The following is a 230686-nucleotide window of genomic DNA, read 5'->3' on the forward strand; positions in this document are numbered from 1 at the left end:
AAAATAGAGATTCGTGATCGTCTATCAGAAAGGAATTAACTAAATTGAATATTTTAGCAATGATATTAGTAGGAATTGTCGCATTAGAACACATTGTCATTATGTTATTAGAAATGTTTTTTATGGAATCAAAGATGGCAAAGAGATCCTTTAAGCTGCCAGAACACTTGCAAAAGGATCCAAATGTAAAAGTGATGTTTGCCAATCAGGGGCTTTATAACGGGTTTTTAGCTGCAGGACTCATTTGGGGGCTCATTCTCGGATCGAATACTGTTGGATATATGATTCAGCTATTTTTCATTCTTTGTGTGATCATCGCTGCGGTATTTGGCGGTGTGACCTCTAATAAATCAATCATCATCAAGCAAGGAGTACCAGCGCTTCTTGCATTAATTGCGCTTATCCTGTCAATTTAACCATAAATAAAGCCGCCCTAGTGAGGGCGGCTTTTATCTTTTTCGAAGACCCATCAGACGAATAATGGATGTCAGACAAAGAGCAACGGCAACAGCCAAAATAATTTTTCCATACATGACCCCTGTTAGGTTCATCAAAAAGACGGCCAATATGATACAGAGCGTGATGATGATCATCACAATCGAATAGGTTTTCATCTCTTTTCCACTCCTTTTAAAGTCCCCTCACATCCGAGAGGTCTATCCATCTTACCTCATATGATATCACTCAATGACAATTTTACATGAAATTCCCTACCAATAGAATGTGACATATTGATTAGATTTGATGTCATGCCATATTTTTTAGAAAATCGGGTATACCATAAAGAGCTGCATTGAAGTTTAATTGCTTGATATTTAATTGTGCAAAATATAAAATAACCATATGATATATCGAAAGGATGATCAAGATGAGTAAGAAAGTGTTATTAGTATCGACAAGCAGTTCGGAAATGAACGGACATCCAACAGGCTTATGGCTAGAAGAATTGGCAGAGCCATTTCATATTTTTAAAGAAAATGAACTAGATGTCCAAATTGTCTCTATTCAAGGAGGCACTGTCCCTATTGATAAAAATTCCATTCCAGAAGGTGTTCCAGCGCAATATCAAGATGTATATGAATTACTTGAAGACACAAAGGCGCTTACAGATGTGAACCCAGCTGATTATGATGGCATCTTCTTTGCGGGAGGACACGGCCCAATGATCGACTTTGCATCTAATCAATTGGTAGCCGATGCAATCTTAGCCATTTCAGACAAAAATGGTGCAGTCGGAGCTGTTTGTCACGGTGTTTCAGCATTCGTTGATGTGAAGGATCAAGATGGCAAATCATTTATCGAAGGCAAAAAAATCACAGGCTTCACAAACGAAGAAGAGGAAGCTGTTCAGCTGACATCAAAGGTTCCATTTTTATTGGAAACAAAACTTCGTGAGCAAGGGGCAGCGTTTGAAAAAGGAGATGCCTTTGCACCATTCGCTGTAGTTGACGGGCAAATCATTACTGGACAAAACCCAGGTTCCAGTGCAGAAACAGCACGCCTGTTTGTTAAAACCATTTCATAAAATGATCAAAAACCAGTCGTAATATATGCGGCTGGTTTTTTTGTCATAAAGATGTCCTAAAAAAGACCAAAACAATGAATAGAATAATGGTAAAATATTAACAGGGCAAAAAACCCAATTAAGGAAAAAGGGGATGTTCCTGTGAGAGCATTTTATGTGAAAATCACTGCAGCTTTATTGTCTATTTTACTCGTCACAACAGGTTTATTTTCACCAGCATTAAAAGCAGAAGAAACACCGAAATCAGATGGGAAATTGTCACCACTGACGGAAAAAGCCATTCAGCAAGTGCAAGAGTCGTTTTTGAAGCAGGATGAAGGAACCGCTATCCAACAGAAGCAACTGAAAAAATCTTTTAAAGTAGATAAGAAAAATGGAATCAGTATCAAACGAAAAGCCGCTAAAGATGGCAAGATGCGTACATCTGCCATTCGCTCCATTGATGGACTAGCAATCAACCAATCGGTTGTCTTATCAGAGGACGACCCAGTTGATTTATGGTTTTTAAGCACATCTTCACCTCAGGCACTCATCAGCCGGATTACCTCTTCAAATCCCGATTATTTCGTTCAATTATTTGTTGTTGATTATGAAACAGGACAAGCGTACCCGACAGACCTGATTCAGCCCGCAGGCAGTCTCCTTGGTTTGACCAATTTACCAGCAGGTGACTACGCATTCGGTATCACAAGCGGTGGAGATTTCGGAGACTCTTACACGTTACAGGTGAATGCAAAAAACCCGCCCAATTTCACAGGGGCTGTGTCCCTATCGTCAACCTTACAATACTTTGTAGCTGAGTATGCAAATGGGGATGTATTTGCCAATGGCGCAAAAGTATACAACAAGCAATCGAAGACAGCAGATTATGAATGGGAGCGTGTATTTTATTTCTCTTATGATGGTAAATACGAACAAAGAACCCATTCGATTTCAAGTGTAAAAGTGAAAAGCATTTCCGCTCCAGTGTCGTACTCAGCGCCTTATGCAAGCTCCTCAGAGGCCATTCTCGTCTACTTAGATGTGGAGACATTGTTTATGTACCATCAATCTTCATATGCAAGCGGTCAATATTACCACGATACCTTTGTAGATACACTTGGCAAGAAAACGCCAAGGTATTTAGATATTGATGATATGACAAATTACGGCGATCATATTTTAGCTGTTGATTTGAAAACAGGAAAGCCAATTGATTTCTTCAGTGTCCTTAATTTTTACTATGCCGCAGGGATCGAGAAGCTGCCAACGATCAAAACATTGAATTAAGAAAGGTGGTTGACATCAAATCACCACATGTGTAGAGTAAAGATAATTAAATGACAAAAGTCCACTAGGGGAGTCATGTATGACTGAGACAAGAAGAAATCTTGGACCCTTTGAACCTGATCTAGTTCGTACTAGCGGAGGGAAGTGGAGCTGGACCTTGTCTTATTCATGATTGAATCGATAAGAAGGCCGCTCCATTTGGGGTGGCTTTTTCATTTATTCAACTGAAGAAGAGGAGGCTTTTTTTATGACGTTTTCAGCGCAATTAAGAAAAGAAGCAGAAACATTATTTGAAGCCATTTATCAGCATCCGTTTGTCAGAGGCCTGGCAGCAGGAAAGCTGGAAAAGGAACAGATCATTCATTACGTCAAACAAGATGCAGAATACTTACATGCATTTATTAAAATTTATGCAGCGGCTCTAAGCAGATGTACAGACAAAGAAGATATTGCCTTTTTCCATCAACAGATTGCGTTTGTACTAGATAGTGAGACGCACCCTCATCAAAATCTTTGCCGAGTGGCAGGTGTATCGTATGATGAGCTCCAAGGAGCTTCATTGGCTCCGAGTGCTCATCACTATATTCATCACATGCTGCAAGTCGCCCAGGAAGGCACGCTTGGGGAAATCATTGCTGTCCTGCTTCCATGTCCTTGGACATATTGGGAAATTGGAAAACGAATGCTCTCAGACGTGCAGCCTGACCCGTCACATCCGTTTTATGAGTGGATCACGTTTTATGGAGGGTTAACCGACTCTATTACAGTGGAGCTTTGCAAGCGGCTCGATCAGCTGGCGGAAGGAGCAAGTGAGAAGGAAAAGGAAAAAATGAAACAGCACTTTATCTTAAGCTGTCAGCTTGAGTACAAGTTTTGGGAAATGGCGTTTACGGTGGAAGAGTGGCCAGTTCCATTGCAGGTGCATTCATCATGACATGGAAGATGAAAGAAGTCGTCCTTGCTGTCATTTTATCCGTTGCGTGCGGTGTCATCTATTTAGGATGGTCCACACTTTACTTACCAATTACAGCACTAGTTGGCCCAGCAGGAGGCAACATCATGTTTGGCATTTGGGTGATTGCCAGTCCAATCGTCGCGTATATCATCCAAAAGCCGGGAGCTGCCCTGATTGCAGAAACAGCCGCTGCCGCTGTGGAATTACTGACAGGCAGCCACTTTGGTCTTTCAGCCCTGCTGATTGGTGTATGCCAAGGGCTTGGGGCAGAAATCGCCTTTGCTCTTTTTGGTTATAAACGATATCGCATGTGGACACTGATGCTGTCAGGTGCCTTTGCAGCTGTTGGAGCAATGGCATATAGCCTCGTTGCAAATGGCTTTGGTTATTACACGCCTCAAGTTTTACTCATCACACTGATGACTCAAATCATCAGCGGGATGATACTGGGCGGATGCTTAGCGAAAGTTGTGGTCGACGCATTATCCAAAACCGGTGTACTGAATCAATATGCCATCATGAAAGAAAAACGAAACAAAGGTGAACAGCATGGATTCATTTCTCGCGTGCAATAATCTCACTGTCCGTTTTTATGAACAGCCTCAGCCTGTTTTGCATCAAATCTCTCTTTCCATTCAAAAAGGAGAAAAGGTGCTTATTTTAGGACCAAGCGGGAGCGGTAAATCCACACTCATTTCAGTTCTGGCTGGGATTATTCCAGAACATATGGAAGCTGACATGCAGGGCGAAGTGATATTGCAAAGACATACAGGCGTCATGTTTCAAGATCCTGATTCCCAGTTTTGTATGCACCGCGTCAATGAAGAAATTGCCTTTAGCTTAGAGAACCGTTCCGTCCCTCGTGAAGAGATGGATGACATCATTCAGCAGCTCATGCAAAAAGTCCAACTCGATGTCGATCCGAATACAGACATTCATACATTATCTGGCGGCATGAAGCAGCGATTGGCACTTGCTTGTTTACTAGCGTTAGAGCCAGATGTGCTGTTCTTTGATGAACCGACCGCACAGCTTGATCCAGCAGGCAGAATGGAGATATTTCAGCTTCTACAGCAGCTTGCAGGTGATCAGCGACAAACCATGATTTTTGTAGAGCATGTGCTAGATGGTGTCATCGAATGGATGGACCGGGTGATTTTATTAGACGATCAAGGCAGCATTTTAGCAGAGGGGCCTCCAAAAGATGTGTTCGCGACATATGAAGAAGAAATGAAAGAGGCAGGGATTTGGCGGCCGAAATTATTTCCCGAGAAATGGTCCACAATTATTCAAGACCCATTTCATCCAATGAGTCAAACGCTTATGCAAACCTTTGAAGCAAGAAAAGAGCAGCGTAAAAAAGTGCCGTCGACTGAGCGAGAGACCATCATTCGCACAGAAGATCTTCAATTAAGCTATGGAAAAAAAAGGATTATGAGTGACCTTCAGCTGGATATCAAAGCAGGGGATTGGGTGGCGATAATTGGGGAAAATGGAAGTGGGAAAAGCACATGTCTCAAACATTTAGTCCGTTTAGAGCCAATGAAAAAAGGCAGCATTTTCTTAAAAGAGACACCCCTCAAAAAGTGGTCTGACCGACGACTATATGAAAAAACAGGCTTTGTGTTTCAAAATCCGGAGCTTCAATTCATACAAGACACAGTCTACGATGAAATCGCATTTGGTGGAAGACAACGAAATTGGCCAGAATCCGTTGTGCAAGAAAAAACAGTTCAGCTATTGGAAGAGTTCGGTTTAGAGAAGCATGCAAAAGCGCATCCTTTCACCTTAAGCTTAGGTCAAAAAAGAAGATTGAGTGTGGCCACAATGCTCCTTTTTGATCAGGATGTACTATTGTTAGACGAACCGACTTTCGGGCAGGATGAAAGAACGGCGAAGGAATTAATGAGGCGTTTGAAAGAGCGTCAATGCCAAGGCACCACCATTTTGATGGTCACACATGATATGGACCTCGTCGATAAGTGTGCCGATCAAGTGCTTCTTTTTCACCAAGGAAAGCATGTGTATGATGGCACGCCTTATGATTTATTTTCAAATCAGGAACTTGTCGATGCTTATCAGCTGAGAGCCCCTTTGCATTATCGCTATGTGGCTGAAAGAAAGGACGTGCTGACGATTGCAAAGTAATCACTCCTTTCTTTCCAATGTGAATCCAGTCATCAAATTACTCGCTCATCTGCTTGCGATGTGTTGTCTCATGGCGATATCTGACCCTAAAACAACCTTCATCATCTGGCTGTTTGCACTTGGTATTGGACTTGTCTTAGGCGGATGGAATATGAAGTATCTTTTCACAAGACTTGTCCCTTATCTGCTCTTTTTTATTCTCGTATTTTGGATGATGGCGGCCTTTGGCAAGGGGGATCATACTGTTTGGAAGTGGGCATGGTTTCATATTACAGAGGAGAGTTTGAAAAATGGCCTTACCATTTCTTTCAGAATGCTTGGCTTTGTGACATTCGGTCTCCTTTTTACGTCCACAACAGATTTGACGGCCTTTATGATGAGCTTAATACATCAATGCCGAATGTCCCCAAAATGGGCATATGGGATGCTTGCCGGCTTCCGGTTTATCCCGTTATTTCAAAGTGAATTAAAGCAAATGAAGGCAGCACATAAAATCAGAGGCTATAAGCAAAAAAGCAGCTGGAAAGCCTTTATGCGTTATGCACTTCCTCTTTTTACGCAGGGCGTACGAAAATCAGAGCGCTTAGCGATTGCGATGGAAGCACGAGGTTTCACGGGGGCGAGGGAGCGGACGTATTATCATGTCATCAGCACTTCGTGGATCGACTATATGTATCTTTTGCTCATCGGTATCAGTGTCTTGATGTGCATGTCCTTTTTTTAAAAATACCCACATTCTATTGATAGAATGTGGGCTTTTTATATGTCTTAGGTCATTTGATTGATATTAGTGCACATTACAGGCTGTAATAGACCTTATAACGAACCGATAAAGAGGATGTACTGAGAAAAAGAGAGGATGAACGTGAGCGAATGTCACAGAGAATTGATAACATAATAGACGCTTTACCAATCATTGGACTAGCTATGAGAGAGCAACTAACCTTTTCTGTTTTAGGGAAAGAGAAGGTTCTTTATTATCAGCAACATGGGAACATTGACTTAGGGTTTAAAGCTGGGGACATAGTAGCTCCAGGGTTCGAAAACTTTTCTATGTTGAAAAATGGGAGAGAGCCATCGTTTATCCAAATTCCGAAAGAGGTATACGGGATTCCAATGGATATTGTAGCCGTTCCAATTAAAGATGAGACGGGTCAAGTAGTCGCTGCTTTCTGCGTGGCCTATGACCAGACCAATCAACAACGATTAGATCACATCATGACGGAGAGCAACCAAGCTTCCGAAAAACTAGTCGCAATGGTTCAGCAAGTTGCCGCACATTCAGAGGAACTACAAGCGACAAGTGAACAAATTCTACAAAACACGAAAACCACTGTAGAAAATTCCTCTAAAATCAATCAAGTGTCCAATCTTATAAAAGGTATCTCTGATCAAACGAACTTACTTGGACTCAACGCATCAATTGAAGCTGCAAGAGTAGGTGAAGCAGGAGCAGGCTTCGGAGTGGTCGCAACGGAAGTGAGAAAGCTGTCAACTCACGCCAAACAAGCGACGACGGATATTGAAACAGCGCTAAAAGATGTGCAGGGATCGATTAAAGGAATGGAAGAAGAAATAGCACAAATTGTCGCTTCCTCTGAGCATCAAGCAGAGCTTGTAGGCACGTTCACAAAAATTATTGAAGGTCTTCATGAAACAAATGAAACGATGAAATCACTGGCAGAAGACTTAGTGAACTATCAAGTGAAATAAAAAATACCGACCAAAACCTCCAGATGAATCGGAGGTTTTTTTACGTTTTAAGGTGGGCAAGTTGTTCGGATAATGACCGATTTATCGCTGACAGGCAGGGTACACTTCTGTATGATAGAAAAAGAGATACTAGTCTGGTCAGTAGACCTATTCATAAGGAGGAAGACCATCGTGACACAATCAGCGAAGCTGCAAGAAATAATAGCACCTTACCGTACAATGTTAGATCAAACTGAACAACCAATGATTCAATTACAGATGAAACAAGGAAAAACAGGACCATACGACAGCAAAATTGCAGGCGATCCTTACTTCCCAAAAAACGACGAATATCCAGTTGATGGTGAAGGGCACCCTATGAAGCTTTTGGCACAAATAAATTTTGGACAGCTGCCGAAGCTGAAGGATTATCCAGAAACAGGGCTTCTGCAAATTTTTATTTCTGTGCATGATGATCTTTATGGGATGAATATTGACCATAAAACAGAGCAAAAAAATTTTCGGATCAAATTTATTGAGGAACCTTTCTTGGCAGAAGAAGAGTTGTTGACTGATTTTTCTTTTGTGAAAATTCCTGATGATTTTTATTTTCCTGTGACAAAGGAAGGCGTCATTACAGGTGAACGATCAAGTGAAACGATTAGTGTAGAAGATTTCCGCTTTGAGAAAATCACAGGTAAGCGCAGCTGGGACCTATTCGAAGATGTAAAAGGCATTGATGGAGATGAAGCGGATGCCTTGCTAGATGAATTTCATGATGCAGCGAGTGGCTTTGGTCACAAATTGGGCGGATATCCAGGCTTTACACAAGAGGACCCGCGTACCTATGAAGACCAGGAACATACCGTTCTGTTATTACAAATCGATTCAGATGATGAAGTAGATCTGTTGTGGGGAGATTGCGGAATCGCCAACTTTTTTATCAAACCAGAAGACCTCAAACGAAAAAATTTCGAGAATGTCGTCTATAATTGGGATTGCTCCTAATTTTGTAAAAAACACTCTTTAAGCACTCTTTTTAGAGTGTTTTTGTGTATGTTTTTAGACTTTTTTGCCCCTATTTTGTCATTTTTGAGAGGTAATATGTCATTCTTTCTAGTTGACCGTATCAAAAAAAAATGTAAAATCATCTTAAAGTCCTCTTTTTTGAAGATAATAATAAAATGACATATCAATCTACAATGAGATGCTCGAAAAAGTGGAATGTACTGGGGGGTATCAATTGATCATTTCGAAAGTAATCAATAATAATGTGGTCAGTGCGTATGATGACGAGCAGCATGAGCTGGTCATTATGGGCAGAGGGATCGCTTTTCAAAAGAAAAGTGGAGATCCGATTGACGAAGAACGTATTGAAAAAGTATTTTCCATTCAAAATAAAGATATATCAGAAAAATTCAAAACCCTGCTTTATGATATTCCAATCGAGTATATGCAAGTGTGTGAGGCGATTATTGATCATGCGAGAACAACCCTTAATAAAAATTTGAATGACAGCATCTATGTGACGCTCACGGATCATATCACCTTTGCTATTGAACGTCATCAAAAAGGAATGGACATCAAAAATGCTTTGCTCTGGGAAATCAAGCGGTTGTACAAAGAAGAGTTCATGTGTGGTGTAGAAGCGATCCGGATTATTCAGGACAAGCTTAACATTCATCTTCCTGAGGATGAAGCCGGTTTTATTGCCATGCATATTGTCAATGCAGAGCTCAATGAAGAAATGCCAAACGTGATTCAAATTACCAAACTCATTCAAGATATTTTAAATATCGTCAAGTATCACTTTCAAATTGATTTAGACGAGGAATCATTAAATTATTTCCGTTTTGTCACGCATTTGAAGTTTTTTGGACAGCGTCTGTTTAACGAAACACAAATGGAAAATCAAAATGAATTCCTGTATGAAGTAGTAAAAGAAAAAAACACCGCAGCTTTTCAATGCGCTGAAAAAATTAACGATTATGTTCAAAAAGAATACAACCGAAGTCTCATAGAAGATGAGATGCTATATTTAACTTTGCATATCGACAGAGTGGTAAAAAGAAAATAAATTCAAAAAGAAAGCGTTGACATCATAAAATTAACATGATAATTTATAACTATAAACGAAATAACCCACAATCTTTTAGGATTGTTACTGGTCAAGCAGGCAAAACCTAAATCATTGTCCCTATCTTTGATAAGGCGTGATTTAGGTTTTTTTATATCTAAAGACTTATAAAAATTAAATAACGATCAATCGCTATGAAGGATTGTTACTGGTTAAGCAGGCAAAACCTAAATATCGATTAATGTCTGAATTGCTATTTCTCGGACATTAATGGATGTTTAGGTTTTTTCTATATCATGATTTAATCAACGATTGGAGGGTAATACAATGAACCACAAACAAACAGCAAAAGAAGTTCTAGAGCTTGTCGGCGGTGAAAAGAACGTCAAGCACGTCACGCATTGTATGACAAGACTTCGCTTCAACTTATACGATGAAGGCAAAGCGGATAAAGAGAAGCTGCAATCAACAGACGGCGTCATGGGTGTGAATCAAAGCGGAGGCCAATATCATGTCATTATCGGCAATGATGTTTCAAATGTCTATCAAGCGATGATTGCTGACTCAGGACTGTCAACAGATGTAAAGTCAGGCGGTACAGAAGAAGCATCAAAACAAAATGTGATATCAAAACTTTTCGATTTTATCTCTGGTGTCTTCACGCCGATTCTTCCAGCCATCGCTGGAGCCGGTATGATCAAAGGGATATTGGCACTCATGCTTACGTTCCAGTGGATATCAGATAAAAGCAGTACGTATGCAATTTTAACAGCCATCGGAGACGGAGCCTTTTACTTCTTACCGATTCTACTAGCTGTAAGCGTAGCCAAAAAACTTGGCACAAATCAGTATATTGCCGCTGCCATTGCAGCAGCCGCACTGCACCCGCAGTTAACTGCTTTACTGGGCGCGGGAAATACAGAATTTCTAGGCTTGCCAGTGGTTTCTGTTGTGTACTCTTCATCGGTGATTCCAATTCTACTCACCATCTGGCTCGGTTCATATGTTGAAAGATTTGCAGAAAAATATAGTCCGAAATCATTAAAGATCATCCTTGTTCCAACGGTCACACTTCTTGTCGTTGTACCAATTATGCTCATCGCTGTTGGACCGCTTGGTGGGATTATCGGAAATGGTCTTTCAGGTGGAATTGATTTATTGTTTAAACATGCAGGTATTTTGGCCGGACTCTTGATCGGCGGCTTCATGTCACCATTGATCATTACGGGTATGCACTATGCACTACTTCCAATCATGATCAACAACATTACGTTAAACGGTTTTGACTACATTCTCCCAATGATGTTTGTAGCGAATATGGCCCAAGCAGGCGCAGCATTCGGTGTCTTCTTGAGATCAAAAAACAAAACTTTCAAATCATTGGCGATGTCTACAAGTATCACAGCATTAATGGGTATTACTGAACCTGCTATGTATGGTGTGAACATGCGATTGAAAAAACCGTTCTTTGCAGCCCTCATTGGTGCAGCAGCAGGCGGCGTGTTCATGTCGATCTTTAAAGTAAAATCATATGTGGTGTCGGGATCAGCAGGTATTCCAGGTATCCCAACATTCGTTGGCCCAACATTTGTCTACTCTATCATTGGATTGGTCATCGGTTTTGTTGTAGCAACCATCATGACACTTGTTCTAGGGTTCAAAGATGTACCAGTGAAAGATGATACAAAGGCAGACAAACCAGAAGAGAAGAAAGATACAGCAACGCTTCAAAATGAAGTGGTACAAAGCCCGCTTGAAGGTCAACTAAAGCCGCTAAATCAAGTCAATGATGCAACATTCTCTAATGAAATCATGGGTAAAGGTGCAGCCATTGTCCCAACAGTTGGACGTGTTGTAGCACCGTTCAACGGTAAGGTTGAAACCATTTTTCAAACGAAACATGCCATTGGCTTAAAGAGTGACCAAGGCACAGAGCTTCTCATCCATGTTGGAATTGATACGGTGAAGCTCGGCGGAAAACATTTCACAAGTCATGTAGAGTCAGGTGATCTTGTTCAAGCAGGAGATGTGCTCGTTGAATTTGATATCGAGGGCATTCAGCAAGAAGGCTATGATGTCACCACACCAATTATTGTGACCAACACAAACGATTTTGCACAAGTTGATGCGAAAACAGAAGGCACGATTTCAGTACAAGAGACACTGCTCACAGTCAGTGTAGAAGAAAATGAGGAGGGCATTCAACATGAACAAGTTAGAAAAAACATTTCCTAAAGGTTTTTTATGGGGCGGCGCTGTTGCGGGCAACCAAATTGAAGGTGCTTATAATAAAGATGGAAAAGGCTTATCGACAGCTGATGTATCACCACACGGGATTATGCATCCATTCGATGAATCAATGAAAGACTTGAACTTATATCATGATGCGATTGACTTCTACCATCGCTATAAAGAAGATATTGCACTCTTTGCAGAAATGGGATTCAAATGCTTCAGACTATCCATTTCTTGGCCGCGTATTTTCCCAAATGGCGACGATGCTGAACCAAATGAAGCAGGCCTTGCTTTTTATGACAGAGTATTTGATGAACTGCATAAACATGGAATTGAACCAGTTGTCACGATTTCTCATTATGAAATGCCGCTTGCACTTGTGAAAAACTACGGCGGTTGGAGAAACCGTAAGCTTGTCGATCTTTATGAAACATACGCGAAAACGTTGTTTACTCGCTATAAAGACAAAGTGAAATATTGGATGACCTTTAATGAAATCAACGTCGTGTTACATGCGCCTTTCACTGGCGGCGGACTTGTATTTGAAGAGGATGATGACGAGAAAAGCATTCAATATCAAGCAGCGCATCACCAATTTGTTGCAAGTGCTTTAGCTGTCAAAGCAGGACACGAAATCATTCCTGATGCGAAAATCGGCTGTATGATTGCAGCGATGACGACTTATCCGTACAGCTCAAGACCAGAAGATATGTTTGCTGCAATGGATCAGGATCGTAAAACATTGTTCTTCTCAGATGTACAGGCAAGAGGCTACTACCCAGGTTACATGAAACGATACTTCCGCGAAAATGGAATTCATATTGAGTTCCAAGATGGTGATGAAGACATCCTAAGAAACCATACAGTGGACTATATTGGCTTCAGCTATTATATGAGTTTTGTGACAAGTACAGATCCAGAGGTTCTTGGACAAGTTACTGGTGGTAACCTATTTGAAGGCGTGAAAAACCCTTATCTAGAAGCAAGTGATTGGGGCTGGCAAATTGATCCAAAAGGACTTCGTACAACACTAAACCAGCTATATGACCGCTACCAAAAACCATTGTTTATTGTAGAAAATGGATTGGGAGCTGTCGATCAAGTAGAAGAAGACGGATCCATTCAAGACGATTACCGAATTGATTACCTCAGAAGTCATTTGCTAGAGGCGAGAGAAGCCATTGCAGATGGAGTAGACTTGATGGGTTATACAAGCTGGGGCCCAATTGACCTTGTCAGCGCATCAACAGCTGAAATGAAAAAGCGCTACGGCTTCATATATGTTGACCGTGATAACGAAGGAAAAGGTACATTAGATAGAAAGAAAAAGAAAAGCTTTGATTGGTATAAACAAGTGATTGCGACAAATGGTGATCATTTAGATGCATAAAAGAAAAAGACAAACCGTTCATACTGCGGTTTGTCTTTTTTTCGTCAAGGGGACTATGAAGTCCACACTTGATCTGCAATCTCAATCACATGACGCAGCTTCTCCCATTGCTGCTCTTCTGTTAACAGATTGCCTTCCTCCGTTGAGGCGAACCCGCATTGCGGACTCAAGCAAATCTGGTTAATGTCGACATATTGAGCCGCTTCCTCGATCCGTTTTTTAATCTGTTCAGCCGGCTCAAGCTCACCATATTTTGAAGTGACAAGCCCTAGTACGATTTGGAGGTTTGGGTTCTTCACATAGCGTAGGGGTTCAAAACCGCCAGAACGATCGTCGTCGAATTCTAAAAAGAGACCATCCAGATCTAAGCCGGCGAAAATTGTTTCTGCCGCTGCTTCATAACCGCCTTCAGCTGCCCACGTCGATTTAAAGTTACCACGACAAATGTGCATAGTGATCACCAAATCCTCTGGACGATCGGCAACCGCTTCATTGATTGTTTTCGCAAATGACTCACGAAGTTCATCTTCTTCTCGGCCAAAGGCTTTGATTTGTTCATGCCCTTTTTCAGAAAAGAACACCGCCCATGCTGTATCATCCAACTGTAAGTAGCGGCAGCCTGCATCATAAAAAGCACGGATGGCTTTCTTATACGCCTGTGCCACATCATGGTGGAATGCCTCTAGGCTGTCGTATACTCCTTCTTCAAGTTTTCCACGGAAAAAGAGCATATTCGGACTTGGAATCGTCATTTTAGCCGTATGATCACCAGCGATGCTTTGAAGGAAACGGTAATCCTCTAGCATTGGATGATCTGTAAAGTCAATCTTGTCCGTTACCTTGATGCCACGCGCTTTTGTTGTCGTATTGTGGAATTGAATACCTTGATCCGCTTCAAATCCTTCGACCCCATCTAATCCCTCAAGAAAGTCAAAATGCCACCATGCACGTCTGAATTCTCCATCTGTGACAACCTCTAATCCAATTTCTTTTTGCTTCTCCACAATGCGTGTAATTTCTTCATTTTCAATTTGTCGGAGCTGCTCTGCTGTCAGCGTACCGTCTGCCTTTTGCTTGCGTGCTTCCTTGATACGTTCTGAACGAAGTAAGCTGCCTACTTGATCTGCGCGAAATGGCGGTTTCGTTGTTTTCTTTCCAATGGTTTGTACTTGTGTCATGCTGAATCCCTTCTTTCTACAGGTTAAAAATCAAATAAAAAAGCTCTTCCTTGGATAAGGAAGAGCATCATATACTGAGAGAACTCTGCCTTATCTTCAAACAAGCATCTGCTTGTTTAAGGAATTAGCACCATTCTGTTCCGAGGAACAGCGGTTGCCGGGTTTCACAGGGCCAGTCCCTCCACCACTCTTAATAAGGTTACCTTTTGATTCAATTTTCTTAATAAACATAATTATTCAACTTTTTCGAGAGAAAGTCAATGGTTTTTACTGTTTAATTTTCTACATAAACAAATAATGGTAAACAAACCCGAAGTGGAAAAAGGAAGAATAATATGGAAAAAGTGCTTCTTTTGGTTCTTTTGTCATGGTATACTCAATTGGTAATAGACAAAAATGGGGGTTTTTACTATGACAATGAAAAAAGGCCTAATAATCAGCCTGCTCATTTTTTCGCTGATTGTTTCGTTGTTTGCGCCAGTTGGATCTGCGGATGCCAAACAAGCAAAAAAAGCAAAAGTAAGTACGCACTATTATAAAAAGAAAAAAACATTCAAATATGCACAGGTGAAAAACCTAAGCAAGGCGCATATGAAAACCATCAATCGTGATTTAAAAGAAGATATCGCATTCTCTTATTCTACGTACTTGTTCTTAAAGGACGAAGCGAAAAAGGAAGGCTTTGGGAAGATCACGTACGAAAGATCGTTTAAAACGAAATTTAACAATGGGAAGAAGCTCAGTATCTTAAACTATGACTACATGAATGATGGTGGAATGCATGGGGATACGATGGTTTCCAGCATGAACTATGTGTTAACAAAGAAAAAGACAAAGCAGCTGTTCTTGACAGACGTTGTGAAAACAAAGAAAAAACGTACGAAAGTAAGAGATTATATTTATAACTACACAAAGAAACATAAAAGCAAATTCTATGCGAACCTGAAAAAAAGTGACATTGAAATCAACTACAACACGCAGTATTACTTCACGAAAAAGGGAATTGCTGTTGTCTTCCAGCCATATGAAATTTCACCTTATTATGTAGGAATTCCTATGATTCAAGTTCCTGCGAAGGTATATAAATAAAAAGAAAAACGGCCAATGAATCTGGTCGTTTTTTGTTATTTACTCAAACAAAAAGAGCCCCTCATGAGGCTCTCTCTTTAGATTTATACTTGTTTAGGTGCATCATTTAGTGGATGACGGCGTTTTCCGTTGTAGTGGCGGCGCATACGAAAGATTTCAAACTCCGAAAGCTCTGCGCTTTTTCGTTTTGGTGTGCGGTTATCTTTTTTGAAAGAGAATAGTAAGTAGCAGCAAAGTGAAGCGATAATCAATAAAATCATCATATGACATTCCTCCAATTCATCCTATTCTTTAGTGTAGACAGGGTGAGTGATGTTTATAACTGAAAATAAGCAGCAGAATCGGTTTAGTTCTTAAGGTTTAGTCGATCTGCTAATTTAGGTCTAAAATACTGGTTGTTTTTAACTATTATATTTCCAGTTATTGCACTCGTCAAGAAGAATTTTTCTGGTGTTGTCTCTATTAGTACGAAAAAGTGTCATAAAAGTTTCAGAAAATTGTAAACTTTTATTAAAAAACCGTTCCCGAACAGGAACGGTTGTAAACATATCTATGCTTTTTCTTCAAATAAACGTGCGATTTCAACGATGACTTCTGTTGCTTTCACCATGTTCTCGACAGAAATAAATTCATATTTACCGTGGAAGTTTTCCCCGCCAGTAAAGATGTTTGGCGTTGGAAGACCTTTATATGAAAGCTGGGAGCCATCTGTACCGCCGCGGATCGGTTCGATCACAGGTGTCACTGAACGGTTTTCCATTGCTTCATGGGCAATATCCACAATATGTTTCACCGGCTCAATTTTTTCTCTCATATTATAATATTGATCTTGAATGCTGAGATTTATGCTGTTTTCTCCGTAGATGGCTTTTAAGTCATTTGCTATTTTTTCAAATAGTGCTTTGCGATCGTTAAATTTGTCTTTATCAAAATCACGAATAATATATTGCAGCTCTGCTTCTTCGACTTCTCCTACAAACTTCGTGAGATGGAAAAATCCTTCGTAGCCTTCTGTGTATTCCGGAGATTCATCAGAAGGGAGCTTGTTGTGGAAGAGCATCCCAATCTTCGCAGCGCTGACCATTTTGTCTTTTGCTGTCCCTGGGTGGACGTTGTTTCCTTTAATTGATACTTTCGCACCTGCTGCGTTGAAGCTTTCATATTGCAGCTCCCCGAGCGGTCCTCCGTCAATTGTATAAGCATAGGAAGCGCCAAAGGCATCAACATCAAATTTGTGCGGCCCTCTGCCAATTTCTTCATCTGGTGTAAAGGCGACGCGAATTTTTCCATGCTTGATTTCTGGATGCTCAATCAAGTAATGCATAGCGGTCATAATTTCTGCGATACCTGCTTTGTTATCTGCACCAAGCAGGGTCGTACCATCTGTTGTGATCAGCGTATGTCCTTGATATTTTTGTAAATTTGGAAACTGTGCTGGAGATAAAACGATATGTAGATTTTCATTTAAGGTGATGTCGCCGCCTTGATAGTTTTCATGAAGCTGCGGTTTCACATTCTTGCCGGTGAAGTCAGTGGCTGTGTCGATATGAGCCAGGAAGCCAATGGTCGGCACGTCTTTGTCAGTGTTAGACGGGATCGTTCCCATGACATAGCCGTTTTCATCCATTGTCACTTCTTGAATCCCGATGGACTTCATCTCTTCAACTAGCTGTCTCGCTAGGTTCAACTGTCCTTCAGTAGATGGGCAGCTTTCCTTTTCTGCATCTGACTGCGTATCTACCTTCACATAATTTGTGAAACGCTGAATCATTTCCTTTTTCATCTATACGTCACTCCTTTTGTAGAATACGTCCATTTTATCACGTCTTGAATGCGCTTCATAACAAGAAAGGTTTTCTCTGGCAATTAGAGAGTAAAAAGACCTACTTTCATTAGGTGGTGTGTTGAATGGTTCTTTAGGGTGATTTTTTTGGGTGTCTTTTTATTTATAATGAGGACATATAAAATCATCCATTTGTACGTTAAATTGGGAGAAAGGGGTGCGAAAGTTGGATTCTAGTCAAACGCTGGCACTCGCTCAAAAGTTTCAGGAAGCAGCTGATGAGATTCGGCAGTCAAAGCAGCTGCTGGAGAATCGGCTGAAGGCAGTAGGATCAGGCTGGCAGGGAGAAGCAAGGAATAAATTTGATCAAAGCTTTGAGGAAACAACGTCACGCTATGATCAATTTGAAAAGGACTTGCTTGAAACAAGTCAGGAACTGCGCGACGCAGCGGTCAAAATCGAGGAACGGAAAGCTGAAATTGCCAGAATGGAAGAGCTTGAGCGAAAGAGAAGAGAAGAACGGAGAGAAAGAAATCGAGAAGGGAGATGATGTGATGGCACGTGACATTGTGGTTGATCCAGATCAGCTGACAGGACTGGCGAATGATGTTGTAGGCGAATTGTCTGTCATTGAAACGAAGCACCGCGATTTACATAGTGAACTGGATGGTCTCATTTTAGGCTGTGATCCTCGGTATAGAAGCTGTTTTTCAGGTGTCGGGGATGCATGGGGAGCAGGACAAGCATTGATCAGTAAATTGAGCAGTGATGATATTGCGATTCGTCATGCAAAAGATAAAATGGTCGAAGCAGACGATATTTTACGGAAAATGTACAGCATCTATGATCAATATGGTACACTCACGAGCTTAGCTGGTATTGTGATGATGCAGGCGAAATACTACGGGCTTGGGATGACGACCTTCATTAAAGACAATGGCCGGTATGCAGCGCAGCATTCAAAGCTGCTGCTTGATCTGACCAGCCGGGTAGAAGGAACGAGATTTGACCGGTTAGCAAGGATTTGGCTGAGTAAAAAAGAATTATTAAAACGATCAAACTGGTCGATGGCTGATTTGGTCCATAAGAAATTCACAAAATTTTATCCTGACGATACAGTTGCATTCACGAATAGTGTCCGTGACTTTACAAAAGGAAGTATCAATTGGAAGGACACGGCTGCGATCAAGTCTGTTTTGAAAAATGGATCAAGATTCGCCAAAGGAAATGCCATCATTGCAACGGTTGTCACTGGTGCAACGGAAACGGTCGGCTGTGGATTGAAAATTGCCGAGAACTATGCAGAATTCGGTGATCAGCCAGAAGTCCTTAAGCGTGAAAATGCGAAGGCTGTTGGAAATGCAGTGAACAATACGGTCTTTATCGCTGGCGGGTCTGTCGCAGGTGCCGTTGTCGGAGGAGCTCTAGGAAGTTTTGCAGGACCGATTGGAACCGTTGTCGGAGGAGCCATTGGTTCAGCAGTCGGTGGATTTATAGGAGAAAAAGTCGCCAAGCTGACATCAGGCTTTGCTGAGCAGGTTGCAGTGAAATTAAAGGACCCAATTCATGCGGTCGTGGATAAAGGGAAACAAGCATTCGAGCTGGCGGGTCAAGGTGTGAAAGCAGTCAATGACACCATTGATCAGGCAAATCAGGTGATACATAAAGGGATAGAAAAAACAAAAGAAACCGCAGATTCGCTCATTAAAGGTGCAGGCGATTTCTTTAAGGGTGCATTTTCTTTTGGATAAGGAGAGATCAAGTTGGATCAGCTAAGTCTAAGTATTGAGGAACTCATCTTTAGTTTTTACAGTGAAGGCTATTTTGAACAGGGCATGTCCTTAAAGGAAGCGTATTATCCTGATGTAGAGGACGAGCGCCTAGGGTTTTTATTTGAAATTGCGTGCCGCTCTTTGCTCGCAAAAGGTGTACTTGAATTTCAAAACAGACAATATCGTTATAAAGCGGAATACCGTCATTTCATTCAGGCGATGAATGATGCATCTCACACCGTCAAGGCGTCTCGATTTGGGGATAAAGATGAAGAAGTCAGTACCTCCTTTCACACGACACAAATGGGCGTATATGCGCACCATACGCTGTATGATCAACAAGTCCATCAGATTCAAAAACTGAAAGACGACCAGCTGGCAGAGGAGCAAGTGACTGACTTTTTCAACATACAGATGAGTGAACACCCTGCACCTGTCGTCACCCTACAAGCAGAGGAATTTGAAAAGCTATTAGAGCAAGCAAGTGAGGCGAAGAATGAGTGGCCCTCCTTCCTTCATCGAGCAGAGAACGAAGAACTCGTGCAGGCATTTGTTTCTGATGTAAAGGCGAGAAAAGGAAAGATGGACTCCCTGATGAAGGTCGTCTACGACAAAAACAATACTCCTGATGTGGAGTCCATGTTATTTGTCATTCCAGGTGAGGAACAGTCGTGGCTTGTGTCGGGAATAAAAGAAAATGAATTTCGCATTGAGACGGCTCATAGAGACGGATTACGTTCTATATTCTAATGGAGAAAAGGAGAATGACGCTTGAATCCAAGTGAAGTAATAGAAGTGAGGAGCAGGACCTTTTTAAGGGTATGGGCATTCTTAGCAACAGGCGGCTTCGGTATCATCGGTATTTGGTTGTTTTCAGAAGCTCTTACATTTGAATCGAATTATACATTGTTTTTATTTTTAGGCGGACTACTAGGCATTGTTTATGGCTGGATCTCTTTCTTGATGATTTTACCGGCTTTTACGAAGAGAGGAAATGTGATTTTTCGCATTCAGCGCGGGAAGAATGGCGCGGTTTTACATCGCGGGCAAGCGATCCCTTTTCAAGACATTCAATCCATCGATATGCGCAGGCATCGGTACAGTGTACGGGGTTTTCTCTTCATGGATGTGTTGATTCGGAAAATAGACGGGAAATTGATCAAGATTCCAGCGTACAGTATTTTAGATGAAGAAGTATTCGAGCAAGCCGTCAAACAAGAGATCTACCCATATTTAAATCAGTCAGCCCAAGAGAACTGGAGACAGCAGCATGGTCAGGTCGAAGAGCAGATCGACTAGGATGTATTTTCCATGATTCCGAAGGATGAGGTGCCACTTTTTCGAAGAAATCGTGTATGATGTCAGTAAAGACTGAACACTCGGAGAGGTGATGAGAGATGGATAAAGAGATGGTAATCGACCTCGTCACAGAACAAATGGCACGGATTCGAAAAGAAAAGAATTATACGCAGGACCGCATGGCTGAGGTACTTGGTCTATCGAAACGGCATTTGCAGCAGGTTGAAAAAAATAGGCTGCGCCTCAACTGGACGCAAACTGCGGCCGTATGTGCATTATTCAGGGATAGTGACATTTTAAAAGGGACACTTGGGGATGATCCGCTTGAGATTCTGGAAGTCGTGGCACATGATGAATTGCATCTATCGGTGGAACGTACGATTGGCGGAAAGGTTTGGTGGCGGACGTCTATCAAAAAAGGCACATTTCGTCTTCAGCAAAATGTGCTTAGTCAGCATTACCGCATCTTAGATGATGAGAATTATCGCTATTATAGTTCGTTTAATAAAGATGAAGCGAAGCGGCGGTTAGAGGAATTAAGTCAGCTGTCTTCTCCTTATTCATAAGCAGCTGATAGGAAAAAGGAAAGAGAGGCACCCGATTGATAGGGACCTCTCTTTTCTGTGTTTATACTTTTAGAGTGTTTTTCGCCCGAATAAAGGCAACAAGCTGTTTGATTTCTTCATCATTTAGGGGAACGCCGTCGACAAGGATGGTTCCTTCTTTTGCTTCCGTCAGTTCAATTTTGATATCAGAGATTTTGCGTTGTATCTCTGGCTCGTCCGTTCTACCAAGTAAAAAATCAATGGACGTATCATACAAATCAGCCAGCCGCTTCACTGCTTCAAGCGAAGGTCGTCGGTACCCAGATTCGTAACCGGCATAGGTGCTTTTGGCGATACCTAGGCGATCTGCCGTATGCTGGAGAGACCATTTTTTCTTTTTTCTAAGGGTGGTTAAACGATCGAGTATCATTACATGAACGCTCCTTTATATACAACAACAGTATATCATATTTTGACATGGAATGTACGCGTTATGCGTAATAATTTCTTGATTAATTCGCGTTATGTGACTATAATGGCAATGAAGGTACGCGTAAAGCGTATATTATAGAATAGCACAAGCTAGCTTATAATATGTGTGACAAACGAAGTAATTTTATTGAAAGAGGTGGACCTGTTGAAGAAATTATTGCTTTTAACCACTGGTGGGACGATTGCATCTGTAGAGAGTGAAAACGGTTTGGCTCCAGGTGTTAAAGCTGAGGACCTTTTAAGCTATTTAAACGAAATTAATGCAGAGTATACAATGGACACAAAGTCCCTAATGAGTATAGATAGTACAAATATGCAGCCTGAATACTGGGTGGATATTGCAACAGCCATTTATGAAAATTATGATCAATATGACGGTTTTGTTGTCACGCATGGTACAGACACGATGGCCTATACATCAGCAGCTCTTTCTTATATGCTGCAAAATCCGGATAAGCCAATTGTCATTACAGGCTCACAAATCCCGATTACGTTTAAGAAAACAGATGCGAAGAAAAACATCACCGATGCGATTCGCTTTGCATGTGACGGCGTAGGCGGCGTGTATGTTGTCTTTGATGGCAGAGTCATTCAAGGAACACGCGCAATCAAACTAAGAACGAAAAGCTATGATGCATTTGAAAGTATTAACTACCCATATATTGCATCGATTGAAAACCATCAAATTGAATACAATAGCAAAGTAAAAAGATCGTCAATGAAACCGCTTAAATTAGACGCATCTTTAAACACCGACGTTTGTCTCTTGAAATTGCACCCAGGTCTAAAGCCAGAGTTCTTAGATGCAATCAAAGGCGTCTACAAAGGAGTCGTGATCGAAAGCTACGGCAGCGGCGGTATTCCTTTCGAAGGAAGAAACCTTTTAGAGAAAATCAACGAATTGCTCGAAGAAGGCATTTCTGTTGTCATCACAACTCAGTGTCTTGAAGAAGGAGAAGACATGAGCGTGTATGAAGTAGGACGCAAAATCAATCAAGAACTGGTGGCACGTTCACGAAACATGAACACAGAGGCTATCGTGCCGAAACTCATGTGGGCACTAGGTAAAACAACAGACCCAAGAGAAGTGAAAAAGATTATGGAAACGCCAATCGCAGAAGATTTAGTGATTTAACTATTCTATAGAAAGCAGGTCATATCAGATGGTTCAAGCAACTTATCGCTATGAGAAGGATTTTCTGGGTGAAAAAGAAATTCCGGCAGACGTGTATTATGGGGTTCAAACCCTTCGTGCAAAAGAAAATTTCCCGATTACAGGATATCGCATGCACGAGGAACTGATCAGAGCCTTTGCCATCGTGAAAAAAGCAGCAGCTCAAGCCAATATGGAAGTTGGACGTTTATATGAAGGAATTGGAAATGCCATCGTACAAGCCTCTGATGAAGTTATTGAAGGCAAGCTGCATGAGTACTTTATTGTAGACCCAATCCAAGGCGGCGCAGGAACGTCGATGAATATGAATGCCAATGAAGTGATTGGAAACAGAGCGCTAGAAATCATGGGACATCAAAAGGGTGAATACATCCATTTAAGCCCAAACACACATGTAAACATGTCACAATCGACGAATGACTCGTTTCCAACAGCGATCCACATCGCTGTATTGAAGCAGTTAGACATTCTGCTTGAAACAATGCAAACGATGCAGGACGTATTCAAAAAGAAAGCAAAAGAATTTGATCATGTGATCAAAATGGGACGTACACACCTGCAGGATGCTGTTCCAATTCGTTTAGGACAGGAATTTGAGGCATACAGCCGCGTGCTCAGCCGTGACATTAAACGGATCAACCAATCAAAGCAGCATTTATATGAAGTGAATATGGGTGCAACAGCTGTTGGGACAGGCCTAAACGCAGATCCTCGTTATATTGAAATCGTGGTGAAGAAGCTAGCAGATATTTCTGGTCTTCCGCTTGTAGGCGCAGAGCATCTCGTTGATGCTACGCAAAATACAGATGCTTACACAGAAGTGTCCGCCGCATTAAAAGTATGCATGATGAACATGTCTAAGATTGCCAACGACCTTCGCCTAATGGCATCTGGTCCACGTGCAGGACTTGCTGAAATTGCATTGCCCGCTCGTCAGCCTGGATCATCCATTATGCCTGGGAAAGTCAATCCAGTTATGGCAGAGCTCATTAACCAAATTGCATTCCAGGTCATTGGGAACGACCATACCATCTGTCTTGCTTCTGAAGCAGGCCAGCTTGAGTTAAATGTGATGGAGCCTGTTTTGGTCTTTAACTTGCTTCAATCTATTAGTATAATGAATAACGGATTCCGCTCATTCACAGATCATTGTTTAGTGGACATTGAAGCAAATGAAAAACGTTTGAAAGAATATGTAGAAAAAAGTGCAGGCGTCATTACTGCGGTAAACCCTCACTTAGGCTATGAAGCCGCGGCTAGAATCGCAAGGGAAGCTATTTTAAGTGGAGAATCCATTAGAGATCTTTGCTTGCAAAATGATGTGTTAACAGAAGAAGAACTTGATATTATTTTGAATCCATACGAGATGACAAAGCCTGGTATTGCAGGACAAGAACTGCTAGAACGGGAATAATATCAAAAATTTTATTTTATTAATATGTCGAATTGCCTGTGAAATAGAGAAAAACAGGCAATTCACTTTCTTTCGAATTGACACACTTTTTTCACAATATTTTGAAAACGCTTAACGCACTCACAAAGGGAGGAAACACAATGAAATCACCACGTCTGCCGTCTATGTTAGAAGTCGTGTCTGTACTTGGCTTATTTTTAGCAATTGTTTTATCTTTTACTCTTTATTTCAAATTAGATATCCAACTAGCATTGTTTATCTCATGGTTTATAGTTATCGCATTAGGTATTCGATTGGGGCATTCATATAAGGATCTTCAAAATGCGATCACAAAAGGGATATCGAATGGTCTAGAAGCCATTTTAATTTTAATTGCAGTAGGTGCACTTGTTGGTACATGGATTGCAGGTGGAGTTGTACCTACGTTAATTTACTACGGTCTAGAGTTTATTCATCCTAATATCTTCTTATTAGCTACACTTGTCATCTGTGCACTCATGTCCATTGCAACAGGAACCTCTTGGGGGACGGTTGGAACGGCAGGGATTGCGATGATCGCAATTGGTGAAGGGCTAGGTATCCCACTTCCGATCGTGGCAGGTGCCGTCTTATCTGGTGCTTATTTTGGAGATAAATTATCCCCATTATCAGATAGTACAGTGCTCGCTTCCTCTCTTTCAAAAGTGGACGTGCTGGCGCATGTTCGAGCGATGATGGTTTTATCCGTACCAGCCTTTGTCATTACGGCCATTATGTTTACGGTTACAGGCTTTATGTATGGTGGACGCAACATTGATCAAGATAAGGTAGAATTTTTGAAAAATGCCCTTCATGATACATTCACCATCAACATTTGGATGGTCATCCCAGCAGTAGTGGTTGTATTACTGCTCGTATTTAAGAAACCTTCAATGCCTGTTATTGCCATTGGTGCTCTTTTAGGATCTATTTGGGCGATGGCTTTCCAAGGAATGAATCCAGCAGATGCGATTGGTTCAGCATACAATGGCTTCTCTATTAATTCAGATGTAGATTTCTTAAATACGCTGTTAAATCGTGGCGGTATTGTGAATATGCTTGGATCTTTAGTTGTCATTATTCTCGGGCTTGGTTTTGGTGGCGTACTTGAATATCTCGGCGTCTTAAAAGTGATTGTCGCTACTTTCGAGAAGAAATTATATAATGCAGGAAATGTAACCTTATCTACACTTGTTGTTGCATTCTTCGCAAATATTTTTGGCTGTGCAATGTACGTTTCATTAATTCTTACACCGAAAATTATGGAAAAAAGCTACGATAAATTGAAAATAGACAGACGCGTTCTATCTAGAAACGCTGAGGTCGGTGGAACAATGACGTCTGGTATGGTTCCGTGGTCAGATAACGGAATTTACATGGCTGGAATTTTAGGCGTCTCGACATTCTCATATTTACCATTTATGTGGTTGAGCTTTGTTGCCATTGCTCTTGCCATTATCTACGGATATACAGGGAAATTCATTTGGTACGTCAAAAATCAACAAGACTCAGAAGAATCGGCTTCATAAGCCGTTTACAAAAGCCGCCTCAATTAGGCGGCTTTTGCTTGTCCTAGGACCGAGAGACTACATATGATATAAAGAAGATGATCGGGAGTTTAGACCCTTTATAAAAGAGGTCTAAAGGGGTAATGTGAAGCAGAACGAAAGCATATTTATCCCATAAAAAGGGTACAAATCCCTATTCAAACATGAGTCTTTGAACCTTATAATAACAATATTGGAAAAAGTGCTATTCACCTTACGCTCGTTTAGAGGAACTCTAAGCAGCGTTTTTATTTTTTGACAGGAGGAGGAACCCATAATGAGCTTGTCGGATATGCTGTCTGCCCTAAACGGTGGCATTACAAGTAAAAAAGCAGAAATTGAAGAGAAAATCGCTCGACTTAAAAAGGCGAAAAGTAAGGTCGAACGAGAACAAGATGCGGCAGAAACAGACCTGAAGCAAATCAAGCAGCCAAAGCTTGGGGCCTCTTGGAAAGGTGAGCGAAGCAAGGATTTCAAATCAGAGCGGAATGAAGCACATGATGCGCTGCAAACGATTGTGAACGACAAATACCCACGCTACGTGAGCCGCATCGAATTCAAAATCAGTACATTAGAAGCTGAACAAACTGCGTTATCCTTTGCCAGTTCCTTAGCTGGAGACGCCGCACGTCTTGCTGAAAAAGGAGAAGACGCAGTAGAGGACGCCAAACGCTTGATCTCAAAAGCATGGAACAGTTTTTAAAGCTGCTTTCATGCTGAACAAATCTGGAGGATATCACGATGGGACAAATTAAGTTAAACTACCAAACAGTTATGAATCAACTAGATGAAGTCTCCCAAGCAGTCGAAGCTTTAATGATGAAAAAAGCAGCAGATAAAGCGGGTGAAAACAGCCTTGAATTTGTGACCAAATGGACGGCACGTGAGGCAGAGGTGAACGAAATGGTCTCAAACTTTAAAGAAGCCTTAATCAAAAATGTCCAGGACACGCGCTCGAATGTGAAAACCTTAAAAGAACAGGACGAAGCGATTGCTGCAAAATAATCAGCACAATCGCTTTTATTTATGGATTACATTTGCATGATAAGAAATATAGTTCAATGGAATCATATAAAATTCAGGATGTACGACCTTGTATTATTCCGTTTTTCTTCCAAACACGTCACTAAAAGGACACCTTTTCCCTATTTAAGACTGAGGCTTTTCACCTTATACTATACTTAATGAAAGCGAAACGATAGAAATGTCAGGATTGGAAAAATCAAGTGAGTCGATAGCTTCCAAGGCTCTGACGCTGTGCTTTCGTATGAGGTCCGATAGAGGTGGATGACATGAGTTTATCCGAGATGCTACACCATCTGCATATGGGAATTGAAAACAGACGTGCAGAATTTGATGAAATGATCTCTCGGTTAAAGACAGCCAAAAGCAATATTCGAACAGAACAAGATCTTGCGCAGTCAGACATAAAGGAAATTAAGAAGCCTGCTCTAGATTCGTCATGGAAAGGTGAGAGAGGAACCGACTTTCATCGCCACCGAAAAGACGCCTACCATGTAATGCACGACATCGTGAACAATGAGTATGAAAAATATATAACCGAGATTGATCAAAAAATCTTGCACTTTGAATTAAAAAAAATGGAGCTGGCTGTTGCCAGTAATTTTGCCGGAAGAGCCCAGGACGTGATGGAAAAGGGCGAGGATTTTGCAAAGGATGTTAAACATTTGATTGAACGGGGCTGGAAAGCTCTTTAAAATAAAATATAAAACAGCCGTCTCATAAGCGAGCGGCTGTTTTTTTGTTTAGTCACATCCACCACCGCTATCGCCTGAATCTCCCCCGCAGGAGGCATCAGAAGCGTGATGAGTATATGAATCAGTATAGGTACTTGTCGTTGAACTGTGATGTGAAGAACGCTTAGCAGATGTACGTTTATCCTTTGATGTGAACAGGTGGGCAATGATTGCTCCTAAAGAAGCCAATATGATCATAACAACAAACATAAAAGAACCCATGATGCATCCCTCCTCTTGTTTCATCATCATACGATTGAGCCATATTGAGGTTCCCGATTTGTAAGAAAAACTGGGCAAAGAGTTCTATTTTCGTTTATGATGATAGGCAAAAGTAAATGCCAAGGGAGGAGAGCCCATGCTATCTTTACGTCAGGAGGAGCTCCTGAAACGCTTGATGCAAGCGGAGCAGGAACTGACAAGTGAAGAAATTGCCCGCGTGATTGGCGTCACATCACGAACCATCCGAACAGATATGAAAGCGCTTAAATCTATAATAGATGAACAAGGAGCCGCACTACATATCAAACGCGGGGCAGGGTATACATTGACCGTCGAGGATTATGGGGCATTTCGTACATTTTTGAAAAAGTCGCTGAGAGAAAGAAACGAAAAAAAGGAACAGGTCATTCCCAATCAGCCTAAAGACCGTGTGGCGTATCTATTGAAAAGGCTGCTTCTGTCTGAAGACTATATCAAATTAGATGGGTTGGCAGAGGAACTATTTGTGAGTGAATCGACAGTGAAGAATGATTTGAAAGCGGTCAGACATTTGTTTTCATTACATGGACTTTCTGTAGCACATCGCCCTAAATATGGATTGCGGCTGACAGGGGATGAAATGAAATTAAGATATTGTATGGCTGAGCATGTGTTTCAGCAAGAGCATGCGAACTCTGCGCTGTTACCTGAAGAAACGTATCAATTGGTTCAGGACATTGTGCGTTCACGTACAAAAGCAAGCGGACTTCATCTGTCAGAGATCGGTTTAAGTAATTTAGTCACCCACATCGCCATTGCATGCAAACGAATTGAAGAGAAAAAACTAGTCATGATGCCAGAAGCGGAATTGAAAGACATTCAAGTGCAGCCTGTTTTTCAAGTGGCTCAACAAATGGCAGAAGATATTCGGCATGTATTAGCTATTGATTTTCCGTTATCTGAAATGGCGTACATTGCGATTCACTTGATGGGTGCCAAGATGATGGCATATGGAGATGACGGCCATACGCTATTTCACCTTCTAGACGAAGATCACTTTCGCTTCACTCACCAATTACTTGCTTATGTAGAGGAGCACATGTCACTTGATATTCAATTTGATAAGGAGTTGATCGTAGGATTAAGTCTTCATTTGCGTTCCGCCATTCATCGTTTTAAGTACGATATGAACATTCGTAACCCCTATTTACCGGACATTAAAAGGCATTATCCCATTGCATTTGAAGCGGGTGTCTATATGGGGAGATGGCTGAAGGAAAAAGAGGGGGTCGACATCCATGAGGATGAGATTGGGTATTTGGCGCTCCATATCGGTGCTGCAATCGAGCGGACAAAATCACAGCATGTGAGAAAGAGATGCCTTATTGTGTGTGCAACGGGTGTCGCCAGCAGTCAGCTCCTTCTTCATAAGCTGACGGCGGCTTTTAGCGGAAGGCTGGAGATCGCTGGAACTGCAAGTGTTGGGGATCTTCCTTCGTATGATTTGAGAAGCATTGATTTTATTATTAGTACCATTCCGCTTCAGAACACATTGCCGGTGCCAGTGATTGATGTACATACGATTTTAAGTGACGATGATATTGTACGGCTGAAACGTTTTGTGCAGGATCCACAGGATACAGGGGTTTTGCGGTATGTCAGTCCGGCGCTGGCATTTTATCAGCAAGACCTTCAATCAAGAGAAGAGGTTCTTCAATTTTTCGTGAACGTGCTAAAGGAACAACATCGCATCCCGGACGAGTTTGAACAATTATTGCTGGAAAGAGAGCAAGTGTCCCCGACATCGTTCGGTCATTTGGTCGCGATTCCTCATCCGATGAAGCCGGCAACAGATGACACGTTTTGTGCGATCTGCACGTTGAAAAAACCGGTGCTGTGGGGTGAAGATCGTGTACAAGTCGTTTGTTTGTTGAGTATCCAGAAGACGTATCAAAAAGAATTACAGTCGCTTTATCAATTTCTTGTGCGGCTGACAGAGCGGAAGGAAGTGGTGGAACAACTCATCAAGGCCGCTTCATTTGAGGAACTGACGGCGGCGCTTCAAGTATTGGAGCATCCGAATGAAAAAACGGGACAACCATTTCCGCATCTGTGAGGAAAAAGTTTAGATGTTAATGAAAGCGCTTTTAAAATAACATCAAAAAGGAGGATGATCACGAGTTTTTGCAAAGGGGGAGACGGATCATGAGCTTCAAGGAGAAAGCGGCAGACGTCATGGGGAATGTGGCTTATCGCATCACGAATCAGAAGTATATTATGGCGATTAAACAGGCATTTGTCACATTGATGCCAATCATCATTACAGGGGCTTTTGCTGTATTGGTGGCAAATATGATCATGAGCCCGGAAACAGGGCTTGCTCATTTTGAGATATTCAGATTTTTAGCGGAGCTTCAGCCAATTATGAAGGCAATCAATTATGCCACGCTAAACTTTTTAACGATTGGGGCTGTGTTCCTCATCGGGATAGAGCTTGGGAAAATCAACGGGCACAAGTCCCTGTTCCCAGGGCTGATGGCATTGATTTCATTTATATCTGTTATTCCAACGACACTTCTTCTTGAAGTTGATGGATCGATGCGTGAGGTTGTAGATGTACTGGCAAGGCAATTTTCTGATCCAAAAAGCTTATTTTTAGGGATGATCATTGCGATCATATCTGTGGAAATCTTTTGTAAGCTGACCGAGGTGAAATGGCTTCAAATCAAGATGCCAGATTCTGTTCCATCGAATGTGGCAACATCTTTTTCGTCACTTTTTCCTTCGATCATTACGATTACGATCATTAGTTCATTCGGCTTTGCATTTCACCGTTTGACAGGCATTTATTTGCATGAAGCAGTGTATAACGTGGTGCAGCGCCCGCTAGAAAGTGTTGTACAGGGTCTGCCGGGGATTTTAACGTTGATGTTTGTGGCGCAATTTTTCTGGGTGATCGGCATCCATGGCAACCAGATGATCAAACCGATCCGGGAGCCGCTCTTATTAGGGTCGATTGCAGTGAATATGACAGCATTTCAAGAGGGAAAAGAGATTCCGAATATCATCACGATGCCATTTTGGGATGTGTATATGAGTATTGGTGGTTCAGGTGTGACCATTGGGCTTTTGATTGCGATTTTTATTGCTGGAAGAAGGGAAGAGATGCGAAGCATTGCCAAGCTCTCATCTGGGCCGGGCCTCTTCAACATCAATGAACCCGTTATTTTTGGATTACCCGTTATGTTAAACCCTGTGATGGCAATCCCATTTATCGTCACACCGCTTGTGACAGGGACGATTGGTTACATTGCGACAGCTACAGGATTTGCTGGAAAAGCAGTCGTGATGGTGCCGTGGACGACACCGCCGATTGTGAATGCATGGCTGTCAACCGCTGGCAGCATGGGAGCTGTCATTACACAGCTCATCTGTATTGTAGTAGCAGTCTTCATCTATTTGCCATTTGTTCTCTTGTCTAACCGCAAACCAGAAGCGGCACCAGATTCAGAATAAAAGGAGGGGCATGAATGAACATGCAATGTAAGTGGTATGGAGAGGATGATCCCGTTTCACTTGCGCGTAAATATGCGAAAAATGGCGCATCCACTTTGCTCATTGACGAAATGCCATCGTTCATGAAAATGGTGATTTTGAAGAGTCAGCGCACCTTTCGTCAGCAGGAAGTCTTGATATGGGGGCAATTGTGAAGGCTTTGTTTGAAGAGGGCTCTAATGGCTATGTCCGGTCGGATCATGGACGTATGATCTTTGGCGAGACAGGCAGACCTGGCTACGGTTTATATGATCGAGCACTTGGGGCTGTGTATTTGCAAGGAATTTGGGAGGGGCTTCACGTTCAAACGAGGAAAGGGAAGGTAGCGATATGAACAGAATCGAGATTCCAAGTGATTTTATCCTAGGTGCAGCGGCTTCTGCTTGGCAAACAGAGGGATGGAAGGGAAAGCAGGTGCATCAGGATTCGTACATTGATTCATGGTATAAGGAAGGATATCACGTGTGGCACGAAGGATATGGTCCGGCTGGTGCGACGAACTTCTACGAGCGCTATCCTGAAGATGTGGCCTTAATGAGAGAGATTGGACTGACACATTATAGGACATCGATCAATTGGTCGAGGTTTCTCATAGATTACGAGAAGGGGATTGTGGATGAGACCTATGCCCGTTACATTGATGACTTGATCAATGGATTAATTGCAGCAGGTGTAGAGCCAATGTTTTGCTTAGAGCATTATGAGCTTCCTGCCGTTTTGCTTGAGAAGTATGGCGGATGGTCATCAAAGCATGTCGTCGAGCTGTTTGTTCTCTATGCGGAAAAAGTGTTTGAGCGCTACGGGGACAGGGTCAAACATTGGTTTAGCTTTAATGAACCAATTGTTGTCCAAACACGTGTTTATCTAGATGCCATCCGTTATCCCTTTGAGCAAAATACGAAAAAATGGATGCAGTGGAACTATCATAAAGCGCTGGCAACAGCAAAAGTGGTGAAGCTGTTTCGGGAGATGGGATTGAAGGAATCGACAGGTGCAAAAATCGGGGTGATTCTCAATCCAGAAGTGACGTATGCAAGATCCTCTGCCCCGCATGATCAAGAAGCGGCACGGATGTATGATTTGTTTTTCAATCGAATGTTCTTAGATCCCTCCATCAAAGGGGAGTATCCAGAGGAATTGCTCGATGTGTTGAAAAAGCATGATATTCTTTTTGATGCGACAGAGGAAGAGCTTCAGGTCATCAAGAATCATACGGTCGATGTCGTCGGGCTCAACTTATACTATCCGCATCGTGTCAAGGCGCCGAGTAAGGCGTGGAACGAAGGGACGCCATTTCATCCGTCTTATTATTACGATATGTTTGAGCTTCCAGGGAGAAAAATGAATCCATTCAGAGGCTGGGAAATCTACCCAAACATTGTCTATGATATGGGGATGAGAATAAAAGAAGAATACGGAAATATCGAGTGGTTTGTAGCCGAAAACGGGATGGGTGTAGAAAAGGAAGAACGGTTTAAAAATGAAGACGGTATCATTGATGATCAGTATCGCATTTCATTTATCAGCCAGCATTTGAAGCGGGTACTTCAAGCGAAAGCAGAAGGATCAAATTGCACGGGCTATATGCTGTGGGCTTTTACGGATAATGTCTCACCGATGAATGCCTTTAAAAACCGCTACGGGTTAGTCGAAATCCAGCTGGAAAATGAACGGAATCGCCAGTTGAAAGCATCAGCGTATTGGTACCAGACATTAATCAAAACAAGGGAACTGAAGGTTGAAACAGAAGTCATCTATCGATAGGAGTGATGGAATATGAAACGAATCATTCTCGCTTGTGCCGCAGGAATGTCGACGTCCATTGTAGTGTCCAAAATGAAGGCTGCTGCAGAAGCTAAAGAGCTGGATTATGATATCTACGCCATACCTGAAGGGGCCATTGCGGATGAATTAGAAGAGCATGGAGGAGATGTTCAGGTGATTTTACTTGGACCGCAAGTAAGCTTTATGAAAAAGGCAGCAGAAAAAACCGCTGCACCTTATCAAATACCTGTCGATGTCATCAATGTGAGATTATACGGAACAGCGAACGGGGAAAAAATACTAGAGCATGCTCTGAAACTAGCAAATGAATCTTAAGTAATTGGAGGAGAAGCAGATGACGGTATTAGAGGAAATGCAGGGAGCAGCCTTTCAAATCATTGCTCATGCAGGCGAGGCAAGAAGTCATTATGTCGAAGCGATTCGTCTAGCAAGAGCAGATGATTTTGAAAAAGCACAGCAGTTGATTGAAAAAGGGGAGGAAGCGTTTCGAAGCATCCACAATCTGCACTTGCCGCTGATCCAAAAAGAGGCGGCAGGTGAGCAGCTTCCCTTTTCTTTGCTGCTAATACATGCAGAAGATCAAATGCTCACAACAGAGACCATTCATCTGCTTGCCATCGAAATGATTGAAATGTGTAAAAAAATGAACACCCTGTCAAAATAGATATCAGCTAGTAACCAATTTCTGTTATAATCATTCGATAGATAGAGAGAAAGCAGGATTGGTGAATGAAAAAAACATGTATGTTGATGACGGTTGGTCTTTTGGCGCTGCTCATTTCGGGCTGTATGGAAACGAAGGAGCAAACGGAAGGAAACCAGCAAGTGGTCAAAGAGGAAAAGGGTCCATTACGATTAAAAGAAACAGAAGAGATTCAGCAGACAGAAGCCGAAGTGATTGATACACAAAGCTGGATTGAGCAAAAGGAGCCGGTAGAGCTTCCGATTTTGATGTATCACAGCATCTCCAGCGGTAACTCGCTGCGTGTACCAAAGAGCGAGTTTGCGGCTCATATGAAATGGCTGAAGGACAACGACTATGTCACGCTGTCGCCAGAAGAAGCGTACCGCGTCTTCACAACAAATACGAAGCCAAGTGAAAAGTGTGTTCTCATTACATTCGATGATGGATATACCGATAACTATACAAAGGCATTTCCGATTTTAAAGCAGTATGGAATGAAAGCAACGATTTTCATGATTGAGCAATCCATTGGGCGCCCGAACCACTTAACGGATGAACAAATGGATGAAATGATTGCAAATGGGCTATCGATCGAGAGTCATACAATACATCATTTAGAGCTCAATCGTTTATCAAAGGAGCAGCAGAAAGAGGAATTAAAAGGATCAAAGGCATTCTTTGATCAACGTTTTTCTCAGCATACGAGAATGGTCAGCTATCCTGTCGGACGCTATAACGAAGACACGCTAAAACTAGCGAAGGAAGCCGGTTATCAAATGGCTGTCACCACTGAACCAGGACATGCGAAAAAGGAACAAGGCATGATGTCCTTGCATCGTATCCGCGTGTCACCGGGACTTTCACCCGAAAGCTTTGGCAGACTGGTAGAGGGGAATCGATAGAGATCAAATCACAAATGTTTCACATGAAACATTTTACGACAAGTTTCACGCTGATGATTGGTGAATCGACATTTGGGTGGTTCAAAGGCGAAACAGAACTTTCATGAAGATGGAAGTTCTGTTTTTTTATCATTCATCAAAAAATTCCATATGAGCTTTTTCTTGCTTGTAATAATCGATTCGATCTTTCATGGTCCCGGTATGAAACTCAAATTTATGTCCATCAGGGTCCGTAAAGTAGATCGACTGATGATCTTTTTCATCTCTCGGACGGCCTGGCAAGATGTTGACGTTCAAATGTTTTAGCTTGTTGTACATGTGATCTACATCCTCTTCATCAATTGAAAAAGCGATGTGCGTGTAAGCGTGCTGAATGTCTTGACGAGGAATGTCTTTTTCCACATTCAGGGCAAGCCATAGCCCGTTCAAATCAAAGTAAGCTGTCTTTTTTCCTTTTACTAATAAAGTGGCGTCAAATACGTTTGTGTAAAAATCAATAGAGGTTTCTAAATCAGAAACAGAAAATAACAAATGATTGATTCCTTTTATCGACATCACATTCACCTCAAAACATATTTGAAAAAAAGCCTGTAGATGGGGTCTACAAGCTTGTTTATTGATAAACAGGATAGCCCGTTATTTTGATATCTTTCCCTAGTGGTTCTACTGAGAGTTGATCCAATTCGATGGCATCACTCATGAGGCGTATGCCTTCGCCTCCAAAAAAGGAAGGGGACAGCCGACCGCCAATGAGTTTAGGTGCCATATAGATGACCAATTTATCTACAAGCTGCTGTTCTAAAAATGAGGCATTGACCTGGCCGCCGCCTTCAATCATGAGGGCGGAGACATTTCTTTCTCCCAGCACTTGAAGCACTTCTTGCAGGGGCACCCGCGTGTCGCTATCTGTTATAAAGACACTGACGCCAGCTGCTTCTAAAGCGGCTCGTTTTCCCTCATTGGCTTGCTTTGTCGTAAAGATCCATGTAGGTGCCGTCTGATCAGTGACGATCTTTGCTGTCAGCGGTGTTGACAGCTTAGAGTCTAAGACAATTCGAATCGGATGATGCCCATTTGGAATCCGTGCAGTTAGTGAAGGATCGTCATGAATAACGGTTTGAGCACCGACCAAAATCGCATCATTGATACTGCGGATATGATGAGCATCATAACGAGATGTTTCAGATGTAATCCATTTACTGTCAGACGTAGCAGACGCAATTTTTCCGTCTAAGGTAATACCTGCCTTGAGCGTCACGAAAGGTGTTTTTTTCGTAATAAAATGATTAAATACTTCATTCATGAGAATGGATTCCTGTTCCAGTACGCCTGTAATCACTTGGATGCCAGCATCTTGTAAGATGGCAATCCCGCGGCCTGCGACAAGCGGGTTCGGGTCAAGCGCTGCCACGACAACGGTTTCGACGCCTGCTTTCACAAGTGCTTCCGCGCAAGGGCCTGTGCGGCCGTGATGGGAACAAGGCTCGAGGGTCACATAAATGGTGGCTCCTTTTGCCTTGTCTCCAGCCATTTTAAGTGCATGAATTTCAGCATGCGGTTCACCGGCTTTCATGTGAGCACCGACACCAACAATTTCATTCTCTCGCACAATCACAGCCCCGACGAGCGGGTTTGGAGAGGTCTGACCTTTCATTGCCTGTGCATTTTCAAGGGCTAGATTCATATATCGCTCATGATGTGGCAATCGTACGCACCTCTTGCTCCGCCTTCATGTGACCTGAGCGGTTGATTTTTGTCTGTAAGTATTTTTCATTAAACTCCGAGACATCACCCCAAAGCGGAATGCGTCCAGAAAGAGATAGACCTGCATGGCTGATGGCATCTGTCTTTTTCGGATTATTGGTAATGAGTCTGACTGGCTTTGTACGAAGTGTTTGAAGAACCGCGATGGCTTCTTCATATTGACGCGTGTCATCTTCAAAGCCGAGTGCTTCGTTCGCTTCTACTGTATCGTAGCCGTTTTCTTGAAGAATATAAGCCATGGCTTTACTGAAAAGTCCAATACCGCGGCCTTCATGATTGGCTAAATAGAACAGTGCACCTGCACCATTGTCTTCAATCATCCGCATGGACTGCTTCAATTGGAACCCGCAGTCGCAGCGCTTGCTTCCGAAAATATCACCAGTGTGGCAAATGGAATGCATGCGGATAAGGGCTTCGTCAGCGTGCTCGAACTCCCCATACACTAGAACGCTTGACTGCTGTTGATCGGCAAGCTGGCGGGACGAGAGGCTTTCAATTAAAGCGTCATCTGACAATGGCTCTTTTCCATCGTCTTTTAACCATGAATACCAGTTGAACATCACGGTTCTGCCGTCTAAATTCACTGGCAATTTAATGGGTCCAGTGATATATATATACCCGTCTTCTTGCTGTACTCGTTTGATTTTATCTTTTAAAATGGCTGTTTTAAGATCTGTGTGTTTGTCCATATTCTGCACCTTCTTTTTTGTCTGTTTCTTCAATCTGTAAACGAACGAGAACGCCAAATGGATCAACAAATTCGTTACTTTTCCCTGTTGTTTTCACTTGAGTGCCTGCTTTTGTCAGACACTCGACGACGGACTGTCTGTCTGCTTCTTGTGGGAATACCAGTGTATAGCTTCTAATTCCTGAAAAACGTGGATCAATGGCTCCTTTTCGTCCCCGTCCCCATGCATTAAAGGCAAGGTGATGGTGGTACACACCAGCGGCGATAAACAGGCTTGCTGGTGGAGCCATTCTGATGTGAAAACCGAGCGTATTGACATAAAAGGAATCAGCTTCTTCTGGGTTAAGATGGAAATGTAAGTGTCCCATAACTGTACCAGCGGGAAGTCCTTCCCAAGTTGTATCAGCGGCTTCTTGCAGGAGACCATCTCCATCAAGAGGTGCATTTCCGCCACCTTTCAGTTCTCCATGCTCACCTACCCAAACGTCCTCAGGGCGATCAGCATATATTTCTACGCCAATGCCGTCAGGGTCACTTAAATAAATGGCTTCACTGAAAAAGTGATCGCTTGCTCCAATTAAAGGATAGCCTTTTTTGATCACATGTGCCAGCCATGTGCCCAGGTTTTTTCTGGTAGGTAATAAAACAGCAAAATGATAAAGTCCTGGCTCATGATCAGGCTTCTCCTTGAGCTGTGCATCCTCTTTTAACAAAAGAATGGGTTCCTTTGCATTGCTTCCAAGAGTGACGGTGGATTCCGTCTGTTCTACTATTGTAAATCCTAAAATGTCTGTATAAAAAGGTAAAGAACGCTCAAAGCTGGACACATGTAACTCTGTTACACCCAATCTTAGCTCCTCAATTGTCTTCAAGCTCGGTCAGCTCCTTCATGATATATGCATCGGCATGTTCAAATGTTTTTGAAAATCTATAAAAATGAATACCTTGTTACTTAAAGTAACTAAACTATATAATAGTTAGTGACTTATTTCAAGTAATTAATTGTGCTATAATGAAAAAAAAGAGAGAAAAGCGGGAGGGAGTAAGGTATGGCTCAAGTAGATGGCTGTCCAATCACAGATGCCATGGAGATTCTAGGCAAGAAGTGGGTCATTCTCATCATCAATCAGCTTCTGACAGGCCCTAAGCGTTTCTGTCAGCTTGAAAATGAAATGGACATCAGCGGACGATTATTATCAGAAAGGCTGAAGGATTTAGAGGCTGAAGGACTCGTTGAGAAAAACGTATACCCTGACATTCCAGTACGGATTGAATACGAATTAACAGCGCAAGGGAAGAAAATTGAGCCGATTATTCGTGAAATGTATGCTTGGTCTTTAGAACGTAAAAACAGCAAAAAAGGGGAACATGTCCCTTCCTAATCGATTTCGATCAGTCTGTCTGGTCGAAATTTTTTTTGTGCGATTTTCCAGAAATCTAAGTCAATAGTATGAAAAATGATGTTGACAATAAATTCATTCATCATATAATATCAAGGAGAAGAGGGTTCTTTTCCCTGTAATGGAATGGAGGTTATGCCATGGTATCATGAATGGGACAGATTACCTAAAACACGTTTCAAACCATCATTTAGAAACAGACATCTTTGGCTTTTAGGAAGCAAAGATTTATTTTTTCAACTCAATTGATAATGATTATCATAATCATCTATAAGTGTGATCCAGCGCTTATGAAGGTTATTTTTTTTATTATCTATTGAGAATAATTATCAATATCATTTAGGAGGGTTCACATGAAAGCCATTCGTTCAACATCACACGTATTATTGTTCTTTAGTTTTATTCTATTATTTGCCCTAGCCCCAGTTAGCTCAGCCTCAGCAGCAGGCTTAGCAGATGGTCAACATTCAGCACAATATGTGGTATGGAAGGCAGATAGCGATTCGACTTCAACAGCGAATACGTATTTTGAAAAACCAGCCAAGCTTGTCGTGAAGAATGGAAAAATCAAAGCACAAGTCATGTTAACGAATAGCTCTTGGATCACAAGCTTTAAAACACTTGATCAAGGTGTGTACAAAGATGCGAAGGTGATCAGTACAAATACAGCTGCAAATAAGAGAACGGTTGAATTCAACGTGAACAGCCTGACAGAAGTCGTACCAGCAAAAGTGAGCGTGACTGTACCGGTCATCGGATATACAGGCAATTACGACATCCGCCTCAAGTTTGATGCAGCATCTGTTCAATAGAAAGGGAGGAAATTCGCTTGATGAAAAAAATGATGAGGCTATCAGTCTTCATGACCGCTTTATTATTGGCACTTATGCTGCCTTTTTCAAACGCACAGGCTGCCACGTTAAAGGATGGTACATACTCCGTCAACTATACTGTGCTGAAGGCTGAAGGAAATGCGGTTTCCATGGCAAATGATTACTGGCTGAAGCCAGCAAAAGTGATTGCAAAAAATGGGAAGCTGACTGTACAAATGACCATTAAAAATAGCAGCTGGGTGACGGAATTTAAAGTGCCGGGAAATGGCGGCTATGTCGACACAACGGTTCTCTCAACTAATAAAAAAGCCAACACAAGGCTTGTTCAGTTCCAAGCTCAGAGCTTGTCTAAGCCAATCAAGTCAAAAATTCATGTCACTGTTAAATCTGCTGATTATGATCATGATTATACCATTCAGCTGAAATTCGATGAGAGCAGCATGAAATCGCTTTCGTCTAACAGCACAAACAAATCAGCGGGTGCAGCAGAAGATCAGCAGCCATCAAAAGAATCAACGAAAACATCTGATTCATCCACGACAAAACAAGAAGAGAATCCTCAAACTGGTGATACAAACCAGACAGGGTGGCTCCTTGTGCTTGCTCTATGCTCAGGCGGGTTTTTAGCAAGAAAGTGGATCATCAAGCATTAAGAAAGGAAGTGTCACCATTTGAAACGTCTTTTTCATCTAAAGGCAGCTATTCTGCTCGTTTTATTCAGTTTATTGACTGCGTTTCAGATTCCTCAAGGAACGGCTCAAGCGGCATCATTTGTTGATGGTGAATACACGGCCGGATTCACCATTTTAAAGAATGGCAGCACAGAAGCGTCCATGATGGATACGTATACAGAAAAGCCAGCTAAGCTGATTGTGGAGAATGGCAAGACAACAGCCTATGTCACGCTGAAGCAAAGCAAAGAGATTACAGATTTCAAAGTTGAACAAAATGGTGCTCTTGTCACCACTGAAACCGTCAGTGAGGATGAAACAGCCAATACACGTGTGATCAAATTTGATGTTGCTGACTTATCAGCCAAATTAAACGGCTGGGTGAAAATTTACTGGGATTTAGGCGGCTTTATTTATGACGAAGCGTATGACGTACAGCTTGCATTCGATCAAAGCAGCCTAACACTCGTTACACCTGCAAAGCCAGACGATAACGAAACAAAACCGGATGACCAAAACGGGTCAAAGCCAGACGATAATGAAACAAAGCCGGATGATCAAAACGGGTCAAAGCCAGACGATAACGAAACAAAGCCGGATGATCAAAATGGGACAAAGCCAGACGATCATCAGGAAACACCTGGCAATAACAATGGCACAAAACCAGATGATTCTGCGCAAAATCAATTAAAAGATGGCGAATACCGCATCAATTACAGTGTGCTGAAAGGGGATCAGGACGAGGCATCTCGGATGAACCAATACTTCTCACATCCTGCATCCTTAACCATCAAAAATGGAAAACAAACCATTTCCTTTACGGTGAAGGATCATACGTCTGTCGCTTCCTTGAAAACAGAGAAAAACGGATCTTATCAAGAAGTGAAGACGGTCAGCACAGATAAAGCAAAGAACACAAGAGTGGTGTCATTTGATGTCGCTGATCTGAAAAAAGCGGTCAAAGGAAAAGTACACATCGTGGTAGCAGCTGCTCACTATGACCAAACCTACGATATTCGTTTTCAATTCGATGCAAAGAGTATCGCTCCACTTAAGGACGGGCAGGTAGAGGAAGAAACACCGGCTGCACCAGAAACACCAAAACCAAACACACCATCACCAGAAACAAATAACGGCGGAGCTGCTCAAGAGACGGCTAAGCTTAAAGATGGTGTATACAAGCTGCCTTTCTCAATGAAGAAAGCAGACAAGGATGAGCCTTCTCGTATGAACGATTACGTCGTGAGCCCTGCGACATTGGTCGTAAAAAATGGCCGCCATTTCGTTTCATATACAGTGAAGAACAGCTCAGCCATCACATCCTTCCAAGTAGGGACAGGCGGGAAATATGAAGAGACTCTTGTCGCAAAAACAGATCAAAAAGCAGACACACGAGTGATTCAATATGAAGCCAAAAGTTTAAGCACTGCTCAAGCAGCACGCGTAAAAATTGATATTCCGGCTGCGAATTATCATGAGCAGTACGATGTCAAACTTGTCTATGACACAAAAGGAATCACTCTTGGTGAAGGAAGCGGCATTGCTATGGTAATCGGAGACGATGAGAGTATCGGCTTTGTCAAAAATCCAAATGATCGCGATTCTCAAACAAATCAGCTTGAAAATCTAGCGCCAGAGGAAACAGGCGCAGAGCAGATGACATTTACTCCATCAGATGACCAAACCAAGTCTGAGACTGGACAGTTGAATCCGAAAACAGGAGATACCTCTCTTTTTTGGGTGTATATTCTTTTATTCGGCGGGTCATTATTCGTACTCGTAAGAAAGTATCAAACAAGAACAAGATAGATGGATTAGTTTAAGTGAGATGCGCAATTTCTCTCGGCGCATCCACTCTCTTTTTTCGAAAGGAGGCTTCTGTTTTTGAAGCATCGAATGTTATGTACCCTGATCGCTGCTCTTAGTGTGTGCGTGATCTTATCGGGCTGCTCACAGTCAGCCGAAAGTTCAGCGAAAGGCAAAAAAAGCGCAGAATCAAGTGCGCGCATTGTGGCAACGACTGTAGCTGCTGTGGAGATTATGGATGCTTTAGAGGTGGATCTTGTCGGGGTGCCAACAAGTCAAAAATCCTTGCCAGCTCGTTATAAAGGACTGCCGGAAGTCGGTAATCCAATGAGCCCGGACATGGAAATCATCCAATCACTTAAACCGACAGATGTCCTGTCTGTCACAACCCTTCAATATGATTTAGAGACACCCTTTCAGCAAGCAGGTGTCCCTGCCACATACTTAAATCTCGAGAGCCTTGGTAGCATGGAGAAGGCGATCACGAAGCTTGGAGCTCAGTATGACAGAAAGAAACAAGCCGAGCGCATCGTGTCTGACTTTGAACAAAAAAAGAAAGACATACAAGAGAAGACGAAGGGAAAGCGCAAGCCGTCCGTTCTGATTTTGCTTGGTGTACCGGGCAGTTATTTGGTGGCAACAGAGAATTCATATATTGGTGATCTTGTACGTATCGCAGGCGGAAAGAACATTGTCAAAGGTGAGAAAATGGAGTATTTGGCATCTAATACGGAGTATTTACAAAAAGCCAATCCAGATATCATACTCCGGGCCGCACATGGGATGCCAGATGAAGTTGTCCGCATGTTTGATCAAGAATTTAAAACAAATGACATCTGGAAGCATTTTCATGCGGTCAAGCAAGACCGGGTGTACGACCTCGAAGAAAGCTTATTTGGGACAACGGGCAATTTAAAGGCAGCAGAAGCATTAGATGAACTAACGCGTATGCTCTACCCGTCATAAGCGGCGAATCTTAATGATAAAAGGACGTTCAAGATGAAAAAAACAGGGATTTTATTTCTGATAGTTAGTCTCTTACTGGTGTGCGTGTTTATTTATTCCGCCATTACTGGGAGTATTCATGTCACCCCGATTGAATTATTGGAAGGGCTCATCACCGGTCAACATGCACAGGTAGACATCATTAAAGATTTGAGAATTCCCCGCATGCTCATCGCAATGTTTACAGGGGCCGCCTTATCTGTCTCCGGTGTACTGCTGCAGTCGGTCATGAGAAATCCATTAGCTGATGCCGGCGTCATTGGAATTTCATCAGGAGCCAGCTTCTTTTCTTTAATGGCGATTACAGCGCTTCCTCAATTTTATTTCTACTCTCCTTTATTTTCGGTATTAGGCGGAGCCATTGCATGTTTCCTCGTGTACGTTCTGTCTTGGAAGGGCGGTTTAAGCCCAATCCGCATGATTTTGGTTGGGATCGCCATCAATGCCATGTTTACTGGAATGGCTGAAGCATTTGTGACCATTTGCAGCTATTTCAATATCACGATCAATCAGTCAGGACAGTCAAATCTCACGATGAAAACGTGGGGAGATGTCCGTTTAATCGGAGTCTATGGCGTCGTCGGCCTTGTCGTAGCACTTTTCTTCAGCAGATGGTGTAACCTCTTGGCTCTTCAGGACAAGACAGCGAAAAATTTAGGATTGCGTGTGACCAGAATGCGCCTTTTGATTTCCATCACAGCGGTATTACTCGCGGCGGTGACAGCTGCGGTAGCGGGCGTGATTGCCTTTGTCGGTTTGCTCATTCCGCACATTTCAAGAAGGCTTGTTGGCTCGGATCATCGGGTACTCATTCCTTTTTCTGCGTTAAGCGGGGCTTTGCTGATTTTGACGGCTGATACGCTCGGCAGGACGCTTGTAGCGCCAAATGAGATTCCTGCTTCTACGATCATGGCCGTGATTGGCGGGCCGTTTCTGATCTTTTTGTTAAGAAGGGGGGACCGTCTCCATGGACATTCGTGAGGTGTCATTCTCATATGACCAGCAGAAGGACATCGTTCAATCGGTCACAACACAGATCGAAAAGGGGAAAATCACAACCATTATCGGTCCAAATGGCTCGGGGAAATCCACACTGCTTTCCTTGATGGCGAATAATCATTGTCCAAACAAAGGGCAGATTCACTTAGACGGACAAGCGCTGAATGCATTTAAGCCAAAGGAGCTGGCAAAAAAGCTGGCTGTCGTCCATCAGCAAAATGAAGCACCGCTTGATTTAACGATCGAACGGGTCGTGGCATTCGGTAGAACGCCGTACCAGACGATGCGCGGGGGTGACAAGGAAGAGGATGAGAGAGCGATAGAGTGGGCACTGTCCAGTACAAAACTAACGGAAAAACGAAAGGTGCCGCTCGCCTCACTGTCAGGTGGTGAGCGTCAGCGTGTATGGATTGCGATGGCACTTGCGCAAAAAACACCGATCCTTTTCTTAGATGAACCGACAACCTATTTGGATATCTACTATCAATTTGACATTCTTGAGCTGATCCGTGAGCTCAATGTCGTGCATGGACTCACGATTGTCATGGTGCTGCACGACATGAATCAGGCTGTCCGCTACAGTGACGTCATCATTGCGATGAAGGATGGACGAATTATCAGTGAAGGACAGCCAAACGATGTGTTAACAGAAGAGAATGTGCGGCACATTTATGATGTGTCCGTCACGATTAGACAGGATGCAGAAACAGGAATGTACATCGTGCCTGTTGGCATATAAAAGCAGGTGAAACAGTGTGAAAAGAGGAAAACGGGTCTGGCAGCGTATGCTGACGATCGTCTGTTTAGGTGTATTCATTTATAGCGGTACAGCCATTGGTTTAGAACTGTTCGGCTATTATCAAAATCGTCAGGTGCTTGCAAAGGCTCAGACGATGTATGATCAAGAGCAAGGAATGACTGAAAGCCGGGAACCGGGAACCACCCGTACGTCATTTGATGAGCTGCGGAAGGTGAACAACGACATTGTCGGCTGGATCAATATGAAGGACACGATGATTCAGTACCCAATCGTTCAATCTCGTGATAATGCATTCTACTTAACCCGTAATTACTTAAAAAACGACACCCGGGCAGGCAGTATCTTTATGGATTATCGCAATGACGTCTTGCATGAAAGCCCGAATACTGTGGTGTACGGGCATCGGATGAGGGATGGATCCATGTTCGCTGGACTCACAAACTATTTAAAAAAGGATTTCTTCCATGATCATCGGACATTTCAGTACGATACGCTGTATCAAAGCTATGAGGCGGAGATTTTTGCCGTGTATGAAACAACGGTGGATTTCGATTATATTCAAACCGATTTTCAAGATCTTGGCGAATATGCGCACTACTTACAAGCTGTGCGGAAAAAATCAATCTATCAAACGAAGACAGACGTGTCCACAGATGACCTCATCCTCACCTTATCGACTTGTGATCATGTGCTTGCACCTAAAAATGGGCGTCTTGTCGTACAGGCAAAGCTAAAGAAAGTTTACTAGAAAAGGAGAGACAGACGGTTGAAATTTTCACATGTGATCTTCGCTGGACTCGTCTTGATGCTTCTCCTCGGCGGATGCAGTCAGGCAGCACCTGTAGAGAAAGGAAGCGGGCAAGGTGCGCTGAAGATAAAGGATTTTACTGGCAGAACGCTGTCGTTTGAAGAATCCCCTCAGCGTATCGTCGCATTATCGACTGGAGACATGAGCATCCTGTATGCCTTAGGCGGTGAGGTAGTTGGCCGTCCGGCCGCCGAATTACCAGACAGCTTACAAAAGGCAAAGTCTGTACAAACGATTGGCACAACGCATCAATTTGATGTAGAGCTCATCACAAGCTTAACGCCCGATGTTGTGCTTGGGAATGAACAATTAAACAGCAAGGACATCTCTACAATAGATGGAATTGGTTCACAGCTTCTTTTGACAAGTGCCAATTCAGTGAAGGATATTCAGCGTCAAATAACGTTATTCGGGGATTTGCTCGGAAAGCAGCAAAAGGCCAAAGCCCTCAATGAGCAAATCGATCAGAGGAAAAAGCAGGTCAAGCAGCCTCAGAAAAAAGTGAAGACACTCGTTGTATACGGGGCACCTGGCACATATATGGCGGCACTTCCTCAATCCTTAAGCGGAGATTTACTGCACATCGCAGGAGGGACGAACATCGCTGAAAATGAACCGGCACTCGAGAAATTCCCTCAATACGCTCAAATCAATGCAGAAAAGGTCATCGAAGCCGATCCTGATCTTATTCTGCTTATGACTCACAGCAATCCTGAAGATGTGAAAGCGGGCTTTATGAGTGAAATGAAACAGAATGCCGCTTGGCACGATGTGTCAGCTGTCAAAAATGGACACGTCGAGATTCTGCCGAGTGATCTATTTGGGACGAACCCAGGCGCGGAAGTGATGAGAGCGATTGATGAGCTAGAGAAAAGATTGAAGCGATTGTCATCATGAAAATGAATACAGAATTAGATTTTCAAAAAAGACAGTCGAGACGAAAATGGCTGATACCCGGACTATTCATCTCGTTAGTTGTAGGCGCATGCTTAGGGCTTGCATTAGGTTCCGTTCAATTATCGCTGCAAGACCTACTCGCCGCTTTGACGGGATCAGGCCAGCCTGTTCATGAGAAAATTGTGATGGATTTACGCCTGCCGCGTGTTTTGATCGGTTTTATTGTCGGAGCCTGTCTCGCAGCATCAGGGGCGATTTTACAAGGAGTCGTCCGGAATCCACTCGCTGACCCTGGCATCATCGGTGTGACTGCTGGCGGCGGATTGGCTGCTGTGCTCAGCATGATTGTGTTTCCGCAATTTACGTATTTGCTGCCAGCTGCTGCTTTCCTTGGCGCTTTATTAGCGGCACTCGTGGTGTATATGCTGTCATTTGATCAAGGGGTTTCCCCGCTGAAATTGATTTTGGCGGGAGTGGCAGTCAATGCCCTCCTTGGGGCGGTTATGAATGGGTTTATGGTGCTTTATAGTGAGCGTGTGCAGGCTGTTCTGCCTTTTTTATCCGGAGGATTAAATGGACGGAGCTGGCATCATCTAAGCTTCGTGTCGCCATATGCGCTTGCTGGGTTGTGCCTTTGTTTTTTTGCCATCAAGCCGGCAAACCTTCTTTTGCTTGGTGATGAATCGGCGCAGTTACTCGGCCTTAGAGTAGAGCGCACCCGGTTTTTCTTAATTGCGCTGGCGGCGCTTTTAGCTGGTGCAGCTGTAAGTGTGAGTGGCTTAATTGGATTTGTCGGGCTGGTCGTTCCTCATTTTATCCGTCTTTTAATTGGAGATGACTACCGGTACCTGCTGCCTATCTCAATGCTGGGCGGAGGCGTACTTGTGGTTTTTGCAGATACAGCGGCACGGGTATGGTTTACACCGGTTGAACTGCCTGTCGGTATCCTGCTTGCCTGCATCGGTGCACCTTTCTTCCTCTATTTATTAAAAAAGAAAGGGAGGGGTTAAGTTGAATGTGATAGCTATGGATGACGTGAGTCTCAGTCAAGGAGGCTTTCGGCTGTCGTCTATTTCAGCAGCTGTTCCTAAAGGAAGTGTGACAGGAATTATTGGACCAAATGGATCAGGGAAGTCGACTTTTATTAAAGCAGCCGCACGTCTTACATCGATCGAAAGCGGCATGATATACATTCACGATATACCGCAAAAAGAGATGACAGCTCAGGAGATTGCAAAGGAAATCGCCGTTCTCATGCAGACGAGAACAGCCATTCCATCTATGACCGTACGGGAGCTGGTCGCACTTGGACGCAGTCCGCATCGTTCGATCTGGAAAAAGAGCTCGAAGACAGATCAAGAAGCGATTGAGTGGGCGCTTGATGTGACCAATAGCCGCATCAATGAAAACAGAATGCTGCATACATTGTCAGGCGGAGAAAGACAAAAGGCGTATATTGCGATGGCGCTCGCTCAGAAGACAGAGACTTTGATTCTGGATGAGCCGACGACTTACCTAGATATTGCACATCAGCTTGATTTACTAGAGCTGCTCAAACAGCTGAATAAGACGCATGGAATCACCATTTTAATGGTTCTTCACGACCTGCAGCAGGCAGCAAAATATTGTGACCGCCTCATTGCGATGAAGGGTGGTCAGGTTTATCAAATAGGGACACCAAACGAAGTATTAACAGAAAACTTTTTCAAAGAAGTCTTTGGGATTCAGGCTGAGGTTCACTTAGACGGTGAGCATCCGCTCATTATCCCAATCGCTTCGATCCAACAACCAAAGGGAGATGAACAGAAAATGATCATTGTCAACAACCAGGTAAGAGTAGAAAAAGGCAGTGCTGACCACCTCGTCAAGCGTTTTAACAAGCAGGGACAAGTAGAATTCATGGAAGGATTTTTAGGCATGGAAGTATGGGTCACGCAGCAGACAACCGATTACGATGAAGTGACCATTCATACCCGCTGGAATCGAAAAGAAGACTTTGTGAACTGGACAAAATCTCAGGCGTTTGGTGATGCGCATGCTCATGGGAAAGCGAAACCTGAAGGACTATTAAAAAACAAAATTACGTACTACGAAGTGCAAGTCACTAGACCAGCTTTACAGAAAAAAGCCTAAAAAAGAAACATAGCGCTGCGGTTCATGTGCAGCGCTATTTTTTTGCGTTTTTTTACTTTCTGTCACATATCTTTGACAAAGTATTCAAACAACTGACACAATACCATCCAATTTTTAGGTAAAATTTACTTTATTTTTGAAGCGCATGGGTGTAAAGTACAGGTATAAATAACTAACCGAATGAAAAGCAAGAGTAAAATTTCACCGAGTAAACCATTTCAAACAGGCTATTATTTGTGAATCATTGAACAAATAGTGAATATTTTGTGAAGTGGTGAGCATAGTTGTTTCGAATCATTCGGCATGTGAAAGTAAGGGAGGATGTAAGGCTGTGAGTGAGCTGTTTTTAGCAAGATTTCAATTTGCTTCAACGACATTATTTCATTTTATTTTTGTTCCTATGTCAATAGGTTTGGTGTTTATCGTCGCCTTGATGCAGACCCTTTATGTCGTCAAGAAAAAAGAGATTTATAAAAAAATGGCGAAGTTTTGGGGTCATCTATTCTTACTCAATTTTGCAGTAGGTGTGGTGACAGGGATTTTGCAGGAATTCCAGTTTGGGATGAACTGGTCAGATTATTCAAGGTTTGTCGGTGATGTGTTTGGTGCACCGCTTGCCATTGAAGCACTGCTCGCCTTTTTCCTTGAATCTACATTTATTGGACTTTGGATATTCGGCTGGGATCGTCTGCCGAAGAAGATTCATTTATTGTGTATTTGGCTTGTTTCTCTTGGTACGATCTTTTCGGCGTTTTGGATTCTACTCGCCAACTCATTTATGCAAGAGCCAGTTGGATTTGTCATTAAAAATGGCCGCGCAGAAATGAATGATTTTGGCGCTCTTGTAACGAACCCGCAGCTTTGGGTTGAATTCCCGCACGTTCTGTTTGGTGCGCTGGCTACAGGTGCATTCTTTATTGCAGGAGTTAGTGCCTATAAAATGATCAAAAAACAAGAAATCGCCTTTTTCAAAAAATCATTCCAGATTGCCATGGTCCTCGCTTTAATTTCTGGCTTAGGTGTGGCGTTCTCTGGACATGATCAAGCGAAGCACTTAATGAAATCACAGCCGATGAAGATGGCAGCAAGTGAAGCCCTTTGGAAGGATAGTGGAGATCCAGCGGCTTGGACACTATTTGCCAATATTGACACAGATAAAAAAGAAAACTCTGCGGAGATCAATATTCCGTTTGCTTTAAGTTACTTGGCTTATCAGAAGTTCAGTGGAGATGTGCCAGGCATGCTGACACTTCAAAAAGAATATGAAGCAAAGTTTGGCCCTGGAGACTACATTCCGCCAGTGAAAACAACCTTCTGGAGCTTTAGAATCATGGTTGGTGCCGGAATGCTGATGATTTTTGCCAGTATGATTGGCTTGTACTTGAGCTTTAGAAAGAAACTCGAAACGAACAAATGGTTTTTACGCTTCATGGTAGGGATGATTGCGTTCCCGTTTATTGCGAACTCAGCTGGCTGGATCATGACTGAAATTGGGCGTCAGCCGTGGACTGTCTTTGGTATGATGACGACGGCTCAATCGATTTCGCCAAACGTATCGTATGGCATGCTGTTATTCTCAGTCATTAGCTTTACGACGATTTATCTGATTCTTGCCATCTTGCTTGCCTACCTATTCATTCGAGAAATTAAAAAAGGTGCACATTCGGAAGAGGATACAGATCAAAAGGATGAAACGGACCTGTCTACAGATCCATTTGATGGAGGCGCATATCATGGCATATCTTAACGAGATTTGGTTTATTCTTGTCGCAGTATTGTTTGTTGGATTTTTCTTCTTAGAGGGATTTGATTTTGGTGTTGGGATGTCCATGCAGCTGCTTGGAAAGGATGCGCACGAACGCCGCATTTTAATTAATACGATTGGTCCTTTCTGGGATGCGAATGAGGTCTGGCTGATTACAGCTGGGGGCGCTATTTTCGCTGCATTCCCTCACTGGTATGCCACGATGTTCAGTGGATACTATATACCATTTGCGGTTCTCCTCTTAGCGCTCATTGGGCGCGGAGTCGCCTTTGAATTCCGAGGGAAGGTGGAGAAAGCCTCTTGGATCAAAGCATGGGACTGGGTCATCTTCTTTGGCAGTCTGCTGCCGCCGTTTTTACTCGGTGTGCTATTCACGAGTATTTTACGCGGGATGCCAATTGATCAAGACATGAATATGTATGCTGGTTTTACGGATTTTGTGAACCTTTATTCAGTGATTGGCGGGTTAGCTGTGACGGTTCTTTGCCTTCTGCACGGATTGATTTTCGTCACACTACGTACAGAGGGTGATTTAAGAGATCGTGCAAGAAAGCTTGGCAAGCGTGTCCTGCTTATTGCGCTGCCAGTTCTTGTCCTATTTGTCGGTGTATCTATCATGGAAACAGACATTTATACGGTACGCCCGATCATCACCATTCCGTTAACTGTCCTGATTGTGGTTTGTTACGTCGCGGCTCTATTCTTTATAAGAAAAGAACGTGATGGCTGGACATTCTTATTCACAGGTGCAGGCATCATGGTGACAGTGACGATGCTTTTCACTGCATTGTTCCCGCGCGTCATGATTAGTTCAATCAACCATGCGTTTGATCTTACCATTCAAAACGCTGCATCCGGATCATATTCACTGACGGTGATGACGATTGTTGCCATTTCTTTGCTGCCCTTTGTGCTTGGGTATCAAATTTGGAGCTATTACGTCTTCCGTAAACGTGTAAGCGGTAAGGAGCCAATGACCTACTAATGGACAAACGTTTGCTTCAATTAAAAGGAATAAGGGGGCTTCTTGCCCTTTTGGGTATTGTGTCACTCATCCAAGGAGCAAGTATTATTTTCCAAGCACAGTGGCTGGCACATGCCATTACTACGCTGTTTGACGGGAAAAGCCTTTCGCAGGCAACGCCTTATGTCCTGCTGTTTCTTGCTGCCTTTCTGGTGCGGCACGGTCTCACCTTGATTCGGGAGAAGGTCATGTTTACCTACTCTTCCCGAATTGGAGCAGACGTCAGAAAACAGCTGTTAGACCAACTCTTTCGTTTAGGTCCAGCTTTTACAAAGAAAAAAGGTACAGGAAAGCTTGTCACATTAGCGATGGAGGGGATTGCTCAATATCGTCAGTATTTACAGCTATTTTTACCGAAAATGGTGAACATGGCAGTGATACCGGCAATGGTCCTCATCTATGTTTGGACGTTAGACGAAACATCTGCTGTCATTTTAATCGTGACGCTGCCGATTTTAATTATTTTTATGATTTTGCTAGGCCTTGTCGCTCAGCGTAAAGCGGCCAAACAATGGAGATCGTATGAGAAATTATCCAATCATTTTACTGATTCTCTCCGCGGCCTTGAAACGCTTCGTTACTTAGGCATTAGCAAAAAACATTCCCGCAATATCGGGGAAGTGTCAAAGCGATATCGAAAGGTGACCATGAGCACGCTGAAGGTTGCATTTCTTTCATCATTTGCGCTTGATTTCTTTTCCATGCTGTCGATTGCAACTGTCGCTGTCTTTCTTGGCTTGCGATTAATTGAAGGAGAGCTTCTGTTATTGCCGGCTCTGACCGCGCTCATGCTGGCACCGGAATATTTCCTGCCAGTACGTGAAGTGGGAAATGATTATCATGCGACGCTAAATGGAAAAGAAGCGAATGAGGCGATGCAGGTCATTTTAGAAGAAAAGGGCTTCCGCGCGCAGGAGACACAATCCGTGCAGCTAGACAAGTGGGGTGAACAAGTTGTGCTCACGCTGCAAGATGTTAGTGTCCAGCATGATGAACATGCCCCTTATTCGATTCAGGATGTAGACCTCACTGTCAAAGGGAAGAAAAAAATCGGAATCATTGGTGCCAGTGGTTCAGGGAAATCGACGTTAACCGATGTGCTCGGCGGCTTTGTTGAACCGACCTCAGGTCAAATCACGTTAAACGGCCAGCCGCTTGTTCATTTACAGATGAAGGAATGGCAAAAGGAAGTCGTCTATATGCCGCAGCACCCTTATTTATTTCACATGACATTGAGAGAAAACATTCGTTTTTATGAACCGCATGCCACAGATGAAGAAGTGGAAAGAGCTGTCTGTGAAGCTGGATTATCTCAGCTCGTAGCGCAGCTGCCAAATGGTCTCGATGAGGTCATTGGAGAACAGGGAAGAGGACTGAGCGGCGGACAGGCACAAAGAATCGCGCTTGCGCGAACGGTGCTGGGCCAGCGTTCAATTATGCTGTTAGATGAACCAACGGCGCATCTCGATATTGAGACAGAGTATGAATTGAAGAAAACAATGCTTCCGCTGTTTGAAGATAAACTTGTGTTCTTAGCGACACATAGGCTCCATTGGATGCCAGACATGGATGAGATCATTGTCATGGATCATGGAACAATTGCAGAAATGGGTACACATGAATCATTGATGCAAAGAAAAGGCGTGTATTATCAATTGGTACAGGAGCAAATGGGGGCGGTCACACATGGTCAGTAAAGGCTGGTTTATACCTTATATCAAGGAGAATCAAAAGCTGTTTGCGCTGGTTTTGTTTCTAGGGGCAATTGCAGTATTCTCTGCTTCTATGCTGATGTTTACGTCAGGATTTCTCATTTCAAAAGCTGCCACAAGACCTGAGAATATACTCATGGTCTACGTCCCAATTGTAGCTGTACGGACCTTTGGTATTTCACGCTCAGCTGCCCGCTATGCAGAAAGACTGGCGAGCCACCAGCTCATTTTGACCATGATTGAAAAAATGCGTGTCCGTCTGTATGACATGGCTGAACGAAGTGCGAAACAGACAAAGCTGGGTACAGGTGAAATGCTTGGGCTCCTGTCAGATGATGTCGAGAGACTGCAGGACGCCTATTTAAAAACCATCTTTCCATCCATCGGGGCGCTGCTTTTATATGCCGCATCCATTGGGGCACTTGGTCTATTCTCGTGGCCTTTTGCTGGACTGATGCTGCTTTATATGGCACTTCTCGTATTTGTTTTCCCATACGTCACAGTGCTAGTGAACCGGGCGAGACAAATTCAAATGAAAAAAGGCAGAAATGAACTGTACAGCCATTTAACAGATGCAGTCATGGGCGTTAGTGACTGGCTGTTTAGCGGCAGGCAGAAAGATTTTGTTGATGAATATGAACAGAAAGAAGCGAAACTGTTAGCGCTTGAAGCAGCCAAGCACCGGTTTATCCGTCTGCGCCAGTTTTTTGCCCAGCTTATGATTGGAGGAGCTGTCGTGCTTGTCGTGTATTGGAGCGGTTCGGTCGTTCAGTCAGGCTCGATGTCACACACACTGATTGCAGCCTTTGTGCTTGTGCTATTTCCGTTAACAGAAGCCTTTCTTCCACTCTCAGATGCAGCAGGTGATATTCCCGTCTATCAGCATGCTGTCAGCAGATTAAATCATTATGAAAAGCTTTCGTATGAAGGAGAATCTGAGCGCAAGACAGTGGATCAGTCAACCATTTCTCACGATCAAGCTGTCTGTTTTGATCAAGTGTCCTTTGGGTATGATTCGCACCAACACGTGCTAAAGCATCTCTCATTTTCACTGAAGCAAGGTGAATCACTTGCTCTCTTAGGAAAAAGTGGTGCAGGAAAATCGACTATTTTGAAATTGTTAGAAGGAGCTGTCGTGCCAAATCAAGGAGCTGTCAGTATCCAGGGGAAACCGGTAGAAAGCATTCGAGAAACCGTGTCCACCTATGTGTCAGTGCTCAATCAACAGCCGTATTTATTCGATACCTCTGTTTTAAACAATATTCGCTTAGGCTCTCCAGATGCGACAGAAGAGCAAGTAAAAGAAGCAGCGAGGCAAGTGCAGCTGCACGATACCATCGAATCCTTGCCAGAAGGTTATCACACCGGTGTGCAGGAGACAGGGGTTCGTTTCTCAGGTGGAGAAAGACAACGGATGGCATTAGCCCGGATTTTGCTGCAAAACACCCCGATTGTTGTATTAGATGAGCCCACCGTCGGACTTGATCCGCGCACAGAGCGTGAGCTGCTTGAAACCATCTTTCGTGTGTTAAAAGGAAAAACGGTCATTTGGATTACCCATCATCTCACTGGCTGTGAGGCATGTGACCGCATTATGTTTATTGAAGATGGACAAATTGAGATGCAGGGGGAGCATCAGGATTTACTGAGAGAAAACCTGCGCTATCAAAAATTGTATGAGATGGATCGTCCATTTTCTACAATATAAATAAACGAAATAACAAGAACGTTCGGACAGAGATCTCTGCCCGAACGTTTTGTGGTTTTAAGGGTTTACCTTTCCAACACCAGCATTTGATACCACTTCTGATTTGACATTGTTCACGTTAAGCAAAGAGTAGTGATAAGGAGGGTTGTACGTACCTGTTGAAGACGTTGGCAGACTGCCTGTGCTGTTAATAAATGAGTTGTTGATGACATGCCATGTACCGACTTGACGGCTGTCCCAGCTGCCGATCGCATTATTTGTATTTTCAAATACGTTGTGCTCAATTCTCATCTTCGCGCCCATACGAGAGTTGATCGCTGTGGTATGAATGCCTTTATAGTAGTTGTTATACACATGACCTTCCCCGTAGCGCATAGACGGTACACGAGAATTCAGGTTTTCAAAACGGTTGTTATGGAACGTAATTTTTCGGTTGTAGTTGTCGTTATCAGAGCTGCCCATGAGCATCGTTTTCCAGCTGTCATGTACATAGTTCCATGAGAAGGTAATATAGTCGGAGTCTTTTTTCACATCAAATAATCCATCATAATCATCTTTCCCAGAGTTTAATGTGTTGTACAGCTCATTATGATCGACCCATACGTTTTTAGAAGCGCCTTCGATTCCGATGGCATCCTTGTCACCGATGTTACTGTGATGGATTCTCAGGTTGCGGATAATGACGTTATTGGAACGCCATACTTTGATACCAATTCCATTAAATTCACCTTTCGTGCCTTTGCCGACGATCGAGACATTGTTTGTATCTTTCACATCGATTTTATTGGCAGATGTATTAGAAGGGTTAATCGTCCCGTCGACAACAATTTTTAATTTTTCGTTTGTTCCTTTACTTTTGAGGGCAGCCAATAGTTCATTTCCAGTTTTGACTGTGACGGTTTTACCGCCTTCACCGCCTGTTGTACCGCCATTTAATGTGGAGAATCCTTGTTGATTAAAATTGGCCATAATAGAAGGGCTTTCTGGATACTTGGCTGCCGCTTTTGCCTCCCCATTAGGTGCAAATAATGAAGTCACGAGACCAACCGCTAACACACCAGCTAACATTGGAACTTTTTTCTTCAAAGTCAACATCTCCATTCTATTTTGTTTTAATGTAAACGTTTCCAAAAATAAGCTGCAATTCAACTGCCCCCCCTTTCTTCGCCAGTATCGCCTTTTTCGGAATGTAGGAAGAGCATAGCACGCAAAAAGGTATCATCGGCTAAGAATTGGCGCTGTGTATTCCATGATTTTCTAGGAAACTAAGGCCATGATTATTTTATTTTCATCTAAATGAGACAAGGATCATTGACGATAGGTATTGGGATGACCTAGTGATTATGAGGGAGAGGCTATTCGCTTGATAGAAAATCAAGATGATTACGAACGCACCATTTTGTTAGGGACGAAAGAATGTCATAATCATTACATAAGAAAAAATTGGATATAAAATGAATCAAATACTGGATCAACAGGGAGAAAAGGAGCCAAGTTAAAAAAATTAAGTCTATTTTGAACGATGTCGTCATCCGTGTCGTCACATGAATAAGAGAAGAAAAGGAAGGAGGGGTGTGTTTGGAGCAGACAGAAGAGACATTATTGATTCAGCGGGCAAAACAGGGAGATGATGCTGCATTTACAGCCCTTTATCGTCATCATTATTCCTTTCTTTACCGTTATATAATGAAGCTCACCCTTCAACAAGAGCTGGCAGAAGAAATCATGCAAGAAACGATGCTGAAAGCGTACATGAAACTTTCTTCATTTAGAGGAGATTCCTTATTTTCAACATGGCTCATTTCCATTGCATCTAGACAATTTTTAGATCACCAGAAGAAAAGAAAACGTGAACAATTAAGAGAAGGGAAGGCGAATCAAGAGACCATACGCCGCTTCAAATGGGACATTCAGCAAAAGGGCCACACATGGCATGAGATGTGGGATGCTCTAAACGAATTGAAGGCACAGGAGAGAGCACCGATTATTTTGCACTATTATTATGGCTTTACTTATCCAGAGATTGCTTCAATGCTCGGTATGAGAGAAGGCACTGTGAAGTCGAGGGTTCATCATGGATTAAAGAAAATTCGAAAGGAGTGGTCTCAATGAAGGAAGATCAGTTCACCGAACGTTTAAAGGAAGAGTTACAGCAGCTAGATGAACAAATTGAAGTGAAAGAGCCAAGTGAGCAGGCTGTCATGATGATGCTGAAGCAGGCAAAGGAACAAGAGAAAAGGCGTTTTAAACAAGAAGTACTGGCGTACGTTCTCATCAGTCTGACCATTCTGGCACTATTTGTCGCTGCCATCACCCATTTGCCTATCATCTTCATTCTTCTTCAAGTAGTGAGTGTGCCGCTCTGCGTCGTTGTCGGCATCAAGGAATATCAACACATTAAAGGAGGGTCTTCCTTATGAGTCAGACGGAGATGATCATCTTATTGTGCGCATTGCCGTTATTGTTTGCGCAGGGGCTTCTTTTATTTATGGATGCAAAGAAAAGAGGGCGCTATAAGTGGTTTTGGGGCATTGTCGGTTTAATTAATTTCCCATCGTCTTCTATTTTATATTGGCTTTGTGTCGTGTACCCTGATCGAAAGAAAGATGAGAAGATCCGAAAAGATTGAGCGGACGGCCTATAAAACTTTAGGCCTTTTTTTCGGGTTGAAGATCAACTAGAAATCATTCATGATTCATCTATTTGTCAAAGAGTGCGGGATATATAACGTCTAAATCATCATTTCTAGCACAATAGTCATTCTGCAAGAGATACTTTCTAAAAACGATTGCTGCGGCTGCTTGATCCATCTCAAATCGGCATCATTTTCATCTGTTATCAGTATTGATCAGATTTTACAAATGGTGTTAAATTAATCTCAATATGCGTTAGAAAATCTAACAGATAAATGTGTGAAGATATCTACAAGGAGGCAGATGAGACATGTTGACCTTAGATCGAGCAGCACAAACAGCACAAAGCTACATCGACCGTGTGTTAGAGGAGGTGGAAAAACGAAATCCTGGTGAGGAGGAATTTCAGCAAGCCGTAAAAGAAATTCTAGAATCACTCGTTCCTGTTTTTGCAAAACACCCAGAGTATGAAAAACAGGGCATTTTAGAACGACTCATTGAGCCTGAGCGGCTTGTGGTATTTCGTGTACCTTGGGTAGATGATGAGGGGAAAGTACAAGTCAATCGGGGTTTCAGGGTTCAATTCAATAGTGCAATCGGTCCTTATAAAGGAGGCATTCGATTCCACCCATCTGTCAATGCAAGCATTATTAAGTTTTTAGGATTTGAACAAATCTTTAAAAACGCACTGACTGGTATGCCGATCGGCGGGGGAAAAGGTGGATCAGATTTTGACCCTAAAGGGAAATCTGATGGAGAAATCATGCGTTTCGTCCAAAGCTTTATGAGTGAACTCAGCCGATATATTGGACCTGATCAAGATGTACCAGCAGGTGATATTGGCGTAGGGGCACGCGAAATTGGCTATATGTTCGGACAGTACAAGAAAATGCGCGGTGCTTATGAGGCGGGTGTGCTCACAGGGAAAAGTCCTGGATTTGGAGGCAGCTTAGCGAGAAAAGAAGCGACAGGCTATGGACTGGTGTACTTTATGGAAGAAATGTTAAAAGCGCATGGACTGCAATTTGAAGGGCATTCAGTTGTTGTGTCTGGATCAGGAAATGTGTCTATTTATGCGATGGAAAAGGTCATGGAGCTAGGCGGTAAGGTCGTTGCTTGCAGTGATTCAAGCGGAGCGATTTATGATCCTCAAGGCATTTCACTTGAGACTGTGAAGCAGCTAAAGGAAGTGAGCAATCAACGGATTGGGGCATACATAGACATTCACCCGCATGCCGAATTGATTGAAGATTGTGAACAAATTTGGTCTGTTCCTTGTGATATTGCGCTTCCATGTGCAACGCAAAATGAAATATCTGAGATGCAAGCGCAGCAGCTCGTGGAAAATGGTGTCATTGCGGTAGGAGAAGGAGCGAATATGCCTTCTACTCTAAAGGCAGTCAAAGTTTTTGAACAGAATGATATTCTATTTGCGCCGGCAAAAGCGGCGAATGCTGGCGGGGTAGGTGTCTCAGCACTGGAAATGGCACAAAATAGTGCAAGAATGTCTTGGACATTTGAAGAAGTAGATGATCAGCTGAAACAAATGATGCAGACGATTTATCGTCAGTGTACAGAGACAGCAGACGAATATGGACACTCTGGAAACTTAATCGTAGGAGCAAATATTGCAGGATTTCGCAAAGTGGCAGATGCGATGATCGCACAAGGCGTGATTTAACTCCTGCTCTCCCGCACCTGTTTATTTCATGACAAGATGGGGAATCGTCCTTGTAAGAATGACAATAAGGAGGCGCGGGAGAAATGAAAAAATGGCTGAAACAAATTGTCAAATGGGCACCAGTGATTTATCCAGTGGTGAGGAAAATATATAAAGAGCGAAAAGCATCTAAACGTCGTAACGTATCAGCCGGATAATCCGGCTTTTTTTATGCAAGCATTACCGATTGAGCCCTGAACGAAAAAATAATAGATTTGAATGATCCATTTCATGCTTCTCTCCGTTAAGTACATAACAAACGGAAAGAGGAGGCAATAACAGATGAACATGAAAAAAGCGATTTTAACTATCCCGCTTAGCGCAGCATTACTATATTTCCGGCAGCTCATATCGCAAGTGCACGCGAAGGACATATGCATGGAGAGGAAAAGAAGACGTCTTCGTCACAAGAAGTGTCAAACAAAGCAACCGATCTTCGAGCAGCACTAGACCAGCTGTTTTCGGAGCATGCTTATTTAGCAGTGATCACGATGCAAAAGGGAATTGACGGCAGTAAAGATTTTGATCAAGCAGCGGCAGCGTTAAATGACAACACGAATGACTTATCAGATGCCATCGCCTCTGTGTACGGAAAAAAAGCAGGGAAACAATTCAAAGCCATTTGGTCAAGCCATATCGGCTACTTTGTTGATTATGTACAAGCAACGGCAAAGAAAGATGAAGCAGGTAAAAAGAAAGCAGTCAAGCAGCTTGACCAATATCGTATGAAACAAGCCGATATGCTCGATCAAGCAACAGACGGGAGATTGAAAGCAAGTGAACTTGAAGAAGGCTTGAAGATGCATGTGAATGAACTGCTAAAAGCGTTTGACAGCTACACAGAAAAGGATTTTGATACGACCTATGAAACCGTTAGAAAGTCCATTCATCATATGTTTGAAGTAGGCAAAGGCGTATCGTGGGCGATCACAGATCAATTTCCTGGGAAATTTGATCATAAATCAGTCGATACACCAGCTGCAGATCTTCGTGAAGATTTAAACTACTTGTTCTCAGAGCATTTGGCACTTGCAGTCGTTGCCATGCAAAAAGGAAATGATGGCAGCAAGGACTTTGATCAAGCAGCCGCAGCTTTGAACGAAAACACGAATGATTTATCTGATGCGATTGCCTCTGTTTATGGCAAGGATGCAGGGAAACAATTTAAAGCCATTTGGTCAAGCCATATCGGTTACTTAGTTGATTATGTCAAAGCGGATGCATCAGGAGACAAAGAAGCGAAAGAAAAAGCTGTGAAAAACTTAGATGCGTATCGGATGAAGCAAGCGAAATTTCTAGATCAAGCGACAGATGGACGTTTGAAGGCGGCGGATTTAGAAGCTGGCTTGAAAATGCATATTGATGAGCTGATCAAAACATATACGTCTTACCATAATGGCGAATATGATCAGCTTTATCCAACAGTGAGAGAAGCGTACGGTCATATGTTCATGGTCGGTCAAGATGTCGCAGCAGCGATTGTTGATCAGCATCCTGAACTGTTCAAATCCAACATGCCTAATGAAATGCCGAAAACAGGTATGGGAGGCACAGCCGGTCCTTTAGGTATGTCATATGAAGCATTTGCGGGAATGATCGCAAGTTTGATCCTAGCTGGCGGTGCAGCGGGTGCGTTCTTCCTTACTCGCTGTAAGACATCAAATTAAGCTCGTATAAAAAGGAAAGGGGAACGTGCACAATCGTGCCGTTCCTTTCTTTAAAAGGAGGCAGACTGACTTGAAAAGGTGGTTGTTTGGTCTTCTGATGCTTCTCATCATCACGGGCTGCGCATCACAATCTATGGTTGATTCGTCATCCTCTAAAACAACCTCATCTCCTGAAAAAATGACAACAAACCAAGCCGCAAAACAGTCTCATTCACAAGACATGTTAAAAGACGAACCGTCTGGTATTGTCCCGGCTGAAATTGCGATTCCGGCGATTGATGTCAAAGCAAAAGTGGAGAAAACAACTTTATCAAAGGATGGCAGTATGGGCGTCCCAAAAATACGGACAACACAGCTTGGTTTAAAGATGGTCCAAAGCCAGGAGATAAAGGAAATGCCGTCATGAATGGCCATGTTGATAATAAATGGGGACCTTCTGTTTTTTATCGATTAAAGGAGCTAAAAAAGGGAAACAAGGTAATCGTGACGTCCTCGTCAGGAAAAAAGCGAACTTTTGAAGTGATCAAAGTGCAAAGCTATCCGCGTGAAGAAAAGCCGAATGCGTTTTTCGGGTACGCTTTTACACGGAATCTCAATTTCATTACGTGTACAGGGACATTTGATCATGCAGCAGGGACTCATGAAAAGAGACTGGTTGTCTTTACCCAGCTGATCCCTTCATAAAAAAGGAGATTACACGGAGGTGTAGCGCCTTTTTTTATGGTTTCTGCCAGAGTCCTACAAAAAGATTCATAGGTCATTAGATATGGTTTGTTGTATAAATAGGGGCGTTTGTCATATAAATGAGTTGGCAATTTTTATTTCTTTTCAGTAGAATATGAGTAATGAAGAGAACTGCAAGCGTATACACCTTGTCCAGACAAGGCAGATTCTCCACCCTTACATAAGGAGGCCGATCTGATGCTGAGTAAAAGACTGGCGCACATCTTAAGTCAGCTCATGGCAGCGGAGACCCCGCTCACAAGCGCTGCGCTTTCTGTCAGCTTACAAGTGACAAGCCGCACCATTCGTACAGACATCAAGGAACTGAACGACCGTCTCGCTCCTTATCAAGCGGCTGTATCAGCTGTTCGAGGAGCTGGCTATGAGCTGTTGATCAACGATGAGAATGCCTTTCGCCGTTTTATGAAAGAGGAGGTCGAACAGGAAGAGCCACTGGCTGTTCTGCCGGAGGAGCGCGTTCGGTTTATTTTAAAGAAGCTGCTTCTCGCAGAGTCTTATGTGAAACTGGAAGACTTACAGGATCAGCTGTTTATTAGTAAATCGACGATGAGTAACGATATGAAATGGGTCAAACGCAAGCTTGAGCCCTTTGATCTTAAGCTGGAAGCGAAGCCGAATAAAGGCTGCCGGATCAAAGGATCGGAGATGAAAATTCGTTATTGTATGTCAGAATATTTATTCAATGAACGCCGTTCCTGCCAAACGATGCTGAACACAGCAGTCACCATTTTGCCAAAACATGAATTGGAATTGATTCAGAAAACAATGATTGATTATATCAATGAAGAAAGAATGAATCTATCAGACATTTGCATGAATAATTTAATCGTTCATGTTGCGATTGCCTGCAAACGGATTAGACACGGAAACTATGTATCTGTTTTGCCAGAGGAAATCAATGAGATACCACAGGCAAAGGAATATAAGGTCGCTAAAAAAATGGTGGAACGCCTTGAAGGACTGCTGGACGTCTCTTTTCCACAAGAGGAGATCGTCTATATCGCCATTCATTTATTAGGAACAGCCAAAATGGTACAGTCCTTTTCATCGAGTGGTCAAAAACAAATTGTGGATGATGACACGAGCCGTCTTGTTCAGCTTATGCTCCAAGCCATTGATCAAAAACTGCAGCTTGATTTAGCCGGCGATGCGGAATTAATGATTGGACTGAGTCTGCACTTAAAGCCAGCCATGACCCGGTGTAAATATGGAATGAACTTAAGAAATCCGATGCTTGATGAAATAAAGGCGGGGTATCCACTTGCTTTTGAAGCAGGTATTATCGCCAGCAGGGTCCTAGAAGAAGAGGAGGGACTGAGTATTCATGAGAATGAAATCGGATATATGGCGCTTCATTTTGGTGCGGCTTTAGAGAGGAGGAAAATGGAGATTCCGCCGAAGCGATGTCTCATTGTCTGTGCATCTGGTGCAGGGAGTGCAAGGCTGCTTCAGGATCGTTTGCGGTCACAATTTGGGTCAAAACTGACCATTTTAGGAACAGCAGAGCTTTATTCGCTTCCGCATGTGTCTTTACATGCCCTGGATTTGATTATTACAACGGTCCCGATTCAGATGGATTTACCGATTCCAGTCATACAAGTAAACACCATTTTGGGAGGCGGCGACTTTTTAAAAATTGAAGAAGCCCTGACGAGTGAAACAAGGGTGACATTGGCCTCTCAATATATGAAAAAGGAATTGGTCTTTACAAAATGCGCCTTTCAAACAAAGGAAGAGGTCATCACCTTTCTCACGGAAAAAATCATCGATATGGGGTTAGCACCAGCAGAGCTTACACCTTCTGTGATGGAAAGAGAAGAGGCTGCACCGACATCCTTCGGGCATTATACAGCCATTCCGCACCCTATGACGCCGCTGACAGAAGAGACGTTTTGGGCGATATGTACATTAGAAAAACCGATCATATGGGGAGAGAAAAAAGTTCAATTTGTCTGCTTGCTTTGTGTCGAAAAAGAGAATGCCAAAGATTTAAAAGGGATGTACCGTCTGCTGGGCGAGCTTGTGCATAATGTGAAATTCATTCAGCATCTCATCGCCTGTGATACATTTGAAGACATGCTGGATATCATGTATAAAAAGGTCCCTTCGTACAAGAACTAACAGTGTGATCTTAACTTTTTCCGCTTCCTAAAGGAAAAAGTATAGGTGTTTATGAAAGCGGTTTCATAATATGATGAATGTGTAAAGAAAAGCTTCACACTTTCAAAAGGGGGCGTTTACACATGAACATCTTATTGGTTTGTGCAGCAGGTATGTCAACAAGCTTACTAGTCACAAAAATGGAGAAAAGCGCACAAGAACAAGGAAAAGACTATCGTATTTGGGCAGTATCAGGAGATTCAGCAAAAAGTCATATTGATCAAGCCGATGTGCTTTTATTAGGACCACAGGTTCGATATTTATTACCACAAATGAAAAAGCTCGGAGAAGAAAAAGGAATTCCAGTCGACGTCATTAATACCGTGCATTATGGCGTATGTAATGGGGCTGAGGTTTTAAAATCTGCTGAACAGTTAGTGAACGGATAAAGGGGGCGGAAGGGATGAATGGATTCAACCGATTTCTAGAAGAGAAGGTCATGCCGTTTGCAGGGAAGATTGCCGCTCAAAGACATTTACAAGCATTGCGTGACGGAATTGTTTTAACCATGCCTCTCATTATTGTCGGTTCACTGTTTCTCATTTTAGCCAACCTTCCGATCCCAGGATACAGCGATTTTATGGCAAGTATCTTTGGAGCTGAATGGGCCACGAAACTATCCTATCCTGTTAATGCAACCTTTGACATTATGGCACTTGTTGCCACCTTCGGGATTGCCTACAGGCTTGCTGAAAAGTATGCAGTGGATGCCCTATCATCTGGTGCGATCGCTGTTGCAGCTTTCCTTTTGGCGACACCATATCAAGTTCCTTTCACACCTGAAGGCTCAACAGAAGCCATCCTAGTAGGTGGGGGAATTCCAGTCACATTGATGGGCAGTAAAGGGTTATTCGTTGCCATGATTATTGCCATGCTTTCAACTGAAATTTACCGATTCATTGTCCAGCGGAATATCGTCATTAGGATGCCTGATGGTGTACCGCCAGCAGTGAGTAAATCGTTTATCGCACTTATTCCAGGTTTTGTGGTCATCACGCTGATCTGGGTCGTTAGACTTGTGATTGAGATGACACCATTTGAGAGTATTCATAATATCATCACGGTCTTAATTGGCACACCGCTTTCCATTCTTGGTGGAAGCTTAGGCGGAAGTATTGTCGCCATTGGTGTGCAAATGCTCCTCTGGGCATGTGGTATTCACGGAGCAACCATTGTCGGCGGCGTCATGGGCCCAATTTGGCTCGGTGCGATGGATGAGAACCGTCTCGCATTCCAAGCAGGAGAAGTGCTGCCAAATATCTTCACAGCGCAGTTCTTTGAAATCTTCATCAATGTCGGCGGAAGCGGTGCAACGCTTGCTTTAGTGCTGACGATGATCTTACGTGCCAGAAGTAAACAAATGAAACAGCTTGGCCGACTTGCCATTGGGCCAGCCATCTTTAACATCAACGAACCGATCATTTTTGGAATGCCGATTGTCATGAACCCAATGCTTCTCATTCCGTTTATCCTTACGCCAATCATGATGATCATCACCACATATATCGGAATGAGCACAGGACTTGTAGCAAAACCGGCGGGGATTGCTGTCCCATGGACCATGCCGCCCATCATTTCAGGCTATCTCGCCACAGGAGGCAAAATCTCTGGTGCTGTCATGCAGCTGATTAACCTGGCGTTGTCATTCGCTTTATACTACCCATTCTTTAGAATGTGGGATAAGCAGAAATTAAAAGAAGAAAGTGAGCTAGAAACAAAAGCATCAACTGATGAAAATGTCGTCAGCATGTAATAGAGGAAACAAGGGGGATGCGGCCGATGGAAATGGAACAAATTGTGTTTCAACTCATCTTACACGGCGGGAATGGCAGAAGCTCCGCGATGGAGGCCATTACATGTGCAAAGCAAGGAAATTTTGATGAGGCGAAGCAAAAATTGCAGGAAGCACAAGACGCGTTAAATGAGGCGCATCACGCACAAACAGAGCTGATCCAAGGAGAAATTAGAGGAGAAAAGACCGACATCAGTCTCTTAATGATCCATGCACAGGATCATCTCATGAACGCAATGACCGTCAAGGAACTCGCGGCGGAAATCATCGAGCTCCATGAAAAAATGAAGCAACTCGGAGGTGTCAATTCATGAAAGATGGAATCAAAATTGTCACAATAGGCGGGGGATCGAGCTATACGCCTGAGCTTGTCGAAGGGTTTATCAAACGATATCATGAATTGCCTGTAAAGGAATTATGGCTAGTGGATATTGAAGCGGGTCAGGAAAAGTTAAACATCGTGGGCGCTCTCGCGAAACGCATGGTTGAAAAAGCGGGTCTGCCGATTGAGGTACACCTGACGCTTGACCGCCGGGAAGCCCTGAAGGACGCAGATTTCGTGACGACACAATTTCGTGTAGGACTGCTGGAAGCACGGGCAAAAGATGAGAGAATCCCGCTCAAATACGGCGTCATCGGTCAGGAAACGAACGGACCAGGCGGTTTATTTAAAGGACTTCGAACCATCCCAGTCATTCTAGATATCGTGAAGGATATGGAAGAACTTTGTCCAGATGCATGGCTTGTGAACTTTACAAATCCGGCGGGCATGGTCACAGAAGCTGTGCTGCGCTACACGAATCTAAAAAAAGTAGTCGGTCTATGCAATGTACCCATTGGGATGAAAATGGGGATTGCCAAGGCGCTTGATGTAGATGTTGAGCGGATCGAGGTACAGTTTGCGGGCCTCAATCACATGGTCTATGGGTTAGACGTGTATTTAGACGGGGTCAGCATCAAGGATCAAGTGCTCGATGAATTGGGAAATCCGAATAGTCAGTGGTCTATGAAGAACATTGAAGCGAAAAACTGGGAACCTTCTTTTGTAAAAGGCTTAGGGGTGATCCCATGTCCGTATCATCGCTATTACTATAAAACAAAAGATATGCTGGAAGAAGAGCAAAAAGCAGCCCAAGAAAAAGGAACAAGAGCAGAGGTTGTACAGCAGGTTGAGCAAGAATTATTTGAGCTCTATAAAAATCCTGATTTATCGATTAAACCACCGCAGCTCGAAAAAAGAGGCGGGGCATATTACAGTGATGCGGCATGTAACTTAATCAGCTCCATCTATAATGATAAGCATGACATCCAACCTGTCAATACAGTGAACAGAGGGGCGATTGCCAGCATTCCGGCTGAATCAGCGGTTGAAGTGAACTGTATCATTACGAAGGACGGACCAAAACCAATTGCGACGGGCGATCTGCCTGTAGCTGTGAGAGGGCTCGTTCAACAAATCAAATCATTCGAGCGTGTGGCAGCAGAAGCGGCTGTAACAGGAGATTACGAGACGGCTCTTGTGGCGATGACGATTAATCCGCTTGTCCCATCTGATGAAATTGCAAAGCAAATTTTAGATGAAATGCTCGAAGCGCATCGTGAATATTTACCGCAATTCTTCAAATCAGTCAAAGCGTAAAACAAAGTGGCCCCTTTATGGGGTCGTTTTTTATCATTGCCCCATATGGGAATTCAAGAAAGAAGTGTATGATAGAAAAAACAGCATGTATGGCTTCAAAGAAAGGACGGTTTGAATATGGTTGCAATTGGTTTAATGCTTTACGGCTTTATCGTTCAACCACTGATGAGTTACGGCACAGTGGTCTTGTTTTTGTATGGCATCATTGCTTCATTTATTGGTCTTATTCGTCATAGACAGTATGTGTGGATTTATGTTCTCCGCCTGCTCGTTTGTTTTACCATTCCAGTGACCAACCTGTTGATGTATTTCGCAACGATTGGTGGAGATGAAAGAGACTTTGATTTCCAGCCCATGCCGCTTGTTTATCACCTTGTCTTTATCCTAGAAATCATCATCGTCTTTTTACCAGAGATCTTTTTACTGATCGAAAGAAAGCGGAGCATAAAAAGGAAACAGTGGATATATGCAGGGGCGATTGTGGGGGTATCGGTCTTGTTTTGGTGCACAATTTGATGGAAGGCTGACTGGACATCTGAGTCTATTTCGCCTTTTTGTTGCGTAACCTCCTTCGTCTAACCTTCACAAAAGTAATAGAAAGAACAAAGATAGAAATTCCGAGAAACTTAAATAGAAACCGGGTGAGGAACGGTGAATCGTCGAAACCTGTAGCTATGATCATCGATCCGATACAAATACCAAAGAACGCTAGTAGATAAGTAAAAAACATACCATCACTCCTTATACGTATGATTACCATTATAAGGTATATTGGAGGGGTAAATAAACAAAAAAAGAACCCTTCATGACTGAAAGGTTCTTTTACATGCTTAAGTCTGTTTGACGACCGAGTCGACTTCTACTGTCCAGCCGAAGATATCTGGCTGTGTTCCTTTTTGAATACCAGTAATGGCTTCGTACAATTTCTTCGATACTTCACCTGTTTGACCATCTTGAATTACATATGGCTGATCGTGATAAATTAATTCCCCGACAGGAGAGATGACGGCCGCCGTTCCAGTTCCAAAGATTTCTTCAAGCTCACCTGATTGATGTGCTTCAATTAACTCATCAATCGAAATTTTACGCTCTGTCACTGGAATACCCCAATGTTTTAACAGCTCAAGTACAGAGTTACGGGTGATGCCTTCTAAAATGCTGCCGTTCAATTCAGGCGTCACGATTTCTCCTTTGATTTTAAAGAAGATATTCATACTCCCGACTTCTTCAATGTACTTTTTCTCGACTCCATCAAGCCAAAGAACCTGTGAAAAGCCTTTGGTTTCAGCGACTTGCTGTGCCTTGAGGCTTGAGGCGTAGTTTCCAGCTGTTTTGGCATTTCCTGTCCCGCCCTTAACGGCACGGACAAATTCGTTTTCAACTGCAATTTTGACCGGGTGGATGCCTTCTTTATAGTAAGATCCCACTGGAGATAAGATAATCAGCAGCTTATACGTGCTTGACGGCGCAACGCCTAAATACGGCTCAGTGGAAATAATGAATGGACGGATATACAAGGAAGTGCCCTCTGCATCAGGTACCCAATCCTTATCAATGCGAATGAGTTCATTTAAGCCCTCTAAAACCGTTTCTGTATCAATTTGCGGGATACACAGGCGGTCATTGGATCTGTTTAAGCGTTCCATGTTCTTTTCCGGACGGAATAAGAGAATTTTCTGATCCTCAGAAACATAAGCTTTTAAGCCTTCAAAAACAGATTGCCCATAATGGTAGACCATCGAAGCTGGGTCCATTGGAATGGCCTGATAAGGTATAATTCTGGGATCGTACCAGCCTTGATCAATGGAATAATCCATCACAAACATGTGATCTGTGAAGATTTTTCCGAATTCAAGTTGATCAGATTGAGGTTTTGGTTTTTTTGTTGAACTAAGTTCAACGCGGATGGGTTGTTTTGGCATCGTAAATCTCCTTGCTGTTTGATTATTTGAAAATTCTAATAATATGAAATAATTATGATTCTATTCTATACCTTCACAAAATATAAGCAATAGCTTTTCTGGAATTCAGATAAGAAAAATCTGTTAAAGCGCTTTCCTTCTCTCTGCCATCAGTCTGCCTCATGTCACCCCTTTTTAATAAAGAAATAAAATCCAAATGCATTATTAACTGATTAATCTGACAATTTAAAAGCGGATGATTTTCCTGTAAGATATTCTTTCAACCATACACCTTTTGACTAGTACATTGCAAGGGGCATTCTCATATTTTAATCCTCTTTTTTTTAACCGATAAAGGAAGAAGAGAAGTGAAAGGAGCAAACAACAAGATGAAACGAGCGATACTAGGCATTTTACTTATTTTATTCATGACCGTGATCAGCTTCGGCTGTCAAGCGATGACAGAGGAGGCTGGCGCTAAGCAAAGCACAGCCTATTACGTGGCGCCAAACGGAAACGACAAAAACCCGGGAACGAAGCAAAAACCTTTTCGCACGCTGAAAAAAGCGGCAAGTATGGCGAAAGCCGGGGCAACCATTTACATGAGAGGCGGCACATACAAAGAGAAATTGATTGTCCGCCATTCAGGTACAAAGAAAGCACCCGTTATCTTTCAAGCTTACGGAAAAGAAAAACCTGTCATTAGCGGGGCTTCTCTTAAAGGAAATCAAGCAGATGGCGGTCTTGTCACGATCGATCAAAAAAGCTACATCACCCTCAAAGGTCTGACGGTGGGACATCTCAAGACGAATAAGGAAGATGTGACACCAGTCGGTATTTTCATCAAAGGAAGCGGCAAAGGCGTCAAACTGCTCAACAACCGAGTGTATGACATTCAGACGAAACACAAAAATGGGAATGCACACGGTATTGCGGTCTATGGAACAAAAGCTCCTGCGGCCATTGAAGACATTGAAATCAAAGGAAACACTGTTGAAAAATTAAAGCTTGGCTTCAGTGAAGCGCTTGTGCTAAATGGGAACGTCAACAAGTTCCGTGTGACACATAACACGGTTCGCCACACAGATAATATAGGCATTGATTTAATTGGTTTTGAGAACGTAGCACCTTCTAAAAAGTACGATCAAGTTAGAAATGGTGTCGTATCTAAAAACAAAGTATATGAGATTACGAGTGCAGGGAATCCAGCCTATGGCAAAGACATCTCCGCTGGCGGAATTTATGTTGATGGCGGGAAGGACATTGTGATTGATCATAACATCACACATCACAATGACCTGGGGATTGAAGTCACAAGTGAACATAAAGGAAAAATGGCAGATCGCATTCGCATCGAACACAATCAAGTGTATTTGAACCGTTATACAGGTATTTCAATTGGCGGCTATGATAAAAAGCGAGGCGGAACAACAAATACGACGATCTCACATAATATTTTGTACAAAAATGACACAGCCGGCTTAGAAGGCGGTCAATTGTTGATGCAATATCAAGCCGTGAACAATCGAATCACGAATAATATTATGACAGCGAGTGCCTCGCATTACTTAGTCGTGAATCTTTATGGAGTGAATCAAAAGAATACCTTCCAGAAGAACGTGTATGACGACCGAAAAGGTGCAAAGGCATCACAGTGGGTATGGCGTGGGAAATGGATGGAAGGCTACAAAACGTATCTCTTGAAAAGCGGCCAAGATAAAGGATCAGCACACCTCAATCCACAATTTGTGAATGAGAAAAAATATGACTTTCGCCTGAAGAAATCATCACCTGCTAAGAAAATCATCGGAAGTTAAGCATGTCTGAACCACAAACGCATTGTTTTAAATTTTCAAAAAAATCATTGACATTGATGTGACATCACATTAAAGTAAAGAAGACATTTTAACTAAAACAAAATTTCATAACGGATCTCTTATCAAGAGAGGCAGAGGGACTGGCCCTATGACGCCCGGCAACCGTTTCTACTATAGAAATTGGTGCTAATTCCTGCAAAGCTGTTACAGCTTTGACAGATAAGAGAGGAAGACTTCCCGATACATGTTTCATGCAACGGTGATCAAGCCTCTCTTCCAGGAGAGGCTTTTTTTCGTCTCTTTTTCAAATGAAAGAACAGTTTACTGGCGTTTTCCCACTGTTTTACCTAGTTTTCCGATGTGAAAAATAAAAACAACTTGAGGAGGAACAGCAATGAAGCGTAAGCATTTTACATCATGTCTTATATTATTAATGGTATTGACGATCCTATTAACGGGCTGCGGCACTGGATCAAGTGCAGGCTCAAAGGCAAATGCGAACGAAAAGGTCTCCTTTGACAATGTACCGAAGCGATTTGCAAAGGGACAGGGAGCAAAAATTAAAGTCATCCGTAAAATCGGAGGAGATGATCATACAGCGCAGTTTTTAGCTGGGACGAAGGCAGAAGGTGAAGCGCTTGGCTTTACGGTAGATGTCTACACCGCAAATGGAGATACAGCGAAATTCCATGATGCGATCTCTCAGGCGCTGGAAGAAAATTATGATGGCTTTATCATCTCTCATGGGGACGACGAGGCGACCGTCGCTGACGTGAAAAAGATTACAGCGAAGGGCATTCCAGTCGTAGCGTTTGATTCGAATCCTAAGCTGAAGGACATCAAAGGGGTCACAGTGACGTCTCAAGATGACGAACAATTAGCGAAAAAATCATTAGACGCACTCGTATCTGATTTTAAAGAAAAAGCAAATATTGCATACCTCTGGGTAGATGGGTTCCCGCCAATGGTGAGACGAAACAAGGTCTATCAAGAAACGCTCAACCAACACAAAGGGATCAAGGAACTTGACCGCTTTGGCATTGCTTCCTCTGATACGTCTGTTCAAACGCAAAATGCAGTAGCAGCCATGCTGAATAAATATCCAAAGGGTAAACTTGACGCTATTTTTGCCACGTGGGATGCCTTTGCCATTGGCGCAGCAAGAGCGCTAAAGGAAGCAGGAAGAACAGAAGTGAAGATTTACGGGATTGATGTGTCAAATGCTGATCTTCAAGAAATGACAGCGAAAGAAAGTCCATGGAAGTACACAGCAGCGGTTGATCCGAAGCTCATCGGCGCTGTTGACGTGAGAATTCTTGCGAAGAAAATAGCGAGTGAGAAAACGCCATCTTCCTATGACCTTGAGGCCTCTCTCATCTCGCAAAATCAGCTTCAACAAGCAGGAAAAGCCATCAATATGGTCAATCTTGCAGACGAAGTGAAGGGGTTCGGCTCATCGACTGCTTTTGAAGAAGATTGGATGAAGACCTTGAAGAAGCATTATACAAAATAAACGACGTGCACTCTCTTCCATAGAGAGTGTTTCGTTTTTCAGATGATGATCATGAGAAGGAGGACACCTATGACTTCGCCGCTTGTTTGTATGAAACATATTTCGATTGAATTCCCAGGAGTAAAAGCGTTAGATCAAGTGAATTTTACATTAAAAAAAGGGACGGTTCATGCGCTGATTGGAGCGAATGGTGCTGGGAAGTCCACGTTAATGAAAGTTCTTTCTGGCGCTCATTCGCACTATGAAGGAAGCATCCATATCAATGGTCAGGCGGCATCCATTCAAACCCCAAAGAATGCGGCCTCATATGGTGTGCAGACGGTCCATCAAGAAGTGGATACGGCGCTAGTTCCCTACTTAAGTGTTGGTGAGAATATGATGATGCATCAGATTGAGAAAAAAACATTTGTCGGCTGGAAAGAGCTGCACCGTAAGGCAGCTCAACTATTAAAAGAAATGGACATCGACATCTCCACAAAACGCCTTGTGAGTGATCTGACCCTTGCAGAAAAACAGATGGTGCTCATTGCCAAGGCCGTTTCGATTAAATGCAGCATTTTAATCTTAGATGAACCAACGGCCCCTCTTAGTCATACAGAAACAAGCAAGTTATTCTCAATGATTGATCGGCTGAAACAGAATGGAACGGGCATTGTGTTTATCTCCCATCGCATGCCTGAAATTTTCACCATCTGTGATGAACTGACAGTGATGCGAAATGGAACCGATGTCGCAAAACACCTCGTTCAAGATACAAATCCGCAGCAGATTATTGAAGAAATGCTAGGTGCGCCATTAGAGGAGCAATTCCCGCTCCGTACACCTTTGAAGGATGCACCTATTGTGCTTGAAGTGAAGCAGCTAAACGACCAGCATAAATTACGCAACATTCATCTTCACGTGAAAAAGGGAGAAATTCTCGGAATTGCAGGCCTTGTCGGTGCTGGAAAAACGGAATTGTGTAAAGCCCTTTTCGGCGCCTCAGAAAAAAAGACGGGAACTGTGCAGCTTCATGGTCAAACCGTTCGCATCACATCGCCTCATCAAGCCGTGAGAGCTGGAATGGCCCTTGTGCCGGAAGAACGTAGAAAGGAAGGGGTTCTAACAGAAGAGAGCGTGGGATGGAACTTAACGGCTGCAAGTCTTCGTTCATTCTCAAGAGTGTTCAGCTTCTTACATCGTTCGAAGGAAAAGCGGGAAGCAGACGTAATCGTCAAACGGCTTGGTGTCAAAACCCCATCTCTTGAAGCAAAGGTGAAGCATCTATCCGGTGGAAATCAACAGAAGATTTCCATAGGAAAATGGCTGCTGGCTGAAGCGGATATCTATCTCTTTGATGAACCAACAAAAGGCGTTGACGTTGGAGCGAAAAAAGATATTTTCACCCTGATTGCAGAGCTTGCCGACCGCGGGAAATCTGTGATTTATGCGTCAAGTGAGCTGTCGGAGATTGCAGGTATCGCAGACCGAGTCTACGTGCTGTATGATGGCAGCATTGCCCGGGAAATGACTGCGCCAACGACTGAGGAAGAGCTTTTATATCATTCAACAGGAGGACAATCATGAGTGAACGACAAATTCCAGCCCCTGTGCAGCAAATGAAAAAACAGCGGCCATCCTTTCATCTATTTGATTTCTTTTATCGATATGGCACGATCTTAACCATTGTCGTATTGATTGTGGTATTTGCGGCAGCGAATCCAGCGTTTTTGCAATCAGGGAATATCATCAATATATTACGGTCTATCTCCATTGTGACCATTATTGCGGTGGGCCTTACCATCTCATTGGCAGTAAACGGCTTTGATTTATCAGTCGGATCAGTCGCAACGTTATCGAATGCAATTGTGATTTCTATGTTCGTGTGGTTTTCGCAAAACCCGCTGATTGCGATCCTCTCTGCGCTAGCGGCTGCCCTTATTGTTGGTTTACTCAATGCCTTGATGATTGTCAAAATGAAAATTCCAGATATGCTCATGACATTAGCTATGATGTTTATCATTCAAGGACTGGCTCAAACGTATACGAAAGGGGCGACCATTTCTGAAAACATGGTGCTGCCTGACGGTACATTCTCAACGGGCACAATCCCCGCCTTTTTCAGCAAAATCGGCCAGGTGCCATATATCATTCTCTTAATGGCAGCCATTGTGCTATTTGCACATGTTTTCATGACCTACACAAAGCACGGCCGATTTATGTACATTATTGGAGGGAATAAGGAAGCGGCTCGATTGTCCGGTATTCATGTAAACAAATATAAAATCGCAGCATATCTGCTCTCGGCTTTATTTGCAGCAATCGGTGGTATTGTGCTGGCATCAAGGGTGATGACAGCGGAAATAAATGCTGGCGCACCTTATTTAATGGATGGCGTAGCGGCAGCTTTTATCGGTTTTTCCGTCATGGGAGCAGGAAAGCCAAATGCATTTGGTACGTTTATTGGGGCTGTGCTCATCGGTATTTTGCAAAATGGACTTGTGATGATGTCTGTCCCTTATTACGCGATGGATATTGTGAAAGGCTCTGTACTCGCGCTTGCGCTGGCGTTAACGTATTACAAACAGCGAGGCTGACGACGTATTTTTTAAAACCTTTTGAGTCTTTTCTCCGTCTAGTAAACGGAAAGCGGTGCAGCCGCCGTTTCCCAAAAGGAGATGACAAAAAGAAATGAATATGTCAGCAACTCATGTAGAAGATTTGAAAAACGTCATGGAAGACTGGAAAAATGAATTATTAGTATATAAATTTGCATTAGATGAAATGGATACAAAGTTTTCAATTATCAGCCAGGAATATAATTTAATCCATGGACACAATCCAATAGAGCATACAAAATCACGAATCAAATCCTTTGAAAGCATTGTAAATAAATTAGCAAGAAAAGGATGCGACATCACAACACAATGTGCCAAGGAGTATATCCATGATATCGCAGGTGTCCGTATCATCTGCTCTTTTATTCAAGATATCTATAATATTATGGATGTATTGAGGCAAAGAGAGGATCTAAAAATCCTTGAAGTGAAGGATTACATTCAACATCCAAAACCAAATGGCTACAGAAGTCTTCATTTAATTGTGGAAATCCCTGTGTACTTAACGAATCGTGTGGAGCATGTGAAGGTTGAGATTCAGGTGCGGACCATAGCGATGGATTTTTGGGCGAGCCTTGAACATAAAATCTATTATAAACTGCAAAACGATGTCCCTCATCAGCTGACCGATGAATTGAAGGAAGCGGCAGATATCGCCCATTACTTAGATGAAAAAATGCAAAATATTAAACGAGAAATTGATTAGCGCATAGAAAAGAGCAGCTGTTATATTCACAGCTGCTCTTTTTCATTTTTAAGGATTGGTGCCGCGGTCTCTCTTTTGAATGATATCTTGAGATTGTGCAGATTGGCTGTCTTTTTGGATAGAAGCGCCAATGGAAACACCTGTTATCAAGAGTGTCAAAATCGCAGTTGTGATAAACCATTTTTTCATCATACATCACTCCATATTTTTAACAAGTTTTTAAGGACAACGCCTTGTTCCAGAAATAAGTGGATTCTTCATGAAGTCCAAGATCCGTTAAGTAAGCAGCTGCATCCTGACAGATGGCTTCAAGATCGACAAGGAAATTCATAGATTCTAATTGATCACAATAAGATTTGATTTGCTCCATCATGTTGTCTGGCTGAAGCATAAGTGTTTCTAAAATGGATAATTTAAGTGAAATGTTTCGTTGTTTTAAATTTTCTGCTTTTTGTAGTGAAAGCTGTACATAATAGTGGAACAAACCAGGCTTTTTCAGCTTGAACAGTGCTTTTGTATAGGCATACATGGCAAGTAAGTAGCCGCCTGGAGAAGACGTTTCAAATGTCTCGATCAATAAAGCTTTTTCTAGGAGCGGCACAGCTTCACTGTATTCATTTCTAAGACTTTTAATAAAAGCTGCATTGCAATACGCGTGACCAAGTAAATCTGGGTCTTCCATTTGTTCTAGTGAATGAATTACTTCTTCAAATAATGACTCTGCCTCATCATATTTCGATTGATCAGCATAATTCAAAGCGAGCATCATTTGACAGCTGATTGATTTTTTCACATAACATGGATCTGCGTCATAAATAGATGAAGCCATCTTTAAGTGGTGTATGGAGAGAAGCGTGGACCTTATATTATAGTAAAGACACCCTGTTTTATAATGAAATTCTGCTTTTTCAATGTCATCGTGCACGAGATCTAATTTATCCTCGGCCAATTTTAAAAGGTGAAATGCCGTATCCTGATTGCCTCTGCGCATTTCATACATCCCTTTAAAGAAATAGAAATAGTAACTGAGCATGTCATCTGTACGGATCGCATTTTCATCAACAAAAAGACTATGATCCAACGAAGCTGTATCTTCGATGAGATCCTTAAAACGGTACTCTAGCAATTGATAGTAAAGTAAGACGTCTTGATTCTCTTCCATTCGATCAAACGCTTGAAGAATCTCTTCTTTTAGCTGGATCGCACCTTGTATTTCTCTTTTTTTCATCATGACATACCAGTCATTTAACATATTCGCTACATCAACGGACGACAAAACACCTGTTTCGGCCAATTTATATCCTCCTTTCTTCATCTATCCATCTAGTTCGATGTCCATTCATCTGAATTCACTTTCCATATTCAGTATCTTCTTATATTTTAAGCGCTCTCTTGCAATTTGTAAAACATGTTTTTTGATGTAAATTCAACCAGTTGTGAAAGAAATAGGGATCATTCATCTTTTTGTATGCGTTTACATATTTTTAGGTAAAAAGAGGGTTTTGGAAAAAATATATTACGATATCAATAGAGAGAAGAAGGTAATTCAAGAGTCTGTTTTCGTATGTTAGAAAAAACGGAGATTTTCAAGGTGATGTCTCGTTTTTTCGTAAGATTATCTCACATCATGATTGTGAATCACTCTTCTTTTAGAATAAAATGAGTTATTCGCAAAAAAGTAAAATTTAAAGAGACTATTGATCTAGTATTGTATGGATCTTTGGTATTGATAAAAAATATCACACGCTATAGATTTAGCGTGGTATAGTATTATTTGTATTGCGAATATTTAGACAAAACTGACAATAGGGGGTCGTGTTTTATGAAAAAATCGATGTTACTGATCATGGGACTCATTGTTGTGCTCGTCATGGCAGCCTGTGGATCAAAATCGGACAGCGGTTCGGGAGAAGGCAAAGGCACATATAAAATAGGGATAGATACAACATATCCGCCGTTTGAATTTGAAAAGGGCGGTAAATATGAAGGAATAGACGTTGATCTGATTAACGCAATCGCGAAAGACCAAGACTTCAAAGTGAAACTTGAAGCTATGGACTTCTCAGGCATTATTCCAGCAATGCAGGCAGGCCAGCTTGATGTAGGAATGGGCGGGATGAGTATTACAGATGAGCGTAAGAAGAAGGTAGATTTCTCAGATCCATACTTCGACGCTGGACTGACAGTTGTTGTGAAAAAGGACAGCAGCATCAAATCAATTGATGATTTAAAGGGGAAAAAGCTAGCTGTTAAAAATGGGACGACAGGTGCAAAATTTGCATCAGATAACGCAGATAAATATGGGTATGAAGTGGTTCAATTTAATGACAGCCCATCGATGTTCCAAGAAGTTTCAAACGGAAATGCAGATGCCTTAATAGAGGATTATCCTGTCATTACGTATGCAATCGCACAACAAGATTTAAAATTGAAAACAGTTGGAGACCGATTGAATGGAGACCAGTATGGTATTTCTGTGATGAAGGGGAAAAACCAAGACCTATTGAAAAAGATCAATAAAGGTCTAGAGAACCTAAAGAAAAACGGTGAATATGACAAAATTATTGATAAATATTTGAAGTCATAACACAAGCGAGGCGCGCTCCGAGCGCGCTTTCTTTATGTGGCACCGTATGTGAATTAGGGAGGGAGAAACATGGACACGATTATTAATGCATTTCCATATTTAATGGATGGTTTGCAAACCACTTTATATATCTTTGTTGTTGCCATCATTTTAGGATTTATCATCGGTTTGATTGTGGCATTATTCCGTCTGTCACCTTTTAAAATCTTAAACTTCATCGCACTTGTCTTTGTCAATGCCATTCGAGGCACACCATTTATCGTACAGCTATTCTTCATTTACTTTGGTTTGAATACACTTGAATTCATATCGCTTGATCGAGTGCCGGCAGGGATTATTACAGTAGCGATTAATGCAGGGGCTTATTTCTCAGAAATTATTCGTGCAGGAATTCAGTCCATTGATAAAGGACAAACAGAAGCTGCACGTTCCTTAGGTTTTACAGGGGGACAAAACATGCGCTTTATCGTCCTTCCGCAGGCATTCCGCCGCATGCTTCCAGCGATTACAAACCAAGCCATCATCAGCTTGAAGGACACGTCTCTCTTATCGATTATCGGAATCGCCGATATTATGCAGCGGGGACAAGTACAAGCATCGGCAACATTTGATCCTTTGAATGTCTGGCTCATTGTCGGTATCATTTATTTCGTGATCATTTATTTACTTTCTCTACTGGCTAGCTACGCAGAAAGGAGATTTGATATCAAATGAGTATGATTACGGTGAAAAATTTAAAGAAATCCTTTGGCGATCACGAAGTGTTAAAGGACATTAATGCAGTCATCGAGGAAAAGGAAGTAGTGTGTGTGATTGGTCCTTCTGGATCAGGCAAAAGCACGTTTCTAAGATGTCTCAATAAATTAGAAGATATTACGGCTGGCGAAGTCGTTGTCCACGGACATACGATTACAGATCCAAAGGTGAATATCAATAAAGTACGACAAGAAGTGGGGATGGTGTTTCAGCACTTTAATTTATTTCCTCATAAAACCGTTTTAGAAAACATCACGATCGCACCGATGAAGGTAAAAGGCGCCGACAAGAAGGCGGCAGTCGATAAAGCAATAGACCTGCTTGAAAAGGTCGGCTTAAAAGACAAAGCCAAAAGCTACCCTAACCAATTATCTGGTGGACAAAAACAGCGTGTCGCCATTGCAAGAGCCTTGGCAATGGACCCGAAAGTGTTATTATTCGATGAACCGACATCTGCTCTTGACCCTGAAGTCGTCGGGGATGTATTAGCAGTTATGAAACAATTAGCCGTCGAAGGCATGACAATGATTGTGGTCACACATGAAATGGGCTTTGCGAGAGAGGTAGGAGACCGCGTGCTCTTTATGGATGGCGGATATATTGTCGAAGAAGACAAACCGGAGGCTCTCTTTGGAAACCCGCAGCATGAGCGGACAAAATCATTTCTTAGTAAGGTGTTATAAAAAAAGAGTAAGGGCATATGGATGCTCTTACTCTTTTTCTTTTATGGAGCCTAAGAAATATCGCAGTTTATATGATGATAAAGGTAACTGGCCCCATTTCCTAGGAAATATTAGCGCTGGAAGAATTCGATCCATTCTTGGTCTGGGCCTCTGAAAAAGAAGTAGCAGTATCCATTTGGTAACGTCGTAATTTCTTCATCAATTAATTCAATTTGCAGCTTTTGAATACGATTGAATTCAGCATGAATATTGTCTGTTGTAAAGGCAAGATGATGGACCTTTCCTTCAGATGGCAGGTCGCTGCTGTACCCTTGGATGAGCTCAATTTCCGTTTCTGTCTCATCTTTAAAACCGAGAAATGCAAGCTCAATGACTCCGTTTGTATGAGTGATGCGATCCTTTAATTTCATGCCCACGACCTTTTCATAAAAATCAATGGACTGATCAATATTTGTGACCATAATACCTGTATGATCTAATCGTAATGTCGTCAAAAAAAGAGCCTCCTCTATGGTGTGTTGATATTTTTCTCCTCATCTTATCATAATAGGAGTAACGTATACATTCATATGATAGGATAGAGAGAGTCAATTTAGGATAAGGATGACACAAATGAAAAAAATCTCATTAAAACAAACATTTGCAGAACAAGTGAAAAAGGGATATCCGCTCATTTCCAAAGATGCTGTATCTCATGTAAGCGGTGTGAAAGAAGGCGAGCTGATTGAATGGGTGGATGAGCGAGGCGCCTTTTTAGGAAAAGGATATTATGGTGTACAAAATAAAGGAATCGGCTGGGTACTCACATTTGATGCCAACGAAAAAATAGACCAAGCCTTTTTTGTCTCCAAGCTTGAGCAGGCAGCGAAAAGCAGAACGCATTTATTTCGTGATGCGCAGACGACTGCTTTCCGTGTGTTCAACGGAGAGGGTGATGGAATTGGCGGCTTCACGATTGATCATTATGACGGTTTCTATCTCATCCAATGGTATAGCGAAGGAGTCTATACATTAAAGGCGGAAGTATTGGCTGCACTTGAGCAAGTATATCCAGACTATAAAGGCATTTATGAAAAGAAACGATTTGATACGTCTGGACAGTATATAGAAGATGATGATTTTGTGAAGGGAGAGAAAGGTGAATTTCCTCTCATCGTGAAAGAAAATGGCATGAACGTAGCGGTTTACTTAAATGATGGTGCGATGACAGGCATTTTTCTTGATCAACGTCATGTGAGAAAAGCGATTCGAGATCGTTATGCAAAAGGAAAGAGCGTGCTTAATACATTTTCTTACACAGGCGCTTTCTCCGTGGCAGCAGCGCTTGGCGGAGCGAGCCGGACGACAAGTGTAGATGTCGCAAACCGCAGTTTGAAAAAAACAGCTGAACAGTTTGAAGTCAACGATATAGATGTGGACGGGCAGGATATGAAAGTCATGGACGTCTTTAAATATTTTCCGTTTGCTGCGAAAAAAGGATGGACTTATGATCTTGTCATCTTAGACCCGCCATCCTTTGCACGCACGAAAAAGCACACATTCAGTGCGGCGAAGGATTATAAGAAGCTATTAAAAGAAGCCATCCAAATCACAGCTGAGAACGGCGTCATTGTGGCATCAACGAATAGCAGTGCATTTGGTATGAAGAAATTCAAAGGATTTATTGCGCAGGCCTTTAAAGAATCAGGGCAAACCTATCGTATCCTTGAAGAATATACACTTCCTGAGGATTTCCGTACAACGAAGAATTATCCTGAAGGAAATTATTTAAAGGTTGTCTTTATCCAAGCATAAGAAAAAGCCATTTTCCGATAAAGGAAATGGCTTTTTTATAAGGCAAACGACATGAGGAGAGGCGCTGCACATAATGTAATAATAGCTGAAAGAATCATCGACACACTTGAGATCGTCCCTGAGACGGAGCTCATTTCAAATGCCTTCGATGTTCCTGCCCCGTGTGCACCTGTTCCAAGCAGGACGCCCATGGCAATGTCATTATCAATACGGAAATAACGAATGACCATTGGACCGATGATTGACCCAAACAGTGCGGTTAAAATGACGAATACAGCCGTAACGGACGGCATGCCGCCAATCATTTCTGACACACTCATCGCCACCGGTGTTGTGACCGACCTTGGGACAAGACTTTCAATAAGGCCTGTATCCAAATGAAACAACTTGGCGATAAATGCTGTTGATAGGATCGCAATGACAGAACCACAAGCCACATTCAAAATAATTTCCACTGCATGCTTCTTCAGAATGTGAAAATACTTATATAAAGGAATGGCAAAAGCAACAGTCGCAGGCTGAAGCATATTCGTGAGCCATTTACCGCCTTGATTGTATGCATCGTAAGGAATGTTGACGATTAATAGCAAGACGACAAGGACAAGCGGCGTCACAAGTAATGGGGAGACATAGACCTTCGGATGCCGTTTATACACCGCTTTTGATCCGAGATATAAAAGAACCGTTAAGATCAGAAATAGTGCGCCAACTAACATAGCTTTTTTCGCTCCTTTCTTTTCGCAATCATTTGCGTCATGATACCAGTCGAGAGCATGACGACAAAGGTACTAAGTAAGACGACAAGGACAATACTTGTGCCAGATTGAGAAAGCAATGTTCCATAATCAATGACACCAACTGCTGACGGGATAAAGAATAGCAGCAGTTCTCCAAGCAGCCATACGGCGCCAAGTTCAATCCATTTTAATTGAATAATTTTAAAATGAAGTAATAAGAAAATGACCAGAATGCCTAAAATCGTGCCCGGAATTCTTAAATGCAAAAAGGCCGCGAGCACATTCATCAATTTCGCAAAAACAAACAAAGCCATAATCTGAAGGACAGCAATCAGCGGCGTTTTGAGCAATTTCACTTTCTGTTCACTCCTTTTTCTATATAAATTGTTCACTGTTTCACAAAAACATGACAACGTTCCAATTGATTAGCTTACTTTAAAGTGTACAGCACGTTCAGTTATAGGTAAAATACATATATCGAATAGTTAGTATTCCTTTTGTCTATAGGAAGGGTGAGTCATGTGGACATTAGACATTTAACATATTTCTTAGAAGTGGCGAGGTTAAAAAGCTTCACAAAAGCATCACAATCTCTTTATGTGTCGCAGCCTACCATTTCCAAGATGGTCAAAAATCTCGAGGATGAGCTGGGGGTGCAGTTGTTTTATCGAAATGGCCGGCAGGTTGAAATGACAGATGCTGGACAAACGATGTATACACAGGCGAGTGAAATCACACAATCATTTCAGAATTTAACGAGCGAGCTAAATGATTTAATGAATGTCAAAAAAGGACATATTCGCATCGGGCTGCCGCCGATGATTGGATCGAGTTTTTTCCCGAATGTCATGGGAGAATTCCGCCAGCAGTATCCAGATGTCACATTTCAATTGGTGGAGCACGGCTCTATTAAAGTAGAGGAAGGGGTCGAAGATGGTTCGTTAGATATTGGTGTCATTGTTCTGCCTGCAAATGATAAAATTTTTCATACGTACACCATTATTAAAGAAGACATGAAGCTCGTGACGCATCCATCACATCCGATGGCAGGTCGTGATAAGGTCTATTTAGCTGATTTAAAGGAAGAGTCTTTTATTTTCTTTCGAGAAGATTTTGTTCTGCATAGCCGGATATTGAATGAATGTATGAATGCGGGCTTCCGGCCCAATGTCATTTATGAAACGTCTCAATGGGATTTCATTAGTGAGATGGTAGCCGAGAACTTGGGAATTGGTCTTCTGCCTGAGCGGATCTGCCGTGATCTTGATCCTGAAAAGGTGAAAGTCATTTCCTTAAACACGTCGATCCCGTGGCATTTAGGAGTCATTTGGCGAAAGGATCGCTATTTGTCGTTTGCGGCAAGAGAATGGTTAAATCATACTAAATCCTATGTGTGGGGAGCAGAGTAAAAGGGAGGACGATACGGATGAAAACAAGCTGCGTGTCTCATTTATTGGAGAGGGTTCGAGCGGAAAATCCACTCGTTCATAATATCACCAATCAAGTCGTGACGAATTTTACAGCGAATGGTCTGCTTGCTTTAGGCGCTTCGCCAGTCATGGCAAATGCCAAAGAAGAAGTGGCTGAAATGGCGCAGTTGGCGGATGCACTTGTGCTCAATATCGGCACATTGACAAAGGACACGGTGGAGGCCATGGTTCTGGCTGGACAAGCTGCCAATGAAAATGGTGTACCTGTTCTATTAGATCCTGTCGGCGTCGGTGCGACAACGTTTCGAACGAAAGCGGCAAAACAGCTGTTAGAGCAAGTGAACATGACCGTTGTCAGAGGAAATGCTGCAGAAATGGCTCATTTACTTGGAGTGGATGGCTGGGAGTCAAAAGGCGTTGATGCGAAAGCAGCGAACGGAGATGTATCGGCACTAGCCAAACAAGCGGCAAGGACACTTCAGACCGTTGTGGTGATCACAGGAAAAGTCGATGTGGTGTCAGATGGAGAGGACGTGTTGTCTATTCATAATGGACATGAATGGCTCACCAAGGTGACGGGAACCGGCTGTTTACTGACGTCTGTCATCGGGGCATTTTGTGCAGTGGGTGAACGGCCTATTCATGCGTCAGCAGCTGCATTACTGTTTTATGGTGTCGCAGCTGAAAGGGCAGCTCATTACACTCAGGATAAAGGGCCAGGGGCGTTTCAAATGGAATTGTTAAATGCACTCACACACACAACTGGCGATGATGTGGTGACTATGGGGAGAATAGGGGGAATTTCACATGACAAAGGCTGATCAACAGCAAATCAAACAGCAATTATCGGTTTATTTTATTATGGGAACATCGAATACAAGCAGACCGCCGCTTGATGTCGTAAAAGAAGCCATTCAAGGCGGAATCACCATGTTTCAATTTCGAGAAAAGGGCGAGCGAGCCTTGCAAGGAGGAGAGAAGAAACAATTGGCTCGTCAACTTCAAGTGCTTTGCCAAGAAGCAAATGTTCCTTTTATTGTGAATGATGATGTACAGCTAGCGATAGACCTTAATGCAGATGGCGTTCATGTTGGACAGGAAGACACAAATGCAGAAGACGTCAGACAACGGATCGGGAATAAAATATTAGGTGTGTCTACGCATAACCTAGATGAAGTGAAACAAGCCATGAAGGACGGCGCAGATTATGTCGGCATGGGCCCAGTTTATCCAACAGAAACGAAAAAGGATACACGCAGTGTCCAAGGAGTATCTTTGATCACTGAAGTACGTCGTCATGGTCTTCATATTCCAATTGTTGGCATCGGGGGTATCACATACGACAATGCTGCACCAGTCATCCAAGCAGGGGCAGATGGTATTAGCATCATTAGCGCCATTAGCCAGAGCGCTGATCCAAAAAAAGCAGCAGAAAAATTGAAAGCACTTGTTGCATTAGAAAAAGCATCTCTTTAACCTGTAGGAGACATGGATTGACTCAATTCATGTCTTTTCTGATTTCAGGGAAAATAGACAGGTGAGAAACAATTGTGTACAATTAAATTGTTCGATTATTTTCGAAATGACAGGTAAATAAAGGAGAATGAACAATGGAAGTGCTCGATACGTATTTTCGCCGCTACGATGAAGCAGGAAAAGGACAGGAGCAAATGGATGAATTGCTAGCATTGTTTTCTGACGATGTCATGATTGTCTTAAATGGTGCCGAGAAGCCTGGCATCCAAGCGTTTACACAGTTTTTAAACACGTTTTTCCACGTGCATGAAGACATCAAGCATATGTGGGATGGATGGAAAAAAAGAGAAGACGGAAAGTATGAAACGAACTGGGCTGTTTGCGGGAAACTTTCGGATGGCCGTGTCTATACAGCAGAAGGAATTGACATTGCAGAACTGGACGACAAAGGAAAGATCGTTTATTTAGAAAACGTTCCGAAAAATCCAGAGTTATTTCAGCGCTATTAAAAAGCCGGCTCACTGCCGGCTTTTCCTTATGAATCAGTATCCATATGCATGCCTGTATGTGCCTTTACTTGAATTTCCGTAAAGGTGTCTTCATCTGCTTTTTCAGAGGAGAATATCGTGCCTAAGTAAGCGGCAAGGAATCCGAGTGGGATCGAGATAATTCCAGGGTTCGACAGCGGGATGAGCGGATCTCCTGTAAAGATGGCTGCTCCCGATGGGTCCCAGACGCTTGGACTGAGCGAGACGATGATCAGTGCGCTCAGCAGTCCTACTAAGCTCCCTGCAATGGCACCCGTAGAATTAAATCGTTTCCAAAAGACAGTGAAGATAATCAATGGTAAATTTGCACTTGCTGCCACGGCGAAGGCAAGTGACACAAGAAAAGCGACGTTTAAGGATTGGGCAAATAATGCAAGAATGATGGAAAGAATGGCCACGCCGATGGAAGCAAAGCGTGCCGCCTTCACCTGTTCCCGTTCACTCGCTTTCCCTTTGCGGATGATCTGACTATAAAAGTCATGGGCAAAGGCAGACGCTGCGGATAAGACGAGACCAGTTACCACTGCCAAAATGGTCGCAAAGGCAATAGCGGAAACAAAGGCAAATAATAAATCACCCCCAAGGGCTTGGGCGAGCAGAGGAGCGGCCATATTTCCTGCTGCATCTGCTGCTGTGATCGCTTCTGTTCCAACAAAGGCAGCAGCACCGAAGCCAAGGAAAACCGTCATTAAATAAAAAATACCGATGATCCACGTAGCGGATAGAACAGATTTACGCGCAGAAATGGCATCCTTTACCGTATAAAACCGGATCAAAATGTGCGGTAAACCTGCTGTCCCAAGCACTAAAGCAAGGTTCAAAGACAGTGTCTCTAAAGGCACATCATATTTATTTCCCGGGTGAAGAAATGCCCCACCGAGCGGGGTCGCTGTTTTCATCTCCTCAAACATCTTCAGCAGACTAAAATCAAACTTTGCAAATACAAGCAGTGAAATAATCAGGGTTCCAAGCATGAGAAGCACAGCCTTTGTGATCTGTACCCAGCTGGTAGCGATCATGCCGCCAAACACGACATAAATGGTCATCAAGACACCTACGACCAGCACAGCAATCCAGTAATCAATGCCAAGAAGCAGTTTGATTAATGCACCTGCCCCAACAAGCTGTGCAATCATATAAAAAGTAGAGACTGTGATTGTGTTAAACGCGGCAACCCCTCGAATGGCAGGACGCTTAAATCGTGCAGCAATCATATCGGCCATCGTATATTTCCCTAGATTTCGAAGCGGTTCGGCCACAACGTAAAGAACGACAAGATACGCCACTAGAAAGCCAATGCTATAGAAAAAGCCGTCAAATCCATTTAACGCGATCATTCCAGCGATCCCTAAAAATGATGCGGCAGACATATAGTCCCCGGCGATGGCAAGGCCGTTCTGAAACCCAGTCAAACCTCCGCCTGCCGTGTAAAAATCGCTCGCATTGCTCGTTTTTTTCGCAGCAAAATATGTGATGACCAATGTGAGCCCTACGATCGCTATGAATAAAATAAAAGCGGTCATGCTCATTCGTCATCACCTCTTGATTCAGTTTTTAAAGCGCTTACATATTTGTCAAACTGAGCTGCTTTTCTCGCATAAAGTCCACATAATACCCAAGTCATGACAAATTGTGTGAGGGCGAATAACCAAGCCCATGAGATCGCGCCAATTGCCGGCGTGTTCAAAAAGGTGAAGTAGGATGTAGCAACCGGAAGTGAAAAGTAAAAGAGAAAAAAGAAAATCGTCATCGGTACGATAAATCTGCGTTTTTCCTCGAGAAGTTTTCGAAAATCCTCTGAAGCGGCAACCTTCTTATAATGAACTTTTTTGTCTGCCATTGTTTCCTCCTTTGTACGAATTAGGGACAAGGTACTCCAATGCATATGAGACGATCTGGTTGTTTATGACAGTATATCATAAAAAAGGCACCCGAAAAGGGTGCTGAGCCTGATCAAAACATGACTTTATCTTGAGGTATTGTGTTAAGTCGAGAAGGGGCAAGCATTCTATTATATGAAATATCGGCCTTGGAAGAGTGAAATATGGAAAGGTTACTGACCGTCTTGCAGGCGCAAGACGGTATTTTTTGCTTCGTACTGGTTTAGTAATCTATGATAAAATTGTTTGGGAATTAATGGGTTTATCCGGTTGTTAGAGGGGGAAAGGCAAATGGTTAAGGCAATCTCAAGAAATGACCCGTGTTTCTGTATATAAAAAGTGTCATAGTGACATTCATCCTGAATCAAGAGCTGCACGGCTTATCCAAACACAAAAAAAGTACGAACGAAAAATAGAGGATTATCAAAAATCAACAGGTAATATTCCTCCATGTCAAGAGGGGTGTTATAACTGCTGCTATGAGGATTTTTCTATAACTGAAATTGAGTTTGAATTTATTATGCGTGAGTTGAAGACTTGGAGCAAAGATCGAGCAGAAAAAATATATGATACTGCTTTGGATCAGTGTGAAACAATTAAAAATGAAAGACCTGACACATGGAGAAATTTGGAGATATATACAACGAACGATGGCACAATAATTGTTGAACAAATGAAGAAGCACATGGCAGTTGGACGGAATAGCTTTCCTTGTCCACTACTTGATCCAGAAACAAAATCATGTTCAATTTACGATTCTCGCCCTCTGATTTGCCGTTCTTTTGGTTCGACTCATCATAGCATCAATCAAGATACTCGTGTTGAGATATGCGAGTATATACCTGATTCTGTGGAACACGCTGCAATGACTCCTAATGTTGAAGATGAAACGGCAGAGACTGTTGAATATGTACATTTACGTTTGCCAGACGGAAGTACAATTCAACAAAGGCCCTATCCGATCTATTACTGGTTTAAGATTTTCTTCGATCGGACCGGAAAAAAAGAAGCGCAGTATAATCATTATGATAGCCCAATCAATTTTAATCAGTCACTTGAACAGGCAAACTTATACACTTTAAAAGGATTTAATCTGATTTAAACGAGATAAAAGACAATATTCGTGAAATCGTTTCGCTTGTATAGTTGGCCACACTTTTTCATTCGTGTTTTAGCTCATTTTGGATCTTCCAGGGCAGCTGTTTTGTTCGCATTCTCTCCACACAACAAAAAACTGAAATTCGTTATTTTAACATGAAACTTAAAGGAGGATTTAGACATGGCAATTATTAAAGAACAATATTTAGAGCAGCATACAGAATTTAAACCACCATTTCAAAAGGAAGAAGCAACAATCATTATTCAGGAACAGAGTAGCCAACCGACTTTAGACTTTGCTTTAGCATTGTTGCCGACATTAGGAAAGGTCACACGTATTACGCATTTTAGAAATGGTCAAAAAGTGAGATATTATACGTATGTGGAGACTGTTGCCTATAAATTATTTATTTACCAAGGTTTAGCCAGTAATTATAACGGCGAAGGCAGCCACGCTTTTCAGTCATTTTTAATAAATGTGGGAATTCCAGAAGAAGAGGTTTCTTTCATAACAAAGTCCAATGGTGAAGATGTGGCCGTAATTGAAATAGCTTTATAAAAAGGGTATTTTGAAGTCGAGGATCAAGGAGAAAATCGTATTATGGAATATAAATTAGTACCGGTACACGCCGGCATACCCGAAATGGAATAGTCGCGCGCTATAATCTTTATTGAAACATACAAGGATGGTATGTTAGATAAAGATGATAAAAATTCATTCCAGAGAGGTTTTCAACTGTGCCTTATAGATTTCGGATATAAAATAGTGGAAAAGTGAAAATCAACATAAGAAGCCGTTAATGGCTTCTTTTTTATGTAAAAAGGGTTGTTTTACTAGGAGAAGAATGTGAGGGCTTACCGATCGTCTGCACGCTGCAACACTTTCTATACGCTTACCACTAATTAATGCAGAACCAAAATATTTTCAGGAATTTCAAAAATTTTGTGTTGAAGTCTTATATTAAGAGTAAGCAGGCTCTTACTGGAGCCTGCTTTTTTTATTTATTGTTGCTTAACAGTTATTTTTAAGGTATTTTTACAGTATATGCTAAATTAACAAACATAATATTTACGCCTACATCAACTTTCTTATATTTGTTTTTAACTGCCCATGCAACAGCACCAGAAGTTCCAGCAGTAATAGCCGCAGCTGCTCCAGCACCCCATGGTCCGGCAGCAGCAATTCGACTTGTGTACCAACCGATATATCCGGCTGCAAATCCACCTGCTACTATGGCATTCATGCTTCTAACTTTCGGTCCTAATTTGAGGTGTAAACCTACAAAACCTAAAGTCTGCATGTCACCTTTTTTCTCATTCTCTTCAAAGCTAAATTCTTCTGATTTCATTGAAGTCATTAGTAGACTGTCGTGTTCTGAAATTCCCATTTCCATAAGGGTTTCTTTATCAGCTGTAAAATGAATATTTCCATCCTTATCTAATTCGAAGTAATTAGATAGTTTCTCTGCTAATTCCAATTGTTTTTTATCTACACTGACTGGAGGGGTCTCATTATTACCTTGACTGGCATGACTAATCATTGGAGAAGAGAAACCAAATGTAATAGTAAGCACACATAACACTACTAGAAATTTTTAAAACATACGTACCACTCCTATTTGTTTTTTGGGGTAACGCATACATGATATTTCCTTCTATTGGGGTGGAATACTTAGAGGTTAAGGAGAGTAATAAAATGTATTTATTCTTATTCACTTTGATTTATTGTGTAATCACACAGATGTTGAGTTTTTCCTTTGAGATGTCTTTTGGTGTGTACTTGATAGGTTTAGCTTTAATCAAAGGACTTTCTAGTGTGGAAATTAAAGACATCTTTAATTTCAAAAAGACAAGGGACGTGTTCAAAGAAAACAGATTTATAGATTCTTTGATGGAATTGTTTTCTTTGGTAATAGTGTTTATTAATGCATACATAATTGATTATGAACCATTCTCTCCCTTTGAGTTTGTTTATACTTTTTTCTTGCTTGTAATTCTGTACAGGTTCCTATTTTGGGGGATCATAAGAGAGTCAAAAAAATGGTTGCATAAAGAAGCATAGGAGACATGGATTTATAAGAATCACTCACTTTCTTTGATATATTTCCATGCTACCATTTATTTCTTGATAATTGGTAATGTGATGGAAAGTTTCTTTTTGGGTTGCGGTGACCGCAATATAGGTTCTTTTATTAGGGAGGATAATTTATGATGACTGTAATACCAGTATTGATGATGTTAATTGGTGCTTCTTATTTTGCTGTTTATATGAAAAAACGTAAGAATAATAAAGAAAAAGAGATGGGTTATAAAGTTGTTTTTGCCGTTGTTTACTTTTTACTGAGTGTCCCATTCATCAATATGGTCATCACTGGATAATAAAGAACAGGCTAAAGAGCCTGTTTTTTTGTTTCTTAAAAAACAGGCGCCTATTTTAAAAACACCACCAAGAGCGTTCATATTCGTTTCTAAGCATCTTTATTTATGCTCGGGTTTTTCATAGTGTGATGCTTCAAGAACGCTTATATGGGATTTAAATGCGTTAACTGCTGTGATAGCATCTAAAAACCGATATGTCTTGTGTCCTACTTGCTTAAAAAGTGTTTGCGTCATGCCGAAAATTTTACATATGAATGGATAAATAGGGTTTTATTAGGAATTCTTGTGCTAACATTTATTAAAAATTGGTTTTCTAGGGGGGGATTGTAGATGGCGTCTATACCGTCTCCAGTTGTAGCGATCAAAATAAATGAATGGTATAAGCATATAAAAAGATTCAATGTTAAAGAGGCCCAGATGCTAAGGGAAGAGGTTAGAAAAGATATAGATGTCATGGAAGAAGATGAACAGGCGGTTCTTTATTTTCAGTTGATGGAGTTTCGTCATCAATTGATGACAGACTATGTGCAGCCTTCTAAAGAACCACTTGAAAAATCGGATTACTTGAAAGCTGTAGAAGGACAAGGAAAAAAGATGTCAGCCATTCTTGAATACTATTTTAATTTTTTTCAAGGCATGTATGAATTCAAAAATGGTGAGTTTATTAGAGCTATTGTGTTCTATAAGCGCTCGGAAAAGCGCCTGGAGCAAGTAGGGGATGAGTTAGAAAGAGCGGAATTTTATTACAAATTATCTGAAGTGTTTTATCACATAAAACAGACACATGTGTCTATGTATTACGTTGGTCTTTCTTATGATACTTATAAGGCGCATAAGAGCAATTCCCTTTATATGATTCGAGAAATTAATTGTCTAACTGTTATGGCAGGTAATTTCATTGATTTTGAATGCAGAGAAAAGGCGCTTCCTCATTTATTGTCAGCTTTAGAAAAATCTAAGGCAATTTCTAATAAGCCAATGATTGTGAAGTCATTATTTAATATTGGGTGTTGTTATAAAGGATTAGGTGATTTTAATAGGGCACTAGCTTATTTTAATCAGGTTATTCTAGAAGGAGAGCCTATTAATGCTACAGAGTTGCTTTTGGTTTTTTATGAATTATCGTTATTTCATTTGAGTCAAAAGGAATTTATTGAGGGTGAAAGATTTTTCAAAAGAGGCTTGGAAGAAGCGAAGAATAGAAAAAATGATCTGTTTTTATCGTTGCTGATGGTATTGGAAATTTTATTTTTAAAAACAGCAAACCTAAGTGAAGTCTTGAGCTCGTTGGAAAAATTAGAGAATGAGAGGGGTTATCCATATATGGAAGACCTAGCGCTTGAAGCGGCTCGGTACTATAATGAGAATGGGCGTATGGATGAATCTGTAAAAATGTATGAAAAAGTGATGTACGCCCGAAAACAAATCCAAAGGGGCGACTGTTCATATGAATTTTAAAACGGTTCTTACTGGTTTTTTGAGTGCTTCAGCATTGCTAGGTGTGATCTCTTTATCATCTGTCGATTTTGATGTGAATTCAAGAAATGCTACTTCTCCAGAATCCACTGATCTGACTGTAAGGAATGCTACAGGCAGTAGCGTTACTACTGAGGATTTTCCTCTTATAACTTTATCTCAACAAGATAACGATTTTGCTGTGAGGAATGGAACCCGTTCTAGTGAAAATCCTGATGTTCGTTTTGGAACACGTGATTCTAGATTATCTACTTGATGAATCAAACAGACCTTTAGGGTCAGGCTGTCGAGAAAATCTCGACAGCTTTATTTTCCCCCTTAAAATTTACATTTCCCCATTTTATAATAGAGAAAAGCATATTAAAGGAAGGTGTTTTTCTCATGTTCCACATTAGACATTCTTCTCAGCACGAAGCTGAATTTGTATGACTAGATCAATTGGTTGAACACGATCACTTGCTTCGTAAAATTGATCAGTACATTGATTTTTCATTTATCATAGATAAAGTAAAACCGTATTATAGTGAGAAATAAGGTCGTCCTTCTCTCGATCCACTTATTTTGTTCAAAATGATGTTTATCGGGTACCTAACATCATGACGTGGAAAATAAAAAAGAATGTAGAAAAACATGAGTTTCTCTACATTCTGGTCACCCGAAAAGGGTGCTTTCTATCGATAATTTGCAAGAAATGATTGTCTCGCTTTTTCATATGCTTCCGCATCAAAATGATCTCCGCATTTGTGGATGCACCAAGGCTCTTCTTGTTTCGCAATGCCAACCTCATAGCCCTGCTGGACGAATTCAAAGGACTGCGAAATATCATAAAAATGAAAGCCATCAAAGAGGTCCTCACGCCACTTCACATCATATTGCGTCGCCATGAAAAGACCATCAATCGCCGAAGCGTTCATATAATCTTGCGCTTCTGCCTGTTGACGACCACTTTCAAACGAAAGCAGCTGATAGGTGTCGTGACGATATTCAATGACTTTCCCCCTGCAATCAGAACTCTCCCACCAAATCCCATTGTCAGGCACGCTTTCTGCACCTATGACCCCAACCATCCCAAGTGATGGATGCTGTAAAAAAAGCGGGATCAGCTCAAGCAGCATATGCTGTTTGACAATCAAGGTATCTTGATGAAGATAAATTTTAAACTGAGCTGGATGGGTGATCGCTTCATTATAAGCAGAGGTCATACTGGATGCATGTCTAATCGGCAAAACCTCCACATGATATCCATGGGGAGCAGGAAGTGAAGCGAGCTGCCGAAAGCAAGTCTGAAACATCGATTCATCATTTACACATAAAACAAACAGGATGGTGGGGTTACTCATGAAACTGAACCGCCTCAACCACATACTGATAGGCGGTAGCGGCCTCGTGAAAATCTGAACGAATGCCATGCTTCATGAGTAATTCATGTAAATCACTCATCACGCTTGCATAGGAAGGATGCTTTACGCGAATGGTTTCGAGTTCGCGAATACGAAAGCCTGCTGAATGAAAGAGTGCATGAATTTCGTGAAGGGTGAAGAAACGTAAATGTGTTTGATCCATTAATCCTGCATCTGTATAAGTGAATCTGCCGGCTAGTAATTCTAAAACTGTTGATATGTGACCGATATTCGGAATGGATGACAGGATGACTCCTTCTTTTTTAAGGAAGGGTTTGACCTTCTTTAAAACGGCCCACGGATCCAATAAATGTTCAAGGACATCTCCGAAAATGATGCAGTCAAAGTGTTCATGTTCGTAAGGGAGAGTCATCTGTTCAATATTTCCGCATAGCACATGATCTAGCTCTTGCTCAGCCTCTTTTGCTGCATCCTCAAACGATTCAATTCCATAAATGGTCCGGCCCTTTTGTTTCAGGACTTTTCCAAGTTTGCCTGTGCCGCATCCGATATCCAATAAAGACGTCCATTCCTCACGAATACGGCTGACAATGACCGGGTTCACGCCATGATAATACTGATCCTTTTTTTGGTGATAATAGGAAAGGGAATCTGAACTCACGCTCTACCCACCTTTCTGCTTTCTCATTGTTTTCATGCTTAATATATGGGTGGGGAGCTTGGTTTTATAACGTGAGAATGACAATTTTCATGAATAGCGGCTATAAAGGGATCATATAAAGAACGGGAAACGGACTGTCCTCCTAATATAGAAAGACAGAACCCCATGAGTGGAAGGGATTGGTATGAAGGGGTGTTCAATTACTGTAGCGTATCGTCATGAAAGGATTTTCAAAAGGTCAATTGACAAGTCAGAACTTTTAGCCAAAGCAGTCTGAAAGACAAAGGATAACGGCGTTGATTTACGGTTTGTTTATCATCTTCTGATCACCGTTGGATGTTAAAAAAGCTTGTATTTCTTCGATGCCTAGTCCAATTTTTTTCGCTTCCTGAATCAAATAAACCCACTCTTCGTCAACTCTTCTTTTCACTTGCGTATCCATAATATCCTCCAGTTCAATAAGACATATTCATCTGCAACCAATGACTTGAACAAACCGTCTAGTAACTGTACGTGTGGATGAAAACAGCGCAAAATAGATTTTGTCGAAAAATGATGACATTTAACCTATTTTGTAAAATCTATCACCTACCACGTTCCTAAAAAAATGACTAAAAAACCCATAAATATTGATTTCTTACTTCTAATAATAAACAATTGTAAAGTCAGTTAAAAGATTATAAATTAAAATAATGAAAAAGACCTAAAACGTTTGGCTTATATAAACCAATTAGGTTGACATTTGCCATCAAGTAGAACAAATTTCATCTGTGCAGGACGTACATATTGTTCGTTTGGGAAGTTCTTCTCAAGATGGTATTCTAAAAGAAACAGAAACCACCAAGAAGGAATGAAGAAAGACATGTATAGCCTTTTTCAAAAGTATCAAGAAGTTGTCATGTATCTTGTGATGGGTGTGTGTACAACCATTGTCAACATAGTCAGCTTCTACTTATTCGTTGAGATGTTTTCCATGGATTATAAAACAGCTACAGTTGTTTCATGGGTATTTGCTGTTCTCTTTGCTTATATCACCAATAAGAAGTATGTCTTCAAGCAAAAGGCTCGTGATACGAAAAGCCTTATGCGTGAGCTTTCTTCATTTTTTAGTGTTCGTCTCATGTCTCTAGGTGTAGATCTGGGGCTGATGATTTTATTTGTGAGCCAAATGGCGCTCAATGAAACCGTCGCAAAAATTCTTGTCAACTTTGTGATTGTGGTCGTGAATTATGTCGCCAGTAAATGGTTCGTCTTCAAGAAAACAAAAGAAGATGCGATTTAACACATGAAAAAAGATAGGTGATGTGAAATGAGCAGCAGGCCAGACGAATTATATGATGTCATATATCAGCAAACAGAAAAGCAGCATGAACAAGTGCTGAGGCTAGTCAAAGAAATGACCGCACATCCAGAAGCGTTTTCGGAACAAGAAAAGGAAAAGATCAACCGAATGGACATTGCGCTTCAAACGGCAACGGACATTTTAGAAAACTTAATGACACCTGACACGCAAATGACCATTGTTTTAAGACAAGGGAGAATTCATGTTGACCTGACGAAAGCGTAAAAGAAGCAGCCAATTGTGAAAGCGGCTGCTTTTTATTATGCATCGCTTGTTTCCCGCAGTTGCTTTGGAGACATGCCGATTTTCTTTCGAAAGACTTTATTCAAGTAATTCGCATTTCGGTAGCCGCACTGTATGGCGATTTCTTCAATCGAGTATTTTGTTGTTTTCAGTAACGTTTCCGCCTTTTCTAACCGGATATTGGTTAGATAGTGAATAGGTGTGAAGCCAGTGGCCTTTTTGAATTCCCTCGTAAAATGACTTTTGGATAAACGTGCCGCAGCTGCCATATCGTCCGGGCCAATTTCCTCGTGAAAATGATGGCTGGCAAACAAGGCAGCTTGAACGATGGGCTCGGGCCATTTCTCCATTTGTCCCTCAAGCTTTGGCAAATATGAATATAGTTCCATGACAAATTGATAAGCAAGGCTAGACCCCTCAAATGGATTGGTAATCCGTCTTTCACTGGCTTCATCATAAATGTTCTTGAGCAGGCGGATCGGTCTGGAATTTGGATGAAAACGCATGACCTGCTTTCCTTGGTCAATAAATTGGTCAAAGCAAAGATCGCAGGCTTCCCCGTAAAGCGTTAAATAAAGGAATTCCCAATGCTCACTGTCCTCTGGAAAATAATATTGATAGGCACTTGGGCTTTTCACGAGAAAGGCCTGACCCGGCAACACTTTGAAACGTTTCTCTCCGATTTCAATCATGCCATGTCCAGACAGTGTGAGCTGAAAGATGCACTTGCCTTGATCTTTCCGCTCCACGCCATTCCAGCTATATAACGAAGATGATTGTACTTCCCAGCCAACAGACCATATTTGCGCCGGCAATGTCACATCAGAATGGTGAAAACGAAATGCAAATGCTTCCTTCTTCAAATTGGAAATCCTCCTTCGCAGCAAAAAACAACCTTTTTCTATTTAGAATCATGTTACACCTCATATCACATCGTACCATTCACAGCAAAAAAAGGGTATTTTTTAACGGTTTTTTTACCATTGAACTGATGCAGCTGGGACAACTAAAATAAAAGTATCAGAAGAGAAAAGGGGAATGGATATGATCGAGACGTTACGCGCGGCATTTCACCAGCAATTTGGAGATGGAGAAGAACTTCGCTATTTTTTTGCCCCAGGAAGAGTGAACTTGATTGGTGAACATACAGATTACAATGGAGGCCATGTGTTTCCATGCGCACTTACTCTCGGAACGTATGCTGCTTGTGCGAAGCGTTCAGATGGCCGCGTGAGAATGTATTCCTTGAACTTTGATAGCGATGGTGTGAAAGAATTCAACCTTTATGAAATCGCTTACGTGGAATCGGACGGCTGGGCGAATTATCCGAAGGGTGTGTTCAATCAGTTTATAGAAGCAGGGATGAAGATAGAAGAAGGCTTTGACATTGTGTACAGCGGCAATATTCCAAATGGCGCAGGTCTGTCTTCCTCTGCCTCCATTGAGCTTGTCACCGCTGTTCTCATCAACGAATGGCATTCATTCAGCGTTTCAAATGCCCGTCTTGCCCTCCTCTCACAGCGTGCAGAAAATGAATTTATTGGCGTCAATTGCGGGATCATGGATCAGTTTTCGATTTCCCTTGGAAAGGAAGATCACGCCATTTTGCTCAATTGTGACACCCTTGCCTTTGAATACAGTCCTTTTCGGCAAGAGGGACTGGCGCTTGTCATCGCCAATACAAATAAAAAGCGGACACTGGCTGATTCCAAATACAATGAGCGCCGGGCAGAGTGTCAATCAGCTTTAAATGATCTTCGGAAAAAAATCGACATCACCTACTTATGTGAGCTCACTGCGGATGAATTTGCAGCACATGCCCACTTGATTGAAGATGACATATGCCGCAAACGGGCAAGACATGTCGTGACGGAAAACGAGCGGACGATGAAAGCAGTAAATTTTCTGAAAGATGATAAAATGGAAGAACTAGGTGGGCTCATGAAGGCTTCTCATCTTTCTTTAAAGAATGATTATGAAGTAACAGGACTTGAACTAGATGCACTGGCTGAAGCAGCTTGGCGGCACCCGGGGACGATTGGCTCCCGTATGACAGGTGCAGGCTTTGGCGGATGCACGATCAGCATTGTGAAAGAAGAACTGCTGGGTTCATTTATAGAAGAAACTGGTGCGATATATCAAGAGAAAACAGGCATTCAAGCCTCTTTTTACACAGCTGGAATTGGAGGCGGCGCAAGAGAACTCACAAAGGAGGAAGTGTGATGACAATTTTAGTTTGTGGAGGAGCAGGGTACATAGGCAGTCATGCGGTGGCGGCTCTTCTAGCGAAAGGCGAACGAGTAGTGGTAGTGGATAATTTGCAGACAGGCCACAAAGAAGCTGTTTTGGAAGGAGCTGTCTTAGAAGAGGGAGATTTACGGGATCACGTCTTTTTAAGACAGGTTTTCAAAACGCATCAAATAGAAGCGGTCATGCACTTTGCGGCAGATTCACTTGTCGGGGAGAGTGTGACAGACCCGCTTAAGTACTATGACAACAACGTCGGCGGAGCAACCGCTTTACTACAAATAATGAATGAATTTGATGTGAAACACATCGTCTTTTCTTCAACTGCTGCTGCATACGGTGAACCTAAGCGCGTGCCGATCGTTGAAACGGATGAAACGAACCCAACGAATCCTTATGGAGAAACAAAATTAGCGATTGAAAAAATGCTGAAGTGGTCTGAGCAAGCGTATGGAATAGAATACGTGGTGCTTCGGTACTTTAATGTAGCTGGTGCCCATACAGAAGGACTTGTCGGAGAGGATCATCAGCCTGAAACACATCTCATTCCAATTATTCTGCAAGTTGCTTTAGGAAAACGGGATCAGATCAAGATTTACGGTGATGATTATGAGACAGAGGACGGCACGTGTATTAGAGATTACATTCATGTGATGGACTTAGTAGAGGCACACATCTTAGCCGTTGATCGGCTGCGTGCAGGAAAAGGTAGTGCTACCTACAACTTAGGGAATGGAACAGGTTTCTCCGTGAAGCAGGTCGTAGAAGCTGTCAGAAAAGTCACGGGGCATGCCATCCCGGCACAAGTGGCAAAAAGACGCGCGGGAGATCCAGCAAAGCTGATTGCTTCTTCTGAAAAAGCGCTGCAAGAATTGGGATGGACACCTCAATATGCTGACCTTCACACGATCATTCAGAGCGCGTGGGATTGGTTTCAGAAGCATCCAGATGGCTACCAAAGTGAATAAAGCGTAACAGGCAGGCAAGAGAGGGGACAGAGGGAATGGCGATTGATATTTTTGAAAAATTGGAACAGCTGATTCAATACGGGATCAATAAAGAGCTGATGACATCACTAGATATCGATTATACGAGAAATCGGCTGCTTGAGGTGCTCGGGCTCGATGACGCTGAAGCAAGAACAGTCTCAGGAGAAGGAGACCTTGAAGACATTTTAATGCCGATGCTGGATTGGGCAGTAGAAACAGGCCTTATTCCTGAGGGGACGGATACGTATCGTGATTTACTAGATGCGAAAATCATGGGCTGCTTGGTGGCACCTCCAAGTGTCATCTATGCGAAGTTTGAAGAAAAACGCCAACATGAGGGACCAGAGGCAGCTACAAGCTGGTTCTATGCGATGCAGCAGCATGCCCACTATATTCATACAGGCAGGATCGCCAAAAATGTACAGTGGTTTACACCAACAGACGATGGTGTGCTGGAGATCACCATTAATCTATCAAAACCGGAAAAGGACCCCAAAGCCATCGCTGAAGCTAAGAAGCTCAGTCAAAAGCAATACCCTCTTTGTCTCCTTTGTAAAGAAAACGTTGGCTTCGAGGGGCGGATCAACCATCCAGCGAGACAGAATCACCGGATTATTCCTGTGACACTCTCAGGTGAATCGTGGTTTCTGCAATTTTCACCTTATGTGTATTACAACGAGCACTGCATAGTGTTCAAAGGTAAACATGAGCCAATGAGCATCACCAAAAAAACCTTTGAACGACTGCTTTCCTTCATATCTATATACCCGCACTATTTCATCGGGTCGAACGCCGACCTTCCGATTGTCGGAGGCAGTATATTAAGTCATGACCATTTTCAGGGCGGTGCACATGAATTTCCGATGGCGAAAGCAGAGATGGAAGAAGTCTTTTCTCTCAAAGCCTTTCCGGATGTGCGAGCTGGCATTGTGAAATGGCCGATGTCTGTGATCCGCCTTCGAAGCAGCGAGCGGCAGTCGCTCGCGGACGCTGCAGACTTTATCTTACATGAGTGGAAATTGTATTCAGATGAAGAGGTGGGGCTGATCGCTCATACAGGAGAGACTCCGCACAATACCATTACACCTATTGCGCGACGCCACGGGGATGACTATGAATTAGATTTAGTGCTGCGTAATAACCGTACAGACAAGCGGCACCCAGACGGCATTTTCCATCCGCACGAAGAAGTCCACCATATTAAAAAAGAGAATATCGGATTAATTGAAGTCATGGGCCTTGCTGTCCTTCCTGGCAGATTAGCAGAGGAGTTAAGCCAATTAAAAGAGGCATTGCTATCCGAAAGTCCTCTTGAAGAAATCAAAGCCCGTCCTGCTATCATGAAACACGAAACATGGGCAAAGCGACTGCTTGAAGAGAACACCTTTACAGAGGACAATACCGAAACCATTTTACAACAAGAAATTGGCTCTATTTTTTCTCGAATTCTCTCGCAGGCGGGTGTGTTTAAAAGAACTGAGCAAGGGAAAACAGCTTTTAACCGTTTCATTCAAACACTTCATACAGGCAGGTGATTAGATGATTGAACAAGTAAGAGAGCTAATGGAAGAAAAGCAGCTTGATGGTGTCTTGATTCAAAAGCGAAATAACTTCTCCTGGCTGACAGGCGGAAGAAGGAATCACATTGTGTTAAATACGCCAGAGGGCGTGTGCCAGCTGCTCGTCTTAAAAGACGACCTCGTCCTCATTGTGAATCAAATGGAAGAAAAGCGGATCATTGAAGAGGAAATGGCGTATGTCGATCATCCCTTTCAGGTGGTCACAATGGATTGGTATGAGGATGAGACCCCCTACATTCAAGAACTCACAAAAGGTAAACGAATTGGGGCGGACATTCAAATGGATGGATTCGAATGGATCGAGCCGGATTTGTCACATGTTCGATCGATCCTTACTGCCTCGCTGCTCAGTCAATATGAAATCCTTTGTCATGAAACAGCGGTCATTGTAGAAAGTGTCTGTCAAGAAATCGTGCCAGGGCAGACCGAACACGAAATTGCTTCGCTTATTGCTCAAAGAGCCATTGCACAAGGGATGACGATAGAAGTCCTGCTTGTGGCAACGGATGACCGGATCCATCAATACCGTCACCCGATTCCAACAGAGAAAGCACTTCAAAAGCACGCGCTTGTTGTCCTCTGTGCAGAACGGCACGGGCTCGTAGCGAATGTCACAAGGTCTGTTTACTTTGGTCAGCTTCCAAAGGAGCTTGAAGAGAACAAAGAGCGGCTTGCACGAATTGATACAGTCATGAATGCCGCCACACGTCCTGGTAAAACATTAGGAGATGTACTGAAAGCAGGTATTGCTCAGTATGAAAAAGAGGGCTTCCCTGATAGCTGGAAAAAGCTTCATCAAGGGGGAAAGACGGGATTTGTATCTAGGGAAATCATTGCTGTTCCCTCATCGAAGGAAGAAATTCAGCTGCATCAAGTGTTTACGTGGAATCCTTCATTGCCTGGACTGAAATCAGAGGATACGATAGTAGTAGAAAAAGAGGGCAACCGCTTTTTAACCTATACAGGCAAGTGGACGTACATGGACATTGAACATGAGGGAGAGATCTATAGACGACCTGACATCTTAGTGAGAGATGAATAAATGCAGAGTGCCGGCGCTGAGCCGGTTTTTTGCTGGAAGTCTTTAGCGAGATTCCATTAATTCAGCATCACTACCAATTCTTACAGCGTATCGCAGAGAATCGATACTTTCTTTTCTTGTGAACTTGCGTTAAAATGAGTAAGGTTTTTGTTAAATGTGGGGATACCTATTTCAAAATTGTTTACCTAGATAAAATTTCATTAAGTTAAATTGAAATTCGACCAAACTTTTTTATTGTGGTAAACCTAAATTTGACAAAGTTCTTGATTGTTTGTCCTTTGCCTTCAACTCTCAACTTTTCAAAATCCTAGAAATTTATTGTGTGTGCAATAATATAAATTTATGTCGAATTTATGACATTTTAATAGAAATCTGTTGAAAAATAAATGAACTTTTGAAAAAAGGGAAGCTAACTCTAACAGATTTTGATAGCATTACAAAGGGAAGAAAAGTTTTCGAAGGCAGATGGCTTTTCACAATTATTCAGCAATTTATACATTATCTAAGGAAGGATGGTGATCTTCTTGTTCAGAGCCATTAAACCTATGCTTTTATTAGCGATGCTCGTGAGTGTTTTTTTATTAGGAGGTTGCAGCAATATCGCTGTTTTAGATCCTAAAGGACCTGTCGCAGCACAACAAAAAGACTTAATCCTTTTATCCATCGGATTCATGCTCTTTATCGTTGGTGCGGTATTTGTACTGTTTACCATCATTTTGGTTAAATACCGTGAGCGTAAGGACGTTGGAAACGCCTCTTATAACCCAGAACTACACGGGAATACGCTTCTAGAAGTTATCTGGACAGTGATCCCAATATTAATCGTTGCTGCCCTTTCGGTTCCAACTGTAAAAACAATTTACTCTTTGGAAGAGGCACCTCAAGCAACAAGCCATAAAGATCCACTTGTCGTTTATGCTACAGCTGTTGATTGGAAATGGATCTTTAGCTATCCAGAGGAAAATATTGAGACAGTGAACTACTTAAACATTCCAAAAGATCAGCCGGTTTTATTCAAAATCACTTCCGCTGATACAATGGCATCACTATGGATTCCTCAGCTAGGCGGGGAGAAGTATGCGATGGCTGGAATGGAGATGGAACAATATCTTCAAGCTGATCAAGTTGGCACATATGAAGGAAGAAACGCCAACTTCACAGGCGAGGGCTTTGCTCAGCAAAAATTCAAAGTCAATGCGATGACGCAGTCTGACTATGATAAATGGGTAAGCAAAACGAAGAAAGAAGCACCAAAGTTAACGAAGAAAACGTATGACTACTTGATGCTTCCGGATGCTGCAGATGTGCAGACATTCTCATCAACACATTTATCCTTTGCGAAGCATGGAGAGGATTCTGAATACGCACTCCAAGCACGCAAACGTTTAGGTTACCAATCAGTTTCTCCGCATTCCAAAACAGATCCTTTCGAGAATGTGAAGAACTATAAAAGAAAACTAGATAATGAATAAACTGACTAAGGAAAGGAGGAGGCCGTTATGCATTTGAAATGGGATGAGTTTTTTGTAACTGGAGACCCATTAATTCTTGGTGCGCAAATTTCTATCGCTCTTACTTCCATTGCTATCGTGTTTGTTTTAACCTACTTTAAAAAGTGGAAATGGCTCTGGAAAGAATGGCTAACATCAGTTGATCATAAAAAGCTTGGGATCATGTATATCCTTGCTGCTGTGATTATGTTCTTCCGCGGTGGGGTAGACGGACTGATGATGCGCGCGCAGCTGGCGCTTCCTAATAATACGTTTTTAGATTCCAACCACTATAATGAAATTTTCACAACGCATGGTACGATCATGATTCTATTCATGGCGATGCCATTTTTAATTGGTTTAATCAACGTCGTTGTTCCTCTTCAAATTGGTGCACGTGACGTTGCATTCCCTTATTTGAACAACCTTAGCTTCTGGACATTCATGGTTGGAGCGATGTTGTTCAACATTTCCTTCGTCATTGGAGGATCACCAAGTGCAGGCTGGACGAGTTACATGCCGCTAGCCGGAAATGATTTCTCACCAGGTCCTGGACAGAACTATTACTTGCTCGGGCTCCAAATTGCAGGTATTGGTACACTTATGACTGGTATTAACTTCATGGTGACCATCTTAAAAATGCGTACAAAAGGTATGACGCTTATGCGTATGCCAATGTTTACATGGACAACATTGATTACGTCTGTCATCATCGTATTCGCATTCCCTGTATTAACAGTTGCTTTAGCACTTATGACATTTGATCGTTTATTCGGTTCTGCATTCTTTACACTCGAAGCAGGCGGTATGCCAATGCTTTGGGCGAACCTTTTCTGGATTTGGGGACATCCTGAGGTATATATCGTCATCCTGCCGGCTTTCGGTATTTTCTCAGAAATCTTTGCGACGTTCTCAAGAAAACAGCTGTTTGGTTACAAAGCGATGGTTGTATCGATTGTGGCAATCTCTGTTCTTAGTTTCCTTGTGTGGGTTCACCACTTCTTTACAATGGGGAACAGTGCAGCGGTTAACTCATTCTTCTCGATTACAACAATGGCGATTTCTGTACCAACAGGTGTGAAAATCTTTAACTGGCTCTTTACGATGTATCGAGGCCGTATCAGCTTTACTTCACCAATGCTTTGGGCACTTGGTTTCATCCCGAACTTCGTTATCGGTGGTGTCACTGGGGTTATGCTTGCGATGGCAGCTGCGGATTACCAGTACCATAACACGTACTTCCTTGTATCCCACTTCCACTATGTATTAATCGCAGGTACTGTCTTTGCTTGTTTTGCTGGTCTTGTTTTCTGGTATCCAAAAATGTTTGGTTACAAGCTAAACGAAAGAATCGGCAAATGGTTCTTCTGGGTATTCATGATCGGATTTAACATCTGTTTCTTCCCGCAGTACTTCTTAGGACTGCAAGGAATGCCAAGACGTATTTATACGTATGGACCAGAAGATGGCTGGACTGCACTAAACTTTATTTCAACAATTGGTGCATTTATGATGGGTATCGGATTCATCATCCTTTGCTACAACATCTACTACAGCTGGAGACACGCGAAACGTGAAGTGTCTGGAGACAGCTGGGGAGATGGACGTACTCTTGACTGGGCGACATCTTCTGCAATTCCGCCGCATTATAACTTTGCAGCACTTCCAGAAGTGACAACACCAGATGCATTCCATCATTGGAAGCAAAACAACGTAGACGTTCATCCTGAAAAAGAATTCAAGAAAATTCACATGCCGCACAATTCAGGCAGACCACTCATCATGTCTGCATTCTTCGGACTTGGTGCATTCGGTCTTGTATTTGAATGGTACTGGATTGGCATTATTGGCTTAATCGGTGTATTCGCAACAATGATTTTACGCTCATTTGAATATGACGATGGCTACTATATTCCTGTTGAAGAAGTGATTGAAACAGAGAAAAAGAATAAGGAGGCGCAGAAGTAATGGGACATAATGATAGCAGCTATGCAAATGCACCGCTTGAATATCAGTCTGAAACAGGACGTTTAAACATCCTTGGTTTCTGGATATTCCTTGGCGCGGAAATCGTGTTATTCTCAACACTTTTTGCGACCTACTTTGTTCTTCATGGCAGAACAGCTGGCGGCGTTTTACCAGCTGAGCTGTTCGATATGAAGCTTGTATTGATCATGACATTCCTGCTATTGGTTAGTTCATTTACATGCGGGATTGCTGTTCATGAAATGCGCCGTGGAAGTACAAAAGGGGTTGTCATTTGGACGATTCTGACACTGCTTCTAGGTGCAGGCTTCGTTGGCTTTGAGATTTTCGAGTTCTTCCATTATGTACATGAGGGTGCGAGCATCCATACAAGTGCGTATTGGTCTGCATTCTTTGTACTCTTAGGAACTCACGGACTACACGTATCCATCGGTATCTTCTGGATTACCGGGGTCTTGTTCCAAATTAAAAAACGTGGATTAACTCCACAAACAGCAGCGAAGATTTTTATCTCAAGTCTATACTGGCATTTCCTTGATGTTGTATGGATTTTCATCTTCACAGCTGTTTACTTGATCGGATTAGGGGGGCTTTTGTGATATGGCTGGAAAAACAAATTCCTCAGCAGAGCACGAACACTTCCCTTGGAAACACGTAGTTGGCTTCATCTTATCCATTGTGCTAACAATCTTAGCATTCTGGATTGCCATTGGAGCTGAAATTGGCAGTTCTGCAAAACTATGGATTATCTTTGGTTTTGCTTTCATTCAAGCGTTCTTGCAGCTATTCATGTTTATGCACATGACAGAAAGCGAGAACGGAACTGTTCAAGTCGGAAATACATTGTTTGGTCTGTTTTGTGCGATTATCTTCGTTATCGGATCTGTTTGGATCTTTGCGGCTCACTACAGCCACGGAGAGAACAGCAAAGACGGTTATTCACCTTCTGCGCCAAAGCAGTCTGAGCATTCAGAGAAATAATAAAAAAACCACTCATCCCTCAAAGGTGAGTGGTTTTTATCATGATGTTGATTACGCCTCCAATAGGTGGTGCGTGATTTATCTGGTGCTGCTGAATCTTTTGCGAATGAATGGAAGTCCATAAATGAGAAACGCTGCAATGTGTGCCAAAATGACGTTAATGGCAAAGAATGCGATCATGAAGGTATGTCCTGCTGGAGATAAACTGCTCGTCATGTAAAGACCGAAGAAAATCCACATAATCATAATGGGTGGAATAGAAGCTAGTGCAATTTTTCTGTTTTCAAGCCATAAAAACAGGGGTGTAGCCGTTGCAATACATAGGTACGCAAAGAACATATCCATCGTATCCAACTCCTTTGTAAGTTGATATCCAAATCAAATGAGAGGTCAGGATGCAATTGTGTCTGTTTTTAGGAGATATTGTGAACATTTTGTTACAAGTATTATACCACAATTGACTTTGAAGTAAACTCAATAATTGGAAAATGGGCCTTATTCCGTAGAAAGTGGCTTTTTCCTTTTCTCTCCGTACAGCTTATGCTGGCTTGATAATTGCTTGTCATATCGCCACATAGGTCATTGAATTTTCCCCTTAATATCTGTAAAATAATCTTTTTAAAGGACTCATGATCGGATGAATGGAAAGAGTATAGAGGAATTTTTTCCTATTGTTAGAATGAAAAGTATTTCATTTTTTGAAAAATGATTGGAACCTTTCGGATGTATCTTCCGTCATATTTAAGGTGAGTTGCTTTTGTGAAAAATTCAATCTAATATAAATAAGGGCTTTTATGTTTTGTAATAAGGGTGGTTAGTTCATGAACAAGCAGAATACATCTCCGTACTATCAAGGGGATTTAATTTTTATATTTTTAGCCTTCTTTGCCATCAGTGTCATTGCGATTTATGCTGCGGGTCAATTTGGACAGTATGGATCTAATGCATGGACGAGGCAGATTATTTACTACATGGTCGGAGTTATATGTATTGTAGCCATAAATTACTTTGATTTGGAGCAATTAGAGAAGCTAAGCCTCTATATTTTTATAGGTGGCATACTGTTGTTACTTTTTCTGAAAGTCGCTCCTGCACAAATCGGAGGTCATGATTTTGCTCCAATTAAAAATGGTGCAAAAAGCTGGTTTGTGATACCAGGGATTGGGACACTTCAGCCTTCAGAGTTTATGAAAATTGGTTTGATTATGATGCTTGCATCTGTCATCGGTAAGTCAAGCCCTAGAGGAAAACGGACATTAGAAGATGATATCTTCCTACTATTAAAAATTGCCGGTGTAGCAGCCGTTCCAGTTGGACTGATTTTCTTACAGGACGCAGGTACGGCAGCTGTCTGTATGTTTATTGTCGTTGTGATGGTGTTTTTATCAGGGGTTAATTGGAAGCTGATTTCTCTCATCGGTTCTGTGGTTGTGCTTTTAGTTGCCGCTGTGTTAGCCGTGATCATTCTCTTCCCTGATGTTGCGAAAACAATTGGCATTCAGCAGTATCAGATTAACCGGATTACCGCTTGGCTGCCTGATAGCTCTACGTCAGCCAACCAAGCGCAGACTCAGGATGCGTCTGGGTCTGATAAATATCAAGTAGACCAGGCCATTATGGCTATTGGTGCTGGACAGATTTTTGGGAATGGGGTTAAAAACTTAAAAGTCTATGTCCCAGAGGCACAAACAGATATGATTTTCTCCATTATAGGAGAAGCCTTTGGCTTTATCGGCTGTGCTTTTGTTGTGATCATGTTCTTCTTCTTGATCTACCGGCTTGTCGTGCTGATCGACCGTATCCATCCTTATAGCCGGTTTGCGTCATTCTTCTGTGTAGGATATACAGCACTGATTGTGATCCATACGTTCCAGAACATTGGGATGAATATAGGCGTGATGCCTGTAACAGGGATTCCGCTCCTATTTATCAGCTTCGGAGGAAGCTCTGTCTTATCTGTCCTTATTGGATTCGGGATTGCTTATAACGCAAGTGTTCAATTAACGAAATATCAAAGTTATTTATTTAAATAAAACGGGTAAGGGCAGTCTAAGTATAGACTGTCTTTTTTCATGCGAGTTTTAATTTTTGAAAAGCCATATGTCTTTGTCATATGATAGTACAAGTGAAGGAGGTCTTCGAATTGAACAAAACGATAGAAACGATATTAAATCATCGGTCCATCCGTTCGTTTACAGACGAGCGTTTGTCCGAAGAAGAGGTGCTGACACTCATTAAAAGTGCACAGGCTGCTTCGACATCAAGCTATGTACAGGCGTATAGTATTATTGGAGTGACAGATCAAGAGAAGAAAGCCAAGCTTGCTGAACTGGCTGGGAATCAGCCATACGTTGAGAAGAATGGGCATTTCTTTGTCTTCTGTGCAGACTTGAAACGCCATGATGATATTGCAAAAAAAGCAGGGGAAAATCATCAGGAGGCGCTTGAGAATACGGAAGCCTTTCTCATTAGCGTCATTGATACGGCGCTCGCTGCGCAAAATATGAGTGTAGCCGCAGAATCAATGGGACTTGGGATCTGCTATATTGGCGGTCTGCGTAATCAACTGAAAGAAGTGTCTGAATTACTTGAAACGCCATCTTATGTGCTGCCGTTATTTGGTCTGGCTGTCGGACATCCAGCGAGTCAATCGTCACAAAAGGAACGGCTGCCAGTTGAACTCATTTATCATGAAAATGCATATCAGCAAGATGAAGCGCATGTGGATCGTTATTTAAAAGAATACGATGATCGTATTTCATCATATTATGAAGAACGAACAAACGGAGAGAGAAAAGATACTTGGTCTAAGCAGATGCTTCGCGGCTTTAGTCAGCCAAAGCGTGCCTTCCTTGGAGAATTTGTTAAAGAGAAGGGCTTTAATCGAAAATAAATAAGACATCCCCCCTTTCGATTGAGAGAGGGGGATTTCTGTAAGAGGTGCAGCATGATGAAATTAAGTATACTGGATCAATCTCCTTTGATCGGAGATGCAACACCTGCTGAAGCATTGAAGCAAACGGTTGAATTGGCAAAGCAGGCAGAGAAGTGGGGCTATCACCGTTTTTGGGTATCAGAGCATCACTTTTCAAACCGGCTTGCAGGGTCGAGTCCAGAGGTGCTTCTCGGTCATTTATCAGCCGTTACGTCACATATACGTATTGGCTCAGGCGGTGTGATGCTGCCTCACTATAGTGCCTATAAAGTAGCAGAGAACTTCAGGGTTCTCGAAGCACTGGCTCCTGGCAGAATTGATCTTGGGATTGGACGTGCTCCTGGTGGTATGCCCATTTCCTCCATTGCCCTTCATCATGGTGAACGAAAACGACTAGGTGATCAATATCCTGAGCAGGTAGAAGAATTGAAGGTCTATTTACACGACCTAGCGGATGAATTTTACCCGCTGCCCCATTTAACCGCTTCTCCGAAGGTAGAGACTGCACCAGAGGTATGGATTCTTGGTTCCTCTGGAGGGAGTGCAAGACTTGCGGCGAAAGCAGGTGCAGGCTATACGTTTGCTCTATTTATCAATGGCGAAGGCGGAGAAGATTCTGTGGAGCAATACATCAACCGGTTCGAACCTTCAGCATTCGGTGATGAGCCGCGCGTCAGTCTTGCGGTCTTCGTTTTATGTGCTGAAACAGAGGAACAGGCAGAAAAACTGGCAGTCAGCTTAGATTTATCCTTACTCGCCAATGAACAGGGGCAAAACCTCGGGGGCTTTCCTTCATATGAAAAGGCACAAGCTTATTCCTACAGTCCATATGAACAAAAACGAGTGGCTGCCAATCGTCAAAGGATGGTGGTTGGAACGCCATCTTCTGTGAAAAAGCAGCTGACGGCACTAGCGAAAGCGTATCGTACAAATGAAGTAATCGCTGTGACGATCACTCACCACATGCAAGACCGGCTCACATCGTATCGTTTATTAAAAGAAGCCTTTGATGCATAACGTATGTATGTCTGTTTACCGTCCACGCAGCCAATAGAGGTGGAAAAGGAGCATCATGATGAAAATAAACGCGGCTGTCACCAGCAAACTAAGCGGGTAATGAAGGACACATAGACCGTCAGCTCGCATGGTTGATGAAAAGGACGAGGATGTTTCGAAAAAATACACCAAAGTGATCGTTAGAAAAAAAGCAGTCAAAAAAGAAACGATCCATAGCAATATCAACATCAGACTCTCTTTCCTCCATATATAATCAAAAAGCCTTGATGAGCTAATCCGCTCATACAAGGCTTTTCTTGTGATTCACGTTTATTCAGGATAAATATCGAAGGGTTCCTTCGTTTGAACAGTGTCTGATTTCCCTTTCAAACTTGCATACGCAAGCATTGTATACTCACCAGGTTCCAGCTTTTGACCTTGATTGATCGTGCCATTCCATTTTACGCGGTGTTCTCCTTTATCTACATGTTGATAAACACCTGCTTCACCTAAATACTCTCCATCTGTCGAGTAGACGAGAAATGCAAGGTTCTCAGCGCCACCAGGCAGATAGCTGCTAATGACATAGCTTCCAGCACGGTTATCCGGCTCGACGGAAACCGAAGTGACGCGCGGATAATCAGGCTCTTTTACAATCAATAAAGTAGGAATCTCTGTGACCTTTCTGCCATTTTCACGAAGGGTAATGCTGCCTTGGTACGTTCCTTTTTTGGTTTTACCGTATTTCACTTGTACCGCGGAAGTAAAGGACCCAGTGGAATTCCCTTTGACAGTGATTTTTTTCGTTCCGTTTGTGCTGATGCCGCTGCCATTGAATTTGTAATCAATGGTATACGTTTTCGGTGCTTTTGAAAGGTTTTCTACCTTGAATTTCTTCGTTTTGATTTGAACGCCTTTTTCTTTCAAGAAAGTGCCGTAAGAATAGCTGGCATCAGAAACGATAGATGACGCTTGGAGTGATTCGATGATTCGAACACTGCCTGTCCCTTGTGTGTTATGAGGGAATGGGCTGCCATTTGCGTCAAATAGTTTTTCTGCTGTATTCATCATCAGTGCTTTGATCTGTTCAGTTGAGTAAGATGGTTTTGCTTGCTTGATGATCGCTGCGACCCCTGCCACATGCGGTGAAGCCATGCTTGTTCCTTGCTTTGAGCCATATCCGTAAGGCTGAGAAGGGTTATGCGTTGGAATCGTACTCACAATGCTGACGCCAGGTGCTGATAAATCAGGCTTAATCATCCACGTATCCACAACTGGTCCGCGAGATGAGAAGTCAGCGACTTGCTCACTAAGTTCTTTGACAAATTGAATGGAGAAAGTCGTTGTATTGTTTCCAGCCTCAATGGCTTTGACAAGCGCCGTTCCTTCAGCTTTTGAAAGCTTAATCGTAGGAAGAGCGAGACCCGGTACATCGACTGGAATTTCTCCATCGGTGTTGTTATACATCACAACGCCGATTGCACCAGCAGCTTTTGCATTGTCGACTTTATCAACAAAGGCAATAGCTCCTCGTTCGATCACGGCAACCTTTCCTTTCACATCGATGTCTTCAAATGCTTTTTCGTCACCGATACCTGCATGGACGAGTGTGACTTGTTTTTGGTCAAGTGCTTTTAAATCACTCTCTTGGTAGTAGCCCATCACTTTTGCAGTAGAATAGTTCGGGAATTTCACACTATAAAGGCTGTACGGAAGTTGAGTTGCTCCGACAGAAATGGCATCTCTTGACGTGCCGGGAGAACCGACTGTCCAGCTGTTCGGTCCGCTGTTTCCATTCGATGTGACAGCGACAACGCCTTCAGACATGGCCCAATCGAGTGCGATGCTTGTGGCATAATCAGGGTTATTCACACTGTTTCCGAGAGAGAGGTTCATGACATCTGCTCCATCAGTAACAGCGCGGTCGATGCCTGCAAGAACGTTCTCAGTTGTCCCAGACCCGCCTGGTCCAAGTACACGGTACGCAAGAAGTGTGGCATCCTTTGCGACACCTTTAATTTGTCCATTGGCAGCAATTGTTCCTGCGACGTGTGTGCCATGGTCTGTCGATTCACCTCTAGGGTCTCCTTTAGGCGTCTCTTGCGGAGAATAATCGTTATCAACAAAATCATAGCCTTTGTATAAACCAAAGTTTCCTTTTAAATCAGGGTGGGTATAGTCTACTCCAGTATCAATGACAGCGACTTTTACCCCTTTTCCAGAGTAGCCGGCATCCCAAGCTTTTGGTGCACCGATAAATGGAGCGCTTTTATCCATAAGAGGGGAGACATCTTCATTTGGAAGCTGAATGCTTTCCTTTTTCACTTCATCTGTTTTATATGTAACATCCGGATAAACGGCTTTTACTCCGTCAACTGCGAGCAGCTTCGGAATTTCGTTTGCAGGAAGTTTCATAGAGAAACCAGAGAAGACTTTTTCATATTCTTGACGAACACTCGCTTTATCAATTTCTTTGAGTGCTGCATTTTTTACTTTTGTTCGAGATTTTTTGAGGGAGGCCTTTGTTTGAGCTTTGCCTTCTTGCTTGGCTTCAACTAAGGATTTTTCCTTTAATTCAACAATAACAGTGGTATGTTTTCTAGAGTTGACATTGATTTCACCGAAGATTTCTGCTTTTTCCAATTCCACCTGTTTGTTCGATGGAGCGGCAGCAGCCTGTTGACCTGTAAAGAATGTGGATAAAATAAAAATAGTGGAGAACAATAGAACAGAAGAACGAGAGATGACCTTTTTCATTAATTTTCCCCTTTCTAGCTGTGTTTTTAGGGAGATAGCCTTTCTTTTTGTGGATAAATAGGAAAGATTCACTGCCCGTTATTAAGTATTCAATACGATGAAAACAATTCCTTTACTAAAATGGTCTTATTTTACATAGTTATAAAGAACTATTTTGTTTATAAAGTCTCACTTATGCACAAACTCCTGTTGATAACTCAATTATTTAGATATATATATGGAAAATAAAAAAATCGCATACACAAAATCTAGTAATGGGATGTTGATATGTGGATAAACCCTGTTGATAAGGTGTGCTTATCTTTTGGATAGAGTGTGTATAAAATTTTTATTCAAACATCCTCGTACTTGATGATCTTCTGCACTTTTCAACAAAACTTCTGAAAACTAGTTTGTTTTTTCACCCAGATTGTGACAAACCTCTCTTTTTTCTCGGGATATGATAGGAGCAGTTGTTTTGCTAGAACTGCTAGATTCTAAGAAAAGCGGAGGGATGTTCAGTGAGGAAATTCAAAAACTGGTTGAGTGTATGGTTTGGTTTCATGATGAATGTGCTTGTGAATCCTGGTGTGATGATGAAGCAGCAACGTTTTCAGACGGCCGCGGTGGATGATAGGTTCTTTCAAGTCGTGAAAGAGAGAGAGCTAGAGAAGCTGGCAGAAGAAAAGAAGAAGAAGCGCAGGTCAGAGAAACCGTTTAAGCAAAGTCTGATGATGCTTGATGAGAAGACGGCGAGAGAGGCGCGTGCTGGCCCGCTCTTACCTTTACATGGGAGATGAAACAGGGTAAAATCCCACATAAGAAACGTTATCTGGTGGGAGAGGATACCCCTTGAAGATATATAAAATATTGAATAACAATGCAGTGGTTGTAAAGGAAGGTGATCAGGAGAAAATTGTGATGGGGCCTGGAATTGCTTTTCAGAAGGGGAAAAATGACGTCGTTCCCGTTCAAAAAATAGAGAAAATCTTTGTTGTGCGTGAAGAAAATGAGAAATTCAAACAAATTCTTGCGACATTGCCAGAAGCGCATATTGAGGTGGCAGAGCATATCATCAGTTATGCAGAGGGTGAACTGATGATGCCGCTTAGTGATCATATTCATATATCACTGACTGACCATTTATCCTTTGCCATTGAGCGCATTCAAAAGGGCATTGTGCTATATAATAAATTGCTTGGTGAGATCAAAGTCTTATATAAGCAGGAATATGATATTGGAAAGTATGCCATTCGTTATGTAAAGGATCGGCTTGGGGTTGAACTGCCGGACGATGAGGCAGGGTATGTGGCACTCCATATTCATACGGCCAAAATGAATACGGAGTCTATGAAAAAGACCGTGAAATATACAACGATGATCAAAGAAATGATCGAGCATATAGAAAGCTATTTTCAACATTCAATTGATGAGGATAGTATTTCCTATCAGCGGCTTGTGACACATTTGAGGTATGCATTAGGCAGGTTGGAATCAAATGAGGCATTTCAAATCATGGACGATGACATGCTGAGTTTTATCCAAACAAAGTATGATTTGGCTTACCGGTGTGCACGTGGACTCGCTGATTTGTTGAAAAATGAATATGAACTTCATCTCCCTGAATCGGAGATCGGCTACATCACGCTGCATGTCCAGCGTCTGCAGGATGCCGAATTGGTTTAGTGGTTGTGCCTGCATGCAGGCTTTTTTTTATGCACACTACTCTTATTAGTGTATATGGGTCAATTGATTCGAAAAAAGAGGTTGACGCACGTCTCACTCTTATACTATGATGAAAGCGTAATCAAAATTTGATATCGTGGGATTGTGACTGCCAGGCAGGCAAGACCTAAAATTTGCGTAACGAGGGGACGTGTATGTCCTTTTATCGTTGGTGAATTTTAGGTCTTTTTTGCTTTAAAAAAGGAGGAGACAACATGGATTATCAAAAAACAGCCAAAGAATTAACAAAACGATTAGGCGGCAAAGAAAATGTCATCAGTGCCACGCATTGTGCAACAAGACTCAGATTGGTGATAAAAGATGAGGAACTGATTGACAAAGAAGCCATTGAGGAACTTGAAGGGGTGAAGGGGGCTTTCTCAAGCTCGGGACAATTCCAAATCATTTTTGGAACGGGGGCAGTCAACAAAGTATATGAACCATTTGCTCGTGAGACTGGTCTTGAGACAGGAGACGAGAAACAAAAGCCTGTCAGCCATGATGAAGCAGTGAAACAAAAAATGAATCCACTTGCACGTTTTGCAAAGACGTTATCAAATATTTTTGTACCGATCATTCCAGCAATTGTTGCAAGCGGTTTATTAATGGGCCTATTAGGCATGATGAAAGCCTTCAAATGGGCTGACCCAAGCTCTGCGATCTTCCAAATGCTTGATATGTTCTCAAGTGCAGCCTTTATCATTTTGCCGATTTTAATTGGGGTCAGTGCAGCGAAAGAGTTTGGTGGAAATCCGTATTTAGGAGCCGTTATTGGGGGGGTTATGATTCACCCGAACCTGCTCAACCCGTGGGGGCTGACGGATGCGAAACCAGAGTATATGCATTTATTCAATTTTGATATTGCTCTTCTTGGTTACCAAGGAACAGTCATTCCAGTCTTATTGACTGTGTATATCATGTGTCTTGTTGAAAAGAATTTAAGAAAAGTGGTTCCGAACAGTATTGATTTACTTGTGACCCCGTTTGTGACGGTGATTGTGACTGGATTTGTGACGTTTATTGCAGTTGGACCGCTTGGAAGAATGCTCGGTACTGGAATTTCGAATGCATTGACATTTATTTATGATCATGCAGGCTTCTTAGCAGGACTCATTTTCGGAGGTGCCTACTCTCTCATTGTTCTTACAGGGGTTCATCATAGCTTCCATGCGATTGAAGCAGGACTGCTGAATGATATTGGGCGTAACTATTTGCTGCCAATTTGGGCCATGTCCAACGTAGCTCAAGGCGGGGCGGGATTGGCTGTCTTTTTCTTAACGAAACGCGCGAAAACAAAAGAAATCGCACTTCCTGCAGCTTTCTCAGCTTTCCTAGGTATTACCGAGCCTGTCATATTCGGTGTCAACCTCCGCTATCGTAAGCCGTTTATTGCCGCGATGATCGGAGGCGCATTAGGCGGGGCATTTGTTGTCTTCACGAAGGTTGCAGCCAACGCCTATGGTTTAACGGGTATTCCGATGATTGCGATTGCCGCGCCATACGGTGTGCAGAATGTGGTGAATTATGTGATTGGTATGTTAATCGCTGTTGCTGTTTCATTTACTCTCACCATCATCTTTAAAGTAAAAGAAGTAGAAAAATAATCAAGGAGTGGTCACAGTCATGACAACAACTGACGCAGCACTTCGTCAAAAGGTAGCAGACCGTATTCGAAACTATGAGCATTTGGTGAAAAAAGATGTGTACCGTCAGCATTTTCATTTAATGCCGCCAGTTGGTCTTTTAAATGACCCGAATGGGTTGATTCAGTGGAAAGGGGTTTACCACGTTTTTTATCAGTGGCAGCCATTCAAAACGGGACACGGCGCAAAATTTTGGGGCCATTACACATCGACAGATCTAGTGAATTGGCAGCACGAGGAAGCCGCCCTTGCCCCAAGTGATTGGTTTGATCAAAACGGCTGTTATTCTGGCAGCGCAGTCATTGACGATGGACAGATGTATGTGATGTACACTGGAAACGTTCGCGATGAACAAGGAAACCGAGGGACATATCAATGTTTAGCTGTTTCAGAAGATGGCATTCATTTTCAGAAAAAAGGTGTCGTGGCGACGCTGCCAGAAGGATTCACCGCCCATTTTCGTGATCCGAAAGTATGGAAGCGAAATGGCCAGTGGTACATGGTTCTTGGTGCACAAAGCCTGAACCTGAAAGGGAATCTCGTCTTGTTTACCTCTGATACTTTAGACAATTGGACGTTTCAAGGCATGATTGCTGGCAGTGGGAAAAATGGATTAGAGGATTTCGGTTATATGTGGGAATGTCCAGATCTATTTGAATTAGATGGCCGGGATATATTGATTGTGTCCCCGCAGGGGCTCAAGCCGGATGGCTTAAAATATCATAATACACATCAATCAGGCTATTTTGTTGGGAGATTGGATGATCATACCTATCAATATACACACGAAGCGTTTGAGGAGCTGGACCGCGGCTTTGACTTCTATGCGCAGCAAACCTTTCTAGACGAATCAGGCAGACGTCTTTTAATCGGATGGATGGGGGTGCCTGATCAAGGAGAAGAGCATCATCCAACGATTTCGTATCAATGGATACACTGCCTCACGATCCCGAGAGAGCTGCGTTTAGATGATAACGGACATCTGATTCAAAAACCAGTCACTGAGCTCCAGGCGATGAGAACCAATGAACAAGAGAATGTTTTTCATATCAAACGCTCCGTCCAATCGATTCCTGTAGATGATATTACAAGCGCAGAGGTATTCATTGATCAAATTGACACACAAAAAGGGTTTGAATGCTGTATTCGAGCGGCAGCCCGTATCATTTATGATAAAGATGAAGGCAAATTAACATTAGAGCGAGATCGATTTGAAGATCGATCAAAAGAAGTTCGAGAAGTAGCAATAGAGGAATTACACGACCTTCACATCTTTATCGATGCATCGTCGATCGAGATTTTTGTAAACGGAGGCCGAGAAGTATTTACTGCTCGTTACTTTCCTTCCCCGGGAAATAAATCAATCTCGATCAGTGGCAGAAATGAAACAAAGCTTAAACTAAAAACATGGCATTTACAAAGAAAAGCAGATCAATAATCTGCTTTTTCTAGTGAAATCCGCCTGTATCTTAGAACCTATAACATGTATATACAAGGGTGGCCTGAAGCGGTTTGATGACGTTTTACATATATGATAACAAGTGGAATTATGGTATCATTTTAAAATATATACAGCTGAGGCTGACGTTTATCCAAATGCGGTAGGACAAAAAGGGGTTGTTTACTTGAATTCAAAACAGCAGCCGACGACTAGAAAACGCTTGGAGACAATGGCAGATCATGTTGAAGATAAACGTGAAGAATATAAAGAATTGCTCATTCAAGTCCAATCTATTCTCGGTGAACCTTCTCTAGAGCAGGAAGAATTAAAAGAGAAGCTGTCAGATACGTATAAACAAATGAAAGAATATGCCTTATTTGTTGAATCCATTGAAGCCTTTATTCGAAAAATGGCGAAAGAATCTGATCAGCAAAAGTAGGTATTCGTGTAAGGAAGAGTGTACCTGCGTGCGGGTATGCTTTTTTGTTTTAATATGTTTATAGATGCATGATGTTCCTAATTCATTGTTTTGTATTGAAGAGTTAAAAAATAACTTCTAAATATGTTAATATATATATATAATGTTTATTTTATCTTAATTTAGAAAGAGGTAGTAATATTGCGAAAAAAAATAGCAGTGGCAATTTTATTTAGTTTAATTGTCTCTTTGTTCGCCCCATCTGTTTATTTGAAGGAAAATAATGAAATATCAAATGCTACATCATCTAAAATAGAGATGACGTTAGGTGATTTTAACAATTTAGAAATAGGGTATAAAGAAGCAGATGCGTTTTGGGTATTGATAGGTCGACTTGTTTTACAAGGTGGTTCAAAATTAATCAAAGTTGGATCTAAAACTTTTAAAAAAGCGCCTAAAACAAAAGTTGTGAATGCTTTGAAAAATTATAAAGGGGCAACCTATAAAGCTGGTTCAAAAACGTACAAATTGTCAAAAGATGATATGAAACATATGTTAGAAAGACATCACCCAAAATATTGGAATGGATCCGCAAAGAAAACTCAAACATTTTATGATAGTAGACTATCTATTAAAGACATAGAAAATATTGCAATCAATGTGGCTAAGCAAAATAGAACTAAACTGTCTAAAATATCTGCAAATGGGTCGGGGCAAGTTGAAGGTAAAGTAAATGGTGTAAAATATATTTTAGGTGTAAAAAAAGGTCATCTACATCAGTTGTATCCTAAATCCTAATGTATGAAGGTGAATAGAATTGAAAATAAAGACTTATATCTATTTAGAAGATGAAGAGAAGTTTGTAACCATCAAAGACATTGAAAAAATAAAGGCATTCGTTGCTACAAAAGAAGATTTTATGGAACAAGGGTTTACAAACCTTGAAGGAACAATTACGTTCGATCATGGGAAAAAGGGGAAAATAGAGGATTTCGAAAATCCAGATTCTATTGAAGAGTTGTGGCATTATTATAAAAATGTATTAGTAGATTACATGGAAGAAGGGTACGGAAAGATTTATTATCCAAGTTTACCTCTAGAAATACAGTTGGAGAGAAAATCCGATCGAGAAATTATGTTATCACTTGAAAATCAGATATTGGTGGCTGACTTTAAAGAGTTTGTATATCAACTCATTGAATCAGGTCGTCAATTTATCGAGTTTTTAAAAGTGATTACGGGAAGACCTGATGATAGTGATTTACGTGATGAATTTGAGAGAATAGAGAAGGTATACAAGAGCTTGTAAGTACAAACAAAACCCGATTCGCCCATTAACAAGGCGAATCGGGTTTTTCTGTTCTATTTGTCAACACGATGAGCAGAATGCTTTGTTGGTCCGATGTATTCATTTAGCTGGAAAGAGCCTTTGATGGCAGCTGTGATGAATTCTTTTGCTGCATAAATGGCTTCTTTCACGTCTGAGCCGTTTGCCAGTTCAGCTGTGACTGCTGCTGAGAATGTGCAGCCTGCGCCGTGTGTGTATTCTGTGTCGATCTTCTCTGTTTCAAGTCGTTCGAAGGTTTGTCCATCATAAAGCAAATCGATCGCTTTATCTTGGCTTAGCTTACCGCCTCCAGTGATGACCACATACTTGGCACCAAGTTCGTGAATGCGTTTTGCTGCTTCTTCCATTTGTTCGATCGTTTTGATCTCACCGATTCCGCTTAATTGACCTGCTTCGAAAAGGTTAGGCGTGATGACGGTTGCCAGTGGCGTAAGCTTTTCGCGTAGTGCTTCAGCGTGCTCCGGATATAGCACTTCGTTCGCACCCTTACAAACCATAACAGGATCAATGACGACATTTTTTAGGTCGTATGTTTTGATAGTGTCAGCTGCAAGTTCGATCACGTCGACTGTTGGGAGCATACCCGTTTTCAGTGCATCTACCCCAATGCCTTCTACAATGGTAGAGAGCTGCGCACGAATCGTCGCCGTATCAATTGGAAACACCTGATGATCCCAATGGTTATGAGGGTCCATTGCAACGACAACGGTTAAAGCTGTCATCCCGTAGACGTTTTTTTCTTGAAACGTTTTTAAATCTGCTTGGATACCTGCACCGCCGCTTGAATCCGACCCTGCGATGGTGAGTGCTTTATTCATAGACATAGTTGCTGAACCTCCAATGTGATGTGTAACAGTTACTGTTCTATCCCTTATTATAATCAGCTTTTCCGTTTATCACAATGAAACGACATAAAAAAGCGTTCCACCCTAGGAGGAACGCCTTTCTCCTTACCTTTTACAAATCACCAATTTTCCTTTTTTCAGTTCGTCTAAAAGTGTTAAGGCTAATTCCTGATCCGCGCCAACCGACATCATTTTGGCCATGAGCTCGTCATCCCGGGTGCGGATGACATTGGCGATTTGATCTAAAATCCCTTGATCGACCGCTGTCATGCTTTTGGCATTTGTATGCTCTGTGACGGTATCAGAGCGTTCTGGATCGTACGCGAAAACGAAAATATCATCCTTTGCTGAATGTATTTGTTCAATGATCTGTTTGGCTTCTTTGCTATTTTCTACTGTGAAGTATTCCATCGTGATCACTCCTTTTCATCAAAAATTCCCATTTTCCCGTCACATCAAACCGCCTTTTATATCATGAGAAGAACGTCATTTTATGTTTTAATGGAAAAAGACGAATCTATTAAAGGAGTAAGCTGAATATGAAGATTTCCTTATTAATTGTGACACATAACCGGCTCAGCGCACTGTGTGAGCTGCTTGAATCCATTACGAGACAAACTGTACAGCCTTTTGAAATTGTGGTCGTGAATGATGCAGGAGAGCGAGTCGACATCATCCAGGAACTCTACTCTGAACTTCCGATCCGCTTGATCCATTTAGATGAGAATGTCCAGCATGTGAATGCTAGAAACGTGGGGGTGCGGGAGCTGACAGGCGATGTCATCATGCTGAGTGACGACGATGATTACTTTACACCTTGTCATATTGAACGTATGAGTAAGGCGCTGGAGGACGCCGATTTTGTCTTTTCTGATGCAGAAATTGTGTCATTTGAAGAAAAAGGCGCGACCCGTTTCCCTGTGTCGAGACGTTTATTTGCTTATACAGCAGCTATTGAGGATATGCGTGTTTTTTCTACCTATGTTCCTTCCGGCAGTATGTACAAACGCTGTATACACGATGAGATTGGCTACTTTGATCCAGCGATGCATCATTATTGGGACTGGGACTTCTTTTTGCGTGTATCACAGCATGCCCGTGTCAAACGAGTGCCAGCTGCCAGCGTGATCTATGCGTTTTTTGACGGCGGTGGGAATCAGTCTAGTGATCTTGGTGAAACAAGGAAGAACTACTTAGATGATCTAAGTGAAAAGCATGGGCTGGGTGACCTGCCGACAGCTAACTTTGCTGTCTTATTAGAAGAACCAGCGATGAAAAAACGAGAATCAGAGAGTGATATTGTGTGGGACGGAAAACCGATGATCTCCAGACTAACGCAGCAAATAGAAGGAGGAGAACCCCAATGAAGCCATTTTTAAATGATAGCTGGTGGGCTGTGATGAAAAGTGAATTTGAACAGCCGTATTATCAGGAATTACGTGAATGGATGAAGGAAGAATATCGCACGCAGACCGTTTTTCCGAAACCGGATGACGTTTATCGTGCGCTTCATTTGACGTCTTATGAAGAGGTCAAAGTGGTGATTTTGGGACAAGACCCTTATCATGGCCCAGGTCAGGCACATGGATTAAGCTTTTCTGTTCAGCCTGGCGTGAAGCATCCGCCCTCATTGAGAAATATTTTTCAGGAGCTAAAGGATGATCTTGGCTGTCCTGTTCCAAATCATGGCTCACTTGTGAGCTGGGCAGAGCAGGGTGTGCTGCTCTTAAACACTGTGCTGACCGTGAGAAAGGGCGAGGCGAACTCGCATAAAGGCAAGGGCTGGGAACGTGTGACAGACCGTGTCATTGATGTGCTGAATGAACGTGATCAGCCCGTCGTTTTTGTGTTATGGGGAAGACATGCTCAAAATAAGAAAGAACGCATTGATCAAAACAAGCATTACATCATTGAGTCACCTCATCCAAGTCCTTTTTCTGCAAGAAACGGCTTTTTTGGCAGTCGTCCGTTTTCAAAGGTAAACGCGTATTTAAAACAAATGGGGATCGAAGAAATCAACTGGTGTATCCAAGGTATTGAGTGAAAAGAGGACGAGGGGAGAGCCCCTTCGTCCTGTTTATTTTAAAAATTTACGAACCAAGTCGAGTCCGTTTTTCGCATTTGGATAACGGAAGGAAAAATCGAAGCGATTGGTTTGGCGCAGGACGCTTTTTTCATGTGTAAAAGTAAAGAAGCTTTCTTTCCCGTGATATCGTCCCATGCCGCTTTCGCCCACGCCTCCGAATGGCAGGTAAGGAGTAGCGACATGCATGAGCGTGTCATTGATACATCCTCCGCCAAATGAGAGATGGTCTAGGATATAGAATTCTGTTTCTTTACTTGTTGTAAATAAGTAAAGAGCAAGCGGCTTCGGCCTTGTTTTGATCATATGCGCTGCCTCATGCAGAGAATCAAAGGTCATGACAGGCAGAATCGGTCCGAAAATTTCCTCCTGCATGACGGGATCTTCCCATGTGATGTGGTCTAAAATGGTCGGAGCGATTTTGAGCTCGTGTTCATTGCGCTGTCCACCCGTGACAATCGTTCCATTTGAGAGGAATTGTGAGAGTCTGTCAAAATGACGCTGGCTGACATTTTTCCCAAAGTGCGGATGTGTTTCAGGGTGTTCACCATAAAAGTCCCGGATACAAGCTGTCATTTCCCGCAAAAGGTCCTCTTTAATGGACTCATGAACGAGCAAATAGTCTGGCGCAATGCATGTTTGCCCTGCATTGGTGAATTTGCCGAAAGTGATTCGCTTCGCCGCTAGTTTGATGTCTGCATCAGGCATGACGATGCAAGGGCTTTTTCCGCCAAGCTCAAGTGTGACAGGGGTCAAATGCTTTGCGGCGGCTTCCATGACGATTTTGCCGACTGCCACACTTCCTGTAAAGAAGATATAATCAAAGGGCAGTTTCAGCAGCTCTGTACTGACATCTACACCGCCTTCTACGACAGCTGCATGGTCTTCTTGAAATACACGTTCCACCATTGCGCTGATTATTTGTGAGACTTGCGGCGTCAGCTCAGACGGTTTTAAGATGACGGCATTACCCGCAGCAATAGCTCCGACTAATGGAGAAAGAGCCAATTGGAAAGGATAGTTCCAAGGGGCAATGATGAGCACACTGCCGTAAGGTTCTTTGATGATCATACTTTTCGATCCGATATGAGTCAGAGGTGTTCGCGCGCGTGTTGGCTTTGCCCATTTGTGAAGATGCTTGATGGTATGATTGATTTCTTCATATACCATCCCAATCTCTGTTGTATAGGCTTCTTGTTCGGATTTATGTAAATCATGGGCTAAGGCTTGTAAAATATCCTTTTCATGCTGTTTGATTTCTGCTTTTAAGTCTTTAAGGAGACGGATGCGTTCTTGAACCGGCGGCTTTTGAAAGACTTTTTGTTTCTGAAAAAGAGCAGTGAGTTTGTCCATTATTCAATCCTTTCATAGACGATTTTGTTCCTTTTATTATGTGTGAAGGGCTTTGACGGGTCAAATAAGAGAGGCGGGAGCGCACTGCTTTGAAAAAATGAACCCATTTCGTTTGTTCATTTGGTAAAATAATGTTGAAAAGAGACTTTTTTAGATTGGAGGGTCTACCCTTGAATATTCATATATCAAGCCTGCTTCAAAAAATGGAGGAAGCGGTTCAAAAGGCGAAACAAAGTGGAAATGATGAAGAGGTGAAACGTCATGTGGCAGCGATTTCTTCACTATGTGAGGTCATTCTCGATGCACCATCACAGGTGCAAATGCCGCAGTCGCCGGTTATCTCGCCACCTTCTTCGATACAGACACCGTCTGCGCCGCCCGTATCCTCAGATCAAGCCATGCTTGAGAAACTGATGGGTGCGAGTGGGGCGAAGAAATTTCAGCATCAAGAAGAGAGGCAAAAAGAGAAGGATGGGAACGGCGACTCTATTTTTGATTTTTAATGGTCTTGTCACGACAAAGGGAAGGTGATCGGTTTGAAACTATTTTTGGGCGCCATTCAGTGGATGGCATTTTTTATCGCAGCTTCTATTGCCGTACCAATTGCGATTGCACAAGCGTTTGAATTGAACCAAGTGCAGTCAGCGGAGCTGATTCAAAGTACATTCTTTTCACTTGGTCTTGTGGCGATGGTGCAGTGTTTATGCGGCCATATGCTGCCGATCAATGAAAGTCCAGCAGGGCTTTGGTGGGGTGTGTATACCCTTTATGCAGGCATGACAGGAACAATTTTTGCGACGTATCCTGAAACCCTGCAAGCCTTACAAGGAGCTTTAATTTTTAGTGCCGCATTCTTTTTTATTTTTAGTTTATTTAAAATCATTAATTGGCTCGCTTCTTTATTTACGCCAGTCGTCACAGGCATTTACTTGCTGCTGCTAGTTGTGCAGTTAAGTCAGCCGATCATGCAAGGGCTGATGGGCATCGGCTATCGAGGAAATCAGGTGGACGGGCTTGTCTTTTGCTTATCGATCTTGATTATTATCCTTACCTTCATGATCAGCCGCTCAAAATGGCATTACTTAAGGCAGTTTTCTGTGTTATTTGCCCTTGCAGGAGGCTGGTTGTTATTCGCTCTACTCGGGTTGGCAAAGCCGGTTCGAATTCCAGAAAAAATCATCGAGTTTCCGAAGCTGTTCCCATTCGGCATGCCGGTCTTTGACAGTGGACTACTTGTCACGTCCTTTTTTATTACGATCTTACTCATTGTGAACATGCTGGCAAGTATTCGAATTGTGGAAAGTTCAGTGAAGGCATTTGGTGAACTGCGTGAGCGGAAGAGAGCTCGGCCGGCTGGTTTTGTCGCAGCATTTGGTCACTTACTGAGCGGATTGATCGGTGCCATTGCGCCTGTACCTATTTCCGGAGCAGCAGGATTTATACAGACAACGAAAATTCCATCGAGAAAGCCATTTTTCATAGGAAGTCTGCTCATTGTACTCATTAGTTTGTTCCCGCTGCTCATGAGCTTTTTCTCCGCATTGCCATCACCTGTGGGGCTTGCTGTAAACTTTGTGGTGTTCTCCTCGATGATTGGGATTGCGATGTCAGAGTTTGATCAGTATGAGAAAGAAGAAATTCCGCGGATTCGCTTTGTCCTAGGGATTGCCGTTTTAGCAGGTGTAGGGGCGATGTTTGTACCGCAGGGAGCCTTGAAAGGCATGCATCCTGTGCTCATTTCATTATTAAGCAATGGTCTTGTTCTAGGTACACTCATTGCGATCGCGGTCGATCAAGTCCTGTTACGAAAGAAAAAGAAATCCGACAATCTCGTGTCAACGTAAAGGGAAAGTTGATTGTCGTCTGTCACCCGCGCTATGATAAACATAATTGACGAGATAAGGAGAATGACGAATGAAACTATTTTTCATTTTAGGTGCGATTAATGCCATGCTAGCTGTTGGACTCGGAGCCTTCGGTGCGCACGGTCTGGAAGGGAAAATCCCTGAAAAGTATATAGACATATGGAACAAAGGGGTTCAATATCAGATGTTCCATGCGATTGGATTATTTATTGTCGCCTTTCTTGCAGATAAGCTGTCAGGTGTTTCTCTAGTTCCCACCGCTGGCTGGGTGATGCTTGCAGGCATCCTTTTCTTCTCAGGAAGCCTTTACGTGCTGGCATTGACACAGGTGAAGATTCTAGGTGCCATTACCCCAATTGGCGGAGTGGCGTTTATCGCTTCTTGGATCATGCTTGTCATTGCAGCAGCAAAAAATTTATAAGTCAAAAAACCGATGCTCTGAGAGGGGCATCGGTTTTTTTCTTAATTCCAGTAAGGGGCATAATTTGGCGGTGCTTGATAATAAGGGATGTAGTGAGACGGAGGGACAGGATGCGTTTGTGCCTCCTCTTCTCTGTGGCAAAATGGTCCGATAAACACACTTGGCTTCACAGGCTGTGTCGCCTGCTTCCACTGTGTTTCGTTCATGCAATACGTATGTGCCATGATGTGAGCAGGGGTGAGGGTGAGAAGGTCTGAGCCTAGGATCACTTCTGGCGTAGATGCGTTAAAAACGGCTAACAAATGAGTTCTGTCTTGGAGGGCAACTTCATAGTGCCACCAGCCTTGAGGTACGTTTGCCACCTGTCCAGGGGTGATGGTATAGGTGTGCAGTTTTTTTGTGAATGGATTCAGCATCGAGACAGCAGCAGAACCGGCTATACAATAAACAAGCTCTGCGGCATTTTGATGATAATGAGGCTCTACGACTTTGCTTTTACTCAAATATATATCCAGCAGGGATACTTGATCCAACGAGTTTAATTGTTTTTTTCCTAAAACATTAATCAGATTATGCTGATCGTACTTCACAAGGGGGCTTTGACTCAGATCGTATGAATATTTAACATTCGGTGATGTATAATCCAGCTCAACAGTCATTGATGTCACCTCTAGGCGTTTGATAAAAACTACTAGGCATCTTATGACCAGCGCCTTAGAGGTGTGACAAAAACCTAGTCAAAAGAAAAAAGCAAGGGCGCCTGCTCCTTGCTTTTGCTATATGTGGCGTTATCTATCTCGGAGAATACGTGGACATAGAGTATGGATAGTCGTATTGAATTTCCCCATCAAACGTAATGTAATCAAGATAGATCGTTAATAGTAAGTATCGTGTTCCCGTCTTATTATCACTAATGATAATGTGGTCACGTCCTGCAGCTTCAATGACGCCTCTGAAAATCTTCGAGTTCCATTCCTTACTTGCCTCAAACGTCATGTAAATCGTGGCTACCTTGCCGCGGTTCAATCGTAAAATATTTTCAATATAGGACTGCTCGATTGGCAGCTGACCAGTGACATTCTGCTGATAAATCGGTCCAGAAGGAATTTGATACGGCTGCCCGCCGCTCTGCGTGCCCTGCCCCCCTTGTGAAGAACCAGTAGACGGCAGTGGTGAAAATCCCTGCTGCATTTGTCCTTGCATTTGACCCTGCATTTGGGGAGGGACTGAATAACCCATCTGCTGCGCAGGATACGGATTTGCTCCATATTGTTGCTGGCGAAAATCTTGACCTTCGAAACCCGAACCTTGCCCAAATTGATTTTTCAATTTCATAACGTTCCTCCTCTTTCCTCATGGTGTTCTAAACAGAAGGCGCTTAAGCACCTGTTGTTTCCATAGCATTCTTTCTCTCTTTCACACTATGAGACAGGAGGATGGAATATGTACATTGAACGAAAAAAAGGAACTGCGGTGCAGTTCCTTAGGCGTGGGCAAACCCTCGCATTCTTTGCCAGATCTGCGCTTCGTTGCTCACGAATATCAAATTCTCTCTGATGCTCAACCTTCCTTACATCATCCAATTTACAGCGCGCTGGACACCAAATAAAAGTGTAATGATAAGAAAACATGCCGCAAGCGGTGTGATCACAATGAGAAAGGCTTGCCATAATCTGAGCTTCATCACAGCGACAATGCCTAAAACAGTCATTCCAAATATCCACGTCTTTGCATAAGCATCAATCAGTGTCAAAAGATCGAGATAATACCAAACTTCATAATGCTGATCTAAATAAGGTGAGATTTTGACAAACGTATACGGACCAAGCATTCCAATAGTGAAAATCCAACTGAGTGAAAATAAAGCGGAAGGGAAAAAGATCGTCAGCGTGCAGGCTTTGAGCACATCTCGATATGCTGTTTGACTGCCAAAAAAAAGATGCCCTAACCACTTTAGGATGAGTACACCGAAAAATAGAACCAGATTGCCTGCAAGAATACCATATCCCGCTCCTTGTAACAGAATAAAAGGGAACGGAATATGATTGCCCATATACTCGCTAAAATAACCTTCGTAGACCCAGCCTGTACCAGCGATACTTGCAAGGAGCATCATCAGCCAAATTGGAATAGAGGAATGTTGATATGAGCGAATAATCGTTTTTGTTGCGACGAAAATTTTAAAAAATCGAAAAAAACCTTTTGCTTCCTCTTCTTGGGAGTGATCATTCTTCATAGCTTCCAATGTTCTTTACTCCTTTAATACACATAAATGATTACTTATATTACCAAAAAGTTCGCGTTTTTCAAAGATAGATCAATAAAAAAATACAATTTTATAAAAAATAGGTCACTCTACAGTCTCTTTAAGAGGAGACACATATGATAAACATAGTTTGAAAGAGACCGAGGTGAAAACTTTGACAAAAGTAACTGTCATTATGACGAGCTACAACAAGGCGGCTTACGTCGGCAGATCGATTGAAGCGGTCTTGCAGCAGACGCTTTCAGACTTTGAACTATTTATCATGGATGATGGTTCAAACGAAAAAACCCTTGCTGCGATTGAGCCCTTTCGCAAAGATCCCCGTGTTCATTTTATCCAAAGCGGTGTCAAATCACTGGAGGAGAGAACAGTGAAAACCCGATACGCCGTCCTGATTAATCAAGCATTAGAACTGGCAAAGGGCGAGTATATTTCCTATGCCACAGATGACAATGTCTATGCCCCGGACCGTTTAGAGAAGCTCACTCATTATCTAGATGCACGACCAGGTGATGATATTGTCTATTCTGCATCGAAAGTAATCTATTTAAATAGCAAAAAAGAGCCAGTAAAGGAAACGATTCGACCTGCGCAAACGGTGCAATGGAATGCACCCTGTGCCATAGATCATTGCTCGGTCGTTCATCGTGCATCTATTTTATCAAAGATTCAAGCTGAATTTGGGTCTTACTGGGACGAGAGTCCGCATTTTTATCGAATAGGAGATGCCCGGTTCTTTTTTCGATTAAATCATTTTTATCCGTTCTATCCCTTTGATGAAGTTTTAGATACAAATTACATCACAGAACAGTCGATTCACTATCAGCTGGCAGAAGAAGAGAAAAGTGCCTTTATTCAAGCACTTCCTGAGCAGTCTACCTGCTGGGAGCTCCGCCACATATTAAAACAAAGACATGGGAGGTGACCTGAAGTGTCGCACTATATTCATCATTATTGGCAGGTGTACTTTGAGTATGTGAATCTCATGAAGGATTTGTCCTATAAACAAATTCCTCTTGGGTTGATCAGCAATTTCTATCAATATATCAGTCCTGAAGTAAGGGAACGCATGGAGGATGAAGCATTCGGTCAAGAATTGACAACCGATTGTCCATTGCCGGAAGAGATTCAGCCATTTTTTGATCAACATAAGCAGCAGATCAAGCGAATTGCTTATCGTCCGGCGAATGGAAAGGTATTGCTTCACTTTGAACATCTGCGTTTTACTGAACAAAATTACACGCGGTTCCATCCGAGTCAAACGGTGGTGCTCGCTCGCTGGAAGAAGGCAGATTATTTCGGTTTACCTGTTATCAGCAAGCCGGAATTAGCCGGAGAGGTTAATAAAGAAGCCCATGCTGAATATATTGAAAAAGCAAATGCTCTCCTTAAACCTTACGCAAAGCACCCCGTCTTTGGCAATGTCTTTTTTAGAGAAAAGCTTCGGAAGGACATTGTGCAATTTATTGATGTGATTGACCAGACAGAAGTTCTATTTCAGATGGAACCAATTGCAGCCGTCATTGTGGGGACGACGGAGGATGCTTACAGCCGCGTACTGGCACTGCAAACAGTGAAACGCCAGCTCACGAGTATCTGTCTTCAGCACGGCGCACTTATGGGAGACGAAGCCTTTTTGCCGATTTTCACGACGTGCCATGGGGTGTTTGGAAAGTATGAAAAGGACTGGTATGTAGACAAAGGCTGTCAGCCGGAACAGGTGGAGATCACAGGTCATCCGAGGTTTGATTTGGTGAAGGATCGAACGCCGCTTCAACAGGAACTCATCTTTCGTAAATTGAACTTCAATCCTGCCAAAAAGACCGTGCTTGTGGCAACGCAGCCGTTCTCAGAAGCCTTCTATGGTGATGTTCTTAAAACGATTGCAAAACGGAAAGACATTCAGTTGATCATGAAGCCGCATCCGTGGGAAATTGCCCGAAACCGATTAAATGAGTATGTGTCCATTGAACGAGCTGGAAATCATGTGAGATTGATTAAAAAAGATATCGACTTATATGACCTGCTGCCATATATGGATATGGTCATTACGCTCACATCAACCGTCGGTCTTGAAGCAATGCTCTTTGAAAAGAGTGTGCTGATCGGGAAAATGACAGAAGGCAGAAGATACCCTTATTACGAGTCGCTTGGCAGCTATCATATGGAAAACCCTGTTGAACTGGCTGAGAAAGCCATTCGTATTTTGTCGGATGATCAAGAGATGAAGCTGGCAAAGCAGCAAGGAGCTCAATTCATTAAACAACATTATCCGCATGCGCGATCGACCGATGTTCTGCTTTCTCTGCTTAAAACAAAAACAGGTGTGGATTTTCAGAGATGAAGATAGGGGTGTGCAAGCGATATGGAAAAAAAGAGAGCGCAATTTCTTCCTTATGCCCTGCCGTTGATTGAGCAGGAAGAAATTGACGAAGTCATTGGAACATTAAAATCCGGCTGGCTGTCAACCGGACCAAAAGTAAGACAGTTTGAAGAAGAGTTTCGGCAGCTGACCGGTGCAAAACATGCGATCGCTGTCAATTCATGTACGGCTGCTTTATTTTTAGCCTTAAAGGCTAGAGGGATTGGGAATGGGGATGAGGTGATTACAACGCCTCTGACATTCTGCGCAACAGCCAATACGATCATTCACACAGGGGCAGCACCTGTATTTGTCGATATTGACCCAGCGACTCTCAATCTCGATGCAGAGAAACTAGAAGCGGCGATTACACCACATACAAAAGCGATTGTCCCTGTTCATTTTGCTGGTCAGTCGTGCGATATGGACCGGATTTTAGCCATTGCCAAAAAGTACGATCTATTTGTGCTCGAGGATGCCGCTCATGCTCTGTATACAACGTATCATGGCCAGCCCATTGGAGCGATTGGTGATGCGACTGCCTTTAGTTTTTATGCGACGAAAAACATAGCGACTGGAGAAGGCGGCATGCTGACGACAAACGATGATGCGCTTGCCGCTCGGATCAGAAGACTAGCACTCCATGGGATGAGCAAGGGAGCATGGAATCGTTATGGAGAAAAAGGAACATGGTACTACGAGGTCGAGGAACCTGGCTATAAAATGAACATGTTTGATGTGCAGGCATCGTTAGGGCTTGTCCAGCTAAGCCGTCTGGATGATATGCAGGCGCGGAGAGAACAAATTGCGAAAGCATACAATCAGGCTTTTCAAAAAGAAGCAGGGCTGATTCTGCCGCCTGTCCATCATGAGGGAAGACATGCATGGCATTTGTATGTACTGCAAGTGGATCCAAAAGAAGCATTCATCACACGCGATGAGCTGATTGATCAGCTGCAAAAGGAGTATAAAATCGGCACGAGTGTTCACTTTATCCCTGTTCATTTGCATCCATACTATCAACAAACCTATCACTATTCACCAGAGGATTTCCCTAAGTCACTCGCTTACTACAAGCGGACTCTCTCACTGCCTCTTTATCCAAGTATGACAGATGAAGATGTGCAGGATGTCATCACCGCGGTGCTGTCTATTTTAAAAGAACAGAAGGCATCTTCATGAAGACCGTTCATGCAATAGACGATCAGGTGCTGTCCGCTTGGCTGGAGAAATACGGCCAGAAAGCTGAACAAATGAAAGGCTTCAAGCAGTTTGGTCTTGTCAGTGGCGCCCAGCTCAAAGCGGTGCTGTTATTTGACTGGTCAAAATGGGAAAGCGGCATATTTGATCAGCATATTTTTCATGTGAAGTTTGCGGAAGCTGAGTCATCATCTGCTTTTCAAGAATTGATGGAGCGCTTCATCAATTGGATGAGAACAGAAAAATGCGATTTTTTCTTTTTACGTCTTGAAGCGGCTGATCTTGAAAAAAACCGGATCGTTCAAAGGCTGTCACATGTGTACTATGTGGGCGGTCTCACTCGGCTTGAGGCGCCGCCTGTTCACATGGAGATGCCATCAACAGGTGAAGATGTGGTGATAAGTCTGCCGGATGAAAAGGAATACGATGAGGCGGTTTCACTTGGTCATCAGGCTTTTGTGAAAAGCCGGTATGCACTCGATCCATTTTTAGACCAGAATGTCGTCCAGCATTTCTATCAAGAATGGATGAGAAACAATTTGCTCGGACGTGCAGATATCAATCTCGTGGCAAAGGTGAACGATGAAGTCGTGGGCTTGATACAAGGGATGACCAAGGGCGATGAAATGGCGCTTGAGCTGTTTGCGATTAGACCGGATGTACAAGGAAAAGGGATCGGGAAAAAACTGTTTATCGAGATGATGAAGGTCTCTTATGAGAGAGGGCATCGTTTTATTTCTGCCGGAACACAGCTGCATAACACAACCGCCATTCAGCTGTACGAAAAGACGGGCTTTAGAACAACAAATGCCTTCTTGTATTACCATGTATGGCCGAAAAAAGGAGAGAGATAAGATGGCGCATTTCTATATTGGAGATCGCAAAGTGGGGGATGGTGCGCCTGTTTTTATCATTGCAGAGGCAGGCATTAACCATGATGGAAAGCTGGATCAGGCGCTTGCTTTAATTGATGTGGCAAAAGAAGCAGGTGCCGATGCAGTGAAGTTTCAAATGTTTCAAGCTGATCGGATGTATCAAAAGGAACCGGGTTTATACGAAACAGCCAAGGGAGAAGAGGTATCCATTTTTTCTTTAGTCGAACAAATGGAGCTGCCGCCAGAATGGCTGCCAGCTTTATTGACGCGCTGTGAGGAAAAAGGGCTGATGTTTTTAAGCACAGTGTGTGACGAAGAATCTGCGGATCTATTGAATCAAACCGATCCGCCGGCTTTCAAACTGGCATCCTATGAAATCAATCATTTGCCTCTTTTGCGTCACACGGCTTCTTTTCAAAAGCCCATCATTTTTTCAACAGCCGGAGCCACTATTGCAGATGTTCATGAAGCATATGAGGCAATTATAAGCGAGCAAAACCATCAAGTCGCCATTATGCATTGCGTAGCAAAGTATCCAGCACCTAGAGCTTACACGAATCTTCGTGTGCTTCAAACTTTAGCCTCGGCTTTTCCTGAGGCAGTCATTGGCTTTTCTGATCATAGTGAGCATCCAACTGAAGCCCCTGTTGCCGCTGTGAAGCTTGGGGCAGCCATGATTGAAAAGCATTTCACGGTAGATAAGACGCTGCCTGGGGCCGATCATTCCTTTGCACTTGATCCAGAGGAATTAAAGGAAATGGTTCAGCATATTCGAGCGGCGGAAAAGGACCGAAATCAATCAGAAGAAGACGCTCATCCTCTGTCAGAGGAGATTCTTGGCAGTTCTTATAAAACGACAACAGCCATTGAAGGGCAGATTCGTAAATTTGCGTATCGAGGGATTTTTACAACAAAAGGTATTGCAAAGGGCGAGACTTTGACAGCACAAAACCTAGCCGTATTACGTCCAGGACAAAAAAGCCAAGGTCTGCATCCGCGGTACATGGAGATTTTACTTGGCGCCAAGGCTGTGAGAGACATCCCAGCCCATACAGGCGTTTCGTGGAAAGATGTGCTCATGCAGGAGTCCGAGCATGATCAATGATGTGCTCTTTGTCATACAAGCTAGAATGGGCTCAACAAGACTGCCAAAAAAGGTGATGAAACCGATCGGCGGTATGGCACTGATCGATTTCATTGTTGAACGGGTAAAGCAATCAGATCATTACAATCACAAAACCCAGAACCTCATGATTGCTACAACAGTCGAGGCAGAGGATGATCTGTTGGCTCAATATTGTTTATCAAAGGGCTATAAGGTATTTCGCGGTAGTGAGATAGATGTACTGCAGCGATTTGCGCAGGTTGTCCGTCATTTTGAACCTCAAACCATTGTCCGTTTAACGGGAGATAATCCATTTATAGATCCAGCGCTTTTGTCGAAAATGGTTGAAGAACATAGACAGAAGAAGGCTGATTACACGTATACGACTGGAACGCCACTCGGTATTTCCGGGGAAATGATCGACGCATCAATTTTACGTGAAATCGACAATTTTCCCCTTACGCAGCCGGAGCGTGAGCATGTGACGCTGTATATCCGAAAGCATCCTGAGCGATTTCAACTGCAATTATTCACACCGCCCAAAGAACTCGCATATCCTGCTTATCGATTCACGATTGATACAGAAGAAGATTATGTATTTGCCACCCGTTTACTTGAGAAAGCTGGTGGATCTATTGCTGTGCCTACGGCTGAGCTTATCTCCATTTGTGAACAAGATCCTGATATTGTTCGGTTGAATCAATTTGTGAGACAGAAGGATGCTGAATGAATAAAAAAATCATGATTGTTGTGTACGGTGGTTTTTTAAGAGGGATGGGGCATGTCGCCAGAATGAGACGGCTGGCAAAAGAATTGTTTCAAGAAGGAAACGACTTATATTTCTATACAAATGAACAGATTTGTGTAGAAATGCTCTCGCATCCAGCTTGGCACGTTCATTTAGTGCAGGAACCAAACGTATTCCTTCAAATGGAGCAGGACATAAAAGAGCTGAATCCTGATCTTCTGCTGATTGATGTGCTTGATTGTGACCTCCAGTTTCTTCGATCGATCAAAGCGTCCTCCGCCTCTGCAAGGCTGGTCTTATTTGAAGAAGAAAGAGCAGAAGCCTGCCAGCTTGCTGATGCTGTCGTGAACGGCATTTATGGTGGTCTGGACGAAAAGCGTCTGCAAGTAAATGGAACGGACTATTTTTATGGAACACCTTATTTATTGTTAGATCACGAGATCAGCAGATTAAAAGACACATATGAGGTTCGAAAAGAATGCAAAAAGGTGGTTATCAGCCTTGGAGGCAGTGATCCAGGCGGATTGTTATCAAAGGCTGTATCAGCACTCTTCGAAGCTGGCCATTTACACATTCTAGCGGTTACAGGAAAAGCCTCTCGCATCGAAGAACAAATCGAGGCTGCGCATATTCAATTCATTCGCCATACGGATCAATTACCTGCCCGTCTTGCAGAAGCCGATCTGGCGATTGTTGCTGGCGGGATGACGTTATATGAGGCAGTTTGTATCGGGGTGCCCAGCATTGTCCTTTCGCAAGTAGACCACCAAACAGTGACAGCCGCTCGTTTTGCGCAAAAGGGAGCCTGCCACCATCTTGGATTAGGTGACCTTGTGGATGAAAAGGATATATGGCGTGCTGTTGAAAGACTATCCGCCAGTTACTTTCTCCGCAGGAGCATTCATCTCAATGGACGGTCACTCATTGATGGAAAAGGAACCGAACGAGTGAAAAACATTCTTATACACCTCATGAATCATCACCAAAAAGAACATAAGGATGTGTAGATGTGAAGGGAGTTATTTTAGCAGGAGGAAAGGGATCACGACTGGCACCTTTAACGAAGATTTTCAATAAACATTTATTGCCGGTTGGTCCATATCCAATGATTTATTGGTCTTTGTTCAAACTGAAAGAAGCAGGGATTTTAGATGTGATGGTCATATCACAAGAAGAACAAATCCCGCTGTTTCAAAAGCTACTTGAAGGCGATCAGGAACTCGGGATGAACATTGTCTATCAGGTACAGCCTGAAGCTTCTGGAATTTCGGACGGTTTATCCTATGCAAAGCCCTTTGTAGAAGAGGAGAAATTTGTGCTGATGCTAGGTGATAATGTATTTGAGGATTCGCTAAGCCCTTTTGTTGAAGCCTTTCAGCAGCAAGAAAGCGGAGCGAAGGTTCTGTTGAAAGAAGTGGCAGATCCAAAGCGGTTTGGCATTGCAGAAATTGATGCCGCTCACCACCGGATATTATCAATTGAGGAAAAACCGGAGCATCCGCGTTCATCTTACTGCGTCACCGGCATCTATTTTTATGATCAAGAAGTCTTTCAATATATAGAGAAAATCTCGCCGTCAGATCGAGGCGAATTAGAGATTACAGATGTAAACAATCTCTATATCTCAAATAGCCAGCTGACCTATGATATGTTAAAAGGGTGGTGGATTGATGCAGGAACACATGAATCTCTCCACCAAGCATCTACGAAAATGTTTGAAACGATGAAGAAAAAAGAGGGATACGAATGACGAAGTCTTATTTAATTACAGGCGGAGCGGGATTTATTGGACTAAATTTTGTGAAGCTGCTGCTTCAGGAAACCGATGTCCGGCTCACTGTTTTTGACAAGTTAACATATGCCAGTCATCCAGAGGAGATGGATGAATTATTAAAGCTGTCTCATTTTCGTTTTATTCAAGGGGATATCACCCTTCAGCATGAGTTGGATCAAGCATTTGATGAAGTCTATGATGCCATCATTCATTTTGCAGCGGAATCCCATGTTGATCGCAGTATTGAATCGGCTGAGCCCTTTATTCAAACCAATGTGCTCGGCACCTATCGTATGCTGGAGGCAGTCTTAAAAGGAAAGGCGAAAAAACTCATTCATATTTCAACAGACGAAGTATATGGAGATTTGGAGCTGGATGATCCTGCTTTCACAGAACTAACACCACTTTCACCGAATAATCCTTATTCAGCAAGCAAGGCGAGTTCAGATCTGCTTGTGAAATCTTATATCCACACTCACCAATTACCCGCGATGATCACACGATGCAGCAACAACTACGGACCGTATCAGCATGAAGAAAAATTAATACCGACTATTATTAGAAAAGCGATCAATGGTGAAAACATCCCGATTTATGGAGACGGCCAGCAGATTCGCGATTGGCTGTATGTAGAGGATCATGCGAGAGCTGTAAAGCAGGTCCTTGAAAGCGGAACAGCTGGGCAGGTGTACAATATTGGCGGCGGCAACGAGAAAACGAATCTCGATTTGACCAAGACCATTCTGACGCAGCTCGGGATCAGTCATGACCGTATTGCGTTTGTTCAAGATCGAAAAGGGCATGACAGACGGTATGCCATTGATGCCAGTAAGCTAAAACGGGAGCTCGGCTGGACGCAGGAGACGTCATTTGAAGCAGGTATTGAAAAAACGATCAATTGGTATTGTGCCAAATTTGATCAGGGCGAAGAAGGGTGACGGATGAAAGTTTTAATCACCGGTGCAGGCGGGCAACTAGGGAAAGAATTGAGCAGACAGCTCAAGGAAAAAGATATCACCGTCATTGCCTTAACGAGGAGTATGCTCAATATCGCAGACCAGCAAGCAGTCAGACACGCAATGAGACACTTTCAGCCTGATATTGTTGTCAGTGCAGCAGCATATACATCTGTTGATCAATGTGAAACAGAAACGGAAAAGGCGTATCTTGTCAATGGCATTGGCGCCTATTATACAGCGCTGGAGGCAAAGAACGTGGGGGCTGATGTGTTACATGTCAGTACAGATTATGTATTTGACGGGCAAGCAGACAGCCCTTACCAAGTCGATGCACAAGCAGATCCTCAAACCATTTATGGAAAAAGTAAAAAGCTTGGTGAGGAATTGATTCATCTCGTGTCAGACGAAGTGAAAATCATCCGTACATCGTGGCTATACGGACATGAGGGACATAACTTTGTGAATACCATTCTTAGGCTCGCAGAAACAAAGGATCATTTGCGCATCGTGAACGATCAAGTAGGATCACCTACTTATACAAAGGATGTCGCAGAGGCAATCATTCATTTGTTTGATCAGAAGGCAGGGATTTACCATGTCAGTAACCGAGACAGCTGTTCCTGGTTTGACTTTGCGTCAGAAATTGTCGCAAAAAGCGGCCTGTCTACGACCATTGAGCCAATTTCCACGGAAGAGTACGGCTTCCAAACGCCTCGTCCAGCCTATTCTGTGTTAGACCTTCAAGCGATTGAAGCCACAGGCTGGCAACCAAGACATTGGAAGGATGCACTTCACGAATATTTGCAGAAAGAAGGGAGATGGCATCAGCATGATTGATGGTGTACAAACGAAAAAACTCATGAAACATTGTGATGATCGCGGCTTTTTTGCAGAGCTCATTCGAGATGATGAGCCGATGCTGAAACGCTTTGGGCAGGCATCGTGGTCGAAAAGCTTTCCAGGAGTGATCAAAGCCTTTCATTATCATGAAAAGCAAGACGACGTTTGGTTTTTCCCAGCAGGTCATGCCCAGGTCGTTTTATACGATTTGCGTGAGGATTCTCCTACAAAGGGTGAAACCGACGTGTATTATATGGGGGAAGACAATCCAATGCTGCTCCTCATCCCAAAGGGTGTCGCACATGGCTACCGGGTACTAGGCGAGACGCCGCTGCAAATTGTGTATTTCACGACAGAATCCTATGACCCGAAAAACCCAGATGAAAAGAGAATCGCTTGGAATGATGAGACGATCGGATTTGATTGGGAAACGACATTTAAATAAAGAACAGAGGCCTTTCGCAGGAGAAAGGTCTTTTTTTGTTGAAATACATTCTATATGTGTCATTTTATGTATGTTTACTAAGTTGAGTAGAAAAGGGATGTGGATGAGTTTGTCTAAAAGAATTGCATTTGTCACAGGGGCAAGTACCGGGATTGGAAAGGCAATTGCTATAAAGCTTGCCGCCCAAGACCATGTAAAAGTCATCATCAATTCTAGAAATCAATCCTCACTAGAAGATGCGCAGCAGCACATTGGGCGTATGGCAGAAACAAAAGAGCCGGTGTCTCTTTTCTGTGGCGATATGTCGCATGAAGGAGTGCGAGCGGAGGCCTTTGCGGCAATAGAAAAAGAGTTTGGCAGACTGGATGTGTTGATTAATAACATTCCAGGAGGGAAGCCAGATACTTTTGATTCATGTGAAAGTGAGCAGATGCTCGCAGCATTTTCTCAGAAAGCCATTGCGTACATTGATACGATGAAACGTGCGGCAGCGATGATGAAAAGACATGAATACGGCCGGATCATTCAAATTGTCGGGAACCTCTGGAAGGAACCTGGTGACCAAATGTTTACGAACAGTATGATGAATGCAGCGATTATCAATGCTAGTAAAAATGCAGCCACACAGCTTGCGCCCTCAGGAATCACAGTGAATTGTTTAAACCCAGGATTTATTGCTACAGATCGGTATGAACAATTTATCGGAAAAATGATGCGTCAACAGTCATTAGCACGCGAAGAAGCTGTAAAAGCTGTTGCGTCAGGAATCCCGATGCAAAGAGTAGGTTCAGCGAGTGAAATGGCTTCATTGGCCGCTTTTATCGCATCAGAGGAAGCCTCCTATGTCACAGGACAGCAAATATCCGTCGATGGTGGTTCAATGAAAAGTATATAACATGAAAAACCCGCTATATGCGGGTTTTTTGATGAAAGCGAATCGGCAGTATATGGAGCCGATTGATAAAAAGGGCAAGCTGTTCAATTGGCGCCACCATTGAGATGCGGACATGACGTCTTCCATGTGCTCCAAATACACCCCCAGGCGTCACGACGACATCTGCATGCTCGAGTAAATAGTCGGCAAAAGCATGAGAATCCTCGAAATCATCAGGGATCGAAGCCCATAAATAAAAGGCGCCGGCTGGACGTTCAATGGTCCAGCCAAGCTGCTTCTCCGCTTGACGGATGAAGAAATTCATTCGTTCAAGGTAGACTTCTTTCAAGGATGGAATATGACAGTCATCACTTTGTAAGGCAATGGTGGCGGCTTGTTGAAATCCGCCATACATACTGACAAACACATGATCTTGGAAGGCGTTTATGGCATGAATGATGTCCTCATTCCCTACAGCAAAAGCGACTCTCCATCCTGCCATATTGAATGTTTTGGATAAAGAATATAATTCCACGCCTACTTTTTTTCCAAGAGGTGCTTTTAGAAAGCTTACTGGTTTTTGCTCATAATGAAATGAACCATAGGCAAAATCATGAATCACATGCAGACCGTGAGCTGAGGCAAATTCCGCAGCCTCTTCAAAAAATGCTTCACTTGCCACAGCACCTGTAGGGTTATTCGGATAATTTAAGAAAAGAACCTTTGCCTTTTTTAACACGTCTGGATCAATTGAAGGGAAATTCGGCAAATAGCCATTTTCCTCTTCCAGTCGGATGCAGTATGGCTTTGCGTCCGCCATCAAGATGCCTGAATGATATTCTGGGTATCCAGGATCGGGGACGAGGGCAATGTCCCCTGGATCAAGCAGGCACTGACTCATCACATAAAGGCCTGTTTTCCCTCCATTGAAAAGGGCAATCTCCTTCTGCGGGTCAACCTCAATGCCGAATTCCTTTCTGTAGAAATCTGCAATGGCTTGCTTGAAAAAGTCAAAGCCTCTAAAAGGAGCATATTGCTGAAATTGCAAAGTGCCTGCTGCCTCTTGAAGGGCACTCACAATATGGGCAGGAGTAGGAAGATCGGGATTTCCCTGACCAAGGTTCACAATGTTCGCTCCGTTTTGTGTTTTATGTGCAATTTTCTCAAATACGGTTCCAAATTTTTGTTCTGGCAGCCGTTCAATCATGTTAGATGGTAAGATCTTCACCACGTTACCCTCTCTTTCTATCCCTTCACTAGTTCATCCATTAACTGAATGGTTGCCTGCTTCTGAATGTTACGGATGGATGCGGCAACATCCTGAGAAGACGACCCTTTTAATTCAAGAGACACGATGCCATTAAATGCTTCGAATAAAGATAGATCCACAAAGGTTCCTTTAGGTGGGACGGATTCACTGATGATGAAAGTATCTCCAACTAAAGTGTCCTGCGGAATATGAACATGATCAATGGTGATATGTGTGACCTCAGGCGGAATGTGTCCGCTCTCTTTGAAATGCTGAGGGTATAAATGACAGTCTGCTAAATAATGCGTATGTCCAGAAAGCAGTTCTTTTGGCAAATCAGCCTTTTTTCCATCGACTAATACATCAATCAACAGCTTGGCCATATCTACCCCAAAGACCTTTTTGATATTCGGAATCATATTCCAGCCAGCAAATCTAGCTGCTGATTCGATTAATCCGGTTTCTCGATTTTTCATGAGCTTGATCTCTGTATGAGTGGCACAGTTTTCAAGACCTAGCCCTTCATTTGCCTTCTTTGCTGCCTCAATGATGAGTTGCTGGGCTTCATTGTCTAGGATCGACGGAGTAATATGAGCCGTTTCTGTAAAACCGATTTGAGGGGTCTTATCATGAATGACAAAAGGGATATATTCACCCTCAACGACTAACCCTTCAACACTGACATAATCAGCGTAGCCGTCCTCTTGATACCAATCCTCGTAAGCACCCTCTAAGTATGTTTCAGCGACAAACGGAGCTTCATACGTCACAGCGTTTGGAACGGGAATGGTTTGCAAATAGGATTGTACGTTTAAAAAGAGATCATCACTGCCGGCTCGGTCATGAAAAAGGGTCACGCCAATGGAGCTTGCTAAATATGTAGGCTTTAAAATAAGCGGTGTCCCGATATGTTCAATGGCTTGCTGGAAATCAGCTAAAGTAGTGACAGGCAGAGTTTTTACTGCTTTGACCCCAGCCGCGTTGAATGCAGCCCTCATTTGACTTTTATCACGCGCTAATTCAGCTGCCTTTACCCCAGCGCCGCGCAGTCCAAGACGCTCAGCAGCTTTTGCCATTGGTGCAATGAATAATTCATTATTGGTGGTGATCGCATCCGCTTTGAAAAAGGAAGCCACACGAACTAGGTCGTCCACCACCTCTTCCTCGGATTTCAGATAATCGTCATGTGCCCAGTAAATAGAATCTGGGTGTTCAAAAGAAGGGTTTGTGTCAAAATAATCTCGATCTTTGATGACGGCAATGGAGTATTTTTCGATTAGCTCAGCGTGTCCCTTTGTAATAGCAAAGGGTCTCGGGATATAAGAAACGATATGATACGATGCAGCCACGCTTTCGTAAAACATATGGGGCGGGCATCCTCCCAGATCAGCAATGACAAGTACGGTTTTTTTACTCAATGAAAGCACTCCTTTTTATCTAGCGGTGTAACCGCCATCTGCTGTGACAACACTTCCAGTCATATAACTGGATAGATCAGAGGCGAGAAACAGCATGACGCCCGCAATTTCTTCGGGTTTTCCGAGACGAAGTAATGGGTTCACCTTTGCTTTTTCTTTTTTGACAACCTCAAGACTTTCTGAATGATTGTCTAAAAAGGATTTTTCATTTAATGGCGTATCAATAATGCCCGGGGCGATACAGTTCACCCTGATTTGATGGGCGGCATAGTCGACCGCCATGGATTTGGTTAGCTGGATGACACCGCCCTTTGTTGCGTTATATGCAGGGATGTCAGGCCAGCCGACAAGACCCCCGACAGATCCTGTATTGATAATACTTCCGCTTTTCTTTTCAAGCATATGCGGCAATGCATGCTTACTCATAAGAAATACACCCGTCAGGTTGACCTGTACAATGTGGTTCCAATCCTCCAGCGTCATCTCGTGAACGGGGGAGACAATTTCGATGCCTGCATTGTTAATCAAAACATCAATTGTTCCAAAACGGTTCAGCACGAACTGAACGGTTTTTTGACAGTCAGACTCATTCGTAATATCTGTTTTGAAAAACGCAAGATGCTCGTGCGGCAATGATTCGACGAGTTGTTTGCCGCTCTGTTCATTGATATCAGCCACTGCTACTTTTGCTCCATGCTCAAGGAAAAGCTTGACTGCGGCAAGCCCAATCCCTGATGCACCTCCTGTAATCAGGACGACTTTTCCGTCGAGGTTCATTTCTTCACCTTAGACGCTTTTGGCTTCAACCGATTATAGCGGGGAGGGAAGAAGAGATTAATAGACTTTGATGCTTCCGGCTTTGGATTTATCGCACCATGATCTTCCTTTGGATCACAGAAATAAGTGGTGCCAAATTCCATTTTCTCTGTAAAGCCTTCAATGGTCATATCATAACCTCCGCTGATGCAAATGCCGATTTGTTCATTGCGGTGTTTATGAAAAGGCATTTCACCGCCATTTCCAGGAATGTTGGCAATCATGAGCTCCATCCAATCCTCAACAAAAAAGGTGACTTCCATGCCAGGGAGTAAATCCCGTGTTTTGAAAATATCTAAGAAATAAGTAGGAGGAGCCGTATATTCCTCGCCATCTTTTAATCTCTTAATATCAATGGCGATCGCTTCCTCATCTGTCAGGTTAGATGCGCCGTGAGGGACAAAAGGTGGTGCGATATAGGCTGATTCTAAAGGGGTGAGCAATTGGGTCGATGGGCCGACCGTCATTTGAAGCTCGCCTTTTAATACGATGCCGATTTGTGCTTCGGGATGCTCGTGAGGTTCTATGATCGTGTGAGGAGGGACGTATGAAATTAACACTTCCGTATCACCTCTGACCGTGGAATATTGTGTGACACCATTCTCCCATTCTACTTTTTTGGCTTGAGGAAAATATCGTTCTTGCGTCTTTTGTTCAGTTTGCATATTATATCTCTCCTTTTCCGAATATGGACCAGCTCATTGGGATGCTTTTAAACGTTCGAATGAAGGTGAGGCCGTATGTGGCTCTGGCTACCTCATTAGTTAAAGCGAAATCAAATTCGCCGTCTCTTACTTTTTTTGCGGCAGTACTTGTAGAATTGACTAGCTCAAATTCAGCATTTTGGTGAATGAAATATTGAATCAAATTGACAGGTGCAGGGTGAGAGACAATTTTTAAATGGTGGAGCATTTGTTCTTGAAATGGGAAATCTGGTCTGACAGCCAAACCATACATGGGTGTGTCACATCTGAAAATTTGTAAAAGCTGCAGGTCAGGTCTCATGTAGAAGTGTTTGATTCCTTCGTATGCGTGTGGAACGAGAGTGTATTGGAGTGCGTTAGAGAGAGTATGTTCAATGCAAGTTTCGAACGTGTCGTAAAGGGATAGTTTCGTATGAGTGCCGAGTGTAGTGGTGGAATGAGAGATGAAATGTTTTGCTGCATATTCACTGCTTGTCCCCTCAGGGCCTAGTGTATTGACTGTAAACATCTTAGGTGAAACGATGGGCTCTTCTTTGAAATGAAAAACATCATTCTTTAAGATCATGTTTACCATCCAATCTTTTTCAAATTTTTACTAGATTATAAAAAATAAAATTGGCAATTGTCAACAAAATTTATAAAAAATGTATTTTATAATGATATTAAAAATTGATCTAAAAAAACTGCACATACCTAGATGTGCAGTGAATTGAGCTTACGTTTCAAATGTGTTTTTATGTTTCTGCTGTAAGGTTCGTTCACGTTTATAGCTGACGAAGCTAATAAGAAAACCAACAAGCGTAACGAGTGCACATACAAGCCCTACCGTATGATAGCCGAAATGGACATAGACAGGTCCCATAAGTGCGGAACCAAGCATAACGGCAAGGTTGGACGCAAGACTGTAAAAAGCCATCACTTTGCCTCGGTGGGTTTGGGAGCAGTCACTTAGAACAGTGCTCAAAAGCGTGACGGATAAACTTTGCATGGCACCCCAAATAAATAGGGCAAAAATCAGCAATGTCCATGAGAAAGGAGCATAAGGAAGTAAGGCGAGAACGAGCGTAATGCCGCCCAGCACAAAGAAAAGAGAACGAGTTTTGCCAAACCAGTCTGCTAATTTCCCTGTAAATACACTCATGGAAAAACCGACGCCGTAAGCCATGATCAGAAGTCCCGCGGTCGATTGCCCTCCAGAAAACAGACTTTGCAGATAAGCTCCTAAGAACGAGTACATGCCATAAAATCCTAGCATATTACAAAATGTCACGGTCAAATAGGCGGGGACACGATCAATTTTCAAAGCTCCCCATAAAGAGCCAGTTTTCTCCCTAGCTTGAGGTGTTCCTGTATTCGCTGTGGCGGTTTGTTTGCGTGATTCAAGGATGACGAGCAGCAGGACAACGAGACTCATGATGGCGAAGATCCAAAATGTCCAGCGCCAGTTCAAACTCTGACCGATAAAGGCGCCAATTGGTACACCAAGGACAAGAGAAAGAGACCAGCTCGACACAATGAGTCCCATCACCTTGCCTCGATATTCGTAAGGAACCCGGTCGCCTACAAGAGCATAGGCTGTTGGCACAAATACACCGGTCGCCAGCCCAGAAATGGCACGGCCAGCAAAAAACACTGCCAAATTCGGGGCAGCCGCACACATCACGGTTCCAATCAAAAAGAAAGAAAGCCCGATGATCAAACACAGTTCCCTTGAATACCGGTCCCCTAAAGGAACCAGCAGCGGGGCTCCAACCAGCACAGCTAACCCATAAATGCTGATGGAAAGGGCGAGAATATCAAGAGAGTGCTGAAAGGAGTTTGATAAATCAGGCAGCAGTGGTGAAATCACCAGTTCTTCCGATCCCGCCGCAAAGACGCCAAGTGTGAGCGCGATGGCAAGTGTGATGGGAAACGTTTTAGAAGCCTTGCTGTCTAAAGATTCTTTCATCAGGTGATCCCTCCATACTTGCTTTTTCATTCAATTCCGTTAAAATAAATTCTACCATTATTTAGTTTTATTTTACATTTCGAATCATAAGTATTATCATAAAATACTTTTCAAATGGAACGACTTTCGGATAGGAGAGGTACGAATGAAAATCACCGATGTTGATGTGCATATTTTAAATGAATTGAAAGAAGATGCCCGCTTGTCTATGAGGGAATTGTCCAAACGAGTCAATTTATCCGCACCTGCGGTAGCAGAAAGAGTACGTAAATTAGAGGATGCAGGAATTATTGAAGGGTATTCGGTTCAGGTTAACTATAAAAAATTAGGGCTTATGATTGACTGCCTGCTGGAAGTCACAGTGCTAAACGGGGAGTATCAACGTTTTGTGGCTTTTATGAATCAGCACCCACGCGCTTTTTTTGCTTATCGAGTGGCAGGACAGTCATGCTTTTTCATTAAGCTGTCAGTCGCTTCTCTTGAAGAAATTGAAGCCTTTATTCAGGCAGTGTCTGGGTTTACAAAAACCGTATCTCATATCGTCTTATCCGAGCACTCCTTTTCCCATCCAGTTCAGGAACGTGTGAAACAAATAGAAGAGCCAGAAATGACCGTGATGAAATAAAAAAGGACCTGACTCAGGTCCTTTTTGTTCGTCTATCTGACTGATAGCTCATAATCGTAATGATGAGCCCAATGAAGGTTACAGCTTCAGCAAATAACGGTACAAGCTGCAAGACTGTCAAGCGCTGCACCGCCGGCATTCCCGATATTAAAGGCAGAATGGCTGAGGCATATATAGAAAATAAAATTCTGTATTACAAGATATCTTAAACAGACTAAATGTATTTATAAAAATGTGAATTGTTAATAAGGTATTATTGCTGATGTGAGTTTGTTGATTGTAGGTTTATATTAATCTTTAAAATCTCTCAACCTATTGATATATATGCTTCGATAAGGTCTTTTATGATTTCCCTTATATTTTTTGTCTTTTTATTTTTATTGTTTATCTTTATATTAATTGTTTCTTTAATATATCTTGTTTATTACACATCATTGGCTTACTAATTAGCTTTCATTCATCAATTTATTTATTTAATTTGTTTCCAAAAAAATAACCTTTTTATGCTAAAATATTCGCAAAGTAATAATTTGAGATTAAAGGAGTTAATTCTTTTGAAGCTTTTAAAAGTAATAGATTACGCAGCATTAATGGATATGCACAGAACAAGAAGCAAAGAAAGTCACTATAATAATTTACCTATTGACGTAGGTAATAGGGATCGTTTTTTTAGTGCTCAGCCAATTGATTTAGAATTTCACATCGATAACCATACAACAAACTTAAAAAGTGGGATATTTTCTTTTCATTCAAGCATCAGATCTGATGTAGATAATAAGAATGACAAGGTTTCTGGGGAAGTGTTTTTGCGTAAAGAGTCTAAGCACAAGCCCAATGTAATCTTCGTACATGGATGGCGCATGGATTCATACGACAGAATTAAGAAGATTTATCACGATAAAATCGTTAAAAATTATGATTGGAATATGTATTACTACACGCTGCCTTATCATTTCGATAGGGAACCACAAAATTCAACATATTCTGGTGAACACATGATTAGCGCCAATATAAGTCGAACAGTGCAATCCTCCCAGCAAGCTATTGTTGAACTTAGAGGGCTGATTAAATGGATCAAGGAAAACGAAGGTGGAGAAATAATAGTAATTGGCATTAGTTTAGGAGGGTGGCTAACAAACTTATTAGCAACAGTCGAGAAAGACGTGAATATTGTTGTATCAGCTTTTTATGCGAATAATATTGCGCATTCCATCTGGAACACTCTTCCTGGGAAGTATATACGAAGAGATCTGGAGGAACATGGAACAACGTATGAAGAACTCGACAAAGCTTGGGATATTATGAACCCTAGTAAAGCAAAACTTCTCGTAGACAAAGAAAATGTACTCTTAATATCAGGAAAATATGACATGTATATCGACATAAACGATGCTGATACTCTGTGGAATAGCTGGAATCAACCTAAAAGGCACGTATACAGTTGTGGGCATGCTGGAATTGTTCTATCTAGAAATAGAATAGCAGCTGACACACTTCAATTTATTGAAAGTAGGCTAAAGAAATAAAATGATGTTCATCCTAACTGCATTGTTGTGGGCCATGAGTTTAGTTTTGTTTCTTACTTATCCTGAAAATGAAAAAACAAGATGGGGCAGTTTTATTGGTTTTTTTGGGGGATTTGGTGGTTTAAGTGTAATTTTATCTTATTACTTGGATGGTTCATCTAGCCAGCTACAGCTGATCCACTACATTACATCATCGATTGGACACTATGGAACAGCATATGCAATCATGATTTTCGGCCTTGTGTTTTCAGAAATAATCACAAGTAAAAAGCAAAGTTTCATTTGGAAAATAATTTTGTTCATACCCGTAATCATTATGCAAATTTACTTTACGGAATTCCCTCTATGGCAAACACATCATGTAGTTCTTTCATTATGGGTCGTACCATACGTCTTTATTTCTTTAGGATTGATGGTTTATGCAGCATATACAGAAAAGAGTATAACAAGCAAAAGACAAAAGGTTTATACATATCCAAGATGGGGAAGTTTTTCATGATGTGATCACCTTTCTAAACAAATACATAAAAAAGCTTCGGAAAGTTCCGAAGCCTTAAGTGTTTATCATACATGGAAATAAGACGCCAGCTGCTCGTTTGCTAATCGGTTTCCGACAAAGAAGGAACCAAATTCGCCGTAGCGTGCACTGACTTCATCAAAGCGCATTTCATAAACCAATTTTTTAAATTGAAGCACATCGTCAGCGAAAAGAGTGACGCCCCACTCATAATCATCAAAACCGACGGAGCCTGTAATGATCTGCTTTACTTTCCCAGCATAACTGCGGCCAATTAAGCCGTGGCTTCTCATGAGTGATTTACGCTCATCCATGGAGAGCATGTACCAGTTGTCATTGCCGGAACGTCTTTTATCCATTGGATAGAAGCACACGTATTGAGAAGAAGGGAGCTCTGGGTATAGACGCGCACGTACATGCGGGTTCTCGTAAGGATCTCCGCCATCTCCGCCTCCAGCTAAGTAGTTGCTGAGTTCCACAACTGAAACGTACGAATAAGCTGGGATTGTAAACTCTGCTAGTCGTGTTTTATTGAATTCAAGTTCAATTTCACCCAGTTCTTCCATGGTTGGACGCAAAATCATGAGCATAATATCTGCTTTTTGGCCGACAATACTATAGATTGTTTGGCTTCCAGCCTTATCGTGCTCAGCTGTTTTCCATTTTTCTAATAGACCTGTGAACTCATGAAGAATCGCTTGGCGCTCATCACTTGTCAGCAGCTTCCAAGCTGTCCAGTCAAAGGTTCTAAAATCATGCAGTGCATACCAGCCGTCTAGTGTTTGAGCTGCTTCATTGGTTGTATGTTGTTCGCTCATTTATTTCACTCCTATTTACAGTTTTCCATCTATTCCAACTATAACATAGTTTGTCCAAGTGAAGATGTGATCAAAACTTGAACGACGAAAACAGCTTTTATGGAAATTGATTAAATTAGTTTGAAAAATAAGAATTTAATTTGTAAGCGCTATAATGTAAGTTGGTAGTTTGAATTTATGTAGAAGAAGAGTATGCTTAAAAGAGAACGCTTTTTTTGTAAAATCAAGGAGGGTATATAAGTGGCAGATATTTTTTCAACAGTTCAGGAAAAGGTTGCAGGTAAAGGAGTAAAGATCGTTTTTCCTGAGGGAATGGACGAACGCATTCTAACAGCCGTTCAAAAACTAGCAGATGGCAAAGTCTTGCAGCCAATTGTTGTAGGTAAAACACAAGAAGTTGAAGCAAAAGCAAAAGAATTAGGTCTTACACTTGATGGTGTTGACGTGTATGATCCTCATACATATGAAGGTTTTGAAGAGCTTGTACAAGCTTTCGTAGAAAGACGTAAAGGCAAAGCAACTGAAGAGCAAGCAAGAAAAGCATTACTAGATGAAAACTACTTCGGTACAATGCTTGTGTACAAAGGTCTTGCAGACGGACTTGTGAGCGGTGCAGCACACTCAACTGCTGACACAGTACGCCCAGCACTTCAAATCATTAAAACAAAAGAAGGCGTAAAGAAAACATCTGGCGTCTTCATCATGGCTCGTGGCGAAGAGCAATATGTGTTTGCTGATTGTGCAATCAACATTGCACCAGATAGCCAAGATCTAGCTGAAATTGCAATCGAAAGTGCAAACACAGCCAAAATGTTCGACATCGAACCACGTGTGGCAATGCTTAGCTTCTCTACAAAAGGCTCAGCAAAATCAGACGAAACAGAAAAAGTATCTGAAGCAGTTCGTATTGCAAAAGAAAAGGCACCTGAGCTTGTACTTGATGGGGAATTCCAATTCGATGCAGCTTTCGTTCCTTCAGTAGCAGCGAAAAAAGCACCAGATTCCGTCATTAAAGGCGATGCTAGCGTATTTGTTTTCCCTAGCCTAGAAGCTGGAAACATCGGCTACAAAATTGCACAGCGCTTAGGTAACTTTGAAGCTGTAGGTCCAATCTTGCAAGGCTTAAACCAACCAGTAAACGACCTTTCAAGAGGCTGTAATGCCGAAGACGTTTACAACCTTGCGCTTATCACAGCAGCTCAAGCACTATAAAATAGCATCTCGTCAGCGCGATAGATTCGTGCTGGCTGTTTTTTTATTTTGGACAAATGTGTACAATATAGAAAGAAAACAATCTGATCGTAGATAAAGCCGATAGGATGGGCAGGTGCTAAAATGGAGGATTTAATATATAAGCTTCAGCATAAGGTCGCTTTTTTAACCGATGCACAGAGGAGAATTGCAGATTATATCGTACAACATCCAATGGAGGTCGCTTTTTTAACTGTCGATAAATTAGCGTCAAAAGTCGGGACGAGTACAGCAACCATCATGCGATTCTCTGCTGCTGTGGGGTATTCTGGTTTTTCTGAGTTTCAAAAAGAGCTCCAATCAGCTATGAAGCATAAAGCCGACCCTCAAACAAGACTTGAGGCGAATCTCAAGCATTCAAATAAGAGTAAGCTCCTGCATAACCATGTAGAACTGCAATTTCAAAATATCCAGTACGCATTGGACAATATCACGGAAGAAACCTTTCAACAAATTGTTGGGAAAATAGCCAACGCGCGCCACGTTTTGTGTACAAGTGTCCGAAGTGGAAGACCTGTTGGCGAGTACATGTCATTAGGAATCAATCGGCTATTGGGGAATTGCCAGTATATTGATGCAGATCAAAGTGACTGGGTGGATGATTTGGTTCATTTCAACTCGGATGATTTCATTATAGCTGTCAGCTATCCGCGCTATGCAAAGCGTATGAAGGATTTGATGGAAGCAGCGAAGTCTTATGGAGTGGAAGTCCTTTTAATTACAGACAGTTACAGCTCTCCACTAACCAAATATGCACAATATGTATTACCGTGTTCCTCAGCAAGTGTAGGCTCTCATAACTCTGTCGTATCTGCTATCTTTATCGTCGATTTCATCTTAAGTGCATTAGCGATGAATGATCCTGAAAGAACAAAACCACGTTTAGATCAAATCAATCATATGTTAACGAAAATGAGTTATCACACAACACAATAGTCGTGTGGGGACTCATTTTTTATTTTTTGAAAGCGCTTTACTAATTAAAAATGAGATGGTATGATCATATCACGAAAGTAATATATATTACTTTAAATGAATTAAATGTAATAAATATAACTAAAAAGGGATGATGGAAACAATGAGTACTGTTCATTTCGTGTCAAATGATCTTATAGCTAGGGCAAGAAAGCTTAACTCGACCTTGCTGTCAGACGTGATGAGATGCACCGGCGCGATGGATCATCAAATCAAACCAGTTACGAGAGGCATGAATGTAGTCGGCACAGCTTTTACCGTGAGCTTACGGCCAGGAGATAATCTGTTTCTTCACCAAGCGATTTATTCTGCACAAGTAGGCGATGTACTCATCGTTGATGGGAAAGATCATAGGGGTCACGCATATTTAGGAGAATTGATGGCTAGTTCAGCAAAAGCTGTTGGAATAGAAGGAATCGTGATCGACGGTCTTGTCCGCGATAAAGTCGCTTTAGAGGAATTAGCTTTTCCAATCTATAGCAAGGGGTTCACGCCGAATGGACCTTTTAAGGATGGTCCTGGTGAATTGAATGAAATCATCTCGTGTGGAGGGGTCAAAGTATCACCAGGTGACTTGGTCGTTGCAGATGATGATGGAGTAGTGATTGTCCCGAAAGAGAAAGCAGAAGAGATGCTGTCACTAGCTGAAGAGAAACTAGCGTATGAAAACCAAAGATTAAAAACCATTCAACATTATATGAGCGAAGGAAAGCAGGATATCAGTCTCTTAGCGCCTGCATGGCTAGAGGGCAGAATGAAAAAATTCCAGGGATAGGGGAATCTGTGATGAAGATAGGCTTTATCGGTTATGGAGAAGCTGCATATGAGCTGTCAACGGGATTGAAAACAGAAGGATTAGATCATTTTTATGCGTATGATGTACTATTACAGAATGAGAAACATGCTGGAACAATGAAAGAAAAAGCAGCCCGCACAGGCGTCGAATTAACAAGTAATGTGAGTGAAGTCATTGGAAAATCTGATATTGTTATTGCGGCTGTGCCAGCGAATAAAACCTTAGAAGTGGCTCAATCCGTATTAGATAGTTTGAAAAAAAATCAAGTATATGTGGATGTGTCGGCATCAACTCCAGATATCAAAAAACAAGTGGCAAAAGAAATTGAAAAGCAAGAAGCTCTATTTGTAGATGTTGCCATGCTAGGATCTCTTCCAGTTAACAAACACAAGGTTCCAATCACTGCTAGCGGCAGTGGAACAGATCGATTCATTGAATTAACGAAAGAATACGGTATGAATATTACAAAAATCAGTGATCAGCCAGGAGATGCCTCAGCCTTAAAGCTAATAAGAAGCATTTATATGAAAGGGATTGTCGGTTTACTCATTGAATTTTTGGAAATATCCAAAAAATATAATGTCGAAGATCAAGTGATTTCTTCACTAAGCGAAACGCTGGACAGCAAAAGTTTTGAAGAGACGATGAATCGTCTTGTGACAGGAAGTGCATTACATGCAAAAAGACGAGCGGTCGAACTACTTGGCTCTATTGAAATGCTGGATTCAGCTCATATTGATGCGAGCATGTCCCGGGCAGCACAACAGAAGCTAGAGAGATTAGCAGATTTTCAATTCGTTGAACGGTTTAATGGGGAAAAACCAGCCAGCTGGGAAGAAGTCATTGACGTGATGCAGCAAGGGCGATTTTTGTAAGCGCTTTATTAAAGTAAGGGGAGGCGAAGAAACGACATGGGTTTTATTGCATTGATTGTATTCATAGCTGTCATCATTATATGGAATGTCATCGTGAAACGAAATATGGGAGAAGCCATGCTGTTAGGCTTTATTGCAACCACTTTGTTTGGCGGAATGGATGCATTAAGACTTTTCTGGGATGGTTTAATATTTGCATCCACATATGAGGTGCTTTATGCAGCCGTTGCGTTTGTATTCATGGCCTATTTAATCGAAAAGCTGGAATTAATTCACGCACTCTTGCGCATCCTGAATTCGGTTGTCGGCAAGCTTCCTGGGGGAGCTGCTTATATGAGTACGTTAGGTTCAGCAGTGTTAGGTGCTCTTTCAGGTTCAAATTCTGCAAACACAGCTGCCACTGGCTCTATCACGGCCTCTTGGATGATTAAATCAGGCTGGAGCCGAACCCATACGGCCACGATTCTAGCCGGGAATGGCGGACTTGGAGCGGCACTGCCTCCGAACTCTTCCATGTTTATCATGCTGGGCTTTGCACCAGTTGCAGCCCTTGTATCTGAAGGTGATTTATATATTGCTCTTTTAATAGGAGGGCTGTATCAAGTCGTATACCGGTTTATTCTTGTGTATATTTTGGTGAGAAAAAATAAAATTCAAGCGATGCCGCCAGATGATATTGTCCCTTTTAGAGAAGCTGTGAAAAAAGGGTGGAAGTCGATCTTTATTTTTTTCGGTGCATTGATCCCGATTATCATGACGATTGGTCCACTTGCAAATTATTTAAAAAGTAATCCAAACATTGGACCAGAGGCAATGGATCAAATTTCTTTAATTACGTGGATTCCGATTCTCATGATGCTGATTAGCTTAACAATTGGAAGAAAAAAGGCGTCTGCTTTAGATTGGTCTAAGTTTTTCAAATCGGCCATTCCTAAGTTTACAACGATCGGGGCCTTGATGCTGTTTGCTGTTGCTGCTAGTCAGGTGCTTGCTGAATTAGGACTCGCAGAAGATTTGACGCAAATCACATCAGTACTTGCCATTCCGAAGTGGCTCATGGTGCTCATTGTTGGTGTTCTTGTCACGCTGGTAGCTGGACCATTATCTTCAACTGCCACATTAACAGCAGTTGGGCTTGTCTCATTTTCAGCTTTAATCTCAGTCGGAGTAGATCCGGTTGTAGCGGTTGTCGCCATTCTTGCCTTTTCATCAACAGAAGGGGCTTCCCCGCCGGCATCAGGATCAATTTTTATCGCTTCTGGTCTTGCAGGAGCCAGACCGGAAAAAACTTTTATACCGCTGATTCTTTATTATATGCTGCCGATCGTGGGAATTGGCTGGCTCATCGGGATGGAGATACTTCCAGTATAGAAAGGAGAAACACATGAGAGCATTGATGGAATTTTTATTTAAAGTGCTGCTTGTCCTATTTTTAACATCAGGAACTTTGTTGGTATTCGGTCAAATACTAGGGATTCTTTTGCAAAATGGAGATTTGATCATAGCAAGTACAAACCTATTCAAAAATCCTACACTGGTGTTAAGCGCTTTTTTTAGTCTTGTTGGTTTCTCTCTTCATTATATTCCTGAAAAGAAAGACACGTCATTTAGCGATCAACCATCAGCATCAGCTGGTGATTCGGTCAAATAAGCGTCAAAAGCTGGATTCAGTTGGTGGATTCAGCTTTTTTGTGCGTGTGAATTAGGTATAAAAACCCAATACCTACGATTCATTTTTCGTTGAATTCGTTTTCAATCATATGCCTCTTGTGCTAGGAAATGGTAACATAACGGAGGACTATTTGAGGAATAGAGGTGTTTGACGATGTCTGGAGCTATCATCGGTTATACAACAGCCTTGTATTCGTTAAAGGCAGACATATCCATAAAAAAAGAACAAATCATAGAACTGAGCATGTGTCGAAAAGAAATAAAAGAAGCAAAGTCTGCTCTGGCAGATGCTAACAAGAAAATGACTTATCCAGATCTGACATCACATACATGGTTTGGTCATCTTGCAGATACGTTTGATGACATTCGAGAAGAGATGGCATCCGCCAGTCAAGAGATAAAAGGTGTACAGCTGACCAATCTAGTGAACCGAATTGATGAGAAAATCAGTGACTTAAAATCAGAGATTCATACGTTAGAACATGAGATCCATTCTGTTGAAAGAAAAATAGAGAAAGAAAAGCAGAAACAATTGGAAGAAAAAAGAGGGAATTCACATGAGTAGAGAAATCAAAATAGATGCCAGTGAAATCAAACGAGTTTTACAACATGCAAAACAATCAGGCGCTCAAATGAATGCAAAATTTCCAACATCCATCAAAGGGAGAAACCAGCTCATAGAAGCAGACACATTAGAAAAAATCAATCAACAGTTGAACGAATTAAGTACATCCTACATAGGCATTCTTCAGAAACAGCTTGTACAAACAGAACAAGCGGTGAACACCATGATCGAAACGGACAAGGCGCTTGCCTCCAGCAGTAAAAGAAAATAAAGGAGAACGCAATGAAAACCCTTGACGCTTTTGCGCTAATAAACGGAATTGACCAAACGCTGAATACATTAAAGCAGCAATCACAACAAATCAGCTCCATAGAAAAACAAATCCATCAGATCATCTCACTTGATGGCGCACTAAAGGGAGAGGCGGGACAAGCCATCCGCTCCTTTTATACAGAATGTCATATTCCCTTCCTGCAATTCTTTCAGGTCGTCATTGAGGAATACAGCACTGCGCTGAAAAGCACAAAACAGGCGCTTCATGCTCTTGAACCAAATCAGCACGGCTTGATCTCACAATCATTTATTGAACACGAACTAGATCAAGGACTAAAAAAAGCCGAGCGCACGATATCTGAGATTGTAACGGATGTAAACCATGCCATCGGCAGAATTGGTCATATTGTTCATTTGCCAAATGTAGACGAATCAGCTTTTCAGCAGAGCTATCAAAAAGCCTGGCTCGAGACCTCAAGAACCATTGGACTGCTTCATGCATTTGATAGGGAGCAGACAAGCGCTTTGCAAGAAACAAAAAGCTCCCTTCAAACAATGAAGCAATTCATCAACACGTTAAGCACCATGTTCACCGGCCCGAAAATCGACATCACCACCTATCAAAAAGGGTCTATTTTCAAAGATGGAAAAGAAGAAAAAATAAGCAGCACCGTCGGTGGATTAAATGACAAAATAGACAATCCGAAAGACAATAATCCGATGATGATCATGCTGAAGAAACTGAGAGAGAAACAACAGGCGAATGTGGAGACGGTTGTTCGGGAAACGCCGTCTAGTAAAATCAATCAAACCACCTTGACCTTAAATGGAAAAGTATACAACATAAATGAGTACAAAAAGATCAACTTCGAACATGCCAAAACGGTTGACGTCATGCGAGACGGAATGCTGTATCGGTTACGAATATCAGAAAAAAACAAAGTAACGATTGAGAGCGTTAACCCGATTTCTGAAGTGAAAACAGGCGATCAACCCCAAAATATCTTAAATACAGCGGTTGAATTTACCGGAATAAACGACGCGATTCGGGTTATTACAGGAAGAGATCCGATAACAGGTGATAAAGTCGCGGATATGGATCGTTTGGTATCAGGGGTGTACATGGTTCCAAGCACCAACATTGTTAAAGTGGGGAAATATGTTTTTAAGATTATTAAAGGGGAGAAAGTAGCTAAGAGGGTTGAGAAGACAGCAAAGGGTATTGGAAAAGGAGAACAATTATTAGATAAAGTTAAAACATATGAACAAGCTAGAAATAAAACAGTAGACATAGTTGGAGACCTAGGACCCAATTCACAACCATATACAGGTACGCTTAAGTCGAGTGCTGGATATGGTAAAGTTGTTGGGAGACAGTCCGCTGACGGAAAAGTAAGATGGAGATTAGATTATGACCCTAAAAAGGGACCACATATAAATATTGAAGATTTTCGTAATGGTAAAGGGGCGAATGCCCGAAAGATTGCTATTCCATTTGAGGGTAATGAAAACACTTTTAAATCTTTATTAAAACATTTGAATAGATAAGGAGATTTTAGATGAGTTTATTAGATGAGTGTATTGAGGCACTAGGTGAGGATGTACATATTTTATATGAAGATAATAGAGAGCAAATATTAAATGATTTTGAAAATTCTTTTCCATTTACTGATTGGGGGCAAATTGAATGGAAGAAAATATCTTCTTATGAGCAAGTGAATACATTCGATGAAATACGATCCTTTTTAAATCAAAAACTGAATGAGTACAGTGATATTGTTTATGTAATTTGGGATGAAGGGACATTGCCAATTATTCAATCTGCTTTAGATAAAGTATTTGAAGCTATAGATGATGTTACAGCTGTCAGTTTTGATACGTGGATTTTTTCCCCATCTTTTGGATATGTTATTGAAATCTTTCATGATGGTGAAGTAAAAGTAGGATTAAAATAGCATTGATGAACCCTCAAAAAGAATTAATTTGATTCTCTTTGAGGGTTTTTAAATGTTTATTATTGTTAGTAAAAAAGATATTCTTTCTTTTTCTACTTTATTTGATGCAATGTTAAATAATCTTTGATGTAAGCTTGTGCTTTTTTGAAATGTTTCTGTGACAGTCATTCTAAGTTTGAATACTAAATCTGGTTTTGCTTTTTTCTTTGCTAATCAATCCGACCCACAGCCAATCATCACTATTTGACTTACTAAAAGCATTTTAACTTACTCTGTGCTGAAAAACTTTCTGAAAAGCACCAAGTTTAGGGATAAAAACAAAGAAGTAAAAAAGGGTGATTGTATTGAAAATAAAAAAATAAACTGGATTTCACAAGAAGCCTCAGAAGCTGAAGTGATCGTAATAGATGGCGAACTGGAAATAATGTGTTTTGCTCAACCATTAAATTACCTTGAAGAAAATGAACTATTAGAGCCTATTTATTGTTTAGATGTGTCAGACCTAGTGAAAGCTGAATTGTCAGAGTTTAGAATTGAAAAATTAGATGATAATTTTAGCTATAGTTTCTTAGGACAATTAATTGATAAGCGTGATGAAAAAGTGAGAGTAGGCGGACTTTTATTAGAATTGGATTACAATATACCAGGAGATATAAATGAAGGCGATTTTATAAGTTTTAATTGCCAACGATTAGATATTTATTAGTAGAAGGTGAAGTCTTAAAAGTATAGGAGGCTCTCAAACATGATCAATTTCTCTCAAAACCCAAATAGTCACATAAACGAACCAGCAACTGACAAACACATCAAAGAGGCAGAATTCCAACTCAACATGATTTTGCCTCATGCCTATAAAGCCTTACTGAAACATACCAATGGGTTATCCATTGGTGGTGAGCTGCTTCTATACGGGACTGAGGACATTGTCGAACGCAATGCAACGTGGGAAGTCCATCATTATGCATACGGCTTTGTGGCGATTGGCGACGATGGCGGCGGGCAAGTATTTCTCATGCAGCAGGCTGAAGAAGAGAAAAAAGTATGGATCGTCGATGCTGGTATAATGGACCCTCAGCATGCGGAGATGATGACCGAAAACTTGATGAAATGGGTAAGTGATGGCTGTATCATAGAAACATGATCCATAAAGGAGATGATCGATTTGCCTTGGAACACATTGATCGCTGCCGGCCTCATGGTTGGGGTACCTTTCATTTTGTTCGCCACTGTTTATTTCATCATGAAAACCAAGAACAAGAAATCCAAATCATCCAACTGAAACGCTCTGTGACGCCCAATGTCATAGAGCTTTTTTGAAATGAACAAATGCCATGTCCCTCATTTTCCCTCCATTCATCCCATGTTCCTTCCATGTTATAATAAACACAGTTTATGAACGAGAGGATATGCAGGACATGAAAAATGAACCTATTGAGTTACTGACACAGCCGAAATGGCGAATCATAGATCAATCGAGCCTCGGTCTTTATGTGGACCCGAAGCAATCCTTTGCGATGGATGATACGCTTTGTGCGTCGGTTGGGAAGGGTCTCTCACCAGCGACAGCGCGTTCTTGGGTACATCACAATACGATTGTGCTTGGGATTCAGGATACAAGACTTCCATTTCTGCAAGATGGCGTGAAACTGCTTGAGGAAGAGGGCTATCGCGTCATTGTACGCAATTCAGGCGGCCTTGCTGTGGTGCTGGATGAAGGTGTCTTGAATGTGTCATTAATCTTTGCAGAACAAAAGAAGGGCATTGATATTGACCGCGGGTATGATGCGATGGTGGAATTGGTCCGCCGGATGCTGTCTAAGTATGAGGTGGACATTGAAGCTTATGAGATTGTCGGCTCTTATTGTCCGGGCAGCTACGATCTAAGCATCAATGGAAAGAAATTTGCAGGCATTTCTCAGCGTAGATTACGCGGTGGAGTCGCTGTGCAAATTTATTTGTGTGCAGATGGAAGCGGGCGGGAACGTGCCGACTTGATCCGCCGTTTTTATGACGCCGCCTTAAAAGACAAACGAGAAGAAGTGAAGGCAGTATTTCCTGATATACAGCCAGATACGATGGCGTCTTTATCAGAATTAACTGGAGAACCAATTGATTGTGCGCTTCTTATGCGTCTTTTGCTAGAAGAGCTTCAAAAGCTCAGTGATCAGCTGACAGCGTCAGGACTGAACGCAGAAGAACAGCTGGAATTTGAGAAAAACATGACGCGGATGATTGAGCGGAATGAAAAGGTGTTTTCGTAAAAAGAAAGGAAGGGTTCTGGTGAAATCCAAAAACGGCGGTTACCTCTATTTACTATGGCTTCCTGTCATCATGGGAGCCGGCTACGGCATTTCGCTTTTGGTGCCGTTTCTTCAGCCTGTACTGACACTTGGCGTCGCAGGCCTTTATCTTTTTATATTTGGTGATTTTCAGGTGAGACAAGTCAGGTATATTTTTATGTTCGTCTTTTTGATTAATGTCCTTTTTAGTGTGATGCTATTTTTGGGCATTTAAAAAAGTGCTTCCCGCAGATGGGGAGCACTTTTGGTTATTCTGCCATTTTTTCGAGGTTGCCGTTCCGGTCCATTTTAAAGGTTGGAGCGGCAGTGTCGTCCTCTTCAAACAAAACTAGTTTTCTTGCACGGTTCATGATTTTGACGAGTGTTTCATAATCTTCTTGAATGGTGAGTTGATCCTTTTCAAGCTTTTTCACTTCCGCTTCTAGCTGCGTGACTTTATGTGAAAGTTCGTTATTTTCTCGTTTTAACCGGCTGTTTTCCATGCGTAAGGCAGATGATTGCTGGCCATCGCCTTCATAGCGGCGCAAGAAATCAATGACATCTTCGATGGTTAAATCCTGTTGCTGCCTAAAAGGATTGGCTTCTGGCTTTTTCTCTACGACATGAGAAGCTTGTGACAATAAATGTGATAAACTAGCTAACTCTTCATTGTAGCTTTGATCCACAAACTGAAGCTGCTCGGCTGTTTCAGATGCTGGTGCAAACGTTTCTTCCTGCGCTGGTTCCAGCTCCTGTGAGAATTCCTCTTGCGTGACCGTTTCTTCTACTTGCGGCTGATAGAGTAATCGTTTCTTTGCAGGCTGGCCATTTCCGAGTGCGCGCATCCGTTGTTTTCGCTGTTTTTTGGCAAGAGCTAACGCTTTTTCATATTGATGCCTTACAACAGCATTCCATCTAAAACCGCATGCCGCTGAGGTACGGTTCAGCTTGTCTCCTACTTCTTCAAACGCATTCAGCTGTGTACTGCCCTCTCTGACGTGACGTAAGACGGTTTCTGCCAAGAGGAGATCATCTTCCTCTGACCAAGCATCTTGTCTTTGTTTTGACATGTTTAAACCCCCATATGATTTGATGGTATTAGATTAGCCAAGTTCAAGAAAGTTTATACAAGTTTGCTAAAAGGATAGTGGAAAATACTAGCTTTTATGTAAGCACGTATCGGCGGTTACAATGCGTCTTGCAAGTCCAGCCGCTTCGATGTACAATGTTGGGTGGTATATTATGACTCTTGGTTTTCCAACTGTTTCATATAGAATGAAGTTCATCATTGAAAGGAAGCGTAAGACCATGGCTAATGAGTTTCGCGTATGTGACGATTGTGATGCGACGAACCTAAAGACGTTGCTGCCTCGACTCAAATCGGTTGACCCTGATGCAAAAATTGAGATTGGCTGTCAATCCTATTGTGGTCCAGGACGAAAAAAGGCTTTTGCGTTTGTAAACAATCGCCCATTATCCGCACCAACAGAAGATGAGTTACTCGAAAAGGTTCAAAAAAAAGTTAAATAAATGTCACTGAATGTGTTCAGTCGACCTAAAAAGAGGTCCGTCCCTGTCAGGTCGGGCTTTTTACGTCCGTGCAATCTTTGAGAACACATTCACCAGCAAATTCAAGGATGTTTTCGGGGAAAGTTACCCGATATAATAGAAACACGTCTTAAAAAAAGAGGGACGAAACGATGGCGTATCCAAAAGGGAAATTATCTGAGGAAAAGGTATTTAAAGATCCTGTGCACCGTTATGTTCACGTACGGGACGCATTAATATGGGATTTAATAGGAACAAGAGAATTTCAGCGCCTGCGACGAATTAAACAGCTAGGAACCACTTACTTGACGTTTCATGGTGCAGAACACAGCCGTTTCAATCATTCACTCGGTGTATACGAGATTGTGAGACGGATTGTGGATGATGTATTCAAAGGTCGGCCGGAATGGGATGAGGGAGAACGCGAGCTTGTACTGAGTGCAGCCTTGCTTCATGACCTCGGACATGGTCCATTTTCTCATTCCTTTGAAAAGGTCTTCCACTTAGACCATGAATCGTTTACAAGAGATATTATTTTAGGGCAAACCGAAGTCAATGAAGTGCTTCGCCGGGTTAGTGATGATTTCCCGAAGCATGTGGCAGAAGTGATTGCCAAAACGTATCAAAACAAACAGGTGGTCAGTTTGATCTCAAGTCAAATTGATGCCGACCGTATGGACTATTTGCAGCGTGATGCCTACTATACAGGCGTCAGCTACGGCCATTTTGATATGGAACGTATTTTGCGCGTGATGCGTCCGAGAGAAGATCAGATTGTGATGAAGCAGAGCGGGATGCATGCGGTCGAGGATTATATTATGAGCCGCTATCAAATGTACTGGCAAGTTTATTTCCACCCAGTGACACGCAGTGCGGAAGTCATTTTAACGAAAATTCTCCATCGTGCAAAAGAGCTGCATGAAACGGGCTATATTTTCACACATGCCCCTGTTCATTTTTATTCGATCTTTGAGGGGAATGTCACCACAGAGGACTATATTAAGCTGGATGAATCCATTGTCTTATTTTATTTTCAGGCGTGGGAAGACGAAGAAGATCACGTGCTGGCTGATTTGTGCCGCCGTTTTATGAACCGCCGATTGTTCCAATATACAGAGTTTAATCCGAATGAAGAAATGACGAAATATTTCAAGCTGACCGCCTTGTTCAAGGAGGCAGGCATTGATCCTGACTATTATTTAGTCGTCGACTCTTCCTCTGACTTGCCCTACGACTTCTACAGACCAGGGGAGGAAGAAGAGAGACTGCCGATCCACCTTTTGACGCAAAGTGGTCATATTAAAGAGCTGTCGAGACAGTCAGATATTGTTGACGCCATTTCCGGTAAACGAAGAACCGATCATAAACTTTATTTCCCGATGGACTTAATTGTAGATATGTCGGAAAAAGCTGAAGAAAAGAAGGCGATCATGAAGCTGCTTGGATTGGGATAAGGAAGTACTGAAAAAGGAGATGTCGGGAATTTGTTGAAAGAGCATGCAAAGTTGATGAAGGTATTCTCTGAATCAGGGGAAATCGTTGGACGGAAGAAGCTGCAAAAGATGATTTACATAGCAAAAAAGCTAGATTTGCCTTTTTACGAGAAATACGATTTTCATTTTTATGGCCCCTATTCAGAGGAGTTGACGCTCAGAATTGAAGAGCTGTGCAACCTTGGATTCTTGGACGAAATGAAGGAAAAAAAGGGCGGATACTATCAATATCGCTATTCGCTGACGGACAATGGGAAAGAGTTTCTCGATCAGTGTGAAGTGGACATGCCTGACCTCAAAGTACTGACGCAGCAGATGAACGAGCAGTCGTCTCGTTTCCTAGAGCTCGTCTCCACAATTTTATACTTTGATGACCTGCCAGAAGATGAGGTAAAGGAAAAGGTCTTCACCATTAAAAGCAAGCAGCGCTATACGGACGAAGAATTTGAGGATGCGCTTGCTTATATTGATCAATTGAAGGAATTGAACTAGTTTCGCAAAAGCCCAGCATTTAGGGCTTTTTTTGTTTTGTAAGACCCAGACCAAAAGCGCTATTTTTCGATGAAATGTGTGCTGAAATATCCGAAAAATTAGTGAATATGACGTATTTCGACTTTTTTCTGTGTATCTAATTCCCTGTTTTTGACTGAATAGAAGGAAAATGGTGAATTTTCAGTGAATATATAACCTTGTAAAAATCAAAGGAGGGATAGGAATGAAAAAGCGTTCAGTCTTTTTGTCATTTTTATTGGTAGGTAGTTTGTTACCGGGAGTAAGTTCAGCTTCGGCACCAGTCGCGAGTGCTGGTCATGGGCATGACCATGGTCATGCGCCGTTCGAAACACATATTAGTGAGGGGTTGCCAAAGGCAAACGATTTTAAAGATTTGACGAAAGCACCTCCAATTGAACGAGATGTGAAAACAAAGGTATTAGATGAGTCTGGTAAGCAGGTAGGCTCTAGAACCTTTAAGGCGAATACAGGAGATTCTATTTCAACAAAGGCAAGTACAGGCAGTCAGAAAGTAACGGTCTATGCTGTAGCAGATGCGCAGTATCGTGCGAAATATAGTGACTGGCAGACGCGGATTGTCAGCATTATTGAGCAAGCGGACGTCACCTTTAACCGTGACCATGATGTAGACTTTGTCGTACAAGCAGTAGGATCTTGGACATCTTCTGGATCAAATGCAGAGCAAATCTTGTCAAACCTTCAGCGCAGCTTTGATGGCAGAGGATACGATTTTGTCACAGGATTTACAGCAAATCCAAACTTTGATGCGGGCGGAATCGCATATGTATACAATAGTGCACCGAGCGGAAGTGCATTTGCCGTCAACCTTGATCAAGGAACAGCGAATACAGCAAAAGCGGCTACGCATGAATACGGTCATAACTTTGGCTTACCGCATGACCCTCAAGGCAGCGGCATTGTCTGCTTAATGAATTATGATTATTCCTACACAGTCGATTTCTTTGATGCGGCTCATAAAAATCAAGTGAACCGTAACAAAGCGTGGTACAGATAAAATAAGAGACAAAAGGACAAACACCCTATGTGCTTGTCCTTTTTTTATGCTTACAGGTCGCTGATTCGTTTTCCTGCTACGGCATAGTGTTCTTTTTTCATTTCTTCAATAATGACAGAGACTTTTTCTGCACCTGCGCCTGTTGTTTCAACAACAGCATCAGTGACTTTCTCTACAAGAGCTCTTTTCTGCTCGTCTGTTCTTCCTTCTAGCATTTGAACGGTGACAATCGGCAATGCGAAAACCTCCTTTTTCCTTTTCGTGCTACGCTTCCCTTTAGTTTAAGGGACTTCTTATAGTATACTGAATGAAGTAAATCATTGTATAGAAAGAAAGAGGGATTCATGCCTTTGGACCAATTTCTTGTGTATCCATTAGAACTTATTCCATATGTCGCCATTACGCTTGTTGTTGCATTTACGATGCACGAGCTGGCGCATGCATATGTTGCGTATCGTTTCGGAGACCCGACAGCTAAGAACCAAGGGAGACTCACATTAAATCCACTGAAGCATCTTGATGTATTTGGGACGATTTTGATCTTTGTGGCCGGGTTTGGCTGGGCGAGACCTGTGCCGGTGAATCGTTATCATTTTAAAAACCCGCGCTTAGCAGGAATCTGCGTCTCGATTGCTGGCCCTTTAAGTAACTTGGTGTTGGCGTTTCTAGGCTTTTTCGTGTACGTGCTTCTTCAGAAATTTGGCGGGGAGTCGCTCATGCGCTTTGAGCCGGGAGTCGATAATTTCTTCTTAATCTTTATTAACTTGAACGTCATTTTGTTCCTATTTAACTTATTGCCACTTCCGCCGCTGGATGGGTATCGTATTATTGAGGACGTCGTCAGCCCTGGTATCCGGGCGAAAATGACGCAATTTGAACAATATGGGATCATCATTTTTCTCATATTCGTGATCACGCCGCTAGGACAGTTTGTTTTTGGTCCATTGATCGGAATGCGGGATCAAATCATATACTGGTTTAATCTTATTTTGAAGCCGCTGCTTTAGGAGGTCTAATGAATGGAAGGTAAAAAAAAGAAACCAATTGGTTTTAACATCATTAAAAAAACAGATGCAACCGACGGACACGGAGGCTTTGGAGCGGGCGCGCTCAGCCTTGATAACATTTCGCCAGTGATCATTGACGTAGAGGAAAAGGAAGCGGTCATTGATATTGGTGCAATGCATGCGAGAAGTGCCGTGGAAAAAGGGATTAAATTCTTGAAAAGCAAAGAAGAGGTACCGAACGGAAAGCCGTATTGGCTCGTATGGGTAACCATTGACCGCAGAGAAGAAGGCCCTTATTATGCGGGTGTCACGGCTTGCGAAATGACCGTCGACCGTTCAATCCGCCGCGGGTATAAGTCGCTTCCAGAGCATGTGAATTTAATGGATAAATCAATGAAGCGAAAAATCGTCGTCAGTCATATGGATGATGTCTCGAAAAAGGTGCTGGCTGATTTCTTGAAGAGTCATAATGAAGCACTATGGGAAGCATCCACAGATGAATTAAAAGAAGGATTGTCTGTCTCTGAATAATTGTGAAATTTTTGTGAAGAATGGTGAATTGCTACCAATTCCAGCTGGTTTTTGAGTAAACTGGTGTTAAAGCTAGGACATGGAGAATCCCGAGATGCAGATCTCGGGGTTTTTCATGTCTTTTTTTAACGTTTCAGCCACTTTTCCCACCATTTCTTTGGCCTTTGATCTTGAACCGGATCTTCCTCAAAAGATTTATCCTCCGCACCGTAGCAAACACCTGTCGGCTCCGTTCCTTCTATAAAATAGGTGAATACCTTTGATTCACACCCTGGACCCGCAAGATCGCCGGTTTTTGGATTGATATACACACCTTTTACACCGTCTGGCGGCATGAAGGAGGACGCTGGCTGCTTCGAGAGGGCTGATTCCATAAAGGATGCCCATATCTTTTTTGCATAGGCTGTTTCTTCGACCGAGTCAATGGTACGCCCTTTATCATAGCCCGTCCACACACCTGTGACGAGCTGGGGAGAGAAGCCGATCATCCAGCTGTCCGCTCCTGTCGTTCCTGATTTCCCTCCGTATGTTCGTGTGAGATCCTTCATAATGGTGCGGCCAGTGACACTCGTATAGCCGTTTAACTGATCATTGAACATTCCTGACATCATATCGGTGGTAACAAATGCTGCCTTTTCATCTAGGACTTGCTCTCGTTTTTGTTTCTCTTCAAAAAGCACGTTGCCTTTTGCGTCCGTTACTTTCGTAATAAAGGTTGGTTTGACTCGTTTTCCGCCATTGACAAGCATTGCGTAAGCATTGGTCATTTCAATTGGTTTGACAGGGGACGTGCCTAGGGCAAGTGATGGCACTTGATCTAGTTTTTCGTTGATGCCAAATGTTTTGCCAGCACGTACAAGCTGCTCCATTCCTAAAAATAGATGGGTTTTCACGGCATAAATATTATCAGACAGCGCCAAGGCCTGAAGCATGGTAATGCCATCATTGGCGTAATAGCCATGATAATTGCTTGGTGAATAAGCAGCACCGCTTCCTTGATCATCGAGCTCAAAAACCGTTTCTTCACTGCGCATGACGGTTGCTGGTGTAAACCCATTTTGCAAGGCAATGTAATAGAGAAGAGGTTTCATTGTTGAACCGGGCTGTCTTTTCGCTTGTGTCACTCGGTTGAATGGACTTTTCTCATAATCTCTTCCCCCTATGAGGGCGAGTACATGACCTGTTTGGGGATGGATAGCAGTAAAACCGATTTGGATATCTGATTTCGAATAGATTGTGCTTTTTAACGTCTTCTCTGCAATTTTCTGTAACTCTGGATTTAAAGTCGTTTGGATATGAAGGCCATAGGTTTCGATCTGCTCCTCAGTTAACCCCAAGCTTTGTTTCAACTCACGAATTACATCATCATAAAAATACGGTGCTTGCTTTGCTTGCAGCTGCTTATGCTGCAAAGGGCGATAGGACAGTTTTTCTTTCGCGGCTTCAGCGGCTGCCTTTTTCGTAATCATGCCGTCCTCTTGCATGTGCCTCAAAATCATATTCTTTCTTGCACCGGCTTTCTCTTCATTCACATAAGGGGAGTAGAGAGAAGGGCCCTTTGGGATACCGGCAAGTAAGGCAGATTCAGCGAGGGTCAAATTCTTCGCTTTTTTCCCGAAATACAGCCGGGACGCCGCTTCTACGCCATACGCTCCGTGACCATAATAAATGGTGTTCAAGTATCCTTCTAAAATCTCATCTTTTGTATAGTTTTGCTCTAAGCGGATCGTGTAAAAGGCTTCATTCCACTTCCGCTTCCACGTTTTATCATGATCTAAATACAGGTTTCGTGCATATTGCTGGGTGATCGTGCTGGCTCCTTGTACCTTAGCCATGGCACGAATATCAGCCACTGCAGCACCCGCCATCCGTTTCACATCAAAACCATGATGCTCATAAAAGGTTTTATCCTCTACAGCTACAGCTGCCTGCCTGATATGAGGGGACATGTCCTTTAATGGCACCCAATATCTCTTTTCTCCAAAGTTGGATTCTCCAAGCTTTGAACCATCGGCTGCATAAATGGTCGTGGATTGGGGAACTTGAACAGAAGGGGCACCTTGCCATTTGGCAAGTAAAAGAATCGTCAAAAAGACAGTGCCTGCAAATAGAAAAGCGAGCAAGCCGATAAAAAAACAGGCTCGAATCGTTTTCACGGTCATGCGGATTTTTTTATTACTCATGATTGTGTCCATGCAAAGCCCCCATTTTGACGGTTTTTTATCAGTATGGAACAAAGAAAACCGTTTTAAACAAATGATTGCAAGAGCGTGCATTAAAATTGAAGAGAACTCATGCGGTTCTTTACAATTTGATATGAATCCACTATACTTTTTTCTTGGACAATCGATATAGTCATAGCCGATAAAGGCGCTAACAATAGATGTTTGTTTATTATTGGATGAGAGGAAGATGGACAATGAGCGAACTTTGGTATACAGAGAAGCAAACGAAGAATTTTGGTATTACATTGAAGGTGAACAAAACCCTTCACACAGAACAAACAGATTTTCAGCATTTAGAAATGGTGGAAACAGAAGAGTTTGGCAATATGCTGTTTTTAGACGGTATGGTGATGACATCTGAGAAAGATGAGTTTGTATACCACGAAATGGTGGCACATGTTCCTCTTTTCACTCATCCAAACCCGGAAAATGTTCTTGTCGTAGGCGGAGGAGACGGCGGTGTTATTCGTGAGATCCTGAAGCATCCAAGTGTGAAAAAAGCGACACTTGTTGATATTGATGGCAAAGTCATCGAATACTCGAAGAAATTCCTTCCTTCGATTGCTGGGAAACTAGACGATCCTCGTGTAGATGTTAAAGTCGGAGACGGCTTTATGCACATTGCTGAAGCTGACAATGAGTATGATGTCATCATGGTGGACTCAACTGAACCAGTTGGACCAGCTGTGAACCTGTTCTCTAAAGGATTTTACGCAGGAATTTCAAAAGCACTCAAAGAAGACGGTATTTTCGTGGCACAAACGGACAACCCTTGGTTCACACCTGAGCTAATTACAAATGTACAGCGCGATGTGAAAGAGATTTTCCCAATCACGAAGCTTTACACAGCGAATATTCCAACGTATCCAAGTGGTCTTTGGACATTTACCATCGGTTCAAAAAAATATGATCCACTTGCTGTAGAAGACAGCCGTTTCTTTGATATTGAGACGAAATATTACACAAAAGAATTGCACAAAGCGGCATTCGTTCTGCCGAAATTTGTGAGTGACTTAATCAAATAAATCAAGCGAAGTGGAAATGCGCAAATGACAGTTTGCGCATTTTTTGAAGCGTAAAAGGAGGAATCTTGCATGAGATTCGACGAGGCTTATTCAGGAAAAGTGTTTATTGGAAGTCATCCGACATGGGAAGATGCAAAAGTCATTTTATACGGTATGCCGATGGATTGGACCGTCAGTTATAGACCGGGCTCACGTTTTGGCCCAAACCGTATTCGTGAAGTTTCGATTGGATTAGAGGAATACAGCCCTTATTTAGATCGTGAACTGCACGAGGTACCATTCTTTGATGCCGGTGACATTCCGCTTCCTTTTGGAAATGCACAGAAAAGCTTAGACTTAATTGAAGAGTATGTCGACAGCATTTTAGAAAAAGGGAAGTTTCCATTAGGAATGGGCGGTGAGCATCTTGTGTCTTGGCCGGTTTTCCGTGCGATGCATAAGAAATACCCTGATTTGGCGATTATTCATATGGATGCACATACGGATCTTCGTGAGGAATATGAGGGTGAGCCTCTGTCTCATTCAACACCGATTCGTAAAGTAGCAGGACTTATTGGACCTGAGAATGTGTTCTCTTTCGGGATTCGTTCTGGGATGAAGGAAGAATTTGAATGGGCAAAAGAAGCGGGCATGCACATTTCTAAATTTGAAGTGCTGGAGCCATTGATGCAAGTATTGCCAAAGCTGAAGGGGCGTCCAGTTTATGTGACGATCGACATTGATGTATTAGACCCGGCTCATGCACCTGGTACAGGCACGGTGGATGCTGGCGGTATTACATCGAAAGAGCTGCTAGCATCTATTCATGCCATTGCAGGATCTGAGGTTCAAGTAGTCGGTGCAGATCTTGTAGAGGTAGCACCTGTATATGATCATTCCGACCAAACAGCGAATACAGCGAGCAAGCTTTTACGCGAAATGCTGCTTGGATTTGTGAAATAAAAAAACCTGTCCAATTTCTAATTGGACAGGTTTTTCAAAAGTAATATCTACCAATTTATACAAACGGCTAGGCCGCCAACACCTGTAATTTCGGCAGCAAGTCCTTTAAAAGCTTCGCCGCCAATTTTCAACTTTTCCTCCCATGATGTAGCACCAGCTAATAGTTTTGCAGTCTCTTTTATTCCACCTAATTCTTTTACGTATTTTTTTACTTTTATAATTTTAGCTGCAGCAAACAAGTTAGAACCTATAAACCAAGCTATTGCTGCTGAACACGCAGCGATCTTAGACCAATCTGGATCAGCAATAATTGGGAAAGCAGTTTTGCTATTAAAATCTACAACTTGTATTAGTGTATTTCCATCAGTTTTATAATAAGTAGGGACATCTTGATTATTGGCATCCTTTGCCCAAGCTGGACTAAATATAGAAGTGATCATATTTTCTTTGTTAACTACATAAACTTCTCCTGTGTCGAATTCACTACCCAAATACTCCGCTGCAGTTACCAATTTACTACCCCTAGGCAAATTCATTTTAAATCGATATTCTTTAGGAGCTTTTTGATCATTAATCTGTATTAAACTCTTTAGACCGTCATTTGTCGGTTGAACAGCGTAAATTACATTTTCCTTATCATTATTATTATAAACTACAGTTCCATTTGGAGAAATTACACCTTTTTTGATATTTTCGGAAGGCAAAGATATATTAGTTGAGACATCAAGTTGAATAGGTGAATTAGGATCTTTTGGCACTTCATATCCTTTTGTAGTATTTCCATACTTGTAAGTATTATTACTTTTGATTGATTTCAATATCCCGTTTATTCCTGTAATATTTTCTATATCACTAGCGGGGTTCATTTCTTCCTTTGCATGCGTTATTTTAGGGTTAATAATCGTTCCAATTAGAGCTAACGTGATTAGAATAGGGATTGATGAGTACAATTTTCTTTTCATAAAAACTCCTCTTTCTTAAATTAGTATATTCCATATATAATATTTAACATAAATTCTATTATAAGTAAATGGAGGAATAAAATGTTATCTTCTATATTCATGGTGTTACTCGCTTTATGTGTTTTAGCGGCAGGTTTTATTACACTGAAAAAAGAGTTGGCAACTGATCCACCAGTTTTTGCTTCTAAAAAGGAAGGAAAGGAGGAGTTAGTTGGTTTGTTTCAGGATCGAGGTTTTTTCTATCTTACGGCCATTGCGTTATTTATGCAGGTGGTATTTAAAAAGGGACAAATCGTTCCATTTGATTTTTTTCAAGTGTTTTTGGCGAGTTCGGGAATACAAGCTCTTTTTTATTTAATTAAAAGAAAAGATTTGGGGTTAAAGGCAGTACTTGTTGTGTTAGTCAGTTTTATCTTCCTATTTTTCTAAAGAGCAGTTTATCTGCTCTTTTTTTATGTTAGAAAAAGTTTAATCGCAGTGAAGAAGAGAAATGATGGTATGATAGGCGATCATGAATATGGTATACTATTTTAGTTAAACGGGTCTTAGCAAAGGAAGTGCAAAATGACACAAAACCAAATTTCAATTCATGTCAAGTCAGTGATGAAACCAGAGACGGAGCCGGCTGAAACGATCGAATTCCGCACGACTGGAACGTATCAAGAGAAGAATGACAAAACGTATCTCACTTACCATGAAGAACATGAAATGGGTCAAGTAAAAACCGTTGTGAAAATGAGTGAAAAAGAAATTTTTGTCATGAGATCAGGTGCCATTCAAATGAAGCAGCGCTTTCTCATCGGAGAAACGACCGTCACACATTACACGATGCCCTTCGGTACACTACAGCTTGATGTACACACACATGGCATTGATCTAGATGTGGACAAGGGACTGCTGCACATTACGTACGATATGCTGACAGGGGAAGATCAAAAGCATTTACATACATTATCGATTTCGTATAAGGAGGATTTACGTTCATGAATATCGCAGAACAGGTCAAAGATGCGTTAAAAGAAGAAATCATTGCGGCAGTCGTCAAAGCAGGACTTGCTGATGAAAGCCAGGTACCAGATGTCCTTTTAGAAGTGCCGAAAGACAAAACTCACGGTGATTACTCCACCAACATGGCGATGCAGCTTGCCCGCATTGCGAAAAAAGCACCTCGCCAAATCGCAGAGGACATTGTCAATGCGTTTGATAAAGGGAAAGCTTCTATTGAAAAACTGGATATCGCAGGTCCAGGGTTCATTAACTTTTATATGAACAATCAGTATTTAACAAAGCTCATCCCAGCTGTCCTTGAAGCAAAAGAGGCATATGGTGAAACGAATACAGGCGGCGGCCAAAAGGTGCAAGTCGAATTCGTCTCAGCCAACCCAACAGGTGACCTTCACCTTGGACATGCCCGCGGAGCAGCTGTAGGTGATTCCCTTTGCAACATCCTTGATAAAGCAGGGTTCGATGTGAGCCGTGAATACTATATCAACGATGCAGGGAATCAGATCAATAATCTCGCTTTATCTGTAGAAGTACGTTACTTTGAGGCACTCGGTCTTGAAAAAGAGATGCCTGAAGACGGCTACAGAGGAGAAGACATCAAAGGCATCGGGCAAAAGCTGGCGGATGAATTTGGTGACCGTTTCGTGCATGAGCCAGAAGAAGAGCGGATGAAGTTCTTCCGTGAATACGGATTAAAATACGAATTAGAGAAATTGCGTGTAGACCTTGAGAATTTCCGTGTCCCATTTGATGTATGGTATTCAGAAACCTCTTTATATGAAAACGGAAAAATCGAACCAGCGCTGGAAACCCTTCGCGCTAAAGGCTATGTCTTTGAAGAAGACGGTGCAACGTGGCTGCGTTCAACTGATTTTGGCGATGACAAGGACCGCGTGCTTATTAAAAAGGACGGCAGCTTCACTTACTTGCTTCCAGATATCGCATATCATAAAGACAAATTAGACAGAGGCTTTGATCAGCTCATTAACATTTGGGGAGCGGACCATCACGGCTATATCCCTCGAATGAAAGCGGCGATTCAAGCTCTTGGATATCCCGCTGGCAAGCTTGAAGTAGAAATCATTCAGCTCGTTCACCTATACAAAAACGGTGAAAAGATGAAGATGAGTAAGCGTACAGGAAAAGCCGTCACCATGCGTGACCTGATTGAAGAAGTAGGCTTAGATGCCACTCGTTATTTCTTTGCGATGAGAAGTGCGGCGACACACATGGACTTTGACCTAGACTTAGCCATCTCTACGTCTAACGAAAACCCTGTGTACTACGCACAATATGCACATGCGAGAATTTGCAGCATGCTGCGTCAAGGTGAAGAAAAAGGCTACGAGCCGAACCTTGAAAAAGCAGATTTCTCTCACATTCAATCGGAAAAAGAATACGATCTTCTCAAAATCATTGGCAGCTTCCCAGAAGTTGTAGCAGAAGCAGCTGAAAAGCGCATTCCGCACCGCGTGACGAACTATATTTATGACCTTGCATCAGCCCTTCACAGCTTCTACAATGCCGAGAAGGTTATTGATGTAGAAAACGAAACAAAAACAACAGCACGTCTTTCACTTATGAAAGCTACACAAATTACGCTTGCTAATGCATTAAAACTAATTGGTGTATCGGCACCGGAAAAGATGTAATACAAAAAAGCCCCGCTCTACTATAGGAGTGGGGCTTTTTGATGTGAAAACACCCGCTATCTTCTAAGGACAGCAGGTGTTGAACATTACCCAAGCGTATTAATAATGTTAGAAATAGAATCAAATAATTGGCTAAGTACATCAGAAAACATGTTGTTGCCTCCTCTCTTTTCTTTTTACATCTACTTAACGAAGGGGGAAAAGGGTTGGATCACTTTTTTCTAAAAAAATTTTATAAAAGATCGTGGCATAGAAAAAAGCACCGTTTATTTGGGTGCTTTTTTGGCTCTGTTTTATGATAGAATGCGCAGCTGCACGGCTCCATCTTTACACGCTAGCTTCACGTCTCCGCCAATCGGTAAGGTGAAGACCGGCTGCGTATGTCCGATATCGACATCGTAGATCACTGGGATGTGTTTGAGCATTGGGTGCTTATCTAGAATGAATCTTAAATGTTCCTCTGTCATCTCGGATTTCTTCTGAAAGCGTCCGATGATCAGTCCTTTGATTGATTCTGCATGCTGCAAGAGGGATGTGAGGTCTCTGGCGAACATTTCAGGGAAAACCAACTCATCATCCTCCACAAATAAGATGGCATCCTTGATATGAGGTATAAACGACGTCCCTTGCAGTAAGTTCAGTGTACAAAGGTTACCGCCATACAAGGTGCCTTCAGCTGTTCCTTCCTGATATATTCCCCATTTTGTCGGATGAAATTGCCTGTTCGCTTGATCAAGATACCAAGCATCATCACTCCACTTTGTCGAAGGGATCACATCAAAAGACTCATCGTCATTCATCAAGCAGGCTTGAAACATAGCGGTCTGCTCCTCTTGTCCCTGCTCCATTTGGAAGCTGGAGAAATGAGGGCCAGAGTATGTCACCATATCACATTTGGCAGTAATAGCGCTTGCGAGTGCGGTAATATCACTGTAGCCGCAAAGGACTTTAGGGTGCTGACAAATCAAGTCGTAATCAATATAAGGCAAGAGTTCATTGCAATTGAAGCCTCCAATGGCTGTCAAAATACCGTCGACTTCATCATCTGTGAACGCCTCATGGAGATCAGACAAGCGGTGTTCAATAGATGAAGAGGAATGAAGATCACATTCAAACGCGTGTTGTCCAAAAGAGACGGTGAAGCCTAACATCTCTAAACGCTTTTTTGCTTGAGCGATTCCTTCTTCTGATAAAATGCTGGCACTTCGGCTTGGGGCAATGACACGAAGATGACTACCTTTTTTTAAAGGAGGTGGTGTATGCATAAACAAATCTTCCTTTCCATCACATATTTCTCCATTATATCGGATCAAATGGTCCAAGTCTGTAAAAGCTAGGAGAAAGGCATAGGCCGTGCGTTTCATACAAGCTGTGCAAAGGGTATGGAAGAGAAAAAGACAGAAACGAATGAGGGCGGAGAATGTGAAAAAGAGGAGACTGGAATTTTTATTTTTATATTTTATGATATTCGGGGCATATGTGGTGTATTGGTGGCCGGTGCCAGCGTGGAGCATTCAGCTGTACGCGGCAGTTTATATCGCCATTATTTTATTTAGTATCATCTCACTCATGCTAGAGAACCGTACATCACAGCACACGTTGTTATGGATGTATGTGCTGATCTTTTTCCCGATCATTGGCTATATGTTTTATTTGTTCTCAGGACAGCTCTATGTGAAAGGTCATTTATTCAAATCAAAGAGAATGTACAACCGTGAAAAGTTACGCAGAATATCTGAGCTTGAGAGCAAGCCGGATGAATCGCGTCTAACCGAAAATCAGCGAACTTTTTTTCATTACACAGAAAAAGCAACAGGCATGCATGTGAACACAAATAGTGATATGGACATTTTAAAGAATGGGGAGGAGACTTTTCCCCGTATATTTGAAGAATTAAAAAAGGCAAAATCGTTCATCCATATAGAATACTACATGTTCAAATCAGATTTCCTCGGGCACCGGATGATGGAGATTCTGATAGAAAAAGCGAAAGAAGGGGTAGAGGTTCGCTTCATCTATGATGCGGCTGGCAGCATTCGCTTCTCCCGAAAAGATATTAAACGCTTGAAGCAGGAAGGAGTAAAGGTCGCTCCTTTTCTGCCTTTAAAATATGGTTTTTTTAATCAAAAATTCAATTTCCGAAATCACCGCAAAATCGTGATCATTGATGGGAAGACAGGGTTTGTCGGCGGGTTAAATGTCGGAAAAGAATATGTCGGACGTGATGAAAATATCGGTTTTTGGCGTGATACGCATACCATGTTAAAGGGTGAGGCTGTTCAAACCCTTCACTCTGTTTTTATGCTCGACTGGGAGTATGTATCAGATGAAGTATTAATTGATGATCCGAAGTATCATACGCCGCACTCTGTGACGGGAGAGGATGTCATTCAGGTTGTACCGACTGGACCCGATATGAAAGAAAGTATGAGTGATTTATATGATGCACTCATCTCAAATGCGAAACAATTTGTCTGGATTGCGACACCTTATTTTGTCCCAAATGAATCCCTTCGTACAGCATTAAAAATTGCTGCGACAAGAGGAGTGGATGTCCGGGTGATGGTTCCGGAGATCAATGACGGCTTTCTCACACAATACGCCACACGATCCTATTTTTCTGAGCTCCTAAAAGAGGGCATCAAAGTGTATCACTATCAAAAGGGCTTCATGCATCAAAAAGTGATGATCGCAGATGGAGAACTTGCCTCTGTCGGTACCGCAAATGTGGATATGAGAAGCTTTCAGCTCAATTTTGAGGTCAATGTCTTTACAGCCGCGAAAAAGCCCATTGAGCAGCTGATGGCCCATTATGAAGAAGATATGAAAGAATGTGAGCAAATGGGGCCTGTTCATTTTTATAAAAGAGGCTTAAAAGAGCGATTAAAGGAATCATTTGCTCGGTTGTTTTCTGGTGTGCTATGAGGCTTTCCAGTCGAAGAAATCATTTCCTAATCTAGTATTTTGAAGAGGATTCCTCTATAATTGAAAATGGTTATCAATTATAGAGGAAATGAGGTTCTTTTACATATGCTAAAACGCTTTTTCGCCTATTACAGGCCCTATCGAGGTCTGTTCTTTTTAGATTTCTTTTGCGCTGTTGCCGTTGGATTGATGGAACTGGGATTCCCGCTTATCGTGAACTACTTCATTGATACTTTGTTGCCAACAGGGAACTGGACAGTCATTGTCTGGACGGCACTTGCACTGTTTGTCATTTATGCCCTCAGCTCAGTTATGCAATTTATTGTGTCGTATTGGGGGCATATGCTTGGCATTAATATTGAAACAGATATGAGGAAGAAGCTGTTTGATCACTTCCAGCGCCTATCCTTTAAATTCTTTGACAACAACAAAACAGGTAAGCTCATGTCACGGATGACAAACGACCTCATGTACATTGGAGAAGTGGCGCATCATGGTCCTGAAGATTTGTTTATAGCGATTATGACGATTCTCGGTGCCTTTGCAGTCATGCTGATGATTAACTGGCAGCTGGCCATTTTAACCTTTCTCATCATGCCTGTCATCATTTGGCTCGCCCTTCATTTTAATAAGAAGATGACGAAGGCGATTACACAGCTCAATAATGACATTGGAGACTTTCATGCAAGGGTTGAAAACAATATCGGGGGCATTCGACTTGTTCAAGCCTTTGCCAATGAACATTTCGAGAAAAAGCGTTTTGCTGAAAACAACAACCGTTTTCGGAAAGCGAAGCTTCTTTCTTATAAAATTATGTCGGTCAATGGATCGATCAGTTACATTCTCACACGTCTTGTGACACTGTTTGTCCTTCTCGCAGGTACATGGTTTGTCCTGCAAGGTCAATTAACGGCAGGTGGCTTTATCGCGTTTGTTCTGATCACAAATGTTTTATTTAGACCGATTGATAAAATCAACACGGTCATTGAAATGTATCCAAAAGGCATTGCGGGCTTTAAAAGCTATGTCGATTTACTAGAAACAGAGCCGGATGTGAAGGATACAGAGGGAGCACGTGATGTATACGGACTGAAAGGTGAAATTGAATATCGAAACGTGACATTTGGCTACGATGAACACAGCCATGTGCTAAAGGATATCGATTTAAAGATCAAACAAGGAGAAACGGTTGCGTTTGTCGGGCCTTCAGGAGCGGGGAAATCGACCATTTGCAGTCTGCTGCCTCGTTTTTATGATGTGGATGAAGGGGAGATCACGATTGATGGTGTAAGCACAAAGTCTATGACATTGTCTTCTTTAAGGCAGCAGATCGGTATTGTGCAGCAGGATGTCTTTTTATTCTCGGGCACCATTCGTGAAAACATTGCGTACGGCAACCTAGAAGCCAGTGATGCAGAGATTTGGGAGGCTGTAAGAAGTGCGCATTTAGAGGAACTCGTTCAGCGTTTCCCAGAAGGGTTAAATACCGTGATAGGTGAGCGCGGCGTCAAACTGTCAGGTGGTCAAAAGCAGCGTCTGTCGATTGCGCGGATGTTCCTGAAAAACCCGTCCATTCTCATTCTAGATGAAGCCACATCAGCACTTGATACAGAAACAGAAAAAGCCATACAGGATGCACTGAGCGAACTAGCTGTCGGACGGACAACGCTCGTCATTGCCCACCGCCTTGCGACAATTAAACACGCCGACCGTATCATCGTCGTGACAGAGGAAGGCATTCAAGAACAAGGCCGCCACCAAGACTTAATCCAAATGGGCGGCGTATACAGCAGACTGCACGAAGCGCAGTTTGGTCATTAAGAAGAAAGAGAAAGCCCTTTTGATAAAGGGCTTTCAGCGTGTAGATAAACCCTCGCATTCGTTGTCAGTCCTGCGCTCTGGTGCTCACGAATGTTCAATTCGCTCCGCTCCAGTGCTCGTCCTTCCTAGACTGCAAAGGTTTTCTATCACGCTGAAAAAAGATAAAGGACTAAAATAAAGATCATTATAGCCCTTTGTCAAAAATCTGAAAGCCCTTTTGATAAGGGGCTTTTTTTGTTAGGATAGAAAAAACTCGTGTAGGAAGGATCTGATGGAATGAAGGGGCTTCGGCGATTACAAAAGGGAGATAAGATCGGTATTTTTTCACCTTCAAGTCCTGCATCAGCGACCTCGCCTCTTAGGTATCAGCGGGCGAAGAAGTGGCTTGAGCAAAAAGGATTCATTGTGGTACCAGGATCATTAACAGGGAAAGAGGATCACTACCGTTCAGGTACAATTCAAGAACGAGCCGATGAGCTGAATGAGCTAATGGCTAGAGAGGACTTGGCGTGCGTTATGTCAATGATTGGCGGGACAAATTCAAATAGTTTGCTGCCTTATCTTGATTTTGAGCTGCTGAATCAACATCCGAAAATCATGATCGGTTATTCAGATGCGACAGCGATTCTTTTAGCCGCCTACGAAAAAACGGGACTGCCTGTATTCTACGGACCGGCGCTTGTCCCATCTTTTGGAGAGTTTGAACCGTTCGTCGCTTATACATATCAGTCGTTCGAAGACATCCTGATGCAGCCTCAAACCATTCCTTATCAGGTCAAAAAACCACCTTTTTGGACGGATGAACGAATCAATTGGGAAGAAAAGACGCGTGATAAAAAGCAGCGTCCAAACGATTGGCTGTGCGTCATAGAGGGACAGGCAGAAGGTAGATTGATCGGCGGGAATCTGAATGCCATGTACGGCATATGGGGAAGTGAGTTCATGCCAGCCATTCAAAACGGAGACGTCCTCCTTATTGAAGATTGCATGAAAACCGCTTCGGTTGTAGAAAAAAACTTCTCTTTATTGAAAGTAAATGGAGTGTTTGAGCGGGTATCAGGTATTCTTTTGGGAAAACATGAGCTGTTTGATGATGAGGGAACGGGAAAAGAACCTTACGAGATTTTACTTGAGGTGCTTGGAGAGACAAAGAGACCACTCATCGCAGATTTTGACTGTGCCCATACACACCCGATGCTTACGATGCCAATCGGGGCACAAGTGAAAATGGATGCAGCTTCAAAACAAGTTTGGTTGACAAAAGAGTGGATATAACAAAAGAGCGGCCTGAGGGCTGCTCTTTTTTATGAAACCTGCTCTTTTTCAAATGGCTGCAAGAGATCTTGCGCTTTTTTTCCCTCTACGACAATTAAGTAATCAGACTCTAAATGAGTGAGCCTGAAGGTTTCAAGCTCTACGATGTTCTTGATGTTGCACATTGTTTTTTTAGAATACACATATAGACGATGTTGAGCCTGGTGGCATTTTTGATAAAGAGAAATAAGCTTATGTAAATTCAATGCTTTCGCAGCGATTTGGATTGAATAGATTTGAGACATCTTCATATCCTCCTGTTAATTACTTTCTCACAATAGCTTTGTTACCCCTGTTTGCACAGGGATAAACCTTTCTCTATGATTTCCACTCAAAGGTTCCTCCGCCCGTTCGCTTATTGCCTCTTATCGCAGACAGCTCTTCGACAAGTCGGAGCAGTGCCTGATCCTTTAACTTCGCCTCAATCATAAAATCTACATCACGCCCATACGGTTTTAATGCATGAAAAAGCGGTAAGACAAAGGACATATCTACACCATCTGCATGACTGCGTATGGCTTTTTCTGATTTAGGTGAGGATAAATGGATTTTAGGCGGAATGCCAGTGCTCGTCCAAGTGTCGAACATTCTTGGCAGAATGTCTTCAAGCGCGGCATCGTCATCTTTATTGGCCACGTGATGATGGTAATCAAAAACAAATGGAATACCTTGCTTTTCACATACACCAAGGGTTTCTAACGACGTATAGGTTTTGTCATCATTCTCAAGCGTCATTCTCGCCTTGATATGCGCCGGAAGCTTTTGGATATTGTCATCAAAACGTTGAAGCGCCGATTCTTTATCACCGTACGCACCGCCCACATGAATGTTCATATAGCCTTCCTTTTCGAGCTTCATCGCTTCAAGCATTTGATAATGGTACGTCATATCGATCACGGCATTTTCTGTGATTGAAGGCTTTGGGCTAGTAAACAAGGTAAATTGATTAGGGTGAAAGCTCACACGTAATCCGTGCCGTTTCACCAACTCGCCAATTTCATGAAACTCCTTTTGAAAAGGTGTCACAAAGTCCCAGCGCACATCGGGATGGGTCGCGAGCGGGACGATCGAACTTGAAAAACGGTAAAGCGGGATATCATGGGCAATGGCGAAATAGAGCGTTCTTAATGTATTCACGAGATTGGCTTTCGTTGTTCGCAATAAAGCCTCTTCTCTCTCTTCCTTTGAGAGCTTACTGTATCTTGCAAAGGTCAGCGACTTGGCAGGAGAAGCTTCCCACAAGGTGACGGCATTGGATACATAACCAAATCGATAACGCATAGGTCATCTCCTTTATAAAAAGTACGAGAACATGGCGCCAACCCATTCCAGCGGACGTGACAAAAGCGGACGCTGGGTCAATTTCTCCTCTGTCATAAGCTCAGACACTTCCATGTGCTCCCGAATTTTTTCCTCTACGTGTGCAGTAAAGTCGGCATCATCAATGGCGACGTCTACTTCCTCATTTAGAAACAAGCTGCGTTTATCAAAATTTGCCGTGCTAATCATACAGCGTCTCTGGTCAATTAGAATGGCTTTCGCATGATAAAATCCTTTATAAAAACGATACACAAGGCAGCCAGAGGCAATGAGGTCTTTCAAATAATGAAATCCAGCCTCTTTGACAAGTGGATGATCCGCTTTCATTGGGATGATGATTTCAACCGTGACACCTCGCTCTCGTGCATCAAGCAGTGCACTCAGAAGAGGGGCAGATGGAATAAAGTAAGGCGTACAGATGATGATCTGCTTTCTCGCCTGCTGAATATCTTTGAGAAACAAAGCTTCTAAAGAAAAACCAGCAGTCGCGCGTGTTGTGCATTGTAGTGTTCCCAGTTCCAAAGCAGGAAAAACCTCATATTGCAGCTGATGAATGCCAGATGACCGGTATAAATCATTCAAAAACACATGCTGGAGATCTGCGACAACTTGCCCTGTCATGCGCAAATGATAATCTTTCCAAATGCCAAACTGGCCATTTTTTCCAACATATTCATCGCCAATATTAAACCCGCCAATATAGCCAATCTTTCCATCAATCACCGTAATTTTACGATGATTTCTCATGTTTAACCGATAAATCAAAAAAGGGAAACGAGGCTTATTTAAAAAGTAAAATTGGATGCCGCTTTTTTCTAGCATATCAATGGACTTTTGATCAAACGGATAGGACCCTAGTCGATCGGTCAGCAAAAAGACTGAAACCCCTTGTTCCGCTTTGGCTTTCAGTGCTTGTAAGACCCCTTGGCCAATCTTGTCGTTCTTTACAATAAAGAACATCATATGAATAGAAGAAGAGGCCTGTTGAATATCCGCGAGCAGCTGATCAAAAAATGGTTCGCCATCATGATAAAAAGCTGCATCACCGCTTGTTTTGTCAAAAGACCGTTCAAAAGCGCGGGTAGAAAAATATTTCTTTCCCATATAAAGGTCTACCATCACGAGAAAAACGATGGCAATGAGTACGAGTAGGATGATCAATGCGATCATGAAGCTTCCTCCTTTTTTGCATATTTCAATAGTGTACCCAAACGTGTAAAAAATATTGACTGAATGCTCATTCATTATTTATGATAGAGGTACAACATAGAAACGGAACAAAGTGGTTTTTGGGGAATGAAAGGGGGAGCAAGATGAATAGCCTTTTAATAATGAACTTGATCGCATTTGCGGCGGTGACCGCTTACGCTGTGTATTTGTTTATTTATCTCATTCGAACACGAGCGGCGTATATTCGTCTTGGTAAAAAAGAAGAATTTCAACAAGACATGAAGAAACGCTTAGAGCGTGTTTGGGTCAATGTGTTTGGGCAAAAGAAGCTGTTAAAGGACAAGAAGAGCGGCATCATTCATGTGCTGTTTTTCTACGGATTTATCCTTGTACAGTTCGGAGCCCTTGATTTTATTATGAAGGGACTCGTTCCGGGCAGCGGACTCCCTTTAGGTCCGCTTTACGGCTTCTTTACCTTTTTCCAAGAGGTGGTCACACTTCTCATTTTAGTAGCCGTTGTTTGGGCATTCCATAGAAGGTATGTGGAGAAGCTTGTCCGTTTAAAACGAGGCTTTAAATCAGGTCTAGTGCTTTTATTTATTGGCGGCTTGATGCTGACAGTCTTACTGGGGAACGGGATGAACATCATTTGGCATGGACACTCTCTATCATCAACTGAGCCAATCGCCTCCAGTATTGCTTTCTTGCTGGGCGGAATTTCACCTCTTGCAGCAACGGTCGTTTTTTATGTCGCATGGTGGGTGCATCTCCTTATTTTGCTGACATTCTTAGTATATGTCCCGCAGTCAAAGCACGCTCACCTCATTGCAGGACCGGTGAATGTATTTGCCAGCAGATTAGACCCGCCAGGCAACAAGCTGCAAAAAATTGATTTTGAAGATGAGACACAAGAGACCTTCGGTGTGGGAAAAATTGAAGACTTCCGTCAGTCACAGCTGATCGACCTTTACGCCTGTGTGGAATGCGGGCGCTGCACAAATATGTGCCCAGCAACAGGAACAGGGAAGATGCTGTCTCCAATGGATTTGATTTTAAGGTTAAGAGATCATTTAACAAATAAAGGGGCCGCCATTACATCGAAGACACCATGGGTCCCGCAGCTTGCCTTCAGGCAGACAACAGGAAATCAGCTGGCGCTGCAGGCGAGAGGAGCAGGTGCAGAGGAATCGGCGGCCAGCTCAATGTATCATCCTTCTCTCATTGGTGAGGTCATTACAGAAGAAGAAATTTGGGCATGTACGACGTGCCGAAACTGTGAAGACCAATGCCCTGTCATGAATGAACACGTCGACAAGATTATTGATATGCGCAGATATCTTGTGCTGACCGAAGGGAAAATGGATGCAGATGCACAGCGTGCCATGACAAGCATTGAGCGCCAAGGGAACCCGTGGGGATTGAACCGGAAAGAAAGAGAAAATTGGCGTGAACTGAGAGAAGATGTGCATGTGCCGACAGTAAAAGAGCTGAAAAAAGCAGATCAAACCTTCGATTATTTATTCTGGGTTGGTTCAATGGGGGCATATGACAATCGAAGCCAAAAAATTGCGCTTGCCTTTGCAAAGCTCCTCAACGAAGCAGGGGTCTCCTTTGCCATCCTAGGCAATAAAGAGAAAAACTCAGGCGATACACCAAGAAGACTTGGAAACGAATTTTTATTCCAAGAGCTTGCTGCAAAAAATATTGAAGAATTCCAGAAAAACGGGGTCACAAAGATTGTGACAATTGATCCGCACGCCTACAATTTATTTAAAAATGAGTATCCAGACTTCGGACTTGAGGCAGAAGTGTACCATCATACAGAATTACTGGCAGAGCTAGTGAAAGAAGGGAAAATAACGCCTGTACATGAAGTGAACGAAGTGATTACCTTCCACGACTCTTGCTACCTAGGCAGATATAACGAAGTGTATGATCCGCCGAGAGACATTTTAAAAGCCATCCCTGGTGTGACGCTGAGAGAAATGGAGCGTCATCGTGAAACCGGTATGTGCTGCGGTGCAGGCGGGGGCTTAATGTGGATGGAAGAAGAGACAGGTACCCGGATTAACACTGCCCGAACGGAGCAGGCGTTACAGGTGCAGCCGTCCATCATCAGCTCAGGATGCCCTTATTGCCTCACCATGCTGGGAGATGGCACGAAGGCGAAGGAAGTAGAGGAGCAGGTAGGCACATTTGATGTCGCAGAACTTCTTGAAAAATCAGTGTTTGGTGAGGCTGGAAAGCAGGTTTCGTAAACAAAACAGGCCGATGAATAGGATATTCATCGGCTTATACATGGCGCTGTACATCAGCTGCCTAGATAATATGTAAGCGGTAACAAATGGGAGGGGACATACATGAGAACGACGGTCATTGTATCTGGAGCAAGAACACCATTTGGAAAACTAGGCGGTGCTTTCAGTGGGTTGACTGCCGCAGAACTAGGCGGAATAGCGATCAAAGCTGCGCTGGAAAGAATGCCGAGTTCGCATCATGTGGATGAGGTCATCATGGGAAGTGTTTTGCAGGGAGGACAAGGTCAGATTCCTTCAAGGCAAGCAGCAAGATATGCTGACCTTCCGTGGTCCGTTCCGACGCAAACTATCAATAAAGTCTGTGCATCAGGAATGCGCAGTGTGAGCACAGCAGATCAAATCATTCGAGCTGGAGATGCTGAGGTCATCGTAGCGGGCGGTATGGAATCCATGTCACACGCCCCTTATTTGCTAAAAAAAGCGCGATGGGGCTACAAAATGGGAGATGGTGCGGTACAAGATGCGATGATTTTAGATGGATTAACCTGTTCGTTCACAGGCGTTCATATGGGTGAGTATGGGAGCATGGCTGCAAAGGAGCTTGGTATCACGCGGGAAGAGCAAGACCTTTGGGCACTAAGAAGTCATGAACGGGCCATCGAAGCGCAGAAAAACGGCTTTTTTCAACAGGAAATCACCCCAGTCACCGTCAAGACGAAAACGGGAGAGCGGCTGATCACAGAAGATGAATCCCCGCGGCGTGATACGTCATATGAACGGCTGTCAAAGCTCATGCCTGTTTTTGATCAAACGGGTACCATTACCGCTGGAAATGCACCAGGTGTCAATGATGGAGCAAGTGCGCTTCTTTTAATGAAAGACACATATGCGGAGCAGCATGACGTAAAGCCAATGGCAGTCGTGCTTGGGCATACGCAGGTAGCCGTAGAGGCAAAGGATTTTCCGAAAACACCAGCCTTTGCCATCGAGAAGATTTTACAGAAAACAGGCAAGCGTCTAGAGGATATCGATCTCTTTGAAATCAATGAAGCCTTCTCAGCTGTGGCGCTGGCATGTGAAAAAATAACCGGGCTGGACCGGCGGAAAATGAATATCAATGGTGGTGCAGTAGCGCTTGGTCATCCCATTGGTGCAAGCGGAACACGTATCATATTGACCTTGATTCATGCATTGAGACAAAGAGGCGGAGGCATTGGCATCGCGGCGATTTGCAGTGGAGGCGGTCAAGGAGATGCCATCATGATAAAGGTAGATTAAAAGGGAGGCGTTCATCGTCATGAGTACAGAAGAGACCGTCATGGTCGTTGGAGCAGGTCAAATGGGATCAGGCATTGCCCAAGTTTTTGCTCAGTCAGGCTACACAGTCCTGCTGCATGATGCATCTGAAAAGCAGATTCATCGAGCCATTTCCTCCATGACCAAACAACTGACGAAACGAGCAGAAAAAGGAAAGCTGGCCCATCAGGCAGTCCGAGATATTACGCAGCGGCTTGCCGTTTCCACAGATTTAAAGGACGTGCAGCAGACTCATTTAGTGATTGAAGCTGCATCTGAACAAATGAGTGTGAAAAAACAAATCTTTGAAACACTTGATCAATTTGCAGAGGCGAAGACGATATTTGCAACAAACACATCTTCCTTGTCAATCACAGAATTAGCAGCTGTTACGGGGAGACCGGAGCAAGTGATTGGCATGCATTTTATGAACCCGGTGCCTGTCATGAAACTGGTTGAGGTCATTCGAGCGCTGCAAACAAGTGACGACACGTATCAAATCGTTTATGAAACAGCAAAGACATTAAACAAAACCCCAATTGAAGTGGAAGACTTCCCAGGGTTTGTATCAAATCGCATATTGATGCCAATGATCAATGAAGCCATTTACACCCTTTATGAAGGCGTGGCAGATGCAGAAAGCATTGACGGGGTCATGACGCTTGGAATGAATCACCCAATGGGGCCGCTTCGTCTCGCTGATTTCATCGGACTAGATACATGTTTATTTATTATGAATACCCTTCATGAAGGACTTGGGGATAGCAAATACCGACCTTGTCCTCTTTTGAAAAAATACGTAAATGCAGGCTGGCTGGGTAAAAAGACAATGAGAGGTTTTTACACATACCACGACCACTCATAGGGGGAGTCAAGATGGATGTTTTGCTTACGGATCAACAGCGTCTCTGGAGAGAACAGGCAGCAGAATTTGCAAGACAGCGTGTATTCCCTGAAGTGGAAGCCATGGAACAAGGTCAGTTCCCAAGAACACTTTTAGCTGAAATGGGACGCCAAGGCTTTCTAGGAATTCCAATACCAGCTTCGTATCAAGGCTTAGGAGCAGATTTTACAACTTATATCATTGCGATTCATGAATTATCCAAAGTGAGTGCGACTATCGGTGTCATTGTGTCCGTTCATACATCTGTTGTGACGATGCCTATTTTGGCTTTTGGAACGAATGAGCAAAAAAAATCCTATGTTCCGCTGCTTGCATCCGGGCAGAAACTGGGGGCATTTTGCCTGACTGAACCCAAGGCTGGCTCAGATGCCTCCAGTATTCAGTTAAGAGCGGAGCGGGCAGGCGACCACTATGTGTTAAATGGTACGAAAATGTTTATTACAAGCGGCGGGGAAGCAGAACTGTATCTTGTCTTTGCAGTGACAGACCCTGCCTCTGCGAAAAAAAATATATCGGCGTTCATTGTCGAAAAAGATACACAAGGATTTACGATCGGAAAAGATGAGAAAAAGATGGGACTGCACGGGTCAAAAACTGTCACGCTTCATTTTGATGGTGTGCGGATTCCAAAGCAGCAGCTGCTCGGTGCAGAAGGAGAGGGCTTTCACATAGCCATGTCTAGTTTAAATGCGGGGAGAATCGGTATCTCGGCTCAAAGCCTTGGTATAGCAGAAGCCGCATTAGCGGAGGCAGTGACGTATTTAAAGCAGCACCCAGCAGGTCTAGAAACGACCATTCGGCTGGGTGATTTGGCGGCGAAGCTTGAAGCAGCCAAGCTGCTGGTCTATCAAGCGGCTTCTTATAAAGAGGCGAATCGTCCGGTCACAAAGGAAGCATCAATGGCAAAGCTATTTGCGTCAAAAACGGCAGTTGAGATCAGTACAGAAGTGATCCATTTGCTCGGCATGGATGGTTATACGAATCGCTATCAAACAGAACGTTACTTTCGTGATGCGAAAGTTTGTGAAATCTACGAAGGAACAAGTGAAATTCAAAGGCTGGTCATTTGTAAACAGCTAATATGAAACGAGGTGGCTCATGATGCAGTTTCAATTAAGTGATGAACATGAAATGATCCGAAAAATGGTGAGAGATTTTGCGAAAAATGAAGTAGAGCCAACAGCAGCAGAGCGGGACGAGACAGAAACGTATGATCCAGCTATTTTTCGCCAAATGGCGGAGCTCGGTTTAACGGGTATCCCTTGGCCGGAAGAGGTAGGGGGGATCGGCAGTGACTATTTAGCCTACGTCATCGCAGTTGAGGAGCTTTCAAGAGTGTGCGCCTCTACAGGCGTCACCCTCTCCGCTCACACCTCTCTCGCCTCGTGGCCCATCTATACTTTCGGAACAGATGAACAAAAGGAGACCTATTTAAAGCCGCTTGCAGAAGGACAGAAGGTAGGGGCATATGCACTCACTGAGAGCGGTTCAGGTTCAGATGCCGGTGGAATGAAGACAACGGCAGTAAAGGCAGGCAGTGAATACGTCCTGAACGGTGCGAAAATCTTTATTACAAATGGCGGCATTGCGGATTATTATATTGTGTTTGCCGTGACAGACCAAGAAGCTGCATCTCGAAATACAACCGCCTTTATTGTAGAAAAAGAGACCCCCGGGTTCTCGGTTGGCAAAAAGGAAAGCAAACTGGGCATCCGCTCATCGCCAACGACTGAAATTCGATTTGAAGATTGCCGGATTCATGAAAGGAACCGGCTCGGACAAGAAGGAGAAGGATTCAAAATAGCCATGATGACGCTCGATGGCGGTAGAAACGGTATTGCTGCTCAGGCTGTTGGGATTGCACAAGGCGCTCTTGATGCGGCGGTCCATTATGCGAAGGAGCGCAAGCAATTTGGCAAACCAATCATACAGCAGCAAGGGATCGCTTTTAAGCTGGCAGATATGGCAACTGCAATTGAAGCCTCCAGGCTGCTTACTTATCAGGCAGCATGGCTTGAAACGAAAGGGTTTCCGTATGGAAAGGAATCAGCTATGTCAAAGCTCTTTGCTGGAGATACAGCCATGAAAGTAACAACAGAAGCCGTTCAAATCTTCGGCGGCTACGGTTATACAAAGGATTACCCAGTCGAACGATACATGCGAGATGCGAAAATCACTCAAATTTATGAAGGCACACAAGAAATCCAGCGCCTAGTCATCTCGCGCAAACTGCTAGATATGTAGAAACCAAGCAAAGACCACCTGACGTGAGGTGGTCTGTTTTGGTGCGATAATCAGTTCTTAAATGTGAAATCATTTCCAATATTGTCCCATGCCACCTTATCAATATGATAAAATGTGCAAAAGTATCAATATGGAGGTTATCATGATGAACACAACATTTATGGGTATTTTAGGATTAGTCACGATGATCATATGGATTATGGTCTCCACAGAGCTTTCAAAGTCTCCAAAAAAGAAGGAAGAAAAAGAAAACAGCCGCAGAAAACTATTTGTCCTCATGCCTGCGGGAATGGTATGTACGATTGCTATCGTTATCTTATTCATTCAGAGAATCCAGTTTTAAAATAGAGATGAACAAACTAAAAGACAAAAAGCATACCGTACACAAAAGCCAGACCAATTTCACGCAGATGGTGCGCCCCATGAGAAAAAATCAAAAATTAACATGATTAAAGGTGGCATAAACTCCTCTAATTTGTTTATAATGAGAGGTATGGTTTGTCGTAAAAATAAGGTATAAACACTTATTATTTCACTGATAAATGGATACATACATGTAATAGAAAGGGAGTGTCTGACCTTGAGTTTGAAAGAATACTCACAGGAGCAGCTCAAGCACATGTCTTTAGTTGAACTTGCATATGAAATTTTCAGAGACAGCAAAACACCGATTACGTTTTCCGAGTTAATAGATGAAATGGTCCGTTTACAAGGGATACAAAAATCTGATCTTGATGATCGACTTGCTCAATTTTATACAGACTTAAATATAGATGGCCGCTTTATTTCGTTAGGTGATCAGAGATGGGGACTTCGCAGCTGGTATCCAGTTGATCAAATCGAAGAAGAAGTTCAGCCAGCTGTGAAAACAAAAGCGAAAAAGAAAAAAACAAAAGCAGCTGTCGTTGAAGAAGACTTCGATGAAATTGAAGAGGAAGAAGAAATCGAAGAGCTTGAAGAAGATCTTGATCTTGTTGAAGACGACGATGATCTCGACCTAGACGATGATGAGGAAATTGACGAAGATATAGAAGACTTCGACGAAGACGATGACGACGAAGATGATGACGGCTTAACAGAAATTGACGAAGACGATTTAGACGATAATAAAGAAGAAAAATAACCCTCACAAACCGGTCCTCAAAACAGGACAAAACCGTCTTGACTTTCGAGAGCGAACTATGTAGTATGTATTTTGGGCTCTCTAAAAAGAGTACGTAAAGATACGTTCATTTACGCTCCCTTTCATTTATTTGAAAGGGAGCTTTCTTATTTTTCAAGAGATTTAGGGATACACTCTAAAAAGGATGAAGCTGTGCATGTCTAGTCATGCAAGGGTAAAAAAGAGAGGAGCATACGAAATGACAAAGTATATTTTTGTAACAGGAGGAGTTGTTTCCTCACTTGGAAAAGGGATCACGGCTGCATCGTTAGGCCGCCTTCTGAAAAATAGAGGGATGGATGTCACCATTCAAAAATTCGATCCGTATATCAACGTAGACCCAGGGACGATGAGTCCATATCAGCACGGTGAGGTCTTCGTCACAGATGACGGTGCTGAAACAGACCTTGACTTAGGTCACTACGAGCGCTTCATTGATATTAACTTAAATAAGTACAGCAACGTCACAACTGGTAAAATCTACTCTACTGTTCTGAAGAAAGAGCGCCGAGGCGACTATTTAGGCGGAACCGTACAGGTTATTCCCCATATTACAAATGAAATCAAAGACCGCGTGTACCGTGCCGGAAAAGAAACAGGTGCAGATGTGGTTATTACAGAAATCGGTGGAACAGTAGGAGACATCGAATCCCTTCCTTTCCTTGAAGCGATTCGTCAAATGAAGAGTGACATTGGCCGTGAAAACGTGATGTACATTCATTGTACCCTTGTTCCTTACATCCGAGCAGCAGGTGAACTGAAAACAAAACCAACACAGCATAGTGTAAAAGAACTTCGCAGCCTTGGTATCCAGCCAAACGTTATTGTGGTCAGAACTGAAATGCCAATGACCCAAGACATGAAGGACAAAATTGCGTTATTCTGTGATATTGATACAAAAGCTGTTATCGAATGTCAGGATGCAGACACGCTGTACTCTATTCCGCTTGATTTACAAAAACAAGGACTAGACAAGCTTGTTTGTGAACATATGAAACTTGACTGCCAAGATGCAGACATGACGGAGTGGACAGCGCTAGTCGATAAAGTACAAAATCTCTCAAAACAAGTCACAATTGGTCTAGTAGGAAAATATGTTGAACTGCAAGATGCATACATTTCTGTCGTTGAATCACTTCGCCATGCTGGTTATGCATTTGATGCAGACGTTCAAATCAAATGGATCAATGCAGAAGAAGTGACAGCAGAAAATATGGCTGATTTCGCGCAAGATGTAGACGGCATCATCGTTCCTGGAGGCTTCGGAGACCGCGGAGTGGAAGGGAAAATCATTGCTACACAATATGCCCGTGAAAACAAAGTGCCATTCTTCGGAATCTGCTTAGGAATGCAAGTTGCGTCGATCGAATATGCGAGAAACGTACTAGGCCTTGAGGGAGCTCATTCAGCGGAAATTGATCCTGAAACAGCATTCCCAATCATTGACCTTCTCCCAGAACAGAAGGATGTAGATGATCTAGGCGGAACACTTCGTCTTGGTCTGTATCCATGTAAATTAAATGAAGACTCAAAAGCATTTGCTGCATACAATGACGAAGTGGTCTACGAACGCCACCGTCATCGCTATGAGTTTAATAATGAATTCAGACAGCAAATGGAAGCCGCAGGCTTTGTCTTCTCTGGTACAAGCCCAGACGGACGTCTTGTTGAAATTATCGAGCTGAAGGATCATCCTTGGTTCCTTGCTTCTCAGTTCCACCCAGAATTCGTCTCAAGACCGACAAGACCACAGCCATTATTTAGAGATTTCGTTGGTGCTTCACTGCAAGCATCTGAATCAAAATAAATCAAAAACTGCCGAGAATATGATCTTCTCGGCAGTTTTTTTATTCATATTCCTCAACGATTTCTTTCACAGTAAACGATAGAGCGTGGTAGACGTATAAGCATGTCATTAAAGCAGGATAACCGAACCTTGTTCCGTCATCAGCGGGCACAAGCGGTTTCTTGAGCTGAAAATCAATGTGGACATCACAATGCTCTTCAATCATGGACGGCTCCTTTTGTGCTGGACCGACACCAACAATGGGCGTACCTTGAGCGTGCAGCTCTTTTACAAGAGATTGAATATCCTCGTCTTCTGGGTCTGAATAAAATAGCAGCACCCTGTCACTTGGATGAAGCAAGCTGAGCTCCGTTTGATCAAGCGTCAGTACTTTCGCACCTGGAAAGGGCTCCTTGCTTTCAGTTGCCTCTAGGGCTACAGCAGCCAGTTCATTCTTTCCGTGAAAATAAACAGCATGTCCACTGACAACGGCTTGTGCAAGAAGGCGTGCACCATCCTCGATCGCTTCAGCCTGCTTTTCTCCAATACGTGAAAAAATACCTGATAACTGGGTCGTGAAAATTTTTAACAAGACTGATTTCCTCCTTCGGTCAGATCATTTTATAATAGAATATAAAGAGAATATTAGGAAAAATGCTCAGAAAATGTCGTAAAGTAAACTATTATAAATAAAGGAAATGTGAAAATCAAACAGAATTATTTAACAACAGCTCTTTTTATGGCGAAAAATGAAAGCAATGGGGTGTAACAGATGAATGAGAAAATTTTAATTGTCGATGATCAATACGGTATTAGAATATTATTGAATGAAGTGTTTCATAAAGAAGGCTATCAAACCTTCCAAGCAGCCAATGGACTTCAGGCGTTAGATATTGTGAAAAATCATAGACCAAACCTTGTCCTGCTTGATATGAAGATTCCCGGAATGGATGGTATTGAAATTTTAAAACGCATGAAATTAATTGATGAAGACATCCGTGTCATCATTATGACAGCCTATGGCGAATTAGACATGATCCAAGAATCAAAAGAACTCGGTGCATTGACGCACTTTGCGAAACCATTTGATATTGATGAAATCCGAGATGCTGTTAAAGAATACTTGCCGCTCGAAACAAATGGTTAGATGGAAATGATTGAATCGAGTCATTCTGTTGCCGATTTGTCGAATAATTGGTATCCTAGATAAGAAGAAGAAAGCGATCTGACTTTGAAAGTTTACATATGGCGAGAAATTCTGGTCATGCTAGGGTGGAGAGCTTTTTTTAGTAAGCAAATTAGCTACATAGGGAGGATTTTTCATCATGCCTTTAGTTTCAATGACAGAAATGTTGAAAGACGCAAAGGAAAAAGGTTACGCTGTTGGACAGTTTAACTTAAATAATTTAGAATTCACGCAAGCGATTTTACAAGCTGCTGAAGAAGAGAAATCTCCAGTTATCTTAGGAGTATCTGAAGGGGCAGGACGCTACATGGGCGGCTTCAAAACAGTTGTCGCAATGGTAAAAGCGTTAATCGAAGAATATAATGTAACAGTTCCTGTTGCGATTCATTTAGATCACGGTTCAAGCTTTGAATCTTGTGCAAAAGCAATCCATGCAGGATTTACTTCTGTCATGATCGACGCTTCTCACCACCCATTCGATGAGAACGTAGCAACAACTGCGAAAGTAGTTGAGCTTGCACATTTCCACGGTGTATCTGTAGAAGCTGAGCTTGGAACTGTTGGCGGACAAGAAGACGACGTCATCGCTGAGGGCGTTATTTATGCTGATCCAAAAGAATGCCAAGAGCTTGTAGAACGCACTGGCATTGACTGCCTTGCACCTGCACTAGGTTCAGTTCATGGTCCATACAAAGGTGAACCAAACCTTGGTTTCGCTGAAATGGAAGAAATCGGTAAAATGACAGGCCTTCCACTTGTTCTTCACGGCGGAACAGGTATCCCAACTGCTGACATCAAGCGTTCAATTTCACTTGGTACAGCAAAAATCAATGTAAACACTGAAAACCAAATTGCTTCTGCGAAAGCAGTACGCGAAACACTTGCTGCAAAAACAGAAGAGTATGATCCACGTAAATATCTTGGACCAGCTCGTGACGCAATTAAAGCGACTGTTATCGGCAAAATGCGCGAATTTGGTTCTTCTAACCAAGCATAATTTGATGAGAACCGAAAGCCGCCTGAGTCACAGGCGGTTTTCTCCATATCTTGAGAAAGCGCAATCAAAATTTACATTTCAGACAATTTATTAATAGGAGAGTGGCACGGTTATGTTATTTTTCGTAGATACAGCGAATATCGCAGACATCAAAGAGGCGCACGAGCTTGGCATTTTAGCAGGCGTGACAACAAACCCTAGTTTAGTAGCGAAAGAAAAGGACGTATCATTCCACGACCGTCTTCGCGAAATCACTGACGTCGTATCAGGTTCTGTCAGTGCAGAAGTCATTTCCCTCAAAGCAGAAGAAATGATTGAAGAAGGAAAAGAGCTTGCTGCCATCGCACCAAATATCACGGTCAAAGTACCGATGACAACAGATGGCCTTAAAGCTGTCAAAGCGTTAACAGACCTTGGTATTAAAACAAACGTCACTTTGATTTTTAGTGCAAACCAGGCATTGCTTGCAGCTAGAGCTGGTGCAACGTATGTCTCTCCATTCCTCGGCCGCTTAGATGACATTGGCCAAAATGGTCTCGATCTCATCAGCGAAGTGAAAACTATTTTTGATGTTCACGGATTAGATACACAAATCATTGCTGCATCCATTCGTCACCCGCAGCACGTGACAGAAGCTGCACTTAGAGGTGCTCATATCGGCACAATGCCTCTGAAAGTCATCAAGCAGCTGACAAAACACCCGTTAACGGATGCAGGCATTGAGCAATTTTTAGCAGACTGGAATAAATAAGTGATTGTGGCAGGCGGGATTGTCTCCCGTTTGCCGCAGTTTTCCTTAAAAACGCTAAGAAATGTTTTGTGCAAAGAAGAGAACATCACAGCCTCGCAAAGCTTCGATTATTTTTCTTCCGACAAATTTCGTTTAACCTGTATTCTTTCTCTTGATATTGGCTAAATTTTGGACAAGACCTTTTAAAGCGCGACATCCACAAACAGTATAACTCCAACAGTGATCTTCTTTAAGAAGGGAGACAAATATGGAAAAGTTAAACATTGCCGGCGGTGACCCTTTGCGCGGGACCGTACATATTAGTGGTGCGAAAAATAGTGCAGTGGCACTGATTCCTGCCACGATTCTCGCTGATTCTCCAGTAACCATTGAGGGCCTTCCGCATATTTCAGATATTGACACATTACGAGATCTGTTAGAAGAGATTGGCGGAAAGGTTACGTTTGAAAAAGGTGAAATGATCGTCAATCCTTCTTCCATGATCAGTATGCCGCTTCCTAATGGAAAGGTGAAGAAACTGCGTGCATCCTATTATTTAATGGGAGCCATGCTTGGCAGGTTCAAGCAGGCTGTCATCGGACTACCAGGAGGATGTCACTTAGGACCTAGGCCGATCGATCAGCATATCAAAGGCTTTGAAGCACTTGGAGCCGAGGTGACAAACGAGCAGGGTGCGATTTATTTGCGCGCTGAAAAATTAGTCGGAGCTCGTATTTACCTTGATGTTGTCAGTGTAGGTGCGACCATCAATATCATGCTGGCAGCCGTACTGGCTGAAGGAAAAACGGTGATTGAAAATGCCGCAAAAGAACCCGAAATTATTGATGTAGCGACACTGCTTGCAAGCATGGGAGCCAAAATCAAAGGTGCGGGTACTGATGTGATTCGAATCGAAGGTGTAGAATCTCTTCATGGCTGTAAGCATTCCATCATCCCTGACCGCATAGAAGCAGGCACATTTTTAATTGCTGGTGCTGCGATGGGAGATGAAGTTGTTCTTGATAATGTGATCCCAACTCATTTAGAATCAATTACGGCGAAACTTAGAGAAATGGGGTTCACCATTGAAACGAGCAACGATCAGATGCTGATCGTTGGCAGAAACGAAGGACTCAAGCCTGTCGATATCAAAACCCTTGTGTATCCGGGCTTTCCGACTGACCTTCAGCAGCCGATGACGGCGCTCTTAACAAAGGCGAAAGGCACGAGTGTGGTCACAGATACGATCTACTCAGCCCGCTTTAAGCACATTGATGAATTGCGTCGAATGGGTGCAAACATGAAGGTCGAAGGTAGATCTGCCATTATAACTGGGCAAACGCAGCTTCAAGGAGCAAAGGTCAAAGCAAGTGACCTGCGTGCAGGTGCTTGTCTCGTCGTTGCAGGGTTAATGGCAGACGGTGTGACCGAAATCACAGGGCTTGAACATATAGACAGAGGATATAGTTTGCTTGAGAAGAAGCTTGAAGGCTTGGGTGCAACCATCTGGCGTGAAAAGCTGAATGACCAAGAAATAGAAGAACTTCAAAATTCGTAAGGCTTTGACTGTGAGAGGAGATTTGGACAAAAATGGAAAGAAGTTTATCGATGGAACTAGTACGGGTGACAGAAGCAGCCGCATTAAAATCTGCCCGTTGGATGGGAAGAGGATTAAAAGACGAAGCGGATGATGCTGCAACAAGTGCAATGCGTGATGTATTTGATACCATTCCGATGAAAGGAACAGTGGTCATTGGCGAGGGAGAAATGGACGAAGCACCAATGCTTTATATTGGGGAAAAGCTTGGGAACGGATACGGACCCCGCGTGGATGTTGCTGTTGATCCATTAGAAGGAACAAATATTGTGGCAAGCGGCGGCTGGAATGCCTTAGCTGTTATTGCGGTTGCAGATCATGGCAACCTGCTGAATGCACCTGATATGTACATGGATAAGATCGCAGTAGGTCCAGAAGCGGTAGGCTGCATCGACATCGAAGCGCCTGTCATTGATAATCTTCGCGCTGTGGCAAAAGCAAAAAACAAAGATATTGAAGATGTCGTTGCAACGATTTTAAACAGAGATCGACATGAGAAAATTATTGCTGAACTGAGAGAAGCAGGAGCAAGAATTAAACTGATCGATGACGGTGACGTTGCAGGAGCCATTAATACAGCATTTGATCACACAGGTGTTGATATTCTATTTGGTTCAGGCGGAGCGCCAGAAGGTGTCCTTTCTGCTGTTGCGTTAAAGGCACTTGGTGGTGAAATCCACGGAAAGCTTCTTCCTCAAAGTGAAGAAGAACTGAGACGCTGTGAGAAAATGGGGCTGGATGTTGGCAAAGTCCTAAGAATGGAAGACCTCGTGAAAGGCGACGACGCCATTTTTGCAGCGACTGGTGTAACAGACGGCGAGCTATTAAAAGGTGTTCAATTCAAAGGCTCTGTTGGAACAACACATAGTGTTGTTATGCGTGCGAAATCGGGTACAGTTCGTTTCGTAGACGGCAGACACAGCTTAAAGAAAAAACCGAATCTTGTCATTCGTCCGTAATCTGAAAGCGGGTATTCATTACCCGCTTTTCATATAGGTGTCAAATGTATATCATTTTCTTTTTAAAGTTGAATATTCTCTGCAAATGAGGTAAAACTAAAGAGTGCTGCGAAATTTTCTGCGAATTTACTTCTTTTAAGCTTCAACAAGTTTAAATACTGCCGCATCATGACGATATACTCATTATCCTTCTCTATGTTGACAAAGCTCAATTTCACATTGTTCCTATCTTTTACGATAAAACGAGTGGGAGCGTTACCATGAGAGCGAGGTCATTCCAACAAAACGGAATTAAAAGCTAATCAAATACAATGGTCATGCATTTGTAATGAAATACATTGACTAGAAAAGTGTGGTGTCCATATTGAAAGATGTTTCGATTTCATCTTTGGAAAATATGAAATTAAAAGAGCTGTATGAGTTAGCAAAAAAATACAAAATCTCTTATTACAGCAAACTAACAAAAAAAGAATTAATTTTTGCCATCTTAAAGGCGAACGCTGAGCAAGAGGATCTCTTATTTATGGAAGGGGTTCTTGAAATTATTCAGTCTGAGGGATTTGGTTTCTTAAGACCAATTAACTATTCTCCAAGTTCTGAAGACATTTATATTTCAGCTTCACAAATCAGACGCTTTGATTTACGAAACGGAGATAAGGTGTCTGGAAAGGTACGACCTCCAAAAGAGAATGAACGCTACTATGGCCTCCTTCATGTAGAAGCGGTAAATGGGGATGACCCAGAATCAGCTAAGGAACGTGTTCACTTTCCTGCACTCACGCCGCTATTCCCTGATCGTCAAATGATTCTTGAAACACAGCCTAATCACCTGTCTACTAGAATTATGGATATGATGGCGCCAGTTGGGTTTGGGCAGCGTGGTTTAATTGTTGCACCGCCTAAGGCTGGGAAAACCATTTTGCTCAAAGAAATTGCCAACAGCATTTCTGAAAATCACCCAGAGTCAGAGCTGATTGTCCTTTTGATAGACGAACGCCCGGAGGAAGTAACAGATATCGAACGTTCTGTTGCAGGGGATGTTGTTAGTTCAACCTTTGACGAAGTACCGGAAAACCACATTAAAGTAGCAGAGCTTGTATTAGAGCGTGCCATGCGTCTTGTTGAACATAAGAAAGATGTCATCATCTTAATGGACAGCATCACAAGGCTTGCTCGTGCATACAACCTTGTCATCCCGCCAAGCGGCCGAACGCTTTCCGGCGGTATTGATCCAGCGGCCTTCCACCGTCCAAAACGCTTCTTTGGTGCTGCGCGTAACATTGAAGAAGGAGGAAGCTTGACGATTTTAGCCACTGCGCTTGTGGATACGGGATCACGTATGGATGATGTGATTTATGAGGAGTTTAAGGGAACGGGGAACATGGAGCTTCATTTGGACCGATCTCTTGCAGAAAGAAGAATTTTCCCAGCGATCGACATTCGTCGTTCTGGTACGAGAAAAGAAGAACTGCTTGTACCAAAAGAGCATCTTGACCGTCTATGGGCGATGAGAAAATCGATGTCAGATACACCTGACTTTGCTGAGAAGTTCATGCGCAAAATGAGAAAAACAAAGACAAACCAAGAATTTTTCGATATTTTAACGCAAGAATGGAAACAAGCGAACATGTCTGCATCAAGAAGATAGCTTGTTGAAAAAATACATTTGCAATCATAGACTCACACTGTTATAATTTCATCATGTGCGTTTCAGAATTTATTCTGAGATATTAACTCTGTTTCCGAATTGGATTCAGGGCGGAAGGAGATGACAGTAGATGAAAACAGGAATTCATCCTAACTACAAAAAAGCTACAGTCAAATGCGCTTGTGGAAATGAGTTTGAAACTGGATCAGTAAAAGAAGAGGTACGCATCGAGATTTGCTCTGAGTGCCATCCTTTCTATACAGGCCGTCAAAAATTCGCTTCTGCTGATGGACGTGTTGACCGCTTTAACAAAAAATACGGTCTTAAGTAATAATAGATACAATAAACAGGCAGGAATCCGTTCTTGCCTGTTTTTTTACGTGGATTGATGGAACTTTAAAACGGGGGAGAAGACCTTATGTATGTGATGAAACAAAGCGGTTGGCTTGAAGTCATCTGCGGAAGTATGTTTTCTGGAAAGTCGGAAGAATTGATTCGGAGAGCCAAAAGAGCCACCTTTGCCAAACAAGAAGTAAAAATATTCAAACCAGCGATTGATAACCGATATAGTACAAGCTCAGTTGTCTCACATAACGGTTCATCAGTCGATGGGATTGCAGTAGCCTCACCAAAAGACATAATAACGCACATATCAGAAAGAACCGATGTCATTGGCATTGATGAGGTGCAATTTTTTGATGAGACAATCATTGACATTGTCACTCAATTGGCTGATAAAGGTTACCGAGTCATTGTTGCAGGCCTTGATCAAGATTTCAGAGGAGAGCCATTTGGTGTTGTTCCGCATTTAATGGCATGTGCAGAGCTTGTAACAAAACTTCAAGCAGTTTGTTCGGTATGCGGCTCCCCAGCGAGTAGAACACAACGCTTGATCGACGGTAAACCCGCATCCTATGATGATCCCATTATTTTAGTAGGTGCGCAGGAATCATACGAAGCACGATGCAGACATCACCATGAAGTACCAAGACTTGACGTTGGTACAACACTTGACAATTAAAAAAATAGCAAATGCCGCTGTGTTTCGTTTTTCGAGATTTTGGCTGAACACCCATCATTTGTACTTAAATAAATTAAATAACGCTACGAAAAAATTATCTAATTTTCAACGCTTGCGTTTTAGCATAAGCAGGCATAAAATGACTAACTGTAGTGTAAAGCATTTTAACGAAAAGTTCGATTTCTTGTCATAATTTTTTTGATTAAGGATTTTCCTCCTTAATCGTTCTTTAAATTAATAGTTCACTTTATTTATATTTTAGAAAGAGGGTAGTTTTTGATGAACAACGTGAAGAAAACAAAAGAAGGGTACCTCGAAACCACTTTGTCAGGTAAAGATGTATTATCGATTCCAACGTTGAACAAAGGCGTTGCTTTCTCTGAAGAAGAAAGACAAGAGCTTGGACTAGAAGGCTTACTTCCTCCAACTGTTCTCACTCTAGAACAACAAGCGGAGAGAGCGTACAAGCAATTTCTGGCACAGCCAGATCGTCTTCGTCAAAACGTATACTTAAGTGATTTGCAAAACCGTAACGAAGTATTGTTCTATAAGCTTCTAACAGACAAGCTTCGTGAAATGCTTCCTGTTGTGTACACACCAACTGTTGGTGAAGCGATTCAAGAATACAGCCATGAATACAGAAGACCTCATGGTGTCTATCTTTCAATCGACAACATTGACGGCATTGAGAAAGCATTTGAAAACTTACATGCAACAGCAGGAGATATTGACCTTATCGTTGCAACTGACTCTGAGAGCATTCTTGGAATTGGTGACTGGGGTGTTGGTGGTATCAACATCGCAATCGGTAAATTAGCTGTTTACACGGCTGCAGCAGGTATTGATCCAAGCCGCGTAATTCCAGTCGTATTAGATGTTGGCACAAACAATGAAAAATTATTGAATGATCCATTATACATCGGAAACCATCACAAACGTGTACAAGGTGAAAAATACGAAGAATTCATTGATGCTTATGTAAAAGCAGCGCTTAAATTCTTCCCGAAAGCCTTACTTCACTGGGAAGACCTTGGAAACAAAAATGCGCGTAACATCATGAAAAAATACAATGATAACATCTTAACGTTCAATGATGATATTCAAGGTACTGGTGCCATTACTTTAGCGGGTGTTCTTGCAGCTGTCAAGAAAACTGGTACTCAATTGAAAGATCACCGTGTTGTCATTTTCGGAGCTGGATCAGCTGGTATCGGAATCGCAGATCAAGTGCGTGACGCAATGGTCCTTGAAGGTCTAACGGAAGAAGAAGCCAACAATGCATTCTGGACATTAGACTACAGAGGTTTGCTAACAGATCAATTTGAAGATGAAGTGCTTGATTTCCAAAAACCATACCTTCGTTCTTCTGCTGAAGTAGAAGGCTGGGCACGCGATGAAAAAGGACAAATCTCATTTGCTGAAACTGTTCGCCAAGCGAAGCCAACAATCCTTATCGGTACATCAGGTCAAGGCGGTGCATTCACTGAAGAAATCATTAAAGAAATGGCAGCTCATACAGAGCGTCCAGTGATCATGCCAATGTCTAATCCAACACCACTTGCTGAAGCAGTGCCAGAGGATCTATTCAAATGGACAGACGGCCGTGCACTGATTGCGACAGGAAGCCCGTTCGAAAACGTTGAGTATAACGGAATCGAATATGAAATCGGACAATCAAACAATGCGTTCGTTTTCCCTGGACTTGGTCTTGGTTCGATCGTAACAGAATCAAAAATCATCACAAAAGCCATGTTCGTCGCTTCTGCGAATGCAATTGCTGAAATGGTTGATCATGAGAAACCAGGTGCTGGTCTACTGCCAAGCATTGATAAATTGCAAGAAGTGTCAATCCATGTGGCTGTTGAAGTAGCGAAAGCAGCTATTGAAGATGGTGTCGCAAGAAAAACGCCTGACAACATCGAACAAGCTGTGAAAGATGCAATGTGGATTCCTGAATATAAAAAAATTGTAAGAGCATAATAAAAAGTGTAACGCGGCATTGTTTCGGGTAATCTAAGCAATGCCGCAATAAAATAAGAGACATGTAAAAGATTCAAGGAGGAATAGTAAGATGGACTTTTTAAATATTTTGATCCTCCTAGCACCGATTTTTTTCGTTATCGCGCTGGGTTGGTTCGCAGGGAACTTCGGCAGCTATGACGCTAAATCTGCAAAAGGTGTAAGTACACTTGTTACAAAGTATGCTTTGCCAGCGCACTTTATCGCCAGCATTCTGTCAACACCAAAAGATAAATTCTATAGTCAAATTCCATTTTTCATTGCATTGATTTTCGGAATCGTTGGTTTTTATATCATTATCCTTTTAGTTACGAAATTTGCTTTTAAATATGATTTAACAGATTCATCTGTTTTCTCGTTAAACTCAGCACAACCGACCTTTGCATTTATGGGGATTCCGGTCTTGGGCAGTTTATTTGGGGCTCAAGAAGTTGCAATTCCGATTGCTATTACCGGAATAGTTGTAAATGCATTGCTTGATCCAATTGCCATTATTGTGTCAACTGTCGGTGAAAAAACAAAAGGAAAAGCCAAAGACGGCGAAAGTTTCCTAAAAATGACAACAAAAGCGATTTTGCACGGTTTATCAGAGCCGCTTGCACTTGCACCGCTAGCAAGTATCATTCTTGTACTTTTAGGATTTAAACTTCCTGAAATCGGACATGAAATGTTAGAGGAAATCGGAAGTGTGACATCAGGGGTTGCGCTATTCGCAGTCGGTGTCACTGTAGGTATTCGAAAAATTAAACTAAGCTTACCAGCATTTAGTATTGCACTATTAAAAGTAGCTGTACAACCGCTACTTATGTATCTTATTGCCGTTCTTATGGGTCTTTCGGCTGACGAAATTACAAAAGCTGTATTGCTTGTTGCCTTCCCAGGTTCAGCTGTTGCAGCGATGATCGCAACACGATTTGAGAAACAAGAGGCAGAAACTGCATCCGCATTTGTGATCAGTGCCATCATGTCACTCATAACATTACCGATCATTATTGCACTTACCGTATAATATAGTAGAAGGCTGCCTCATGAGGCAGCCTTTCTTAGCGAAATGAATGAAACAGAGGGAAGAGCACACGCTTTTTTTTGATGTCAGGGTGTGTGATTTCCTTTTTTTCTTCTATTTGAGAGGGTTGTTTCAAGCTCGCGGCAAGACGCTCAAGTTTAGTGGTGAGATCTTCAATTTCTCTGCGGTGCTGAAGCAGCTGGTATGATACACCTTCATCTGCTTTTTTAGCCAGTTTCCGTTCGAGTTCTTGCAGTCGATTTTCTACATCAGTGACATGCAATTGCTGCTGAATGAGCTGTTTCACTTGCTTTTCTAATGCTTCAATCCGCCTTGTGGAGGCATCAGTTTCTGCAGCAGGTGATAACTGTTGAACGGTTTCCTCGTGGATTGGCAGTCGAATGTCTTGGAGGATCACACCTTCACTCATTTGGTGTTTGACTTCTTTGAGCAGCTGTACAATATCTTCATGAAATTCATAATGTCCAAGTTCAGTCCGGGCGACAGGGATGTTGAGCTGTTTAACCCAACGCTGAATCGTTTTTGAAGAAACACCAATTTCTTTTGCAACCTCATTTGTATTCAAACCAAATGCCCTCCCTTTTTTCAATTATAAGTACCATTCTCTTCAAGGAGGACCTGTTCCTTCACGTTAGACAAAACAAGTAACCAATCGCCAAAGATCGTGTTTTCTAGCGAAAAATTGCAGAAAATCAATTGTTTTGGAAATTTTTTTGACTGTCATACCCCGCTATACTATAATTAGACTGTTACGCACAAAACAGAGGTGAAGACCATGTTAGACCGTTTAAAATCAATTGAAGAACGCTATGAAAAGCTAAATGAATATTTAAGTGATCCTGAAGTGGTGAACGACCCTAAGAAGCTTCGTGAATATTCGAAGGAACAATCTGATATTCAAGAAACTGTTGAGGTATATAGACAATATCGTGCGGCATACGACCAGTTAAGTGAAGCGAAAGCAATGCTGGAAGAGAAGCTGGATGCCGAGATGCGCGACATGGTCAAAGAAGAAATTTCAGAGCTCACAGAGGAAACGGAACGTTTAGAAGACGAGCTGAAAATCTTGCTGATCCCGAAAGATCCAAATGACAACAAAAACGTTATTGTGGAGGTTCGTGGTGCAGCGGGAGGAGAAGAGGCCGCGCTTTTTGCTGGAAATCTTTACCGTATGTACAGCCGTTATGCTGAAATGCAAGGCTGGAAAACGGAAGTGATGGAAGCGAGCGTGACTGGAACTGGCGGTTATAAAGAGATTATCTTTATGATCAGCGGGAAAGGCGCATACTCCAAACTAAAGTTTGAAAACGGCGCACACCGCGTGCAGCGTGTTCCGGAAACAGAATCAGGCGGACGGATTCATACATCAACAGCGACAGTTGCTGTCTTGCCTGAGGCTGAAGAAGTTGAAATTGATATCCATGAAAAAGACATCCGTGTAGATACTTTCACATCAAGCGGACCTGGCGGACAAAGTGTCAATACGACCATGTCTGCTGTTCGATTAACTCACCTTCCAACAGGTGTGGTTGTATCCTGTCAGGATGAGAAGTCGCAAATCAAAAACAAAGAAAAAGCCATGAAAGTGTTACGTGCGAGAATTTATGATAAATTCCAGCGTGAAGCACAGGCTGAATATGATCAAACGCGTAAATCTGCTGTTGGAACAGGGGATCGTTCAGAGCGTATCCGTACGTACAATTTCCCGCAAAACCGTGTAACGGACCACCGCATCGGATTGACGATTCAAAAGCTTGATCAAATTTTAGAGGGAAAACTTGACGAGGTCATAGATGCATTAATTATGGAAGACCAAGCAAGAAAGCTTCAAAATGCAAAATAATCAGCGAACCATCTTTGAAGCCCTTAAATGGGCTTCTTCTTTGTTAACGGAAGCCGGTAGAGACCAAAACGCAGCAGAGCTCCTTTTGATGCATGTACTGGGCCTAAGCAGAAGTGAACTTCTTGCACGTTTTCATGATCTGCTGCCAGAGGAGCAAGATCGGTTGTTCAGCGAGTTTGTCACGCAGCATAAGAAAGGCGTGCCTGTTCAGCATCTAACGGGTATTGAATTCTTTTACGGCCGTCCCTTCGAGGTGAACAAACATGTTCTCATTCCTCGTCCTGAAACGGAAGAGGTCGTTTTGGCGGCGCTGAATCTGGTGAGTGACGTCTTCCCGCACGATCAGCCGCTCAAAGCAGTGGACGTTGGCACAGGAAGCGGGGCAATTGCGATTACGCTGGCTCTTGAAAAAGAAACATTATCTGTCACAGCAACGGATATTTCACATGAAGCACTTGCGGTAGCAAAGCGGAATCAACAAGCGCTTGGTGCAGACGTCCATTTTTTACAAGGTGACTTACTCGAACCTATCATGGATCAAGGCATCAAAGTGGATCTGTTTATTTCCAATCCACCTTATATTGCAGCAGAAGAAATGGACAGTTTGTCAGAGGTGGTTACAAAGCATGAGCCGGTGAATGCGCTGACAGATGGACGTGATGGTCTGTGGTTTTACAAGCGTCTCATTCGTGATCTTCACTGTGTACTTCATGAGCAGGCGGTCGTTGTCTTTGAAATTGGACATACGCAAGGGCAAGATGTAAAAGCACATCTCTTGCAGTCATTTCCCGCGGCAGATGTCCGCATCGTCAAGGACATAAACGGGAAAGACCGAGCTGTTTGCGCACACATTCAAAACGGAAAGTCCGGCTGAAAAAAGTCGGACTATTTTATTATGTAAAGATGAAACTTATGGTAAAAGAGAAACGTATATATAGAAGAATGAACATTCTGATCATGATTTTTTTACATAAATTTGTTTTGAAGGAGCGAATGGTGTGAACAGAAGGTATGCGATGGTGTTGGTCATCGTCAGTGTACTATTGATTGTGAGTGCTTGTGGTAAACCGAGCTTTAAAAAAGAAGCAGCAGCATTTGGAGAAAGCTATAAAAAAGCACAATACACAGTGAATCGAACAGATGACCTAACTGACATGAAGGAGAAGCTGAAGTTTTATTTAACTGAGCATGAATATCAAGAATATACACAAGACAGCATGTTCCCGAGCGTGTTAGAAGCAGCAAAGGATCAAGATTGTCAAATTAAGCTGAAGAAAATTACGTTTACGCCTTCAGATGAAAGCGATGACAGAATTGAATTTGACTATGAAATGATGATTCAATTTATTGATCAAAAAGGAAAGGTTAAAAAAGAAATCAAGAAAAAAGGAGCAATGACTGTCATCAAAACAGAATCAGGGTTAAAAATCAGCCGAGATTGGGATGGGAGACTGTACCCTTCCGATTACCAATCCTCACTCCAAAGCCGTTCTTAATGGGACGGCTTTTTTTGATTTGACTTATAATCTATTAAAAAAATCATTTTGTCTGTTTATGAGATGGGTTTCCTGGACACAATGTTTGTAGCGAAGAGAAAAAGTGGGGGGAACACATCATGTTTAAAAGTAAAATGATGATTTGTCTTTATATGTTTCTATTATTATGCGGAGCTTTTGCAAACCTTGGAAGGGAGGAGACAGCGGCTGCTTCTGCAAATCAGCCTGTTGTAATACCAGACGAAGCGATCCGCTTACGCATTTTAGCAAATAGCGATCGTTCAGCGGATCAGGATGTGAAAAGAAGCATTCGTGACGAGGTCAATGCCAATATGACAGAGTGGGTTAAAGACCTCACGTCCATTGAAGAAGCAAGACGTGTAATTCGGACCAAGCTGCCAGAAATCAATCGTATTGCCAAAGCGAAATTGAAGGAACAGCACATTGATCAATCCGTCTCAGTCAGCTTTCAAAAAGCCTCATTTCCAACAAAGCTATATGGGAATTTCGTCTATCCTGCAGGGGAATATGAAGCCATTTTAATTACACTTGGAGAAGGGGATGGAGCCAATTGGTGGTGTGTGTTATTCCCGCCGCTCTGCTTTATCGATTTTTCAAATGGAGAAGCCATCGCATCGCCAGAGGGGGATGAGGATAACCAAGTGACAGCGCAGCAAACAGATGAGTCTGTTAATGAAGTGGTGAAAGAAGAGAAAGAAGAGACCGGTGAAGTGAAATTCTTTTTATTCGAATGGGTCTCTAGTCTTTTCTCCTAAAAAAGGTATAAATCTGTTTTTGCCTCATAGAGTTGAAGTAAGAGATCAAAAAGAGGTGAAAGCATGTATTATCAATTAAGAATAGCCACAGAAGAAGATGCCCCAGCGATCAATGCTTTTCTTGAAAAGGGACAAGCGAAAGGCGGCGTCACGCTTGCAGAGCGTACGACATTTGTTGTCATGGAAGATGCGGACGGTCAGCTGGCGGGGTGTTTAGGTCTTGAACAGCTTAGTGAACAAGAGGGCTTGCTGCGGTCCCTTGTCATATCAGATAAACTAGGTCAGGGACACATCGTGTCTTTGTTCCAAAGTGTTCAAACGCTCGGAGGAAAAATAGGCGTGGATACTTTTTATGTCGTCGCAAACCACTCCTCCTCACATGACTTTTTGGCATTGATGGGCTTCACGCCATTAGAGGACATTCCAGAAAGCATGTGGGTATCTGCACATGCAAAAGAGATATTGGCGAAAGAACAAGCTGTGGTTCTTCATAAAAAAGGAAGTTAATCACAACATACTGGACTTATACACATACTTATCCACTGTTAAACAAGCGTTATCCACAAATTGTGGACAACGCTTGTTTTATTGATCATCATCTTTTATACTTTCAAAAGGATAATTGAGATATATCAACAGTTTTATCTTTTTTAAAAGGAGTTTGTATGATGTTAAATACAAAAAGGTGGTCTGTGGATTTAGAAAAGAGTTTATCCACATACTATCCACAAATTGAACAGGCAGCTGTGTTATTGCAGCAAAACGAAGTGGTCGCTTTTCCGACAGAGACTGTTTACGGACTAGGGGCAAATGCGAAAGAGACAGAAGCTGTCATGAAAATATATGAAGCGAAAGGGCGTCCAAGTGATAATCCATTGATTGTCCACATTGCGGAGGTTCAGCAGCTTCACGAATTTGCGCAAATAGAAAGTGAAAAAGCAAAGGCGCTGATGGAAGCCTTTTGGCCGGGCGCTTTAACCATTGTTCTTCCGTGTAAGCCGGGTGCTTTATCAAAGCAGGTCACAGCAGGTTTATCCACGGTCGGTGTGAGAATGCCTGACCATCCGATTGCGCTTGAGCTCATCCGAGCAGCTGGTCTGCCGATTGCCGCACCAAGTGCCAACCGTTCAGGAAAACCTTCACCGACACAAGCTGACCATGTAGCGAGTGATCTCGATGGAAGAATCGCTGGAATTGTCGATGGCGGTTCAACTGGAATTGGCGTTGAGTCAACGGTTGTATCCTGTGTCGACGAGTTTCCAGTGATCTTAAGGCCTGGCGGGATTACAAAAGAAGCTTTAGAAGAGGTAGTTGGAGCGGTCAGTGTCGACCCGGGGCTGACAAAAAAGGACGAAGCGCCTGTATCGCCAGGAATGAAATACACACACTATGCACCTGAAGCTCAAATGTATCTTTTTTCTGGAAGTGATGAAGAGATGCAGCATCACATTCAAACATACCAGGCAGGAGGTCTAAAAGTGGGCGTGCTGACAACAGAAGAAAAGAAATCGTTGTTTGCGGCAGATGTTGTTTTCAGCTGTGGATGGAGAGGGAAACCTGAAACGATTGCGGCAAACTTATATCGTGTACTGAGACAATTTGATGAGACAGATGTAGATGTCATTATTTCAGAAGCCTTTTCAGAGCAGGGAGTGGGTTCAGCGATCATGAACCGTCTGCAAAAAGCGGCAGGAGGGCGTACCCTCTCTTCGTTCAAATAGTTCTAACCCTTCTTGGACAAACATAGGTTAAAGGAGAATGCGTGTCCAAGGGGGATTTACATGTACGAACTAGCTGGCGAATTGCTGACGCTCAGCATCATGGCTTTTGCACTGGGAATGGATGCTTTTTCGGTTGGACTTGGCATGGGGATGGTTCAGCTGAGGTTCCGCCAGATCATTTATATTGGACTTGTCATTGGGATATTTCATATGTTTATGCCGCTTTTTGGTATGCTGACAGGTCAGCTCCTATCAGGCTGGCTCGGTCTCCTTGCCACCTATATCGGCGGGGCGCTGCTTTTGGTGCTCGGGCTGCAAATGATCGTTGCGTCTATTCGCAAAGAGGATAAACCATTTATCGCACCTGTTGGGGCTGGTCTCGTTCTTTTTGCAACAAGTGTCAGCTTAGACAGTTTTTCCGTTGGTTTAAGTCTCGGAATTTACGGTTCTCACGTGTGGATGACCATTTTATTGTTTGGTTTTTTTAGTATGATCCTCACATGGCTTGGATTATTACTCGGTAAACAGGTTCGATCATGGGTTGGATCATATAGCGGGGCGCTTGGCGGAATCATTTTACTAGCCTTTGGTATCAAATTATTATTTCCGCTCTAGTCAGTCTCCTTACATAACATGTAGAATGAAATGCTATATAATAGAAGAAAAGGAGGGCGAAAGATGAAAATCTTATTTGTTTGTACGGGAAATACATGCAGAAGTCCTATGGCTCAAGCCCTTTTTGCTTCAATTGCACATGATAAAGGTTTAGAGGTCACTGTTAAATCAGCGGGCATTTTTGCCTTAGATGCTGGGAAGGCTTCTCCTCAAGCGGTCGAAGCATTATTTGAGAAAAGCATTCCACTGAACCATTCTTCATCAAAACTGACAGAGGATCTTCTGCGAGAAGCAGATTACGTCTTCACCATGACCATGCAGCATAAACAGTTGATTGTGGAGCAATATGCGCATGCAAAAGACAAGATCTTCACTCTAAAGGAATTTGCGACAGGAACAGAAGGCGATGTATCCGATCCGTTTGGAGGAAGTCTGTCTGTTTATCAGGAAACACGTGATGAACTTGAAGCATTGCTCTTTCAACTGGCTGAGAGATTGAAAAAAGATCAGACATCCTCATAATGGACAACCTGTAAAACCGTTGCGTCAACGGTTTTTCTGCTTTTGTTTGCAAATGACTAGGCAGAGGTTAAAATATAACTATAAATAAAGAATAAATGTAAGGCATGACAGATCAACTCACCCTTAGGAGGAATTGCCCGATGAAAGTAGCCATTGCATCCGATCACGGCGGAACGAATATTCGTGAAGAAATCAAACAACTGATGGATGAATTGAAGATTGAATACATTGATATGGGTTGTGAATGTGGATCAGGTTCTGTAGACTACCCAGATTATGCTTTTCCTGTAGCTAATATGGTGGCAAACGGAGAAGTCGACCGCGGCATTTTAATTTGCGGGACAGGCATCGGTATGAGCATCTCAGCAAACAAAGTGAAAGGAATTCGCTGTGCGCTGGCGCATGATACATTTAGTGCGAAAGCGACTAGAGAACATAATGATACAAACGTCCTTGCGATGGGAGAGCGAGTTATTGGACCTGGATTAGCACGTGAGATTGCGCACATTTGGCTGACAACAGAATTTACGGCAGGACGACATGCTGTGCGGATTGGTAAAATCGCTGATTACGAAGAAAAGCACCTATAAGGAGCGCTTAACATGAACATTGGTCAAGATTGGCTTGAAATGTTAAAAGAGTTTCATCAAATGGTCGAACTGCGTGCTGGACAAATTTTAGTCATCGGCTGCAGTACATCGGAAGTGGCTGGCGAGCATATTGGTACAGCAGGAAGTGAGCAAATTGCTGCGTCTATCTATCAAGAATTGGATCAGCTGAGACGAGAGACTGGCATTGAGCTCGCTTTCCAGTGCTGTGAGCATCTGAATCGTGCTCTTGTTGTGGAAGAAGAAGTGGCTTTCCGGCTTAACCTAGAGATTGTAGCGGCAGTACCTGTCCGAAAGGCGGGTGGTTCGATGGCGGCTCATGCGTATCAGCACATGGAACATCCTGTGTTAGTTGAATCCATCGAGGCGCATGCTGGAATCGATATCGGTGATACATTGATTGGGATGCATCTAAAGAGAGTCGCTGTACCTGTTCGCCTCAGTCGTCATCAATTAGGACATGCACATGTGACGTTTGCGAAAACGCGTCCGAAGCTGATTGGCGGAGAACGAGCGGTTTATACAAGATCATAGCTTAGATATATTTCTAATATAATGTTGAATGATGAAGACGCTTCACCGCTTGAATATTCGGTTTTTCGCAAAAAAAGAAGGCGATTTCCCAAAAAAACTTTTACATTTCACTCAAAAACCGTGTACAATGAGATGGTGAAAACATCGAATGGAAATAGATTGGAGAGGATTTCGCTGATGAAACATTTACCTGAGCAAGACGCACAAGTATTCAAGGCAATTCAACTAGAGCGGAAACGCCAGCAGGACAAAATTGAATTAATTGCATCAGAAAACTTTGTAAGCGAAGCAGTCATGGAAGCACAGGGCTCTGTATTAACAAACAAATATGCAGAGGGCTACCCTGGTAAACGCTACTATGGCGGCTGTGAACATGTAGACGTTGTAGAAGATATCGCACGTGACCGCGCAAAAGAAATTTTTGGTGCTGAGTATGTGAACGTACAGCCTCACTCAGGTGCTCAAGCGAATATGGCCGTATACTTTACCATTCTTGAGCATGGCGATACAGTGCTAGGTATGAACTTATCACATGGCGGGCATTTAACGCACGGAAGCCCTGTCAACTTTAGTGGTGTACAGTACAACTTTGTAGAATATGGTGTCGATAAAGAAACGCAGCATATCGACTACCAAGATGTACTTGAAAAAGCACGTGAACATAAGCCAAAGCTAATTGTAGCGGGTGCAAGTGCATACCCACGTCAAATTGATTTCAAAAAGTTCCGTGAGATTGCGGATGAAGTCGGTGCTTACTTTATGGTCGACATGGCTCACATTGCGGGTCTTGTTGCAGTAGGTCTTCATCCAAATCCAGTTCCATATGCAGATTTTGTGACAACGACAACTCACAAAACATTGCGTGGACCTCGCGGCGGAATGATCCTATGCCGTGAAGAGTTTGGTAAAAAGATCGACAAATCGATCTTCCCTGGTATTCAAGGTGGACCACTGATGCATGTCATCTCTGCAAAAGCTGTTTCTTTCGGTGAAGTATTGAACGGAGATTTCAAAACATATGCACAAAACGTCATTGATAATGCAAAGCAGCTAGCTGAAACCCTGTTATCTGAAAATATTCAGCTTGTATCTGGTGGAACGGATAACCATCTTGTTCTCATCGACTTGCGTTCTCTTGGCATCACAGGAAAAATTGCAGAAAATGTTCTTGATGAAATCGGTATTACAGTGAACAAAAATGCGATTCCTTATGATCCAGAAAAACCTTTTGTCACAAGTGGTGTACGTGTTGGTACAGCAGCAGTGACAAGCCGCGGTTTCGATCAAGAGGCGATGAAAGAAGTCGGTTCCATTATTGCGCTTGCTCTAAAACATCATGAAGATGAAGCGAAATTAGAAGAAGCGAAAAAGCGTGTATCTGATCTAACTGCCCGCTTCCCTCTATATAACGAATTAGATTATTAAAAAGCAGACCCATTTGCCTATTATTGGCATGTGGGTTTTTTTTGTAGGATTTGCGAATCATATTGAAAGATGACGTCTTTTTATGTAGAATTGTAGGAAGTGTGCAAAGTTCACCGGAAGATGACAGAAAAGGAGTTGTAGCAAGCAATGGCAAAGGTTTATGTATTTGATCACCCGCTTATTCAGCACAAACTTACATATATTCGTGACGTTCATACAGGAACAAAAGAATTTAGAGAGCTAGTGGATGAAGTCGCAACATTAATGGCATTTGAAATCACAAGAGACTTACCGCTTGAAGAGGTAGATGTAGAAACACCTGTACAAGTAGCCAAATCAAACGTGATCTCAGGGAAGAAACTCGGTGTTGTGCCAATTTTAAGAGCAGGTCTTGGAATGGTGGACGGGATTTTGAAACTCATTCCAGCTGCTAAAGTGGGACATGTCGGTTTATACCGTGATCCGAAAACATTAAAGCCTGTTGAATATTATGTGAAGCTTCCATCTGATGTGGAAGAGCGTGAATTTATCGTAGTAGATCCAATGCTTGCAACTGGCGGTTCAGCAGTCGAAGCATTGAACAGCTTGAAAAAACGCGGGGCGAAAAACATTCGCTTCATGTGTCTGATTGCTGCCCCTGAAGGTGTAGAAGAAATGCAAAAGCATCATCCTGATGTTGATATCTACATTGCAGCATTAGATGAGAAATTGAACGAAAAAGGCTACATTATCCCAGGTCTTGGTGATGCTGGTGACCGTATGTATGGAACGAAATAACATGTTTTAATAAAAGCCCACATGCAAACGTGCATGTGGGCTTTTTGAAATATATGACAAACGGTTGATATCGTTCTTAGAAAAATCAATGTATACTGAACATTAGCTGTTTTTTTCAATGAATGTCACGTGTCTCCTAAAGTTTGATGAAATTGTGAACATTTTGTGTGCTCTATCACTATAGAAAAGTTTTTTAACTTTCAACGGATTGACACATCATAGACGCTATTGTATGCTAAACGAGGGTATTATGGTAAGGTTTTCATAGCCTATAGCACTCTACTAATCCTCATTGTGAACCCTTTAATTATCAGGGTTTGTATCAGCGAATGAAGCAACATCCCATAGATCTTTAGATTTCAAGTCTGATTGTGCAATTAGACCGATGGGTGATTGATTTTTTTCGAACAGGACTGCTTATCATAAGCGTCTTCTACGCAGTTTTCATCACCATTTATCACCTTTTTTACAATATTTTTCATCGGGAGTCAGATGAATGAACGATCCAAACGCGATTTTCCGCAGACAGAGTAAATATATGTTCTATCTATTGGCAATTTTTGTGTTTGGCTATGCCATGCCTGGTTTTAAACCACTGTTTCTTGGTTTCATTATCGGCACAATTTTTGCTTTCTTTAATTTATTCCTACTTATACGGAGAATGCACGCTTTTGATCGAGCGGTTAAAAAAGGAAAATCCATTCGTTCAATGGGAAGTACAGCCAGGTGGGCCAACGCAATTCTCGCAGTAGCGATTGCTTGGCGTTACCCTAATGAAGTTCATCTGGCAGGTGTTGTTATAGGATTAATGACAATATATCCTGTCATTATGATAGATTCCTTCATTCAACTTAAACGTTCTACTATGGAAGAGAGGTGAATACTCTTTGGGTCACAGTTCAAAAACTACAGAATTTTTAGGGTTAACGTTCAACTTATCCAATGTTCTCATGATTACGATTGCTAGTATCATCGTTCTTCTCATAGCGGTGCTGACTACTCGTGTTCTGTCTATTCGTCCGACAAAGGCGCAGAACTTCATGGAATGGATTGTTGATTTTGTTCGAAATATCATAGGTAGTTCGATGGACATGAAAACAGGAGCCCCATTTCTAGCGCTTGGCGTTACATTACTCATGTACATATTTGTTTCAAACATGCTTGGACTGCCATTCTCGATTACGGTCGATCACAACTTGTGGTGGAAATCACCAACAGCAGACCCTGCAATCACAATGACACTAGCGATTATGGTCATGGGATTGACACATTACTACGGTGTCAAGGCAAAAGGAGTCAAGGAATATACGAAAGACTACTTCAGACCAATTCCGCTTTTAGTACCATTGAAACTTATTGAAGAATTTGCAAACACGCTAACACTTGGTTTGCGTCTTTATGGAAACATTTTTGCTGGAGAGATTCTTCTTGGTTTGCTTGCAGGACTTGCGACCAATTTCTACACGCAAAACATTGCACTTGGTATCGTTGGTACATTAGGTGCCATCGTGCCGATGATTGTATGGCAGGCATTCAGTTTGTTTGTCGGAACAATCCAAGCATTTATCTTCACCATGCTGACAATGGTGTACATTTCCCATAAAGTCAGCGATGAACACTAAAAAATTGAGAGTCCAAAAAGGACGTTATTTTAAAGGAGGAGCTTTTTAATGAATTTAATAGCAGCAGCAATTGCAATCGGTTTGGGAGCACTAGGAGCAGGTATTGGTAACGGTCTAATCGTATCTAAAACAGTTGAAGGAATCGCTCGTCAGCCAGAAGCTGGTAGAGAACTAAGAACACTTATGTTCATCGGGGTCGCTTTAGTTGAGGCACTTCCAATTATCGCTGTCGTTATCGCATTCTTGGCATTCTTTGGTTAATATGTGAGAAGCGTTCTAATATGAATTTTAATGGCGAAGATCAGATTAGTTCGAAACTTCGCCATTCCTTTATGTTTTGTTTCTTAACATATTATTTAAAGAAGGGAGTTGCCGTACTAAATGTCTCAGTTACCAGTGGTTTTAGGAGCAGGTGGCTTAAGTTTCAACGCCGGGGATATGTTATTCCAGCTTATCGCTATGCTCATCCTGCTTGCACTTTTAAAGAAATTTGCGCTTAAACCTTTATTAGGTATTATGAAGCAGCGTGAAGATTATATAGGAAATGAAATTTCAAGTGCTGAACAAAAGCACGTTCAAGCTGAAAAGCTTCTTGAAGAACAACGTGTCTTATTGAAAGAAGCACGCGAAGAATCACATACACTCATCGAAAATGCGAAAAAGATTGGTGAGAAACAAAAAGAAGAGATCATTCAAGCAGCACGTCAAGAGTCAGAGCGCTTGAAAGAGTCTGCTAGAACTGAAATCGTGAAAGAAAAAGAACAAGCTGTGGCTGCACTGCGTGAGCAGGTTGCATCACTATCTGTACTCATTGCATCTAAAGTGATTGAAAGAGAACTTGATGAGCAAGCACAAGAGAAATTGATTCAAGAGTATCTTAAAGAGGCAGGCGAAAGCCGATGAGCGTGACTATTGTCTCTAAGCGTTACGCTTCTGCTCTTTTTGACATCGTTCTTGCTTCTTCGGCAGTAGACGAAACTGAAAAAGAGCTGAATGAGATCAAAAAAGTTCTAAAGGCTGACCAAGAATTGAATGACTTTCTTGTTCATCCAAAGATTACGGCAGACAAAAAGAAACATTTGATTGCAGAAGCTTTCAAAGGTGTTTCGACACATGTATTGCACACCATGTATTTATTGATTGACCGCGGACGCACGAATATTTTCTCTGAAATGACGTCTGAGTTTGTGAAACTTGCAAACCGCACGAAACAAATAGACGATGCGGTCGTGTATTCAGTGAAACCGCTGAGCGGCGCTGAAATTCAATCTTTATCTGAAGTATTTGCCAAAAAAGCCGGAGTCACATCACTGCGTGTTGAAAATGTGATTGACAAGGATCTAATAGGCGGAGTGAAAATCCGTATCGGAAACCGCATTTATGACGGCAGTGTCAGCGGAAAGCTTTCCCGCATTGAACGTCAGCTTGCAGGCGAAAATCGTTAGAAGGGGTGAAACCTTAGTGAGTATCAAAGCTGAAGAGATTAGCGCGCTGATAAAGCAGCAAATCCAAAACTATCAATCTGAAATTGAAGTAAAAGATGTCGGTACAGTCATTCAAGTAGGGGACGGTATCGCGCGTGTACATGGCCTTGACAACATTATGGCAGGAGAGCTGGTTGAGTTCTCTAACGGTGTAATGGGTATGGCTCAAAACCTTGAGGAGTCTAACGTAGGTATCGTGATTTTAGGACCTTACAAAGATATCCGTGAAGGTGACGATGTAAAACGTACAGGTCGTATCATGGAGGTTCCAGTAGGTGAAGAATTAATCGGACGTATTGTGAACCCACTTGGTCAGCCTGTTGATGGACTAGGTCCAATCTTAACGAGCAAAACTCGTCCAATCGAAAGTGAAGCACCAGGCGTTATGGATCGTAAATCTGTACATGAGCCGCTTCAAACAGGGATTAAAGCAATTGATGCCTTGATTCCAATCGGACGCGGACAGCGTGAATTGATCATTGGTGACCGTCAAACAGGTAAAACATCTGTTGCAATTGATACGATCCTAAACCAAAAAGATCAAGACATGATCTGTATTTATGTAGCGATCGGACAAAAGGAATCAACGGTTCGTGGTGTTGTTGAAACACTTCGTAAGCATGGTGCGCTTGATTACACAATCGTAGTCACAGCTTCTGCATCACAGCCAGCCCCGCTTCTTTACCTTGCTCCTTATGCAGGTGTAACGATGGGTGAGGAATTCATGTATAACGGCAAGCACGTACTTGTTGTATATGATGACCTTTCTAAACAAGCGGCAGCTTACCGTGAGCTTTCATTATTGCTTCGTCGTCCTCCAGGTCGTGAGGCATTCCCTGGTGATGTTTTCTATCTTCACTCTCGTTTATTAGAGCGTGCAGCGAAGCTTAGTGACGAAAAGGGTGGCGGTTCTATCACAGCATTGCCTTTCGTAGAAACGCAAGCTGGCGATATCTCTGCATATATCCCAACAAACGTTATTTCAATCACAGATGGACAGATTTTCTTACAATCTGATCTCTTCTTCTCAGGCGTACGTCCAGCAGTAAACGCAGGATTGTCTGTATCTCGTGTAGGTGGTTCTGCACAAATCAAAGCGATGAAAAAGGTAGCAGGTACACTTCGTCTGGATCTTGCTTCTTATCGTGAGCTTGAAGCATTCGCTCAGTTTGGATCTGATCTAGACCAAGCGACTCAAGCAAAATTAAACCGTGGTGCTAGAACAGTTGAAGTCTTAAAACAAGACTTGAACAAACCGCTTAAAGTTGAAAAACAAGTAGCGATTCTTTATGCACTTACAAGAGGATACTTAGACGATGTCGCGATTGCTGATGTCAAACGTTTTGAAGCTGAGTTATTCATGTACATTGAAGAAAACCATAAAGACTTGTTTGACACCATCTCTCAAACAGGAAACATGCCTGCTGATGAAGAGTGGAATACAGCAATCGAAGGCTTTAAACGTACGTTTGCACCAAGCAACTAATTAGTAATCTTTCCGAGAGAAAAAGATTCTCTTTTTCTCTCTTTTCACGTAAATGAACACGGATTCCTGAAAAAAGGTGGTGAAATCTTTGGCCTCATTACGCGATATAAAGTCAAGGATCACGTCAACGAAAAAATCGAGTCAGATCACAAAAGCGATGCAAATGGTATCAGCTGCGAAACTGAATCGTGCTGAAAACAATGCGAAGTCTTTTGTTCCTTACATGGAGAAAATCCAGGAAGTGGTTGCTGCAATCGCAACTGGAACAAGTGCTAAGCACCCAATGCTTCTTTCAAGACCTGTCAAGAAAACAGGGTATCTCGTCATTACATCTGATCGGGGGCTTGCAGGACCTTTTAACAGCTCGATTTTGCGTGCCGCTTACCAAACCATTCAATCTCGTCATCAATCCGCTGATGAATATGCGGTGATTGTGATTGGTAAAATCGGACGCGACTTCTTCAAAAAGCGCGGTATTCCAGTTATTTCTGAAGTAACAGGGCTTGGAGACGAAGTAGCGTTTGCTGATATTAAAGAATTAGCAAGCAGTACAGTTCAAATGTTCTCTGATGAAGCGTTTGACGAACTTTACATGTTCTACAACCACTTTGTCAGTGCCATTTCACAAGAAGTAACAGAGAAGAAATTATTGCCGCTAACGGACCTTTCGGCCGCAGCGACACCAAATAAACGTTCCGCATCTTATGAGTTTGAGCCTTCTGAAGAAGAAATTCTTGAAGTTCTCCTTCCTCAATATGCAGAGAGTTTGATTTTCGGTGCGCTTCTTGACAGCAAAGCAAGTGAACATGCTGCAAGGATGACAGCAATGAAGAGTGCAACAGACAACGCAAAAGAATTGATCGACAACCTGACACTCTCTTATAACCGTGCTCGTCAAGCAGCGATTACACAAGAGATTACAGAAATTGTCGGCGGAGCAGCTGCCTTAGAATAGAAATAATTGTCAGGAGGGAATGCAATGAAAACAGGACGCATCAGTCAGATCATGGGACCAGTCGTAGACGTTCATTTTGAAGACGGTCACTTGCCTGAGATTTATAATGCGATCAGAGTTTCGCATAAAGCGGAAAGCGAAAGTGAAGTTACTATCGACTTAACTTTAGAAGTAGCACTACATTTAGGTGATAATACAGTCAGAACCATCGCAATGGCATCAACAGACGGTGTGAAGCGCGGTATGGAAGCTGTAGACCTTGGAAAACCAATTTCAGTACCAGTTGGTAACGTAACACTTGGACGTGTATTCAACGTACTGGGAGATAACATTGACTTAGATGAGCCACTTGGTGTGGAAGCTCAAAGAGATCCAATCCACAGACAAGCGCCTTCTTTTGATCAACTTTCTACTGAAGTTGAAATTCTTGAAACAGGTATCAAAGTTGTTGACCTTCTTGCTCCTTACATCAAGGGTGGAAAGATCGGTCTATTCGGTGGAGCCGGTGTAGGTAAAACCGTTCTGATTCAAGAATTGATCAACAACATCGCACAAGAACACGGCGGTATTTCTGTATTCGCTGGTGTTGGAGAGCGTACACGTGAAGGAAACGACCTTTACTACGAAATGAAAGATTCTGGCGTTATCGAAAAAACAGCCATGGTCTTCGGTCAAATGAACGAGCCGCCAGGTGCACGTATGCGTGTTGCCCTAACTGGTTTGACAATGGCAGAGCATTTCCGTGATGAACTAGGTCAAGACGTATTGTTCTTCATCGATAATATCTATCGTTTTACACAAGCAGGCTCTGAAGTATCAGCTCTACTTGGACGTATGCCTTCAGCGGTAGGTTATCAGCCGACACTTGCAACAGAAATGGGTCAGCTGCAAGAGCGTATCACGTCTACAAACGTAGGATCGGTTACATCGATTCAAGCGATCTATGTACCTGCGGATGACTATACGGATCCAGCTCCAGCAACAACGTTCGCTCACCTTGATGCAACGACAAACCTTGAGCGTAAGCTGACTGAAATGGGTATTTACCCAGCGGTTGATCCTCTTGCTTCAACATCTCGTGCACTTGCACCTGAGATCGTTGGTGAAGAGCATTATGCCATTGCGCGTGAAGTGCAGCAAACATTGCAGCGTTATAAAGAACTACAAGATATCATTGCCATTTTAGGTATGGATGAATTATCTGAGGACGATAAGCTTGTGGTACACAGAGCACGTCGTGTTCAATTCTTCCTATCTCAAAACTTCCACGTAGCAGAGCAGTTCACTGGCCAAAAAGGTTCTTATGTGCCATTGAAAGAAACTGTTAAAGGCTTCAAGGAAATCTTATCTGGTAAATACGATCACCTTCCAGAAGATGCATTCCGCTTAGTTGGACGCATTGAAGAAGTGGTTGAAAAAGCCAAAGAGATGGGTGTAGAGGCCTAATCTGGTCCTTAGGAGGGTAAAAGCATGAAGACCGTTCAAGTCAATATCGTTACTCCCGACGGCCCAGTGTATGAAGCGGATGTGGAAATGGTCAGTGTCAGAGCAGAAAGCGGTGAGCTTGGTATTTTAGCTGGCCACGTTCCAATGGTTGCTCCGCTAAAAATCGGTGCAGTTCGCTTAAAACATAGTGGATCAACTGAATTGGTTGCAGTAAGTGGCGGATTTGTTGAAGTTCGCCCTGAACAAGTAACCATTCTTGCTCAGGCCGCTGAAACATCAGATAAAGTTGATGTCGATCGTGCTAAATCAGCGAAACAGCGTGCTGAAGAGCATTTGAACCACCCGAATGAAAGTGATGTACGCCGGGCGGAACTCGCATTAAAACGGGCGTTAAACCGTTTAAATGTAGCAGGGATATAAAACAGAAAATCCTTCTTATCACAATGATAAGAAGGATTTTTTAGAATGACATGAGAGATTGGTACATCGACACATACGGGTGAGAATCCTGTTTTTCAAGATATAAGTGCTCGCAAAACTGCGTACTATGCCACGTTTTATTGTGCCGGCGCAAACCAAGCGTATATTGATGCGGAGAGTCCATATAAGGCCGCACGACCCAGTCAGCATCTGAATGATGACGGAGGACAACCTCTCCCATATACACACTCATCATCGCTTCTAATGCATCTATTGGCATTTTCCACTCAGCAAACAGCTGCTTGGTAAATGCATCAAAGTATAGTGATTCTAACTGATACAGGCTTTCCTCAGAATAATCCAAAGAAATGTTATGAAAATGACACAATTGCGCTAATTCTTCTAGCTGTGTCTGTCTATAATCAAAGTAGAAAGCAATGGCCTCCCATTCATGATCAAATGAGGGAACCAGTTCTCCGTACAAATCAACAAAGTCAGGAAAAGAATCTTTCAATGTGTTCAGCTCCTTCCACACGCAGTATATCATCTCCCTGGCACCAGGATAAGAGGGGATTTACTCTAAATATAGCTCTTTTTTCCAAATGATTCATCTTTCCGATTTTCGAGGATATAATGAAAGGGAGTTTTCCTTTACAGAAATAAATAAAAGGAGGATTCAACTGTATGGAAGACGTAGGACAACAAGCCATCGTGAGTATTGTGATCCACCTGTTTTTTATTGCGGTAACATGGTGGGCATTGCTTGCCGTAAATATTGATCCACTGATTAAAAAAGGGAAAATCGTTCAGGCAAGATTGCTGATGATGCTCATTACCATTGCCATCGCATCTGCAGTCAGCAATTTCTTCCTTGATTACTTAAATTTCTCTAGACAAATTCCTTATATGTTCTAACATAAAAGGTTTGGTCACTACCTTATGCGGGAACGTAAAAAGAAGCGTCAAAAGTATGGCCTTTGATGACTTTTCCACGTATGCATAGACCTCCTTGCGGCAACACTTGTAGCAAGGGGGAATGACAAGTGAGAAAGTATGTAAAAGGTTGGCCATTATTTGCGTTTATTCTTTTTTTTGTTCTGATGATTCAAGGTGTTCGTGCGGAAGAATCTTCTCCGCTCGCCCAAATAGCAGAAGGTCTGAAAAACCAGCAAATTGAAGTAGATGGATGGACCCTTCACGCCAAAACAAATGTAGACATTTCATCCGAACAATTTTCAAAAAAAGTGCAACGTTTGAAAGACGAACTACGACAGTATGAGTGGACCGAAAAAGAAGAGAAACATGTCACCAAAGTCACAGGAATTTACAAAGATGAAAAAAATGATACTTTATCGAAAATTTTACTCGTGAAGACCGACACAAAATCCAATCAAAAGTCGTATTTATTATATGAGCAAAAAGGTGCTCGCCCACTGAATACCTGGGAGCATACATATGATCAGTTCGTACGTCATGCAAAAAGCATATTACAAGAGAAATTTGTAATTTTTACTTGTCTCGATGGTCATGTAAATGGTATGATGGATGTTGTTTTGCAAAAAAAAGCTGAAACGTTAGCAAATGAATTTCAAGCAAAACCAGTTGAGTATCTCGTTGAGTCTAATTTTGTGTCGCTTTCCGCTTACACAGATAAGTGGGAACAGTTCATTATGACTTCAAATGATAAAATGAATGTTCAAATTGCCATCAGAAGTTCGGAAATGAACGAAAATCATACGATTACGGTTGGCACACCAATCGTAACGACTGAATATTAATATAGAGAATTTGGGACGCGGAGGGGAAGACCTTGGAAAAAATCATCGTCCGCGGCGGTCAAAAGTTAAACGGCACAGTTAAAGTAGAAGGCGCAAAAAATGCCGTTTTACCAGTTATCGCTGCATCTTTGTTAGCAAGTACAGAAAAAAGCGTAATTTGTGATGTACCTACGCTCTCCGATGTATATACAATCAATGAAGTGTTACGTCATTTAGGAGCAGAAGTACATTTTGAAAATAACGAAGTATCAGTGGATGCATCTCATGCACTAGAAACTGAGGCTCCGTTTGAGTATGTCCGTAAAATGCGAGCGTCTGTGCTCGTCATGGGACCACTTTTAGCAAGAACAGGTCATGCAAGAGTTGCATTACCTGGAGGCTGTGCGATTGGTTCAAGACCAATTGACCAGCATTTAAAAGGCTTTGAAGCAATGGGAGCTAAAATTCAAGTAGGAAATGGTTTCATCGAGGCTGAAGTAAAAGGCCGTTTAAAAGGTGCGAAAATCTATTTGGATTTCCCAAGTGTCGGTGCAACTGAAAACATCATCATGGCAGCAGCATTAGCTGAAGGAACAACGATTTTAGAAAACGTAGCAAAAGAACCTGAAATTGTTGATTTGGCAAACTACATCAATGCCATGGGCGGTAAGGTTCGCGGAGCTGGTACTGGTACAATCAAAATCGAAGGTGTGGAAACACTTCACGGTGCAAAACACAACATCATCCCTGACAGAATTGAAGCAGGTACTTTCATGGTGGCAGCAGCTATTACAGAAGGAAATGTTCTTGTAAAGGGCGCAGTGCCAGAGCACATGACATCACTTGTAGCAAAAATGGAAGAAATGGGTATTCAGATCATTGAAGAAGAAGAAGGTTTAAGAGTCATTGGACCATCTGAGCTCAAGCCAATCGATCTAAAAACAATGCCACATCCTGGTTTCCCAACGGATATGCAATCTCAGATGATGGCGCTATTGCTTCGTGCGAACGGAACAAGCATGATTACAGAAACGGTGTTTGAAAACCGCTTTATGCATGCTGAAGAATTCCGCCGCATGAATGGCGATATTAAAATTGAGGGTCGCTCTGTGATTATCAACGGGCCGGTTCAACTTCAAGGTGCTGAAGTATCAGCGACTGATTTAAGAGCAGGAGCAGCACTTGTACTTGCTGGATTAGTAGCAGAAGGTCATACACGTGTCACGGAGTTGAAGCATATCGATCGTGGTTATGTGAACTTCCACCAGAAGCTTGCAGCAATCGGTGCAGATATTGAAAGAGTAAACGATGAAACAGCAGATGTGACACAAGAACAAGTTGTATCAGATCTGAACGCGTAATTATAAAGAAATCAGTGTGTCCATGGGGCATGCTGATTTTTTTTAGAATCATAGAATGCTTTATTTTTAAAGCTTATCATTAGTGTATCCAACCATCTTAAATTTTATTCATAAAGACGAACAGTAAAATCAGTTGATAAACAGCCTCATATCTTCATCAAAAGACTTGTCCACTGAATGAAAGAAGCTGTCATATTAGCTTGTCCCCGCCCATAGGATAAAAGAGATTCAATGACAAATGGGGGCAGCCAAATATGAAACCAATGATATGGACAATCGCAGGAATATGCATCATTATTTTAATGATTCCAACTTTACTTGTGTTGCCGACGTTTCAAGGGAAACCGGAGGTAAGCCAGCATGTATCAGCGGAGCCATCAGTTAAAAAAGAAGTGAAGGGTACAGTCAAATTGAAGCAATCACCCGTCGCTATCCCCGTCTATCGTTCAGCTCATCAGCAGGTAGAAAACATCCCCTTAGAAGAGTATGTGATCGGTGTCGTAGCGTCTGAAATGCCAGCTGATTTTGAAATGGAAGCACTCAAGGCACAGGCACTCGCTGCAAGAACGTATATCGTCAGACAAATGATCATCGATAAGACCGTCAAATCACCAAAGGGCTCTCTTGTAGATGACACCCAAATGTTCCAAGTTTATAAAAACAAGCAGGAACTCAAGAAAATTTGGGGGAAAGCGTACAATTGGAAGTTAAAAAAAGTCACAGAAGCTGTCGCCAGCACACAAGGAAAAGTGCTGACTTATGATGAGAAGCCAATTGATGCCTCATTCTTTTCAACAAGTAACGGAAAAACGGAAAATGCCGAAGCTTATTGGAAAAACGAAATCCCATATTTGAAAAGTGTCTCAAGTAAATGGGATGAAAAATCGCCAAAATTTCAAAATAAGAAAACCATCCCAGTTAGTGAATTTCAGCAAAAATTAGGTGTGACGCTCACTCAGCAGGCTCAGGTAGGACAGATAGTAGAACGGACGCCAGGAAATCAAGTAGCGAAAGCCGTAATAAACGGTAAAACACTGACAGGCAGAGACATTCGAGAGTCACTAGGACTTCATTCAGCGGACTTTACATGGGAACGACAGGGCCAGCAAATTATCATTACGACAAAAGGGTATGGCCATGGGGTTGGAATGAGTCAGTATGGTGCGCACTATATGGCACAGTCAGGCAAAAAAGTAGAGGCTATCGTGAAACATTATTATAAAGGGATTCAAATTGAATCAGCTGAACGTTTTCTCAACACGTATATGGCTAAAAAATAAAGCAAAGGTGCCTCAGAAATGAGGCATCTTTTTTTGTGTTCCAAGAGGTTTGAACAGAATGTGTCAATTTGCGACTTAAGACGCACCTCAGGAAATCTTAAACATTTACGTCCCGACAAGAACCGATGGCCGATACAAAGCCCCTCGAAAGAAGGAGAAAACAAAAGAAAAAATGATGTGTTAGGTGAATATATCTAGACAACTGACAGATTTTTAGTGATTTTGATGAAAGAGAAAAAGGGACCGAGTCCTATACCATTCCAAGACAGAATATTTTACGATTAAGATGTTTCAATTAAATACATAAGGAGGAAGGAAAAATGATGTTGAAAAAAGTATTTACACTCGTAACCTTAGCTGTATTGACATTATCTATGTCAATCTCTTCACCAGTATTTGCAAAAGCATCTACAGTCAAAAAACATAACAAAGATGTAAGAGTTACTATCTTACTTGATGCAAGTGGAAGCATGGCAAGAAAAGTAGAGGGAGAACGCAAATTTGACCTCGCAAAACAAGAGGTATTTAAATTTGCTCAGTCACTTCCAAAAGACGCTAAAATTCGTATGAGCTTGTTTGGCTCTGAAGGTAACAACAAAAATTCAGGTAAAGCTCAATCATGTGAAGTCATTAGAGGCGTTTATGGCGTACAGCCTTACGAAAAAGAAAGCTTTGAAAACTCTTTAAACGGACTTGGACCAAATGGCTGGACACCGATTGCTCGTGCTCTTGAAAATGCAAAGCAAACGGATGAACAGCTTAATGGTGGAACAAAACATATTGTGTACCTAATCACTGATGGTGAAGAAACTTGTGGCGGAGATCCAGTAAAAGTAGCAAAAGAATTGCATAACTCAAAAGGATCGACTGTTGTTAATGTGATCGGATTAGACTTTAACGATGGCTATGAAGGTCAATTGAAGCAAGTAGCCAAAGCGGGTAAAGGCCAATACTACCAAGCAAGCACTGGTAAAGAAATGGGTTCTATCTTGTCGGCAGAATCATTAAAACTACACGAATAACTTGCTGAACAAAAGGGAAACGATTGATGTATGCTATCGTTTCTCTTTTTCTGTACAAATGTAAAAGGGAGGTTTTTATGAATGAAACGAAATATTGTATTAACCATTTTGGCTAGTCTTGTCCTGCTTCTTTCTTCACCAGCTCATGCTGTGACAAAACAGGAGCCTGCTCATGTGGTGATATTACTTGATTTAAGCGGCAGCATGGCACAATCAGTTGAAGGCGAAAAGAAAATCGATATCGCCAAACGTTCTATTCAAAGCTTCGCAAGTATTTTATCAGAAGATACACAAGTCCTGCTACGTGTGTTTGGTCATGAAGGAACCAATAAAAATGCAGGAAAAGCAGTTTCTTGTGGAAGCTCTGAAGCCGTTTACGGATTTGGATCATATGAGCCATCAACATTTCAGCAAGCACTGAATGTGTATAAGCCGACCGGCTGGACACCACTTGCAAAAGCATTAACAGATACGAAACAAGATTTTGAAGATCACCAGGCTGAAGGAAAAAATATTGTCTATGTCGTCAGTGATGGTAAAGAAACTTGTGGAGGAAGCCCTTCACAAGCAGCAAAGGAATTACATGAAGACGGAATTGACACCATTGTCAATATCATCGGCTTTGACGTGAATGAAAAAGAAGCAAAAAGTCTAAAGTCTGTTGCAAAAGCGGGTGGTGGACAATATCAACCGGCTGCGAATGCCGAAGAATTGAATCACATTCTACAAAATGAAGCGAGCGCTTTTGGTCAGTAGGATATGAATGGGAGCTGGGGATTGTTTTCCCCAGCTGTTTTTTAGTTGAAGATCAATTCAAAGTAGTTTCTAATTCATCAATTCGTTTCTCCACGTAGTGCTGATCTTTTCTTGCATGAAAAGTTTCGGCTTTTTCTAATATGGCCGCCGTATTATACTCGGGAATCTGTGAGTAGCTCTCATACACACCCTTTGGAATTAAAACGTTCCCTTCAGGCCAATAAACAGCGATATTGCCACGTTTCAAATCCCCGAATTGAGCCACTCCTTGATAGGACCCATATTGATTAAACAAGACAACTGGATCACCTTCTTGGACATAAAGTTCTTTTGCATCTTCGTTATTCATCAAGATAGAATGACGCTTCCCACCATTAAAGGCATCCTTTTCACTATAGATCATGGAGTTGAATTGCTTTCCTCTTCTTGTCGTGATATTAAAATGTCCTTCCGTTTTTCGGTATTGAGGCAGCTGGGCAGGAAGAAGATGTCCTTTGCCGTCCGGTGTTGGACACTCCCCGTCTTCACATAGCCATGCGCCACCCCATTGAAAAACGTCTCCTTTATGACGCAAATGCTGGATGCCGTCATAGTTTCGATTTGCGACCGCAATCTCACGGCGAATGTCTTCAGCCGTTTCGAAATGAATCAGCTCAGCATCTTCTGGCCGGACTCTTTTTGCAAGATCAATATAAATGTCCCATTCTGCTCTGGCTTCCTCAATACGAGGTCCTTCAATTTCTGGACTGAAATATACCATGCGTTCCGTACTAGTTGATGTACCGCCGCCTGGCTGTTCATATCTTGTCATAGCAGGCAGAACAATTACCGTCTCTTCTGCCTCTACAAGTGTAGAGGTATTCAAAATGATATCTTGATGGACACGGAGTTCAAGCTCAGATAAAGCTTTTTCGATCGCATCTGGATTTGGCATCGTTTCTAAAAAGTTTCCGCCGCTCGTAAATAGCATTTTGAGTTTTTGCGGATGTTCTTTTGGGAGAGCCATTTTCTCAAAGGATTGCCCAATGGTGTCACCATGCCATTTCGGAATGTCAAACCCCCAAATTTTTTCGATTCTTTCAATATTCTCTTCATCAAAATCACTGCCCGGCAAAACGAATGGATCAGCACCCATTTCACCAGAACCTTGAACGCCGCTATGCCCTCGAATTGGCATGACACCACAATGTTTCCTGCCAATAAATCCACGTAACATAGCAAGGTTGGCGACCTGTGATATATTATCAGTTGCAAAGCGGTGCTGGGTAAGGCCCATACTCCAAATAAAAACGCCTGAATTGGCATTGGCAAGGAGGATCGCAAATTCCTTCATTCTTTCTTTTGATAAGCCTGATGATGCTTCTAGGTCCTCCCACTTCAACTGTGCGACATGCTGCTTTAAATCCTGTATGCCGGTAGTATGGGCTTGAATAAATTCATGATCAAGAGCGGAATGGGGAGCATGCTGCTCCATGTCAAACCAATGTTTGATGACGCCGTTCATAAACGCAATATCGCCGCCTATATTGACTTGATAGAAATCATCCGCGATTTTTGTGCCGAATAGAGCACTTTCTGGAATAGAGGGAACCCAGTACTTTTCCATGGCAGGCTCTTTGTACGGATTGATGACAATAATTTTGGTTCCTTTCTTTTTCGCCGCATACATATATTTAGTGGAAACGGGCTGATTGTTTGCTGCGACAGATCCCCAAAAAATTAAGACATCTGTTCCGATCCAATCGTTGTAATTACAGCTGGAGGCTCCTATACCAAGGGATCGTTTAAGAGCGGTTTTGCTCGGTGAATGACAAATGCGAGACGCATTATCAATATGATTTGTCCCGATAAAGCGAGCTGCCTTCGCAGCGGTATAATAGACTTCATTTGTAATTCCTCTAGCCGTTAAATAGAAAGCGAGCTGCCGTTTATCAATTGATTTGATTTTAGCTGCGATTTGATCTAATGCATCATCCCAGGAAATACGCGTAAAGGCATTGTCACCTTTTTTTCGAATCAGTGGATAAGGAATACGGCCAAGTTTGCGAAGAGAGGTGCTGTCCATTTGTTTGAGCTGTTGAATATCTTCGAACCATTTTGGATCAATAGCTGGCATTGTATTAAGACGAAGTACATTTAGTCTTGTGGTGCATATATGAGGTCCTGCGAGCGTTTGGTCATATAACCCTGAAACACCCAGGGCACAGCCATCACACACGCCCTGCGTTAAAATACGATATGCATAGGGGAGATTATCCTTGTTTTCCCATGCCACTTTCATCGTATCTCGAATGTGTTTCGGTTTTACTTTCCCAAGCCCCATAGGCGCAAAAGAGGCCCATAGCTTTGGTGAGGGTTTTTTATTAAGCTTAATAGGCCCCTTATGTTTTGTTTTCCCCATGATATCATCACCCTCCTATTACTTTATGAAGCGTTTTCATATCTAAAAATTACCTTTAGATTGTGATTCTGTCAAATTCAAATTAAGGTCGGGCTGAGACAGAAGAAGTAGCAGTAAGGTTTGTTTCTCTAAGCTGTTGAATATCTTTCCTTATGAGAAGAGATATGATAAAAGCGATGAAAAATAAGCCAGAGAACACCATCAGACTTTGCGTGTAGTTACCTGTTATATCTCGAATAAAGGATGAAAATAAAGGTCCAGCTAAACCAGCAGCGGCCCAGGCAGTCAGAATATAACCGTGTATGGCACCAAGTTGTTTCGTGCCAAATAAATCCCCAATATAGGCTGGAATTGAAGCAAACCCTCCTCCATAGCACGTATAAATGATCGCCATCACGATTGAAAAGACGAGCGGTTCTTTTAAATAGGGGAGTAAAGGAAAGGCAATGAGCTGGATACTAAAGAAGATTGTATACGTATTCGGCCTTCCGATATAATCTGAGAAGGATGCCCAGCCAATCCGCCCTAAACCATTAAAAGCACCTAAAATACCAACAAGGGCAGCTGCAGCACCTGCAGTGAATCCAACACTTTCTTGTGCAAGAGGCGATGCAACTGAAATAATGGCAATTCCGCATGTGATATTAATAAAGAGCATGAGCCACAAATAATAAAAACGTCGTGTTTTGATCGCTTCATTTGCTGTAAGCTGTGATAAATCCTGAGGGATTTTTCTTTGATTTGTTTTTAACACGTCAAACTGTTTGACGTCTTCAGATGTTGGTGGTGATAAATAAAGAGATGAGATCACCATGATCATAAAATAGGAAATTCCAAGAATGTAAAAGGTATTTGCGATGTTCACTTTTTCAATGAGATATTGGATAATTGGGCTGCAAATAAGAGAAGCAAATCCAAAACCCATAATAGCTAAGCCGGTTGCAAGTCCTCTTCGGTCCGGAAACCATTTCACTAAAGTTGATACAGGTGCAATGTAACCTACTCCTAATCCTATCCCAGCGAGTACACCATAAAATAAATAGAGGAGAGGGAGTGAGGACATGTGGACAGCGAACCCTGATCCTGTCATTCCGATACCGAAGAAAATGGCTGAGAAAAGCCCCGATGCTCTTGGACCATATCTTTCAACGAAATGCCCCATGAAAGCAGCAGATAATCCTAAAAATAAAATAGCAATACTGAAGGTCAAGCTTATTTCTGTCAATGACCACTGAAAAGCTTGATGTAAAGGATTCGTAAAAACACTCCAAGCATAAACAGACCCAATAGATAAATGAATTCCTACAGCACTTGTTGCAATGAGCCAGCGATTTTTCGATTTGTTCATTTTGTTCCCCCCATATAAAGCAATCAAAAAGTTTGATAAGATAGGAATATGTTACAATTTTATGACTTTTTAAAATAATATCATAATTTGATTGGA

General features: G+C 42.4%; 244 protein-coding genes, 2 pseudogenes and 3 riboswitches (1 of these 249 only partly in view). Of the genes and pseudogenes, 194 read left to right on the forward strand and 52 right to left on the reverse strand.

The features are described 5' to 3' along the window. Positions 1 to 39, forward strand: the end of a protein-coding gene (locus C6347_RS00815; protein WP_012011773.1) for an ORF6C domain-containing protein. It extends 216 nt beyond the left edge of the window; only the last 39 of its 255 coding nucleotides appear in the window; the start codon falls outside the window, past its left edge; the stop codon is at positions 37 to 39. A gap of 5 nt (positions 40 to 44) precedes the next feature. After that, a complete protein-coding gene (locus C6347_RS00820) occupies positions 45 to 416 on the forward strand; it encodes a DUF1304 domain-containing protein (protein WP_106071292.1) in 372 nt (123 codons plus the stop codon). Between the two features lie 33 nt (positions 417 to 449). On the opposite strand, the gene C6347_RS19120 is transcribed toward C6347_RS00820, so the two are convergent. Next, entirely contained in the window at positions 450 to 614 is a 165-nt protein-coding gene (locus C6347_RS19120) for a hypothetical protein (protein WP_003214630.1), read from the reverse strand. Positions 615 to 868: 254 nt separating this feature from the next. Here C6347_RS19120 and C6347_RS00825 point away from each other — a divergent pair, with 254 nt between their 5' ends. The 11 genes from C6347_RS00825 (at position 869) to bglH (ending at position 13291) form a co-directional block, all read left to right on the forward strand. Continuing rightward, positions 869 to 1525, forward strand: a complete 657-nt coding sequence (locus C6347_RS00825) for a type 1 glutamine amidotransferase domain-containing protein (protein WP_060597611.1) — start codon at positions 869 to 871, stop codon at positions 1523 to 1525. A 141-nt stretch (positions 1526 to 1666) separates the two neighbouring features. Next, the gene (locus C6347_RS00830) at positions 1667 to 2794 is read left to right on the forward strand and encodes a hypothetical protein (protein ID WP_106071293.1); all 1128 of its coding nucleotides are present in this window, start codon (positions 1667 to 1669) and stop codon (positions 2792 to 2794) included. 56 nt (positions 2795 to 2850) lie between these two features. Continuing rightward, positions 2851 to 2954, forward strand: a riboswitch (TPP riboswitch). A gap of 87 nt (positions 2955 to 3041) precedes the next feature. Then, entirely contained in the window at positions 3042 to 3728 is a 687-nt protein-coding gene (gene tenA / locus C6347_RS00835) for a thiaminase II (RefSeq protein ID WP_106048027.1), read from the forward strand. Further along, a complete protein-coding gene (locus C6347_RS00840) occupies positions 3725 to 4324 on the forward strand; it encodes an ECF transporter S component (protein ID WP_034660488.1) in 600 nt (199 codons plus the stop codon). Before tenA ends, C6347_RS00840 begins: the two co-directional genes overlap by 4 nt. Beyond that, on the forward strand, positions 4299 to 5897 hold the full coding sequence (locus tag C6347_RS00845) for an ABC transporter ATP-binding protein (RefSeq protein ID WP_060597608.1): 1599 nt from the start codon (positions 4299 to 4301) through the stop codon (positions 5895 to 5897). Before C6347_RS00840 ends, C6347_RS00845 begins: the two co-directional genes overlap by 26 nt. Beyond that, a complete protein-coding gene (locus tag C6347_RS00850) occupies positions 5887 to 6621 on the forward strand; it encodes an energy-coupling factor transporter transmembrane component T family protein (RefSeq protein WP_106071294.1) in 735 nt (244 codons plus the stop codon). The genes C6347_RS00845 and C6347_RS00850 overlap by 11 nt, the downstream gene beginning before the upstream one ends. A gap of 533 nt (positions 6622 to 7154) precedes the next feature. Then, positions 7155 to 7610, forward strand: coding sequence for a methyl-accepting chemotaxis protein (locus C6347_RS19580; protein WP_258395123.1), 456 nt, complete (start codon positions 7155 to 7157; stop codon positions 7608 to 7610). Positions 7611 to 7781: 171 nt separating this feature from the next. Then, positions 7782 to 8597: a YwqG family protein gene (locus C6347_RS00860; RefSeq protein ID WP_060597606.1), complete on the forward strand. Its 816-nt coding sequence runs from the start codon at positions 7782 to 7784 to the stop codon at positions 8595 to 8597. A gap of 235 nt (positions 8598 to 8832) precedes the next feature. Further along, positions 8833 to 9666: a BglG family transcription antiterminator LicT gene (gene licT, locus C6347_RS00865; protein WP_034660482.1), complete on the forward strand. Its 834-nt coding sequence runs from the start codon at positions 8833 to 8835 to the stop codon at positions 9664 to 9666. Between the two features lie 327 nt (positions 9667 to 9993). Next, positions 9994 to 11901 carry a beta-glucoside-specific PTS transporter subunit IIABC gene (locus C6347_RS00870; protein ID WP_060597605.1) on the forward strand — a complete coding sequence of 636 codons (1908 nt, stop codon included), beginning with the start codon at positions 9994 to 9996 and terminating at the stop codon, positions 11899 to 11901. Beyond that, positions 11873 to 13291, forward strand: a complete 1419-nt coding sequence (gene bglH / locus C6347_RS00875) for an aryl-phospho-beta-d-glucosidase (RefSeq protein WP_106071295.1) — start codon at positions 11873 to 11875, stop codon at positions 13289 to 13291. Before C6347_RS00870 ends, bglH begins: the two co-directional genes overlap by 29 nt. Before the next feature lie 53 nt (positions 13292 to 13344). Here the strand turns inward: bglH and C6347_RS00880 are convergent, their stop codons facing one another. After that, on the reverse strand, positions 13345 to 14469 hold the full coding sequence (locus C6347_RS00880) for a 5-methyltetrahydropteroyltriglutamate--homocysteine S-methyltransferase (RefSeq protein WP_106071296.1): 1125 nt from the start codon (positions 14467 to 14469) through the stop codon (positions 13345 to 13347). A gap of 87 nt (positions 14470 to 14556) precedes the next feature. Continuing rightward, positions 14557 to 14669: riboswitch (SAM riboswitch) on the reverse strand. Between the two features lie 211 nt (positions 14670 to 14880). On the opposite strand from C6347_RS00880, the gene C6347_RS00885 reads away from it, so the two are divergent. Beyond that, the gene (locus C6347_RS00885; RefSeq protein WP_106071297.1) at positions 14881 to 15558 is read left to right on the forward strand and encodes a DUF3298 and DUF4163 domain-containing protein; all 678 of its coding nucleotides are present in this window, start codon (positions 14881 to 14883) and stop codon (positions 15556 to 15558) included. A gap of 83 nt (positions 15559 to 15641) precedes the next feature. On the opposite strand, the gene C6347_RS00890 is transcribed toward C6347_RS00885, so the two are convergent. Next, complete coding sequence (locus tag C6347_RS00890; protein WP_003215411.1) at positions 15642 to 15821, reverse strand: hypothetical protein; 180 nt, start codon at positions 15819 to 15821, stop codon at positions 15642 to 15644. 287 nt (positions 15822 to 16108) lie between these two features. Continuing rightward, the gene (gene pepT, locus C6347_RS00895) at positions 16109 to 17341 is read right to left on the reverse strand and encodes a peptidase T (protein ID WP_034660475.1); all 1233 of its coding nucleotides are present in this window, start codon (positions 17339 to 17341) and stop codon (positions 16109 to 16111) included. A 226-nt stretch (positions 17342 to 17567) separates the two neighbouring features. On the opposite strand from pepT, the gene C6347_RS00900 reads away from it, so the two are divergent. The 5 genes from C6347_RS00900 (at position 17568) to C6347_RS00920 (ending at position 20978) form a co-directional block, all read left to right on the forward strand. Then, positions 17568 to 17891 carry a WXG100 family type VII secretion target gene (locus tag C6347_RS00900; RefSeq protein ID WP_034660474.1) on the forward strand — a complete coding sequence of 108 codons (324 nt, stop codon included), beginning with the start codon at positions 17568 to 17570 and terminating at the stop codon, positions 17889 to 17891. 4 nt (positions 17892 to 17895) lie between these two features. Then, positions 17896 to 19092: a DUF6861 domain-containing protein gene (locus C6347_RS00905; protein WP_034660741.1), complete on the forward strand. Its 1197-nt coding sequence runs from the start codon at positions 17896 to 17898 to the stop codon at positions 19090 to 19092. 12 nt (positions 19093 to 19104) lie between these two features. Next, positions 19105 to 19863, forward strand: a complete 759-nt coding sequence (locus C6347_RS00910) for a hypothetical protein (protein ID WP_060597601.1) — start codon at positions 19105 to 19107, stop codon at positions 19861 to 19863. Positions 19864 to 19884: 21 nt separating this feature from the next. Beyond that, on the forward strand, positions 19885 to 20412 hold the full coding sequence (locus C6347_RS00915; protein ID WP_034660472.1) for a YfjD family protein: 528 nt from the start codon (positions 19885 to 19887) through the stop codon (positions 20410 to 20412). Positions 20413 to 20510: 98 nt separating this feature from the next. Next, on the forward strand, positions 20511 to 20978 hold the full coding sequence (locus C6347_RS00920; RefSeq protein WP_034660471.1) for a helix-turn-helix domain-containing protein: 468 nt from the start codon (positions 20511 to 20513) through the stop codon (positions 20976 to 20978). Positions 20979 to 21039: 61 nt separating this feature from the next. Here C6347_RS00920 and C6347_RS00925 read toward each other — a convergent pair whose 3' ends face one another. Beyond that, complete coding sequence (locus C6347_RS00925; protein WP_003214932.1) at positions 21040 to 21387, reverse strand: helix-turn-helix domain-containing protein; 348 nt, start codon at positions 21385 to 21387, stop codon at positions 21040 to 21042. A 207-nt stretch (positions 21388 to 21594) separates the two neighbouring features. On the opposite strand from C6347_RS00925, the gene C6347_RS00930 reads away from it, so the two are divergent. From C6347_RS00930 to C6347_RS00955, 6 genes are all read left to right on the forward strand, one after another. Next, a complete protein-coding gene (locus C6347_RS00930) occupies positions 21595 to 22584 on the forward strand; it encodes an asparaginase (RefSeq protein WP_003215391.1) in 990 nt (329 codons plus the stop codon). Between the two features lie 28 nt (positions 22585 to 22612). Next, positions 22613 to 24037: an aspartate ammonia-lyase gene (gene aspA / locus C6347_RS00935; protein ID WP_066031535.1), complete on the forward strand. Its 1425-nt coding sequence runs from the start codon at positions 22613 to 22615 to the stop codon at positions 24035 to 24037. A gap of 140 nt (positions 24038 to 24177) precedes the next feature. Beyond that, positions 24178 to 25584 (forward strand): Na+/H+ antiporter NhaC, encoded by a 1407-nt coding sequence (gene nhaC, locus C6347_RS00940; protein ID WP_106042955.1) that lies wholly within the window; start codon positions 24178 to 24180, stop codon positions 25582 to 25584. Between the two features lie 295 nt (positions 25585 to 25879). Continuing rightward, the gene (locus C6347_RS00945) at positions 25880 to 26305 is read left to right on the forward strand and encodes a YwqH-like family protein (RefSeq protein WP_060597597.1); all 426 of its coding nucleotides are present in this window, start codon (positions 25880 to 25882) and stop codon (positions 26303 to 26305) included. 38 nt (positions 26306 to 26343) lie between these two features. Next, the gene (locus C6347_RS00950) at positions 26344 to 26607 is read left to right on the forward strand and encodes a YwqI/YxiC family protein (RefSeq protein ID WP_060597596.1); all 264 of its coding nucleotides are present in this window, start codon (positions 26344 to 26346) and stop codon (positions 26605 to 26607) included. Positions 26608 to 26894: 287 nt separating this feature from the next. Continuing rightward, positions 26895 to 27320 (forward strand): YwqH-like family protein, encoded by a 426-nt coding sequence (locus C6347_RS00955; protein WP_060597595.1) that lies wholly within the window; start codon positions 26895 to 26897, stop codon positions 27318 to 27320. Between the two features lie 48 nt (positions 27321 to 27368). Here the strand turns inward: C6347_RS00955 and C6347_RS00960 are convergent, their stop codons facing one another. Next, complete coding sequence (locus C6347_RS00960) at positions 27369 to 27581, reverse strand: hypothetical protein (protein ID WP_223250412.1); 213 nt, start codon at positions 27579 to 27581, stop codon at positions 27369 to 27371. A gap of 136 nt (positions 27582 to 27717) precedes the next feature. Here C6347_RS00960 and C6347_RS00965 point away from each other — a divergent pair, with 136 nt between their 5' ends. The 8 genes from C6347_RS00965 (at position 27718) to C6347_RS00995 (ending at position 34487) form a co-directional block, all read left to right on the forward strand. Then, the gene (locus tag C6347_RS00965) at positions 27718 to 29676 is read left to right on the forward strand and encodes a BglG family transcription antiterminator (RefSeq protein WP_106071298.1); all 1959 of its coding nucleotides are present in this window, start codon (positions 27718 to 27720) and stop codon (positions 29674 to 29676) included. Between the two features lie 89 nt (positions 29677 to 29765). After that, positions 29766 to 31076 (forward strand): PTS sugar transporter subunit IIC, encoded by a 1311-nt coding sequence (locus C6347_RS00970; protein ID WP_034660464.1) that lies wholly within the window; start codon positions 29766 to 29768, stop codon positions 31074 to 31076. A gap of 14 nt (positions 31077 to 31090) precedes the next feature. After that, the gene (locus C6347_RS19340) at positions 31091 to 31270 is read left to right on the forward strand and encodes a hypothetical protein (RefSeq protein ID WP_223253274.1); all 180 of its coding nucleotides are present in this window, start codon (positions 31091 to 31093) and stop codon (positions 31268 to 31270) included. Further along, on the forward strand, positions 31192 to 31449 hold the full coding sequence (locus C6347_RS19345) for a mannonate dehydratase (protein ID WP_223250427.1): 258 nt from the start codon (positions 31192 to 31194) through the stop codon (positions 31447 to 31449). The genes C6347_RS19340 and C6347_RS19345 overlap by 79 nt, the downstream gene beginning before the upstream one ends. Next, positions 31446 to 32879 carry a glycoside hydrolase family 1 protein gene (locus C6347_RS00980; RefSeq protein WP_106071299.1) on the forward strand — a complete coding sequence of 478 codons (1434 nt, stop codon included), beginning with the start codon at positions 31446 to 31448 and terminating at the stop codon, positions 32877 to 32879. Before C6347_RS19345 ends, C6347_RS00980 begins: the two co-directional genes overlap by 4 nt. Positions 32880 to 32891: 12 nt before the next feature. After that, positions 32892 to 33215: a PTS sugar transporter subunit IIB gene (locus C6347_RS00985; protein ID WP_060597591.1), complete on the forward strand. Its 324-nt coding sequence runs from the start codon at positions 32892 to 32894 to the stop codon at positions 33213 to 33215. Positions 33216 to 33234: 19 nt separating this feature from the next. Beyond that, positions 33235 to 33564 (forward strand): PTS sugar transporter subunit IIA, encoded by a 330-nt coding sequence (locus C6347_RS00990; protein WP_106071300.1) that lies wholly within the window; start codon positions 33235 to 33237, stop codon positions 33562 to 33564. A gap of 65 nt (positions 33565 to 33629) precedes the next feature. After that, positions 33630 to 34487 (forward strand): polysaccharide deacetylase family protein, encoded by an 858-nt coding sequence (locus C6347_RS00995; protein WP_106071301.1) that lies wholly within the window; start codon positions 33630 to 33632, stop codon positions 34485 to 34487. A 129-nt stretch (positions 34488 to 34616) separates the two neighbouring features. Here C6347_RS00995 and fosM read toward each other — a convergent pair whose 3' ends face one another. From fosM to C6347_RS01015, 4 genes are read right to left on the reverse strand one after another with little or no spacing between them, the layout of a single operon-like run. Next, positions 34617 to 35042, reverse strand: a complete 426-nt coding sequence (fosM, locus tag C6347_RS01000) for a FosM family fosfomycin resistance protein (RefSeq protein WP_060597588.1) — start codon at positions 35040 to 35042, stop codon at positions 34617 to 34619. Between the two features lie 58 nt (positions 35043 to 35100). Then, positions 35101 to 36192: a bifunctional diaminohydroxyphosphoribosylaminopyrimidine deaminase/5-amino-6-(5-phosphoribosylamino)uracil reductase RibD gene (gene ribD, locus C6347_RS01005; protein ID WP_060597587.1), complete on the reverse strand. Its 1092-nt coding sequence runs from the start codon at positions 36190 to 36192 to the stop codon at positions 35101 to 35103. Beyond that, positions 36179 to 36940 (reverse strand): GTP cyclohydrolase II, encoded by a 762-nt coding sequence (locus C6347_RS01010; RefSeq protein ID WP_060597586.1) that lies wholly within the window; start codon positions 36938 to 36940, stop codon positions 36179 to 36181. Before C6347_RS01010 ends, ribD begins: the two co-directional genes overlap by 14 nt. Next, positions 36918 to 37811, reverse strand: coding sequence for a VOC family protein (locus C6347_RS01015; protein ID WP_060597585.1), 894 nt, complete (start codon positions 37809 to 37811; stop codon positions 36918 to 36920). The genes C6347_RS01010 and C6347_RS01015 overlap by 23 nt, the downstream gene beginning before the upstream one ends. Positions 37812 to 37988: 177 nt before the next feature. Between C6347_RS01015 and C6347_RS01020 the strand changes: the two genes are divergently transcribed. The 15 genes from C6347_RS01020 (at position 37989) to cydC (ending at position 54460) form a co-directional block, all read left to right on the forward strand. Next, complete coding sequence (locus C6347_RS01020) at positions 37989 to 38321, forward strand: winged helix-turn-helix transcriptional regulator (protein WP_060597584.1); 333 nt, start codon at positions 37989 to 37991, stop codon at positions 38319 to 38321. Between the two features lie 371 nt (positions 38322 to 38692). After that, positions 38693 to 39151, forward strand: coding sequence for an NEAT domain-containing protein (locus C6347_RS01025; protein WP_106071302.1), 459 nt, complete (start codon positions 38693 to 38695; stop codon positions 39149 to 39151). A gap of 20 nt (positions 39152 to 39171) precedes the next feature. Continuing rightward, positions 39172 to 39825 (forward strand): heme uptake protein IsdC, encoded by a 654-nt coding sequence (isdC, locus tag C6347_RS01030; RefSeq protein WP_060597745.1) that lies wholly within the window; start codon positions 39172 to 39174, stop codon positions 39823 to 39825. An 18-nt stretch (positions 39826 to 39843) separates the two neighbouring features. Continuing rightward, positions 39844 to 41652: an NEAT domain-containing protein gene (locus C6347_RS01035; RefSeq protein ID WP_060597582.1), complete on the forward strand. Its 1809-nt coding sequence runs from the start codon at positions 39844 to 39846 to the stop codon at positions 41650 to 41652. Between the two features lie 75 nt (positions 41653 to 41727). Continuing rightward, on the forward strand, positions 41728 to 42615 hold the full coding sequence (isdE, locus tag C6347_RS01040) for a heme ABC transporter substrate-binding protein IsdE (protein ID WP_106071303.1): 888 nt from the start codon (positions 41728 to 41730) through the stop codon (positions 42613 to 42615). Between the two features lie 33 nt (positions 42616 to 42648). Continuing rightward, positions 42649 to 43635 carry a FecCD family ABC transporter permease gene (locus C6347_RS01045; RefSeq protein ID WP_060597581.1) on the forward strand — a complete coding sequence of 329 codons (987 nt, stop codon included), beginning with the start codon at positions 42649 to 42651 and terminating at the stop codon, positions 43633 to 43635. After that, a complete protein-coding gene (locus tag C6347_RS01050; RefSeq protein WP_034660447.1) occupies positions 43622 to 44392 on the forward strand; it encodes an ABC transporter ATP-binding protein in 771 nt (256 codons plus the stop codon). The genes C6347_RS01045 and C6347_RS01050 overlap by 14 nt, the downstream gene beginning before the upstream one ends. Before the next feature lie 16 nt (positions 44393 to 44408). After that, positions 44409 to 45161 (forward strand): class B sortase, encoded by a 753-nt coding sequence (gene srtB, locus C6347_RS01055; RefSeq protein ID WP_106071304.1) that lies wholly within the window; start codon positions 44409 to 44411, stop codon positions 45159 to 45161. A gap of 18 nt (positions 45162 to 45179) precedes the next feature. Then, the gene (locus C6347_RS01060; protein WP_106048039.1) at positions 45180 to 46118 is read left to right on the forward strand and encodes an ABC transporter substrate-binding protein; all 939 of its coding nucleotides are present in this window, start codon (positions 45180 to 45182) and stop codon (positions 46116 to 46118) included. After that, positions 46115 to 47128: a FecCD family ABC transporter permease gene (locus tag C6347_RS01065; protein WP_106071305.1), complete on the forward strand. Its 1014-nt coding sequence runs from the start codon at positions 46115 to 46117 to the stop codon at positions 47126 to 47128. Before C6347_RS01060 ends, C6347_RS01065 begins: the two co-directional genes overlap by 4 nt. A 1-nt stretch (position 47129) precedes the next feature. After that, positions 47130 to 48251: a heme oxygenase gene (gene isdG, locus C6347_RS19550; protein ID WP_060597577.1), complete on the forward strand. Its 1122-nt coding sequence runs from the start codon at positions 47130 to 47132 to the stop codon at positions 48249 to 48251. Positions 48252 to 48582: 331 nt separating this feature from the next. Further along, positions 48583 to 49998 carry a cytochrome ubiquinol oxidase subunit I gene (locus tag C6347_RS01075; protein ID WP_060597576.1) on the forward strand — a complete coding sequence of 472 codons (1416 nt, stop codon included), beginning with the start codon at positions 48583 to 48585 and terminating at the stop codon, positions 49996 to 49998. After that, a complete protein-coding gene (cydB, locus tag C6347_RS01080) occupies positions 49985 to 51001 on the forward strand; it encodes a cytochrome d ubiquinol oxidase subunit II (protein WP_106071306.1) in 1017 nt (338 codons plus the stop codon). Before C6347_RS01075 ends, cydB begins: the two co-directional genes overlap by 14 nt. Then, the gene (cydD, locus tag C6347_RS01085) at positions 51001 to 52737 is read left to right on the forward strand and encodes a thiol reductant ABC exporter subunit CydD (RefSeq protein ID WP_106071307.1); all 1737 of its coding nucleotides are present in this window, start codon (positions 51001 to 51003) and stop codon (positions 52735 to 52737) included. The genes cydB and cydD overlap by 1 nt, the downstream gene beginning before the upstream one ends. Then, complete coding sequence (gene cydC / locus C6347_RS01090) at positions 52727 to 54460, forward strand: thiol reductant ABC exporter subunit CydC (protein ID WP_060597573.1); 1734 nt, start codon at positions 52727 to 52729, stop codon at positions 54458 to 54460. The genes cydD and cydC overlap by 11 nt, the downstream gene beginning before the upstream one ends. A gap of 57 nt (positions 54461 to 54517) precedes the next feature. Here the strand turns inward: cydC and C6347_RS01095 are convergent, their stop codons facing one another. After that, complete coding sequence (locus C6347_RS01095; protein ID WP_483861148.1) at positions 54518 to 55528, reverse strand: pectate lyase family protein; 1011 nt, start codon at positions 55526 to 55528, stop codon at positions 54518 to 54520. A gap of 510 nt (positions 55529 to 56038) precedes the next feature. Between C6347_RS01095 and sigY the strand changes: the two genes are divergently transcribed. The 14 genes and pseudogenes from sigY (at position 56039) to C6347_RS01155 (ending at position 67331) form a co-directional block, all read left to right on the forward strand. After that, positions 56039 to 56572, forward strand: coding sequence for an RNA polymerase sigma factor SigY (gene sigY, locus C6347_RS01100; protein WP_106036395.1), 534 nt, complete (start codon positions 56039 to 56041; stop codon positions 56570 to 56572). After that, positions 56569 to 56880 (forward strand): YxlC family protein, encoded by a 312-nt coding sequence (locus C6347_RS01105; RefSeq protein ID WP_034660438.1) that lies wholly within the window; start codon positions 56569 to 56571, stop codon positions 56878 to 56880. Before sigY ends, C6347_RS01105 begins: the two co-directional genes overlap by 4 nt. Beyond that, positions 56877 to 57089, forward strand: a complete 213-nt coding sequence (locus tag C6347_RS01110) for a hypothetical protein (protein WP_060597571.1) — start codon at positions 56877 to 56879, stop codon at positions 57087 to 57089. Before C6347_RS01105 ends, C6347_RS01110 begins: the two co-directional genes overlap by 4 nt. Positions 57090 to 57403: 314 nt before the next feature. Further along, on the forward strand, positions 57404 to 58774 hold the full coding sequence (gdhA, locus tag C6347_RS01115; protein ID WP_106071308.1) for an NADP-specific glutamate dehydrogenase: 1371 nt from the start codon (positions 57404 to 57406) through the stop codon (positions 58772 to 58774). Between the two features lie 83 nt (positions 58775 to 58857). Further along, on the forward strand, positions 58858 to 58971 hold the full coding sequence (locus tag C6347_RS19360) for a hypothetical protein (RefSeq protein WP_223250414.1): 114 nt from the start codon (positions 58858 to 58860) through the stop codon (positions 58969 to 58971). A gap of 124 nt (positions 58972 to 59095) precedes the next feature. After that, a pseudogene (locus tag C6347_RS01120) lies at positions 59096 to 60480 on the forward strand (copper amine oxidase). 70 nt (positions 60481 to 60550) lie between these two features. Further along, positions 60551 to 60886 (forward strand): sortase family protein, encoded by a 336-nt coding sequence (locus C6347_RS19365; RefSeq protein ID WP_258182042.1) that lies wholly within the window; start codon positions 60551 to 60553, stop codon positions 60884 to 60886. After that, entirely contained in the window at positions 60790 to 61164 is a 375-nt protein-coding gene (locus C6347_RS19370; protein WP_338712639.1) for a class F sortase, read from the forward strand. The genes C6347_RS19365 and C6347_RS19370 overlap by 97 nt, the downstream gene beginning before the upstream one ends. Before the next feature lie 237 nt (positions 61165 to 61401). Continuing rightward, the gene (locus C6347_RS01130; protein WP_060597568.1) at positions 61402 to 63345 is read left to right on the forward strand and encodes a BglG family transcription antiterminator; all 1944 of its coding nucleotides are present in this window, start codon (positions 61402 to 61404) and stop codon (positions 63343 to 63345) included. 122 nt (positions 63346 to 63467) lie between these two features. Then, the gene (locus tag C6347_RS01135) at positions 63468 to 63773 is read left to right on the forward strand and encodes a PTS sugar transporter subunit IIB (RefSeq protein WP_034660433.1); all 306 of its coding nucleotides are present in this window, start codon (positions 63468 to 63470) and stop codon (positions 63771 to 63773) included. Between the two features lie 14 nt (positions 63774 to 63787). Then, positions 63788 to 65137, forward strand: a complete 1350-nt coding sequence (gene celB, locus C6347_RS01140; protein WP_060597567.1) for a PTS cellobiose transporter subunit IIC — start codon at positions 63788 to 63790, stop codon at positions 65135 to 65137. Between the two features lie 26 nt (positions 65138 to 65163). After that, positions 65164 to 65490, forward strand: a complete 327-nt coding sequence (locus C6347_RS01145) for a PTS lactose/cellobiose transporter subunit IIA (protein WP_003215078.1) — start codon at positions 65164 to 65166, stop codon at positions 65488 to 65490. Further along, entirely contained in the window at positions 65487 to 66815 is a 1329-nt protein-coding gene (locus C6347_RS01150; protein WP_060597566.1) for a 6-phospho-beta-glucosidase, read from the forward strand. The genes C6347_RS01145 and C6347_RS01150 overlap by 4 nt, the downstream gene beginning before the upstream one ends. 117 nt (positions 66816 to 66932) lie before the next feature. Next, positions 66933 to 67331, forward strand: coding sequence for a hypothetical protein (locus C6347_RS01155; RefSeq protein ID WP_106036396.1), 399 nt, complete (start codon positions 66933 to 66935; stop codon positions 67329 to 67331). Positions 67332 to 67645: 314 nt separating this feature from the next. On the opposite strand, the gene C6347_RS01165 is transcribed toward C6347_RS01155, so the two are convergent. Then, on the reverse strand, positions 67646 to 68737 hold the full coding sequence (locus C6347_RS01165) for a branched-chain amino acid aminotransferase (RefSeq protein WP_060597564.1): 1092 nt from the start codon (positions 68735 to 68737) through the stop codon (positions 67646 to 67648). 368 nt (positions 68738 to 69105) lie between these two features. Between C6347_RS01165 and C6347_RS01170 the strand changes: the two genes are divergently transcribed. The 5 genes from C6347_RS01170 (at position 69106) to ywaC (ending at position 75349) form a co-directional block, all read left to right on the forward strand. Next, entirely contained in the window at positions 69106 to 70533 is a 1428-nt protein-coding gene (locus tag C6347_RS01170) for a DUF1565 domain-containing protein (protein WP_106036571.1), read from the forward strand. A gap of 116 nt (positions 70534 to 70649) precedes the next feature. Further along, positions 70650 to 70759: riboswitch (SAM riboswitch) on the forward strand. A gap of 168 nt (positions 70760 to 70927) precedes the next feature. Beyond that, the gene (locus C6347_RS01175) at positions 70928 to 72046 is read left to right on the forward strand and encodes a sugar ABC transporter substrate-binding protein (protein ID WP_106036398.1); all 1119 of its coding nucleotides are present in this window, start codon (positions 70928 to 70930) and stop codon (positions 72044 to 72046) included. A 69-nt stretch (positions 72047 to 72115) separates the two neighbouring features. Next, positions 72116 to 73612 (forward strand): sugar ABC transporter ATP-binding protein, encoded by a 1497-nt coding sequence (locus C6347_RS01180; protein WP_106071309.1) that lies wholly within the window; start codon positions 72116 to 72118, stop codon positions 73610 to 73612. Next, positions 73609 to 74622: an ABC transporter permease gene (locus tag C6347_RS01185; protein ID WP_034660426.1), complete on the forward strand. Its 1014-nt coding sequence runs from the start codon at positions 73609 to 73611 to the stop codon at positions 74620 to 74622. The genes C6347_RS01180 and C6347_RS01185 overlap by 4 nt, the downstream gene beginning before the upstream one ends. Positions 74623 to 74716: 94 nt before the next feature. After that, on the forward strand, positions 74717 to 75349 hold the full coding sequence (gene ywaC / locus C6347_RS01190) for a GTP pyrophosphokinase YwaC (RefSeq protein WP_003215004.1): 633 nt from the start codon (positions 74717 to 74719) through the stop codon (positions 75347 to 75349). A gap of 48 nt (positions 75350 to 75397) precedes the next feature. Here ywaC and C6347_RS19125 read toward each other — a convergent pair whose 3' ends face one another. Further along, positions 75398 to 75538: a hypothetical protein gene (locus C6347_RS19125; protein WP_162839379.1), complete on the reverse strand. Its 141-nt coding sequence runs from the start codon at positions 75536 to 75538 to the stop codon at positions 75398 to 75400. Between the two features lie 19 nt (positions 75539 to 75557). Further along, a complete protein-coding gene (locus tag C6347_RS01195) occupies positions 75558 to 76643 on the reverse strand; it encodes a Rap family tetratricopeptide repeat protein (RefSeq protein WP_060597562.1) in 1086 nt (361 codons plus the stop codon). A gap of 528 nt (positions 76644 to 77171) precedes the next feature. Here C6347_RS01195 and C6347_RS01205 point away from each other — a divergent pair. The 3 genes from C6347_RS01205 (at position 77172) to C6347_RS01215 (ending at position 79375) form a co-directional block, all read left to right on the forward strand. Next, the gene (locus C6347_RS01205; RefSeq protein WP_034660424.1) at positions 77172 to 77936 is read left to right on the forward strand and encodes a transporter substrate-binding domain-containing protein; all 765 of its coding nucleotides are present in this window, start codon (positions 77172 to 77174) and stop codon (positions 77934 to 77936) included. A gap of 69 nt (positions 77937 to 78005) precedes the next feature. Continuing rightward, entirely contained in the window at positions 78006 to 78650 is a 645-nt protein-coding gene (locus C6347_RS01210) for an amino acid ABC transporter permease (protein WP_003215015.1), read from the forward strand. After that, positions 78647 to 79375, forward strand: coding sequence for an amino acid ABC transporter ATP-binding protein (locus tag C6347_RS01215; RefSeq protein ID WP_060597561.1), 729 nt, complete (start codon positions 78647 to 78649; stop codon positions 79373 to 79375). Before C6347_RS01210 ends, C6347_RS01215 begins: the two co-directional genes overlap by 4 nt. A 110-nt stretch (positions 79376 to 79485) precedes the next feature. On the opposite strand, the gene C6347_RS01220 is transcribed toward C6347_RS01215, so the two are convergent. Continuing rightward, positions 79486 to 79869, reverse strand: a complete 384-nt coding sequence (locus C6347_RS01220; RefSeq protein WP_034660421.1) for a glyoxalase GlxA — start codon at positions 79867 to 79869, stop codon at positions 79486 to 79488. A 118-nt stretch (positions 79870 to 79987) separates the two neighbouring features. On the opposite strand from C6347_RS01220, the gene C6347_RS01225 reads away from it, so the two are divergent. After that, complete coding sequence (locus C6347_RS01225; RefSeq protein WP_106071310.1) at positions 79988 to 81169, forward strand: class I SAM-dependent rRNA methyltransferase; 1182 nt, start codon at positions 79988 to 79990, stop codon at positions 81167 to 81169. 35 nt (positions 81170 to 81204) lie between these two features. Here C6347_RS01225 and C6347_RS01230 read toward each other — a convergent pair whose 3' ends face one another. Together C6347_RS01230 and C6347_RS01235 are read right to left on the reverse strand one after the other, a co-directional pair. Then, entirely contained in the window at positions 81205 to 81885 is a 681-nt protein-coding gene (locus tag C6347_RS01230) for a CidB/LrgB family autolysis modulator (protein ID WP_034660418.1), read from the reverse strand. Further along, the gene (locus C6347_RS01235) at positions 81879 to 82262 is read right to left on the reverse strand and encodes a CidA/LrgA family holin-like protein (RefSeq protein ID WP_012011691.1); all 384 of its coding nucleotides are present in this window, start codon (positions 82260 to 82262) and stop codon (positions 81879 to 81881) included. Before C6347_RS01235 ends, C6347_RS01230 begins: the two co-directional genes overlap by 7 nt. A 165-nt stretch (positions 82263 to 82427) precedes the next feature. Here C6347_RS01235 and cidR point away from each other — a divergent pair, with 165 nt between their 5' ends. The 4 genes from cidR to C6347_RS01255 all read left to right on the forward strand — a co-directional run bounded on the left by cidR (position 82428) and on the right by C6347_RS01255 (position 85321). Next, positions 82428 to 83315: a cidABC operon transcriptional activator CidR gene (gene cidR, locus C6347_RS01240; RefSeq protein WP_106071311.1), complete on the forward strand. Its 888-nt coding sequence runs from the start codon at positions 82428 to 82430 to the stop codon at positions 83313 to 83315. Between the two features lie 17 nt (positions 83316 to 83332). Next, a complete protein-coding gene (gene thiM, locus C6347_RS01245) occupies positions 83333 to 84157 on the forward strand; it encodes a hydroxyethylthiazole kinase (RefSeq protein WP_066031557.1) in 825 nt (274 codons plus the stop codon). Then, the gene (gene thiE, locus C6347_RS01250; protein WP_106071312.1) at positions 84144 to 84812 is read left to right on the forward strand and encodes a thiamine phosphate synthase; all 669 of its coding nucleotides are present in this window, start codon (positions 84144 to 84146) and stop codon (positions 84810 to 84812) included. Before thiM ends, thiE begins: the two co-directional genes overlap by 14 nt. Positions 84813 to 84946: 134 nt before the next feature. Beyond that, positions 84947 to 85321 carry a nuclear transport factor 2 family protein gene (locus C6347_RS01255; protein ID WP_060597556.1) on the forward strand — a complete coding sequence of 125 codons (375 nt, stop codon included), beginning with the start codon at positions 84947 to 84949 and terminating at the stop codon, positions 85319 to 85321. A 26-nt stretch (positions 85322 to 85347) separates the two neighbouring features. On the opposite strand, the gene C6347_RS01260 is transcribed toward C6347_RS01255, so the two are convergent. Together C6347_RS01260 and C6347_RS01265 are read right to left on the reverse strand one after the other, a co-directional pair. Then, positions 85348 to 86889, reverse strand: a complete 1542-nt coding sequence (locus tag C6347_RS01260) for a solute symporter family protein (RefSeq protein ID WP_034660414.1) — start codon at positions 86887 to 86889, stop codon at positions 85348 to 85350. After that, a complete protein-coding gene (locus C6347_RS01265) occupies positions 86886 to 87200 on the reverse strand; it encodes a DUF485 domain-containing protein (RefSeq protein WP_034660734.1) in 315 nt (104 codons plus the stop codon). Before C6347_RS01265 ends, C6347_RS01260 begins: the two co-directional genes overlap by 4 nt. A 353-nt stretch (positions 87201 to 87553) precedes the next feature. On the opposite strand from C6347_RS01265, the gene C6347_RS01270 reads away from it, so the two are divergent. Both C6347_RS01270 and C6347_RS01275 read left to right on the forward strand, forming a co-directional pair. Continuing rightward, positions 87554 to 88342: a YkgJ family cysteine cluster protein gene (locus tag C6347_RS01270; protein ID WP_106030653.1), complete on the forward strand. Its 789-nt coding sequence runs from the start codon at positions 87554 to 87556 to the stop codon at positions 88340 to 88342. 177 nt (positions 88343 to 88519) lie between these two features. Then, positions 88520 to 88897, forward strand: a complete 378-nt coding sequence (locus C6347_RS01275; protein WP_106030652.1) for a hypothetical protein — start codon at positions 88520 to 88522, stop codon at positions 88895 to 88897. Between the two features lie 466 nt (positions 88898 to 89363). On the opposite strand, the gene C6347_RS01280 is transcribed toward C6347_RS01275, so the two are convergent. Next, positions 89364 to 89912: a hypothetical protein gene (locus tag C6347_RS01280; protein ID WP_142394280.1), complete on the reverse strand. Its 549-nt coding sequence runs from the start codon at positions 89910 to 89912 to the stop codon at positions 89364 to 89366. 637 nt (positions 89913 to 90549) lie between these two features. Here C6347_RS01280 and C6347_RS19130 point away from each other — a divergent pair. From C6347_RS19130 to C6347_RS19375, 4 genes and pseudogenes are all read left to right on the forward strand, one after another. Beyond that, the gene (locus C6347_RS19130; protein ID WP_155758699.1) at positions 90550 to 90717 is read left to right on the forward strand and encodes a hypothetical protein; all 168 of its coding nucleotides are present in this window, start codon (positions 90550 to 90552) and stop codon (positions 90715 to 90717) included. Between the two features lie 330 nt (positions 90718 to 91047). Then, positions 91048 to 92175 (forward strand): Rap family tetratricopeptide repeat protein, encoded by a 1128-nt coding sequence (locus C6347_RS01290; RefSeq protein ID WP_106071314.1) that lies wholly within the window; start codon positions 91048 to 91050, stop codon positions 92173 to 92175. Next, positions 92165 to 92449 (forward strand): hypothetical protein, encoded by a 285-nt coding sequence (locus tag C6347_RS01295; protein ID WP_017360144.1) that lies wholly within the window; start codon positions 92165 to 92167, stop codon positions 92447 to 92449. The genes C6347_RS01290 and C6347_RS01295 overlap by 11 nt, the downstream gene beginning before the upstream one ends. Positions 92450 to 92574: 125 nt before the next feature. Beyond that, a pseudogene (locus C6347_RS19375) lies at positions 92575 to 92724 on the forward strand (transposase); the annotation flags it as partial. Positions 92725 to 92864: 140 nt separating this feature from the next. On the opposite strand, the gene C6347_RS01300 reads toward C6347_RS19375, so the two are convergent. The 3 genes from C6347_RS01300 to C6347_RS01310 all read right to left on the reverse strand — a co-directional run bounded on the left by C6347_RS01300 (position 92865) and on the right by C6347_RS01310 (position 94657). Then, complete coding sequence (locus C6347_RS01300; RefSeq protein WP_106071315.1) at positions 92865 to 93533, reverse strand: glycosyltransferase family protein; 669 nt, start codon at positions 93531 to 93533, stop codon at positions 92865 to 92867. After that, the gene (locus tag C6347_RS01305) at positions 93526 to 94215 is read right to left on the reverse strand and encodes a class I SAM-dependent methyltransferase (protein ID WP_034660413.1); all 690 of its coding nucleotides are present in this window, start codon (positions 94213 to 94215) and stop codon (positions 93526 to 93528) included. The genes C6347_RS01300 and C6347_RS01305 overlap by 8 nt, the downstream gene beginning before the upstream one ends. Before the next feature lie 301 nt (positions 94216 to 94516). After that, positions 94517 to 94657 carry an anti-repressor SinI family protein gene (locus C6347_RS01310; protein WP_008345506.1) on the reverse strand — a complete coding sequence of 47 codons (141 nt, stop codon included), beginning with the start codon at positions 94655 to 94657 and terminating at the stop codon, positions 94517 to 94519. A gap of 456 nt (positions 94658 to 95113) precedes the next feature. On the opposite strand from C6347_RS01310, the gene C6347_RS01315 reads away from it, so the two are divergent. Together C6347_RS01315 and C6347_RS01320 are read left to right on the forward strand one after the other, a co-directional pair. After that, positions 95114 to 95497, forward strand: coding sequence for a GtrA family protein (locus C6347_RS01315; RefSeq protein WP_012011676.1), 384 nt, complete (start codon positions 95114 to 95116; stop codon positions 95495 to 95497). A 27-nt stretch (positions 95498 to 95524) separates the two neighbouring features. Then, the gene (locus tag C6347_RS01320) at positions 95525 to 95782 is read left to right on the forward strand and encodes a hypothetical protein (RefSeq protein WP_003215318.1); all 258 of its coding nucleotides are present in this window, start codon (positions 95525 to 95527) and stop codon (positions 95780 to 95782) included. Positions 95783 to 95817: 35 nt separating this feature from the next. On the opposite strand, the gene C6347_RS01325 is transcribed toward C6347_RS01320, so the two are convergent. Beyond that, complete coding sequence (locus C6347_RS01325; RefSeq protein ID WP_034660412.1) at positions 95818 to 96663, reverse strand: AraC family transcriptional regulator; 846 nt, start codon at positions 96661 to 96663, stop codon at positions 95818 to 95820. A gap of 181 nt (positions 96664 to 96844) precedes the next feature. Here C6347_RS01325 and C6347_RS01330 point away from each other — a divergent pair, with 181 nt between their 5' ends. The 8 genes from C6347_RS01330 to qoxD all read left to right on the forward strand — a co-directional run bounded on the left by C6347_RS01330 (position 96845) and on the right by qoxD (position 106115). Next, the gene (locus C6347_RS01330) at positions 96845 to 98023 is read left to right on the forward strand and encodes a galactokinase (protein ID WP_374955719.1); all 1179 of its coding nucleotides are present in this window, start codon (positions 96845 to 96847) and stop codon (positions 98021 to 98023) included. Then, positions 98023 to 99015 carry a UDP-glucose 4-epimerase GalE gene (gene galE / locus C6347_RS01335; protein ID WP_106048054.1) on the forward strand — a complete coding sequence of 331 codons (993 nt, stop codon included), beginning with the start codon at positions 98023 to 98025 and terminating at the stop codon, positions 99013 to 99015. The genes C6347_RS01330 and galE overlap by 1 nt, the downstream gene beginning before the upstream one ends. A gap of 35 nt (positions 99016 to 99050) precedes the next feature. Further along, complete coding sequence (gene galT / locus C6347_RS01340; RefSeq protein WP_060597553.1) at positions 99051 to 100571, forward strand: UDP-glucose--hexose-1-phosphate uridylyltransferase; 1521 nt, start codon at positions 99051 to 99053, stop codon at positions 100569 to 100571. A 4-nt stretch (positions 100572 to 100575) separates the two neighbouring features. Next, positions 100576 to 101658 (forward strand): M24 family metallopeptidase, encoded by a 1083-nt coding sequence (locus tag C6347_RS01345; protein WP_106030647.1) that lies wholly within the window; start codon positions 100576 to 100578, stop codon positions 101656 to 101658. Between the two features lie 515 nt (positions 101659 to 102173). Next, a complete protein-coding gene (gene qoxA / locus C6347_RS01350) occupies positions 102174 to 103130 on the forward strand; it encodes a cytochrome aa3 quinol oxidase subunit II (protein ID WP_095285740.1) in 957 nt (318 codons plus the stop codon). 27 nt (positions 103131 to 103157) lie between these two features. Continuing rightward, on the forward strand, positions 103158 to 105116 hold the full coding sequence (gene qoxB, locus C6347_RS01355) for a cytochrome aa3 quinol oxidase subunit I (RefSeq protein ID WP_060597551.1): 1959 nt from the start codon (positions 103158 to 103160) through the stop codon (positions 105114 to 105116). Further along, positions 105116 to 105733 carry a cytochrome aa3 quinol oxidase subunit III gene (gene qoxC / locus C6347_RS01360; protein WP_007497820.1) on the forward strand — a complete coding sequence of 206 codons (618 nt, stop codon included), beginning with the start codon at positions 105116 to 105118 and terminating at the stop codon, positions 105731 to 105733. Before qoxB ends, qoxC begins: the two co-directional genes overlap by 1 nt. A 1-nt stretch (position 105734) precedes the next feature. Continuing rightward, positions 105735 to 106115 carry a cytochrome aa3 quinol oxidase subunit IV gene (qoxD, locus tag C6347_RS01365; RefSeq protein ID WP_003215204.1) on the forward strand — a complete coding sequence of 127 codons (381 nt, stop codon included), beginning with the start codon at positions 105735 to 105737 and terminating at the stop codon, positions 106113 to 106115. A 78-nt stretch (positions 106116 to 106193) separates the two neighbouring features. On the opposite strand, the gene C6347_RS01370 is transcribed toward qoxD, so the two are convergent. Next, positions 106194 to 106460: a spore morphogenesis/germination protein YwcE gene (locus tag C6347_RS01370; protein ID WP_003215279.1), complete on the reverse strand. Its 267-nt coding sequence runs from the start codon at positions 106458 to 106460 to the stop codon at positions 106194 to 106196. A 476-nt stretch (positions 106461 to 106936) separates the two neighbouring features. Here C6347_RS01370 and C6347_RS01375 point away from each other — a divergent pair, with 476 nt between their 5' ends. From C6347_RS01375 to C6347_RS01385, 3 genes are all read left to right on the forward strand, one after another. Beyond that, the gene (locus tag C6347_RS01375; RefSeq protein WP_058013388.1) at positions 106937 to 108148 is read left to right on the forward strand and encodes an FtsW/RodA/SpoVE family cell cycle protein; all 1212 of its coding nucleotides are present in this window, start codon (positions 106937 to 106939) and stop codon (positions 108146 to 108148) included. Positions 108149 to 108258: 110 nt separating this feature from the next. Next, entirely contained in the window at positions 108259 to 109008 is a 750-nt protein-coding gene (nfsA, locus tag C6347_RS01380; RefSeq protein WP_034660404.1) for an oxygen-insensitive NADPH nitroreductase, read from the forward strand. Between the two features lie 54 nt (positions 109009 to 109062). Then, positions 109063 to 110067 (forward strand): LLM class flavin-dependent oxidoreductase, encoded by a 1005-nt coding sequence (locus C6347_RS01385; protein ID WP_181185420.1) that lies wholly within the window; start codon positions 109063 to 109065, stop codon positions 110065 to 110067. Positions 110068 to 110376: 309 nt separating this feature from the next. On the opposite strand, the gene C6347_RS01395 is transcribed toward C6347_RS01385, so the two are convergent. Then, positions 110377 to 112803: a S8 family peptidase gene (locus C6347_RS01395; RefSeq protein ID WP_106071317.1), complete on the reverse strand. Its 2427-nt coding sequence runs from the start codon at positions 112801 to 112803 to the stop codon at positions 110377 to 110379. 500 nt (positions 112804 to 113303) lie between these two features. On the opposite strand from C6347_RS01395, the gene C6347_RS01400 reads away from it, so the two are divergent. From C6347_RS01400 to C6347_RS01430, 7 genes are all read left to right on the forward strand, one after another. Next, complete coding sequence (locus tag C6347_RS01400; RefSeq protein WP_060597548.1) at positions 113304 to 113582, forward strand: hypothetical protein; 279 nt, start codon at positions 113304 to 113306, stop codon at positions 113580 to 113582. A 52-nt stretch (positions 113583 to 113634) separates the two neighbouring features. Then, positions 113635 to 114468: a PRD domain-containing protein gene (locus tag C6347_RS01405; protein WP_060597547.1), complete on the forward strand. Its 834-nt coding sequence runs from the start codon at positions 113635 to 113637 to the stop codon at positions 114466 to 114468. A gap of 254 nt (positions 114469 to 114722) precedes the next feature. Continuing rightward, on the forward strand, positions 114723 to 116111 hold the full coding sequence (locus C6347_RS01410) for a sucrose-specific PTS transporter subunit IIBC (RefSeq protein ID WP_060597546.1): 1389 nt from the start codon (positions 114723 to 114725) through the stop codon (positions 116109 to 116111). A gap of 19 nt (positions 116112 to 116130) precedes the next feature. After that, positions 116131 to 117588 carry a sucrose-6-phosphate hydrolase gene (locus C6347_RS01415; protein ID WP_106071318.1) on the forward strand — a complete coding sequence of 486 codons (1458 nt, stop codon included), beginning with the start codon at positions 116131 to 116133 and terminating at the stop codon, positions 117586 to 117588. A gap of 187 nt (positions 117589 to 117775) precedes the next feature. Then, positions 117776 to 118030 carry a hypothetical protein gene (locus C6347_RS01420; protein ID WP_008359596.1) on the forward strand — a complete coding sequence of 85 codons (255 nt, stop codon included), beginning with the start codon at positions 117776 to 117778 and terminating at the stop codon, positions 118028 to 118030. A gap of 180 nt (positions 118031 to 118210) precedes the next feature. After that, entirely contained in the window at positions 118211 to 118807 is a 597-nt protein-coding gene (locus C6347_RS01425; RefSeq protein ID WP_106071319.1) for a hypothetical protein, read from the forward strand. 19 nt (positions 118808 to 118826) lie between these two features. Further along, positions 118827 to 119318, forward strand: a complete 492-nt coding sequence (locus C6347_RS01430; protein ID WP_060597543.1) for a hypothetical protein — start codon at positions 118827 to 118829, stop codon at positions 119316 to 119318. Between the two features lie 53 nt (positions 119319 to 119371). Here the strand turns inward: C6347_RS01430 and C6347_RS01435 are convergent, their stop codons facing one another. Further along, positions 119372 to 120181 (reverse strand): bifunctional hydroxymethylpyrimidine kinase/phosphomethylpyrimidine kinase, encoded by an 810-nt coding sequence (locus C6347_RS01435; protein ID WP_060597542.1) that lies wholly within the window; start codon positions 120179 to 120181, stop codon positions 119372 to 119374. A gap of 126 nt (positions 120182 to 120307) precedes the next feature. After that, positions 120308 to 120613: a YflT domain-containing protein gene (locus C6347_RS01440; RefSeq protein ID WP_106071320.1), complete on the reverse strand. Its 306-nt coding sequence runs from the start codon at positions 120611 to 120613 to the stop codon at positions 120308 to 120310. A gap of 128 nt (positions 120614 to 120741) precedes the next feature. On the opposite strand from C6347_RS01440, the gene C6347_RS01445 reads away from it, so the two are divergent. Continuing rightward, positions 120742 to 121569 carry a glycosyltransferase family 2 protein gene (locus C6347_RS01445; RefSeq protein WP_060597540.1) on the forward strand — a complete coding sequence of 276 codons (828 nt, stop codon included), beginning with the start codon at positions 120742 to 120744 and terminating at the stop codon, positions 121567 to 121569. Continuing rightward, entirely contained in the window at positions 121566 to 122246 is a 681-nt protein-coding gene (locus C6347_RS01450) for a uracil-DNA glycosylase (RefSeq protein ID WP_034660393.1), read from the forward strand. The genes C6347_RS01445 and C6347_RS01450 overlap by 4 nt, the downstream gene beginning before the upstream one ends. Before the next feature lie 33 nt (positions 122247 to 122279). Here the strand turns inward: C6347_RS01450 and C6347_RS01455 are convergent, their stop codons facing one another. After that, positions 122280 to 123638, reverse strand: coding sequence for an aldehyde dehydrogenase (locus C6347_RS01455; protein ID WP_060597539.1), 1359 nt, complete (start codon positions 123636 to 123638; stop codon positions 122280 to 122282). A gap of 170 nt (positions 123639 to 123808) precedes the next feature. Between C6347_RS01455 and C6347_RS01460 the strand changes: the two genes are divergently transcribed. The 3 genes from C6347_RS01460 to C6347_RS01470 all read left to right on the forward strand — a co-directional run bounded on the left by C6347_RS01460 (position 123809) and on the right by C6347_RS01470 (position 125924). Continuing rightward, a complete protein-coding gene (locus tag C6347_RS01460; protein ID WP_106071321.1) occupies positions 123809 to 124141 on the forward strand; it encodes a YwdI family protein in 333 nt (110 codons plus the stop codon). A gap of 33 nt (positions 124142 to 124174) precedes the next feature. Then, positions 124175 to 125482, forward strand: a complete 1308-nt coding sequence (locus tag C6347_RS01465) for a purine/pyrimidine permease (protein ID WP_106036416.1) — start codon at positions 124175 to 124177, stop codon at positions 125480 to 125482. 70 nt (positions 125483 to 125552) lie between these two features. Continuing rightward, a complete protein-coding gene (locus tag C6347_RS01470) occupies positions 125553 to 125924 on the forward strand; it encodes a DUF423 domain-containing protein (RefSeq protein WP_060597537.1) in 372 nt (123 codons plus the stop codon). 41 nt (positions 125925 to 125965) lie between these two features. On the opposite strand, the gene C6347_RS01475 is transcribed toward C6347_RS01470, so the two are convergent. The 3 genes from C6347_RS01475 to C6347_RS01485 form a co-directional block, all read right to left on the reverse strand. Then, positions 125966 to 126583 (reverse strand): cupin domain-containing protein, encoded by a 618-nt coding sequence (locus C6347_RS01475; RefSeq protein ID WP_060597536.1) that lies wholly within the window; start codon positions 126581 to 126583, stop codon positions 125966 to 125968. Between the two features lie 133 nt (positions 126584 to 126716). Then, positions 126717 to 127259 (reverse strand): spore coat protein GerQ, encoded by a 543-nt coding sequence (gene gerQ / locus C6347_RS01480; RefSeq protein WP_060597535.1) that lies wholly within the window; start codon positions 127257 to 127259, stop codon positions 126717 to 126719. A gap of 235 nt (positions 127260 to 127494) precedes the next feature. After that, on the reverse strand, positions 127495 to 128169 hold the full coding sequence (locus C6347_RS01485) for a YIP1 family protein (protein WP_106036418.1): 675 nt from the start codon (positions 128167 to 128169) through the stop codon (positions 127495 to 127497). Between the two features lie 175 nt (positions 128170 to 128344). Between C6347_RS01485 and C6347_RS01490 the strand changes: the two genes are divergently transcribed. From C6347_RS01490 to C6347_RS01545, 12 genes are all read left to right on the forward strand, one after another. Then, positions 128345 to 129115, forward strand: coding sequence for a glycosyltransferase family 2 protein (locus C6347_RS01490; protein WP_181185421.1), 771 nt, complete (start codon positions 128345 to 128347; stop codon positions 129113 to 129115). Between the two features lie 6 nt (positions 129116 to 129121). After that, positions 129122 to 130534 carry a capsular polysaccharide export protein, LipB/KpsS family gene (locus tag C6347_RS01495; protein ID WP_106030635.1) on the forward strand — a complete coding sequence of 471 codons (1413 nt, stop codon included), beginning with the start codon at positions 129122 to 129124 and terminating at the stop codon, positions 130532 to 130534. 21 nt (positions 130535 to 130555) lie between these two features. Next, complete coding sequence (locus C6347_RS01500) at positions 130556 to 131734, forward strand: DegT/DnrJ/EryC1/StrS family aminotransferase (RefSeq protein ID WP_060597533.1); 1179 nt, start codon at positions 130556 to 130558, stop codon at positions 131732 to 131734. Continuing rightward, positions 131731 to 132606: a GNAT family N-acetyltransferase gene (locus tag C6347_RS01505; protein WP_060597532.1), complete on the forward strand. Its 876-nt coding sequence runs from the start codon at positions 131731 to 131733 to the stop codon at positions 132604 to 132606. Before C6347_RS01500 ends, C6347_RS01505 begins: the two co-directional genes overlap by 4 nt. Before the next feature lies 1 nt (position 132607). Next, on the forward strand, positions 132608 to 133732 hold the full coding sequence (locus tag C6347_RS01510; RefSeq protein WP_106048072.1) for an N-acetylneuraminate synthase family protein: 1125 nt from the start codon (positions 132608 to 132610) through the stop codon (positions 133730 to 133732). Further along, positions 133722 to 134462, forward strand: coding sequence for a cytidylyltransferase domain-containing protein (locus C6347_RS01515; RefSeq protein WP_106036423.1), 741 nt, complete (start codon positions 133722 to 133724; stop codon positions 134460 to 134462). The genes C6347_RS01510 and C6347_RS01515 overlap by 11 nt, the downstream gene beginning before the upstream one ends. After that, positions 134459 to 135487: a PseG/SpsG family protein gene (locus C6347_RS01520; protein WP_106071322.1), complete on the forward strand. Its 1029-nt coding sequence runs from the start codon at positions 134459 to 134461 to the stop codon at positions 135485 to 135487. Before C6347_RS01515 ends, C6347_RS01520 begins: the two co-directional genes overlap by 4 nt. 2 nt (positions 135488 to 135489) lie before the next feature. Continuing rightward, on the forward strand, positions 135490 to 136230 hold the full coding sequence (locus C6347_RS01525; RefSeq protein WP_034660377.1) for a sugar phosphate nucleotidyltransferase: 741 nt from the start codon (positions 135490 to 135492) through the stop codon (positions 136228 to 136230). Further along, positions 136227 to 137192, forward strand: coding sequence for a dTDP-glucose 4,6-dehydratase (gene rfbB, locus C6347_RS01530; protein WP_060597529.1), 966 nt, complete (start codon positions 136227 to 136229; stop codon positions 137190 to 137192). Before C6347_RS01525 ends, rfbB begins: the two co-directional genes overlap by 4 nt. A gap of 3 nt (positions 137193 to 137195) precedes the next feature. Then, positions 137196 to 138050, forward strand: a complete 855-nt coding sequence (gene rfbD, locus C6347_RS01535) for a dTDP-4-dehydrorhamnose reductase (RefSeq protein ID WP_060597528.1) — start codon at positions 137196 to 137198, stop codon at positions 138048 to 138050. Then, positions 138043 to 138498, forward strand: a complete 456-nt coding sequence (locus C6347_RS01540) for a dTDP-4-dehydrorhamnose 3,5-epimerase family protein (protein WP_060597527.1) — start codon at positions 138043 to 138045, stop codon at positions 138496 to 138498. The genes rfbD and C6347_RS01540 overlap by 8 nt, the downstream gene beginning before the upstream one ends. A 103-nt stretch (positions 138499 to 138601) precedes the next feature. Beyond that, positions 138602 to 139393: an SDR family oxidoreductase gene (locus tag C6347_RS01545; protein ID WP_276318048.1), complete on the forward strand. Its 792-nt coding sequence runs from the start codon at positions 138602 to 138604 to the stop codon at positions 139391 to 139393. A gap of 13 nt (positions 139394 to 139406) precedes the next feature. On the opposite strand, the gene C6347_RS01550 is transcribed toward C6347_RS01545, so the two are convergent. From C6347_RS01550 to C6347_RS01575, 6 genes are all read right to left on the reverse strand, one after another. Continuing rightward, a complete protein-coding gene (locus C6347_RS01550) occupies positions 139407 to 140600 on the reverse strand; it encodes an aminotransferase class I/II-fold pyridoxal phosphate-dependent enzyme (RefSeq protein WP_181185422.1) in 1194 nt (397 codons plus the stop codon). 17 nt (positions 140601 to 140617) lie between these two features. Further along, positions 140618 to 142039, reverse strand: a complete 1422-nt coding sequence (gene bacD, locus C6347_RS01555) for an alanine--anticapsin ligase (protein ID WP_106071324.1) — start codon at positions 142037 to 142039, stop codon at positions 140618 to 140620. A gap of 15 nt (positions 142040 to 142054) precedes the next feature. Next, positions 142055 to 142816, reverse strand: a complete 762-nt coding sequence (locus C6347_RS01560; protein ID WP_034660368.1) for an SDR family NAD(P)-dependent oxidoreductase — start codon at positions 142814 to 142816, stop codon at positions 142055 to 142057. Continuing rightward, complete coding sequence (gene bacB / locus C6347_RS01565; RefSeq protein ID WP_060597522.1) at positions 142813 to 143520, reverse strand: 3-((4R)-4-hydroxycyclohexa-1,5-dien-1-yl)-2-oxopropanoate isomerase; 708 nt, start codon at positions 143518 to 143520, stop codon at positions 142813 to 142815. Before bacB ends, C6347_RS01560 begins: the two co-directional genes overlap by 4 nt. 1 nt (position 143521) lies before the next feature. Further along, positions 143522 to 144124 (reverse strand): type 2 periplasmic-binding domain-containing protein, encoded by a 603-nt coding sequence (locus C6347_RS01570; protein ID WP_060597521.1) that lies wholly within the window; start codon positions 144122 to 144124, stop codon positions 143522 to 143524. A gap of 150 nt (positions 144125 to 144274) precedes the next feature. Continuing rightward, a complete protein-coding gene (locus tag C6347_RS01575) occupies positions 144275 to 145507 on the reverse strand; it encodes an MFS transporter (RefSeq protein ID WP_106071325.1) in 1233 nt (410 codons plus the stop codon). Positions 145508 to 145652: 145 nt separating this feature from the next. Here C6347_RS01575 and C6347_RS01580 point away from each other — a divergent pair, with 145 nt between their 5' ends. From C6347_RS01580 to C6347_RS01595, 3 genes are all read left to right on the forward strand, one after another. Further along, positions 145653 to 146132, forward strand: a complete 480-nt coding sequence (locus tag C6347_RS01580; protein WP_041816025.1) for an Lrp/AsnC family transcriptional regulator — start codon at positions 145653 to 145655, stop codon at positions 146130 to 146132. Between the two features lie 554 nt (positions 146133 to 146686). Next, complete coding sequence (locus C6347_RS01590) at positions 146687 to 147658, forward strand: alpha/beta hydrolase family protein (RefSeq protein WP_106071326.1); 972 nt, start codon at positions 146687 to 146689, stop codon at positions 147656 to 147658. 4 nt (positions 147659 to 147662) lie between these two features. Then, on the forward strand, positions 147663 to 148157 hold the full coding sequence (locus C6347_RS01595; protein ID WP_106071327.1) for a hypothetical protein: 495 nt from the start codon (positions 147663 to 147665) through the stop codon (positions 148155 to 148157). A gap of 65 nt (positions 148158 to 148222) precedes the next feature. Here C6347_RS01595 and hemQ read toward each other — a convergent pair whose 3' ends face one another. Further along, positions 148223 to 148993 (reverse strand): hydrogen peroxide-dependent heme synthase, encoded by a 771-nt coding sequence (hemQ, locus tag C6347_RS01600; protein WP_034660358.1) that lies wholly within the window; start codon positions 148991 to 148993, stop codon positions 148223 to 148225. A 240-nt stretch (positions 148994 to 149233) separates the two neighbouring features. Here hemQ and pta point away from each other — a divergent pair, with 240 nt between their 5' ends. The 14 genes from pta (at position 149234) to C6347_RS01675 (ending at position 159868) form a co-directional block, all read left to right on the forward strand. Next, complete coding sequence (gene pta, locus C6347_RS01605; RefSeq protein ID WP_003215086.1) at positions 149234 to 150205, forward strand: phosphate acetyltransferase; 972 nt, start codon at positions 149234 to 149236, stop codon at positions 150203 to 150205. A gap of 123 nt (positions 150206 to 150328) precedes the next feature. Further along, complete coding sequence (locus C6347_RS01610) at positions 150329 to 151180, forward strand: MurR/RpiR family transcriptional regulator (protein WP_065097818.1); 852 nt, start codon at positions 150329 to 150331, stop codon at positions 151178 to 151180. A gap of 142 nt (positions 151181 to 151322) precedes the next feature. Then, the gene (locus C6347_RS01615) at positions 151323 to 151994 is read left to right on the forward strand and encodes an RraA family protein (protein ID WP_106071475.1); all 672 of its coding nucleotides are present in this window, start codon (positions 151323 to 151325) and stop codon (positions 151992 to 151994) included. 11 nt (positions 151995 to 152005) lie between these two features. Next, the gene (locus C6347_RS01620; RefSeq protein ID WP_106071328.1) at positions 152006 to 152890 is read left to right on the forward strand and encodes a prephenate dehydrogenase/arogenate dehydrogenase family protein; all 885 of its coding nucleotides are present in this window, start codon (positions 152006 to 152008) and stop codon (positions 152888 to 152890) included. 36 nt (positions 152891 to 152926) lie between these two features. Next, complete coding sequence (locus tag C6347_RS01625) at positions 152927 to 154261, forward strand: TRAP transporter large permease subunit (RefSeq protein WP_044140204.1); 1335 nt, start codon at positions 152927 to 152929, stop codon at positions 154259 to 154261. A gap of 13 nt (positions 154262 to 154274) precedes the next feature. Next, a complete protein-coding gene (locus tag C6347_RS01630; protein WP_106071329.1) occupies positions 154275 to 154541 on the forward strand; it encodes a hypothetical protein in 267 nt (88 codons plus the stop codon). Positions 154542 to 154715: 174 nt separating this feature from the next. Continuing rightward, complete coding sequence (locus C6347_RS01635) at positions 154716 to 155126, forward strand: YwqH-like family protein (RefSeq protein ID WP_106071330.1); 411 nt, start codon at positions 154716 to 154718, stop codon at positions 155124 to 155126. Continuing rightward, complete coding sequence (locus tag C6347_RS01640) at positions 155119 to 155397, forward strand: YwqI/YxiC family protein (protein ID WP_106071331.1); 279 nt, start codon at positions 155119 to 155121, stop codon at positions 155395 to 155397. The genes C6347_RS01635 and C6347_RS01640 overlap by 8 nt, the downstream gene beginning before the upstream one ends. An 11-nt stretch (positions 155398 to 155408) precedes the next feature. Beyond that, positions 155409 to 156947 (forward strand): T7SS effector LXG polymorphic toxin, encoded by a 1539-nt coding sequence (locus C6347_RS01645; RefSeq protein WP_106071332.1) that lies wholly within the window; start codon positions 155409 to 155411, stop codon positions 156945 to 156947. Between the two features lie 11 nt (positions 156948 to 156958). Next, on the forward strand, positions 156959 to 157354 hold the full coding sequence (locus tag C6347_RS01650; RefSeq protein WP_106071333.1) for a CDI toxin immunity protein: 396 nt from the start codon (positions 156959 to 156961) through the stop codon (positions 157352 to 157354). 343 nt (positions 157355 to 157697) lie between these two features. After that, positions 157698 to 158060, forward strand: coding sequence for a hypothetical protein (locus tag C6347_RS01655; RefSeq protein ID WP_106071476.1), 363 nt, complete (start codon positions 157698 to 157700; stop codon positions 158058 to 158060). A gap of 39 nt (positions 158061 to 158099) precedes the next feature. After that, a complete protein-coding gene (locus C6347_RS01660; RefSeq protein WP_106071334.1) occupies positions 158100 to 158495 on the forward strand; it encodes an SMI1/KNR4 family protein in 396 nt (131 codons plus the stop codon). A 274-nt stretch (positions 158496 to 158769) separates the two neighbouring features. Continuing rightward, a complete protein-coding gene (gene lipL, locus C6347_RS01670) occupies positions 158770 to 159615 on the forward strand; it encodes an octanoyl-[GcvH]:protein N-octanoyltransferase (protein WP_034660343.1) in 846 nt (281 codons plus the stop codon). A gap of 19 nt (positions 159616 to 159634) precedes the next feature. Then, entirely contained in the window at positions 159635 to 159868 is a 234-nt protein-coding gene (locus C6347_RS01675) for a DUF5970 family protein (RefSeq protein WP_060597513.1), read from the forward strand. Between the two features lie 34 nt (positions 159869 to 159902). Here the strand turns inward: C6347_RS01675 and C6347_RS01680 are convergent, their stop codons facing one another. After that, entirely contained in the window at positions 159903 to 160703 is an 801-nt protein-coding gene (locus C6347_RS01680) for an RsfA family transcriptional regulator (RefSeq protein ID WP_034660339.1), read from the reverse strand. A 238-nt stretch (positions 160704 to 160941) separates the two neighbouring features. On the opposite strand from C6347_RS01680, the gene C6347_RS01685 reads away from it, so the two are divergent. From C6347_RS01685 to C6347_RS01700, 4 genes are all read left to right on the forward strand, one after another. After that, complete coding sequence (locus tag C6347_RS01685) at positions 160942 to 161163, forward strand: YuzB family protein (RefSeq protein ID WP_003215259.1); 222 nt, start codon at positions 160942 to 160944, stop codon at positions 161161 to 161163. Positions 161164 to 161333: 170 nt separating this feature from the next. Next, a complete protein-coding gene (locus C6347_RS01690; protein WP_007497716.1) occupies positions 161334 to 162635 on the forward strand; it encodes an HD domain-containing protein in 1302 nt (433 codons plus the stop codon). Positions 162636 to 162665: 30 nt separating this feature from the next. Beyond that, positions 162666 to 163166, forward strand: coding sequence for a YwgA family protein (locus C6347_RS01695; RefSeq protein WP_012011603.1), 501 nt, complete (start codon positions 162666 to 162668; stop codon positions 163164 to 163166). Between the two features lie 223 nt (positions 163167 to 163389). Next, positions 163390 to 164202, forward strand: coding sequence for a zinc-dependent metalloprotease (locus tag C6347_RS01700; RefSeq protein WP_060597512.1), 813 nt, complete (start codon positions 163390 to 163392; stop codon positions 164200 to 164202). A 50-nt stretch (positions 164203 to 164252) separates the two neighbouring features. Here C6347_RS01700 and C6347_RS01705 read toward each other — a convergent pair whose 3' ends face one another. Next, entirely contained in the window at positions 164253 to 164438 is a 186-nt protein-coding gene (locus tag C6347_RS01705; protein WP_012011601.1) for a 2-hydroxymuconate tautomerase, read from the reverse strand. A 114-nt stretch (positions 164439 to 164552) separates the two neighbouring features. On the opposite strand from C6347_RS01705, the gene C6347_RS01710 reads away from it, so the two are divergent. Both C6347_RS01710 and C6347_RS01715 read left to right on the forward strand, forming a co-directional pair. After that, on the forward strand, positions 164553 to 165209 hold the full coding sequence (locus C6347_RS01710) for a site-2 protease family protein (protein WP_223250429.1): 657 nt from the start codon (positions 164553 to 164555) through the stop codon (positions 165207 to 165209). Positions 165210 to 165221: 12 nt separating this feature from the next. Continuing rightward, a complete protein-coding gene (locus C6347_RS01715) occupies positions 165222 to 165740 on the forward strand; it encodes a YwhD family protein (protein WP_060597510.1) in 519 nt (172 codons plus the stop codon). Between the two features lie 125 nt (positions 165741 to 165865). On the opposite strand, the gene C6347_RS01720 is transcribed toward C6347_RS01715, so the two are convergent. Continuing rightward, positions 165866 to 167935 (reverse strand): transglycosylase domain-containing protein, encoded by a 2070-nt coding sequence (locus C6347_RS01720; protein WP_106071335.1) that lies wholly within the window; start codon positions 167933 to 167935, stop codon positions 165866 to 165868. Between the two features lie 224 nt (positions 167936 to 168159). On the opposite strand from C6347_RS01720, the gene speE reads away from it, so the two are divergent. Both speE and speB read left to right on the forward strand, forming a co-directional pair. Continuing rightward, a complete protein-coding gene (gene speE / locus C6347_RS01725) occupies positions 168160 to 168990 on the forward strand; it encodes a spermidine synthase (protein WP_012011597.1) in 831 nt (276 codons plus the stop codon). A gap of 69 nt (positions 168991 to 169059) precedes the next feature. Continuing rightward, positions 169060 to 169932 carry an agmatinase gene (gene speB, locus C6347_RS01730; RefSeq protein WP_106071336.1) on the forward strand — a complete coding sequence of 291 codons (873 nt, stop codon included), beginning with the start codon at positions 169060 to 169062 and terminating at the stop codon, positions 169930 to 169932. Positions 169933 to 169979: 47 nt separating this feature from the next. On the opposite strand, the gene C6347_RS01735 is transcribed toward speB, so the two are convergent. Then, complete coding sequence (locus C6347_RS01735; RefSeq protein WP_060597507.1) at positions 169980 to 170894, reverse strand: hypothetical protein; 915 nt, start codon at positions 170892 to 170894, stop codon at positions 169980 to 169982. An 81-nt stretch (positions 170895 to 170975) separates the two neighbouring features. Between C6347_RS01735 and C6347_RS01740 the strand changes: the two genes are divergently transcribed. From C6347_RS01740 to argS, 3 genes are all read left to right on the forward strand, one after another. Further along, a complete protein-coding gene (locus tag C6347_RS01740; RefSeq protein WP_060597506.1) occupies positions 170976 to 171323 on the forward strand; it encodes a hypothetical protein in 348 nt (115 codons plus the stop codon). Positions 171324 to 171458: 135 nt separating this feature from the next. After that, a complete protein-coding gene (locus tag C6347_RS01745; RefSeq protein ID WP_003215400.1) occupies positions 171459 to 171881 on the forward strand; it encodes a YwiB family protein in 423 nt (140 codons plus the stop codon). Then, positions 171878 to 173551 carry an arginine--tRNA ligase gene (gene argS / locus C6347_RS01750; RefSeq protein ID WP_060597505.1) on the forward strand — a complete coding sequence of 558 codons (1674 nt, stop codon included), beginning with the start codon at positions 171878 to 171880 and terminating at the stop codon, positions 173549 to 173551. Before C6347_RS01745 ends, argS begins: the two co-directional genes overlap by 4 nt. A 293-nt stretch (positions 173552 to 173844) precedes the next feature. On the opposite strand, the gene C6347_RS01755 is transcribed toward argS, so the two are convergent. Next, a complete protein-coding gene (locus C6347_RS01755) occupies positions 173845 to 174816 on the reverse strand; it encodes a S66 family peptidase (RefSeq protein ID WP_106071337.1) in 972 nt (323 codons plus the stop codon). Between the two features lie 157 nt (positions 174817 to 174973). Between C6347_RS01755 and cls (C6347_RS01760) the strand changes: the two genes are divergently transcribed. The 3 genes from cls (C6347_RS01760) to C6347_RS01770 all read left to right on the forward strand — a co-directional run bounded on the left by cls (C6347_RS01760) (position 174974) and on the right by C6347_RS01770 (position 179572). After that, positions 174974 to 176476: a cardiolipin synthase gene (gene cls, locus C6347_RS01760; protein ID WP_223249923.1), complete on the forward strand. Its 1503-nt coding sequence runs from the start codon at positions 174974 to 174976 to the stop codon at positions 176474 to 176476. Positions 176477 to 176581: 105 nt separating this feature from the next. After that, positions 176582 to 178297, forward strand: coding sequence for an ABC transporter ATP-binding protein (locus C6347_RS01765; RefSeq protein ID WP_034660728.1), 1716 nt, complete (start codon positions 176582 to 176584; stop codon positions 178295 to 178297). A 276-nt stretch (positions 178298 to 178573) separates the two neighbouring features. Next, complete coding sequence (locus C6347_RS01770; protein WP_066031605.1) at positions 178574 to 179572, forward strand: S66 family peptidase; 999 nt, start codon at positions 178574 to 178576, stop codon at positions 179570 to 179572. A gap of 29 nt (positions 179573 to 179601) precedes the next feature. On the opposite strand, the gene C6347_RS01775 is transcribed toward C6347_RS01770, so the two are convergent. The 3 genes from C6347_RS01775 to cls (C6347_RS01785) all read right to left on the reverse strand — a co-directional run bounded on the left by C6347_RS01775 (position 179602) and on the right by cls (C6347_RS01785) (position 182101). Further along, positions 179602 to 179856, reverse strand: a complete 255-nt coding sequence (locus C6347_RS01775) for a general stress protein (protein WP_095285673.1) — start codon at positions 179854 to 179856, stop codon at positions 179602 to 179604. A gap of 73 nt (positions 179857 to 179929) precedes the next feature. Then, positions 179930 to 180892 (reverse strand): UV DNA damage repair endonuclease UvsE, encoded by a 963-nt coding sequence (uvsE, locus tag C6347_RS01780; protein WP_106036437.1) that lies wholly within the window; start codon positions 180890 to 180892, stop codon positions 179930 to 179932. A gap of 12 nt (positions 180893 to 180904) precedes the next feature. Next, positions 180905 to 182101: a cardiolipin synthase gene (cls, locus tag C6347_RS01785; RefSeq protein WP_106036438.1), complete on the reverse strand. Its 1197-nt coding sequence runs from the start codon at positions 182099 to 182101 to the stop codon at positions 180905 to 180907. Positions 182102 to 182244: 143 nt separating this feature from the next. On the opposite strand from cls (C6347_RS01785), the gene C6347_RS01790 reads away from it, so the two are divergent. The 8 genes from C6347_RS01790 (at position 182245) to pyrG (ending at position 191772) form a co-directional block, all read left to right on the forward strand. Then, entirely contained in the window at positions 182245 to 184359 is a 2115-nt protein-coding gene (locus C6347_RS01790) for a (Fe-S)-binding protein (protein ID WP_106071338.1), read from the forward strand. 102 nt (positions 184360 to 184461) lie between these two features. Next, positions 184462 to 185637 (forward strand): acetyl-CoA C-acetyltransferase, encoded by a 1176-nt coding sequence (locus tag C6347_RS01795; protein ID WP_106071339.1) that lies wholly within the window; start codon positions 184462 to 184464, stop codon positions 185635 to 185637. 19 nt (positions 185638 to 185656) lie between these two features. After that, complete coding sequence (locus C6347_RS01800) at positions 185657 to 186520, forward strand: 3-hydroxybutyryl-CoA dehydrogenase (protein ID WP_106036441.1); 864 nt, start codon at positions 185657 to 185659, stop codon at positions 186518 to 186520. Positions 186521 to 186531: 11 nt separating this feature from the next. After that, complete coding sequence (locus tag C6347_RS01805) at positions 186532 to 187644, forward strand: acyl-CoA dehydrogenase family protein (protein ID WP_060597496.1); 1113 nt, start codon at positions 186532 to 186534, stop codon at positions 187642 to 187644. A gap of 16 nt (positions 187645 to 187660) precedes the next feature. After that, positions 187661 to 188803 (forward strand): acyl-CoA dehydrogenase, encoded by a 1143-nt coding sequence (locus C6347_RS01810; RefSeq protein ID WP_034660310.1) that lies wholly within the window; start codon positions 187661 to 187663, stop codon positions 188801 to 188803. Positions 188804 to 188948: 145 nt separating this feature from the next. After that, positions 188949 to 189146 carry a hypothetical protein gene (locus tag C6347_RS01815; RefSeq protein ID WP_034660309.1) on the forward strand — a complete coding sequence of 66 codons (198 nt, stop codon included), beginning with the start codon at positions 188949 to 188951 and terminating at the stop codon, positions 189144 to 189146. A gap of 237 nt (positions 189147 to 189383) precedes the next feature. Beyond that, positions 189384 to 189926, forward strand: coding sequence for a DNA-directed RNA polymerase subunit delta (rpoE, locus tag C6347_RS01820; protein WP_034660308.1), 543 nt, complete (start codon positions 189384 to 189386; stop codon positions 189924 to 189926). 238 nt (positions 189927 to 190164) lie between these two features. Beyond that, a complete protein-coding gene (gene pyrG, locus C6347_RS01825) occupies positions 190165 to 191772 on the forward strand; it encodes a glutamine hydrolyzing CTP synthase (protein ID WP_003215143.1) in 1608 nt (535 codons plus the stop codon). Between the two features lie 40 nt (positions 191773 to 191812). Here pyrG and C6347_RS01830 read toward each other — a convergent pair whose 3' ends face one another. After that, positions 191813 to 192343 carry a DUF2529 domain-containing protein gene (locus C6347_RS01830; protein WP_106071340.1) on the reverse strand — a complete coding sequence of 177 codons (531 nt, stop codon included), beginning with the start codon at positions 192341 to 192343 and terminating at the stop codon, positions 191813 to 191815. 180 nt (positions 192344 to 192523) lie between these two features. Between C6347_RS01830 and C6347_RS01835 the strand changes: the two genes are divergently transcribed. The 10 genes from C6347_RS01835 to C6347_RS01880 all read left to right on the forward strand — a co-directional run bounded on the left by C6347_RS01835 (position 192524) and on the right by C6347_RS01880 (position 202917). Then, a complete protein-coding gene (locus tag C6347_RS01835; protein ID WP_003214681.1) occupies positions 192524 to 192898 on the forward strand; it encodes a response regulator in 375 nt (124 codons plus the stop codon). Between the two features lie 178 nt (positions 192899 to 193076). Continuing rightward, positions 193077 to 193934 (forward strand): class II fructose-bisphosphate aldolase, encoded by an 858-nt coding sequence (locus C6347_RS01840; RefSeq protein WP_034660304.1) that lies wholly within the window; start codon positions 193077 to 193079, stop codon positions 193932 to 193934. Between the two features lie 112 nt (positions 193935 to 194046). Beyond that, positions 194047 to 194685 (forward strand): fructose-6-phosphate aldolase, encoded by a 639-nt coding sequence (fsa, locus tag C6347_RS01845; protein WP_034660303.1) that lies wholly within the window; start codon positions 194047 to 194049, stop codon positions 194683 to 194685. Between the two features lie 247 nt (positions 194686 to 194932). Then, positions 194933 to 196222, forward strand: coding sequence for a UDP-N-acetylglucosamine 1-carboxyvinyltransferase (locus tag C6347_RS01850; protein WP_034660302.1), 1290 nt, complete (start codon positions 194933 to 194935; stop codon positions 196220 to 196222). 32 nt (positions 196223 to 196254) lie between these two features. Continuing rightward, positions 196255 to 197220, forward strand: coding sequence for a class II fructose-bisphosphatase (gene glpX, locus C6347_RS01855; protein WP_012011567.1), 966 nt, complete (start codon positions 196255 to 196257; stop codon positions 197218 to 197220). Positions 197221 to 197584: 364 nt separating this feature from the next. Further along, positions 197585 to 198868: a transcription termination factor Rho gene (gene rho, locus C6347_RS01860; protein WP_003215202.1), complete on the forward strand. Its 1284-nt coding sequence runs from the start codon at positions 197585 to 197587 to the stop codon at positions 198866 to 198868. Positions 198869 to 198998: 130 nt separating this feature from the next. Beyond that, positions 198999 to 199199 (forward strand): 50S ribosomal protein L31, encoded by a 201-nt coding sequence (gene rpmE, locus C6347_RS01865; protein ID WP_003215407.1) that lies wholly within the window; start codon positions 198999 to 199001, stop codon positions 199197 to 199199. Positions 199200 to 199286: 87 nt separating this feature from the next. Continuing rightward, on the forward strand, positions 199287 to 199889 hold the full coding sequence (locus C6347_RS01870; RefSeq protein WP_003214626.1) for a thymidine kinase: 603 nt from the start codon (positions 199287 to 199289) through the stop codon (positions 199887 to 199889). A gap of 279 nt (positions 199890 to 200168) precedes the next feature. Next, a complete protein-coding gene (gene malS, locus C6347_RS01875; protein ID WP_106048104.1) occupies positions 200169 to 201869 on the forward strand; it encodes an oxaloacetate-decarboxylating malate dehydrogenase in 1701 nt (566 codons plus the stop codon). A 91-nt stretch (positions 201870 to 201960) separates the two neighbouring features. Next, positions 201961 to 202917, forward strand: a complete 957-nt coding sequence (locus tag C6347_RS01880) for an AEC family transporter (protein WP_060597492.1) — start codon at positions 201961 to 201963, stop codon at positions 202915 to 202917. A gap of 34 nt (positions 202918 to 202951) precedes the next feature. On the opposite strand, the gene racA is transcribed toward C6347_RS01880, so the two are convergent. Next, a complete protein-coding gene (racA, locus tag C6347_RS01885; protein WP_060597491.1) occupies positions 202952 to 203500 on the reverse strand; it encodes a chromosome-anchoring protein RacA in 549 nt (182 codons plus the stop codon). Positions 203501 to 203710: 210 nt separating this feature from the next. Between racA and prfA the strand changes: the two genes are divergently transcribed. From prfA to C6347_RS01990, 21 genes are all read left to right on the forward strand, one after another. Then, complete coding sequence (prfA, locus tag C6347_RS01890) at positions 203711 to 204778, forward strand: peptide chain release factor 1 (RefSeq protein ID WP_034660298.1); 1068 nt, start codon at positions 203711 to 203713, stop codon at positions 204776 to 204778. Continuing rightward, a complete protein-coding gene (gene prmC, locus C6347_RS01895; protein WP_106038973.1) occupies positions 204768 to 205652 on the forward strand; it encodes a peptide chain release factor N(5)-glutamine methyltransferase in 885 nt (294 codons plus the stop codon). Before prfA ends, prmC begins: the two co-directional genes overlap by 11 nt. A 142-nt stretch (positions 205653 to 205794) precedes the next feature. Beyond that, the gene (locus tag C6347_RS01900) at positions 205795 to 206274 is read left to right on the forward strand and encodes a hypothetical protein (RefSeq protein ID WP_034660296.1); all 480 of its coding nucleotides are present in this window, start codon (positions 205795 to 205797) and stop codon (positions 206272 to 206274) included. Positions 206275 to 206393: 119 nt separating this feature from the next. Beyond that, entirely contained in the window at positions 206394 to 207050 is a 657-nt protein-coding gene (gene spoIIR, locus C6347_RS01905) for a stage II sporulation protein R (protein ID WP_034660295.1), read from the forward strand. A gap of 63 nt (positions 207051 to 207113) precedes the next feature. Continuing rightward, positions 207114 to 207557: a GNAT family N-acetyltransferase gene (locus tag C6347_RS01910; RefSeq protein WP_034660294.1), complete on the forward strand. Its 444-nt coding sequence runs from the start codon at positions 207114 to 207116 to the stop codon at positions 207555 to 207557. A gap of 161 nt (positions 207558 to 207718) precedes the next feature. Further along, positions 207719 to 208771 carry an L-threonylcarbamoyladenylate synthase gene (locus C6347_RS01915; RefSeq protein WP_106071341.1) on the forward strand — a complete coding sequence of 351 codons (1053 nt, stop codon included), beginning with the start codon at positions 207719 to 207721 and terminating at the stop codon, positions 208769 to 208771. A 60-nt stretch (positions 208772 to 208831) separates the two neighbouring features. Continuing rightward, positions 208832 to 209386, forward strand: coding sequence for a manganese efflux pump MntP (locus tag C6347_RS01920; protein WP_034660292.1), 555 nt, complete (start codon positions 208832 to 208834; stop codon positions 209384 to 209386). 63 nt (positions 209387 to 209449) lie between these two features. After that, positions 209450 to 209908: a low molecular weight protein arginine phosphatase gene (locus tag C6347_RS01925; RefSeq protein WP_060597488.1), complete on the forward strand. Its 459-nt coding sequence runs from the start codon at positions 209450 to 209452 to the stop codon at positions 209906 to 209908. A 140-nt stretch (positions 209909 to 210048) separates the two neighbouring features. Then, positions 210049 to 210498 carry a ribose 5-phosphate isomerase B gene (rpiB, locus tag C6347_RS01930; protein WP_003214714.1) on the forward strand — a complete coding sequence of 150 codons (450 nt, stop codon included), beginning with the start codon at positions 210049 to 210051 and terminating at the stop codon, positions 210496 to 210498. Between the two features lie 12 nt (positions 210499 to 210510). Beyond that, complete coding sequence (locus C6347_RS01935; RefSeq protein WP_058013477.1) at positions 210511 to 211050, forward strand: TIGR01440 family protein; 540 nt, start codon at positions 210511 to 210513, stop codon at positions 211048 to 211050. 177 nt (positions 211051 to 211227) lie between these two features. Next, positions 211228 to 212475, forward strand: a complete 1248-nt coding sequence (gene glyA / locus C6347_RS01940) for a serine hydroxymethyltransferase (protein ID WP_034660289.1) — start codon at positions 211228 to 211230, stop codon at positions 212473 to 212475. A gap of 147 nt (positions 212476 to 212622) precedes the next feature. Next, positions 212623 to 213252: a uracil phosphoribosyltransferase gene (upp, locus tag C6347_RS01945; protein WP_003214553.1), complete on the forward strand. Its 630-nt coding sequence runs from the start codon at positions 212623 to 212625 to the stop codon at positions 213250 to 213252. Positions 213253 to 213748: 496 nt separating this feature from the next. Then, positions 213749 to 214132 carry an ATP synthase subunit I gene (locus C6347_RS01950; RefSeq protein ID WP_024423731.1) on the forward strand — a complete coding sequence of 128 codons (384 nt, stop codon included), beginning with the start codon at positions 213749 to 213751 and terminating at the stop codon, positions 214130 to 214132. A 7-nt stretch (positions 214133 to 214139) separates the two neighbouring features. Next, positions 214140 to 214874, forward strand: a complete 735-nt coding sequence (gene atpB / locus C6347_RS01955) for a F0F1 ATP synthase subunit A (RefSeq protein WP_003215198.1) — start codon at positions 214140 to 214142, stop codon at positions 214872 to 214874. Positions 214875 to 214922: 48 nt separating this feature from the next. Beyond that, the gene (gene atpE / locus C6347_RS01960; RefSeq protein WP_003214968.1) at positions 214923 to 215135 is read left to right on the forward strand and encodes a F0F1 ATP synthase subunit C; all 213 of its coding nucleotides are present in this window, start codon (positions 214923 to 214925) and stop codon (positions 215133 to 215135) included. A gap of 120 nt (positions 215136 to 215255) precedes the next feature. Beyond that, positions 215256 to 215777 (forward strand): F0F1 ATP synthase subunit B, encoded by a 522-nt coding sequence (gene atpF, locus C6347_RS01965; protein ID WP_034660288.1) that lies wholly within the window; start codon positions 215256 to 215258, stop codon positions 215775 to 215777. Then, positions 215774 to 216319, forward strand: a complete 546-nt coding sequence (locus tag C6347_RS01970) for a F0F1 ATP synthase subunit delta (protein ID WP_034660287.1) — start codon at positions 215774 to 215776, stop codon at positions 216317 to 216319. The genes atpF and C6347_RS01970 overlap by 4 nt, the downstream gene beginning before the upstream one ends. Before the next feature lie 16 nt (positions 216320 to 216335). Then, entirely contained in the window at positions 216336 to 217844 is a 1509-nt protein-coding gene (gene atpA / locus C6347_RS01975; RefSeq protein ID WP_034660286.1) for a F0F1 ATP synthase subunit alpha, read from the forward strand. A gap of 88 nt (positions 217845 to 217932) precedes the next feature. Next, a complete protein-coding gene (locus C6347_RS01980) occupies positions 217933 to 218799 on the forward strand; it encodes a F0F1 ATP synthase subunit gamma (protein ID WP_034660284.1) in 867 nt (288 codons plus the stop codon). A 24-nt stretch (positions 218800 to 218823) separates the two neighbouring features. Then, a complete protein-coding gene (gene atpD, locus C6347_RS01985) occupies positions 218824 to 220245 on the forward strand; it encodes a F0F1 ATP synthase subunit beta (protein WP_034660283.1) in 1422 nt (473 codons plus the stop codon). 24 nt (positions 220246 to 220269) lie between these two features. After that, positions 220270 to 220665 (forward strand): F0F1 ATP synthase subunit epsilon, encoded by a 396-nt coding sequence (locus C6347_RS01990; protein ID WP_106071342.1) that lies wholly within the window; start codon positions 220270 to 220272, stop codon positions 220663 to 220665. A 40-nt stretch (positions 220666 to 220705) separates the two neighbouring features. Here the strand turns inward: C6347_RS01990 and C6347_RS01995 are convergent, their stop codons facing one another. Then, on the reverse strand, positions 220706 to 221212 hold the full coding sequence (locus tag C6347_RS01995; protein WP_374955720.1) for a hypothetical protein: 507 nt from the start codon (positions 221210 to 221212) through the stop codon (positions 220706 to 220708). A 137-nt stretch (positions 221213 to 221349) separates the two neighbouring features. Here C6347_RS01995 and C6347_RS02000 point away from each other — a divergent pair, with 137 nt between their 5' ends. From C6347_RS02000 to C6347_RS02025, 6 genes are all read left to right on the forward strand, one after another. Next, positions 221350 to 221580, forward strand: a complete 231-nt coding sequence (locus C6347_RS02000) for a DUF1146 family protein (protein ID WP_034660280.1) — start codon at positions 221350 to 221352, stop codon at positions 221578 to 221580. Between the two features lie 128 nt (positions 221581 to 221708). Next, positions 221709 to 222443 (forward strand): YwmB family TATA-box binding protein, encoded by a 735-nt coding sequence (locus C6347_RS02005; protein ID WP_034660279.1) that lies wholly within the window; start codon positions 221709 to 221711, stop codon positions 222441 to 222443. A gap of 32 nt (positions 222444 to 222475) precedes the next feature. Next, complete coding sequence (murA, locus tag C6347_RS02010) at positions 222476 to 223783, forward strand: UDP-N-acetylglucosamine 1-carboxyvinyltransferase (RefSeq protein ID WP_034660278.1); 1308 nt, start codon at positions 222476 to 222478, stop codon at positions 223781 to 223783. Positions 223784 to 224037: 254 nt separating this feature from the next. Continuing rightward, positions 224038 to 225063, forward strand: coding sequence for a stage II sporulation protein D (spoIID, locus tag C6347_RS02015; RefSeq protein WP_106071343.1), 1026 nt, complete (start codon positions 224038 to 224040; stop codon positions 225061 to 225063). Positions 225064 to 225386: 323 nt separating this feature from the next. Continuing rightward, positions 225387 to 226085, forward strand: coding sequence for a VWA domain-containing protein (locus C6347_RS02020; RefSeq protein ID WP_080869567.1), 699 nt, complete (start codon positions 225387 to 225389; stop codon positions 226083 to 226085). Between the two features lie 81 nt (positions 226086 to 226166). Next, positions 226167 to 226841, forward strand: coding sequence for a VWA domain-containing protein (locus C6347_RS02025; protein WP_034660275.1), 675 nt, complete (start codon positions 226167 to 226169; stop codon positions 226839 to 226841). Between the two features lie 52 nt (positions 226842 to 226893). On the opposite strand, the gene C6347_RS02030 is transcribed toward C6347_RS02025, so the two are convergent. Then, positions 226894 to 229242: an FdhF/YdeP family oxidoreductase gene (locus C6347_RS02030; protein WP_095285686.1), complete on the reverse strand. Its 2349-nt coding sequence runs from the start codon at positions 229240 to 229242 to the stop codon at positions 226894 to 226896. Between the two features lie 82 nt (positions 229243 to 229324). Further along, positions 229325 to 230590 (reverse strand): L-lactate MFS transporter, encoded by a 1266-nt coding sequence (locus C6347_RS02035; RefSeq protein WP_060597484.1) that lies wholly within the window; start codon positions 230588 to 230590, stop codon positions 229325 to 229327. Positions 230591 to 230686 lie beyond the last annotated feature (96 nt).

Origin of the sequence: Bacillus sp. NMTD17 (assembly GCF_002998735.1) — a bacterium.
In the GTDB taxonomy this organism is placed as follows: domain Bacteria; phylum Bacillota; class Bacilli; order Bacillales; family Bacillaceae; genus Bacillus.

Excerpts from the sequence above, each read along its gene's own strand:
- C6347_RS19120 (WP_003214630.1), bottom strand. The coding sequence starts at position 614 with ATGAAAACCTATTCGATTGTGATGATCATCATCACGCTCTGTATCATA.
- C6347_RS00825 (WP_060597611.1), top strand. The coding sequence starts at position 869 with ATGAGTAAGAAAGTGTTATTAGTATCGACAAGCAGTTCGGAAATGAAC.
- tenA (WP_106048027.1), top strand. The coding sequence starts at position 3,042 with ATGACGTTTTCAGCGCAATTAAGAAAAGAAGCAGAAACATTATTTGAA.
- C6347_RS00840 (WP_034660488.1), top strand. The coding sequence starts at position 3,725 with ATGACATGGAAGATGAAAGAAGTCGTCCTTGCTGTCATTTTATCCGTT.
- C6347_RS00845 (WP_060597608.1), top strand. The coding sequence starts at position 4,299 with ATGGATTCATTTCTCGCGTGCAATAATCTCACTGTCCGTTTTTATGAA.
- C6347_RS19580 (WP_258395123.1), top strand. The coding sequence starts at position 7,155 with ATGGTTCAGCAAGTTGCCGCACATTCAGAGGAACTACAAGCGACAAGT.
- C6347_RS00870 (WP_060597605.1), top strand. The coding sequence starts at position 9,994 with ATGAACCACAAACAAACAGCAAAAGAAGTTCTAGAGCTTGTCGGCGGT.
- bglH (WP_106071295.1), top strand. The coding sequence starts at position 11,873 with ATGAACAAGTTAGAAAAAACATTTCCTAAAGGTTTTTTATGGGGCGGC.
- C6347_RS00880 (WP_106071296.1), bottom strand. The coding sequence starts at position 14,469 with ATGACACAAGTACAAACCATTGGAAAGAAAACAACGAAACCGCCATTT.
- C6347_RS00885 (WP_106071297.1), top strand. The coding sequence starts at position 14,881 with ATGACAATGAAAAAAGGCCTAATAATCAGCCTGCTCATTTTTTCGCTG.
- C6347_RS00890 (WP_003215411.1), bottom strand. The coding sequence starts at position 15,821 with ATGATGATTTTATTGATTATCGCTTCACTTTGCTGCTACTTACTATTC.
- pepT (WP_034660475.1), bottom strand. The coding sequence starts at position 17,341 with ATGAAAAAGGAAATGATTCAGCGTTTCACAAATTATGTGAAGGTAGAT.
- C6347_RS00905 (WP_034660741.1), top strand. The coding sequence starts at position 17,896 with ATGGCACGTGACATTGTGGTTGATCCAGATCAGCTGACAGGACTGGCG.
- C6347_RS00920 (WP_034660471.1), top strand. The coding sequence starts at position 20,511 with ATGGATAAAGAGATGGTAATCGACCTCGTCACAGAACAAATGGCACGG.
- C6347_RS00925 (WP_003214932.1), bottom strand. The coding sequence starts at position 21,387 with ATGATACTCGATCGTTTAACCACCCTTAGAAAAAAGAAAAAATGGTCT.
- aspA (WP_066031535.1), top strand. The coding sequence starts at position 22,613 with ATGGTTCAAGCAACTTATCGCTATGAGAAGGATTTTCTGGGTGAAAAA.
- nhaC (WP_106042955.1), top strand. The coding sequence starts at position 24,178 with ATGAAATCACCACGTCTGCCGTCTATGTTAGAAGTCGTGTCTGTACTT.
- C6347_RS00945 (WP_060597597.1), top strand. The coding sequence starts at position 25,880 with ATGAGCTTGTCGGATATGCTGTCTGCCCTAAACGGTGGCATTACAAGT.
- C6347_RS00950 (WP_060597596.1), top strand. The coding sequence starts at position 26,344 with ATGGGACAAATTAAGTTAAACTACCAAACAGTTATGAATCAACTAGAT.
- C6347_RS00955 (WP_060597595.1), top strand. The coding sequence starts at position 26,895 with ATGAGTTTATCCGAGATGCTACACCATCTGCATATGGGAATTGAAAAC.
- C6347_RS00960 (WP_223250412.1), bottom strand. The coding sequence starts at position 27,581 with ATGGGTTCTTTTATGTTTGTTGTTATGATCATATTGGCTTCTTTAGGA.
- C6347_RS00965 (WP_106071298.1), top strand. The coding sequence starts at position 27,718 with ATGCTATCTTTACGTCAGGAGGAGCTCCTGAAACGCTTGATGCAAGCG.
- C6347_RS00970 (WP_034660464.1), top strand. The coding sequence starts at position 29,766 with ATGAGCTTCAAGGAGAAAGCGGCAGACGTCATGGGGAATGTGGCTTAT.
- C6347_RS19340 (WP_223253274.1), top strand. The coding sequence starts at position 31,091 with ATGAACATGCAATGTAAGTGGTATGGAGAGGATGATCCCGTTTCACTT.
- C6347_RS00980 (WP_106071299.1), top strand. The coding sequence starts at position 31,446 with ATGAACAGAATCGAGATTCCAAGTGATTTTATCCTAGGTGCAGCGGCT.
- C6347_RS00985 (WP_060597591.1), top strand. The coding sequence starts at position 32,892 with ATGAAACGAATCATTCTCGCTTGTGCCGCAGGAATGTCGACGTCCATT.
- C6347_RS00990 (WP_106071300.1), top strand. The coding sequence starts at position 33,235 with ATGACGGTATTAGAGGAAATGCAGGGAGCAGCCTTTCAAATCATTGCT.
- C6347_RS00995 (WP_106071301.1), top strand. The coding sequence starts at position 33,630 with ATGAAAAAAACATGTATGTTGATGACGGTTGGTCTTTTGGCGCTGCTC.
- fosM (WP_060597588.1), bottom strand. The coding sequence starts at position 35,042 with ATGTCGATAAAAGGAATCAATCATTTGTTATTTTCTGTTTCTGATTTA.
- C6347_RS01010 (WP_060597586.1), bottom strand. The coding sequence starts at position 36,940 with ATGGACAAACACACAGATCTTAAAACAGCCATTTTAAAAGATAAAATC.
- C6347_RS01020 (WP_060597584.1), top strand. The coding sequence starts at position 37,989 with ATGGCTCAAGTAGATGGCTGTCCAATCACAGATGCCATGGAGATTCTA.
- C6347_RS01025 (WP_106071302.1), top strand. The coding sequence starts at position 38,693 with ATGAAAGCCATTCGTTCAACATCACACGTATTATTGTTCTTTAGTTTT.
- isdC (WP_060597745.1), top strand. The coding sequence starts at position 39,172 with ATGAAAAAAATGATGAGGCTATCAGTCTTCATGACCGCTTTATTATTG.
- C6347_RS01045 (WP_060597581.1), top strand. The coding sequence starts at position 42,649 with ATGAAAAAAACAGGGATTTTATTTCTGATAGTTAGTCTCTTACTGGTG.
- C6347_RS01050 (WP_034660447.1), top strand. The coding sequence starts at position 43,622 with ATGGACATTCGTGAGGTGTCATTCTCATATGACCAGCAGAAGGACATC.
- C6347_RS01065 (WP_106071305.1), top strand. The coding sequence starts at position 46,115 with ATGAAAATGAATACAGAATTAGATTTTCAAAAAAGACAGTCGAGACGA.
- cydB (WP_106071306.1), top strand. The coding sequence starts at position 49,985 with ATGGCATATCTTAACGAGATTTGGTTTATTCTTGTCGCAGTATTGTTT.
- cydD (WP_106071307.1), top strand. The coding sequence starts at position 51,001 with ATGGACAAACGTTTGCTTCAATTAAAAGGAATAAGGGGGCTTCTTGCC.
- cydC (WP_060597573.1), top strand. The coding sequence starts at position 52,727 with ATGGTCAGTAAAGGCTGGTTTATACCTTATATCAAGGAGAATCAAAAG.
- C6347_RS01095 (WP_483861148.1), bottom strand. The coding sequence starts at position 55,528 with ATGTTAGCTGGTGTGTTAGCGGTTGGTCTCGTGACTTCATTATTTGCA.
- C6347_RS01105 (WP_034660438.1), top strand. The coding sequence starts at position 56,569 with ATGAAGGAAGATCAGTTCACCGAACGTTTAAAGGAAGAGTTACAGCAG.
- C6347_RS01110 (WP_060597571.1), top strand. The coding sequence starts at position 56,877 with ATGAGTCAGACGGAGATGATCATCTTATTGTGCGCATTGCCGTTATTG.
- gdhA (WP_106071308.1), top strand. The coding sequence starts at position 57,404 with ATGTTGACCTTAGATCGAGCAGCACAAACAGCACAAAGCTACATCGAC.
- C6347_RS19360 (WP_223250414.1), top strand. The coding sequence starts at position 58,858 with ATGAAAAAATGGCTGAAACAAATTGTCAAATGGGCACCAGTGATTTAT.
- C6347_RS01130 (WP_060597568.1), top strand. The coding sequence starts at position 61,402 with ATGCTGAGTAAAAGACTGGCGCACATCTTAAGTCAGCTCATGGCAGCG.
- C6347_RS01135 (WP_034660433.1), top strand. The coding sequence starts at position 63,468 with ATGAACATCTTATTGGTTTGTGCAGCAGGTATGTCAACAAGCTTACTA.
- celB (WP_060597567.1), top strand. The coding sequence starts at position 63,788 with ATGAATGGATTCAACCGATTTCTAGAAGAGAAGGTCATGCCGTTTGCA.
- C6347_RS01145 (WP_003215078.1), top strand. The coding sequence starts at position 65,164 with ATGGAAATGGAACAAATTGTGTTTCAACTCATCTTACACGGCGGGAAT.
- C6347_RS01150 (WP_060597566.1), top strand. The coding sequence starts at position 65,487 with ATGAAAGATGGAATCAAAATTGTCACAATAGGCGGGGGATCGAGCTAT.
- C6347_RS01155 (WP_106036396.1), top strand. The coding sequence starts at position 66,933 with ATGGTTGCAATTGGTTTAATGCTTTACGGCTTTATCGTTCAACCACTG.
- C6347_RS01165 (WP_060597564.1), bottom strand. The coding sequence starts at position 68,737 with ATGCCAAAACAACCCATCCGCGTTGAACTTAGTTCAACAAAAAAACCA.
- C6347_RS01170 (WP_106036571.1), top strand. The coding sequence starts at position 69,106 with ATGAAACGAGCGATACTAGGCATTTTACTTATTTTATTCATGACCGTG.
- C6347_RS01175 (WP_106036398.1), top strand. The coding sequence starts at position 70,928 with ATGAAGCGTAAGCATTTTACATCATGTCTTATATTATTAATGGTATTG.
- C6347_RS01180 (WP_106071309.1), top strand. The coding sequence starts at position 72,116 with ATGACTTCGCCGCTTGTTTGTATGAAACATATTTCGATTGAATTCCCA.
- C6347_RS01185 (WP_034660426.1), top strand. The coding sequence starts at position 73,609 with ATGAGTGAACGACAAATTCCAGCCCCTGTGCAGCAAATGAAAAAACAG.
- ywaC (WP_003215004.1), top strand. The coding sequence starts at position 74,717 with ATGAATATGTCAGCAACTCATGTAGAAGATTTGAAAAACGTCATGGAA.
- C6347_RS19125 (WP_162839379.1), bottom strand. The coding sequence starts at position 75,538 with ATGAAAAAATGGTTTATCACAACTGCGATTTTGACACTCTTGATAACA.
- C6347_RS01205 (WP_034660424.1), top strand. The coding sequence starts at position 77,172 with ATGAAAAAATCGATGTTACTGATCATGGGACTCATTGTTGTGCTCGTC.
- C6347_RS01210 (WP_003215015.1), top strand. The coding sequence starts at position 78,006 with ATGGACACGATTATTAATGCATTTCCATATTTAATGGATGGTTTGCAA.
- C6347_RS01215 (WP_060597561.1), top strand. The coding sequence starts at position 78,647 with ATGAGTATGATTACGGTGAAAAATTTAAAGAAATCCTTTGGCGATCAC.
- C6347_RS01225 (WP_106071310.1), top strand. The coding sequence starts at position 79,988 with ATGAAAAAAATCTCATTAAAACAAACATTTGCAGAACAAGTGAAAAAG.
- C6347_RS01230 (WP_034660418.1), bottom strand. The coding sequence starts at position 81,885 with ATGTTAGTTGGCGCACTATTTCTGATCTTAACGGTTCTTTTATATCTC.
- thiM (WP_066031557.1), top strand. The coding sequence starts at position 83,333 with ATGAAAACAAGCTGCGTGTCTCATTTATTGGAGAGGGTTCGAGCGGAA.
- thiE (WP_106071312.1), top strand. The coding sequence starts at position 84,144 with ATGACAAAGGCTGATCAACAGCAAATCAAACAGCAATTATCGGTTTAT.
- C6347_RS01255 (WP_060597556.1), top strand. The coding sequence starts at position 84,947 with ATGGAAGTGCTCGATACGTATTTTCGCCGCTACGATGAAGCAGGAAAA.
- C6347_RS01260 (WP_034660414.1), bottom strand. The coding sequence starts at position 86,889 with ATGAGCATGACCGCTTTTATTTTATTCATAGCGATCGTAGGGCTCACA.
- C6347_RS01265 (WP_034660734.1), bottom strand. The coding sequence starts at position 87,200 with ATGGCAGACAAAAAAGTTCATTATAAGAAGGTTGCCGCTTCAGAGGAT.
- C6347_RS01270 (WP_106030653.1), top strand. The coding sequence starts at position 87,554 with ATGACCCGTGTTTCTGTATATAAAAAGTGTCATAGTGACATTCATCCT.
- C6347_RS01275 (WP_106030652.1), top strand. The coding sequence starts at position 88,520 with ATGGCAATTATTAAAGAACAATATTTAGAGCAGCATACAGAATTTAAA.
- C6347_RS19130 (WP_155758699.1), top strand. The coding sequence starts at position 90,550 with ATGACTGTAATACCAGTATTGATGATGTTAATTGGTGCTTCTTATTTT.
- C6347_RS01290 (WP_106071314.1), top strand. The coding sequence starts at position 91,048 with ATGGCGTCTATACCGTCTCCAGTTGTAGCGATCAAAATAAATGAATGG.
- C6347_RS01295 (WP_017360144.1), top strand. The coding sequence starts at position 92,165 with ATGAATTTTAAAACGGTTCTTACTGGTTTTTTGAGTGCTTCAGCATTG.
- C6347_RS01300 (WP_106071315.1), bottom strand. The coding sequence starts at position 93,533 with ATGAGTAACCCCACCATCCTGTTTGTTTTATGTGTAAATGATGAATCG.
- C6347_RS01310 (WP_008345506.1), bottom strand. The coding sequence starts at position 94,657 with ATGGATACGCAAGTGAAAAGAAGAGTTGACGAAGAGTGGGTTTATTTG.
- C6347_RS01315 (WP_012011676.1), top strand. The coding sequence starts at position 95,114 with ATGTATCTTGTGATGGGTGTGTGTACAACCATTGTCAACATAGTCAGC.
- C6347_RS01320 (WP_003215318.1), top strand. The coding sequence starts at position 95,525 with ATGAGCAGCAGGCCAGACGAATTATATGATGTCATATATCAGCAAACA.
- C6347_RS01330 (WP_374955719.1), top strand. The coding sequence starts at position 96,845 with ATGATCGAGACGTTACGCGCGGCATTTCACCAGCAATTTGGAGATGGA.
- galE (WP_106048054.1), top strand. The coding sequence starts at position 98,023 with ATGACAATTTTAGTTTGTGGAGGAGCAGGGTACATAGGCAGTCATGCG.
- galT (WP_060597553.1), top strand. The coding sequence starts at position 99,051 with ATGGCGATTGATATTTTTGAAAAATTGGAACAGCTGATTCAATACGGG.
- C6347_RS01345 (WP_106030647.1), top strand. The coding sequence starts at position 100,576 with ATGATTGAACAAGTAAGAGAGCTAATGGAAGAAAAGCAGCTTGATGGT.
- qoxB (WP_060597551.1), top strand. The coding sequence starts at position 103,158 with ATGCATTTGAAATGGGATGAGTTTTTTGTAACTGGAGACCCATTAATT.
- qoxC (WP_007497820.1), top strand. The coding sequence starts at position 105,116 with ATGGGACATAATGATAGCAGCTATGCAAATGCACCGCTTGAATATCAG.
- qoxD (WP_003215204.1), top strand. The coding sequence starts at position 105,735 with ATGGCTGGAAAAACAAATTCCTCAGCAGAGCACGAACACTTCCCTTGG.
- C6347_RS01370 (WP_003215279.1), bottom strand. The coding sequence starts at position 106,460 with ATGGATATGTTCTTTGCGTACCTATGTATTGCAACGGCTACACCCCTG.
- C6347_RS01375 (WP_058013388.1), top strand. The coding sequence starts at position 106,937 with ATGAACAAGCAGAATACATCTCCGTACTATCAAGGGGATTTAATTTTT.
- C6347_RS01385 (WP_181185420.1), top strand. The coding sequence starts at position 109,063 with ATGATGAAATTAAGTATACTGGATCAATCTCCTTTGATCGGAGATGCA.
- C6347_RS01395 (WP_106071317.1), bottom strand. The coding sequence starts at position 112,803 with ATGAAAAAGGTCATCTCTCGTTCTTCTGTTCTATTGTTCTCCACTATT.
- C6347_RS01410 (WP_060597546.1), top strand. The coding sequence starts at position 114,723 with ATGGATTATCAAAAAACAGCCAAAGAATTAACAAAACGATTAGGCGGC.
- C6347_RS01415 (WP_106071318.1), top strand. The coding sequence starts at position 116,131 with ATGACAACAACTGACGCAGCACTTCGTCAAAAGGTAGCAGACCGTATT.
- C6347_RS01435 (WP_060597542.1), bottom strand. The coding sequence starts at position 120,181 with ATGTCTATGAATAAAGCACTCACCATCGCAGGGTCGGATTCAAGCGGC.
- C6347_RS01440 (WP_106071320.1), bottom strand. The coding sequence starts at position 120,613 with ATGGAATACTTCACAGTAGAAAATAGCAAAGAAGCCAAACAGATCATT.
- C6347_RS01445 (WP_060597540.1), top strand. The coding sequence starts at position 120,742 with ATGAAGATTTCCTTATTAATTGTGACACATAACCGGCTCAGCGCACTG.
- C6347_RS01450 (WP_034660393.1), top strand. The coding sequence starts at position 121,566 with ATGAAGCCATTTTTAAATGATAGCTGGTGGGCTGTGATGAAAAGTGAA.
- C6347_RS01455 (WP_060597539.1), bottom strand. The coding sequence starts at position 123,638 with ATGGACAAACTCACTGCTCTTTTTCAGAAACAAAAAGTCTTTCAAAAG.
- C6347_RS01470 (WP_060597537.1), top strand. The coding sequence starts at position 125,553 with ATGAAACTATTTTTCATTTTAGGTGCGATTAATGCCATGCTAGCTGTT.
- C6347_RS01475 (WP_060597536.1), bottom strand. The coding sequence starts at position 126,583 with ATGACTGTTGAGCTGGATTATACATCACCGAATGTTAAATATTCATAC.
- gerQ (WP_060597535.1), bottom strand. The coding sequence starts at position 127,259 with ATGAAATTGAAAAATCAATTTGGGCAAGGTTCGGGTTTCGAAGGTCAA.
- C6347_RS01500 (WP_060597533.1), top strand. The coding sequence starts at position 130,556 with ATGGAAAAAAAGAGAGCGCAATTTCTTCCTTATGCCCTGCCGTTGATT.
- C6347_RS01505 (WP_060597532.1), top strand. The coding sequence starts at position 131,731 with ATGAAGACCGTTCATGCAATAGACGATCAGGTGCTGTCCGCTTGGCTG.
- C6347_RS01510 (WP_106048072.1), top strand. The coding sequence starts at position 132,608 with ATGGCGCATTTCTATATTGGAGATCGCAAAGTGGGGGATGGTGCGCCT.
- C6347_RS01515 (WP_106036423.1), top strand. The coding sequence starts at position 133,722 with ATGATCAATGATGTGCTCTTTGTCATACAAGCTAGAATGGGCTCAACA.
- C6347_RS01520 (WP_106071322.1), top strand. The coding sequence starts at position 134,459 with ATGAATAAAAAAATCATGATTGTTGTGTACGGTGGTTTTTTAAGAGGG.
- rfbB (WP_060597529.1), top strand. The coding sequence starts at position 136,227 with ATGACGAAGTCTTATTTAATTACAGGCGGAGCGGGATTTATTGGACTA.
- rfbD (WP_060597528.1), top strand. The coding sequence starts at position 137,196 with ATGAAAGTTTTAATCACCGGTGCAGGCGGGCAACTAGGGAAAGAATTG.
- C6347_RS01540 (WP_060597527.1), top strand. The coding sequence starts at position 138,043 with ATGATTGATGGTGTACAAACGAAAAAACTCATGAAACATTGTGATGAT.
- C6347_RS01545 (WP_276318048.1), top strand. The coding sequence starts at position 138,602 with ATGAGTTTGTCTAAAAGAATTGCATTTGTCACAGGGGCAAGTACCGGG.
- C6347_RS01560 (WP_034660368.1), bottom strand. The coding sequence starts at position 142,816 with ATGAACCTCGACGGAAAAGTCGTCCTGATTACAGGAGGTGCATCAGGG.
- bacB (WP_060597522.1), bottom strand. The coding sequence starts at position 143,520 with ATGCAAACTGAACAAAAGACGCAAGAACGATATTTTCCTCAAGCCAAA.
- C6347_RS01570 (WP_060597521.1), bottom strand. The coding sequence starts at position 144,124 with ATGATCTTAAAGAATGATGTTTTTCATTTCAAAGAAGAGCCCATCGTT.
- C6347_RS01575 (WP_106071325.1), bottom strand. The coding sequence starts at position 145,507 with ATGAAAGAATCTTTAGACAGCAAGGCTTCTAAAACGTTTCCCATCACA.
- C6347_RS01580 (WP_041816025.1), top strand. The coding sequence starts at position 145,653 with ATGAAAATCACCGATGTTGATGTGCATATTTTAAATGAATTGAAAGAA.
- C6347_RS01595 (WP_106071327.1), top strand. The coding sequence starts at position 147,663 with ATGTTCATCCTAACTGCATTGTTGTGGGCCATGAGTTTAGTTTTGTTT.
- hemQ (WP_034660358.1), bottom strand. The coding sequence starts at position 148,993 with ATGAGCGAACAACATACAACCAATGAAGCAGCTCAAACACTAGACGGC.
- C6347_RS01610 (WP_065097818.1), top strand. The coding sequence starts at position 150,329 with ATGGAGGATTTAATATATAAGCTTCAGCATAAGGTCGCTTTTTTAACC.
- C6347_RS01615 (WP_106071475.1), top strand. The coding sequence starts at position 151,323 with ATGAGTACTGTTCATTTCGTGTCAAATGATCTTATAGCTAGGGCAAGA.
- C6347_RS01620 (WP_106071328.1), top strand. The coding sequence starts at position 152,006 with ATGAAGATAGGCTTTATCGGTTATGGAGAAGCTGCATATGAGCTGTCA.
- C6347_RS01625 (WP_044140204.1), top strand. The coding sequence starts at position 152,927 with ATGGGTTTTATTGCATTGATTGTATTCATAGCTGTCATCATTATATGG.
- C6347_RS01630 (WP_106071329.1), top strand. The coding sequence starts at position 154,275 with ATGAGAGCATTGATGGAATTTTTATTTAAAGTGCTGCTTGTCCTATTT.
- C6347_RS01635 (WP_106071330.1), top strand. The coding sequence starts at position 154,716 with ATGTCTGGAGCTATCATCGGTTATACAACAGCCTTGTATTCGTTAAAG.
- C6347_RS01640 (WP_106071331.1), top strand. The coding sequence starts at position 155,119 with ATGAGTAGAGAAATCAAAATAGATGCCAGTGAAATCAAACGAGTTTTA.
- C6347_RS01645 (WP_106071332.1), top strand. The coding sequence starts at position 155,409 with ATGAAAACCCTTGACGCTTTTGCGCTAATAAACGGAATTGACCAAACG.
- C6347_RS01650 (WP_106071333.1), top strand. The coding sequence starts at position 156,959 with ATGAGTTTATTAGATGAGTGTATTGAGGCACTAGGTGAGGATGTACAT.
- C6347_RS01660 (WP_106071334.1), top strand. The coding sequence starts at position 158,100 with ATGATCAATTTCTCTCAAAACCCAAATAGTCACATAAACGAACCAGCA.
- lipL (WP_034660343.1), top strand. The coding sequence starts at position 158,770 with ATGAAAAATGAACCTATTGAGTTACTGACACAGCCGAAATGGCGAATC.
- C6347_RS01680 (WP_034660339.1), bottom strand. The coding sequence starts at position 160,703 with ATGTCAAAACAAAGACAAGATGCTTGGTCAGAGGAAGATGATCTCCTC.
- C6347_RS01685 (WP_003215259.1), top strand. The coding sequence starts at position 160,942 with ATGGCTAATGAGTTTCGCGTATGTGACGATTGTGATGCGACGAACCTA.
- C6347_RS01690 (WP_007497716.1), top strand. The coding sequence starts at position 161,334 with ATGGCGTATCCAAAAGGGAAATTATCTGAGGAAAAGGTATTTAAAGAT.
- C6347_RS01700 (WP_060597512.1), top strand. The coding sequence starts at position 163,390 with ATGAAAAAGCGTTCAGTCTTTTTGTCATTTTTATTGGTAGGTAGTTTG.
- C6347_RS01715 (WP_060597510.1), top strand. The coding sequence starts at position 165,222 with ATGGAAGGTAAAAAAAAGAAACCAATTGGTTTTAACATCATTAAAAAA.
- C6347_RS01720 (WP_106071335.1), bottom strand. The coding sequence starts at position 167,935 with ATGGACACAATCATGAGTAATAAAAAAATCCGCATGACCGTGAAAACG.
- speE (WP_012011597.1), top strand. The coding sequence starts at position 168,160 with ATGAGCGAACTTTGGTATACAGAGAAGCAAACGAAGAATTTTGGTATT.
- speB (WP_106071336.1), top strand. The coding sequence starts at position 169,060 with ATGAGATTCGACGAGGCTTATTCAGGAAAAGTGTTTATTGGAAGTCAT.
- C6347_RS01735 (WP_060597507.1), bottom strand. The coding sequence starts at position 170,894 with ATGAAAAGAAAATTGTACTCATCAATCCCTATTCTAATCACGTTAGCT.
- C6347_RS01740 (WP_060597506.1), top strand. The coding sequence starts at position 170,976 with ATGTTATCTTCTATATTCATGGTGTTACTCGCTTTATGTGTTTTAGCG.
- C6347_RS01745 (WP_003215400.1), top strand. The coding sequence starts at position 171,459 with ATGACACAAAACCAAATTTCAATTCATGTCAAGTCAGTGATGAAACCA.
- argS (WP_060597505.1), top strand. The coding sequence starts at position 171,878 with ATGAATATCGCAGAACAGGTCAAAGATGCGTTAAAAGAAGAAATCATT.
- C6347_RS01755 (WP_106071337.1), bottom strand. The coding sequence starts at position 174,816 with ATGCATACACCACCTCCTTTAAAAAAAGGTAGTCATCTTCGTGTCATT.
- C6347_RS01765 (WP_034660728.1), top strand. The coding sequence starts at position 176,582 with ATGCTAAAACGCTTTTTCGCCTATTACAGGCCCTATCGAGGTCTGTTC.
- C6347_RS01770 (WP_066031605.1), top strand. The coding sequence starts at position 178,574 with ATGAAGGGGCTTCGGCGATTACAAAAGGGAGATAAGATCGGTATTTTT.
- C6347_RS01775 (WP_095285673.1), bottom strand. The coding sequence starts at position 179,856 with ATGTCTCAAATCTATTCAATCCAAATCGCTGCGAAAGCATTGAATTTA.
- uvsE (WP_106036437.1), bottom strand. The coding sequence starts at position 180,892 with ATGCGTTATCGATTTGGTTATGTATCCAATGCCGTCACCTTGTGGGAA.
- cls (WP_106036438.1), bottom strand. The coding sequence starts at position 182,101 with ATGATCGCATTGATCATCCTACTCGTACTCATTGCCATCGTTTTTCTC.
- C6347_RS01790 (WP_106071338.1), top strand. The coding sequence starts at position 182,245 with ATGAATAGCCTTTTAATAATGAACTTGATCGCATTTGCGGCGGTGACC.
- C6347_RS01795 (WP_106071339.1), top strand. The coding sequence starts at position 184,462 with ATGAGAACGACGGTCATTGTATCTGGAGCAAGAACACCATTTGGAAAA.
- C6347_RS01800 (WP_106036441.1), top strand. The coding sequence starts at position 185,657 with ATGAGTACAGAAGAGACCGTCATGGTCGTTGGAGCAGGTCAAATGGGA.
- C6347_RS01805 (WP_060597496.1), top strand. The coding sequence starts at position 186,532 with ATGGATGTTTTGCTTACGGATCAACAGCGTCTCTGGAGAGAACAGGCA.
- C6347_RS01810 (WP_034660310.1), top strand. The coding sequence starts at position 187,661 with ATGCAGTTTCAATTAAGTGATGAACATGAAATGATCCGAAAAATGGTG.
- C6347_RS01815 (WP_034660309.1), top strand. The coding sequence starts at position 188,949 with ATGAACACAACATTTATGGGTATTTTAGGATTAGTCACGATGATCATA.
- pyrG (WP_003215143.1), top strand. The coding sequence starts at position 190,165 with ATGACAAAGTATATTTTTGTAACAGGAGGAGTTGTTTCCTCACTTGGA.
- C6347_RS01835 (WP_003214681.1), top strand. The coding sequence starts at position 192,524 with ATGAATGAGAAAATTTTAATTGTCGATGATCAATACGGTATTAGAATA.
- C6347_RS01840 (WP_034660304.1), top strand. The coding sequence starts at position 193,077 with ATGCCTTTAGTTTCAATGACAGAAATGTTGAAAGACGCAAAGGAAAAA.
- fsa (WP_034660303.1), top strand. The coding sequence starts at position 194,047 with ATGTTATTTTTCGTAGATACAGCGAATATCGCAGACATCAAAGAGGCG.
- C6347_RS01850 (WP_034660302.1), top strand. The coding sequence starts at position 194,933 with ATGGAAAAGTTAAACATTGCCGGCGGTGACCCTTTGCGCGGGACCGTA.
- glpX (WP_012011567.1), top strand. The coding sequence starts at position 196,255 with ATGGAAAGAAGTTTATCGATGGAACTAGTACGGGTGACAGAAGCAGCC.
- rpmE (WP_003215407.1), top strand. The coding sequence starts at position 198,999 with ATGAAAACAGGAATTCATCCTAACTACAAAAAAGCTACAGTCAAATGC.
- C6347_RS01870 (WP_003214626.1), top strand. The coding sequence starts at position 199,287 with ATGTATGTGATGAAACAAAGCGGTTGGCTTGAAGTCATCTGCGGAAGT.
- malS (WP_106048104.1), top strand. The coding sequence starts at position 200,169 with ATGAACAACGTGAAGAAAACAAAAGAAGGGTACCTCGAAACCACTTTG.
- C6347_RS01880 (WP_060597492.1), top strand. The coding sequence starts at position 201,961 with ATGGACTTTTTAAATATTTTGATCCTCCTAGCACCGATTTTTTTCGTT.
- prfA (WP_034660298.1), top strand. The coding sequence starts at position 203,711 with ATGTTAGACCGTTTAAAATCAATTGAAGAACGCTATGAAAAGCTAAAT.
- prmC (WP_106038973.1), top strand. The coding sequence starts at position 204,768 with ATGCAAAATAATCAGCGAACCATCTTTGAAGCCCTTAAATGGGCTTCT.
- C6347_RS01900 (WP_034660296.1), top strand. The coding sequence starts at position 205,795 with ATGGTGTTGGTCATCGTCAGTGTACTATTGATTGTGAGTGCTTGTGGT.
- spoIIR (WP_034660295.1), top strand. The coding sequence starts at position 206,394 with ATGTTTAAAAGTAAAATGATGATTTGTCTTTATATGTTTCTATTATTA.
- C6347_RS01910 (WP_034660294.1), top strand. The coding sequence starts at position 207,114 with ATGTATTATCAATTAAGAATAGCCACAGAAGAAGATGCCCCAGCGATC.
- C6347_RS01915 (WP_106071341.1), top strand. The coding sequence starts at position 207,719 with ATGTTAAATACAAAAAGGTGGTCTGTGGATTTAGAAAAGAGTTTATCC.
- C6347_RS01920 (WP_034660292.1), top strand. The coding sequence starts at position 208,832 with ATGTACGAACTAGCTGGCGAATTGCTGACGCTCAGCATCATGGCTTTT.
- C6347_RS01925 (WP_060597488.1), top strand. The coding sequence starts at position 209,450 with ATGAAAATCTTATTTGTTTGTACGGGAAATACATGCAGAAGTCCTATG.
- rpiB (WP_003214714.1), top strand. The coding sequence starts at position 210,049 with ATGAAAGTAGCCATTGCATCCGATCACGGCGGAACGAATATTCGTGAA.
- C6347_RS01935 (WP_058013477.1), top strand. The coding sequence starts at position 210,511 with ATGAACATTGGTCAAGATTGGCTTGAAATGTTAAAAGAGTTTCATCAA.
- glyA (WP_034660289.1), top strand. The coding sequence starts at position 211,228 with ATGAAACATTTACCTGAGCAAGACGCACAAGTATTCAAGGCAATTCAA.
- upp (WP_003214553.1), top strand. The coding sequence starts at position 212,623 with ATGGCAAAGGTTTATGTATTTGATCACCCGCTTATTCAGCACAAACTT.
- C6347_RS01950 (WP_024423731.1), top strand. The coding sequence starts at position 213,749 with ATGAACGATCCAAACGCGATTTTCCGCAGACAGAGTAAATATATGTTC.
- atpE (WP_003214968.1), top strand. The coding sequence starts at position 214,923 with ATGAATTTAATAGCAGCAGCAATTGCAATCGGTTTGGGAGCACTAGGA.
- atpF (WP_034660288.1), top strand. The coding sequence starts at position 215,256 with ATGTCTCAGTTACCAGTGGTTTTAGGAGCAGGTGGCTTAAGTTTCAAC.
- C6347_RS01970 (WP_034660287.1), top strand. The coding sequence starts at position 215,774 with ATGAGCGTGACTATTGTCTCTAAGCGTTACGCTTCTGCTCTTTTTGAC.
- atpD (WP_034660283.1), top strand. The coding sequence starts at position 218,824 with ATGAAAACAGGACGCATCAGTCAGATCATGGGACCAGTCGTAGACGTT.
- C6347_RS01990 (WP_106071342.1), top strand. The coding sequence starts at position 220,270 with ATGAAGACCGTTCAAGTCAATATCGTTACTCCCGACGGCCCAGTGTAT.
- C6347_RS01995 (WP_374955720.1), bottom strand. The coding sequence starts at position 221,212 with ATGATATACTGCGTGTGGAAGGAGCTGAACACATTGAAAGATTCTTTT.
- C6347_RS02000 (WP_034660280.1), top strand. The coding sequence starts at position 221,350 with ATGGAAGACGTAGGACAACAAGCCATCGTGAGTATTGTGATCCACCTG.
- spoIID (WP_106071343.1), top strand. The coding sequence starts at position 224,038 with ATGAAACCAATGATATGGACAATCGCAGGAATATGCATCATTATTTTA.
- C6347_RS02020 (WP_080869567.1), top strand. The coding sequence starts at position 225,387 with ATGTTGAAAAAAGTATTTACACTCGTAACCTTAGCTGTATTGACATTA.
- C6347_RS02025 (WP_034660275.1), top strand. The coding sequence starts at position 226,167 with ATGAAACGAAATATTGTATTAACCATTTTGGCTAGTCTTGTCCTGCTT.
- C6347_RS02030 (WP_095285686.1), bottom strand. The coding sequence starts at position 229,242 with ATGGGGAAAACAAAACATAAGGGGCCTATTAAGCTTAATAAAAAACCC.
- C6347_RS02035 (WP_060597484.1), bottom strand. The coding sequence starts at position 230,590 with ATGAACAAATCGAAAAATCGCTGGCTCATTGCAACAAGTGCTGTAGGA.